Here is a 230686-nt window from a genome sequence, read left to right on the forward strand (position 1 = left end):
CTTTAAATCGATCAATACCAGAGGGTTCAATTCTAATGGTAACGTCCGCTTTAATCAATATGTAGATGGTATGGACAATCAGGCCCCGGGACTAAACTTCTCGGTGGGCAATATAATAGGCCTTTCAGATCTCGATGTAGACAATGTCGAATTGTTGCCGGGCGCATCTTCTGCTTTATATGGTGCGGGTGGTATCAATGGTACGATGCTGATGAACTCTAAAAACCCTTTCGACTATCAAGGCGTAAGTTTCCAGTACAAAACCGGGTTGAACCACGTAAACGACAACAGTACCGGCGTTCAGCCATATAATCAGTTTGACGCCCGTTTAGCCAAATCCTGGAACAATAAATTCGGTGTCAAGGCCAGTTTTTCCTACCTGAAAGCAGAAGACTGGTATGCCAGTGATACCAGAAACTTTGACCGGAAAAATAACGTTGTGAAATCCGGTGACCGTACATCAGATCCGAACTATGACGGGATCAACGTCTACGGTGATGAGGTAAGCCAGAACATGAGGAACATCACGCAGGGAAGTATTGAGCCTGGTATCCGTCAGCGTATTCTGGCCGCTTCAGGTGGAGCGTTTGATCCGAGGGCAGCCCTGAGTAATGTGCCGGCCAATGCTACCTATCCGAGTTATTTAGCGTTCATTAGTCAAAATGTACCTGCGCCGCTGCAAGCAGCTGCGGGGCAATATCTGCCATTTTTCTATGGTCTGAGGAACCCATCCGCAATGCCAGACCAATTTATATCCAGAGATGGTTATAGTGAGGCCAACCTGGTTGACTACAATGCCAGTTCTTTGAAATTGTCCGGTGCAGCGCATTACAAATTCAACAACAACCTAGAAGCAATTGCACAGGCAAACTGGGGTACAGGTACTTCAGTATATACCGGTACGGAGCGCTACTCACTGCGCAATTTCAATATTGGACAGTACAAACTGGAACTAAAAGGTAAAGACTTCTTCCTGAGGGGTTATACTACACAGGAACGTTCTGGTGATTCTTACATCGCTGCAGTGTTAGGTCTTTCTATCAATGAGGTGTCTAGTCCCAATTCTGCTTGGTTTCCAGCTTATATCGGTAACTACGTAGGTGCGAGCGTGCAGGGCGCAAGCAGTGAGGCTGCCCATGCGGCAGGCAGAGCAGCGGCGAATGCCAGCGGAAATGGAAGGTTTGCAGCCGGCTCACCAGAGTTTAATGCCGCCAAAGAGCAGATTATGAATACCAATATCAGCTCCACCAGTATCAATGATGCAGACCCTACCAAAAGTATATATGGTGCCCGGTTTGATGATAAAACCAATTTGTACCACTACGAAGGAATGTACAATTTTACCAATTTCCTTAACAATGTAGTTGAATTGCAGGTAGGTGCTTCGTCAAGGTTATATCAATTGAGATCTAACGGAACCATCTTCGATGATCAAAACAGAGAAATCGACATCAATGAATATGGCGCTTTTGCGCAACTAGGCAAGAAGTTGTTAAATGATAAGTTGAAACTGACTTTAGCAGGCCGTTTCGACAAGAGCACCAATTTTGAAGGACGTTTTACGCCGAGGATTGCTGCGGTATTTACCGTAGCGGAAAACAACAACATCCGTGCGTCTTACCAAACCGGTTACCGTAACCCGACCACTCAAAATCAGTACATCGACCTATCGGTATTGGGTGGGCAGTCAAGACTTATCGGTGGTATTCCAGAGAGCCTAAATAAATATGACTTATATAATAACAAAGGTGTGTTAAGAAAAGATTACAATGCCTTTCTTGCATCTGCGGCATCTGGCACACCCAATCCAGCCCTGTTGGTACCTTATACCTTCGACTCCGAGGGGTTGCGCCCAGAAAGTGTTCAGTCTTTTGAATTGGGGTACAAAGGTTTGGTCAATAATAAATTGTTGATCGATGCGTATGGCTATTACAATACTTATTCTGATTTTATAACTGCAATTACCTTATTCAGACCTTCCACAGGAACTGGCAGCTATAGCATGCCGGTGAATGCACGGGGCGAAGTCAATACCTATGGCGCGGCATTGGGCGTCGATTACCTTATCGGAAAATATACGGTAACGGGTAACGTATCGTACAACCAGATTGGCGACCTTCCGGCCGACTATGATAATGATTTCAATACACCGACCGTACGTTACAACTTAGGACTTAGCAACCGGGAGATCGTGAAAAATTTCGGCTTTAATGTTCAGTATCGCTGGCAGGATGGATACAACTGGTTCTCTTCTTTTGCCGCCGGACCAATACCAGCCTTCTCTACCGTAGATGCGCAGGTGAACTTCAAGATTCCGGCTTACAAGTCGGTGATTAAAGTTGGCGGGTCCAACTTGCTCAATAGTTATTACAGCACCTCGTTTGGTAACCCTGAAGCAGGTGGTCTATATTATGTGTCGCTGACCTATAATCCATAATCTTTGACATAATAATTTTAAAGCCGTCGCGCAACATACACCGCGACGGCTTTTTTATTGAATAAAGCTTTTCTTTTAAACAATTTTTTAACACCTTAGTTGTACAAACTACACGAAGTAAGTCATGAAGCTTTTTATCGATCACGTTTTGTAATAAACTCACATATAAGAGAATTAAATGGAAGAACTACATCCTGAAGAAAACAACAATAAAGAAGAAATCGCAAAAGATATAATTTTAGAGGCCGAGGTTGATGAAACGGTTCAACATCTCAACAATCCGGTTACTGATCTTAAGCCAATCGTAAAAAAATACTTAAGCTCCGTACAAAAGGTAATTGCCGATGGCAATAAATTCTTTTTTGCGGACGGCAGTGCCAAGGTGGAGGTAAGGGTGGTAAGCGATGAAATTATCAGGGTCAGACTTGCACCACATGGTGTTTTTCTGGAGGATTTTTCTTACGCAGTCCCGGTCGTGGATCAGAAGGTTACTACATTTAAACTGGAAGAACTGCAGGATTATTATGCCGTATCTACCAATACCATAACCTGCAAGATACGGAAAAGTGATTTCTATATCTCTTTTGTCGATAACCAGAGCCAGATGGTGATGAGTGAGGATGCTGTTCCGATGCACTGGGAAGAAAATATTGAATTTGGTGGTTATTATGTTTATGCAACCAAAAAGTGTCAGGCTGAAGAAAACTTTTTTGGATTAGGGGATAAGTCGGGCAATATGAACCTGCGTGGCCGCCACTTCCAAAACTGGAATACGGATGCTTATTCGTTTGGCTGGGATCAGGATCCCTTATATCGTACCATTCCTTTCTATACAGGTGTTCACCAACAGGCAGCATATGGGATATTCTTCGACAATACCTTTCGCTCATATTTTGATTTTGCAAGGGAGGATAATGATAAGACCAGTTTCTGGGCTGATGGCGGTGAACTGCAATATTATTATATCCACGGTCCGCATATGATGGATGTGGTAAAAAGATATCAAACCCTCACAGGTACCCATCCCATGCCTCCTAAATGGGCTTTAGGCTATCACCAGTGCAGGTGGAGTTATTATCCTGAAAAGAAAGTAAAGGAAATTGCCGATGGTTTCAGATCAAGGAATATTCCTTGTGATGCGATCTACCTGGATATAGATTATATGGACGGCTACCGTTGCTTTACCTGGAACAAAAGCCATTTCCCCGATCCTAAGCGAATGATTAAGGAACTTGCTAATGATGGTTTCAAGACCGTTGTGATGATAGATCCGGGGATCAAGGTCGACGATAACTACTGGGTTTTTAAAGAAGGAAAAGAAAACAACTATTTCTGCCGCCGCAGTGATGACTACTTTATGGAAGGTCATGTATGGCCGGGAAGATGCCAGTTTCCTGACTTTACCAATCCGGCAGTAAGAGATTGGTGGGGGAATTTATACAAAGAGCTGGTTGATATAGGGGTGGCGGGCGTATGGAATGATATGAATGAACCTGCGGTATTCGGATCAGGTACTTTTCCAAATGACGTAAGGCACAATTATGACGGTTACCGTGGTTCCCATCGCAAGGCACACAATGTGTATGGCATGCAGATGGTGCGCTCTACTTACGATGGACTAAAGAAATTAATGCGCAACAAGCGTCCGTTTACCATTACCCGTGCGGGTTATTCTGGTATGCAACGTTACGGATGTGTATGGACTGGGGACAACGTGGCCACTTGGGAACACCTTAAAATAGGTAATATCCAATGTCAGCGTATGTCGATCTCCGGAGTTCCTTTCTGTGGAACAGATATAGGTGGCTTTAGCGGAGAGCCGGATGCAGAATTATTTACCAGATGGATACAGTTGGGTACATTCTCTCCGTTTATGCGTGCACACTCTGCTGGTGATACTGCCGAGAGAGAACCATGGAGTTTTGGTGAGCCATACACCAGTATCAACAGAACTTACATAGAATTACGATACCGTTTGCTTCCATATCTTTATTCCGTATTCTGGGAGCATCACCGTTACGGATTCCCGATCCTTAGGCCTTTAGTAATGCTGGATCAGGAAAACGTAAGCAATAGCTATCGTCAGGATGAATTTACTTTTGGCGATAAGATCCTGGTATGTCCGGTTCTGGAGCAAGGTGCAACTTCAAGACAAGTATACTTGCCTAAAGGTAAGTGGTATAACTTCTGGACACATGAAATACTGGACGGTGAGAGTGAACACAAAATTGCTACCCCGCTAGATCATATGCCTTTGTTTGTAAGGGCAGGATCTGTCATTCCTGAATATCCGGTAATGCAATATGTGGGTGAAAAGGATGTTGATGAAGTAAAATTGAATGTGTATTTTTCTGATTACGAGGTAAATTCATTCCTGTTCGAAGACCATGGGGATACATTTGCTTACGAACAGGACATCTATTCGGAGAAAAAATTCATCGTTAAAGGTACTTCAGCAGCGCTGACCATCGAGCAGACCAGAGATGGTTTGTATACACCCAACTATGCGTTGTATAACTACAATGTAGTTGGCCTGCCATTTAAAGTAAGTAAGATCTATGTCGACGAAAAAGAGGTGGCTGATTTTACCATTGATGAACTCGGTTGCCTGCATTTTAAGTCCAATAAAAATTTCACCACTATAAAAATAACCAACTAATGAAAGTGCTTGCATACAGCTTATTCAGTGATTTCGATATCTCATTATTTGTTTCAGGCAAGCACTTTCGGTTGTATGAGAAATTTGGTGCACATCTCATCAGCGTAAATAATACCGATGGAACTTATTTTTCCGTTTGGGCACCAAATGCGCAGGCTGTAGGTGTAATAGGAGATTTTAACCACTGGGACCGCAGTACCCACCCACTCAACAGGCGCCTAGATAGCTCCGGAATTTGGGAGGGTTTTATTCCCAATGTTGCCAAAGGGACTGTTTACAAATATTCTATCAGGGACTTCAACGGTAAGGAAATAGAAAAAGGCGATCCATATGCAAGCAGATGGGAACATCCTCCCCGAACTGCTTCAATCGTTTGGGATACTGACTATACCTGGAAGGACAAGCCCTGGCTTAAGAAACGCCCTAAATTAAACGCCCTAAATATGCCCATGTCAGTTTATGAACTGCATCTGGGCTCATGGCAGCGTGACCCGAGCGAACCTAAGCGGGTTTTGACCTATAAGGAAATTGCAGCAAGTCTGGTGCCTTATATTCTTGATATGGGCTTTACCCATGTAGAACTGATGCCCATCATGGAATATCCCTACTATCCGTCATGGGGATACCAGATCACCGGCTATTTTGCAGCCAGTTCAAGGCACGGGACTCCACAGGAACTCATGTTTCTGATCGAAGAACTACATAAGAGCAATATAGGTGTCATACTGGACTGGGTTCCCTCTCATTTTCCGGGAGATGCACATGGATTATACCATTTTGATGGTACGCACTTATATGAACATGCCGATATGCGCAAGGGATTTCATCCCGACTGGAAGTCTTATATTTTTAACTATGACCGAAATGAAGTACGCTCATTCCTGATCAGCAACGCCATGTACTGGCTGGATAAATTTCATGCCGATGGCCTCAGGGTGGATGCCGTAGCATCCATGCTCTATTTTGACTTCTCCAGAAAAGCAGAAGAAGCGGCTACTAATGAGTATGGCGGAAGCGAAAACCTGGGTGCTATCTTGTTTCTCAAAGATCTTAACGAAGCTATTTATGGCAATTTTGAGGGAGTACAGACCATTGCAGAAGAAAGTAGCACCTATCCAGGCGTTACCAATCCGGTGTATGCAGGGGGACTGGGCTTTGGGATGAAGTGGATGATGGGATGGATGAACGATACATTAAAGTATTTTAAAAACGACCCGATCAATAGAAAGCACCATCACCATCAGCTTACCTTCAGTGTCACTTATGCATTCAGTGAAAACTTTATGCTGCCGTTTTCTCATGACGAGGTAGTACATGGAAAGTCTTCCATGATCTATAAGATGCCTGGGGATGAATGGCAGAAATTTGCGAACCTTCGTGTGCTGTATGCCTATATGTTTACCCAGCCCGGTACTAAGCTGTTATTTATGGGAAATGAATTTGCGCAGACACATGAGTGGGACTTTAAAAACTCGCTCGACTGGCACCTGTTGCAGCATCCCCCGCATCTGGGTATGCAAAAAACCGTGAGGGCGATGAATCAGTTGTACACTTCTGAACCAGCTTTATATGAACATAGTTTCTCGCATGAGGGTTTTGAATGGATCACGGCCGACGATGCTGATCAGTCAGTATTTATCTATATCCGAAAGGGTAAAAAGGCAAAGGACACTTTGGTTGTGATCTTAAACCTTACACCTGTGTACAGGCAAAATTACCGGTTTGGCCTGCCTATTAAATCAAACTGGAAAGAGATCTTTAATACGGATGCGACAGAGTTTTTTGGTAGCGGCAAGTTAAATTTAAACACGCTAAAGCCTGAGAAGCAAGAATGTAACGGCCGGGAATACTCTACCTTAATAGATATTCCGCCTTTAGGCGCAATCGTCTTAAAACAAACCAAATAGTAAATGAGATAAACGCTGCAAGGCCAATGTACAACAGGTAAGCGATCATTGGGCTTGCAGCGGGTTTGAGTATCAGTTTCTGGTCATGGCCCATAAAGATCAGTGCATCCCAATAATAGGGCAGATACTCCTGTTCGCCATTTCTGGTGCCGTTCAGCCAGTTCATTTTAGCCAGATGCAGGGCATTGCTACCCGTATTCCCATTTAGAATATTATGGTATACATCGGCAGTAATACGCGCTGCTGCATCATCGTTTACATTCCAGAGTCCTGCTATAGTGGACTGAGCACCAATGGCTGCAAAACCCCTGCTAAGGCTAATGATACCCTCTCCTTTAGCCATCATCCCATCAGCAGTCTGACATGCACTGAGCACCACCAATGATGGTGCGTTCTTCCTTGCTGATAACTCAAACAGAAATACATCGTTGTCATTAAAGGCCAGGGTAGGTTCTTTCTGTACGCCCGACAGATAGGAGTGTGTGCTGATGTGCAGTACCGAGGCATTGTCAAATGCATTCAAAAAATCCTTAATGCCTGCTGCTTCATCCATCAGAAAACTGCCGGATACAATCTTTTTAATTGATGAGGCTTCTTTGGCTACCGCGGGGATGAACTGCTTATCACTGTTTTGATGGGTAATGAAGAGTCCTGCGAATCGGTGTCCGGCATTTTGTCTTACCTGCGATTGGTTTATCAGAGTTTGAATAGAAAAGGCATAAGAGATGCTGGCCATTTTTATCAGGTAGGGCCATTGAGAGATTGCAGTGCTGTATTTTTTTTCAGTAATCAGTCCATCAAAAGACAAGTTGCCCAATACTTCATCGGTTATGATGATCACCTGCTCATTGTTGTCAATTCCCAGTTCAGACAGTAATGTTTGGTAGATGTGATGAGAGGCTTCATAAAAGACTTTAGGGTTGTTCATCATTGCAGCAGGGCCGTCGTGGTAATATATCCTCACAAAATCTGCGATTTCCTGTTTTATGCTGCCCGCATTGGTAATTCTTTTAATGTGTCTGATCCTTTGGTTTTTTACCTCCAGGACATATATATTTTTTTGCCCTACAAAAAACTGTACTACTCGGCTCTTGCGCGGTATTTTATTCAGCAGGCCTGCTACAGTTAATTTGGCCGATCTGCCGGCTTTTGTTATAGAAGGATATTTTTCTCTCAATACCTTTTCCAGGTTTTCCAATCTGAACTTTAGCACTTCATTGTTCTTATTGAGCGTTTCCCTTTCCAATTGCTTTCTTGGTTCTCTATGCTCCCCATGCGCCCCTGAATGCTGTTGCATGAGTTCCTTTTCATTATAAGCAATTGCCCTTTCCAAGCCTTGCTTGCTTGCAAATAAAGTATCTTCCGTTTGCAGTGTAAGCTGCTGCTGGTTATTTCTGATCGATTCCAGTAATGTCCGGGCTTTACCCTGCTCCATGATATCCAGGATGGTCAGGGCATATTGATACTGACCAGTCTTTTCAAGCAGGTTGTATGCGATCCCAATTGCTTGCTCTGCCTTTTCTTTGGTTTCTGCCTGAAAGCGTTGCTTTGTCCTCACATCTGCCAGTTCAAATCTGACCTTATCAGCGGCGAGTAGTGACAATTCAATGTTTTCCAGCGCCGCTTTCTGGTTGCCGGTCTGCAGGGCAGCTAGCCCTTTCTGATAAAATACATCTATCAGGCGATTGTCACCAAAGATTTGATCCCGCACCAGGCGGCCATTTCCTGTTAGTCCTAAAACATGGAGTGTCTGGTTAAAATACCTTTCTGCTTCAGCAGATTTGTTTTGTTTTAGCTTTACATTGCCTAGCTGGGTGGTGGCATAGGCTTGCTCCCGGCGTCTGTTGCCATTATAGTATCGATCATTAATCACTAGTGCCTGATGATAAAATTCCTGAGCAACAATAAAATTGCCTTTAAGCAATGCAATGTCTCCTGCAGTAATATAACTGCTCAGCAGCCAATAGGCCGTTTCAAAATCAGGCTTGCGCTTCTTTTGCTGCTGTATGTTCTCAGTTATTGTCTGCTCTGCCAGCTTGATATTCCCGTTGTCTTTATAGATATCAGCCAATGTGTTTTTTAGCAATATTTCAGTCTCTGATCCGTCCACCAGTCTTTCCAGACCAGATTTTACACACCTTTCCGCATTCTTATAATCACCAAGTGAGCGATAGGAAATGGCCATATTGTTGTACGTAGCAGCAGCCAGTTGGCGGTCATTTTCTTTCAGCGCATATTCCAGCGTCTGTTTTTGTATAAATAACGCCCTTTCATAATCCCCCAGCCGCGTGTAATTGTTGGCCCAGGGTTTAAATATATATTCGGCTATACCGGCAACATTCAGTTTATTCTCTGTGAAATAATTGTACGAATGTTCATAATAGTTGATGGATTCAAGTATGTTGCCAGTGTAAAGCAGGTTGTACGCCTGATTGCTCAGCAATATCAGCCAGGCTTCTTTTTCTGCTGTACGCTTTGGTTTCCTCCAGATTTCTTTTTGCGTACGCATCAGAAAAGACAGGCTCTGCGCCGGATTATGGTAACTGTGATCTATCCTAAGGTAAAGCCATTCGGTCAGGTCATCTTCCTTTTTAAAAGAATCAAGCTTTTTATCTAGTCCGGTATAAGGCTGTACAGTCTGTGCCACAGCGGTGCTGATGCCGCTGTCTGCGATAATCATTAAGATCAGTAAGCTACACCACCTGGCAATATACATGGACACTTTTTAGCTAAATTACTTCTTTTAGTCATACTTTGGTCGACTAACATCGTAATTATGCTAAAACTTCCAGGTAGCATAGGTGATTATCCTGTTGCCCTTGTCCTGCAGGGTATACAGGTATCTAAAGCCAAGGGATGGGCCTACATGTACCTTTCCTAGCTGCAAATCTGCAAACATGGTATTTTGAAAATCATTAAAACTACGCTTTACCTTATCATAGCTCTCAGCCATTATCTTCATTGTACCCGGAGATTTGACCGATTCAAAAAAGCCTTGCCGCGATGGGAGCGACTGCTTGTCGAGGGTAAATGAAACAAGAGAACCCACACCTACGCCAATAAACTTGTTGAAGTTCCTTCTCAGTTGGAGCGGCACAATGTTTATAGTAACTACCTTTATTACTGCTGTACTGTCTATATAATTGAGTCTGAATTCTTCTTTCCGTCCATCTGCATTGTCCAGTGCCACAATTCTTCCATTGCCCGGAGTTCTTTCTATCAGGTATTCTTTTTCGGCATAGGTGCTCATGTAAAGCTCTGCCTGCAGAAAATAGCGGTGAGGAGCATAGGGTGCTATACTGGCTCCAAAGTAAAGGTTCTTTTGCCCGGTATATGGCGTGCCGCCATTTTCAAATGGAAAGCCGTAACCCGCGATAATTCCCGGCGACAAACCCATCTTATACTTAGCTACCGACCTGTTGGTATAGATTGGTTCGTTCTTATCAAATACAATAGCTGCACCGCTTTTAAAAGGCAGCTTCTTTGGCTTGTCCTTAAATCCGATCTCATATTCAATATAGCCCATGGTGGAGTCAGCATCTTTCACTCCTTTCTGCTGCATACCAGGAAGGTAGATATTCTGAAATACGAAATGTATACTGTCTGTACCCCGTATTGTATCCAAACTACTTTGATTTGCATAAGCCGAATCGGCCATCACCAGTTTAGGTTTGGAGTCGAGGATTTTAATACTGCCCATATCCAATACTTCTGCTATTGCCACGCCCACACTTACCTTTTTTGCCGGGCCTTTACCCGTATTTTGAAACCGAACTTTATAAGTCAGCTTCTTTTTTTTGCCTGTAAAGCGGAAATTCATCCGGCTGTTTTTTAGCATCATTTTATTAGGGTCATGCGAGGCAACAATCTGCAGTTCTACTGTAAATGATTCAGTAGCCGCCAGCGGATCATCGGGAACAAATATACCTGTCAGTTTTACCACCGCATTGGTGTCTTTGATCATTTCAGGTGTGGTTTTAAACTGCATAAACATAAACCGTTCTTCTCCAGCTTTCAGGTTCTCAAACTTCCAGCTTTCTCCGGTTTTAAAAGCAGCCATCTTTTCTTCGATCATAGCTGTAGCTACCGGATCCAGAACAGTAGTGCTGGCTTTAAGGTCATTTGGGCCTGCTACATATCCATAGAACGGCTCATTTCTAGCAGTGGTTTTCAAGGCGGCAAAAGTTCCTGTCTTTTCAAATGCCGTCTTTTTCTCCCCATGATACAACCGTGTTTCCTCCAATACGAAATTATCCTTCGTAAATTCCTTATCGTTGTACAAAATGGATAGGGTACCGTTCAAATTGGCAAGGCCGTTTTCCCGCTTATTTTGATATCCAAATACCAGCATCATCTCTTCGCCGGGCTTGGGCATGCAATTGGTCTTCATTTCAATAGCACCTCCAGATTTAAAAAATGCAGGATCAGCGTCCATTCCTGCTGCACCTGCAGGATTATTGGAAGCCAGAACTGGTCTGCTGCTGCCTGGTTTCAAAGGCTTTGGACGGGTAGGAGGACGCTTGCCGTCATCATAACTGTTGGTCGCAAACAAGCGGACATTGTAAACCAAAGCGTCTGGAAATATATGCTGCGGCTCTTTATCAAAAGAAAACCGGCCATCGCCAAATTCCCAGAAGTAAGTGTAAAAAGGTTCAGGCGCACCTGCGATCTGCCTGAGAGGCCGCAGGACCGAACTAAACTTAACTATCCCGTTTGTCTCAGTATAGTTGATAATTGCCGGAACAGTATCTGTTGCGACAATCAGGCCTGGCGCAGGTTTGTCTTTTGCAGGTACAGCCTGTGCCTTCGCTGGCAGTCCATACAATACAAATAAACTGCCTGTCAAAGCAGGAAGGAGGATACGTAGCCGTTTTCTCATATTCTTAATAAAAATAACAATAAACCCGATATAATTTAATAGAAACAAAAAAAGGATAAAGCCCTTGTAGGGGCCCTATCCAATTTGTATTCATAAGCAGAGGTTAATAATTGTCAAGGCTATTGATGGCGGCCTGAACAGCGGCTTCAGTAGTTTCGCTCAAAGTAAGCGTGACATTTTGATTGGCGCTGATGGTGATTTCCTGTGCGGCATAATAGAATCTGCCATCTTTGATAGAGAAGGAAAGCATACGGCCTTCTGATCCGATCGGCATCATATTGTCATAGCTTTTTACTTTGCCGGTACCATCAGGAGTATACAATTGTGCAGCTACGTTGCTTCCTTTGGCACAGAAGAATACAAATGTCTCACCGGAGAAGCCTCTGAAGCTTGCAAAAGTACCTGGATTATTTGCTACGTCTACAGTAACTGTAGTTTTAGGATTGGAATAGTTGTAGAATACATCACAATTGATCCAGCCAAGGTTGCCAAAATCAAAGGTAAAAGCGGCATTTGTTACGCTTGCTTCTCTCTGGCCCACTCCATTTGCAGGTTTTGGTGCTTGCCATCCCATTTGGTTATTGCCGGCCGCTACCAGTGGGTTGTTATTCTGGTCTACACCCACCCATAGCTGGGTAACACCTTCTCTTTTAGCAGGTATAGATACTTTAACAGGCACAGCAAGGTTCTGGTCTACGCTAGCCCCGTTTGATTTTACATCTATAAAGATAAATCCATCAGATGCAAGCGGCGCACCCGATGCGTGATTGGTATTGGCACCGCTAAACAGCACAGCACTTCTTTTCAAAACTTCATAAACTTCTACCGTTACGTTTCCAGTTACCGCTACACCACTTTTGGTAAGAGAGCCTGCCGGGAAAGTTATTTTCGTGCCATCCAGAAAGCTTAATGTTTGCGGTAATATTGAAGCGTTGATCTCACGGATTTGTTTTTGTGCGCCAAATTTGGAAGTAAATTCTTTTGCTGCGCTCACCGTATGGTCTTTTACGGGATTTTCTCTTTTACAAGCAATGCTCAATGAAGCGATTGCGATTAATAATGCTGATTTTAAGTTTAATGTTTTCATGATTTCTAATTTTTAAGTTTTTTAATCTGTTTGCTAATTTTCTAAAATCTAATTTTTGATGATTTGAATAGATATCAGTGGCATTGCAGTTTTGTTACCCCCTCTTTCGAAAAAAAAATTACAACCCTATTAAAAGAAGTTTTAAATTAGGCCACGTATCCATTTTACTAATCTGCCAATGGCCAAGAACATACATCCAGACCAGCGCTATATTATCGGACTGATAAATAATGATACTGCTATCATCAATGATATTTATAAGCGCTGTGCAGGCAAGGTCAGGTCATGGATCACATTCAACAATGGAAGTGATGACGATGCTGCCGATATTTTTCAGGAGTCGCTGATGGATATTTACAGGCAGGCAAAATACAAGTCGCTGGAGCTGACCTGTCCATTTGAACCTTACATCTTATTGATATGCAAGCGCAAATGGCTCAATGCTATTAAAAAAAGATCAGTTTTACCGGTAACAAATAGTGAGGAAGATTTATTACTAATCGGAGAAGATACTTTTGCAAATGCAGATTATCTGGAAAGCCAGGAACAGCAGTCTAAACTATTTTACGAAGCTTTCGAAAAACTGGGCGATCGTTGTAAGGAGATCATATCATGGAGCATGAAAGGCGAAGCACAGGAAAAAGTAGCTGAAGCCCTGGGCGTTACTTATGGTTACCTGCGCAAAAAGAAATCTGAATGTATGGCTTCTCTGGTAAAAATTGTTCAATCTACTAAAACCGAATTCTAATGCTGAACGAAGATAGACTATTGGCCGTTGCCCGCTACCTGGAAGGGGATATGGAGCCACAAGAAAGACAGGATTTTGAAACACTACTACAAGAGGATGCAGAACTGCGGGAAATGCAGGCCAGTTACAAAGATATTCACCAGACCCTTAAAATGAAAATAGCACCAACAGTCGAAGACCTGCAACTGCAAAGTACATTGTCTGCGTTGAATGAGCAATATTTCAAAGCTTCATCCGCAGAAGGAGAAGACCATCCGTTACCGAAACCTGCCGATGAGGTTAAAGTAGCCAAAGTTGTGTCAATGAAACCATATCTTAAATGGGCCACTATAGCTGCGGTACTAATTATTGGCCTTTTTGTCTGGGCGCCATGGTCTTCCGGTCTGTATAATCAGTATAGTTTTAGTAAACAAATGTCGGTAGCAGAACGTGGAGCGGACCAGCAAAACCCAATGGCTAAAGCCGCTGCGCTTTACAACAAAGGAGATTATGCCGAAGCCAGAAAGATTTTGCAACAGGAATATATGATGAGTCCCCAGAACCCCTTACTTGCCTATTACTTTGCTATCACGTTGATAGAAACCGGTCAGGAATATGAAGCCAGAACGGTATTGATTAATTTACACAATGGTGAATCAGTTTTTAAATATGATGCAGCTTTTTATGTGGCACTTAGCTTTGTAAAGCAAGATGATAAGGAGCAGGCTGTAGCATGGTTGTTGAAGATTCCAACGGAGAATGTTAACTATGAAAAAGCACAATCATTAATACAAAAATTGAAGTAGAAAATGATCATATAAGACATCTAGGTTGATACTTACAATCAGGTAGCAAAGTATTTGATATCTCAGTATCAGAAAGGCACAAAAAAAGAAGGTAGCCTTAGCTGGCTACCTTCTTTTTTTGTGTAGTATTTAAAAGTTAAGCTGCTTAGTTGGCAAGCTTAATTTCTACTCTTCTATTTTTTACTTTTCCTGCTTCTGTATCATTTGAAGTGATTGGCATAGATTCACCATACCCTTTAACTTCAAATTTGGAAGCGCTAAGTCCTGCATTTACTAAATAAGACTTAACAGAATTAGCCCTGTCTACTGATAACGACAAATTGCGTGCTGCAGTTCCTTCGGCAGATGAGTGACCGTTAAGGATAAATGAAGTAGACTGGTCTTTTTTCATCTCAGCAGCAGCTTTATCCAAAATAGGATATGCAGAAGTTTTTAGCACATCTGAGTTAAACTCAAACTGGATGTTTTGGAAGTTGAAATCAGGTTGTGCTACCGGTTCAGGTTTTGGTTCTTCTTTTACAGGTTCTTCTTTAACCGGTGGAGTTTCCTTTACAGCAGGAGGTGGAGTTGGTTTTGCAACAAGCTTTTTAGCTTTACAAGAATACATGGTTACCGAGAAAAGAGCGATAACAAATGCTAACAGATGGTGTTTTGTAATTTTCATTATTAGTTTGAATTGGTTTCTTTATTATGTGTCCACAAAAGAAATTAATTAAATTATAAAATACAAGTGCGAATGAATAATAATAACGAATATTATATCCACAATGTATATATAATGATAATTAATATGGAAAAACATTTTTATGCTCCTCAAATGAAATTAAGTACTGGTCATGAAAAGCCGACCTATTATCATGGAATTGCAATAATTGAGGTTTAGTTAAAATACCTTAGTGTATTTTTTACACTATTGAATCATTCTTCTTATATTTGGAGTATCAAAACGGTTAAAGCCGTTCTAAAAATGATTAGAACAGATAAATAATTTATCTTAAGACAAAGACCCGTTCATACAGGTTTATATTTGGTTAGAAAAAGGTGGTGCTTGGATGAGACTACCTTTTTTATTTTATATTTATCGCTATAAAGATATGTATATCATGACACAACTAACTAAACGTTCAAAAAGTAATCTCCTTATAGGATTTGGATGCTCACTCTTTATATTAATCATTAGTTCTATAGTATCCTATATTAGTATAAATCAGCTTTTGGATAGTCAGCAGGCGGTAGAACATACCACAGAGGTAGAGAATAATCTTAATAGTTTGATCTCCAGGATGAAAGATGCGGAGACAGGACAACGGGGGTTTCTGCTGACGGGTGATGAATCTTTTCTGGAGCCATATAATGGTGCAAAAGCTGAGGTAAATGTTTTTTTTAACCATGTACAGTTGCTAACCGTTGATAACCAATATCAGCAAAAGGATTTTCCACTACTTGAAAAGTTCATTGAAAGGAAATTTGACTTGATCGATCAATCAATTAATGATAAAAAACGCGGTATTCCACCAACAGTACCGGCACTGAGAGTTGGCAAAAAAACTATGGATTCAGTAAGATCTGTGGTTGCCGCAATGATCAGCAGAGAGAATCAGTTGCTGATATCAAGAAATGCAACAATGAATGAATTCGCTGCCTTTACACCAATCATGATTGGAATAGCGTCTTTACTTTCAATGGGAATAACCATTCTTTTTTATTTTAGAGTTAGTAAAGATGCCAGAATTGCAATAAACCTGCAGAAAGAGCTGAAGGATAAAGGAGAAAAAACAGCCAGGCAGATTGAAGTGATCGACGAAATTGCAAAAAAGATAGCAGGGGGAGATTATAGTGCGCTTATAGAAAAGACAGACTTGCAATAATTAATATAAGCGCTTTAATATTCGTTCAACATTCTTAGATTTACAGCTGATTTTACTTTAATTGTGATGAATACTAAACAGGCTTATAATATTTGGGCTGCAGAATACGATACCAAAGACAACAAAACAAGAGATATAGAAGCCCTGGCGTTAAAACTTTCCCTGGCAAGTATTCCTTTTAATAAAGTATTGGAAATAGGTTGCGGAACAGGGAAAAATACAGAATGGTTAATTGAAAAAGCAGCGTTGATTACAGCAGTTGATTTTTCTGAGCAAATGCTGGCAAGAGCTAAAGACAAGATTAATTCTAACAGGGTGCAGTTTAAACAGGCAGATATTACTTCACGCTGGAATTTCAGGGATGGATTGTATGACCTGGTTACCTTTAGCCTGGTCTTGGAGCACATAGACAATCTTGACTATGTATTTAATGAAGTTTCCAAATCACTGAATCCTAATGGGTATGTTTACATTGGTGAGTTGCATCCTTTTAAACAATATTATGGTATAAAAGCCAGATTTGAAACTGAAGAAGGCAGACAGGTAATTGATAGTTTTAACCACAATGTGTCGGACTTTATTCATGCTGGCAAAAAGCATGGTTTGAGCCTGGTATACCTGGATGAATATTTTGATGACAATGACAGAAGCCAGATTCCAAGAATTTTAACCATCTTGCTAAAAAAATCTTAATTCAGGTTATGAGAGCATTTTTACTTTTAGTTTTACTGGCAATTCCATTTCAAAGATCCATGGCACAAAAAGAGAAAAAGCAGACTGCGGTACTGAACCATATTGCGGTATATGTAGCAGATCTTCAAAAGGCTACTGATTTTTATCATGGCATATTTGATCTGGAGATCATTCCTGAACCTTTTAAAGATGGCAGACATACCTGGTTTACATTAGGGCCTGCCGGACAACTCCATTTAATCCAAGGTGCAAAGGCCAGTACCGTTCATGACAAAAATGAGCATTTGTGTTTTAGCGTACCATCTATAGAGACATTCATAAAGAAACTCAACTCAAAAAACATTAACTTTGAAGATTGGGGAGGCACCGCTAAGGGTATCACCAATAGAGCAGATGGCATAAAGCAGGTCTATTTTAAAGACCCCGATGGACATTGGCTGGAAGTAAATGATGACAAATAATTAATACAGGTGCGGATATTTGCATACATATTGGTGATCGTTGTACTAGTGCTAAATTTAGTGCCTTGTGCAGATACGCACGATATTAATAATGAAAATGTCAGCAGTTACTGTGCTGAGCAGCAAAGTTCACACAAACGCACAAGTGCAGATGCCTGCACGCCTTTCTGTCATTGTTCCTGCTGTGCCGCTTCTACAACTCTTAAAATGGGAGCGACTTTAAAAGCTCCGTTTCATTCTTTTAAAACTGCTGGTCTTTATTATATGGAAGACAGCTATTCTACCATCAGCCATATCATCTGGCAACCGCCTAAATTGGTATAATTCAGTAATTATTGTAAGCACTGTAGCATTCATGCAGTGACATTTTTCTGTATTATTCATTTTTAACAGGTTAAAAATTCATGTTAGATCATATAATTCGTTTTTCGATAAAGAATAAACTTTTCATAGGGGCCATGGTAATGATACTTATTGCCTGGGGGGTCTATTCGGTAAAACACCTGCCTATTGATGCCGTACCTGACATTACTAATAATCAGGTCCAGATCATTTCTCAAGCTCCAAGTCTCGGTACGCTGGAAGTAGAGCAGTTCATCACTGCGCCGGTAGAGCTGGCTATGGCCAACATCCCGAATGTGATTGAAAAGAGGTCGATATCCAGGTCCGGAATATCGGTGATTACAGTCGTGTTTGAAGATGAAACCGACATTTACTGGGCTAGGCAGCAGGTAGCAGCGCAACTTAAAGAAGCTGAATCCGATATTCCTAAAGGTATTGCACAACCGTCATTGGCGCCTATTACTACCGGACTAGGGGAGATTTATCAGTATGTATTGCATACCAGGAAGGGTTATGAAGATAGATATAGTGCTGCTGACCTTAGGACACTGCAGGATTGGATAGTCAAGACCCAACTGGCCGGAACAAAAGGCGTAGCAGAGGTTAGTGGTTGGGGGGGCTATGTAAAGCAATATGAAATAGCGCTTGACAATGACAAGCTAAACGCCAATGACGTCACAATCTCCCAAATTTACAAAGCGTTGGAAAATAACAATGAAAATACGGGAGGTTCCTATATAGAACAGCAAAGTAACGCATATGCCATAAGGGGCATAGGGCAGGTAAAGTCGCTGGATGATATTGAGAAAATAGTAGTGAAGAACGTTGGTGGCGTGCCCGTGTTGATTAGAGATGTGGGTACCGTACAGTTCGGCAGTGCCACCCGGTACGGTGCAGTAACGCGAAATGGTACTGGAGAGGTGGTGGCGGGAATCACGCTGATGCTCAAAGGTGAGAACTTTAACGAGGTGATAGCGAATGTAAAGGAGCGGATCGTGCAGATTCAAAAATCATTGCCTGAGGGTGTAGTGATAGAGCCATTTATAGACCGTACGGAGTTGGTTGGCCGTTCTATCAGCACAGTTCAGAAGAATCTGATAGAAGGGGCACTGATTGTGATCTTTGTGCTGCTGCTGTTGCTCGGTAACTGGCGGGCAGGATTGATCGTTGCCTCGGTTATTCCGTTGTCTATGTTGTTTGCTTTTGCGATGATGCGCTTGTTTGGTGTATCGGGCAACCTGATGAGTTTGGGGGCGATAGACTTCGGGCTTATTGTAGACGGTGCAGTGATCATTGTAGAAGCCATTGTTTTCAGGCTTACCGAAAGTAAGCTGTTTAAAGATAAGGCATTGCTAAATCAGCAGGAAATGGATAGTGAGGTATTTACAGCTGCTTCAAAGATCAGGGCAAGTGCCACTTTTGGAGAGATTATCATACTGATCGTTTACTTGCCTTTATTGTCGCTGGTGGGTATAGAAGGTAAAATGTTTAAGCCAATGGCACAGACTGTAGTGTTTGCCATCATTGGGGCATTTATACTTTCGCTGACATATGTGCCTATGGTGAGTGCATTGTTTTTGAGTAAGAGTACCATTCATAAACCAAATTTTTCTGATAAAATAATAGGATTTGTAAAAGGTGCCTACCTGCCTGCGCTGGAATGGATACTGCGGTTTAAGAAATTGGTTGTAGCAGCAGCATTGATATTGTTTATTTTTACGCTTTGGGTGTTCAGCAGAATGGGTGGTGAGTTTTTGCCCCAACTGGAAGAGGGAGACCTTGCTGTTGAGATTGCTATGGCACAGGGGACTTCACTGAGCCAGGTTGTGGAAACTTTTAGTAAAGCAGAAAAGATATTGAAAGATAAATTTCCTGAGGTAAAACAAGTAGTTACCCGGATAGGCAGCGCCGAGATTCCCACCGATCCCATGCCACTGGAACGGGGTGATATGATGGTTGCCATGCTTCCAAAAGACGAGTGGACCAGTGCCTCTACCAAGGAAGAAATGTCTGAAAAGATGGAAGCAGCACTGTCTGTACTGCCGGGTGTAAATGTAGAACTAACACAGCCTATGCAAATGCGGTTTAATGAGCTCATGACGGGTGTGAGGCAGGATGTAGCCATTAAGATCTACGGTGAAGACCTGGATGTGCTGACCCGTCAGGCTGCCAGAGTAGCACAACTGATAGCCCCGGTAGCTGGGGTGAGTGAGCCATTTGTAGAACAGGTGACCGGACTGCCGCAGGTGATGGTAGAATATGACCGCGATAAGATTGCGCAGTATGGATTGAGCATTTCGGAAATAAACAACATATTAAAAACAGCTTTTGCCGGTAGCGTAGCAGGGGTAGTTTTTGAGGGAGAGAAGCGTTTTGATATGGTGCTGCGCCTGCATCGCAATCTGAGAGAGAATATTTCCAGTATTGAAAACTTGTACATCCCCTTGCCTTCGGGAAATAAAGTGCCACTAAACCAAGTGGCTAAGGTGGAATTGAAAGAAGCTCCTGCCCAGATATCCAGAGAAGACGGAAAAAGAAGGATTTATGTAGGATTTAATGTCAAAGGCCGCGATGTGGAGCGAACTGTAGCGGAGATTGAACAGTTACTTGATGCACAATTAAAACTATCTCCGGGTTACTATATCACGTATGGTGGCCAGTTTCAAAACCTCAAAGAAGCAAAGAGCAGGCTGGCGATTGCGGTACCCTTTGCTATGCTGTTGATTTTGGGACTGCTCTATTTTACATTTCGTTCTTTTACGCAAACCATTTTAATTTTTACGGCAGTCCCTTTATCTGCCGTAGGTGGTGTTTTTGCTTTGCTGCTTAGAGACATGCCTTTCAGCATATCTGCAGGAGTAGGTTTCATTGCCCTGTTTGGGGTTTCAGTATTAAATGGAATTGTATTGATCTCTTATTTTAATCAGTTGAAAGAAGAGGGTATGTCAGATGTTTATGAAAGAGTGATAAAGGGTACGGGCGTAAGGCTAAGGCCGGTCATCATGACTGCTGCGGTCGCATCACTGGGCTTTTTGCCAATGGCATTGTCTGGCGGAGCGGGGGCAGAGGTTCAAAAGCCACTGGCTACAGTGGTAATTGGTGGGTTGCTGTCAGCTACGCTGCTTACCTTATTTGTATTGCCATGTTTGTATATCCTGGTTACTGGCCGCAGAAAAAGGTTAAGTGTGAGACCAGTAGTGGTGATATTGCTTTTATTGATAGGTATTTTTACACAGTTTGATGTCAGGGCGCAGCAGAAAGTAATTTCAGCAGATACGGCGATTGCGCTGGCGCTTAAAAACAATCTATTGATAAAGTCTTCAGAACTGGCCGTCAAACAGTCAAGATATCTGGAGAAATCGGCTTTCGATCCTGGCAAAACTAATTTTAACTTGTCTCAGGATCCAAGCAGTGGTGGTGGTAATGACAATTCGCTGGGGGTATCACAAAGTTTTGCCTGGCCAGGATTATACAAAAACCAGAAAAAGGTATATCAGGCACAGACAGATCTAATGCAAAAATCTGGTAATTATACCAAAGCTGAAGTAATCAGGGATACACGATTGGCTTATTATGGCTACCTGTTTAGCATGCATGCATTGAAGGTATTAAAACAGCAGGACAGTATTTATCAAAACTTTATAAAGAAATCTGAACTTAGGTTTAAGGTAGGTGAGACCTCCAACCTGGAACTGATCACTGCCAGAAATAAATATCAGGAAGTGCAGGCATTGAAACAGGCAGCAGTAGCAGATTTAAGAATGGAGTACCTGAACCTTAAACAGTTGATGAATATGGAAATGGAATTTACTGTGCAGGATAAAGCATTGCCACTGTTGCAGCCGGATGCTCATGAAGAAACCGATTCGGGTTCTCTTGCTGAAGTATACAAACAACAGATAGCTGTAGCGAAGGCTAAAATAGGACTGGAAAGGTCAAAGAAAATGCCTGATTTTACGATTGGCTATGCACAGCAGCTGGTGATCAGGTCTTTTGATCCGGCAAATCTGAACAGGGATTATACTCCGGGAACAAGAATTGCCGGCATACAGTTTGGCGTTGGTATACCCATCTTTAATAACGCAGGGCGGGCGAGAGTCAATAGTGAAAAAGTAGCCTTGCAGATAGCCGAAACAGACTACCTAAGAATGCGGCATCAGCTGAATATTCAGTATGAAAGGGAAATGCAAAATTATTTGAAACATAAAAGTATGGCAGATTACTATACTTCTGAGGGCTTAAAGCAGGCTGATGAACAGCTCCGTATTGCACAGATTTCCTATGATCTGGGCGAAATAGGTTACATCGAGTTTATACAAAATATGGCTTTGGCTGTACAGGGTAAACTTGCCTATCTTCAGGTTGTTCAGCAACTAAATGAATCAGTTATCCGCTTACAATTTTTAAAAGGAAATTAAAATGAATGGTATATATATTAAGAGAAGTTTAAATTTTTGTACAGGCCTTGCCTTTTTTATGTTAGTGCTTTCGGCCTGTGGTAGTGACAGCAAGCCCACTGAAGCAAAGACTGAGGAGGTTGGGCATGAAGATCATGAAGGGGGAATGGAACTGAGCATTGAACAAATAAAGGCTGTAGGGATTGAAATGGGGAGTATCGAAAAAAAGAATCTTACTGAAGTTGTCAAATCAAGCGGACAGCTCGCCGTTCCTCCTCAAAATGCTGCACAAATAAACGTGTTGTCGGGTGGTATAATCCGACAGATCAATGTAATTGAAGGTCAGCGTGTTAGTAAGGGTCAAGTATTGGTAACTGTAGAAAATCAGGATCTGATCAGGGTGCAGCAAGAATACCTTGCGGCTAAAAGCGGCTTCAGTTATGTAGAGGCAGAATATAGCCGCCAACAGCAGTTGAAGGCGGCTAATGCCGGAACAGGCAAATCACATCAGTTGGCTGAAGCAAATTATAACGCAGAACGTTCAAAGATAAAAGCGTTGGGCTACCAGCTGCAACAATACGGTATTTCGGTAAGCAAAGTAGCCTCCGGCAATATCACTACGCAAATGCCTGTAAGCGCACCGATAAACGGAACTATTGGAAAGATCAGTGCAGAAACAGGCTCCTATGCACAACCAGGGGTAGCTATCATGGATATTGTAGACAATTCGAAGATCCATGCCGATCTGATCGTATTTGAGAAAGATCTTTCTCAGATCAAGGTAGGACAGAAAGTTGATTTTCAGCTGACCAATCAAAAAAATGAACAAATTAGCGGAGAGATCTATGGAATCAATAAATCATTTGAAAATGACAGTAAAGGTGTAGTGGTGCATGTCGTGATTAAAAAGCCGGGGGCTAATCTGATTCCGGGAATGTACGTAACCGGATTGATCGGAGTAGGTAAGGTACTTAGCAGTGCGGTACCTGTTGATGCAGTAATACGTGCCGAAGCAAGATCCTTTATCTTTGTGGTAGATGAAACTGAAGAAAATGTACACGAAGAAGCGCATAGTGGTGGAAAAAGCATACATTTTAAAAAGATTGAGGTAAGTACTGGGGTGACCGAGCTTGGCTATATACAAGTTACTGCTTTAGAAAAATTACCTGCTGATGTAAAAGTTGTGACCAAAGGGGCCTTTTATCTGCAGTCTAAATCTTCAGGACCCTCAGAACATAGTCATTAATTGTGATAGCGGATACATAAATATGAGCATAAAACAACAAAATAACAACTGCTGCGCGGCAGAAGAACATACACATGATCATCAGCTGAAGGACCATGCTGATGACGACGGACATAATCATGGAGCAGAAGCACCTTCTGGCATGTTGGGACATTGGCCATTATTGACAGCATTGGCTATTATTGTTACAATGATGGTTTTGGAATATGGCTTCAACATTCATATTGACACCTTTGGTCAGCTTATAGTTTTTATTCCTGCTTATTTACTTGCCGGATATAATGTTTTGCAACTCGCATTTAAAAAAGCATTAAGGTTGGATTTCTTTAATGAGTTCTTTTTAATGAGTGTAGCCACTATTGGAGCATTTGCTATAGGATCTTATAGCGAAGGTGTCGCAGTAATGGTGTTTTATTCAATAGGAGAGTGGTTTCAGGACTCCGCAATAAGCAGTGCAAAAAGAAGCATTAAGGCCTTGCTGGATATCAGACCCGATAGTGTAGACTTGATCAGGGACGGAAAGATAGTTAATCTGAATCCTTCAGAGGTTAAAGTTGGCGAAATTATACAGGTAAAACCGGGAGAGAAAGTTGCACTGGATGGAGTGCTGACATCTGAAAATGCCACATTTAATACTGCTGCATTAACTGGAGAAAGTAAACCGGATAATAAGTATAGAGGTGAAACGGTACTTGCCGGAATGATTAATCTGAACAAATTGGCAGAATTAAAAGTCACTGCCCTTTTTAAGGATAGTAAGCTGAGTAAGATCCTTGAAATGGTGCAGGATGCTACTGCAAGAAAATCTCAAACCCAATTGTTTATCTCACGATTTGCTAAAGTATATACGCCCATAGTTTTTTTACTTGCGGTAATGGTTGTTGTTTTACCCTATTTTTTTATAGCAGATTATAATTTTAGTGATTGGCTGTACAGAGGTTTGGTGTTTCTGGTGATCAGCTGCCCTTGTGCACTCGTGGTTTCTATACCATTGGGGTATTTTGGAGGTATAGGACTGGCATCAAAAAATGGGATTTTATTTAAAGGTTCTAATTTTTTGGATGTGATTACTACAGTTAATATGGTAGTAATGGACAAAACGGGTACGCTTACAAAAGGTGTTTTTAATGTTCAGCAGGTTGTTGCTGCTGAAGGATACGATGAAAAAAAATTGGTAAAGTTTGCAGCTGCACTGGAAAGCAAATCTACACACCCGATTGCCCTTGCAATAAAACAATATGCCGGTAATGATATTTCAGAAGCAGGCATAGCGGATGTTGAAGAAATTGCAGGTCATGGATTAAAAGGCGTTATCGATGGAAAGAAAGTGCTTGCTGGCAATGCCCGGCTACTTAAGAAGTTTAATGTCGACTACGATAGCTTTATCGATGGGATTACTGATAGTGTGGTGGTTATTGCCATAGACAATGTATATGCGGGCTATATAACCATTGCTGACGAAGTAAAAGAAGATGCCAGACAAGCTATAGCTGACATGCATAAACTTAATATCAAAACGGTAATGCTAAGTGGCGACAAACAAAGTGTAGTGAGCGAAGTAGCTTCTTTTCTGAGTATCGATAAGGCATTTGGAGATTTATTGCCTGAGGATAAAGTTCAAAAGGTGCAGGAGCTGAAGGATAAGGGGTTAAAAATTGCTTTTATTGGCGATGGTGTAAATGACGCACCCGTAGTGGCGCTGGCGGATGCAGGGATTGCTATGGGTGGGTTAGGCAGCGATGCCACTATTGAAACTGCCGACATTGTGATACAGAATGACCAACCGTCAAAAATTGTAACTGCTATTAAGATTGGCAAAATCACGAGAAGCATTGTGTGGCAGAACATTTCACTTGCGATGATCGTAAAGCTAGCAGTTCTTATTTTAGGTGCCGGAGGCGTAGCCACATTGTGGGAAGCAGTGATCGCAGATGTTGGGGTGGCGCTGCTCGCTATTTTGAATGCAGTGCGAATTCAGAAGATCAGATTCTGATGAACTTTCGTCTTAGTTTTATTATTTCAAAGATAGTAAGGGAAATATTGTAAAAATTGTGCAAAGGTTTGTTTAACTAATTAAAGTGGCTTTTTGTTTATTTTTTAAAGTTTGAACTAAGAATTTTCGATTGGCTCTTAGGTTTTTATGTGAGAAAATTAGTAAGTTAGAGTAACGCATTGAAACCAAATATTATAATGACCTATGAAATTTTTCCGTAACAAGAAGTTAATTGTTCTGCTTGTACTTTTGGGGGTAGTCGTTTTGTGTTCATTACTGATGTCCTATGATAAAAAGGTAGATTTCAATACCGAGGTAAAGCCCATCATCAATAAGAAATGTATTTCCTGTCACGGAGGTGTGAAAAAGCAGGGTGGGTTCAGCTTGTTATTTCATGAAGAAGCTATTGCCTCTACAAAAAGTGGTAAGCCGGCCATTATTCCTGGAGATCCTGATGGGAGTGAGCTCATAAAACGTTTACAGAGCAAAGATCCGGAGGAACGTATGCCTTACAAGCACGAAGCTTTAAATGCTGATGAGATTGATATTTTTAAACGCTGGATAAAGCAGGGCGCAAAATGGGGTGATCATTGGGCTTATCTCCCTGTTAAGGAGGTAGAAATACCAGATACAGAGAGTGACTGGGCAAAGACTGATATTGATAAGTTCATTCTTGAAAAGCTCGGTGAACAAGATCTAAATCCATCTGTTGAGGCAGACAGGCCTACTTTATTAAGAAGAGCCAGTCTTGATCTGATTGGTATGGCGCCATCTAAAAAAATAGCTGAACAGTATTTAAATGCTAAGGACGGGGATCAGGCATACGGAATTTTAATAGATTCTTTACTGGCCTCCCGGCGTTTTGGAGAAAAATGGGCATCCATGTGGTTAGATGTTGCCAGGTATGCAGATACTAAAGGATATGAAGCTGATTTTGGCAGAAATATCTGGCAGTACCGTGATTGGGTCATCCGGGCATTCAATGACGACAAACCTTATAACGAGTTTATTACTGAACAAATAGCTGGAGATTTTTTTGTAAATCCAACGGATGAACAGTATATCGCCACAGCGTTTCAAAGGAATACCATGACAAATGACGAGGGAGGTACTAATAATGAAGAGTTTAGGGTTGCCGCAGTGCTGGATCGTGTAAATACAACATGGGAAGGCCTATTGAGTACTACGTTTGCATGTGTGCAATGCCATAGTCATCCCTACGATCCTTTTAAACATGATGAGTTTTACAAGTTTATGGCCTACTTTAACAATACAAGGGATGAGGATATTTCATCTGAATATCCCTTGCTAAGGCAATATGACGATTCTTTACAACTAAAGCTAACTTCTTTAATAGCCTGGGTGAAAACTAACGCATCAGAAGAGAAAGCAAAAGAAATCCATAAGTTTTTAAAAACGGGACAGCCGGTTATCAATTCTATTGTAGCAGATAGCATGGTTAATGCCATTATTGGGAATAACAATATCGCACTCTTTTTTAAAAATAATGCGATAGCGAGAATACCTCAGGTAAATCTCAGTAATGTGGATCAGCTGATCTACAGATATTCTTCCGGTAAGCCCGGAGGAAGTATGCAATTGAGATTGGATAAGCCTGATGGACAGGTTATAGCCTCTTGGAAAGTACCTGAAGGCCCTCAATACCGTAACCTGCCTGTGGATTTTAAACCCCAAAAAGGAGTGCATGATGTTTATTTGAGTTACACTAACGCTACAGTTACCAACAAGGATGAGATCATCGTGTATTTTGACTGGTTCCGTTTTTCGCAGCAGTTTCCAGGTAAAGGGAAGCTGGGCTATGAAGAAAATAAAACACTGTTTTGGACATTATTGGAGGCAAATGTTCAATCTATACCGATAATGGTAGAAAATCCATCCGACCGACAGCGTAAAACATTTGTATTTAAGCGTGGTGCCTGGACCTCGCATGGTGCAGAAGTACAGGTAGGAGTACCTAAAACTTTAGCCTATGCCATGCCTGCCAATGCGCCCAAAAATAGAATGGGACTTGCTATGTGGCTAACGGACAAAAGAAACCCACTATTGGCCAGAACTATGGCAAACAGACTTTGGGAGCAATTATTTGGAACCGGTATTGTTGAAACCCTTGAAGATATGGGGACACAGGGGATGAACCCAACGCACAAAGAGTTGTTAGATCACCTATCGTGGCAGTTGATGAACGATTACAAATGGAGTATGAAAAGGCTGATCAGAGAAATGGTGATGAGTGCTACATACAAGCAGGATTCAAAGGTTACTGAAGAAGCAAAAGAGAAAGACCTGTTCAACAAGTTCTATGCACGCGGGCCAAGAATCAGATTGAGTGCGGAACAGGTACGAGATCAGCATCTTTCGGTAAGTGGAATATTGAGTACTAAGATGTATGGGCCTGGTGTAATGCCATGGCAGCCAGCTGGTATTTGGAATTCGCCATATAACGGCGCTACATGGAATAGCTCTGCCGGTGAGGATCAGTTCAGACGCGCCATCTATACCTATTGGAAAAGAACTGCCCCTTATCCGTCAATGATTGCTTTTGACGGGGCACAGCGGGTAGTGTGCAGTCCGAGAAGAATTAGGACGAACACACCTTTACAAGCCCTCGTTACGCTTAATGATTCTGTGTACATAGACATAGCAAAATATTTTGCCCTCAGAATGAAAAAGGAAGGGGGAACAGGAGTGAAAGAGCAGATAGCCAAAGGATATGAATGGATGATGTATAAACCTATTTCGGGTGCTAAACTTAAGATCTTGGACAACCTTTACCGGACTGCATTAAATGATTATAAAATACATCCTGATAAAGCCAAACAGATACTCGGGGGACAGCTGACAGATAAATATCCGGAAACAGCCGCTTTGGTAATAGTGGCCAATGCAATGTTAAACCTGGATGAAGCGGTAACTAAAAACTAATTGTAATGACAAGAGATGAATTGAATGCATATCGGTTGGTGAAGGAAGCTCAGGAAACAGAACTCAGGGCCTTTACCCGCAGACATTTTTTGAAAGAAAGCGCAATGGGACTTGGAGCCGTGGCAATGGGTGCATTACTGGGGAGCTGCGGACTTGGTGGTAAAAGCAACAATGATATACTGTATGATCCCGCACACCCATTGTTGCCAAAATCGCCTCCGTTTTTAGGAAAAGCTAAAAGTGTTATTTACCTGCATATGGCAGGTGCGCCTTCTCAACTGGAGCTCTTCGATTACAAACCGGAACTCATGAAAATGGATGGACAGGATTGTCCGCAATCTCTATTGGCAGGAAAGAAATTTGCTTTTATAACAGGGGTGCCAAAGATGCTTGGTCCGCAGGCGAAGTTTGCGCAGCATGGTGAAAGCCGAGCATGGATCAGTGAAAACCTTCCTCATTTTTCTACCATGGCAGATGAGGTAAGTTTTTTAAAGGCAGTATCTACTGATCAGTTTAATCATGCACCTGCGCAATTGCTGATTCATACAGGTAGTCCGCGTCTGGGAAGACCAAGCATGGGTAGTTGGGCTACTTACGGACTTGGTACTGAAAATCAGAACCTGCCTGGGTTTGTTGTGCTTACCAGTGGGGGAAGTTTTCCTGATGCTGGTAAAAGTATATGGGGGAGCGGATTTCTTCCTTCTGTATATCAGGGTGTACAATGCAGGAGCGAAGGCGACCCGGTGTTATTTATTAAAGACCCTCATGGAATGAGCCGGGATTTGCGAAAGGCATCAATAGATGCAATTAATAAAGCTAACGAGCTGGAATATGCAACTTATAACGATCCGGAGATATTATCCCGTATTTCCCAATATGAAATGGCGTACCGCATGCAGATCTCGGCACCCGAAGTGATGAATATCAATGATGAACCTGAATACATCCATGAAATGTATGGCACACAGCCGGGTAAATCATGTTTTGCCAATAACGTATTACTGGCACGTAAGCTGGTGGAAAAAGGTGTCAGGTATGTGCAATTGTTTGACTGGGGATGGGATGCGCATGGTGACGGGCCGAATAATTCTTTAAATATTGGCCTGAAAAATAAGTGCCGCAGTATTGATAAGCCAATCACAGCTTTATTATTGGATTTGAAGCAACGTGGTTTGCTTGAAGAAACGCTGGTAGTTTGGGGCGGAGAATTTGGTCGTACGCCAATGATGGAGAACCGTAATGGTGTTCAAAATCCTTATAATGGGAGGGATCACCATACAGATGCCTTTACTATCTGGATGGCTGGAGGAGGCATTAAAAAAGGGTATACGCATGGCGAAACTGATGAAATTGGATATAGTGGCATAAGTGGTAAGGTAGATGCTTTTGACATACAGGCAACTATATTAAATCAGCTCGGTTTTGACCATGAGAAATTTACATATCCTTTTCAGGGAAGGCCATTCCGTCTTACTGATGTGGGAGGTAAGATTATACATGATATTATTGCTTAATTCATTTTACTTAGAGAACTTTTACCGCAAATATAATGCAGCAAAACAGACGACATTTTTTAAAAACTACAGCTACAGTAACCGCGGCGGGATTGTTCATTCCACTGAGTGAAGTTGCCGCACAGGAAATGGAATATACAAAAGCAAAGGCAGGCTATGAATTGCTATTTATGGCTACCGATTGGGGCTTTGATGGCACAGTCGATGAATTTTGTGAAGCGGCAAAGAAAGAAGGATATGAAGGTATTGAGACCTGGTGGCCGGCTGATAACAGTAAAGCGCAGGGAGATTTGTTTGCCGCATTAAAGAAACATGATCTGCAGGTAGGGTTTCTTTGCGGGGGAAGTCAAAGCGATGTAACAGCGCACTTAAATATCTTTAAGAAGAACCTGGATGCCGCAACGGCCAATGATTTTCAAAAGCCTGTTTACATTAACTGTCATTCTGGTAAAGACTACTTTAATTACGATCAAAATAAGCTGTTCATAGATTATACTACAAAAAAAAGTAAGGAAACAGGTATTCCCATTTACCATGAAACACATCGTGGCCGGATGCTTTATTCTGCCCCGATAACGAGAAATTTTATAGAAAACAATCCTGATTTAAGACTAACCTTAGATATATCTCACTGGTGCGTCGTGCACGAAAGTTTGCTGGCAGATCAAAAAGATACGATCGATATGATTTTGGAAAAGGTAAGCCATATCCATTCAAGGGTAGGGCATCCTCAGGGTGCACAGGTTAATGACCCCAGAGCGCCTGAATGGGAAGGAGCCATTAAAGCACACGTTGCATGGTGGGATAGCGTAATAGCGCGCAAGAAGCTGAAAGGAGAAAGAATGACCATTCTGACAGAATTTGGCCCGCCCGATTATTTACAAACATTGCCCTACACCAGGCAACCTGTGGCAGACCAATGGGCGATAAATGTTTATATGATGAACTTGCTGCGTAAGCGTTATCAATTGTAGGGAATGACATTACTATCGATTTGGGATTTTACGGGTCGGCTTCACCCTGTTTTGGTTCATTTGCCAATAGGTATTTTGTTATTGGGCTGCCTTTTTCAGTTGCTTACAATAAATGCTAAATTTTCAGCACTTCGTCCGGCAATACCTTTAATTTATTTGCTGGGTGGATTAGGTGCTGTTTTTTCTTCGATCAGTGGCTACCTTTTATCCTTAAGCGGAGATTACGATGGAGATATGGTTGGGATACATCAATGGCTGGGCATAAGTGTGTCGATAGTTTCGTTGAGCGTTTATGCAATGTGCAGAACAAAAATAAAAGAGACACTTCTGAATTTCACAGCTATATTTTTAATTGTGCTGATTACACTTACCGGTCATTATGGTGGTTCACTTACGCACGGGGCGGATTATCTCAGCGCTGCATTAAAAGATAATGGAAAAGGAAAAGCCGCAATCCCAGCAATAGTCAATGTGCAGCAAGCAGTAGCATATACCCATATGATCCAGCCCCTATTGCAGAACCGGTGTTATAATTGCCATGGTGCTGAAAAGCAAAAGGGAAAATTAAGGTTAGATGGCAAGGATTTGATAATTAAGGGTGGAGAAGATGGTAAAACGCTGGTGCCAGGAAGTGCCGAAGAAAGTGAGCTGATAAAAAGATTGCTTTTGCCACCATCTAATGAAGATCATATGCCTCCTAAAGAAAAACCACAACTTACACCAGAGGAAATAGAACTGTTGAAATGGTGGGTAAATCAGGGGGCTGACTTTAATAGAAAAGTACAGGATTTAAAACAGTCAGAAAAAGAAAAAGTGGTTTTGTTAAGTTTTCAAACCGGTACAGAAAGAAAAGAACATAAACAGGAAGAGATTCCAGCGGGGAAGGTTACCAAAGCGGATGCTACAGCTATTGAAAAACTTAAAAAGGCCGGCGTCGTAGTTATACCTGTATTAAGCACGAGCAATTACCTTTCAGCCAGCTTTGTTACTGCAAAAGCCAGCCCGGAAGTATTAAAGCTCCTGGAGCCATTGAAAAAACAACTGGTTTGGCTAAATCTTGCCAATACAGGGCTGAATGATGAGGATATGCAAACGATCTCGAAGTTGGATAATTTGATCCGGATTAATTTAAGCAGAACTAGCATCACAGATCAAGGACTTGCGTTACTTAAAGGAATTGTTCATTTGCAATACATCAACCTGGTAGGCACTAAAATTACCACTTCCGGTGTGGGGCAGTTGAGCGTATTAAAGAAATTGAACAGTATTTATCTATATCAGACAGGTATAGGCAGGGCAGATGAAGTAAAACTAATAAGGATGTTTGGTAAGCTGGTAAATCTGGATTTTGGCGGTTATGTTGTACCTACGCTGGAGAAAGATACTATCGAGGTAAAACCTCTTTAAATAGAAAAGCTGCTTCTGAAAATCATCTTTCAGAAGCAGCCAGAAAACGGGAACAACGGAAAAGCCGATTTAAAATTGTAACTATTTGAATTCCTGGATATTTACAATTCTGTCGCCATTTATTGCTTTTAAGAAACTGGTGCCATTTTTCTCTTTTTGCCACATGTAGTTTTGTTGTATAAAAGTGAAAATATCGGCTGATTTTCTTGCATCAGGGGATAGTGCCTGGGTAAATGTCTGTCCGGTAATATAGTTTACCTGATAAAAGCTTGATTGCTCCAGGAATACCAGTGTTTGCTTGTCAGGAGATTTCATGAAGAACTCACCCTGAATTCTTTCTCCCTCATTTTGTCTTTTTAGCACATATACTTTCGCGTTGACATTGGTTATGAAAAAGTCATTGTTTACTACATATCCGTCTCGACCTACTTTAACCAATCCTTTGGTAAATTTAATATCTTCTTTGCCACTAGAGGGCTTATACAAGCTCACTATTTCCGGCTGCTCGTCTCTGTTCACAATCAGATAAAATGGTGCTACAAGCCCTGAACTGTCTGCAACCTGAACAAGCAAGGCAGTTCTTTGAGTGTTTACAAAGGTAGCAGATGAAAATTTATCAATTTTAGAAGCTGAGTCGGCCTTGCCAGCCTGTATATTTATAGTGGTATCTCTAAATTTAACAGAAAACAATTCCTGGGGTTTGCCACTGTCTTTTGAATCGGCATTTAGCTGAATAACTTTTATAGCTGTGTCTTTGCGTTCAGAATATATATTAAAACTCTCATTCTTTGTGATTTCTCTTGGTATGTAAGTTTTTGAATTCTCATTGTTTTTACAGCTAAAAAGAATTACAGACAGTAATGCAACGTAGATTGTTGTTTTCATATTTGGTTTTTAAAATCGAGACTAAGCTTTTTGTAAAGTTAAATTTTGTAAGTGAAATTCCAAGGCAACGGCTAAATATTCTGTTAATTATTTATTTTTAGTTTGCTTTATGCCTATTTACGAGAACGATAGTGAGCGGTAAGCATGAACAAAATATATTCTTTAAAAAATGAGTAGCAAAGAGATAACGTCTTAAAAAAAAAGGGATGCTTCATTTGCGAAGCATCCCTTTTCTAACCAAATATATAACTTGGATAAAGGGGTTTTTACTTTAAAGTGCCATAGTATTCTACGAATTTAGCTAGTGCATTAGAATAGCCCCATTCGTTATCATACCATGAAACTACTTTCACGAAATTGTCATTCAATGAAATACCTGCTTTTGCATCAAAAATTGAAGCGTGTGGATCGCCGATAAAATCAGAAGAAACAACTTCATCTTCAGTATATGCCAAAACGCCTTTCAACTCACCTTCAGAGGCAGCTTTCATGGCTTTTTTAACGTCTTCATAAGTTGCAGGTTTTTCCAAACGTACAGTAAGATCGACTACGGAAACGTCGGCTACAGGAACGCGGAAAGACATACCGGTTAATTTTCCTTTCAATTCAGGAAGAACCAAACCTACTGCTTTTGCAGCACCAGTTGATGAAGGAATGATGTTAGAGAAACCACCACGCCCACCTCTCCAGTCTTTAGCTGAAGGACCGTCAACAGTTTTTTGTGTTGCGGTTACCGCGTGTATAGTGCTCATTAAGCCTTCTACGATACCGAAATTATCATTCAATACTTTAGCGATAGGTGCCAAACAGTTCGTAGTACAAGATGCATTTGAAACGATCGTTTGATCAGCTGTCAATTTGTGATGATTTACACCCATTACATAAGTAGGAGTATCATCTTTTGCAGGAGCAGAGAAAACAACTCTTTTTGCACCGGCATCAATGTGTTTTTGTCCGTCTGCCTGGGTTAAGAACAGACCAGTAGATTCTATAACTGTTTCAACACCTACTTCATCCCATTTCAAATTTGCCGGATCTCTTTCTGCAGTAATGCGGATCGTTTTTCCGTTTACAACAAGATTACCATTTTCTACTGCTATTGTACCATCAAAGCGACCGTGTGTAGAATCGTATCTTAACATGTATGCCATGTAATCAGGCTCAACCAGGTCATTGATTGCAACAACGTCTAGTCCTCTTTTTAAAGCAGCTCTAAAAACCAGTCTGCCGATACGGCCAAAGCCGTTTATTCCAATTTTGCTCATTTTGTTAATTTGAATAGTAGTTTAAAAGATTGTATATGGGTTCTTTAGTAATTGATGTTATTTCCAGATTGTATTTTTTTGCTGTTTGGCGTAACTGATCCTGAAAGCTTCCAGCTACAAGGCCAACAAAATGTATTTCTTTGCCAGGATGTAATTTTGTAGTAGGTAACAAATAGATTTTAAAATATGTTTCAAAGGCCATGTCTATAAGTCCCAATACATATTTATGGTTCCTGTTTTCAAGAAAAAAATCGAAGAAGGAACTTAAAAAATGCTGAACCATTGGTTTTTTATACATTCTTTCAAGAATCTGAGGTCTGTCAAGATTATACTTTGTTTCGAATTCTTTATGTAGGTCCTTTGGCAACTTTTCCTGTATGAAACTTTTTATTAGAATTTTACCAAGATAAGTAGATGAACCTTCGTCTCCCAGTATAAAACCAAGTCCATAATTGTTCTTTTCCGGATTTTTTCCATCAAAATATGCACAGTTTGCACCACTGCCTAAAATCCCCACTATGCCACTGTTGTTGTAGCACGCTGAAATAGCCGCACCATACAGGTCGTCTCTGACAGTTATTTTGCTGTACTTAAAAAATAAGCCTAATGTTTCTGCCAGCTCATTTCTTCGTTCTGCAGAAGAGGCCCCTGCCGCAAAAACATATATTTTTTTTATGCTTTCTGCGTGGTTAATAAGTATGCTTTTTTTATTTAAATATTGCAGTACAGCTTTCTGATCGTTAAAACATGGATTTATTCCCGGCATAGTGCATTCGGCAATAGTCTTTCCATCTCTGGCTATTTTCCAGAAGGCTGTTCTCGATCCACTGTATACTACTGCAATCATTCTATATTGATAATACTTTAGTCATTTCTAATAAATCACTCTCCAGCTTAAAAGCATGTTTTGTAAGGGCTTCCTCGATGCTGGTAGTTTTGATTTCATTGCCACGCAGGCCAACCATTTGCATGGTGTTACCTTTTAACAGTTCATTTACCGCGGCAAACCCTAACCTGCTTGCCAGAATCCTGTCAAAACTGCTCGGACTGCCCCCTCGCTGAAGGTGGCCTAAGATAGTTACTTTTGTATCATAATGGTTAAACCTTTCCTTAACTTTTTTTGCGATATCATAAGCCCCACCATGTTTATGGCCCTCAGATACGATTACGATGCTGGAGGATTTTTTAGTAGAAGCTCCAGTTTCTAATTGGGCAATCAGTTCGTTCAGACTGGTTGCTTTTTCAGGCAACAAAACAGCTTCAGCTCCGCTTGCAATCGCACTTCTTAATGCTATACATCCCGAATCTCTTCCCATCACTTCGATAAAAAATAACCTGTCATGCGAATCAGCCGTATCCCTTATCTTATCAATAGCGTCAATAACTGTGTTGATGGCTGTGTCATATCCCAGCGTAAAATCCGATCCGTACAAGTCATTGTCTATTGTTCCGGGAACACCAATTACCTGAACTCCATATTTTTCGCCAAGCTTTTGAGCTCCAGTAAAAGTCCCATCCCCACCAATTACAACCAGTCCGTCGATCTCCCTTGATTTTAAGTTTCTGAAAGCGATTTCCATTCCTTCATCTGTTTTGAATTCAAGACAACGCGCTGTTTTTAATATGGTACCTCCAAGGTGAATGATGTTGCTTACGGACCTTGCATCCATGGGAATAATATTGTCATTTATCAATCCCTGATATCCTTGCAAAACCCCAAATACATTTACTCCATTGTATATCCCCGTTCTTACAACTGCCCTTATGCAGGCATTCATTCCGGGAGCATCGCCTCCTGATGTTAATACCGCTATATTTTTGATATTTGGTCTCATGATTTATTTATACGAATATAAGGTGTATTAATTACACTAAGTAATTTATTTTAATTTTCCTCGATAATTAGAAGGCAAGTATATTTATTTGCCTTAATAATTAAAAATTTAATATACTGAAGCAGCTATCTTGTTACGCTAAATCGCTTTAAAAGTATCTTTTTTACTGTTAACAAAAAATAGAAGTTTTTCCTTCGATTTTAGAAGAGTGTCTTTCTTCACTTTAGGTATTAATATTTATGGATTAGCGAGACAGGATATTGCGAAATTGGTATTCTTATATATCTTTATGAAAAATTTCATTTCTATTTGTACATATCCCCTGCGTTGATGGCAATGTGAAAAGAGAGAAGTTAGCGAACTTAACATTTAATATTTTGAAAGAAATCTTACCAAAGTTTAATTCCACTTTTTCGATTGATTGTGTGGTTTTCGGATTCGATGAAGGAGAGTTGAAGATTCTTTTAATCGAAAGGAACGAGGAGCCGTTTAGAGACTGGTGGGCATTACCAGGTAATATTGTTGGGGAAGGAGAAAGTTTAGATCAGTCCGCCTCCAGGATTTTACATGAACTTACCGGCTTAAGTAATATCTACATGGAACAATATTATACTTTTGGTGATGTAAACAGGCATCCACAGGGAAGGGTAGTGAGTATTGCATATTATGCACTTTTACGTCTGGGAGGAGATAAATTTGTAAAGCCGATTATACCTTATGCCAAGCAGGCTCATTGGATAAATGTGAAAGAACTTCCAAAGCTTGCCTTCGACCATCAACAGATTTTTGATAAAGGTCTGGAAAAGATCAAGAGAAGAATCAAACACCAGCCTATAGCATTTGAACTATTGCCAGAGAAATTTACCCTAACACAATTACAAAATGTGTATGAAATTATCCTGAATAAGAAATTGGATAAGCGGAATTTTAGAAAGAAAATGTTAAGCTTTGGCGTCCTGAGAGATTTGGATGAAAAGCAACAAGGAGTTTCTTTCAGGGCTGCAACTTTGTATAAATTTGACAAGCGGAAATATGCCAAATTGTTTGGAAAGGAGATATCTTTCTAAACAAGAGCCCCCAAAATAACTTTGGGGGCTCTTGTTTTATACTATGTTTTCTTTAATAAAGTCTGTTATATTATTTGTTTACAGACTGCAAATGGTACTCAACCAGATCGTCTATAGGAGAACGAATGATCTTACCGATTCCCATCTCATATTTATCTGCTACAACACTCAAAATATCCCTGAAGCTATACCCAACGGAACCAACACAGTTTAGCGTATAGTCCTTATAATTAGGATAATGAATTACAAGGTTCTCGAAAAACGCAGTAAATGCATAATCTATGGTCGAAAATGTATAGTCTTCATAATTATCTTTAAAATCATATAAAAACTTACTGAAGCTAGCGCAAAAGCGGTTTGGTAAAGGTTTGTTGTATATGTTGTCAAAAATATCTTCGTTGGTCAGTGCAAAGTTATCATAAAAGCTTTCTCTAAGCCCTTTTGGCATATATCCTTTCATGTAGTCAGACAGTATCCTTTTTCCAATGAAACAGCCGCTACCTTCATCACCCAGAAAATATCCTAATGAATCAATATTTAAAGTAATGTCTTTCCCATCGTATAAGCAACTATTTGTTCCTGTTCCCAATATAGCAGCAAAGCCGGGTTCATTACCAAGCAATGCTCTACAGGATGCCAATAAATCATGCCCTATGTTTACCTCAGCATTGACAAATACCTGTTTCATTGCATCAGCAACAATTTTACGCTTGGCATCTGTCGAGCAGCCTGCACCATAATAATGTACTTCTGTTAATTTTTCTTTTTCCAAATGATCAGGCAAGGTTTTGTTTAACGATTCAACAATATATGCTGTACTCGAAAAATATGGGTTGTAACCCTCTGTATTAAAAAGGATCTTTCTGCCTGCTTCGTTAATTAAACACCAATTGGTTTTGGTTGAGCCACCGTCTGCAATAACTATCATCTTAATTCGTTTTTTTCGGGATAAATGTAAATAATCGTAGCACTTTTGTATAGGTTTTTTTCATAAGTTTAATTTTAGTTTTTGGTTGATTTTAAATTTATAGCCTTTAAATGTATTATTAAGGCGTTTTTTTTAGTTTTGCTCATGCATTTTAGGTTACCATATTGTTAAAAAAACACTAAGCTAAAATACGCTTGTTATTTTAAAATCCAAATTTTAAAAAATTAAGGCGCTCAGGTAAGGGATAATAAATGCTATTATCAGAGTTTTTGATCAAATAAAAGCAATTTATAAGTCAGAAAAAATTAATCTTTGTATTAAGTAACAACCTATGACAATAAAAGTTGATTTTAGAAGCGATACGGTAACAAAACCAGGTCCTGGAATGCTGGATGCGATGTTTGGTGCAAAAGTAGGTGATGATGTTCTAGGAGAAGATCCAACGGTTCATCAGCTTGAAAATAAGCTCGCAGCAATGTTTAATATGGAGGCTGGATTGTTTTGTCCCTCAGGAACAATGACCAATCAGGTTGCAATCAAATGCCATACGCTACCAATGGATGAGGTAATCTGCGATCAAAGATCACATGTTTACCGTTATGAGGCAGGGGGGATCGCTTATCATTCTATGGCATCTGTGAGACTGCTGGATGGAGAAAGGGGAATCCTGACTCCGGAATTGATTGAACCTGAAATAAATGGAGAAGATATTCATTATCCAAATTCTACCCTTGTGGTACTGGAAAATACAGTCAACAGAGGTGGAGGTGCCTGTTATCACCTATCTCAAATAGAACACATTCATACTTTATGCAATATAAAAAACCTAAAGCTACATTTAGATGGTGCAAGAATATTTAATGCATTGATTGCCACCGGAGATCATGCAAAGGATTATGGTAAATATTTTGACAGCATTTCGGTATGCCTTTCCAAGGGACTTGGTGCCCCTGTGGGATCAGTTTTACTGGGCTCAAATGAGCTGATCAATAAGGCTGTAAAAGTTAGAAAAGCATTTGGCGGCGGAATGCGACAGGCTGGTTTTCTTGCCGCTGCAGGGATTTATGCCCTTGATAGCAATATAGACAGGCTAGCCGTTGATCATCAGCATGCGCTGGCACTGGCTGATGCTTTACATCAGGTAAGTTATGTAAGCTCAATATTGCCTGTAGTGACAAATATTGTTGTATTTGAAGTGGCAAAAGGCTTTAAAGCCAGTACAATAGTACATGATCTGTTGGCAAAAGGTATTGCCTGCAGCAGCACCGGGCCAAATACCATTAGAATGGTGACGCACTTAGATATTTCTTCTGAAATGATAGAGATGGCTATCCAAAACATAATACATTTGTATCCGTCAGCGAATAAATAAGTATAATGAATAAAATTCTGGTTGCCAACAGAGGCGAAATCGCTTTAAGAATAATGCGTTCTGCGCGTGAGATGGGAATAAAGACTGTTGCAGTTTATTCTGAGGCAGACAGAGAGTCGCTTCATGTGCGTTACGCAGATGAGGCAGTTTTTATTGGGCCCTCGCCCTCCAGTCAGTCATATTTGCTGGGAGATAAAATTATTGAAGCATGTAAAATAACCGCTGCAGAAGCTATACATCCCGGATATGGATTTTTATCGGAAAATGCAGCCTTCGCCAGATCGGTAAAAGCTTCAGGATTGATCTTAATTGGGCCAACCCCCAAGGCTATGGAAATCATGGGCAATAAATTATCAGCCAAAGCCGCAGCTTTAAAATATAATATCCCAATGGTTCCCGGTACCGAGGAGGCTATTACTGATGTTGCTGAAGCCAAAAGGCGGGCGATGGAGGTAGGATTTCCAATCTTAATAAAGGCAGCGGCAGGTGGGGGAGGTAAGGGGATGAGGATAGTAAATCAGGCTGCAGATTTTGAAGAGCAGATGCAGCTTGCTGTTAGCGAGGCTACCTCTGCCTTTGGTGATGGATCCGTTTTTATAGAACGGTATGTTTCTTCACCACGTCATATAGAAATACAGGTACTGGGTGATACGCATGGAAATATTGTGCATCTCTTTGAGCGAGAATGTTCGATACAGCGCCGGCATCAAAAAGTCATCGAGGAAGCGCCCTCAAGCATTCTGACCGACGAACTCCGGCAAAAGATGGGAGCTTGTGCCGTTGATGTCGCCCGTTCAGTAGACTATGTGGGAGCAGGTACTGTAGAGTTTATATTGGACGAAAACAGAGACTTCTTTTTCCTGGAAATGAATACCAGGCTTCAGGTAGAGCATCCGGTTACCGAAATGATCACTGGCCTGGATCTTGTAAAAGAACAGATCAAAATAGCCCGGGGTGAAAAGTTATCTTATCAGCAAAATGACCTGACAATAAATGGGCACGCATTAGAATTAAGGGTTTATGCAGAAGATCCGGACAACAATTTTTTGCCGGATATAGGGACATTGCAGACTTACAACATCCCAAAAGGAAATGGCGTACGCGTTGATGATGGCTTTGAAAAAGGCATGGAAATCCCTATTTACTATGACCCTATGATAGCCAAACTGATTACATACGGCAAAAATAGAGAAGAAGCAATGGACAGGATGGTAAGGGCTATTGATGAATATGACATTACTGGTATTAAAACAACACTAGGTTTTGGGAAGTTTGTAATTCAGCATGCAGCTTTCAGAAGCGGCAACTTTGATACACATTTTGTAGGAAAATACTTTAATTCGGATAGTTTAAAGGCTGATGTTGAGGAGGAAGCATTGATTGCAGCAATGATTGCCGCTATCAACTTTAAAAAGAGAGACAATTTGCGCATTACCCAGGAAAGTAAAAGTGCCATCAGTAATTGGAAAAGGAACAGAGCTAAATTTTAAATAACATGTTTACCGGAATAATAGAGACATTAGGAGAAGTTACAGCTAGAATAGCTGAAGATACAAACCTGCATTTTACAATAAAATCTAGCCTGAGCAATGAATTGAAGATAGACCAAAGTGTCTCACACAATGGCGTTTGTCTGACGGTAATTGCTTTATCTGAAAACGCACATACCGTGACCGCAATAGCCGAAACACTTCAAAAAACCAATCTGAAGTACTTAAAGACCGGCAGTCAGATAAATCTTGAACGATGTATGCAAATAAACGGCCGTTTGGATGGTCACATTGTACAGGGCCATGTAGACCAGACAGCCTTGTGTATAAAGCGTGCTGAACTGAATGGAAGTTGGGAATACCGGTTTAAATACGATGTAAGTCAGGGCAATGTGACGGTCGAAAAAGGCTCTGTATGCGTGAATGGCATTAGTCTAACCGTAGTGGGTTCCGAAACAGATGAATTTTCAGTCTTCATCATACCTTATACATTTGAGCACACCAATCTGCATGAAGTCAGGGAAGATGATTTAGTTAATATAGAATTTGACATTATCGGAAAATACGTAGCCAGGCTAGCCGGTAAATCCTTATCGCTTTAGTTCCTCAATCCTGGTATTGATGAATTTGATTAATTTGGGTTGCTTGTCTTTGTCTATGGTTTTTAAATACTGCTCATAATAATTGATTGCATTTTTTTTGTCGTTTAACTTTGTTTCGTACACCAAAGCAATGTTGTATAGCAAGCTTCCGTCATTCTCAAAATCGAGTCCTTTTTTATAAGACTTATTTGCTTCTTCATTTTTGTTTACGTTTTCAAAAGAATCCCCTAATAGTCCATAATAGCTCGCTGTTGAAGGCGAAACAGCTTCTTTTATTGTTTTTTGAAGATAGATGGCCGCATTGTTGTAATCTTTCACCCCTCGGTAGCTTCTTGCTATATTGAAATACAACGCTTCCCCTTCCCCTGATTTTTGCCTGACCATCAAAAATGACTTTAAGGCATTTTGATAATCCAGCGTGAGGTAATAGGATTTGCCCAGATTATTGAGTACAAAAGCAGAACTATCGCCATAATTCAATAGTTTCTGTCCTGTTTCTATCGCTTCATTGTATTTTTTGGTGGCAATACTGATCGGCATTTTCATTTTTAACAATTGCAGGTTGGCACTGTCTGCAGCAAGGGCGGGTGCCAGCACACTGTTTGCTTTGTCAAAGAAATTCATTTTAAAATAAAGCTCAGCAAGATCAAATGCCACATCAGCATCTGTAGTATTGAGCTCATTCGCTTTTCTTAAGTATTTGATCTTGTTTATGTCAAGCTCCTCTTTACTCAATGCAGCCAGTTGCTTATACACATTGAAATTAGTACTGTCTGCTTTCAAAATTTCCAGGTAATATTTTTTGGCAGCCTCATTATTGCCTCTTCTATTGTTAATTTCAGCCAGATTAAATAAGGTCGTTATCTGCGCAGAATCAAGCTCCAGGAGCTTTAGATAGTTTTTTTCAGCTTCAGGGAGCTTGCCTGCCATTTTGTAAACGTATGCCAGCTGTGAAAGTTCTTTGGGGTCATTAGTATCGGGCTGATAGGTGCTTTCCAGATATTGTGCTGCCTCAGCATAGCGCTGGGTCTGGTAAAGTTCTAATAACTTTTCGTTATCAAGTGTATTGGCCGACTGCCCAATAGCCTGGTTATAAAAACATATAATTAACAACAGGAAGCGTAGATTTCTCATATATACATTAAAGCTTAATAATGATGCCAGTTTAATAAAACAACTAAATTATTAGTTATTTATTAACGAAGCAAATAAAACCGCATTTATAACGAAGAATTGCGTAAACCAAATGCATGTAAAAGCTATTTAAAACATAATGGCAGGATAATTGGTTCATATATGTATATAAACAGAATGTTAATCTTAATAAAATAGATATGGATACGTTAAAGAAATTTGAATTAATGCAAAAAATTGTCAGAGAATTGGAGGATTTACAGCATTCACAGCAGGCTATTATCCAAAAAATTGGTAAAATTGAGGTTGATAATATTGAACTGGGGGATAAGAAATTAGAAAAGGACCTGCCTGACATGCATCAGCGTGTTGCTGATAATCTGGACACGATTGTAGGTATCATGGAATATTTTGCAGAGAAAACGCAAAATTTTGGAAATAAGAATAATGTTGAAGCCTTGAAAGAGCAACAGGCAATTGATCAGGTCACTGGACACTAGTTATGATATGGGTGCTGTAAAATAGCGCCCATATTTAATTTTATTCTATCGGAAGAAAAATAGAAAATATAGACCCTTCACCTTTTTTACTTTCAACAGTAATCTTACCATTATTTCTTTCAATAAAATCCCTGCATACCACTAATCCTAATCCCGTTCCTTTTTCATTCATAGTTCCCCGTGTGGACAAGTTCTCTCCGCTAAATAGTTTTTTCAGTACCTCACTTTCAATTCCGGTACCATTATCCAGTATGCAAAGCTTGATCATGTTGTCTTTAGTATGTACCGCATTAATTTCTATGGTACAGCCTTCATGACAGAACTTTATGGCATTACTCAAAAGATTTCTCACTACAATCTGAATCATCAATACATCTGCATACACCATTTCACCAGGAAAAACATCCTGGATAATTTTTACTTTTTTTGCATTCGCGGAAGGCTGGTGATAATCTATTTCGTTAACAATCAGCATCTTTAGATCAAATAGCTCCTTGTTGATACCATAACCCTTTAACTGGCTTCTGGACCAGTGCAATATGTTTTCAAGCAGGTCAGTTGTATACATTATATCTTTGCTCAAGGATGGTGATAGTGTTTTGAATTCCTCCAATGTGATCAGGTTATTGGAAATCATCTTTAAAATTTCTGAGAGGTTTACCAGCGGACCTCTTAAATCATGGGCGATGATAGAAAATATCCTGTCCTTAAGTTGATTAAGCTTTTGAAGCTCTTCTTTTTGAAGTGTAGACGTCAATGCTTCCTGTCTTAACTTTGTTAAGTCCAGCAGTTTTATAATAGTTGCATCACTGTTGATCTGATTTTCATTAAGATGCCTGATGTCCGCTTCCAGGTCAAAACGCCCAGCTTCGGTCTCCACTTTCAACTCCAATATTCCAGATTTCCCCTCCTTGAGGAAATGCATCAGTTCTGGCTGTCCTGGTAATAGATCTTGAATGCGAATACCGATTACCTTAGTGTGCTTTGACATAGAAAAATACCTCTTGAAGGAGAGGTTATAGTCTATGATCCTCTTTTTACTGTCCAATACCACAAATGCATCTTGCATTAGGTCTAATACTTTTTCTCTCGCAACCGGCAAAATATCAAAAAGCTGGAAGCGATAGATTCCAAGAGATATCATGAATATTGTTAAGATGAAGGCAAAGGGTGTAAGATCCAGATTGCCCAATGGTCTGAAACCCAGTAAATAAGTAATATTAACCACCCATGGAATCATGGCAGCAATAATAATGCTATAATTTTGGCGCTTGTAGATGGGGTCAGACTTACGGAATTTGACAATAAGCAGGTAGCTACCCAGCGCCAGCAGCAAGTAAAAGTACACGGTGAACAGCCTGTATGATATTCCCGGATTTAATGAAAGCATAGGAAAATCACCGCTTAAATCCATGAAATAGCTTTTATAATGCAGTTGATGATAATCGTTTGTCCACACCAACAGGGTAGTTGCAATGGGCACAAAAATCAGCATGCCCATGTTTAGTGGTTTTTTATACCATTTATCATTACCCGAAAATCTCAGGCAAAATAAAAACCAATTTAGTGGAAGTGTTGTTATACCGAGGTACTCGATTTTAATGAAAAACATTACCTGTTCAATGGAGCTACTGGCCAGTTCAAATCCATAAGCCAATGACCAGACTGCATTGGAGAGCATCATGATGCCAAAAAATCTTACTGCTTCTCCTTCTTTCCTATACAAATAATAAGATAGAAAAAGCGTAAGGGTGCCAAAAAATATTAAAATGAAAGCAAAAATATTAAATGTAAAGTCCATTTAAACTTAATTCTTAATTAACGCAGGCGGTAGAATTCTAAATAATTAACTGTGTTTTTATATTTATGATAAAAATACATAATTTAGTTTTAAAATTGAAAATATTCTTAATTTTACATGTAGTATTTATAAATTAATCATATACCTATGAAAAAAGCAATTATAACAGCGGCATTTGCAACATTGGCGTTTACTGGTTTTAGCCAGGTTCTGCCAAGTTTCCAGATTGGATTAAAAGCCGGGGCCAATCTTTCCAAATTAAGTACGGAAAATACTTTTAGCAGTGCGAACCGGTCTGGCTACTACGGTGGCGTATGGGCACGTATTGGTGCGGCAGGTATTCATCTGCAACCGGAAATTTATCTTAGCGGAAAAAATAGCACGCTTCAGGAAAATAGTTCCGGTGAGGAAAATAAAGTAAATTTTACTAGTATGGACATTCCTATTTTAGTTGGAACAAAGCTGGGAGCTGCCGGTATTGGTCTTCGGTTAAATACAGGGCCTGTTGTGTCTTTTCTTTTAAATGAAGATCAGTCATTAGGCCAGGCGACGGGAAGCGCCTTTTCAGGCAATTTTAAAGATCAGTCTTTTGCATGGCAGTTCGGTGCAGGTTTAGATTTAGGGAAATTGGGGATAGACCTAAGATACGAACAAGGACTTTCTAAAATAGGAGAAAATGGCTATGATGATACCAAACTTAATCTCTTTACACTAGGCCTGGCCTATAGATTATTCTAAGAAATGTAAGTTTTCAACATTCTGTTGATAAGAGGCAAAAATAAACCGTTTGCCTCTTTTTTTGGCTTTAAAATTGATATTCAAATTGCCTTACTTAATGTAAAACTATAATGAATATCAAAGAACTACTACTAAACGGACAAAGCTTTTCTGAATTGCTAAAACAGTTCTCTATTGCAGCAGAAGATGTCAAAATTCAGGACGAAGAGATTATTCTGGCTGATCAGAATTTAGAACATAAGGAAATTGTAAAAGAAAGCATCTGTATTGAAGGAAAAAATAAAGATGGAATCGTTAATTTCTTTGGAACACTGCATTATAACTTATTTAACAAGCTGGCCGTTTTTGAAATGCAGGGATTTGAGCAGGTATTAAGACCTGGAGTACTTTAGTTCTTAAGGATCTCCTTTATTTCATAGTTAAACGCCCCTTTTATCGGTCGTATGGGAGTATTTCGGGCATCACTAAGTACTTTTACATAACATGCTCCAAAATAGAAAATGAAGGATGAATAAAATACAAATAGCATGATCAGTACGATTGAGCCTGAAGCACCGTAAATATTTCCGATGCCGCTCAAAGGAAGCATGATTCTTAAGATATACTTACCAACCGTAAACAACACACCGGTCAGCAATCCGCCTCTGACCGCTGTGATCCAGGTAGGGCGGCCGTTCGTTAGAAATCTGAACAATACTGTGAACCAAATGGTTACTATCACAACAAATACTAGCTGGTTAAGGATTGATAAAAATATTTTTCCCAACGTGGGTGATGCATTGTTGAGATAAACCCCTATAAATGCTTGTATGCTGTCGGTCAGAAAGCCAATGATAAATAACATACCTGCAAGTAATATAATGACCATTGACCGTGCCCGTAATTTCATCTTAAACATAAAGCCTGTATGCCTTTTATTGGCTATAGACCAGATCTGGTCCATTGAATTCTTTATCACAGTGAATAATGTAGTCGCTACAAACAGGAAAAAAACAAAACTTAACAAGGTAGCATACCATTGGTGATCTATTCCTCTAATGTTCCTCAATGTTTGCCTGATCTGCGATGTACTTTCCTCATCCAGAATACTGGTGAGCCGTTCAAAAATTCTTGATACCAGAATTTTCCTGTCGATGAAAAAGCCAAAAAGCCTGATAAGGATCAATAAAATAGGTGGAAGCGCAAAATTTGTGAAAAATGCAGTAGCACCAGCCAGGCGCAAGGGATCATTTCTTTGAAATAGTTTAAATGCAGCTCTGAAGCGTGTTAAAAAAATTGAGATCCTGCTGATGATATTGATTTCCATTACTGGACTACTTGGATTTAAAACTCGAAAGTACCCAAATTTTTTAAATTGATCAGCGTGTGTAACAAATAAAAAGCGGGTATACATATATGCATACCCGCTCCGGTTTTTTAAATGAATAAGAGGCTATAAATTACCCCTTAACTCTTGCTCACGTTCTAATGACTCAAAAAGGGCTTTAAAGTTGCCTGCACCAAACGACTGGGCACCCTTTCGTTGAATGATTTCAAAGAACAATGTAGGGCGGTCTTCTACCGGCTTCGTGAAAATTTGCAGCAAGTACCCTTCCTCATCGCAATCTACCAGAATGCCCAATTCCTTCAGTTGTGCTATCTCTTCGTCTATTTCCCCAACCCTTTGGGGCATCATATTATAGTAGGCTTCCGGAGGTGCACTTAAAAACTCAACCCCTCGAGCTTTCAAGTCCTTCACCGTCGCTAAAATATCTTTAGTAGCTACAGCAATGTGCTGCACCCCCTCGCCTTCATAAAATTCCAGATATTCTTCAATCTGTGATTTCTTTTTACCTTCAGCAGGCTCATTTATCGGGAACTTTGAAAAACCGTTCCCATTGCTCATTACTTTACTCATGAGTGCTGAATATTCCGTATTAATCTGTTTATCATCAAAAGAAAGTATGTTTACAAAACCCATTACTTCTTCATACCATTTCACAGTCTCGTTCATCCTGTTCCAGCCCACATTCCCCACGCAATGATCTATGTATAACAAACCCGTTTCGCTTGGGTTATAGTCGCTCTTATAAGCCACATATCCAGGCATAAATAGGCCTGAATAGTTTTTACGTTCTATAAACATGTGTACCGTTTCTCCGTAAGTGTAGATTCCTGACATGCGTACTTCGCCATATTCATCAGTTTTGGTAACAGGCGAAAGGTAGGGCTTAGCACCCCGTTTGGTGGTTTCTTCAAATGCACTGTAAGCATCATCCACCCAGAGGGCCAGTATCTTTACACCATCACCATGCTTCTTAACGTGTTCTGTTATGGTGCCTTCGGATTTTAATCCCGTAGTCAATACCAGTCTGATCTTTCCCTGCTGCAATACATAGGAGGCGCGGTCCCGGACACCTGTTTCAGGCCCCGCATAGGCCAGCGACTGAAAACCGAAAGCAGTTTTATAATAATGCGCAGCCTGTTTGGCATTGCCCACATAAAATTCGATATAATCCGTTCCATTTATGGGAAGAAAATCCTGCGCATGGGCTATCTTTTCTGCAAATGTTTGTGTTGACATTTTAGTTTTTTTTATAAATAATAAGTTAGTTTAAAACTTTTTAGGCTACCCGCCACATCCTTACGCTATTACCTGATATTCCACCTTCGCTATTTCCACCTTATTTACTTAAAAATTCAGTGCTCAGAGACGACATGCAAATGTTTTGCCCTTCAGCAAAAGATTTGGCGAGGCGAAGCGCATCTGTATTTTTTACGATTGCCAGCTCTTATAATATCCCTCATCCTCAATCGCTACCGCATCTTCCGTGAGCATTAGCGGCCGGAATGGATCTATCATAACAGCCAGCTCCTCCGTACTTTCTTTACCAATTGATTGCTCTACCGTTCCCGGGTGAGGGCCATGTGGGATGCCTCCCGGATGCAGCGTAATCTGGCCTTTCACTACACTTTTCCTGCTCATAAAATCCCCATCTACATAATACAGCACCTCATCACTGTCCACATTGCTGTGGTTATACGGAGCAGGAATTGACAGCGGATGGTAATCATATTTGCGCGGTACAAACGAACAGATCACGAAGTTATGTCCCTCAAAAGTCTGGTGTACCGGTGGTGGCTGATGCAAGCGGCCCGTGATAGGCTCAAAATCATGAATAGAAAATGCCCATGGATAATGAAAGCCATCCCAGCCAATGAAATCAAAAGGATGTGTGCTATAAATATACGGATACATAATACCCTGCTTTTTGATCAATACCTTAAAATCCCCATGGGCGTCTATCGTTTCCAGATCTGAAGGGCGCTTAATATCCCGTTCACAATACGGTGAATGCTCTTCCAGTTGGCCAAATGAATTTCTGTAACGTTTAGGAGTACGAATCGGACTAAAACTTTCTACAATGAACAATCTGTTTTGCTCGTTGTCAAACTCCAGCTGATAGATAGTTCCCCTTGGTATTACCAGGTAGTCCCCATATGCAAAACGGATCTTGCCAAATCCTGTTTTTAAGGTCCCGGTACCTTCATGAATAAAAATTACCTCATCTGCCTGACTATTCTTATAAAAATAATCAGTCATCGATCTTTTTGGTGCGGCCAATGAAATATGCAGGTCATTGTTTACCAATACAGGTTTACGGCTTTGCAGGTAGTCGTCTTCGGGTTTGATGTTAAAGCCTATCAGACTGGTATGGCGCAAATGTTTGGCCCTTGCAATTTTAGGTTCTACAGAATAAGGCTCTCCCAGGGCTTTCACCATAGTGGGCGGATGACAGTGGTATACCAGTGAATATAAACTGGAGAAACCCTCAGTCGATACCAGTTCTTCTGCATATAGCTTTCCATCGGGTTTACGAAATACTGTGTGCCGCTTAGCAGGAATAATTCCCAGGGTATGATAAATAGGCATAACTTAATTAAGTTGAATGGAATAATAATAACGTTGAAACGTGAAAAACGTTTTAAATTGAATTGCCGGAAAAGAAAATGCTATAAGGAATACTGGGCAAAGATGAGTTTGGAAAGCATCGCATATCTAAACGAAGACAGGGCTTGTCTCGCTATTTGATCCTGATATATAAATTTGCTTTGTGTCATTTTTGTTTACGCCAGCTAAATTAAGTATTTATGATACCAAACAACAAACTTTCAGTAATAAATATCTTCATAAAATATTTTATAACCATGTTTGCTGTATTTTTATATAGCTTTGAATAACTACTTAAAAATGACTGATCTTTATGAAACTGGTATCTTATAAAACAGAAGACAGAGAACACCTGGGTGTTTTTGTAAACGGACATATTTATAACCTAAACTCCTGCGACAAGCAGCTTCCCGACGGAATGAAAGCATTCTTAGAAGGCGGAGAGGTACTGATAGAACGGGCCAAAAAGATTGATGCACAGATCAAAGCAAAAGAGATCCAACCAAAACAGGAGGCTTTTTTCGAACTGCTTGCACCCGTGCCGCATCCAAGTTCCTGCAGAGATGGGTATGCATTCCGTCAGCATGTAGCGGCTGCCCGCAGAAATCGTAAGGCCGATATGATTGCCGAGTTTGATCAGTATCCGATCTTTTACTTTACCAACCACAATGCCATTCAGGGGCCTGGTGAGATCGCATGTATGCCTGATCATTTCCAAAAGCTTGATTTTGAGCTGGAAGTAGCCATCGTGATCGGAAAAAAAGGAAGGAACATTACCGCTGCAGAGGCTGATGACTACATCGCCGGTTATATGATCATGAATGATATGAGTGCCAGAACGCTTCAATTGGAGGAGATGCTGTTAAACCTTGGCCCAGCAAAGGGAAAAGATTTCTCAACCGTAATTGGCCCATGGCTGGTTACCCCTGATGAACTTGAGCAGTATAAGACACCTGCCAAAGCCGGACATACAGGTAATTCCTATAATTTAAAAATGAGCTGTACCGTGAATGGGGTAGTGGTATCGGCAGGCAATATGGCCGATATGGACTGGACTTTTGCCGAGATCATTGAGCGTTGTGCTTATGGCGCAGATATCCTGCCCGGCGATGTAATCGGATCTGGTACAGTAGGTACAGGATGTTTCCTCGAACTGAATGGTACCGGATTGCTTAATAATCCTGATTTTAAACCGCAATGGCTGCAGGACGGCGATGTGGTAGAAATGGAAATCACCGGACTCGGCCACCTGAGCAATACCATCAAATCTGTTGACACGGATTTTTCAATTCTGGCATTAAAGAAGAAATAACACGGTCGTCATCCTGAATTTATTTCAGCATGACGAGTGCAACATCACGAGTACATTAGAATAACAGATAATTTCCATAAAAACAATGCTTACCATTAACACTTCAGACCTCAGCCCGGTACAGTTACAAAACTATTTGCAGTATGCAATTGCACCGCGGCCCATCTGTTTTGCCACTACCATAGATCAGGCTGGTAATATCAACCTGAGCCCGTTCAGCTTCTTCAACATGTTCAGTACCAATCCCCCAATCTGCATATTTTCACCGGCCAGGAGGGTGCGCGACAATACCACCAAACACACACTGGAAAACATACTGGAAGTAAAAGAGTGTGTCATCAATATCGTAAATTACCCAATGGTCCAGCAGACCAGCCTCGCCAGTACGGAGTATGCCAAAGGCATCAATGAATTTGAAAAGGCGGGCTTCACCATGCTACCTTCCCAACTGGTCAGGCCACCCAGGGTAGCAGAAGCGCCTGTACAAATGGAATGCATCGTTACAGAAGTAGTCCATCTCGGAGAAAATCCAGGTGCCGGAAACCTGGTCCTTGCAGAGATAAAACTCATCCATATCAAAGAAGAAATACTGGATCAGGAAGGAAAAATCGATCAGGCCAAAATTGATCTTGTAGCCCGCCTTGGCGGAGACTGGTACTGCAGGGTCACACCCGAAAACCTGTTTAAAGTTGCCAAACCGCTTTCCACACTTGGAATAGGGGTAGACTCACTCCCTTCAGGAGTAAGAAATTCTACCGTGCTGACAGGAAATGATCTTGGCAGATTAGGCAATGTGGAGCAGTTCCCTACTGATGAAGAAATAGATGATTTTAGGAATACCTCGGGCGTAAAAGATATCTTTGATGCCACCATCGGTGATGCAAACAACCGCGAACGAGAACTGCATGAGTTGGGCAAACAATTACTGGCTCAGGAAAAAGTGATGGATGCTTTAAAGGCGGTATTGTTATAAAATGCTGATTACTTTCATAAAACGCTTCTTGTAAAACCCTTCCTCAAGACTGGATATGGTCACACCTTTGGCATTTCCGGATGACGAATGTATGAACTTCACTTCATCTCCGTCTATTGAATAGATGATGCCAACATGACCAGGAGTGCGGCTCCTGCTATTGGTGCCTGTAAAGACGATTACATCTCCAATTTTGGCATCTGATAATTGCCTGGGTTCCCCGCTTGCTGCAAAGTCTCTGGAAGATCTTGGAACTTTAAAACCAAAGTTATTAAATACATAGTTTACAAAACCCGAGCAATCAAAACCTTTCTTTGGGCTCCTAGATGCCACTCTATACCTGACGCCAAGCATCGATTTAGCAAATTCAAGCAAACGGTCAGCCGAGGTAAACGCTTTCTCCTGCTGCTGTTCTAGCGGCAGCTGTTTGGTCAGTGTCTGTACCATCTGCTGATATTGCACCGGTATAGTCGACTGCGGCCTTACTAAAAGTGCATTAGAAAATAGTATGCTGAAAAGAATAATGACTTTCTTCATATCGATTTGGTTAAAGGTATTTAAAAAAATCATTTAACCACCGAAATGTTGATAACTTGTTGTCTATGGCGTTGTTACTGCAACTGGAAGGGTTTTTCCATTGAAAAACCGATGTCCTGTTCTGGCAAAGTCAGCCACATACTTGCCCATTTCAAAAGCCATCACCGGCGATTCGTAACCTGGAAACGCCTGTTCCAGCATTTCCGTTTGCGCAGAACCCAAAGCCAGGCAATTGACCTTAATCCCTGTTTCTGACAGTTCGAATGCAAGGCATTCTGTCAATGTATGCAGGGCAGATTTTGAAGCAGAATAAGCCGAAAGGCCTGGAAATTTAACACTCCCCTGAAATCCGCCCATACTGCCAATGTTTACTATATGTCCGCCGCCTGCCATCAAAGGAACTATGTTTTGGATCATGTTAAAATGTCCGAGTAGATTGCTTTCAAACATCTGGTACAGATCTTCCGCAACGGTTTCCATAAATGGCTTATTTACCAAAGCACCGGCATTGTTGACCAGTATATCTACCGTACCCAACCGTTCTATCAGAAAGGGGACCAGTACTGCATAGTCGTCCCTTACGATGTCAAATTCTACAGGCAATAGGGTACAGTCAGGGTTGATACCTTTTGCTATTTCCAGCAGTTTACGCAGCTTATCTGCCGATCTCGCTATGCACACGACTTTATTATCATTGCTCAATGCAAATTCCAAAGCGGCTTCAAAGCCAATTCCGCTACTTGCACCTGTTAATATTATATTCATTAGTCTTTTTCTGTTATGAGTTGCGCAACAGGGCTTTGAATCACATGAAGCCCGTCATTGATCAGTTTGTTATGATCGGGTTCGTTTGCTGACTTAAGCTCCAAATAAATCCGGACTTCTTTCTCCAGCTCCGGATATAGCTGCCTGTGGTGTAAAATTTCCAATATTTCCAAAGCCGAAAGCCAGTCATACCTGTGTTCAGCCCTTAATTCCCCAAACAAGCCGGGCAGTAGCGCATCCGATTTCTCACCGGCTCTTATGGCACGCACCTGCCTGTAAATTTGATGAAGCTGCTGTGTTTTTCCGTCGTATACAATTTTATGCGTAGGCTGTGTGCTCATAGGAGTGATTTCCTCGTACGCATCTTTATCTGCCGCACCATTATATACAGAAACGATCCTTTCGCCCACGGCCATATCATATACCCCCCAGTCCGGCTGGAACAGCACATTGCCATTACTTTCTTTTACCGTACAATCTTCAAAAGTGATCATATATGTTCTTTTATTTTCATCCTGATGGATCGACCCGATAAATCCCTTTATCGTAATGCCGCTTTCAAACTCTAAAAATACAACTTTCTGAAGTTCAATTCCGCATTTTGCCAGTTCATCAGGTGTCAGGTTTTCAATTGGAGTAGACACCCCTTTCAATTTACCTACCGGCGACGAAAATCCATCCTTGTGATGATGTTTTCCATGATTTTTCAGCTGTTTGCCGTTCAGCGCCAATGCCGATGGCCCAGAAGTCTTTATAAAGGTCAGCGCATCGTCCCGGTCCATTCCCAGGTCGGTGAATACCCCGGTTACCTGCAATCCCGAACTATATACTGCCGTAGCCGGATTCTTACACTCAATGGCTTTAAGGATACTCTCCGATCCGCCCCGTCTGAAAGCCATCGTATCAGCAAAGGCTTCCAGGACATCTATTAAGTTTTGAAAGGTCGCTGTCACAAACAGGTGAGGCTGAGTCTTGGTGATGTCATAAGTATAGTTGATCGTATCCAGATTGTACCACAGTTTTTTGACATCTTCTTTCATGCAGGAAGCGCTTTCACCGATAGACGAGAGCAGGCCTGCACCATATATTTTTGGATCTTCTAATGTCCCTATCAATCCGTATTCCACTGTCCACCAGTGCAGACGCCCTAATAAAGCCATTTCAGAAGGCTCACCCATATCCTCCGCTATTCGTTTCAAATGCTGCTCAGCTTTGCTTATTTCCTGTTCATTTGTATCAACCGACTCCTTCAATATCGAAAGGCTGCGAATGGCCTCGTACAGTTCAAAATCTTTTGAAGAGAACATAGCTTTGGCACCTATCGATCCAAAATAACTCAGATATTTATTGTAGTCCGTGTCTGCAATGATAGGCGCATGACCGGCAGATTCATGTATGATATCAGGAGCAGGCGTGTACTCAATATGGTTAATCTGCCGGATATCTGCCGCGATAACCAGTACCTGATACGCCTGGTATTCCATAAAGGCCGCAGGGGGAATAAAACCATCTACGGTAACCGCACCCCAGCCAATTTTGCCGAGATTATCGTTCATCGTTTGCAGATCTGGGATATACTCTATACTTAGTCCGGCACGCTGCAGCCCTTTGATGTATGGATAATAGGCCACATGCTTTAAATAACTATAATTCTGACGCATCACATACCGCCAGACTGCCTGGTCTACCGGCGTATATTTTTCATAATGCTGCTCCACAATAAATTGCCTTAAATGCTTGGGCAGCTTCGCTACTTGCGGATTATTAAAATCATTAAAATCACTCATTACGAAAATAGTTAGTTACTGCCTAAGATAATGCTATATGCTCCGGATAACAAATTAAAATCCCATTATGACCCTAAAACGAGATCTGGATCTAATGGTTTTTAATTGTAGATCTAATGTTTTTTAATTCTAAATGTAAAGTGTTTTTGCAGGAAGTAACTGCAGAGCGACAGGACAATGGTAATGAAAGCCTGAGAAACTGAGGGATAAAAACCCAGGCCTTCCACCATGTATTTCAGCATAGCGAAGTTTAGCCCCAGGTTAACGGTCATTACTGCAGCATACCTGAACATCTGTACCCTTCCTTTCAGGGTAGACTTAGTAAAGATCAGGTATTTATTCAATACAAAACCCCATAAAAAAGAGGCGAAAGTGCTGATGACAAGTGCCAGCGAGTGTCCGGTGATGAGCTTGGGTAAAAACAGGAAATCAACCTCGAAATTTTCCTGGTGCAGGATCCAGTTGTAGGCAATGTAATAGGATATAATGCCACATACAGCAGTCGAACCACCAGCAGCCATATACCTAAAGGTATGTAAAGATAGCCAGCGTGAAAAAGGGGGATAAAAAAAGTCTATGATTCTTAATAAAGCCTTGCGCATCAATTTGGTCTAAAGCCGTAAAGTTAGGTTTTTTACCTTGGAAGCGAAACAAAATCCGTAACCGAACAGTATTTATACCCCTTATGCGGCTGTATGCTGACGCCAACAAAGTTAAATTTGTAGTCAGTATCAAGGATAACCTTCCTGTGGCCAAGATTAGCTACACCCTTGTCAAGCAGCAGCATACAAATGTTGTCCATTCCTCCGGCATAGCCAAAAGCCAGGTTTTCACCGCAAGCTTTGCGCGGATACATGTTGCCGATGCGGTCCCTTACCGTCTTGCCGTCCAGTGAACTGTGGGCAGCATAATTGCGGCTGTTCATGTCTTTGGCATGCTGCCTGGCCACCCAGCTCATGGCCTCGTCGGGCCAGAACGGCGGTAATCCTTTCACCTCCTTCAAATCCTTTTCCAGGCTCTTGTAGTATTTATCAGTTCTGCTGATCTTTACTTCATTGTAATTACTGTATTGCTGCATTTTTGTGTTATGCCGGGTTACAAAATCCTGAAAATAGGTGTTAAAGAATTTCTCTCCGTCCATCCGTACCAGGTTCATGTAAATGATCATGTCCTTTTCCTCGCCGCTCAGGTATTTAACGTCTCCTGCAGTATTGGCGCTCTTCAATTCCTCTTTCGACCAGCTGTTTTCCGCTTGTGATCTGGACGTACTGCCAAAAGGGAGAAGCAGATTATAGGTAAAGAATAGGATCAGACTGATTGTGCTCATACTGGCAATAACGCAAAATGCGGGCCTTATTTTATGAGGCGGTCTAAATAATTTGAAAGCGAGATGCCGTTGCTACAGAATAGTTACCTCGCCAAGGTATTCGGTGGTCGAGGCAAATTCTAATTCCGTGGAGTAAAAACTCAGGTAACAATGAACCGTATCCCCCCTAAATTCTTCGGCTGTTTTTAATTGTGCAAAGCCACTTTCCCTGGTACCAGCGTCTGTAAATAGGACAAAACTTTCAAACTTCTGACTATAAATCACCAGTAATACCTGATCATTCGCCGCACGCGTTTTGCTGAAAGGCCCGTTTGTCCAGCGAAAATCTACTTTATTGCTTTCCGTAGCAGATACGCCGGGAGACCAGGCTCCCTGCAGGTCGCCCTTACTTATTATGAGGTTTGGGAAATCTATATTCATATCCGGATATTCTCCTGCAACACTATGCTTCATATTAAAAGAAAGTGCGCCATTCATTGCGGAGGTCCGTGAATAATTTTGAAAGCATATTTCAATGATTTTCTCGATCCCTAGCAAGAAGCCCCTCAACAAAACCATTTTCATTCGCGGTGAAAGTTGTGCCGGTGTTGCGGGTTTATTACTAATTCTTGGCAAGCCACGCATATAGTCGATCCCTCTCCAGGATGCGCCAATTACAGCGCCTATCTTCCCTGAAAAGGCTCCAAGTATGCCATTTTTATATTTCCCCATATTAATTAGTTTATCTGGTTGTTATAGAGAGGAAAAGTAGTAGCCCTGCATGCATGTTCTCACCTCCTGCACACCTTGTCCACACTTTCTTCACAAAAAGGTACCTCTTTGTGGCTTTGGTGTGAAGGAGGTGTGAAGACGCCCTTATTTTGTGAAGAACTTGCCTGCCGGCAAATCTTAACTATCCCTGGATTTTTACCCACAAAAAAACCCGCTCTTTTAAAAAAGCGGGTTTAGATATTTTAATGTTTGCGCTTTAGCGCAATAGATTTTTCCAGCTGGTCTTGCTTTCAATCAATTCCTGAAGGTGTTTGATCTCAATGCGCTGTTGCTCCATCGTATCGCGGTGACGGATGGTTACGGTATCATCTTCCAAAGTTTGATGATCAATGGTTAAGCAGAAAGGTGTACCGATGGCATCTTGTCTGCGGTAGCGCTTTCCAATCGCATCCTTTTCTTCATAAATGCAATTGAAATCAAGCTTCAGACTGTTCATGATTTCTCTTGCTTTTTCAGGCAGACCATCTTTTTTTGTAAGCGGGAAGATCGCTACTTTAACTGGCGCCAGACAAGGATGCAAGCGTAAAAGCGTTCTGCTGTCCTGCTTTTCTTCAGTACTCAAATCTTCTTCTTCAAATGCATTGATCATCGTCAGTAAAAACATGCGGTCCAGGCCTATAGAGGTCTCGATCACGTATGGAATGTAATTTCCATATGGCTTGCCTTCTTCGTTCAGGTCATTGTCAAAATACTGCATTTTCTTGCCAGAAAACTCCTGGTGTTGCGAAAGATCAAAGTCTGTACGGCTGTGTATACCTTCTACTTCTTTAAATCCGAATGGAAATTCAAATTCGATATCGGTTGCAGCATTGGCATAGTGCGCCAGTTTTACGTGGTCATGGAAACGGTACTTTTCAGCAGGAGTGCCCAGTGCTTTGTGCCATTTCAAACGTGCCTCTTTCCAGTAAGCAAACCATTTTTCATCCTCACCCGGACGTACAAAAAATTGCATTTCCATTTGTTCAAATTCACGCATCCGCATGATGAACTGGCGTGCGATCACTTCATTTCTAAATGCTTTACCAATTTGCGCGATACCGAAAGGGATTTTCATCCTTCCCGATTTCTGTACGTTCAGGAAGTTTACAAAAATACCCTGAGCAGTTTCAGGACGCAGGTATACTTCTTCAGATCCTTCGGCCATGGCGCCAAACTGGGTGCTGAACATCAGGTTGAACTGACGTACATCCGTCCAGTTTTTTGTTCCGCTTACCGGACAGGCGATCTCATGCGCTTCAATAAGCGTTTTTAACATTGGAAGGTTTTCGGCTTTTAAAGCCTCATCCATATCTGCCTGGAGCTTTGCAGCTTTATCAGTTTTGCCGTCTTTTTCGTAACGTGCTATTTTATCTTCCAGTAGCTGATCGGCACGGTAGCGTTTTTTAGAGTCCTTATTATCGATCATCGGATCGTTAAAGCCGTCAACGTGTCCGCTGGCCTTCCAGATTTTTGGATGCATAAATATTGCGGAATCAATCCCCACAATGTTTTCATGCATCTGTACCATGGCTTTCCACCAGTATGTTTTGATGTTGTTCTTCAGTTCCGCACCCAATTGTCCGTAATCATATACCGCACTCAGGCCATCATATATTTCGCTGCTCTGGAATACAAAACCATATTCCTTAGCATGTGATATTACATTTTTAAATTGCTCGTCGTTAGTGTTCTTAGCCATAATGTTGCAAACTTATAAAATGTTTTAACAATTTAAACGAGGAAACTCACATAAAGCCGAACAGCATCAGGAATACCATAAAAAAAATATGAATTATTAGTATATTCGTAAAAAAACTGGTATTAAAATTCAAAGTCTAAAAACCTATGAAAAATCTCTTTGTTACCTCGGTATTATGCTTAAGCACACTTTTCGTATGTGCACAAACCAAAGAAAAAGAAGACCCTAAAAGGCAGTACATTAAAATTTTGAGATACGTGGATGGTGATGTTGTTACAGATTCGCTGAGCATCAGTAAAATGCCGGAATTTCCCGGGGGGCAGGAAGCGATGAATGATTATGTTTTAAAGAAATTCAGATACCCAACTGATGTAAAGCCGGTGGTATATGGTACCATACTTGTCAATTTTATCGTCAATACTGAAGGAAAAGTTGTGAAAGCTTCTGTCGCTAAAGGATTGCACCCTTATTTGGATATGGAAGCCATAAAGGTAGTAAAATCACTTCCAAAATGGTCTCCGGGGATGCAGGGTGATAAGGCAGTTAATATAAAAATGAGCCTGCCTATCAGTCTGGACGCAGAATATTTCCGTCTTTTCACCACTAATAATTTCTCAAACTAGTTCTAATCGGACAATGATTCAATATTGTTAAATGAGCGTAAAGGTCCGGTCTGTATCTAAACATTATGGAAAACAAAAGGCAGTAGACAGCATCAGTTTTGACGCTGCGCCTGGCCGTATACTGGGTTTTTTAGGACCAAATGGGGCTGGTAAGTCTACTACCATGAAAATGCTCAGCAGTTATTTGATGCCTGATTCAGGTAGCGCAAGCATTTGTGGTTATGATACGCAAGGGCAAAGTCTGGAGGTAAAACGCCTGATCGGTTACCTTCCTGAAAATACGCCCCTGTACCTGGATATGTATGTAAAGGAGTTCCTGTCGTTTGTAGCGAATAGCTACCAGCTTAGCCAGACTGCTAAAAAGATTAATGATGTCATAGAGCAGGTAGGCCTTCAGTCAGAGCAGCATAAAAAAATCGGTATGTTGTCCAAGGGCTATAAGCAGCGCGTGGGACTGGCCCAGGCCATCATCCATGATCCTAAAGTGCTGATATTGGATGAACCTACCTCCGGACTGGATCCAAACCAGCTCCTTGACATCAGGAGCCTGATCAAAAGCCTTGGCACAGATAAAACAGTGATCCTCTCCACACACATTATGCAGGAAGTGGAGGCAATATGCGACGATGTGATCATTATTAATAAAGGGAAAATAGTGGCCGATACATCTATTGAATCATTAATCGCACAGCATGGTCCTTTGTCACTGGAAGATATATTTCGAAATATAACGGTTTGAGTGCTAATAGTTATATTTTCTGTAGATAATAATGCTGCTTCCTAAAGAAATAAATTTACATTTGATGTAACCCGCTTCGGCATTGCCGAAGCATTACAAACAAACTAAATTTTAGAAAGATGAAAAAGCTCTTCCTCCTTTTACTACTTGCAGGCGCTGCTACAATGGCCAGTGCCCAGTATTATCCTGTTAAATTCGGCTTTAAGGCCGGCGGTACTTATGCTACCTTTTCCGGCTATTCAGATGGGGGCAATGAGGCCCAGATGAAATACCGTCCATCGTTCTTTGCGGGGGCAACTGTGGAACTGCTTTTCTCTGAAAGCTTCTCAATCGAATCGGGATTGAGTTATGTAAGCAAGGGCGCTAAAACGACTTTTGATATTAGTCTGGATGAATTGGAAGGGATTGGTGTCGACCTGAATTTTTCCGGGTCCGCTACATTAGGGCTGGACTACATTGAGCTGCCGGTAAATGCACTTTTTACCATGCCCTCCGGAGATGGGAGCATCGTCCTTGGAGGAGGCCCGTATTTTGGGTATGGCATTAGAACTAGTAGTAGTTATGAGTTCAAATTCAATGGAGAGAATGTGGAAGATATGGAAGATGTGGACATCGACGAAGAACCGTTGAGATTTGGACAAGAAGGCCTAAGCCGTATAGATTATGGAGTCAATGTCACTGCTGCTTATAGATTTTATAGTGGCTTAAGCATCAATGCTGGATATAATTTAGGGCTAAAATCTGTCATCAACGACCCTGACGATCCTGAAACAAAAGTCAAAAACAGGCACTTTTCACTCGGTGTTGGTTTTTCATTTTAAAAGGTAGACAATTTATCGTGCTGTAAATTAGTTGTTTAACCTGCCTAAGTTTGCTTTTGTAACCCTTGGCAAAGTTTTTGCATTTCCTGATCTGAATTAAACAAGTAACACATTTAAATTTAGACAAAATGAAAAAGCTAATATTATTAACAGCAGTGGCAGGTTTCTTTGCATTTTCGAATGTTAATGCACAAACTAAAGACGTGGGAATGACTGGTACAAAATTAGGTATCGGAGCAGACTTCGCTTTTCCAATGGGTGATTATGGAGACTTTGCCGACTTCGGATACGGAGGTTCATTAGGTGTGCAGTTTCCGGTAGCCAGCAGATTGAATATCACAGGTAGCGCAGGATATCTGTCTTTCAAATCTAAGGAAGTTGCGGGAGTAACTGTAAATTCAGCTGCTATTCCTGTAAAGGCAGGTGCGAGGTTCTTTGTGGCCGAGAACTTCTATATAGGTGGTGAACTAGGTGCTGCATTTCCGACAGAAGACGGTGGTAAAACAGCATTTGCTTATGCTCCTGGTGTAGGAATTGAATTTCCTGTAGCAGATAATGGCGCTATTGAATTAGGCGCACGTTATGAAGGCTGGAGTTCAAAAAATTCCCTTGATCAAAGCTTTGCCAAGTCCTTCCTTGGCTTAAGATTGGCCTACAATTTCGGATTGTAAAAGACATATTAATATTAAAAAAGGGCATTCCTGCGGGAAGGCCTTTTTTTATGAGTATATTTTTTATAATATCGCTGAACATTTAAAAAATCCAACGCATTGAAAAAAGTAAGTTTAATTATCGCAATTGTTTTTTTGTTCGCAAAAGCGGATGCGCAACTAAGAGAGCCTAAATTGGGTATTGGTGCAGATTTCGGTTTTCCTATGGCAGGCTTTGACGAAAACGCCACATACGGCCTGGGCGGTTCACTCGTCTATCAGCAGCCCGTGGCACCCAATCTAAACATTACTGTCAACATTGGATACTTAAGATTTAATGGGAAAAAGACCATTGCCACCTTCAAATACAGGCAAAGTTATATTCCCATAAAAGGAGGTGCAAGGTATTTCCTGGGTGATTACCTTTACGGTGGTGCTGAAATAGGAGCCATACTTCCCGCTACCAGCGGAAACACTACGGCTTTTGCCTATGGCCCTAATCTGGGCCTTGAATTTCCGGTGTCTGACAAAGGCAGTCTGGATTTTGGTGTCAGGTATGAAGGCTGGTTACGGAACAGCGGTAACGAATCATTTATCGGACTCAGGGCCGGATACAATTTTTAATGCTAAATAGTTAATAGGCATGTACGCTGTTTTTAAACGGGAGTTAATGGGTTTGCTCAATTCGCTGATGGCATATATTACCATCGGGGTATTTTTGCTTGCCACAGGATTATTGCTCTGGTTTTTTCCGGATACATCCATACTGGAATATGGATATGCTGAACTCACCGGGTTTTTTAGTCTGGCACCTTTCCTGTTTATGTTTTTGATTCCCGCCATTACCATGCGCTCTTTTGCCGAAGAACGCCGCGAGGGAACGTATGTATTGCTGGCCATAAGGCCTGTTACCGATTGGCAGATCATTCTGGCCAAGTATTTTGCCTGTTTGGTATTGGTGGTTTTTGCATTGATACCTACATTAATTTACTATTATACCATTTACCAGCTTGGCCTGCCCCAGGGAAATATAGATGGCGGTGCAGTAACAGGCTCCTATATCGGTCTATTGTTGCTGGGCAGTGCTTTTGTTGCCGTAGGCATCTTTACTTCCTCGCTTAGCAAAAACCAGGTAGTCGCCTTTGCGCTTTCCGTGTTTATATGTTTCATTGCCTACAGCGGATTTGATGCAGTTAGTCAGTTATTCGTACTGAGTTATTTTGAAACAGTGTTTCTGAGCTTAAGTGTCAATGAGCATTATCAGTCGATCAGCAGGGGCGTACTCGATACGCGTGACCTGATTTATTTCATCACTTTTGTAGCCTTATTTCTGATCGCTACCAAAGCAGTTACAGGGGGGCGAAAATGGTAACAGCAGCTCCTAAACGAAAATGGCTAAGCCTGCTGGTGTTTATTTTGGCGCTAACTGCAATAAATATAGCATCCCAATACTTTTATGCCAGGATAGATTTTACTAAGGAGCAGCGATTTACACTCACGCCAGTATCCAGAGAGTTGCTCCAAAATGCCGGTAAACCGATCATCATCACCGTGTTTTTAGAGGGGGAACTGCCTGCAGCTTTCCAGCGCTTAAGGAATGCAACTAAAGACCTGCTTGGAGATTATAAAGCATATGCAGGTGTAGAAATGAAAGTAGTATTTACAGACCCGATCTCGGGATTGTCTGGCGCAGAGCGTGATACGGTAGTCAATAACCTGTATCAACTGGGTATAGAACCCACTACACTCAATATAAAAAATGAGGATGGATTTGCACAGAAGGTGGTATTTCCAATGGCTATAGTAGAGGCAGGGGATCATCACATCCCCGTAAAACTGCTTCAAAATCTGGATGCCGCTGGTAGTTACGAACAAAATATTAATCATTCTATCCAGAACCTGGAATATGTATTTACCGCTGCCATACAAAAAGTCCTGAGCGGCGACCGCCCAAGGATAGGTTTTACAGAAGGAAACGGGGAATTGTCGGATCTGTACCTGAGTGATGCACTCAAAAGCCTTTCTGAGCGTTATGAAGCGGGCAGGGTAAATCTGGACCTGATTGACAATGACGGGCTGGACAAGCTTAAGCTACTCATCATCGCAAAGCCGCAAAAACAATTTACCGAAGCGCAAAAGTATAAGCTCAATTATTTCATCATGAATGGTGGGAGCGTGGTCTGGTGTATAGATCAGACGAGTGCAGACCTGGACAGTATGTCTAGGTCGGGCGAGCAACTGGCCCTAAATAGGACACTTAACCTGGACGATATGCTGTTTATGTATGGTGCAAGGGTAAATTATAACCTGATAGCTGATGCCAACTGTGCTGAGATTCCGCTCAGTATGGGAGGGCAGGATGCACAGATCCAGATGGCCCCCTGGGTGTATTATCCCTTATTGATGCCCGATACAGCGAACAACATTGTGAAAAATATAGACGGGGTAAGAAGCGAATTTGCAAGTACTGTGGATACGATAGGCGTAAGGGGAATTACCAAAAAAATCCTCTTGCAAAGTTCTGCATTTAATAAAGTACACCCCACACCAAAATTACTTTCTCTGCAGATGGTATCAGAGCAGCCAGATCCAAAGAGCTATGCCAGTGTTCCGCATACAGTAGGTGTATTACTGGAAGGTGTATTCCCATCGGTATTTCTGAACAGGGCAGTCCCTGCCGGAATTTCAGGTAGTTATTCCGTGCCTGCACAGAGCAAACCCAATAAAATGATCGTCATCGGAGACGGAGATGTGTTTAAAAATCAGGTAAGCAGCAGGGATGGCTCTGCTTTTCCCCTGGGTTTTGACAGATATACGCAAAGAAACTACGGAAATAAGGCATTGTTATTAAATATTGCAGATTTTCTGACTAATGATACCGATTTGATCTCATTGCGCAATAAGGAGGTTAAGATCAGGTTGTTGGACAAGGCAAAAATACGTGCCGAAAGGTTAAACTGGCAACTGGTTAATGTAGCAGGGCCATTATTAATGTTAATATTGTTTGCAACTTTTCAACATTATTACCGCAAGCATAAGTATGCAAGGTAATTTTTATATTTTTGAGAACTGACTAGATCATATTATGAGATTCATTGTATCCACATCAACGTTATTAAAACATTTGCAAACAGTAAACGGTGCTTCAAGCAGCAGTACTGTGTTGCCTATACTGGAGAATTTTTTGTTTGAGATTAAAGATGGAAACTTAACGATATCCGCTACTGATCTGCAGACCAGCATGACTACCTCTTTACCGGTAGAATCAAGAGAAGGTGGCAAAGTTGCCGTACCGGCCAGAATATTACTGGATACTTTAAAAACGTTACCAGATCAGCCGATTTCTTTTAATATTGATGACAGCTCATTTTCTATTGAAATAAGTGCCGGTGACGGTAAATACAAACTCAGCGGAGAGAACGGTGATGATTTTCCTAAAATTCCGGTAGTTGAAAATGCATCTTCTGTTAATTTGCCTGCTTCAGTATTGACTGAAGCCATTACGAAGACCATTTTTGCAGTCAGCAATGATGAACTCAGACCAGCCATGACAGGTGTTTTTTGTCAGCTGTCTGATCAGTTCATCACTTTCGTCGCTACAGATGCCCACAAATTAGTGAGATACAGAAGAATGGATAGCAAAGCAGATAAAACCTCTTCTTTCATCCTTCCAAAAAAGGCGCTTACCCTGTTAAAAGCTGCATTGCCATCCACCGATGTCAATGTATCAGTAGATTATAATGCTACCAGCGCATTCTTCAAGTTTGAGAATATCAACCTGGTATGCCGCTTGATTGATGAGCGCTATCCTGATTATGAAGCTGTAATTCCTGCCAATAATCCAAATAAACTGGTTATCGACCGCGCGCTGTTCCTCAATACCTTGCGCAGGGTGGTGATCTTTGCCAATAAAACTACACACCAGGTACGCCTGAAGATCAATGGAAGTGAACTGAACATCTCTTCTGAAGACCTGGACTTTGCAAATGAAGCGCATGAGCGTTTGAGTTGCCAATATGAAGGTGAAGACCTGGAAATAGGGTTTAATGCCAAGTTCCTGATTGAAATGCTAAGTAATTTAAGTGGCGAAGAGGTGACGTTAGAACTTTCTACACCTAACCGCGCAGGCTTGTTAATACCGCAGACCAATGATGAAAATGAAGATGTACTGATGCTGGTAATGCCGGTAATGTTAAATAATTACAACTAATTTTCGGTTATTACATACTGGAATGGCTTGGTTTTTGACCAGGCCATTGTTGTATAAAATTGAATTGTTCCACAATTAATGATATAAGTTATGAAAAAATTATCTTTTTTTGGGCTTGGCTTAATGATATTGCTGAGCTCATGTTTTAAAGAGCCCAAGCCTGAGCCTACTGGCCCGGCAAATGTCAGGATATTAAATGCAGTTTCGACTTCTCCTCCCCAGGATGTATATTACAACAGCAACAAGATGAATATTGCACCGTTGGGATATGGTCAGGTGTCTGCATATCAGACCATTACATCTGGACCTATTTATTTCGGATTTACAGACAACGGCTCTACAGTTTCAAATTATGAAGGCGCAGCGGCGATTAAAATAGGGCAGCATTTTACTGTAATTTATTTTTCAACGGGCGGTGAGGCGAAGAATGTTGGCTTCCTTGTAGATGACATGACTGCTCCTCCCGCAGGTAAGGCGAGGGTGAGGTTTCTGAATTTAAATCCGTTGTTTGTTCAGAAATTTTCAGTCAAACTTCAAGGCGGTGCTGTTTTAACTGCTTCTCTTGAATTTGCCAACAGCAATGCATACGCTGATGTAGACCCGGGTGCAAAGTTTGACCTACTTGCAACTGGTCTGGTTGGCGAGACCGTTGTTGACGCTAATATTCAAGCTGGAAAAATCTATACCATCTGGTTTGACGGTACCACGACGCAACTGACAAGTCATGTTATCCTGCAAAACTAAACTAATATGACATTTTTAAGTTTAAAAATATCATGGTTATTGCCATGATATTTTTAATTTTGGGCTTAATTTTATAAGACTTGGAATTTTTCTCTTTTTTATTAGACTTTCTCCTCCACATTGACAAGCACCTCGAAGAAATTATCAGGGACTATCAGAGCTGGACTTACGTCATTCTTTTTCTAATTATTTTTGCTGAGACTGGTTTTGTCGTCACCCCATTTTTGCCGGGTGATTCGTTGTTATTTGCAATGGGCGCATTAATTGCCGGTGGCAATACAGGATTGAGCATATGGATCATGATGATCCTCTTAATTATTGCCGCCATATTGGGCAATTCGCTCAACTACAAGCTTGGCAGTTATTTTGGAGTCCAGGTCTTTAAAGAAAGCAACAGGATATTAAAGCTGGAATATTACAACCAGTCGCATATGTTTTTTGAGAAACATGGAGGGAAAGCCGTAATATTTAGTCGTTTCCTGCCTATTTTCAGGACTATAGCGCCATTTGTGGCTGGAGTAGCCAAAATGCCATTCGGCCGTTTTACCTTGTTCAATATCATTGGTGGGGTATCCTGGATCGTTAGTTTATTATTGGCCGGATACTTACTCGGACAAATCCCTGTTGTGAAAAACAACTTTGATATTGTGATCGTGGTGATCGCCGTTGTGACTTTCTTCCCTGCTATTTTTGCTGCTGTAAAATCCAGGATGGGTAAGAAGAAAGCCGCAGAAGAAAAGACTACAACAGATATCGAAGGGTAATCTCTAGTTTTCCCGGCCAATTATATGGCCTTTTTCGTATTTTTTATAGGCTTCATCCTGGGCTTTTTTGTCAGCCGTATCGATCGGTATTTTGACAAGGTTTTCCAGTGAGGGCTGACCGGCATCAATCCATGCTGAATACCAATAGGATCCTATCGCTAGTATAGCTGCGCGCATTTGCCGGGCTACCATATCATTCATCGCACGATGATACGCTTTTGAATAGGCTACGGAGTATTGCCTGACCACAAGGTTGTTGCGTTTAGAAAATCCATATTTCCTATGCGAAGCAAAACTGCTGTCTACCCGCGATTCGCACTTCAGCACGGAATCTACCAGGCTATGTGTGTGCGTAATGATTGTCCAGGCCTCTTTCAGCGGATTGTTTACATACCTTGCCTTGCCCACGAGGTAATTATAATCGTTAGCAAACAACTCGGGCAGCCTGCTCTCCCAAAACGCATGGATGCCGGTTTGGTTTGTCAATTGGCCATTGTGGTTTTGTGTGGTATGCAAGGGTACATGTGCGTCGGCTAGGTAATGGCCCAGATAGGCCGAATAAACCAATATCTTTAAAGAATCCCGGGTTTTAAAAGCATTTACCAGCTTGTAATAACTTACCTGGATCTGCCAGGGCAAAATCCCATTCTCGTTCAGTCGCGCTATCCCGTATTTCTTTACCGCATCATCCCACTTCCGCGGTATACTGTCTATATCTTTTTCGTAGAGCTCCACATCCAGATAATGCCGTGGCGCCTCAGAAGTATCCGCATACCTGCGTTTGTCGGCGTCGACCGCATGGTCCGAAAGGTATTGGATATTGGCCTTATAAAACCTGCTGATCCCGGAGGGCAGTGAAAAAACCGCATACCGGGTGATGCGCATATGTGCAAAAAAGCCCCATGACCCCAAGGAAAACAGCACAATAAGCGCAAAAAAATAGCGGATGAAACATTTCATCCGCTAAATTATACAAGTAACGCCAAACAGCTCTATTTGTCTATGCTTTTTCCCTTCATAGCCGATGAAACGGCCACATCCATCACACGCTCTGCAAACGGACGGGTAAACTCATTCAGCTCATCAGCTTTCTTCAGGATATCATCCTTCTCTGCCGTACCCAAAGCAGTTTTCAATGCGGCTATATGTTCCTTAGTATTGCTGATCTCATCAGCAGTCAGGTAAACCCCATGCTTTTCTATAAAGCGTTCTGCGGTATATACCAACTGCTCACCCTCGCTGCGTGCTTCTATCAGCATACGTTGTTCCACATCGCTCTTTGCATGCGTAATGCTGTCTATCAGCATTTTTTCTACAGTATCATCGGTCAGGCCATAACTAGGCTTAATGTCTACTTCCTGTTTCACGCCCGATCTCAGCTCTATCGCCTGTACCGTCAGGATGCCATCCGCATTCAATAAGAAGTTTATATCCACCTTAGGCAAGCCAGCAGGCATCGCTGGAATTCCTTTCAGGTCAAATTCAGCCAGTTTTCTGTTCTCCTGCACCAGATCCCTTTCTCCCTGATAAACAGAGATTTTCATATTCACCTGTCCGTCAAGTGAAGTCGTGTATTGTCGGCCGGCTTTAGTGGGGACCTTAGCATTCCTTGGGATGATCACATCCATCAGGCCGCCCATGGTTTCAATACCCAGCGACAAAGGTGTTACATCCAGCAGCAGGATGTCAGAGCGGTTACCTGCCAGAATATCGGCTTGTATGGCTGCACCTAATGCCACTACCTCATCCGGATTGATTTGGTCATGTGGCTTGCGGTCAAAGAAACTCGCTACTGCCTGCTTCACATATGGCGTGCGGGTAGAACCACCCACCAATACTACTTCATCAATATCCGAGATGCTCAGTTTTGCATCGTTCAGTGCCTGTTTGCAGGAGTCTATCGTTTCCGCCACCCTGGCAGCTATTAATTCTTCAAATGTTATTTTAGTGATTGAACACCAGATTTCTCCAAGCTTCTCATTGTAAATATTCTGTGTGGTCAGCGCTATTTTTGCCTCTTCCGCTTTAAGTCGCAGTGATTGCATCAGAATGGGATCAGTAGCCAGTTCTTCTTTATTTAACCCGTTTTTTTCTATCCAGTAATGGACAATAGCCCGGTCAAAGTCATCACCGCCCAAAAATGTATTGCCATTGGTAGACAGTACCTCAAATATGCCGTTCTGTATAGCCAGGATGGAAACATCAAAGGTACCGCCGCCCAGATCATATACCGCAATGGTCTTCTGCTGGGTAGGGTCTAAACCCAGTCCGTAAGCCAAACTCGCTGCGGTAGGTTCATTTACTATCCTCAATACATCCAAGCCAGCCAGTCGGCCGGCATCCCGTGTGGCTTGTCGCTGACTATCATTAAAATAGGCCGGTACGGTGATCACAGCCCGGTTTACCGGAGTCTTCAGCGCATGTTCCGCACGCGCTTTCAGTTCTTTCAGGATCTCGGCAGAGAGTTCTATCGGCGTATAAAATTTATCCCCCGCTTTGATCTTTACCAATGAATCATTCTCATCATCAATGATCTTATAGGAAAACGTGTCCTGGTGACCGGCCACATCTTTGTACGACCTGCCCAATAACCGCTTTACCGAAAATATCGTATTGGAAGGATCAGTAGTTAAAAATTCTTTAGCTTCATTTCCTACCAAAGCATCACCCATGTTATTAAAATGTACTACAGAAGGCACCAAAAGTCCCTTTCCGGTATCATTGATCACCTGTGGGTTCTTCTCCGGATTGATAAAAGCAACCAAACTATTGGTAGTGCCCAGATCAATTCCTACGATAATCTCTTCTTGTTGAAACGAACCTGTAGCCAGGTTGATGGATATCTTTGCCATAGTACGGCAAATTTACAAATCTTTTTTATGGATATTGTAAAGCCAAAGTACTATATCCTGATAGCTGTCGGTACCTTTTGACTGGTTGTTGAGCTTCAGGAATTTATCAAAGCTCATGTCCATATAACCGTACATCTCGCTATTGTATTTCAGCCAGAAGGCCCTGTCGCGGTCCAGTTCGGCAATGGTTTTTTTATTGATCGTACGGTACACGATATCATAGATCTCAGGAAAGGCTTTGCCCAGCTCAACCAATACGCTTCTCAGCATCGCATAATAGCCCGAATACTGAAACTCTATGTCGTCACTATGTATCGAAGCCAGGTATCCGATCAGATTGGCCTCGTCCTCCCGGCCTATACCCAGCTGGTGGGCAATCTCGTGACAGGTCACAAAAGGCAAACTCGTATTTGGCAGGTGCATGTTTACATTGGCTTCGCCTGATAGGGGGTTATAATAACCCTCTACGCCCAATCGGGTAATCAGTAGTTCGTTCAGGACAAACTTAACCGCAGGCACCGGATATTGAAAAAATGGATTCAACCGGGCCATATTCTTATATGCCGTATCAGCTGTTTTCTCCAGTGCGGCTATATTCCATTTAGCACGTGGTTTTCTTTCCTTTTGCAGCGCATTTATTTTCTTAATCAGGAAGTTGCCTAAAGAAAGCAATTCGGCCTTTGTATATTTCTGGTTGCTGATGCCCAACTGGTATGCCACCGGCAATCTTGAATAATTCAATCCCCAGCTCAACTTAAATACGATATAAAGTATCAATGAAAAATTGACTACCTGCAAAGGAATCACCCAACTATCGCTCATAACCAGCCGCTTTTTAAACAACTTAATAAAGAACTGCACTACGTTTACCAGCACATAAATGACCAGCGCAGCATACAGGAAATCACCAATAGGAAATGGAAACAGGGAACTAACAAAACGCTGAAGGATGGAAGTGTATACATATAATCCATTGGAATACATTGACTCTACCAATAAAGGAAAGAAGCCAAGCAAAAACACCAGACCTGCCACAAGACAAGTAATGCCAACTTTAGTCAGTAATGTTTTGTGCAATCCGGACAGTTTCGCCATCAGATCAGCGGTTGAATTGAAGTCTCTTTCCTATCTCATTGGTCATAAACTTACCCCGCTGATAGGCCAGGTTTCCTGATATAAAAGTATGGGTGATCTCTGCCTGGAAAGTCTGGCCTTCAAAAGGCGACCAGCCGCATTTGTATAGCACATTTTGTCGGGTTACTTTATATGGATCATTCAGATTCACCAGCACCAGGTCAGCCCAGTAGCCCTCTCTGATAAATCCTCTTTTTTCTATTTCAAAGCAGGTAGCCACATTATGAGCAGTCTTTTCTGCGATCTGTACCAGCGAGATCTTTCCCTGATGGTACATTTCAAAAAGTGCAGAAAGCGCATGCTGTACCAGCGGGCCGCCAGATGGTGCCTGCAGGTAAGGCTGTTCTTTCTCTTCAATGGTATGCGGGGCATGATCGGTGGCAATGATGTCAATATGCCCGTCCAAAACGCCTTTCAATATCGCATCCTTATCTGTAGCAGTCTTCACCGCAGGGTTCCATTTTATCCAGTTGCCCTTTGTGGCATAGTCGCTGTCGTCAAACCAAAGGTGGTGCACACAAGCCTCCGCTGTAATCTTTTTATCTTTTAATGGGGTTATGTTGTCAAACAAAGCCACTTCCTTAGCTGTCGAAATGTGCAGGATGTGCAGCCTTGTCGCATATCTTTTGGCCAACTCTACCGCCATCGAAGAGGACTTATAACAAGCCTCCGCACTGCGGATCAGCGGGTGCATGTCCACTGTAATATTTTCTCCATACCGCGCCTTAAACGCTGCCATGTTTTGCTGTATCGTCTGTTCATCTTCACAATGCGTAGCAACCAGTATAGGTGCTTCCTTAAAGATGTTTTCCAGTACTTGCTCATTGTCTACCAGCATGTTGCCTGTAGAAGAACCCATGAATACCTTGATCCCGCAAACATTCTTGGGATCTGTTTTCAATACCTCCTCGATATTCGTATTGGAAGCACCCATAAAGAAGGAATAGTTGGCCAGCGACACTTCCGAAGCGATCTTATATTTATCTGCCAGCAGCTCCTGGGTCAGCGTATTAGGTACCGTATTGGGCATTTCCATGAAGGAAGTAATCCCACCCGCCACAGCCGCCATGCTCTCCGTAAAGATATCCGCCTTGTGCGTCAGTCCCGGCTCTCTGAAATGCACCTGATCATCTATCATACCCGGAAACAGATGCAAGCCTTCGGCATTGACCTCAGTAGCTCCCGGCTCGGAAATACCGGCAGCAATTTTTTCAATAAATCCCCCTTTAATCAGGATATCCGCAACAATGATCTGCCCTTCATTCACTATTGAAGCGCCTTTTATCAATATGGTATTCATACAGTCAAAGCTAAAAAAAATATGCTTTTATAAGCTTTGTCAATCATAAATAGTTATTTCTCTGTCATTTCTGTGGCATAACCGAGAGATTGTCCGCCAACTTCAGTACTTAAAACCCCCGGAACTTTAACTTCGCAGCGGATTCCTTAGATTTACCAAACCAAATAATACGAGATGATTAAAAAGTTAGGCGCAATACTGTTCTCCACCCGGACTACGGGCACCATGTTGATTTTGTTTGCTTTTGCCATGGCAATGGGTACGTTTGTAGAAAATGACTATGGTACACCAGTTGCAAAAGCTTTAATATACGATTGTTGGTGGTTCGAACTGATCATGATCATCCTGGTGCTTAATTTTCTGGGTAATATCAGCAGATACCGGCTTTACCAAAGAAAAAAACTGCCTTTATTGGTATTCCACCTTGCGTTTGTGCTGATTTTTATTGGTGGCGCCGTCACCCGGTATATCAGTTTTGAAGGATCTATGTCAATCGGGGAAGGTGAATCCAGCAATTCGATTGTGACCGATAAGACGTTTTTTAAAGTCCACATAGGCAATGAAAATAATGCGCTTGCTTATAAGGATCTCCCGGTGACCCTGCTCTCAGACCGTGTGCCATTTTATCTAAAGCCCTTTAAGAGAGATTTCGAAGAAGAATATGATTTTTACGGCGAGCGGGTCAAGCTGAAAGTTATTGGTTTTTATCCCCGTGCACAAGATTCCCTGATCAAAGATGCCGGTGGCGTGTCTACCTTACATTTGGTTGTACTTGAAAACGGAAAGCGCGTCAACAAATACATTACTTCTGGTAGTGTGCTGCTCATTCAGAACCTGTTGGTAGGGTTCAATAAGGAAACTGAGGGGGCTATCAATATTTCTAACGCAAGCGGCAGTTTACAGATATCCTCCTCTTATGAAGGCAATTACATGATTATGGCTACCCAGGAGCGCAAAACTGTTTCAGGCAATAGTGAAGCAAATGAATTTCATATGAGAAGCCTGTACACCTATGGCTCCCTGGCTTTCGTAGTTCCGGAAGCGCCAGTCCCGGCCCGGATCATCCACCTGGAAGGCGATAAAAAGACCCATGAAAACGATCCGGACCTGGTACAGCTCGCCATCACTACGAATAAAGCCACCGATACCGTGTCATTCTACGGAGGCAGGGGCTTCACTGATTTTCAGCAACAAGTCCAGGTGGGCGACCTCAGGCTCTCGCTGGCTTATGGCTCCAAGATTTATGAAACTCCTTTTTCATTGAAGCTCACTGATTTTAAAATGGAAAAATATCCGGGTAGCGAAAGCCCGTCATCCTATTCCTCAGACGTGATGATACAGGACAATGGCAAAGAAACCCCATACAAGATTTATATGAACCATGTATTGGACCATTCAGGCTACCGCTTCTTTCAGTCTAGTTTCTATCCCGATGAAAAAGGTACCATCCTTTCGGTAAACCATGATGCCTGGGGCACCAACATTACTTACATTGGTTATACTTTGCTTTTTCTCGGCATGTTTGTCACCCTTTTTTGGAGAGGCACCCATTTCTCAAAGCTCAACGAGCAACTGAAGCAGCTGTCAAAAACTACAAAAGTGACCTTGCTCTGCTTGTCTTTCCTGGCTTTAGGGCAGGGGGCATATAGCGAGGAGATTGATACGCATGGCACCAATGGCGCTAAGGAGCATGAGCACCATGCAAATGATGGTCATGACCATTCCGGACATGATCACGGACCTGCACTGCCTGCTTCCGAAAGTGAAAAGGCAAACATGCAGCAAATGCTGGCCGCACAAGCAGTGGATGCCAGATCTTTTGCGGCAACGGTACAGATCGATCCTGCCCATGCAGAACACTTTGGCCGTTTGCTGGTCCAGGACTTTGACGGAAGGATTGAGCCCATCAATACACTTGCCTTAGAGATCTTAAGAAAGATTCATGGCAAAGAGCGCTTTCACTCCTTAAATGCCAATCAGTTTTTGCTAGCTATCTCCAGTTCGCCGCTCAAATGGCTCACTGTACCCTTGATTCAGATTTCTGCCAAGGGTGGAAATGAAGCTTTGAAGAAATTGAAAGCAGATGAGAATGGTTACACTACCATGATCAATTTGCTGACTATTGGCGGGGATGGCTCTGCGGAATTCATCCTGGCTGATGACTACAGGAAGGCCTTCGCCAAAAAACCTGCAGATCAGGGTACTTACGATAAGTTTGTACTCGAGCTGAATGACAAGTTGTATGCCATGCAACAGTTGATAGATGGGCATTATTTACGGATTCTGCCCCTTGCAGGCGACAAGAACAATACCTGGGTAGCCATGCCTTACGATCCGGTTAGCGGACAATTGAACAATCCCGTAGCACTTTATTTCTCCAGTGTGGTTGCCGCACAGTCTGCCAACAACTGGAAGGGGGTAGATGATAAACTAAATCACATAAAACAATTGCAACTAAAGCACGGTAAGGATGTTGTCCCTTCCGAGGCAAAGATTGAATGGGAAATCAGGTACAATTCATGGAACCTTTTCCTGAAGATCATGATCGTTTATTCCATATTGGGAACTATCATCCTGGCCCTCGCTTTTATCCGTTTATTCAAACAAAACAAATTGCTGGACCGTTTTGTGCTGGTGCTCCTAATATTGATCGGAACAGCAGCAGCCCTTCAGGCAATGGGTTTAGGTGTACGCTGGTACATTTCCGGGCATGAGCCATGGAGTAACGGCTATGAAGCGGTACTTTTCATCAGTTGGATCGGTGTTTTATCAGGGATGTTGCTTTATCGCAACAGCAATGCTTTCATTCTGGCAGCAGGGTGTTTGATTGCCGTCATCCTCATGGGCTTTGCGCATGGAGGTTCGCAGATGAACCCACAAATCACCCCGCTAGTACCCGTATTGAAGTCCTACTGGCTAATGATCCATGTGGCCATCATCACATCCAGTTATGGTTTTTTCGGCCTCAGTGCCTTACTCGGCACGGTGGTATTGATCTTGTTTATCATCGATAACGATAAAATAGCTGCCAAAGTGAAGTCTTCTGTTGCGGAACTCAGTATTGTGAATGAGCTTTCTCTGACAGTCGGCGTGTTCCTGCTGACAGTAGGTACATTCCTGGGTGGAATCTGGGCCAATGAAAGCTGGGGACGGTATTGGAGCTGGGATCCTAAAGAAACCTGGGCGTTCATTTCTGTGATCGTCTATGCCTTTGTTCTTCACGTTAGGCTCATCCCAAAAATGCAAAGCAAATACCTCTTCAACCTGTTGTCTTTGATTAGCTTCTCTACCATAATCATGACTTATTTCGGTGTCAACTACTATCTGTCCGGCTTGCATTCTTATGCTCAGGGCGATCCGGTACCGGTTCCGGACTGGGTATATATTACCGTGGCAGCAGTATTCCTGCTGGCATTAGTTGCATACCTGCGGCATGCCAACAGGAAAAGAAACCCGATCAAATAAATTTTGCCTATTTTTGCCAAATGCCCAAAAAATTCGAAGAGTTTAACCTAAACCGACAGATTTTAAACGCTGTAGAAGACGCAGGGTTTACCATAGCTACCCCGATACAGGAAAAAGCCATAGCACCGGTATTGTCAGGACAGGATATATTCGGCATCGCCGAAACAGGTACCGGAAAAACCGCTGCCTATGTATTGCCAATCCTGATGCAGCTGAAATATGCCCAGCATGATTCTGCGCGTGCGCTCATATTAGCGCCGACAAGGGAGCTGGCCATGCAGATCACCGAGCACGTAGTACTCTTTTCTAAATACACCGACCTGCGCACTGTAGTCGTGTATGGCGGCCTTGGGCCCAAGACCCAGATCGAACAGCTAAAGAAAGGCGTAGACATCATCGTAGCTACGCCAGGAAGGTTCCTGGATATCTACTTGGCCGGACACATCAACACCCAGTACCTGAAGTTTCTGGTGCTGGATGAAGCCGATAAAATGATGGACATGGGCTTTATTGGCTCCATCCACAGAATACTCGAGGTAGTGCCCCGCAAACGTCAAAACTTGCTTTTCTCTGCCACCATGAGTGATCTGGTACAGAAGATAGCCGGCGATTTCTTAAAGCACCCAACCATAATAGAGGTTGCCCAGCAAGCCACCCCGGCCGCTACCGTGACACAATCACTGTACGAGGTGCCCAATTTCAAAACCAAGATCAACCTCCTCCAGCATTTGATGAAAGACGATGAAGCCTTCAACAGGCTGATCATCTTTTGCAAAACCAAGGTGGTGGCCGACAATATATTCAGCTTCATAGAGCGCCGCTTTGGTGCCGATCAGGTGCGTGTGATCCATGCCAACAAAGGCCAGAACACCCGCATCAATTCTATCAATGACTTTAAAGAAGGAAATATCAGGGTGCTGGTAGCTACCGATGTAGCCTCCAGAGGTATCGACGTATCTGAAGTAAGCCATGTGATCAACTTCGATGTGCCCATCATCATCGAAGACTATGTACACAGGATAGGCCGTACAGGGAGGGCCTACGCCAAAGGAGATGCCCTGACCTTCTGCAGTCCGGCTGAAAAATATTACATTCAGAAAATACAAAAGTTGATCAGACAGGAAATCCCTGTTGTACCTTTGCCTACTGAAGTTTTTGTGGAAGAAACCCCTTACGAAGAGAAGCAGGCCATCAACCGTGCCATTGACGATCAGAAACGTAAGGATGATCCCGACTTTAAAGGTGCTTTTCACGAGAAAAAACATGCTGCCGCTATTGCCGCTGCCGCACGAAATAAAACGAACAAGCAACCGGCCTGGAAGACCAAGAAATTTAAAAAGTAACACCCTTGAAAGTAAAGCTGACCCCGCTCAATATTGTATCGTCGATATGCCTCGTAGCCAGTGTATTGTTGTTCACCAGTAAACAAGCACCACGCCCACAGCACATCGATATTACACCTATGCTGGCCTGGTTATCCTTGCTTTCGGCCGTGGTCTTTTTTATATCCGATCTAATATTCAGGAGGTTTATCCTCAGTCTGAAGAAACTTTGGATAGTAGAGGGGGTGTTGGTTACGTTTATCATAGTTTTAATACTGATCATCACCTCCAGTTTAAAGTAAAGGACAATACAGGATAAAGAAAGAAAAAAAACAAAAAAACATAAACACTACCCAGTATAATCATATAAAAAGCACTATAATTAATGAAACAAGCAGAGATCAAAATCACAGTAGAATTAGATGACAACAATGTGCCTGAAAACATCCTATGGGAATCTACAGATGCAAAAACCCAGGAACAAGTACCTGTTAAATCTATGATGCTGGCCCTGTGGGACCACAATTATAAAAACTCTATGCGCATAGATCTCTGGACTAAAGACATGCCGGTAGACGAGATGAAGCGGTTCTTTTACGAAACCCTGCAGACCATGGGCGACAGCTTCTTAAAAGCAACAGGAGAGAAGCTGATCGTAGAAGACCTGCGTGACTACTGCGCGCACTTTGCAGATAAAATGGGCATCAACACTCAAGGATAAATACGCAACGATAAAATGAAAGCACAAGGAATAGCAGGATCTGTAATCCTGGCAGCAGGTGGTTTATGCCCACTGATGCACATCCCTATTATGGGCAACTGGAACTATTTTGACATCGACATCCGGCTTACCATCGCGTTTTATATCCTAGTGGTAATAGCCTTGGTTGGCTCTTTAGCCAATAAAACCGGATTGATCAGATTTGCCGGATGGGGTGCTATTGTGCTTGCCTTAATCACCCTTGCGGGCATCTATTTCAAGGCCCACGATTCATTTGGCTTCCTGCATTTCAGGAAACTGGTAAACCTGGCTGCAGGCCTGGTAAAATACAAATGGGGCTGGTTTGTAATACTGGCGGGTTCATTGTTGCTCATCACCATCAGAAAGCCAAAAGTAATAGCCGTAAACCCGATGTAAGTATAGGCATTACGCAAAAAATCTATTAAGAAAATCAACCTGTAAACAACCGCGGTTCAAATACTTTGAATAAATTTGTGCCTTCTTTTGCGCTTATAAACTGATTGCTTTAACTGCTCGTCTCCGGTAATGATGCTGATATTGCCGTCTACTTCCATAATGGCCAGTTTTACGTCCTTGTATTTTTCCACCCCGTGCTCCCGCATCGCTTCTTCCAGCTCCCCATTGGTGATTTCCAATTTACTCAACATGTCGAAATTCAACTTTCCATGCCTGATCAAGATCTCCGGATGCTCCGATATCAGGTCCCTAAACCGCTTACTTTTAAACATCAGTTTCTTCAAGGCAAAGTTCAAAGCAAACAACACTGCGGCAGCTACCAAACCTCCTGCTAAACTCGTATTATTGCCCACCATGGCATTTTGAACCGCATTACTGATCAGCAGGATTAGCACCACATCCGTAGTGTTCAACTGTGAAAGCTCCTTTTTGCCCGTCAGCCTGATCGCCACCAGCATAAACGCATACACCGCCAGACTTCTTAATACTATATCAACGTACTCATTCATGGCCAGTTCTGTTTATCATTGTAATACAATAATATTGATATTTTAAATGATAAATATCCGCCAGCGGATAAAAATATCTGATTTAAATTATCTTTGCCGCTACATGCAGTTATTACATCAGGTAAAATATTTGGTAAAGAAAGAACTTGTGCTCGAATGGCGCTCCAAATATGCCATCAATGGCGTACTGCTCTACGTAGTGTCCACTGTTTTTGTATGCTTTCTTTCCTTTGTAAGTGTAATCCCAGTCACCTGGAATGCACTGTTCTGGATCATTATGCTCTTTGCCTCTATCAATGCAGTGTCCAAAGGCTTTCTGCAGGAAAGCAAAGGCCGGCAGCTGTATATTTATACCCTGGCCAGTCCGCTGGCACTCATCATTTCCAAAACCATCTATAATGTAATGCTAATGATGGTGCTGACCGTCATAGCCTTAGCTTTTTATATGCTTGTTTTCGACTACGTCCCTCAGGATCTTGGTTTGTATATCGTCGCCACTATACTGGGTAGTTTAAGCTTTTCCACCATCTTTACCATGGTCTCCGCAATCGCTTCAAAGGCAGGTAACGGGGGTATGCTGATGGCGATATTGAGTTTTCCTGTGATCATTCCGGTGCTGATTGTACTCATCAAACTCACCAAAAACGCCGTAGATGGACTGGACAGAAGTGTTAGTCTGGACGAAATAGGCCTCCTGCTCATCATCAACGGACTCGTTGCAGGAGTGACACTTTTACTGTTCCCATATCTCTGGAGAGATTAAAATATAGGTCAGAATAATTTCTAAACTTCTGGGGGTAACAAATTCTGCTTTAGTTGATATACTAATAACTAAACAGTTTTAAACCTTTAAAAAACCAGATCATGAAAAAGTATTTATCTATCATCGCATTAGTATTTGTAAGTTCAGTAACCATGGCACAGAGCAATGAAAAATCAACTGAAGCCAGCAAAACCAAGCCAGCAGGAATTATAGGCCAGGGTGCATCTCTCTTGGGCGGCGCTTTACCGGGCGGCGCAGTGATCAGCAACAGAATTTCGATGAATGTAACTGTAGGCAAGCAAACCCAGGGCGCTACTTTTGGCGAAAAAGTCAATGCAGGCCTGCATGCGGCAGAGTCAGCAGTAGCTCAGGGTTCATCAGTGAAACAAGATTCAACATCATTACAAACTTCAACCAAACAAGCATCCGGCAATACAAGTCCATTGTACGATGCACAAGGGCTTGAAGTACAAAATCCTCTTTATAAATCTGAGACAAAAACAACACGCCCAATAGGCCCTATCAAAGGTGTGATTGTAAAGGGAGGCAAAAATTAGTTTGCCCTTTAGTTTGGGGCTAAAGGAAAATGGCTACCTTAACGTCAAAGACGATTTTAGTATACATGAAAATAGCTACCTACAATGTAAACGGTGTAAATGGCCGGCTTCCCGTTCTCCTTCGCTGGCTTGAAGAAACCAAACCAGATGTAGCCTGCCTGCAGGAATTAAAAGCCCCGCAGGAGAAATTTCCCCTGCAAGCCATCAATGATGCCGGCTATCATGCTATCTGGCATGGACAGAAAAGCTGGAATGGTGTAGCAATCCTGTCCCGCACCGAGATCAAAGAACTGAAGACAGGCTTGCCCGGAGATGATGAAGACTTGCAAAGCCGATATATAGAAGCCTTCATCAATGGAATTGTAATAGGCTGCTTGTATCTGCCAAATGGCAATCCCGCACCTGGCCCTAAGTTCGATTATAAACTAGCCTGGTTTGAGCGCCTTGCACTCCACGCTGCAGGTCTCTTAAAACATGACCTGCCCGTAGTGTTGGTAGGCGATTATAATGTGATGCCAACCGAACTCGATGTATACAAACCTGAGCGCTGGGTAGATGATGCGCTTTTCCGCCCTGAAACCCGTGAAGCCTTTCACCACCTAATAGCCCAAGGCTGGACAGATGCCATCCGTAAGCTGTATCCAACCGAAAAGATCTATACTTTTTATGACTACTTCCGCAATGCCTATGCCCGAGATGCAGGATTGCGCATTGATCACTTTTTATTAAGCCCCCAACTCGAAGGGCGACTTGTTAATGCTGCTGTAGACAGACATGTACGGGGCTGGGAAAAATCTAGCGACCATTGTCCTGTGTGGATAGAGCTGGAGGACTAGGCGGTCAAGACATTTAATAGCACTGCCAATTAATTATTAAAATTGGCTTCTTTATTTGAGAAGCTTATTGATGAATTCTGTTACTTTGGGATTGCCGTAATCAGCGGCGCCCGAATGCGAGAAAACGATTCTTCCGGTTTTATCGAGGATAACGGTAGTGGGTAGGGAACCTGAAAAATACACATCAGGGATGGCTGAGGCAGGGATGAATACCGGCATAGTTAGCTTTTTCTTTTTCATGAATGCAAAAGATTTTGCATAATTGCCATCTGCATCTACTAGTAGAAATTGTACGTTTTTGTTGTCTTTGAACTGATTGTAGAGCTTCTGTATAGCAGGCATTTCGGCGATGCAGGGTGGGCACCAGGTAGCCCAGAAGTTTAAAAAAACTACTTTACCTTTTAATTCGGATAGTTTGATTGTATTGTTTGCGCCATCAAGAAATGCTGCATCAGGGATAGCGGCTTGGTTTGAAGAAGTTTTGATTTTGTTAGTAGAACGGGTATTGGAGTCTTGGATTTGTGATACATTCTCCGGAATATCTGGCTGAAATAGCCCTACTTTCATCAGGCCCTGCATCGTCCATCCTTTGAAATCAGGGATAAAGACCATCGCAAGTGCGAAACAGATTAACAATGCTGTGATAAGGTTAGAAAAGCTTAGCAGTTTTTTCTTTGGTGCTTGTTCTGCGGGTTTTGGAGTATGTGTGTTTTCAATGGCCATATTTACAAAGGAACTATTTTCTTTTTGGATATTGGTTACCAGTCGCATTTGTGATTACCTTTGTCTTTCATTAAATTGCATTCGGATTAACCTGGTCAGTCCTGTACAATTACCTTATATTAAAACTGCTTGGATACAATGAAAGAAACCAAAATATCTGATCCCGAACTTGGTGCCGGAATTTATACAATTCCGGATGTGGCTTTTATTTTAAGGCTGCCGCAAGCTAAAGTTCGTCGCTGGATGAAAGAGTTTTGGGATGGGAGACTGGGGAAAGATTATGAAGTAAAATATTCGCATGGAGAAGGGAGAGAGAAGGTAACCAAGTTTCATACGCTTATTGAGTTTTATGTTTTTTATCAGTTGCGGGAATTGGGCATCAGTACCAAGCAAATATTTCTGGCACATAGGGATATTTCATCGCAATTGAATACAGCCTATCCTTTTGCTTCTTCTAAAGTGCTTTCTGATGGCAAAAGTATTTTGTTTGAACTGAATGACGGCACACTTGTGAATGCTGATGAAAGTAAACAGTCTGTTTTTAAGGAAATTATTGAGTCGTTTTGTAAGAAAATTGAGTTTTCTTCTACTGATATTGCGCAGTGTTTTTATCCAATGGGGAGGGATAAGCACATTGTTGTCGATCCGCATCATCAATTTGGGCAACCAACCATTGAGAATACCAATATTTTGGCAGAAACGATATTTGATCTTTTCAAGGCAGGCGAGTCTATTGACTTTCTAGCACGATTGTACCAACTGCCTATAAAGGAAATCAAAGATGCAATAACGTTTTATACCCCTAAGTCAGCTGCATGATTAAGGTATTGCTCGACGAGAATTTATCGGAGTATTTTGCCGAAGGTCTAAACCAATTGCAATATCCATTGGGCGATGGTATTGAGGTGACTTCAATTGCGAAAGCCTTTCACAAAGGTATTAAGGATGAAGAATGGATACCTAAATGGGGTGATCTGTCAGGTATTTTCATTACACAGGACATTAGGATAGTGACCACTAAACAGCAGGCCTTATTACTGGAAAAGCATAAGATTGGTGCCTTTTTTCTTAAGTGCCCTAAAGGATATGGATATTGGCATAAAGTGGAACTAGTTGTAAAGCATTGGCCTGAGATTGTCAGGATTATTAAAAAGAATAAAACCCCTTATTCCTTTTTTATCACTCCAAGGAAGATCGAAAGATGGTAGAACGTAGCACTTGAGATCAGCAAAACCCTCATTTACATCTTTATGATGAAAATACAATACCCAGTTATTATATTTGGCGCTGTTTAAATCAATATAGATGTATAAGAACTGGTGGAAAATATTGGGCGCGGTGCTGGTAGTTTATAGCACGGTATGCGGCTTTTTAGCTGGTGTGCCTAGTTTGGCTATTCTGAATGAAAGCATCAGAAACCTTTATTTTCATGTTCCGATGTGGTTTGGGATGATCGTTTTGTTTAGCATATCTGTATATTACAGTGTGAAATACCTGAGCACCAACGATCCTGATCATGATTTGAAAGCGGTAGAAAGTATCAATATTGGGGTGGTATACGGTATATTGGGCATCGTGACCGGATCCATCTGGGCCAAGTATACATGGGGACAGGCCTGGAGCTTTGATGTAAAGCAAAACTTTGCGGCGATAGCGCTGTTGCTGTACTTTGCTTACCTGGTACTGCGCAATGCGATAGACGAGGAACAGAAGCGGGCCAAGATCTCTGCTATATATAACATTTTTGCGTTTCCGATAATGGTGGTGCTGCTGTTTGTGTTGCCACGTATGGCAGACTCGCTGCATCCGGGCAATGGCGGTAATCCTGGTTTTAACAGTTATGACCTGGATAGCCGTATGCGGGCGGTGTTTTATCCTGCCTGCCTGGGCTGGATATTGATAGGCTGCTGGATTTATAACCTCAGATACAGGATTCGTAAGATAGAAAACAAACAAAATTCATAAAATGAAGAAGTTCATAATCGCATTAATTTTGGTATTGAATACCGTACAGTTGTTTGCCCGTGAGACTGGAGTAGAGATGGCAGAGGTGATGCGCAGCAATGGTAAGATATATGTTGTGGTAGCCTGTGTGGTAATAATACTGCTTGGTTTGTTGGTTTATCTATTCTCTTTGGATAAAAGATTAAAAAAAATAGAAAAAAAATCTTGAGATAAAAACCAATTTTAAATTGTTTAATCGTCGTTTTTAGTAGTTTTTTACCGTAGTGTGTCAGTTACACTAAGTGCTTTGCGATTTGCTTTAATCACTTTTTTTAGTGCAATTTTGCACTGTAATAGTAACTTATTTCAATTCATAAAAAACAACTAATGGCTAATTTAGCAAATGACACAAATTTTTTTGCAGACGTATGCAAAAATTTTGACAGTGCAGCGCAGTACACTTCCCATCCGGAAGGTCTGTTAACTCAGATTAAAGCTTGTAACAGTGTGTATCGTTTTCAGTTTCCAATTCGCAGGGGGAATGGGTTTGAAGTTATTGATGCATGGCGCGTAGAACACTCTCATCATATGAGCCCGACCAAAGGCGGGATACGTTATAGTGAGATGGTAAATGAAGATGAGGTGATGGCGCTTGCGGCTTTGATGACCTATAAATGTGCCATTGTTAACGTTCCTTTTGGTGGCGCAAAAGGTGGGATCTGTATCAATCCGAAAAACTATTCGGTAGCTGAACTGGAAACCATTACCCGTCGTTATACGACAGAATTGATCAAAAAGAATTTTATTGGTCCCGGCATTGATGTTCCTGCTCCTGATTATGGATCAGGTGAACGTGAAATGAGCTGGATTGCAGATACTTATATGACTATGAATCCGGGCCAACTGGATGCATTGGGCTGTGTGACAGGAAAGCCTATCGCTTTGCATGGGATCCGCGGACGTAAGGAAGCTACCGGTCGCGGGGTTGCCTATGCCGTTAGAGAATGTGTAAATGTGGCTGAGGATATGGCTAAGATCGGCTTCAAAGCCGGTTTGGGTGATAAGCGGGTGATTGTACAGGGCTTGGGTAATGTGGGTTACCACTCTGCTAAGTTTCTGGCAGAGTTTGGTGCCACAATAGTTGGCCTTTGCGAATTTGAAGGTGCTATCTATAATGCAAATGGATTAAATGTGGATGAGGTATTTGCACATCGTAAAAATACAGGTTCGATACTGGGCTTTCCGGGTGCGACTGATTTTAAGAACTCAATGGAAGGTTTGGAGCAGCCCTGCGAGATTCTTGTGCCGGCAGCACTGGAGAACCAGTTGACCGTTCATAATATAAAAAATATTAAGGCCAGGATTATTGCAGAAGGAGCAAATGGGCCAACTACTCCGGAGGCTGAGACATTGTTTACAGAAATGGGTGGCATGATTATCCCTGATATGTATTGCAATGCAGGCGGGGTAACGGTGTCTTACTTTGAATGGCTGAAAAATCTTTCGCATGTGGCTTTTGGACGCATGGAGAATCGCTATGCGGAGAATTCAAATGCCAATCTGATCAATACCCTTGAGAACCTGACAGGTAAAAAGATTCCTGCAGAGAACCGTTTAATGATTGTTAAGGGTGCTTCTGAAATGGAATTGGTAAACTCCGGACTGGAAGATACCATGATCCATTCTTATCACGAGATCAGGGAAAACTTGATTACTAAGCCAGGGGTTGAGACTTTGAGAACAGCAGCCTTTGTGGGCTCTATCGATAAAATTGCGGTTTCCTACATGAACCTTGGCGTTTGGCCATAAGAATTTATTTGTTTTTGATTTTTAGCCCGTATTACTAAAAAGTAATGCGGGTTTTTTTATTGTCAGAGTTTTGCTATTAGTTGAAAAGCAGGAAATCAATGCTTATTAAATACCGTATATTGTAAGAAGCAGAATCTATGAAGATTAAGGTAGTAATATGGAGCATGTTATCGGTTCTTTTCGTGGCGTGCGGCGGGGGACAAAATCTGGAAAGTAAAAATGGCTTTGCGGTACTGCGTGCTCCAAAGCCAGGAGAAAGGGTTGCTAACTTTGCCGGGGGATGTTTTTGGGCAATGCATGAATGTATGATTGAGCTAAAGGGTGTAAATACTGTGGTGAGCGGGTATGCCGGCGGCACTAAAGCCAATCCAACTTACGAGGAGGTATTGACCAAAAAAACCGGTCATGCTGAGTCGGTACAGGTATATTATGATCCTGCTATTATCAGTTTTGAGCAATTGACGGAAGCATTTTTTCATTCACATGATCCGACGCAGATTGACGGACAGGGCCCTGACAGGGGGTCTGACTACCGGTCTGTGGCTTATTATCGGAGTGTAGAAGAGCGGGCCATCATTTTCAGCTTGATGGCCAAGATAGATGCCGGGGGAGGATATGACAATCCGGTCGCTACCGAAGTTGCTCCTTTCAGTGTTTTTTATCCAGCTGAAATAGCACATCAGGATTATTATCAACTCAATATATTTGACCCGTACATCAGGAACGTATCGAAGGCTAAAGTCATGAAACTCAAAAAAACCTTCCCAGATTTGATAAAGAAGGAGTATGTGGATTAGTCAATAAACTGTCATCATCCCGAATTGGGCTGCCTTAAAGGATTTTAGGTGCTTATAATTTTTATCTTTGTCCCTTTCTATAATATTATTAAGACCATGAGAAAGAGTGCAATTATTGGTTTAATTACGATAGCGATATGTGTAGGTTTCCTTGTGAGCCTGAGTGCAGATACAAATAGTTATGCTACATTTTCTGAGGCTACTAAAGATTCAAGGGAATTTCATGTGATGGGATACTGGGAGAAAGACAAGGGAACTCAGTATGATGCACAGAAAGATCCCAACCATTTTGGATTTTACATGAAAGACGAGAAAGGCACTGTAAATAAAGTGGTTTATAATGGTACTAAACCCCAGGATTTTGAGCGTTCGGAGAAACTGGTATTGATAGGTGAAATGAAAGAGGGTACTTTTTACTGCTCTAAAATACTCATGAAATGTCCTTCAAAATACAATGACGACCTTGTAGAGGTGAAGCAGGACGGTACAGTAGACGAAAAATACAAATAATCTTAATGGATATACAATTTATTGGAGAGAACCTCCTGGCGGGTAAGATCGGCCAATTCTTTATTGTCTTAGCTTTTGGAGCTTCCTTGTTGTCTACCATCTCTTACTTTTTTGCCACACGTAATAAAGACCTTTCTGATCGGTCATGGACACGTATTGGTCGTATATCTTTCCTGGTAAACTGGGTAGCCATATTGGGTATCGGAGCTACCTTGTTTTATCTGATCTTAAATCATTATAACGAATATTATTACGTTTGGGCGCACTCGTCCAAAGCGCTGCCGGTATATTATATCGTTTCTGCCTTTTGGGAAGGGCAGGAGGGTAGTTTTTGGCTTTGGGCCTTTTGGCAATCATTGCTGGGAGGTATTTTAATCTGGAAAGCAAGGACCTGGGAAAATGGAGTGATGACGGTGGTTGCGTTTTCGCAGGCATTTTTGACCTCAATGCTGCTGGGCGTGGAAATCTTCGGATCAAGAATAGGAAGCTCGCCTTTTATCCTGCTAAGGGATGCTATGGATTTGAAATCGATGGCTCCGGTAGTATTTGCTGATCCTGAGAACTTTAAGAATTATTTGAAATTTATAGTTGACGGCAAGGGATTAAACCCACTGCTTCAGAACTATTGGATGGTGATCCACCCGCCTACCTTATTCCTGGGCTTTGCGAGTATGATCGTTCCATTTGCATATGCCGTAACTGGATTGTGGCAGCGTAAATATAAAGAATGGGTAAAACCAGCTTTGCCTTGGGCATTGTTTGCCGTAATGATATTGGGTACCGGTATTATAATGGGCTCTTTCTGGGCCTATGAAGCGCTTAACTTTGGTGGTTTCTGGGCATGGGACCCGGTAGAAAATGCGTCTATTATTCCATGGCTGATGCTGATTGCAGGGGTGCATGTGATGATTGCTTTTAAAAATACGGGACATGCTTTTTTTACGGCTATCGTATTGATTATCCTAAGTTTCGTATTGGTATTGTATGCGTCGTTCCTTACCAGGAGCGGTATTTTGGGCGATACATCGGTTCACTCGTTTACTGATTTGGGAATGTTTGGCCATTTGATATTGTATAATGTGGTGTTTCTGGCTATCCCAGTGGTACTGCTGATTGTCCGCTGGAAGGAATTGCCGATTACCAATAAAGACGAAGAGACTTACTCGCGTGAATTTTGGATGTTTATTGGTGCACTGGTAATTACTGTAGCCTGTATCCAGGTGATTTTCTCTACCTCAGTACCCGTATTTAATGCTGCCTTTGGAACCAACTTCGCTCCTCCGGTAGATGCGATAAAGTATTATAACCAGTGGCAGGCTCCCTTTGCCATATTGGTGACCATCATTTCAGGCTTTACCCAGTTTATGAAGTATAAAAGAACGGATGTACGTAAGTTTTATAGTTCATTGGTAGCTACATTGGTGCTGGCTATCGTGATTACAGCGGCATTTGTTTACATAACAGCTGTGTATAACAACCTGATGTATATATTATTGACGTTTAGCTGCGTGTTTGCAGTATTGTCAAATGCCAAGATCCTTTCTCAGGGTTTTGGAGGAAAACGTAAGTTGGTCGGCGCTGCAGTTGCACATATAGGTTTTGCCTTATTGCTCCTAGGCGCATTGGTAGCCGCGGCAACCAGTAAGCCTATTTCATTGAATGCCTCCAATTTCATTCCAGTAAAAGATTTTGAGAAAGCAGACAAGCCGGGTGAAAATATTGTGCTTTACAAGAATGAGCCTAAGAAAATGGGTAAATATACAGTTACCTATATCAGTGATACCCTTGTAGCACCGAATACTTTCTTTAAGCTGAACTTTAAAGTTTATGATGAGAAGAGCGGAAAGATTAAAGAAGATTTTGAATTGAACCCGCATATCCAATCGAACGAAACGATGGGACTAATTGCTTCGCCGGATACCAAGCATTACCTGACCAGGGACATTTACACGCACATTACCAGTGCGCCTGAGCCGGAAGCTGCGCATGAAGATCATGAAGGGCATAGCGAAGAAGAGAATTATAAAGCACCGAGGATAATGCAGGTAAGTGAGGGAGATACGCTGCATACCAGCAGTGGTGTGCTGACTGTAAAAGCGCTAAACAATAAGCCCCAGGCTAAAAGCCTGGTATTGGCTGAAAGTGATATTGCTGTTGGGATGCCATTGGAAATAGACGTAAACGGTAAAATATACAAGACCGAGCCGATCTTCCTGATAAAGGGCAATAATGTGTTTGATTTTGCGCGTAATATTGATGAACTGGGTATGCGGTTTAGATTTACTAAGGTGCTTCCTGATGTAGGGAAAGTGGAACTGCAGGTGTTTGAAAAACCTCAGCAGGCTAAAGACTGGGTGGTATTTAAATCTATAGAATTCCCTTTTATTAACCTCTATTGGGTAGGTACAATTGTAATGGTAATAGGATTTATCATTTCCATATTCAGAAGACAAAAGGAAGTTAAGACGCCCTGATGAAAATCGTTTGCATAGGATCTGGAAATGTGGCAACACATATGGCTGGTGAATTTAAGAAAAAAGGCCATGACCTGATCCAGGTGTGGAGCAGAAATTCAGCTCATGCTGAGGTTTTAGCAAGTTCGCTGGCGTCAATGGCGATGACAGATTTAGCTGAAATTGATTTAAATGCAGACCTATACCTGATCGCTATTAAAGATAATGCGATTTCTTCAGTGGTGAGGGCATTAGGTGATGTAAATGGTCTTGTTGTCCATACTTCTGGAGCTACTTCTATTGCTGAACTGGATCGCTTTAGCTCGCACGGTGTGTTATATCCATTGCAGACTTTTTCGAAGGCTAAAGCTGTCGATTTTAAGGATATCCCTTTGTGTATAGAAGCGACAGATGCTGATTCTTTAGATAAACTAAGAACTATTGCAGCGGAATTAAGTAAGCTGGTATATGAAGTAGACAGTGATAAACGTGAAATATTGCACCTGTCGGCCGTGTTTGCCTGTAATTTTGTAAACCATATGTATAATCTGGGCGCGCAGGTGCTTAGGTCTCATGATCTGGACTTTGAAATGTTAAGGCCGCTGATTATGGAAACAGCAATGAAAGTTCAGACGGAAATGCCGGTCAATGTACAGACAGGACCCGCTGTGCGTGATGATGAACAAACGATATTAAAACACCTGGAGCTATTGGAAAGCTCACCGCATTTGAAAGAGATTTATCAAACTTTGAGCGAAAGCATTAAAAAATCGAATTAATAGTATCAATTGCGAGTTTAGGTGCTTATTTTTGAACACGAATTATGAGTATTTTTAAATTAAAAATAAATTTTGAAGAGAAAGGCAAGGAACCTCTCGAACTACCAATAGCCGGTGGGGAATCAGTATTGGATGCCTGTCTGGACAATGGAATAGAGCTGCAGCATAATTGCGGTGGTGTTTGCGGTTGCAGTACCTGCCATGTATATGTGCTGAAGGGAATGGACAATATCCAGGAGATCTCTGAAAAAGAAGAAGATTTTATAGACAGGGCAGTGCGCCCAAGGATTACCTCTAGACTAGGATGTCAGTGTGTAGTAATAGACGGCGATATAGAAGTAACCATACCAGACCAATCAGAATTTTTAGGTCACTAAATTCACTAAATCAATAAGAGAATGATGGAAGATAAATTTGCTTTACCCATATACTGGAATGACCATGAGGATATAGCTCAGGAATTATATGAGAAATTTGGTGACGATTTTAATGAAGCTAAAATATACCGGATCAGGTTTACCGAGTTGATAGAATGGGTATTGGAATTACCTAATTTTAAGGGAACCAGAGAAGAAAGCAGTGAAGGTCATCTGGAGCAGATCCAATCTGCCTGGGTGTACGAATGGAGAGATAACCAGGACTAGCACTATGTTTCTGCAAAAGCTCAAAGACATTACTACAGTGATATTTGACGTTGATGGTGTGCTAACCAATGGGGACATCCTTGCATCAGATAGTGGTGAATTTTTGCGGACTTTTAACATCAAAGATGGTTATGCATTGCAGCTGGCTGTGAAACGTGGTTATCTGGTCTGTGTGATCTCGGGTGGTCATGGTCTGGCCATGCAAAGGCGATTTGAAGGCCTTGGTATACCCGAAATATTTTTGGGAGTATCTGATAAGGTTGGTGTGTATGATACGCTATTGACTAAATACAGCCTCAGCAATGAAGAGATCTTGTACATGGGGGATGATATCCCAGATCTTAAAATAATGCAGCTTGTAGGCCTGCCCACCTGTCCCGCAGATGCGGTTCCGGAGATCAAAGCGGTCTCAGAATATGTTTCTCCTCATGAAGGGGGTAGAATGGCTGTGCGCGACATCATTGAAAAAGTGATGCGGGTACAGGGGAAGTGGTTTGATGAAAACCCTTCGGCGGCCGACTCAGGAAAATAGGGCGGCTTACTGCAACAAGTATGTTACGTTAGCCCATTAAACCTCCAGTGCTTTTTCTCCTCTATATCCTACAAAACATAAACAACAGTATGAAAAAATTATTGATTATCTGCGGATTGTTATTTAGTGTAGTAACATTTGCAAATGCACAAGACGGGCAAGGACGCCGTGGCGGAACTCCTGAAGAAAGAGCTAAGAGACAATCTGAGCAATTGGCCGAGAAGCTGAAATTGAGCGACGATCAAAAGGCAAAAGTGCATGCGATTTATCTGGAGCAAGGCCCGAAAATGAGAAAGCTACGTGATTCACTGGGAGATAACAGAGAGGGCTTTAGAGCAGCTATGACGAAATCTAATGCGCAAAACGAAGCTAAAATTGCTGCAGTTTTGACTGATGATCAGAAAAAAGCTTTTACTGCCTGGATCAAAGAGCGTAATGAAGCAATGAAAAAACGCCAGGAAGCTAATGCTAATGGCAACGGTAATAACAACCGTCGTTAATACTACCTAATTGTAATAATAAAAGCGGCCTTTGGGTCGCTTTTATTATTTTAGCGGAATGTATAAGCAAAGAATCCCTATAATACTGGCATCAAAATCTCCGCGGAGACAGGAACTGATGACTTCGATGAACCTTGATTTCAAAGTATTGTTGAAGGAGGTAGATGAAAGTTATCCTGAAAAGCTCCTCCCGGCAGAAATAGCTGTGTACATTGCAGAGAAGAAAGCAGAAGCCTTTTCTGAGGAAAGTGCAGAAAGCATGGTCATAACGGCAGATACCATCGTGGCTTATAACAATGAGATATTGGGTAAGCCTGAAGATGCTACGCATGCTATTGAGATGCTCAATAAGCTATCAGGCACCAATCATCAGGTATATACTGGTGTGAGTATTGCGCACAAAGATATCCTGCATTCCTTTTATGATGTTACAGAGGTGTTCTTCAGCCCGCTTACAGAAGCACAAATAGCCTATTATGTGACTAATTACAATCCTTTTGATAAAGCAGGTGCTTATGGCATTCAGGACTGGATAGGAGCGGTGGCAGTTAAGAAGATCATAGGCTCTTATACCAATGTGATGGGCCTGCCCACAGAAAAACTTTATACAGCTTTATCAGGGTTTTGAACCGGTCAACGTGTACAATACACCCATTTTAAGGTCATAAGTTGAGAGGCTTAGTTCAGCGATATTTAGGTGTCTTATGATGTAATTGGTCAGTATTGATGCGATAACGACCATGTCTACCCTCAGTTTTATCAGATCAGGCATGGCATCACGTTCATCATGGGTAGATGTGATCAGTTTTTGGGAAAGCTCATGATAAGCATTAAGGTCGAGAGGAACTGATTTAATAGATTTTATATCCAGTTCTTTTACCAGCATTGCGGCAAAAGTTTCAAATGCTCCTGCAGATCCTATGAGATGCCTGGGCTGATATATTTCGCATGCTTCTTTTAGGCCTGTCAATTCCTTATCAAGGTGGTCAGTGATGGCCTCCTGATCATTTTGGCTGATGGGGTCAGTGTTAAAGTAAGCTTGCATTAAACGGGCAGCACCTATGTCATAGCTCTTTTTCCATAGCAGCCGTTCGTTGTCACAGATGATAAATTCGGTACTGCCGCCACCTATGTCCATAATTAATGAAAGACCACTGATGACCCCCGTTGCTTTCACTCCATTGAAAATATATACTGCTTCCTGATCGCCAGTGATGACTTCAATATCAATACCGGCCAGTTCCCTCGCAGCCTGAACAAAATCAGTACCGTTGGATGCACTCCTTACTGCCGACGTAGCGATGGCCTTGACGGTAGTGGCTCCGTATGCTTTAATGGTTTTCTGGAAAGTCTTGAGTGTTTGTATGCCTCTTTCGAATGCTGCAGAGATAATGATGTGCTCGTTTATCCTGCCTTCGCCCAGTTTTACAGGGACATTTGTTTTGTAAAGTACATGGACGCTGCTGTCGACAACCTCAGCTATAATTAAATGAAAAGTATTGGTGCCAAGGTCGATAACAGCAGCGGTCATGTAGCTTTATAGATTATTCAAAGTATTCTTTCATTTTTTCAAAGAAGCTCTTGTCATTCTTACCCGGCTGAGGTTTGAAATTAGGAGATTCCCTCAGTTTTTCCAGCATGCTTCTTTCTTCTGAACTTAATGCTTTAGGCGTCCAGATATTTACGTGGATGATCTCATCACCTCTGTGGTAAGAATTGACTTCAGGAATACCTTTGCCCTTCAGGCGAAGTAATTTTCCACTTTGTGTACCCGGTTCTATTTTGATCTTTGCCTTACCATCTATGGTCGGCACTTCTACACTATAGCCAAGCGCTGCGTCGATGATAGAGACATGCAGGTCATACACGACATTGTTGCCTTCACGTTTTAGGGTTTCATGGGCGATCTCCTCGATCAGAATGATCAGGTCCCCGGGTATGCCACCGTTAGGTGCTGCATTACCTTTTCCACTCATGCTCAGTTGCATACCGTCGCTCACCCCGGCAGGGATGTTGATGGTAATGGTTTCTTCACCGCGAATAACTCCGTCACCGTGACAAGAAGTGCATTTAGCAGTGATCTGCTGTCCGCTTCCGTTACAAGTAGGGCAGGTTGCTGTAGTTTGCATCTGTCCAAGTATGGTATTGGTCACCCTGCGTACTGCGCCGCTTCCGCCGCAGGTATTACATGTGCTTACAGAAGAACGGTCTTTAGCTCCGGTTCCGTCACAGGTTTTACAGCTAATCTGTTTGTTGACCTTTATTTTCTTCTCTGTACCATTGGCAATTTCTTCAAGCGTTAGTTTGACTTTGATACGCAGGTTACTGCCTTTGGCTACTCTTCTGCCACCACGTGATTGCTGACCACCAAAGAAGCTGTCGAACGGACTACCGCCGCCACCGCCAAAGATATCCCCAAACTGGCTGAAGATATCTTCCATATTCATGCCGCCGCCGCCGTATCCGCCACCGCCTGAAGCACCGCCAACACCCGCATGACCGTAATGGTCGTAGCGCTGTTTCTTTTCCGTGTTGCTAAGTACTTCGTAAGCTTCCGCAGCTTCCTTGAAGTTGTCTTCAGCAGCCTTATCGCCCGGGTTTTTATCCGGATGATATTTAATGGCCATTTTGCGGTAAGCCTTTTTAATCTCTTCGGCGGATGCGCTTTTGGTTACGCCAAGCACATCATAAAAATCTCTTTTGCTCATAATATTAACTACCTACTACAACTTTGGCAAAGCGGATTACCTTGTCGTTCAGTGTATATCCTTTTTCTAACTCATCAACTACTTTTCCTTTCAGATCTTCACTAGGCGCAGGTATATTGGTAATTGCTTCATGATTATCTGTGTCAAATACAGTGTGGATACTTTCCATTTCCTTTAGGCCTTTTTGGGCTAGTAAACTTTTCAGTTTGTTGTGTACCAATGCAATGCCTTCTCTGATAGGATTGACGTCGGTAGCGGTTTCCATTGCCTTATTGGCACGGTCAAAATCATCCAGTACTGAAAGCAGTGAAACGATTACATCTTTTCCTGCAGTTTGAAGTAACTCAATCCGCTCCTTTTGGGTACGGCGCTTGTAATTGTCAAACTCTGCAAACAGCCTTAAGTACTTGTCATTTAAAGCTGCGTTTTCTTCCTGCAGTTTTTCTTCAGCAGTAAGTTCAGGTACGGTTTCTTCAACTGTATCTATCTGTTCTTCACTCGTGTTTTCCTGCGCTTCGGCATTATTTTCCACCTCTGGATCCTGATTATCGTTTTTTTTCTTCTTGCTAAACATGTATAGTAGAATTTTTTGGATGTAAACTCAAAAGTTTTGCCAATGAAATATATCAGTCATGCTGTCAGTTTTAGTTGTAAAACACTGACCAGAATGGCTGATAAAGAAAGTTTTGTCAGACTTTGTCGTTAGACTATCTGTGCGTCTTCATGCACTACGCCGCCTTCACATTTGATGATCCTGGAAGGGAAGGTACGGATGATGTGATAATCATGCGTGGCCATTAATACCGCAGTTCCGCCCTCGCTGATTTGTCTCAGTAGCAGCACAATTTCTTCGGATGTATCCGGATCTAAATTACCCGTAGGTTCATCGGCCAGTATGATTTCGGGATTGTTGAGCAATGCCCTGGCAATTACCACTCTTTGCTGCTCACCACCAGACAGTTCATGCGGCATTTTCCTGATCTTGGATCTCAGGCCTACTTTTTCAAGTACGTCTTTGATGCGTTCTTCTATCAGTGCTTTGTCATTCCAGCCTGTGGCTTTCAGTACAAAATCAAGGTTCTTTTCGATGGTACGGTCTGTCAGCAACTGAAAATCCTGAAATACGATTCCGAGCTTTCTCCGCAGAAAAGGCACATTCTTGATCGCCAGGTTTTTGAGGTCAAATCCTGCCACCAGGCCGTCTCCATTGCCTATGTGCAGGTCTCCATAAATGATTTTAAGCAAACTGCTTTTGCCTGAACCTGTCTGTCCAATTAAAAAGACGAACTCCCCTTTGTCAACGTTTAAATTCACATTGGACAGCACCAGATGTTTTTGTTGAAAAACATCTACATTTCTTAAATTTATAACTGCGTTTCCTGTCATGTTAAATATCTATTTTAGCAATTTGTCCAAAAGGCAAATCATTTACAAACTTCATTATATAAGGCAGCTTATCTCCGAGGCCTAACTTTTCAAGCGATTTCTCAGGCCTGTCTACCCTAAAATATGCCAGTAAAGTAAACTTTTCATCCCGTAATTGTACGTAATCCGGGATCTTGGCAATGCCTTTTACTTTAATAACATACATAAGGCCAAAAATAGTATTTCAAAATGAGATTTAAGCTACCCGATTTATCTAATCACCGTCAAGGATCCGGACAAAGGCTTTAGGCCGGTATTTAGATTGATCACATAATAATAAACACCAGGGGGGACATCGCTGTTTTTGTATTTCCCGTCCCAGGGTTTGTCATCGTAGTTGGTAGACCTAAAAACAACCTCACCATACCGATTTACCACCCTCACACTTGCTGTAGGGAACATGTCGGCCGCCGTGATTTTCCAGAGGTCATTGACACCATCACCATTGGGACTAAAAGCATTGGGTATTTCCACTTTTTGATACACTCTTACGAATACTTCGTCCGTGCTAACAATGCAGCCAAATGTAGATGTTACAGTCAGGGTATAAGTTATGTCTGATGGGGGAGTGGCAACGGGATTTAGAATATTTGGGTTGTCAAGATAGGTAGACGGTGACCATTGGTATATGATTTCATCACCTGTGGCCTCAGCGTTTAATTGCACCTGTTCTCCTTTCATCATTTTTTTGTCCGGACCGGCATTTGCCAAAGGATCTTTTAAGACGATGACGGTAATTTCGGTAGGAACTTCGCATGCCCCGTTAGACGCATAAACTTTATAAGTTGTTGTCTGCAATGGCGAAGCAATAGGATTTGAAATGTCTGTTTGGGATAACCCAGTTCCGGGCGACCATCTGTAAGTAAGTCCGCCACTGGCCTGAAGCTGGATGGAAGAGCCTTTGCAGATAGCTGTTATGGGATTTATTTTAGGCTGGGGAGCCGGTATCACAGCTAAATCTATTTCTTCAGTTTCAATACAGCCTCCACTGGTTGTAACGACTACAGTATATCTACCCGACATATTGTTTCCTGCATTCGGAATGTTTGGCGATTCCTCTGTCGATGCAAATGAATTTGGCCCTGTCCATTGGTAAGTAGCGCCATTTGTCTTGGCATCAAGGACAATTACATCACCCAGGCAAACTGCTTGAGCTCTCAAGCTTACAGCAACAGGCGGTTCAACCACATTTATCGTATAATCAGGAGAGTTTGATCGGCAGTTTTCTTCATTGATGTTCCCTCTTTCAGCAATGAGCAGTCTGTATTTATAAGCGCCAATCGGTGGATGGTCAAATGTTTGGGTAAGGTTAGTCGTGGTTTGTCCGGGTAAATCAAACCAGGAGCCGTTTGCAGCCATTTGCTGCCATAAATATTCAGGATCGGTGTACACACCTGGTGATACTTCAGCAGAAAAAGTAAAAGTCTTTTTTATAAGCACGCACAATTCTTTAGTAGATACCCGTTCCGTATTTATAGAAGGGATAATTACCGGACCACATGCCCTGAATGTGATGTCATCTATTGCAAAATCATTTCCACCTCCACCAAGGCCATTGTTTTTTATTTTAACTATAACCCTTGAACTTGTGGTCCTGAAGGTTCCGGCATATCGTCTCCAATCTATGTTAGATCCTTCCGGGATTTCACCTGTATCAAATTCTTTAAGTACCTGACCGGTCATTGACTCAATAGAGAACCTGACGTTGGGCCTGATTCCTGGTTTTGCCATTACGTTAATAATCCATGCTGCAAACTCATAAGTAGTACCTGGACATAAGCCGCTTGCTTCTCCCTGATAAAAGATTCCTGCTTGCCGGTCGTCTGCATTGATCAGCATCATGTACCCGTTAGATTGGTTAGGGGTATGATTGCCGACTGAAAGCCAGTTGCCGGCACTGACATGTCCCATCCCCTGGGTGGTTTTTATGATTGTATAGCTGCCATCCGAAGGCTGGCCTATTACATAGTTATAATTTGTTTTATCTGGTATGGCTGGGCCGAATGCTGCGGAGCCACGGCCAAAATCATAAGTAAGCACAGGATCTCCCAAAGATCCTTCACACTCTTGCGACTTTGCAGTACCTGATACTATTAATAATATGGATAATAGTAAATAATAAGATATGTGTCTAAATCCCAAAATCTTTATTAAAAGTTCAAGATAACGTTTATTAGTCACATTAAGTAGGCAGTCAGACAGGTTAATGCCCTATTGTGGAAAGAATATTTAATGGATGCTGATTACTTTGTTTTTTTAAAGACTATTTAAAAAATCCAGGGTATTTACATTATCAGCATAGTCCCACAGTTTTGGATACTGGCCATGTCCAAAATCAACAGTTCCTGCGGCTATAGACAGAGGCGCCTTGCTGACAACGCACTGAATCTTGTCTTCTTCTATTTTAAGAGCGGTGGTCACGTCCTCAATATTGTTGTACCTTTCAAAATAGAGCACAGCCAGCGGGGAGGACATGGCCGTGTCTTCTTTTAACAGCAAAAAGCCATTGTCAAAATGCGGGGCCAGGTTTACCAAATAAATGGATTTGTTGTAATCGTAATTGTTGTTGTATTTAAAATGATTGATGATCCCTTTAAAGGATTCTATGGGCTCGAAGAAGTGCTTAATGTCGTAGTTTTCGGGGATGTAAAGCTTGGATACATTTCTGCACCCCAATCCGAAATAATCGAATACATCGTGACCAAGTTCCGCAATTTCCTGAGTAGTTTCCTCACCTGTCAGCACTGCTACGCTGCTTCTGTTCTTGCGGATGATATTGGGCACCTTGCTAAAATAGTACTCAAAATACCTGGAGGTATTGTTGCTGCCAGTTGCGATAACCGCATCAAAATCTTTCAGTCTGTCTATGTACACAATGCGATCCTCTAGTAGAGGCTCGATCTCGATGAGCTTGGCCAGTATGAGCGGCAGCAGTTTGTCATCAGAAGAGGACAGCTTAATCAGGGTGATGTTTCCTGTTGCAAGTACAGAAAGTACATCATGAAAGCCGACCATTGGGATATTGCCCGCCAAAATCAGCCCTACTCTTTTCGGGTTTTCAGTTACTTTTATGTCTTTGAACCAAGCTTCAAGGTCATTTGCATTTAGCATTTGCTGAAGTGCATTTAATGATCTTTGAACCTCATCTGCAGTAAACCATGCATTGTTATTTTGAGCCGAAAGGATCAAAATATTTAGCGCTGAGTCAGGATCTGCCAGGTAGCTGCTAAGTTTATTGAATGCAATAATTAGTTTTTCCGCATTTAGGATTGGCATAATTTCAACAATTTTAAAGTTTAAGTGTTATATTTGCGATGCAAAGGTAAACTTAGCAATAGAATTAGACGAAGACATGGCTATTAAAATAACAGACGAATGTATTAACTGCGGAGCATGTGAGCCTGAATGCCCTAATAATGCAATTTATGACGCAGGCACTGCATGGAGATTCTCAGATGGCACCAATTTAAACGGTATCATTGATTTTGGTGATCAGCAAATCGATGCAGAATCGGCACAGGATGCTGTTTCTGATGAGGTTTATTATATAGTTTCAGACAAGTGTACGGAATGCAAGGGCTTTCATGATGAGCCACAGTGCGCTGCCGTATGTCCGGTGGATTGCTGTGTGGATGATGAAGATGTTCGCGAAACTGAAGATGAATTATTGGCTAAAAAGGCTTGGTTACACCAGGAAGGATAGTTCGATTTACGGATTTTAGATGTTTTAGTTACGATTTATAGCATATTATGAGGCGCTGCCAAGCGCCTTTTTTATGTTTAACCCTTTTCTTCATACTTATTGGGCACAATCAAAACCGGACAGGCAGATTTCCTTGCTACGTGCTCAGCCACGCTACCCATTAAAAAGTGGTACAAGCCAGTTCTTCCATACGTACCTATTACGATCAGGTCAGATCCATACTCATCAGATTGTTGAATGATGCCATGGGCGGCGCTATCCACAATGCTTAAATAAGTAGTAGGGATGCCATGACTATACTTAGTTTCCATTTCCTTCAATAGCAAATGACTGTTTTCTTCACTGTTGTCATATGTCTCTAAGAAAACGGGTGCCAGTGTCAGATCAGGATTGATATTGGCCGGTGCCGGCTCAATAATATTGACCAGCGCAACCTCAGCGCCAAATGTCTTGGCTACCTCATAGCCAACCCTGGCAGCTTTTTCAGAACAGGTACTATTATCTACAGCAATTAAAATCTTCTTGAGGTTCATGTTCTTATAGATTAAAGTTTATACTATAAAAATAACAAATTAACCCCATAAAAGTTTAATTTTATAAGGTTAATTTGCATTATGGAACAATATTATGGAATATGCAGGGTAGCTGTTGCGCCTCTTCGCCCTGAGCCCTCAGATAAGTCAGAAATCAGTACACAACTACTTTTTGGAGATCATGTGGAGATACTGGAGAAGGAAGAGAGGTGGTGGAAGATACGTAATGGATATGATCACTATGAGGGATGGATGGACTTCAGACAGTTGGCACCCCTATCAATGGAAGCCTTTGTAGCCAATCATAACTGTAATTTCCTTGTGCCCGCACAGATAAATAATATGCTGATAGATGCAGAAGGCAGTAAGTATTACCTGTCGCCATCTAGTAACTTGCCGCTGTACCATGAAGGATTTTGCTATTTGGATAGCACTAAATATGAGGTGGTATTTAAGCCACATATAGTTGTTGCAGGAGCGGAGCGAACGATCATCGATACCGCTTTGTTTTTCCAGAATGTACCTTATCTATGGGGTGGAAAAAACATGTTTGGTATGGATTGCTCTGGCTTTGTACAAACGGTGTTTAAGCTAAACGGCATAAAGTTAAACCGCGATGCATGGCAACAAGCTGAACAAGGCAGTACAGTGGATTTCCTGACGGAAGTAAAACCTGGGGATGTAGCCTTTTTTGACAATGCAGATGGCAGGATCACCCATGTGGGTATCATGATGAGTCCTTCCGAGATCATCCATGCATCAGCAAAGGTGCACATTGATCCAATTGATAATCAGGGAATTTATAATGTGGAGCAAGGAAAGTACACGCACAAACTCAGAATTATAAAAAGATACATGTAAAAGTTTTTTATTGTAACTTAACGCGTGCAATAAAAAACTAACCAAATGGATAAACTTGTACGCTCTCTGTTATTGCTATGCCTTGTGGCAAACAGCTTATTTGCGCAAAAGAAACTAACGGCAAGTAGCGTTGCGGGTCATTATACACATATTTATCGCTTGACGGATAAGGAAACCTATTTGATTGCTTCAAAGTCAGGTTCTGTTATCAATGACAGCTTTATGCATACGTTAGTTGATTCCTTTTACAACGACATTAAAAAACCATATACCAGGGTACTACCTTACGGTAATTACCTGCATGTAAGAGCAATAAAAAACGAACTGAGCTATGAGCTTGTTCCAGTGTATAATGTAGACACCAAGCTCATTGATAACAAAAACGACTTCTCTTTTGCAGTAACGGATTTAAAAGGAAATCTCATCAGCGGAGCTGAGGTGATTGAAGGTAAAGGAAAGCGGATAAAATATGATGAAGCGAGCAAACTTTACCTGACACGAAAGGTGGCGGATGGAGCAGTTATCGTTGTGAAATACAATGATATCAGCAATTACTTTCACTTTGAAAGGGACGAATATCAGAGAAATCGGATAAAGAAAGTATCGGGTCCGAGAAATAAAAAGCCGGTTCTGGAAAAGTCAAAAGTGGCTGACTATAAAGGGTACATGGTTTATAATAAACCTAAATATAAACCGCTCGATACAGTAAAGTTTAAAGCTTATTTGGTCACTAAGAAAGGGAAAGCGCTAAAAAATAAACAGCTAAGGGTAGACCTTCTAGCTCAATATGGGGATAGGCCGGGGAAGACACTTACTGTGCTAAATCCTTATCATGAAGGCGGTTATGAATACAGTTTTGTGCTGGGTGACAGTTTGGATTTGACGCTTGACAATCATTATGTTATTGCCCTGTTTGAAAATAAAGGAAAGGAATGGAAGGAAGTGATAGGGCAACCATTTAGATATGAGGATTATGAACTTAAATCGATAGACTTCAAAATACGGGCAGATAAGGAGGTTCATCGCCGGGGCAGCCCTGTAACTATTTTTATGAAGGCAAGTGATGAAAATGAACTCACTGTACCGGATGGGAGAGTGGAGATAATCATAAAGAGCAGCTCCGTGACTGCTTACCATGACAATAAAGTATTTGTAAAGGACAGCTTGTGGACCAAAAGCATCAACCTGGATCCCATCGGAGAAACCAAGTTGATATTGCCGGATACCATTTTTCCAAATGCAAACATGTATTACACTGTGATAGCTAGGTTTTTAAACAGTAATAATGAAAGCCGCACAAATAGCATAGGCCTGCAGTATACCACGCAAAACAGGGAAATAAAAATAGACCATAAAAAAGACAGCTTGCAAATCGATTATCTGGTGAACGGTGTTTCTACTTCACAAAGGGCTGTAATCTATACATCTTATCCATATAGCGATGACAAGGATTCGGTTCAGTTAACACTTCCCAAGCGTATTAAATTAAATTATGCAGCAAGTGATTACCTGATAAAAACTGAAGGCGGACTTACCCATCAGCTGACGCTCAAAAATTTGAATATCAACTTAGGTATTTCAGCTTTACAGAGCAAAGATTCACTCCGGATCATTATAGATAATAAGCATAGGGTTCCTTTCTGGTATACACTGTTTTCAGGCGACAAAATCTTTTTAAGGGGCTATACAAATACACTGGATACGATAGTAAAACATACGGGACGTAAGACTGCCCATATCCGCATTGATGACATTTTGGATGGGTGGCCATTCAGCCGGGAGGCAAGCGCCAGTTATTCCCCTTACGACTTAAATGTAAATCTTACTGCTCCCGAGATTGTATACCCCGGTCAAAAAGTAAATATGCAGGTCAAAGTGACTGATGTTGACGATCAGCCGGTTTCAGGAACTGACGTGACAGCCTATGCTTATACCGCGAAATTTAAAGAACTGAATACCGTGTACCTCCCGGATTTTGACAAAACTTTTCAGGGCAGAATGCTCAAGGAAAGAGGAGCGCTTGAAGACCTATCACTAGTCGGTAGGATGAACCTGGACTGGGATAAATGGAGTAAGCAGCTTGGCCTGGATACCATTGAATACTACAGGTTTACTCAAACAAAAAGTTTGTTTTCCGTTGAGGAGCGTAATAATGATACAACTGCTGTTATTGCGCCGTTTGCGGTAAAGGATGGTAAAGTCCTGCCTGTCCACATCCTGTATATCGATGAAGTACCTGTGTTTTTTAATCAGGCCGATCAGCTTAAAAGGTATGCCTTTTCTGTAAGGCCGGGTATCCATACCATCCGCATGCGAACCAGCGAATACATACTTACTTTGGAAAACGTAGAAGTTCAGAAAGGGATTAAGACGATAATAAGTGCCCATGCTGATTTGCTGAATGAGCAAGTAAAAGTTACTGCTGCACCTCCTGAACTTACCAATTTTGAAGCCTCGTTGCTCAACAAATACATGATTCGCGTAAAAGATAATTTTAACGGGAACATGACGGTAATTAGAACGGATGACGTGGAGTATCTTTTAAATGCACCACCTAATGTAGCCACGAAAAAAGATCTGCTAATTGGTCCCATTAGAGAGAACTACCTGAACTTTATCTCAGGAAGTCTTTACCAGAATTTCATAAAAGAACCTGACTATGTTTATACTTTTTCCCCAAACCTGATTAAGCAAAAGTCATGGGGAGGCAAATATGTTTTCAATCCTGGTTTGGGGATATCGGCCCTCGGATCTGATGACTACAAGCAATATCCCTTAAAAAATGGGGAGATAGACAGCTTGTGGTCGGAATATCTGGATCTTCGAAGCCACACAACCCCGCTCTTCAATAATGTAAATCGTCATGGCATAGGGAAAACCGGGAAGGTGGAGATGAAATTAGATTCAAGCATTGTAAAAGCAATGCCTTTTGTGAAAAATGTCATTATTTATAAGAACGATGAGCCATCATTTTTACAAGTACATCCTGGAAATGTTGGCTACCTCAGTCCACTTGACGAGGGTAGGTACAGGGTTTTATATCTTTTTAAGGATAACCGCTATTTCGTGGCACATGATGTTCAGATCTTTGCTAACGGAACAAATTATTTTCAATGGAAAGATCTTAAAGTTCAGGCCGCAGATAGTTTGAGTGTCAAGCTAGACAAATACATCAAATCAGTTGGTTTCAATAATATTTATGCGGGTTATGTCAAAGATTTGGTTTCTGAAAGGCTCAATGAGTTATACTTTGACCCTTCAGTATTCACCCTCACAATGAAGGGCCGTGTTTTGGATCAAGAAAAACAGCCAATTCCTGGTGTATCTGTCAAACTTGTAGCTGTCAATCACGGGACCACTACAGATAACCTTGGCTATTTCCAGCTCAAAGTTCCTAAAAAGGGAAAAGTCCGTTTTACAAATATTGGCTTTCTAAGCGTCGAAATCGACATAGCTAACATGGACGTCGGGGAGATTGTGCTCAACGAAATGAATAACCTTTTGGAGGAAGTGGTAGTAGCGGGCGAGTCGCCCAGGACCAGGTCGGTGACCACCGGATCAAGTTTTATAGTACATGGCACTAATATAAATTCTCAGGCTGCCGTCCGTATAAGAGGCTTATCTACCGCTTCAAACTCAACTAAAACCCTGATTTTTGTGGATGGACTGCCATACGACAAGGACATCAGTAGCCTCGATCCCAATCTCATTGCAGAAATGAATGTTTTAAAAGGGGACGACGCCACAGCAATATATGGTAGCAAGGCTGCCAATGGGGTAATCTTGATCAAAACCAAAGGAGGTAACCTGCTGCAGGCTACACCTCTGGAAGGTCAGTCGGACAATTCTATCATGCGTACCAATTTCTCTGACTACGCTATCTGGCAGCCTAAGTTGATCACCGACAATGAAGGTAAAGCATCATTCACTGTAAAATTCCCTGATGACATCACCAACTGGACTACCAGATTGGTGGCCATGAATGGTAGGAAACAAGGAGGACTATTGGAAACAAACATCAAATCATTCAAGACCCTAAGTGCCAATTTTGTATCTCCAATTTTTGCTATAGCAGGAGATTCCATAAATGTGATCGGCAAACTGATGAACTACACCAATATGAATGAAAAGGCCGTCCGCAGATTCAGCTTTAACGATACTGCGCTCCTTAGCAGCGAGGTGATTTTCAAAAACGCTCACATAGACACCATGGCTGTACTAGCCAGGGGAAGCGGTAAAAGCGGAGCCGATAGCCTGAAATTTCAATATACCATGAAGCAGGACAATGGCTACTTCGACGGGGAAATTAGAAAGATTCCATTATTTCAAGCCGGAATGACAGAAACCAAAGGGGTCTTTAGCGCATTGACGAAAGATACCACCATCACGTATCAGTTTGATGCAGATCTGGGCAAGGTGACTTTGAGGGCAGAAGCTTCAGTATTTCCAACTCTGCTGGATGAAATGGAGAAGTTGCGCAATTATGAGTATTTATGCAATGAGCAACTCGCCTCAAAGCTGAAGGCATTACTGTTAGAGAAAACAGTTCGTAAATACCTTGGTCAGGACTTTAAAGAAGAAAAGCACATCAAGGAATTACTAAAAAAGCTTCAGGTAAACAGACGCCTTGAAGGTACCTGGGGCTGGTGGCAAAATAGCGGAGAGGAAATGTGGATCAGTCTGCATGTGGTAGAAACCCTTTTGGAAGCACAAAAGCAAGGATATACCATTTCGCTGGATAAGGATAAGTTATACGCCTACCTGGTCAATAAATTGGCAGGAACAAACAGTTTTGACCAGATCTATGCGGTCAGACTTTTAAAGATGCTGAACGAGAAATATTATATCGAAGATTGGATCCAAGCTATAGAAAAGCAAAGCCTGGTGGTAAAAAAGCAGCATCCTGAGTATGAGCAGCCGCTATATGAGAAATTGCAGATAATGGAACTGAGACAGATGGCAGACATGCCTGTAGACATCAACTGGTTACTTTCTATAAAAAAGCAAACCATGTTTGGCAATATCTACTGGGGTGCTTCCGGTTACAGGTTCTGGGACAATAGCATTCAGAATACGCTTTTGGCGTATCAAATACTAAAGGCCACAAACAAACATAAGAATGAGTTGGATGCTATTTTAAGGTATTTTCTGGAACAAAGAAAAGACGGGAAATGGCGAAATACATTTGAATCTTCGCTGATCCTCAAGACAATACTTCCGGATCTTATTGCCGAAGGTAAGAAGCATGAGCCCGCCACCATAGCGTTGAACAATTCAGAAACGATAACAGCTTTTCCATATACCAGCATCATCGAACCCGCAAAGGCTATAACATTAACAAAAAAAGGGGATGCTCCGGTTTACTTTACTGCATTTCAGCAGTTCAATAATCCTAAACCTGAGAAAGTGAGCAAAGACTTTAACGTAAAAACTACTTTTTTACAAGGCAACGTGTCGGTCAAAGACTTAAAGCCTGGTAAATTGACTATTCTTAGTGTGGAAGTAGAGGCTCGCGCCGATGCCGACTATGTGATGATAGAAATACCTATCCCCGCAGGCTGCTCCTATGAAAATAAGATGCAAGCGTTCTGGGGTGTTGAAACACACCGCGAATACTTCAAACACAAAACATCCATATTCTGCACTAAACTGAAGCAAGGGAAGTATACTTTCAATATTGAACTGATGCCTAGATACTCAGGTAATTACATTTTAAATCCCGCAAAGGCGGAAATGATGTATTTTCCTGTATTTTATGGCAGAGAGGGAATGAAGAAGGTAATAATCAAATGATATTAATTTAAATATGTTGTAGTTCACATAAAGCCACTTTAATGAAACGACTCTTCTTTATTCTTTTTCTGTTGGCCTGTGGTATCGGCAGCTCTTATGGTCAGAAAAAACTCAGTTCCAGCCAAACTTCCAGCCAATATACCTATGTCTACAGATTGACCAATCAGGAAGCGTTTGATATGGCTGCTGATCCTGCTCTAAACGTGGAAAAGGACATGCTGCATAGCTTGGTCGACTCTTTTAAGCATGATCTTAAGTTCGATTATCCCAAAAAGCTTCCCTATGGGAATTACCTTTATGTGAAGGTCGTTAAAAATTACTTCGACTACAGGTTGGTAGCAGTGCAGAATGTAAAGATTAGTTTTATCAATGACGGAGACGATTTTAGGCTTATTGTTGCAGATTTGAATGGCAAACCGATCGATAATGCTGATGTACTTCAGGGAGGGAGTAAAAAGTTGCGATTCGATCCCATATCTCGATCTTACATCGGAAGTTTAAATACCAAGATCAAACTACTCAGCGTGGTTCATGAAGGTGTATACAATTGTTTTACATATAATTATCAAAAGCCTGCCCGCAAAAAGAAAAAAGATTCCAATTCCCAACGGAATGAAGAGGCATTTAACGACAAATACATTGGCCAAGTGATCTTTAACAAACCCAAATACAAACCAAGGGATAGTGTTAAATTCAAGGCTTTCTTGGTAGCCCGAACGGGAAAGGCGCTGAAAAATAAGCCGCTCAGAGTCGAGTTGAGACATGATGGTAAGCATAGTATCCTGGTCGTTACTATAAAGCCGTATTGGAAAGGGGGCTACGAAGGCAGTTTTGTATTGGCCGATAGCATGAAACTAAAGTTGGACAATAGTTATACAATTGATTTTAAGGTTTGGAATAAAAATAAATGGGCGACGATCTCGTCCGGAACAATTAATTATGAAGACTATGAACTCAATTCTACTTCCTTTTTTGTTCGCTCTGATAAAACACAGCAGTATCCGGGTGTACCCATTACCTTTTACCTTAAAGCCACAGATGAAAACGGCTTAGCCATTCCAGATGGTAGAGTAGCGGTTGCTGTCAATGCAGGAAATGTTACCCAACGGTTTGCTAATTCTGATTTTGTAAAGTCGGTATTGTGGACGACTAGTCTGAATCTGGATCCCCTGGGAGAAACCAAATTGGTGTTGCCAGACAGTATCTTTCCTAAAGTAAACATGGGCCTGACGGTAGATTTTACTTTTCGGAACAGTAACAATGAAGTAAGAAATGCACAAAGATACGTCTACTACAATTATGAAAAGAAAGAACTGGTAACCAGACTAGAAGCTGATAGTGTATTCATCGACTTCTTCCACAATGGGCAAACGGTGCAACAAAAGGCTAAACTCTATACGACAATTAGCAACTTTGAAAATAAGGACTCTGCAGAGGTTATTCTTCCTGCAAGGCTTCCTTTCAACCCCCAGGCGCTCGGGTACTCTGTAAAGCTAGTCGATGGGACGGAATATTCTTCAAATTTTGACTATTTTATGGCTGATTTCAAACTTAGCGCGACTCATAGCAAGGATTCTCTTAAGCTCAACATCAGCAATGCACAGCACATTCCATTTTGGTATACCGTTTTTGCTAATGACAAGGCAGTAGAGAGGGGATATACCATCAAACTGGATACAGCCATGGCTTTCCATGAAAATGAAATGGCCGAAATCAGTATAGGCTACCTTTGGAAAGGAAATATGCAGTACGCCAATCGGAAGGCTTTTTATAACAAACAAGACCTAAAAATTAGCCTGGAGGCACCCGAGGTGGTTTATCCGGGTGAGACTGTACAAATGCAAGTGAAGGTCACCGATATGGAGGCAAAACCAGTAGCCAATACAGATCTTACCGCTTATGCTTATACAGCAAAGTTCCCGGAGGAAAGTGATTTATATCCACTGGCCATTAACGAAGCAGCCCAGATAAGGCCCGCAAAATCATTGCCTTCCAGTCCGTTCCCGTTGGAAAAACTAGGCAATGTGCCGCTGGAATGGAGTAAATGGCATCAGAAATTCGGATTGGACAGCATCGTTTATTATCAGTTCAGTTACCCCGATGAACTGTATATCGGTCAGGAAAGTATTAAAAGCAATGAGGCGGTGGTCGTTCCATTTGCGATTGAAAAAGGGCAAATAGATCCTGCATATATTGTTTACGTCGATGACCAACCTGTTTATTACGTCAATGCAGACCAGCTTAGTCACTACGCATTCCAGGTTAGTCCTGGCCGCCATAAAATTGAAATCCTAACACTCACACATCATATTACTATGCAGCATGATTTTAAGAGTGGCTTCAAAACCATCATGGGAATTGCTTCCAATCTTGCAAATACCAAAGCACAGGTAAGAAAGATAGGAATTCTTGAATTTACCAGGCGCCTGCAGGAAATGGAAAAACACCTACTCTATGTCATGGAGAATTTTGAGCGTAATAAAGCGATTATTTCCGGTGGAAAAGAAGACTTGTTGTTGAATCCTCCTCCAAATACGATTCCAAGGAAAGTGCTGCGGATTGGGCCGGTTGCAGAAAAGAACCTGGTATTTAAATCAGGGCTTTTAAATTTGCCATTCTTATGGCAGTCAGGTGTCGTTTATACTTTTATGGCCGATGGGGTAAAGACTGCAGTTCTCGATTCTGCCAATAACTGGATTCCTTATGTCAATACCAGCGCTAAGGCACGTCAGTATCATCAGAATCCGATCAATCGTAGAGAGATCGATAGCATCTGGAATGATTATATGGATCTGTCGAGCCGGAATCGTAGTTATCCCAATATCACGAAAACTATTGGTACCAATACCGGACAGTTACAGATCGAACTGGATACCTCGATTACCCGAATGAGCAATTATCTCAAGAATATTGTCATTTACAAACAAGATGATGCACAATTCAGGCAGATTTATGGAGGCCAGAATATGTATTTCCCGCCATTAGACGAAAGTAGGTACCGCATTGTATTTTTGTTTAAAGACAACCAGTATTTTGTGTTGGACAACTATTTGATTAAAGGCGGTGGCAGCAATTACCTATTGCTGAAGCGCAAGCCATTACTTCCTGCTGATGAATTGAGTAATGAGCTGGATAGGAGTATTAAAGAGGTATATACAGGAAAGTCGGGTATTAATGCTTACAACTATAAAATACCTGGGAGGCAGATCTTTCCGAATATCTTTGAAAAGACCAAATTTGTTAACCGGATGAGTGGAGTGGTAGTTGATGCAAGTACTTCTGAAATCATCATTGGGGCGACAATTTACTATCAAAAAACCGCTAGAGAAAAACCCGTAGCCATTTGCCACACCAATGGCAATGGTTTTTTTGATTTGATGTTACCGAAGAAAGGAATTCTCACATTTGTTTACGTGAGTTATGACAACAAAAAAGTAAAGATCACCAATCGTGCAGACCTGCGCATTGCAATGACAGAGAGCCGTGGGGAAATGGAACAAGTCGTTATTCGTGGATATGTCGGGAATAGGAAAAATAAAAGGATGCAAGATGCACCTGTGGCCAATATTGAACAACTGTTACAGGGAAGGGTAGCCGGATTGAACATAGATAATAATTCCGGTGCACCCGGAATGAGGGGCTCGGTAAATATAAGAGGGTTGAGTTCATTTAACGAAACCAAACTAACTTCAAATGCCTTGTTCATTGTAGATGGTAAGCCGTTTAAAGGAAATCTTGCCGACATCGATCAATCCGCCATCATTTCCATTGAAGTACTGAGCGACCAAACAGCGTTGTCAATGTATGGAGATCTCGGAAAAAATGGTGTGATTTTGCTTAAAACCAATGGTACCCAGTATTTTGGAACAGAGAATGAGATTGCTGAACAGCAGCAGACCATGCGCAGTCATTTTTCTGATGCTGCATTCTGGCAGCCGAAACTGCTGACCGACAAAAAGGGAATTGCAACTTTTAAAGTGAAGTTTCCAGATGACATTACCAGCTGGAACACCCGGGTTTACGCTGTAAATGATCGCAAACAGTCTGGGTTTTTTAAAACCTTCATCCGGTCTTTCAAAAGCTTGAGCGCTAATTTTGTCGCACCTCAGTTTGCTCTGGCGGGTGATCAAATCAGTGTGATTGGAAAGTTGATGAACTACAACGACCGCCAGGAGCGGATGGTACGGAGTTTTGTGTACAACGACAAGGAATTGCTGAAGGGGCAGCTGGCCTTTAAAAATGCACACATTGATACCATTTCTATTACATCCCCTGAGCAGGGCGACAGTCTGAAATTTCAGTATACTTTGCAGCAGGACAGCGGTTATTTTGACGGTGAGCTCCGCAAAATTCCCTTGCTGCCTAAGGGTGTAACTGAAACCAAAGGGTACTTTAATGCGCTGACCAGCGATACGACTGTAGCTTATTCTTTTGATCCAGCGTTAGGAAAGGTGACTTTACATGCAGAAACTTCAGTTTTCCCGGTACTGCTGGACGAAATGGAAAAACTGCGCAACTATGAATACCTCTGTAACGAACAAGTAGCTTCCAAACTTAAGGGGCTGTTGTTGGAACAAAAGCTCAGGAAATTCTTAGGTGAAAATTTCAAGGGTGAAAGGAATGTCAGGGAACTCATCAAATATCTGCAGAATAGCAAGGGGGCCTTTGGTGCTTGGGGCTGGTGGAGGGATAGCGATACAGAGATGTGGATCAGCGGACACGTAGTGGAAGCATTGCTTATGGCAAGACAAGCCGGTTTTGATGTGGAATTGAATACAGCTTCTTTGATTAATTACGTGAGTGGTCAGTTGGGGGCCAGAAAAAATATAGACCAATTGTTTTCTGCTCGCCTAATGCGGACCATCGATCCAAAATATGATTTGGGTGACTGGATTCGATCAGCCGAGAGGCAATTGAACGCTGAAAAGGAGCCTGCTCTTTATCACCGTTTGATGATTATGCAACTTAAACAACAGTCCAATCAGCCAGTAGATATTGAGTGGTTGCTTAAACAACACAAGTCGACGGTATTTGGGAATATATACTGGGGCGAATTAAACACCAATTTCTGGGATAACAGTGTCCAAAATACGCTGCTGGCTTACCAAGTTCTGAAAACAAACGGTGGATACCCAAATGAATTGGATAAAATCACCCGTTACTTTCTGGAACAGCGTAAGGAAGGACAATGGCGAAATACATATGAATCTTCTCTGATCATGGAAACCATACTTCCGGACCTGATGGTAGAAGGAAAAAAGCCTGAAGCACCAACCTTAGTGCTGGGCAATGAAGAAACCGTCATCACTTTTCCTTTTACCAAAGTAATAGCTCCAAACCAACTGAGCATCAGTAAAAAAGGAATTGCACCGATTTATTTCAGCGCTTATCAGCAATTCAATAACCCCAATCCAGCAAATGTGAATAAAGGCTTTAAGGTCAAGTCAATCTTCCAGCAAGATGAGAAGGAAGTTAAAAGTCTAAAAGGAGGAACTACTGCCTACTTAAAAGTGGAAGTCGAAGTCAGTGCCGATGCAGATTATGTAATGATAGAAATACCCATCCCCGCAGGCTGTTCCTATGAAAATAAGGTACAAAGCTTTTGGGGGGTAGAAACGCATCGGGAGTATTTTAAAAATAAGACCTCAATATTCTGCACTAAATTGAAACAGGGAAAATATACATTTAACGTTCAACTCATGCCAAGGTACTCTGGGAACTATACACTAAACCCAGCCAAAGCCGAAATGATGTATTTCCCGGTGTTTTATGGAAGGGAAGGAATGAAGAAAGTAGGGATCAATTAAATTTGTTTGCCATTTTGTTTCTGAACGCTATTTTTGAGTAAAATTGTATACTGTGTATCCTCAATGAAGAAAGAAGAAAATAAGAACATGCTTAGTGAGCCTTCGGAAGCTTACCTTTCAGACTTTGCTGAAGGTGAATTACAATTACTTAAAGATGGCTTGAGCCGCAGTTATAAAGAACGTTTTGAGTTCGCAACAAGACTGTATAAGATTCACATGACGATGAAAAACGCATCTATTTCTCACAAGCCATTTATAAAGAAAATCTAGGCAAGTGTAATTCAAAAATATTCTTTATTATTGTGTAAATCAACCAAATATGCGCTCTTACTCTCAAACTTATAGCCGGTTAATATTCTTTGGGCTGCTTTATACACTGCCTTTACCCATACTTGCCCAACGGGTTATTCCCATTGATACCTCCATGGTAGTTGAACTTCGTATAGATCCTGCTAACTCATATGGTGGAAGTGCATCAGAAGTTTTTGAAAGCGCTGAATATATTCCCTTGGAAACTACCAGGGAAAGTATATTTGGAAGTATAGATCAAATGGAGGTGACCGATCAGTATTTTATCATCCTCGATAAAAATACCAACAGCATTCTTTTATTTACTAAAGAAGGTAAGTATCATGCCAAAGTAGCTGGTGGCAGTATAAATGCGAATCGCGAAAATGCCATCTACAGCTTCAACGTCAATAAATGGAAAAAGGAAATTGTATATTATAAGGGGAGCAGAACAGGAAGCAAGTATATTATCTATGATTTTAATGGTAAAAAATTAAAGGAAGAGCCCTTTGACTATAAAAAGGACCCTTACTTGTCCGACTATGAATTTATTGGGCCAGATGAAGTGGTGAGTTCCTTAGGCTATAATATAGACACATCCAGGGTCAAAGCCAGGTATCTTGTTGAATATGTTAAAGATTTTAAGAAAAAGTATGCTGCAGCTTACCCTTATGATGTACAGGAATATAAATATGCAGAGGACAACTATCCCTCATACCCAACATTCACCAATGCGGGGAACGATACCTCATTTCTTTATACCAAACCTGGTGAATATAATATTTATAAGGTTACACCAAACACGGTTCGGCAACTGTTTAAGATTTTGTTACCTATGTTCAGTTCACTTCCAGCGGGGTATGTCAGAGACAGCGCTTTTCGTGATAACAGGAGGAAATTTATTGAGAACAATAAGAATATCATCTACATGCTGAATCATTGTTATTTGCTAGAGGATAATTTGGTCTTTAAGGCCCACACTTGGAATGGAAATGACAGACAATCCAATTTGCTCTACAATCTAAAGTCGGGCATGCTTTTTTCGTATGACAATATTCTTACTGACGATAAGACTTTCTTTTTGCCCATCCACGAAGCAGTTCGAGTTGTCAGAGGCTTTTTGGCCTCAGATGGAAAGCAGGTTTATTGTCAATTCTCATCTGTAGAGATGTTTAGGGCCTGGGAACAGAATAAAGATAAAAAACCTGTATATAATGAGGTATTGAAGCACTATTTCAGCAAGGGATCGGATCGTGATAATCCTGTACTGTTGAGAATTAAATTTAAAAACCAGCTTTAACACTTGATGAATCCGAAACGCTCTCCACTACTCTTTCAGTCAATATCAATGACCACAAGGACTTTTAAGCACCTGTGTACTCTTTTCTTATTTCTTTTTGCTTCACAGCTGTATGCCCAAAAGAAAGATTCAACCTATGTAGGACAAGTAAATGGCACTGTACGTGACTCTGCGTTCAATAGGGTACTGCGTTCGGCCACGCTGTCTATTTATAAAGCTGATAATGATCAGTTGCTAAGTTATCAGTTGTCAAACAACTTCGGTAAGTTTCATTTCAAAGAGATCCCAATTGGGATTAAGCTAAAACTGATAACGACTTATGTGGGCTATCAGCCGCACCAACGGGAATTTTTGATTCCAAAAGATTTGAAGATTATAGACTTAAAAAACTTGAATGTAGAGCGGGCGGAAAATAACCTGAAGGAGGTAAATATTACCGCAAAACCTCCTATGGAGATGAGTGGCGATACCTTGGTGTTTAATGCTGACGCCTTCAAATTGGACACTAATGCGGTGGTTGAAGACCTTTTACGCCGACTTCCTGGAGTGACGATCTGGAGTGATGGACTTATTACAGTCAACGGACAAAAGGTGAACAATTTATTTGTAGAAGGAAAGCCCTTCTTTGGTAGTGATTCCAGGATTGCCACGCAAAACCTTCCTAAAAATATAGTAGATAAGATTCAGGTATATAAAGACAAAGGGGCACCGAATGAAGATGCAAATGAAAATCCCCCGCTAAACATGAATATTGTATTGAAAAAGGACAAGAAAAGCGGAATGTTTGGTAAGATTGGTGGTGGCTATGGAACAGACAAACGATTTGCAATCGATGGTATGCTTAGTGCTTATGGTCCTAAAACCCAGCTTAGCATAGTGGGGGCACGAAACAATGTTAACAAGACTGCATATGATGTAAGTACACTTATGAGGTACAGTTCATTTAAAGGAGTTGGCGTTGATGTAGATTATCACTCTGATTTCCGGCAGCGTGGATTAAACGTTTTCAGTTCCGCAGGTTATACATTGGCGCATGAGATTAATAAAAGTAACAAGTTGAGGTCTGATTATTTATTTTTCAACTCGCAGAATGAGGTGTTGGAAAAAGTGCGGCAAGTAGATAACCTCAACAACGACAATCGGTTAGTTCAGGATAAAACAGGCACCTCCAGTAATGGCAATTACAGTCATCGTTTCAATTCATCCTATGAACTCAAGGGAAAACATCGCAGTCTGTCGACACGTTACGCTTTAAATACAAGTAATAAAAATAGCATCAATACACAGCTTGCAGAATCTATTAATACTGGGACGGGAATCGAAAGCAGGAGCGATGCCCGACAGGATAATTCAGGATGGCAAACAGCGATGGATTTAGACCTGAAGTTGGACAACAGAAGGTACGATGAAGGTAGAGACTCAAAGTCATTTAATTTTGATGTTCAGTACACTCTGAAAAATTCGGAGGGTAACGATGACAGCAGACGTAAAACTGATTTTTCTTCAACAGAAGCGGGTAAAGATCAATTCTTCGACAGACAATATAAAACAGATTACCATAATACCACACATACGATTAATGCCAACCTGCCAGATATCAAGCGGCTTTTGAAACTACGTACACAATTGGTCAATATCAATTTCAAGAATACTTTTGTTGCCTATAATTCTAATGAAAGGGCAAAGGTCGGTGATTTCAATCAAAACGGGCAATTGGTAGTTAACAACTATTTGACCAACAACAGCAATTACCAAACGATCAATGAAAAGCCGGCACTGTCACTTAGCAGAAGTTTCACTAAAGGACTTGCTAACCGTTATCACAACACATTTGGCTTTAACCTGCTTTTGCAAGGTCAGTTGTTTGATCAGCATCATACATCAGATAAGGATTTTCAAAAGGTAGATCTTAATTATACCAGGTTTATTCCCGAATCAAGTATCAGTTTCGGAAATTCCCGAATTGGGCATTACCAAAGTAATTATACGTTGAAATATGCCAAATCTTTTATCTATGCCAATATTTATCAGCTTGCTCCATTGGTGGATAGTTCAAATGTTTATTACCGGCATGTCGGTAACCCCGACTTAACCCCGTCAGCAAAGCATGAGATTTCCCTGAGCTTGGAACATTATTTAATGGGCGGTAAGAATAGCGGCAATGGAAGTTTTTCAATTCATGCGGGGACTATAAAAAATTTTATTGGTGATAGCAGTTTATATGATGCTGTCGGCCGCAACACCCACTACAACGTTAACCTGTCGGGAAATAAATATGCAGGTTATTCGGGGTTTCTGTATAAAACCTATCAGCTAAAGAAAAACCAGTTAACGACATTCCTCCAGGCCGATTTAAATTATGCTCACAATCCCGCTTACGTAAACGCTATGCCTATTCTGACAAAGAGCTTTAGTACCAGTCATCATATTTCGCTGTCCTATACCTACAAACACTGGATTAAGTTCGGAGGCGGGCAGTCGCTCAATACCTTCTCTACCAGACAGACTAATTCCATATCAAGTAGTTACAAGAACTTCAGCACTTCGGCCAATGCAGCAGTTAACTGGCCGAAAAAGGTGTATTGGAGCAGTATAGTAAACTATAACAGAAGTACCTCCAGTTATTCCGGAGATGTCAACTTCATCATTTGGAATGCAGATGTTGCCTACAGATTTTTGAAGGGCGACAATGCCGAGCTGAAGTTTTCTGCATTGGATCTGTTGCGGCAAAATAAAAGTGTGATAAATTCGGGCAATGGGAACAGTATAACGCAGGGGACAGTTAATGTTTTGCAGCAATATTTTATGTTTTCTCTAGCTTATTATCCCCGGATGTTTGGCTCAAGAAATTATTTGTTTTAGGGCGTATTATGAAGCATATATCTTTTATTTAAAGTGTGATGTAACTTAACAATGCGATAAAAATAACTAAACTTCTATGCTTTTTGCTGCTTCTTAACATCGAACTATGCCGAGATATTCGGGCAACTATATCTTGAATCCTGCAAAGGCTGAAATGATGTATTTTGTGTTTTATGGCAGAGAGGGAATAAAGAAAGTTAGTGTCAATTAATGAAGATACCCATTGGTAATGGCTTACATTATACGTAATTTTGGTCAAGGTGTTTTCTAATATGAAGAAAGAAGATCAAAATATACTTAATGAGCCACGGGAAGACTATCATAGACATTTGTCTGAGGAAGAAAAACTCCGACATGATGTTTTTAGGCCTGACATGGAAAAATTTCTGTTATTTACCAAGATGCTGCGGACGAATAATGTACTCAAGAAAGCTAAAATTACTCATAAATAGTTATGGATGTTCTAGATGAGGGCTTGCTTCGCTTTTGGAAAGTACTAAATAAACATTGTGTTAAATATATAATGGTCGGTGGATTCGCTACCAGATTTCACGGATTTAACCGTAATACAGATGACCTTGATATTTGGCTGGGTGATACCTTAGAAAATCGCAAGAATCTTCGCAAAGCCTTTAATGAATTGCAATATGGCGATTTTCCTTCGTTGGAAACTATGCAGTTTGTGCCTGGCTGGACTAGTTTCTACATTGACAACGAAATCGAACTTGATATAATGACTTCAATGAAAGGAGTGGAAGATCTCTCATTTTTAGAATGCTTAGAGATTGCCTCAATTGCCGATCTGGAAGGAATTGAGATTCCCTTTCTGCATATAAACCATTTGATTGAAAATAAAAAGGCCGTTAACCGCCCTAAAGATCAGATTGATGTAATTGCTTTAGAACAAATACGCAAACTGAGGGAAGATGGTTGAAAACGGAGTTAAGAATTAAACTCCCACACCATCACCTGCCTGTCGTCACCTGCAGAAATCAGGTATTTACCATCCGCACTCCAGATCAGTTTATTGATGGAATGAAAATGGCCTTCTGTGTTTTTTTCAAGGCTCAGTATCTTGTAGAGTTTAAAATCATGGGCGCCCCAGAGCTTTATGCTTTTGTCCTGGCTGCAGGTAGCAAAATAAGGCTGGGTAGGGTGGTAGGCTATGGCATAAATGCCAAACATATGGGCTCCAATGTTATTCACCAGCTCATAATCAGGCAATTCCCAAACCTTCAACTGTGCATCCCTGCCTCCTGAAATTAAAAAGCGCCTGTCTGGCGAGTATTGTAACGATGTAACCGGCATTTTATGGGCACGCAGCTCCTTTATCAGTCCATAATCTGAAGAGTTATAGATCCTGATCACGCTGTCCTTACAACCCAGGCCCACCTCACTTTCATCACCACTAATGGCAATGGTGCGCACCGTGTCGCTGATCACAGAGAAGGTGTATAGCAAAGAGAAGTCTTTGAGCGACCAGACTGCCACTGTGCCGTCCTCACCTGTGCTGATCAGTTCATCCTTGGATGAAATGGTCTTGATGTCAAATACAGCTTTCTTATGATAAGTTAGGGTGGATACTAATGTTGAAGACAAAGTATCAAAAACAAGGATCAGTCCGCTTCTCTGGGCTATAAAAAGCAGGTCTTCATAGCGATGCAATGCATACACAGAACTTTGCACCGGCACTAGTACCTTTACAAAAGTCATCGTGTCCAGCGACCACTCCACTACGCCCTTGTCATTGCCTGCGCTGTAAAATCCATTTCCCCCGGCAGTATTTGCCAGGGTATATATTGGGTTCTGATGACCGCTAAGTGTATGTAAGTGCTTTAGCATCGCAGGTATGTTTTGTTTAGAAGACTATTTATGTCGTCCTTCCAGATTCAAACCTATATCGGCCAGGGTCTTTCCTTTTTCCCTCAGCAATACCAGCAGGTGAAACATCAGGTCGGAACTTTCATTTACAAAATCTTCATCTGTTTCAGCCAATGCTGCTATTACAGTTTCTACCCCTTCTTCACCCACTTTCTGTGCGATCTTGTTAAGGCCTTTCTTGCGGAGTTTGTTTATATACGATCCTTCAGCAGGGTTTTCATACCGGTCTTTAATGATCTGTTCCAGTTCAAAGATGAAGTTGTGATTAAAGTCAGTTTTAAAGCAACTGCGCGAACCTGTATGACAAGTTGGGCCCACTGGGCTTACCTTGATCAGTAAAGTGTCGTTGTCACAGTCTATATGCGTTTCCTTCACAAAAAGGAAATTGCCACTTTCCTCGCCTTTGGTCCACAAGCGGTCCTTGGTACGTGAGAAGAAAGTCACCTTTCCCTCAGCCTGTGTTTTGTCCCATGCCTCCTGGTTCATATAGCCCAGCATTAAAACTTCCAGGGTCTGCTCATCCTGTATGATAACAGGAACCAAACCCTGTGTTTTTTCAAAATCTATTTTCATAACCTTACCGGTATGTTGTGTTTTTTCAATTCTTCTTTCAGCACAGGAATAGGGATCTCACCAAAATGAAATACCGATGCAGCCAAAGCAGCATCCACACCTGTCTGTAAAAATACTTCTGTAAAATGTTCCATCCTTCCTGCTCCGCCAGAGGCGATAACCGGAATATTAATACTCCTGGCAATCTTGTCTAATAGCAAACAATCAAATCCGTTCTTGGTGCCGTCATGATCCATAGAGGTCAATAGGATCTCTCCTGCACCTAAACTTTCCGCATGAAGAATCCAGTCTTCTGTTTCCAGTTCTGTAATCAAACGCCCGCCATTCAGGTGCACCATATTACGCCCTTCCACGAACTTAGTGTCTACCGCAACCACTACAAACTGTACCCCAAATGCCTTAGCCAGATCTGATATCAATGCAGGATTCCTCACCGCTGCAGAGTTGATGCTGATCTTATCGGCGCCCGAATTTAATAAAGCTTCAGCATCTGCCACCGAAGTAATCCCTCCACCTATGGTAAAGGGGATATTCAACTGCCGGGCTACAGATTTAACCATTTCAATGGTGGTGCCCCGTCGTTCATGCGTAGCTGTGATGTCCAGAAAAACCAGTTCGTCTGCCCCTTGCTGTGCATACTGCCAGGCAAGTTCCACCGGGTCGCCCGCATCCTTAAGATCGACAAAATTGACACCTTTCACGGTGCGTCCATCTTTTACATCCAGACAGGGAATGATGCGCTTACTAAGCATGTTTGTTAGAATTCAGCATTACAAAGAGGTCATTTGCTTTAAATTCCACTCTTTAATCTCGTCTATCGAAATGCGTTTTTCGTAAATAGCCTTTCCTACTACTACCGAACGGATATCCAGTTTATCCAGTTCTTCGATATCGTTCATGGAGCTAACCCCACCTGAAGCGATCAGTTTGATAAAAGGAGAGTGGTCCAGCAATTTTTTATACAGATCTATCGCAGCTCCGCCTAGTTTTCCATCTTTGTTGATGTCTGTACACAGGAACCTGAAAAATCCCAGTTGCAGGCATTTGTCCACATAATCCATTAGTTTTATCGGCGAACTCTCCATCCAGCCCGAATACTTGATTACTTCATCCAGTACATCTATGGCAATGACAATCCTATTGGCATAATCATATTTCTTACCCACTTCAGCACTCAGTTCCGCAAGGAAATCCGGATTGGTGATGGCCTGGGTTCCTACAATCACACGGTGGATACCAGCATCCAGCAGGTTCGTTACCTGCTCAATGGTACGGATACCGCCTCCATATTGCACCCGCATATCTGTTTTTTTAATGATCTCAAAAAGCTCCTTTTGATTGCTGAAATCACCTTTTGCACCGTTCAGATCAATGATATGAATAAACTCGGTACCATTCGACTTGTAGGTGTCTATCATATCAGCGATAGATACATCATACACTGTTTTCTGGTCGTAGTCGCCTTCTCTAAGGCGGACTACCTTGCCATCTAATATATCAATTGCAGGAATTATGTACATTTTAATGTTTTAAGTTTGAAAAATTCTTTAATAAACGTTCACCAGCAGCACCTGACTTTTCAGGATGAAACTGGACGCCATAAAAGTTATCTTTTTGCACCGCAGCGGAGAAAGGCATGCCATACTCCGCTGTTGCGATGTCAAAAGTAGGGTTATATTCAATAAAGTACGAATGAACGAAGTAAAATTGTGTTAGATTTTTAACACCTTCAAACAGCGGATTGTTTTTGTGCGTGATATTGTTCCATCCCATATGGGGAATCTTAATCCCCTGATCCTTATTGAATAACCTTGTTTTGACAGGTACAATGCTCATCATATCGGCATCACCCTCTTCAGAATGCTGCGTGAGGAGCTGCATGCCTACACAAATACCCAGTACAGGTTTCTTCAATGCTTTGATAGGGGCTACCAGTCCGGTCTGGTCCAGTTTCTTCATTGCAGTACCCGCATGCCCGACCCCGGGGATGATGATGTGCGTATATTTATCCAGATCAGCTTCTTCATTGATCATGCCATAGGGCAGGTCTAGCCTGTCCAGTGCCGAGGTCAGCGAAAAGATATTGCCCGCTCCGTAGTTTACAATTCCAATCATTACAAGACTCCTTTAGTACTCGGCAGGACCAGCTTTTCTGCATCCCGCTTTATAGCCATCTTAATCGCCTTTGCAAAAGCTTTAAAGATCGCTTCTATTTTATGGTGTTCATTATCGCCTTCGGCTTTAATATTCAAATTACAGCGCGCTGCATCACTAAACGATTTAAAGAAGTGGTAAAACATCTCTGTAGGCACATCACCTACCTTTTCGCGCTTAAACTCCGCATCCCAAACAATCCATGCGCGGCCACCGAAATCAATCGCTGCCTGAGCTAAGCAGTCGTCCATTGGCAGACAAAACCCATATCTTTCCAGTCCCAGTTTATTGCCTATGGCCTTAGCAAACGCCTCGCCTAAAGCGATTCCCGTATCTTCGATCGTATGATGCTCGTCTATATGCAGGTCGCCGTCCGTCTTAATCCGGAGGTCTACGCTACCGTGACGGGCTATCTGGTCCAGCATATGGTCAAAGAAGTTCAAGCCTGTATGGATCTCCGCTTTACCAGTCCCGTCCAGATCTATATCAATGCTGATCTTGGTCTCATTGGTATTGCGCTCGTGGTGTATGGTGCGGCTTCCAGCCCTTAAAAAAGTATAGATGTCCACCCAATCAGAAGTCTGCAGGGCAATGTACTCACTCAGTTCCTCGGCTTTGCCCAGATTCTCCGCGGAGCCTAAGCCATCATTATTGCGCAGATAAATGGCTTTAGCACCCAGGTTCTTTGCCAGCACCACATCATTCAGCCGGTCGCCTATCACAAAAGAGTTCGAAAGATCATAGCCCTCATTCAGAAAATGCTGTAGCAAACCTGTATTTGGCTTGCGTGTTAGCGCGTTCTCGTGCGCAAAGGTCTTGTCAATGATCACCTCACTAAACACCACGCCTTCGCCTTTCAATGTATCCATAATGAAATTGTGCACCGGCCAGAAGTTTGCTTCAGGATGTGAGTCCGTTCCCAATCCGTCCTGATTGGTCACCATCACCAGTGTGTAATCCAGTTCGGCAGCTATGCGCGATAAATAATACAAGGCCCTCGGGTAAAACACCAGTTTAGCAAATGAATCTATCTGCTCATCCTCAGTTTCTTTTATCAGCGTACCGTCCCTGTCTATAAATAATACTTTCTTCATGATCTAAATAATATCCAAAGTTAAAAAGATTTAAGCGCTTCCAGTAGCTTAATGTTCTCTTCTGTGGTTCCTATTGTAATACGCAGACAACCTTCACACAGCGCCACTTTAGAGCGGTCCCTGATGATAATACCAAGGTCTACCAATGAATTATAGGTACCCAAAGCATCTGCTACCTGCACAAGTATAAAATTGGCATCAGAAGGATATACTTTTTTCACCATCGGCAATGCCAGGAGCTGCTCAGACAAATTTTCCCTTTCCGCCACAGTGATTTTGATCCACTCATTGACTTGTCCGATGTTTTCCAAAGCCTTCAAAGCGATATCCTGTGTAGCCTGGTTGATGTTGTAAGGCGGCTTTACTTTGTTCAGGATATCGATTACCGGTCTCGCAGCAAATGCCATACCCAGGCGCAATGCCGCCAGTCCCCATGCTTTAGAAAACGTCTGCATCACTACCAGATTAGGATATTCGGTCAGTTCCTGTATAAAAGTGCGTTGTTTAGCATAGTTGATATAGGCCTCGTCTATCACTACTAAACCCTTAAAATTGGCCAGTATGGTCTCCATATCCGTGCGGATGATGGAATTGCCGGTCGGGTTGTTTGGCGAACAGATAAAGATTAGCTTGGTACGCTCATCGATGGCTTCTGCTATCCCTTCCAGGTCCAGTTGGAAGTCGGGAAGCAAATCAACTTTACGGATCTCCACATTGTTGATATTGGCCGATACTTCATACATCCCATACGTAGGAGGGAGTATGATTACGTTGTCCTGGCCCGGCTCACAAAATGCCCTGTACAATAGGTCTATTGCCTCATCGCTGCCATTTCCCAAAAAAGTATTCTCTATAGGTACCCCTTTGATCTTGCTGATCGCGTCTTTAAGGTCTAGTTGCAGCGGGTCAGGGTAGCGGTTGTAGTTTTTCTGTATTCCTCTGTCGCCGGCATCGTCGACTTCATTGAGGAACGGCGAACCAAACGCATTCTCATTGGCATCCAGAAATACACTGGCCTGCCCTTTATATTCATCCCTGGCCGTAGAATACGGCTTCAGGTTTTTGATGTTTTCTCTTTGTAAATCGTTAATATCCATTGTAAGGATTATTTATTGTGTTTTCAATCTGATACTTATCGCGTTCCTGTGTGCCCTAAGCCCCTCAGCCTCGGCTAGTATTTCTACTGTATTGCCGATATTCTGCAAGCCCTGCGGGCTGATATGCTGAAAAGTGATCTTCTTCACAAATGAATCCAATGATACCCCTGAATACGCTTTCGCAAAGCCACTGGTTGGCAAGGTGTGGTTCGTGCCCGATGCATAATCACCTGCACTTTCCGGAGTCAGGTTGCCTAAAAAGACCGAACCTGCATTGCTGATCAAAGGAATCAACTCTTCAAAACGCTCCGTCGCCAGGATCAAATGTTCAGGAGCATAAGCGTTACTAAACGCCATTCCCTGTGCGAGATCAGAAACCAGCACTGCATACGAATTATCTATCGCTCTGGCTGTTACCTCTTTCCTTGGAAGTTCCGCCAACTGTACGTCAAGCGCTTTAAGTGTTTCTGTGATAATCTCCCTTGATGTAGCTACCAGAATAGCCTGAGAATCAGCGCCATGTTCGGCTTGCGCCAACAGGTCTGAAGCTACGTATGACGGATTGGCAGTATCATCAGCAAGCACCAAAACCTCTGATGGCCCGGCCGGCATGTCTATCGAAGTTCCCGCCAGTGACTGCACCATCTGCTTAGCCTGTGTCACATACCTGTTTCCAGGTCCGAAGATCTTGTAAACTTTAGGCACAGTTTTCGTTCCGAATGCCATGGCTGCTACCGCCTGCGCACCACCTATCAGGTATACCTTTTCGATGCCCAGTTTCAGTGCCACATAAGCTACATAACAATTGGTCTTGCCATCTTTTTGAGGAGGTGAGCACACCACAATCTCTTTACAGCCTGCCAGCATAGCTGGAATACCGAGCATCAGAAAAGTACTTGGCAGTACAGCAGATCCACCGGGGATATATAGCCCCACCCGTTCTATTGCCCTGCTCTCACGCCAGCAGGTTACACCCTGCATGGTCTCCACTTTACCTTCCTTACTGACCTGCGAAGCATGAAACTTATAGATGTTGTCGTATGCAGTATCAATCGCCTTGCTGGCATCCTCAGGTATAGTAGCTGCGATCTCCAAGATCTCCTCTTTCCCTATGTACAACTGCGCTAACTGTACCTTGTCAAACGCTAGCGCATAGTCGTAGAGTGCGGTGTCACCTGCCGATTTTACTCGGTCAATGATTTCCTTTACCCGTTCTTGTATGGTGTTGTCGTCTTCCAGCTGACGTAAGCAAAGATCTTCAATCTGTTGTTCAGATAAATCTGTATAACTGTAGAGTTTCAATATCTTATGTTTTAGTATTAACTATTGGTTAATGATAGAATATGCGAGATTTTACCCCAATCTGCTATTACGCGATGATTTTTTCAATCGGCATCACCACTATACCTTCCGCACCGGCAGCTTTCAGGCTATTGATCTTTTCCCAAAAATCATACTCCGCAATTACCGAATGCACAGCTACCCACTCCTCATCAAACAAGGGAACTACCGTCGGACTTTTCACACCTGGCAGCAAGTCTACTATTTTCTGAAGGTTGGTTTTCGCAACATTCAATACCACATATTTTGTCTCTTTTGCGCGCAGTACCGAACGGACCCTTTGCAACAATTCCTGAACTTCAGGCAGCAGATCCGAACCCGCCTTACCGATCAGTATCGCTTCCGATTTCATCACCTCGGCAAATGGTTTTAGCCCATTGCTTTTCAGTGTACCACCGGTCGACACGATGTCGCAGATCGCATCACTCAGTCCCAGTCCGGGCCCAATCTCTACCGAGCCAGATATCGTTCTCACCTCTGCATCAACATTATTGTCTTTCAGGTATTTTTCCAGGATCACCGGATAGGAGGTAGCGATCGCTTTACCCGCCAGTTGCGAAATATCAGTAACAGTACTCTCATTAGGAATCGCGATTTTCAAGGTACACTTGCCAAAGCCAAGCTTTTGCAGATAAGTAACCTGTGAGCCGGATTCGACGATCACATTTTCACCCACAATACCCAGGTCGGCAATACCATCCTGTACATATTCAGGGATATCATCGTCTCTCAAAAAGAGGATCTCCAAAGGGAAATTAGTAACGGTAGAAATTAAGGAGCTTTTATAGTTTTCAAAAGATAAACCACAATTTTTAAGGATCTCTACTGATTTTTCGTTCAATCTACCCGATTTCTGGATAGCAATTTTAAGTGTTTTCAATTTGTGCTTTTAGAATTATTAATAAACAGGAAAATAAGGTCGGAAACAAGTTTTGAAGTACAAAACATTACATATACATCGCCAACAGGCGATGGTGCAAATGTAAGTGATGGTTCAAAACGTTATTCATATCTTTATTTAAATCCTGATCTATAATGACAAGCATCTTAAGGAGATGCAAATATATAGATTGAAACCGCAAATCCAAATAATTAAGGTTAAATTGTGATCTACCTGGAAAATCTTGACGTCCCCTCATTTCATCTGGAATTTTCTATCTTAGTATCTGAATATGGAAATTAAAGATATAGCAGGTTACCGGCAGGAAGAACTCACCATAGATGCCGTAAAGGTACAGGTACAGGCATTACTGTTTTTTATCCCTTTTGCTGTGCTTTTTGGCATACCTTATTTTTTACTATGGTCAGGAAAGCTGACTGAAGAATCGCTCAGCGCTACTTTTTCAAACGGTTTTTGGCGCTTAGGCCTGTTGTTGCTGGCCTATTTTGGCGGGATTATAGTTCATGAATTAATTCATGGGGCCACCTGGTCTCTTTTCGCCAAATCAGGCTTCCGGTCGATCAGGTTTGGGGTGCTGTGGAAGTCGCTCACCCCGTATTGCCATTGTAATGAGCCCTTGCTGATGAAGCATTACCTGATCGGCGCAATCATGCCTGGAATTGTACTGGGTGTTGTTCCGTTAGTTTATGCACTCATTTCAGGAAGCCTTGGGTGGCTGACCTTTGGGCTTTTCTTTTCCATGGCCGCAGGGGGAGATTTCATGTTGATAAAGCTTATCTGGAGCCAGAATTTTAATGCCCTCATACAGGACCATCCTTCCAAAATTGGCTGTGTGGTTTATAAACCGATCAAATAATTTACCATCATGTCTGAAACATTAAGCGAAGAACAATTAAAAGGAATAGCCAATCAGTTGAGCTGCCCGACAGGGGAGGGGGGCTTGAAGACTGCTGAAAACATGGCACTGCACAATGACAATATGATCTCCGTGACCATAGATGCGTTAACGCTGCAAAATGCTGATGCAGTACTGGAGATTGGTCCAGGCAGTGCCACTCATTTGGATAAGCTGTTTGTGAAAGCAGCGGGGCTGAGCTACACAGGCGCTGATATATCTGACCTGATGATCAGCGAAGCGATGAAAAACAATACCGCGCTGGTTAAAAATGGACAGGCCGGCTTCTTCCTGTCGGATGGGAAGACACTGGATTTTGAAAACAATACATTTGATAAGATATTTACCGTCAATACACTGTATTTCTGGAATGATCCGGTTGGCTATGCCAGTGAAATACTCAAAGTGCTAAAACCCGGAGGTATGTTTTGTCTCTGCTTTGCACCTAAAGAATTTATGGTAAAGCTGCCTTTTACCGGGTATGTGTTTAAATTATATTCACTGGAAGACGCGCAAGCCGTATTGACCAGTGCGGGTTTTGATATAGTCAATGTGGGCAAGTATGATGAAGAAGTAAGAAGCAATGCCGGAGAAACCATAAGCCGGGATTTTATAGTGATCACTGCCGGAAAGAAGTGATTCACAGTATTGGTTTTTAGCTTAATAGGATTGTGCCTTGCAACTAATCGTAAATCCAGAGCAGCATATCTTTTTCTCCGCTTTTGATCAGTGCATCTATTTCCAGCATGTTGATGTCTGCTATGACAGGGCAGCCCATGCTTACGCCATGCAATCCATAAGGATGGATTTCGTGTTCGGGTACGGGCGAATAAGAATGCAACACAATGATTCTTTTATAGGCATTGCTGTTGGTGCTGTCCAGTCCGTGCATTTTATAATGGGCGTGGATACCCCAGTTGCTGTAGGCCCTTTTACCTATTTTGTATTTACCCAATGAGGTACAGTTGCTTTTTACTTTATTACTGAAAAAGACCTTAAAAGCAGTGCTGCCACCTCCGCTGCCATGTGCGCATAGTCCTTTAATAATCGTCTTTTTCTTTTTAAAATCGTAGACAAACAGGCGGTTTTTGCCCGAGGGTATCCCCATATCTATCAGGATGCAATAAGAGGTGTTCATTTTATGCGCTTTGCTATAGGCGAGTGCTTCATCAGCTCTGCTTTCAATAGAACGAACGACTGAGTGGGAAGTAGACATTGCTCGTTCAAGTCCCGGAACAAGGAAATAGAATACGATGGGAAGTAAGAGTTGATAATTTAGAAATGCCATGTTCTAATATAGCGAATTCTAAAATAAGGGTTACCTTTGCAACAAACTTATTGGTTTGAAAAAAACGCTGTTGCTTATTGGCCTGTTCGTGGCTGTGCTTTCCTCCTGCAAGTGGTTTCAGGAACCTCCGCCTGTGGGACTGATGCTGTCAAAGCATTTTAACAATAAGCTATACAAGAAATTTGATACGGCAGCGTATAATGTGGTAGTCAGGAGGCACCTGGATTCTATTGGCAAGCAGTTGTTAAATCCGAAAACTTTGAAGGCTTACTATTATTCTAAAGACTTTGAGCCAATGCTGGTGATCAAATACTTTGATAATGGAGGATTGGATACGCTGAAAGCATACATTGAGAAGGCTGAGCTTCATGGATTTAGTAAAGATAACTTTAGATATGAGCAGTTAAGCAAAGTGTTGGCTCTGCTGGATTCCGGTAAGTTTAAAAACATAGAGGAAGTGTATCCTGTGATAGCAGATCTGGAATTGAACACTGCGGAGGCACTGGTGAAGTACCACAACTTCGTTTACTATGGTGTTGTAAATCCGCGCAAAATATTAAGTAAATACAATATACCGGTGAAGCGGCCGGATAGTTTGTCGATCATTAAAGTATTGGCTACGGAGAACATGGTTCAGTTGCTGAGGGACATCCAGCCGGCTTCTGCGGATTATAAAATGTTTCAGAAGGAGCTGAAAAGTTATCTTGATACCATTTCGCGCGGAGAGCGGATGAAAAGGGCTGGGATAGCAAAGGCACAAAAAACCGGAACTGCGGGTGCAAGCAATAGTGCAAGCTGGTTGGTTGCCATCGAAGGCGACAGTACTTTACCTGCGGGTGATAATAAGTTAGCCGGGGCAGGGAATAGGTTGAAGACCATTCTGGTAAGTATGGAGCGGTTGAGGTGGAAATTGCCGGAAAAGGGCGCTGAATACATACAGGTAAATATTCCTGATTTTACGCTGACCTGGTTTGATGGTAAAGACACCGTGTCGTACATGAAAGTATGTGTGGGCGGCAAGCGTGAGGAAGGATTTGAAGAGAAGGTAAAGTTGTATCTGCAGACTGGAAAACTGGAAGATAAGCCTAAAAACCACCAGACACCTATGTTGTTTGGTAAGCTCAATTCGATACAGGTCAATCCGATCTGGAACATCCCTGTGAGTATTGCGAGGAGCGAGATCTACTATCTGGCGCTCAAAGACAGGTATTATTTATCAAATAATAATATTCAGGTGTATTATAAAGACAGGTTGATAAGGGATCCTGATACAATACAATGGCGTAAGTATAAGCGGGAAAAGCTTCCGTTTAAATTTAAACAAGGCTCGGGGAGTGGAAATGCGCTGGGTAAGTTTAAGTTCGTTTACGATGCCAGCTCAACTATCTATCTGCACGATACGAATAATAAAACTGCGTTTAAGCTGGCAGACCGGGCCATCAGTCATGGTTGTGTGCGGGTAGAGCGGCCATTGGAGTTTGCTGAGAAGCTGGTGAAAGATAAATACCAGTACGATCAGTTGAGGATGGAGGTAAACCTGCCACCTCTCGATACTACCCGGATGGAGTTTTATAAAAGAAAGCTGGCTAAAAAAGCGGATACAGTTAATTTATTTAAACTTAAGCCTTCGTGGTTTGGGGTGAAGCAGCCGGTGCCGCTGATCCTTAACTACATTACAGCCTGGGCTGATCATGGAAAAATACAGTACCGGCCTGATGTGTACGGACACGACGAGGCTGTGTGGGCTGTGATAAGGAAATTTATGTAGGAACTATGAAGTCAAAACTGATATGAGAAGTGATCCTGCCAATATGAGAAATCATCCTGCCGATATGAGATATTATGATAAAAGTGCTAACTTTGTTTTTTAATGAATTTCCTATATCCAGGTTTTCTTTTTGCGCTGCTGGCAATAGCCATTCCTATTGTAATCCATTTATTCAATTTCCGGAGATTTAAGAAGATTTACTTCAGTAATGTCCAGTTTCTGAAAGAAGCAAAAGAGCAAAATTCATCCAGAGAAAAGCTTAAGAATTTATTGATCCTTGCCTGCCGTATACTGGCCGTAACGTTTTTGGTGCTCGCTTTTGCACGTCCGTTTATTCCTTCCGAAACTGCAGCCAATCCTTCTGCTACAAATGTGGTGAGTGTGTATATCGACAACTCCTACAGCATGGAAACGGTAAACAAAGAGGGTAGTTTGCTGGACGAGGCCAGGCGTAAGGCCAAAGAGCTGGTGCAGGGTTATGGATTGAATGATCAGTTCAGGCTGGTCACCAATGACTTTGAAGGCAGGCACCAGCGATTGCTGAACAAAGAAGAATTTATACAATTGCTGGACGAGATTAAGATATCGCCGGTGAGCAGAACCTTGCAGCAGGTGATCAACAGGCAACAGTCTGGCACTGCGGGCAATAAGAACCAGATCAGCTATCTGATCTCCGACTTTCAAAAAGGATTTACAGGCAGTGCAAATATCAAGACACAGCCTGACGTCAGGTATACCTTCATTAAGCTGAATGCCAATACGCTGCCAAATATCTCGGTAGACAGCATATGGAGCTTATCGCCGATCCACCGTCCCGGAGGAGATGAAAAGCTTGTCGTAAGGTTGAGGAATTATGGCGGGGAAGATGCCACCGGAATACCGCTGAAGCTGCGCATCAACGATCAGCAAAAGGCCATTAGCAATATTAGTGTAAAGGCCGGTAAGGCGGTAAACGACACCTTGTCTTTTAGTGGTTTGCAGTTGCCATCGGGTGCTGCAAGCGGATGGAAGAAGGGAGTGGTGACGATCAAAGATTTTCCGCTCACATTTGATGATGAACTGAATTTTACTTTTAAGGTAAGCAATGAGCTCAGGGTGCTGAACATTGCGGGCAGCAGCTCAGATAGGTTTATAAAAGCATTGTATGCTTCAGATAAATATTTCAGGCTGACAGAAATGTCTGAGTCGAACATCAACTATACGGCATTGGCTGATTATAGCCTGATCGTATTGAGTGATTTGAAGCAACCATCCAGCGGACTGGCCCAGCAACTAAAAGCCTATGTGCAAAACGGGGGCTCGGTGGTTTTGTTTCCTGACCTGAGCATTGCTCCGCAAGTATATTCTTCCTTTTTGACGGCCTTATCATTGCCTGCTGTACAACAATTGAACTTTGGGGTACCGGTATCGAGTAACATCGACCTGAAAAACCCGCTGTTTAAAGATGTGTTTGATCAGGTGCCTAAAAACATGGACCTGCCGGTGGTGAACAGTTATTTTGGTTATGTCGGCCGAAACTCGAGTTCGATGACGCCTATTATCACCTTGCCGCTGAACAGGTTTCTTTTTGCAGGCTTTGACATCGGACAGGGTAAGGTATATTTAAGTGCGACCTCGCTGGACATTAAAGACAGCAACCTGCCGAGGCATATGGTGTTCGTGCCGTTGATGTACAAGATCGCTTTTGCGAGTGCCAAAGAACAGCCGCTGTATTATACACTGGGTGCAGACAACATGTTGGAAGCAGAAAAGATCAGCCTGTTGGCCAACCAGTCGCTGAAACTGGTGTCGGCAGATGCGGAGATCATTCCGGAACTGCGGCAAACTCCAGGCAAGACTTTGCTCTATGTAGCCGACCAGGTGAAAAAGGCCGGGTTTTATGCACTGAAACGCGGAGACTCTCTACTGGCGCAGGTAGCGTTTAACGACCACAGGATGGAGTCGGACATGCACTACACCACAGAAAAAGAACTAAAGGATTTATTTGGCGGGCAGCAGGTTGCGGTTTACAGCGCTAAGAAAGACGCCCTGTCATTAAACATCGCGATAAAAAATAACAGTATAGAATTGTGGAAACTTTGTATAATTTTAACTGTTGTTTTTTTACTCGCTGAAATACTATTGATCAGATTTTTTAATCATACAAAAAGCAAACAAAAAGCATGAATCTTCTTATCAAAGGCATAACCATTGCCGACCCAAACAGTCCCTTCAATTCAAAGAAATGTGATGTGCGTGTAGAACAGGGAAAGATAACTGCCATAGGAAATGGCCTGTCTGAAAGTGATAAAGGCGAGGTTGTGGATGGTGCGGGCCTGGTTTTATCTCCGGGCTTCTTTGATCTGAACTGTTCCATTGGTGATCCGGGTTATGAGACAAGAGAAGATATCAAGACGGCTACGGATGCTGCTAAGGCAGGTGGATTTACCGGATTGGCTGTTTTGCCGAATACCAGGCCAGTGGTTCATTCCAAAGGTGAGGTGGAGTATATACTGAACAGGGCTAAAGGCGGGCTGGTAGATGTACTTCCGGTGGGTGCGGTGAGCAGGGATCTGGAAGGGAAGGAGTTGGCCGAGCTATATGATATGCGACTGGCAGGTGCAGCGGCATTTTCAGATGGGGATAAGGTGATTGCTGATGATGGCTTTATGAGCCGGGCGCTGCAGTATGTAAAAGGTTTTGATGGCTTGCTGATGGTATATCCTGAAAGCAAGTCTATCGCCGGTAAATCGCAGATCAATGAAAGCGGCACAAGTGTGCTGTTGGGCATGAAAGGATTGCCGGCACTGGCAGAAGAGATGCACATCAGCAGGGATATATTTTTGGCCACTTACCATGATGCTCCAGTACACATCAGTACCATATCTACCAGCGGATCGGTAGCGCTGATTAAAAAAGCAAAGAAAGATGGGGTGAAGATCAGTTGCGATGTGGCGGCACATCACCTGGTATTTACCGAAGAGCTGCTGAATGATTTTGATAGCAATTATAAAGTAAAGCCGCCTTTGCGCGCGTCGTCGGATATCAAGGCTTTGATGGGCGGACTGAAAGACGGGACGATTGATGCGGTAGTATCTCAGCACCGTCCGCATGAAATAGAATTTAAGGACGTAGAGTTTGAGATTGCTGCTTATGGGATCATCGCACTGCAGACTGTGCTGCCATTGCTGCTGCAGGCAGGACTGGATGCCCAGCAGATTGCAGAGAAACTGGCCATAAACCCACGCAAGCTGCTTGGACTTGAAGTTCCGGTGATTGAAGAAGGGGCGGTGGCCAACTTTACGGTGTATGATCCTTCAGAAAAATGGGAGTACAACAGGGCCAGCAACTATTCAAAATCTGCTAATACTCCATTATTAAATAAAACCCTGACCGGCAAGGTACGGTTGGTATATAACAACAAACAATTACAAGCATATGGATAATCATGTTAAAGTTGCGCTGATCGCGTCGTTAGATAAGTTTGCTGAGGTTTCTGGAAATGATTCAGTAAAACTGGAAGAGGATTTAGTAGAGGTATTTAGCAAAGACCTGGGTTTTTTAGAGAAAGTAGCTGAATTTGATGAGGTGTTTGATGAGCGTCCCGCTTTTGAAGAGCTTAGAGAAGTATTCTTTGACCTGCTGATGATCAATTTCTTTGCGAATGATGTGCAGAAGCTGGAAGAGGATTATTTGGATTCTGAAGAATGGTCTGACATAGAAGAAGATACAATAGACCGTGGTACCGAATTGCTTAATTTGTTGCTCTACATCAATGAGTGCCATGATGAAGACATCAAGCCTGAACTGGGCGACTTCTTAAAAGAGTTTTTGCTGGTAGAGGAGGATGAGTTTCAGGATGAGTTCCATATTTATGAAGACCTGATCAGTAACCAGCAACTGGTAGAGAGCAGTGTGGAAGATATCTGCAGTCACGCGGGTATGATCGACCTAAGTGAGGAAATGGAAGAGCTGTTTGTGCCGTTTATGGTGTTCTTTCATGAGCCTGCTGCGACTGTGCAGATTGTTAAGGAACTGGATGAATTTAGTGCAAATAAAGAGTTTGATATTGCAGTTTACACGTTAATTGCTAATTTTAATAATAAATTAAACTAAAACAAACTATTATGGAAGAAAAACAAAGACTAATTAACAGCTTATCGCTAAAAAATGGATTAATCATTGGAGCGATTAGTGTTGTACTCTCATTGGTGATGTACTTTATAGACCCACTAATGGCATTTACCAATTGGTGGGTGGGTTTAATATTGATTGTTGTATTTCTGGCTCTGCTTGTCTATGCCGGTCAAAGCATACGGAAAGAAGTAGGTGGTTTCTGGACATTTGGTGAGGCTTTCAAATCATTTCTGATTATGGGCCTAATCATCACAGCCATCTCAACCGTTTATAATGTTATGCTTATGAAGGTGATAGATCCTGACCTGCCTGCACGTGCAGGTGCTGCAATAGATGAAAACACCAGAACAATGATGGCGAAATTCATTACTGACGAAGATCAATTGGAAGAGGCACTTGCCAAATCGGGATCTGGCCAATCTAAATTGGAAATCACCGGGAAAAACCTGGTAACTGGCATTGGTGTATCGCTGGCTATTTACGGGGTGCTTGCACTAATACTGGCTGCGATTATGAAAAAGCCAGAGCCGATCTTTATTAAAACCGAAGAGTGAAAAATGACCGTTCTCTTCGAAGGCTGCGCCAGCTAAGTTCCCTGCGGTCACAAACCTGACAATGCCTTCTAAGAGAAGGTAATTTTTTAGTAGCAGGGAGCAGATTGCAGGGAGGAGAGAATGTAGGGAGGAGAGATTGCAGGGAGTAGCGAAAGCAGGGAGCAGAGAATGCAGAAGGAGACAGAATAAAAAAAGGGCAGAATGTCGTTGCATTCTGCCCTTTTTTATGCCGTCAGGTTTTTAAAGTTCCCTGATCCAGATGTTGCGGAAGCTTAATGGCTCGCTTGGATCGCCGTGCGATTGAAGCTTGATAGGCGATGGGCCGTGGGCATCTCTGTACGCTGCTTGGCCGATGTATTGGGTTGGGCCTTTTAATTCAAAGTTGTTCTGAACCAATACGCCGTTGAATAATACGGTAACACGGGCAGGGGTTTTTAGCATTTTGTCGTCATTAAAAGTCGGTGCAGTCCAGATGACATCGTAAGATTGCCATTCTCCCGGTTTGCGGGTAGGATTTGCAAGTGGCGCAGTCTGTTTGTAGATACTGGCAGACTGTCCGTTGGTGTAGGTATCATTCTGGTAAGAATCCAGGATCTGCAATTCATAACCTGCGTCGCCCTTGCCGATAGAAGCAAGGAACAGACCGCTGTTTCCTCTGCCCTGACCTTTGCCGGTGATATTGGCAGGTACCTGCCATTCAATGTGCAATTGATAGTTGTTGAAAGACTGCTTGGTTTCAATGTTGCCGGTTTTTTTGTCGACGGTAAAAACGCCATTCTTGACAGTCCATAGGGCAGGCTTAGACCTGTCGCCCGAACTCACCCACTGGCTCAGGTCTTTGCCGTCAAAAAGGATGGTAGCGTCTGAAGGTGGGGCAACGGTAACCTCTTTAGTTGCGACTACTTTGGGTACCGGAGTGTAAAACTCGGTATCTTCCGGTTTTTGGGCTTGTGCAGCCATATTAATTCCTCCTGCTATAAGAGAGGTAACAAAAAGTGTTTTAGTTAATTTCATTGTGATAATTTCGGTTAATAGTATATTCAAACTTAGATAAAAAATATGCTTCTTACCAATTATATAGAAATTTATCTAAGTTTGCATTCTTTAAGCGTTGTAATCATACATGGATATTTCTGTAGTAATCCCGTTATATAATGAAGAGGAGTCTTTACCTGAACTGACGGAATGGATAGCTAAGGTAATGCAGGAGCATAAGTTTACTTATGAACTACTTTTTATAGATGACGGAAGTACAGATACCTCCTGGGCAGTAATAGAAGACCTGAAACAGCAATATCCGGCATTACGGGCTATTAAGTTCAGGCGAAATTATGGTAAATCTGCCGCTTTAAATGTTGCCTTTGAGGCTGCTCATGGTGATGTGGTGATCACCATGGATGCAGATCTGCAGGATAGTCCGGATGAGATCCCGGAACTTTACAGGCGGATTAAAGAGGAAAAATTCGATCTTATATCTGGATGGAAAGCCAAACGCTACGATCCTTTGAGCAAAACCATTCCTACTAAAATATACAATGCCGCCACACGCAGGATGTCGGGCATACACAACCTGCACGATTTTAACTGCGGACTAAAGGCCTACCGGAAGGAAGTAGTTAAGAATATAGAGGTATATGGCGAAATGCACAGATACATTCCTGTAATAGCCAAATGGGCCGGTTTCACCAAGATAGGAGAGCAGATAGTGGAACACCGTGCACGCAAGTACGGGGTAACTAAATTTGGCATGAGCCGGTTTATTAATGGGCTTTTAGATTTGCTGTCCATATTCTTTGTTGGGAAGTTTGGCAAGCGCCCGATGCACTTCTTTGGTACAATGGGTGTGTTGAGCTTTGTAATAGGAACATTCATTGCCATATGGCTGATTGCAGAAAAACTATATGATATTTCTGTAGGTATTCCTATAAAAAGAGATGTAACCGACCAGCCTTTGTTTTACATAGCACTGGTAGCCATTATTTTGGGTTCACAGTTGTTTTTAACGGGATTTGTAGCAGAGCTTGTTTCCCGTAGCGCACCTGAACGCAATAATTATCTGGTAGAAAAAGAGATTAGTTAACCAATGTTCTTTTCGATCATAATACCCCTTTATAACCGTCCGCAGGAAATAGATGAATTGCTGGCCAGTTTGGTGAAGCAAAGCTACCTGCAGTTTGAGGTGCTAATAATAGAAGACGGCTCGGTAAACGACGCCAAATCAGTAGTAGATAAATATGCCAACAGGCTGGACATCAAGTACTACTTTAAACCCAACTCCGGTCAGGGATTTTCCCGTAACTATGGATTTGAAAGAGCGGATGGCGATTTCTTTATCATCTTTGATTCTGACTGTCTGATCCCGCCCGACTATCTGGAAATAGTACGCGATTATTTATTTGAGCATAAGCTCGATGCCTATGGAGGACCTGATGCCGCCCATGAGAGTTTTACCCCAATCCAAAAGGCCATCAGCTATGCGATGACTTCGCCATTTACGACTGGGGGCATCAGGGGGAATAAAAAACACGTCGGACAGTTTCACCCCCGCAGTTTTAATATGGGTGTTTCCCGTGAAGTATGGGAAAAGGCAGGTGGTTTTATACTGACCAGACTGGGCGAAGATATAGAATACAGCATCAGGATACAGCAGCATGGATTTAAGACAGGGTTGATCCCGGCGGCGAGGGTTTTTCATAAAAGGCGGACAAGTTTTATGCAGTTTTATAAGCAGTTGCACTTTTTTGGGAGGGCAAGGATAAATATTTATAAACATTTTCCTGCTGAGTTAAAATTGATACATTTCTTTCCGGCTGTATTCACCTGTGGTGTAATATTTACTATACTTGCCAACCTGTTTTATGCCCCATTGGCCTATGTATGCAACTATTTTATATTGGTATACTTTATGTTGATATTTTTTCACGCATGGCAGGTTAATAAGTCATTAAAAGTTGCATTTTTGAGCATTATTGCTTCCTTTATACAACTGACCGCTTACGGGTTGGGTTTCATGCAGGATTTTTTAAAAAGAGTAGTATTTAAACGACAATGATAGAATTTTTGAAGGATAGTACCTTTACTGTAAATGAGGTGATCAGCAAAGCCGTTGGGGTAACCAAGCGCAACTACTTCTCTATTGCAACGCTTTGTTTTCTGATGTTCATTACTTCAAATGCGTCGGGCCTGATGGCCTTCTTTTTAAATGATGTAAGTAAGGGTCTGAGCATTTTGATGGCTTTCATCTTTGTGATGTTCTATTTTACGATTAACCTTTCCTTGTTCAGGTACATTTTTCACTTGCTGGATGATGAAGATCATGATGTAAGCATTGTGAGCACCATCCCGACCAAACGACAGATTATCCGCTTTTTGGTAGCTACGCTGTACTTTATGCTCTGCATTTTGGGCGTGTATATCCTCGTGACGGTGATCGGGTTTCCCTTTGTACTGGCGGGTATAGCTGTAGAGAAGGTATCCAATGTCGCCATTCCTGTAGGTATGGTAGCGGTGTTCATTACCTGGATACGCATTTCGTTTTTTCCTTTCTTTATCATCGATAAGAACCTGGGGCCTTTTGCTTCGATAAAATACAGCCTGGCAACCACAAGAGGTAATTTTACAAAGATCTTTCTGCTGTTGCTGGTACTGGGTGGGTTTTATATTCTCTGCCTTTTCTTCGGCTTTATCCACTGGCCGGTAGTGGCTTTTTTTGTGAATGTTTTGAGTTCCTTTATCATCGTTCCACTGTCTAGTGTGGCGCTGACCATTGCTTACCGTAAAATGATAGGTGAATATAAAGGAGAAGAAGAGCCAGATATTATACACAACATAGTTTAGTAGCATTATGGGATTAAAAGCGGCATTAAGTAAACCTTTTGCTGCCTTTGTAGTGAAGGGCATAAACAAGTGGAAAAAGAATGCGGTAGCCGTGCAGCAGGATGTTTTGGCAGGATTGGTACGCGATGCGCAGCACACTGCTTTTGGCCGGGACCATGACTTTAAGTCTATTCGCAATTACGAGGATTTTAAAAAACGTGTACCTGTAAGGGACTATGAAGACCTGAAACCATATATAGACAGGGTTGTGGCCGGAGAGGAAGACGTGATGTGGAAAGGCAAGCCCCTTTATTTTGCAAAAACATCCGGCACCACATCGGGTGTAAAATACATTCCGCTTTCTAAAGAATCTGTGCCGGAGCATGTAAAGGCCGCCAGAAATGCATTGCTTACTTATATCCACGAGACAGGAAATGCTTCTTTTGTAAATGGCAAGATCATTTTTTTGCAGGGCAGTCCTGTACTTAGTAAGAAAAATGGGATTAATATAGGCAGGTTATCGGGCATAGTGGCGCATTTGGTGCCTGCTTACTTACAGAAAAACCGCCTGCCATCTTATGAAACCAACTGCATTGAAGACTGGGAGGAAAAGGTAGACGCGATAGTGTCGGAAACCATTCATCAGGACATGACCCTGATATCCGGGATACCACCATGGGTACAGATGTATTTTGATAAGCTAACGGAGCAATCAGGAGGCAAAAAGATCAAAGACATCTTTAAGAATTTTAACCTGTTTGTATATGGAGGTGTCAATTATGAGCCCTATAGAGCCAAGATAGAGTCTAGTATAGGCCGGAAAGTGGATGCCATCGAGACCTACCCCGCATCGGAAGGATTCATTGCTTATCAGGACAGTCAGCAGGACAAAAGTCTATTGCTGCTGGTCAGTGCAGGTATGTTTTATGAGTTTATTCCTGCAGACGAGTATTATAATGATAACCCTTTGAGGATTAGCCTGGAAGAGGTGGAGCTGGACAAAAACTATGCGCTGATATTGAACACCAACGCCGGACTTTGGGCTTACAGCATTGGTGATACCGTAAAGTTTGTGTCTAAAAACCCCTATAAGATCCTTGTGACAGGAAGGATCAAACATTTTATTTCTGCCTTTGGGGAACATGTAATAGGTGAAGAGGTAGAGCATGCGATATTAAGTGTAGCAAATGAAGAAGGGGTAGGTATCACCGAGTTTACAGTAGCGCCGCAGGTAGCTCCTGCAGCGGGAGAATTGCCTTATCATGAGTGGTTTGTAGAGTTTTCCAGTCCGCCGCTGGACATGGTTGATTTCACTAAAAAAGTAGATAAAGCGCTACAAGAGAAGAATATTTACTATTTTGACCTCATTGAAGGGAAGATACTGCAGCCTTTGATCGTCCGGTCTTTGCAAAAAGATGCTTTTGTAAATTATATGCGGGGCCAGGGTAAGCTGGGTGGACAAAATAAGGTCCCAAGGTTATCAAACGACAGGAAGATTGCAGATGAATTAAGGAATTTTACGATTTGAAAAACATATCAATATTAGGCGCTACTGGTTCAATCGGGACACAAGCCCTGGAAGTTATTGCCGCAAATCCGGGATTGTACAAAGTTTCGGCATTGACCGCCCAGGCAAATGCCAGGCTGCTGATAGAACAGGCTTTGAAATACAGGCCGGGTATGGTAGTGATAGGGGATGAAAGCCTGTACCTGGAGGTAAAATCAGCGTTAGGAGCTTTGCCGATTAAAGTTCTGGCCGGGGAAGATGCCCTTTGTGAAGCGGCAAGTATAACTGAAGCAGACCTGGTATTGACCGCTGTAATGGGTTCGGTTGGATTGAAGCCTACTATTGCCGCCATTAAAGCCGGGAAGGATATCGGGCTGGCAAACAAGGAAACGCTGGTGGTGGCAGGAGATTTGATTACCAGGCTGGCCAGGGAACATGGGGTAAAGATCATTCCGGTAGATTCAGAGCATTCGGCAATTTTTCAGTGCCTGATAGGAGAAGCGCCGGATTCGGTTGAGAAAATATACCTCACTGCCTCTGGCGGACCTTTTAGGGGCAAAGACCTTGCTTTTTTGGCAGGGGTTACTAAAGCTCAGGCGCTTAAGCATCCAAATTGGGTAATGGGCGCCAAGATCACCATTGATTCCGCTTCTCTGATGAACAAGGGCCTGGAGGTGATCGAAGCGAAATGGCTGTTTGGCCTGGAGGCAGATCAGATAGATGTAATTGTGCATCCCCAGTCTATTGTACATTCGCTGGTGCAGTTTAACGACGGCTCCATAAAAGCACAGATGGGCCTGCCTGATATGAAATTGCCCATTCATTATGCCCTTGCTTATCCTGAAAGAATAAGTAGCGATTTTAAGCGTTTCAGTTTCATGGATTATCCTGAACTTACCTTTTCACAGGCAGACAGCGGGACGTTTAGAAATCTGGAACTGGCCTACAGTGCGCTGAGAAAGGGTGGGAATATGGCCTGTATTGTAAATGCAGCCAATGAAATAGTGGTCAATGCTTTTCTAAATGACCAGATCGGATTTTTACAAATGAGTGAGGTAATTGAAGCCTGTATGGAGGGCGTGGCTTTTATAGCAGCGCCTACACTAAATAATTATTTAGAAACAGACCAACATACACGTATATTTGCCAACCAACTCGTAACAAAACAAGTATTAAACAATCAAAATTAAAAATATTAAAATAATATATGAGCGGACTGATTATGGCGGCCCAGTTACTTCTGGGGTTATCGATACTAGTAATTTTACACGAATTAGGACATTTTTTAGCGGCGCGTGCCTTTGGGATTAAAGTAGAGAAATTTTACCTGTTTTTTGATGCATGGGGAGTGAAACTTTTCAGTTTTAAAAGGGGCGACTGCGAATATGGTATTGGTTGGCTTCCATTGGGTGGTTATGTGAAAATATCAGGTATGATAGACGAGTCTATGGACACTGAGCAAATGAACCAGCCTGCACAGCCCTGGGAATTCAGGTCTAAACCAGCATGGCAGCGCCTGATCGTAATGCTGGGCGGGGTAGCGGTGAATATAGTAGTTGGTATCTTTATTTTCTGGATGCTCGCTTTCACTTATGGAGAGACATTCATAGCGAACAGTTCTGTATTGAACGGAATTAATCCCGGTGAGATCGGTAAAGAGATCGGTCTGAAAAAAGGGGACAGGGTGGTAGCAGTAAACGGAAATAAAGTAATCCGTTTTGAGGAGCTGATCAGCTCGAAAGTGTTGTTGGGCAATACTAATCTGACCGTGATCCGCGGTGACAGAACACTGGACATTAAAGTGCCTGACAATATATTGAACAAAGTTTCTGACCTTGGAATTGAAGCGTTTATCAGTAGGGTACCGTTGATTACCTCGTCTATAGACAGTGTGTATAGCAATGCAAAAAAGGCAGGCCTGCAGATTGGAGATAAGGTTGTCTCTGTAAACAATGTACCTGTTAAATATAGCGTGGATGTTAGGGAGCAAATGACAAAACTGAAAGGTAAGTCTGTTTTGTTTAACATCAGTCGTGGCTCAGAGATCCTGGCGTACAACATTCCGGTGGACACTGCAGGAACGATTGGTATCAGGTTCAATTTTAATGAAATTAAACAGGAGACGATAAAATACAGTCTGTTTGCAGCTTTACCTATTGGTGCGAACCAGGCCTGGAAGACATTTAGCGATAATGCTAAGGGCATCTGGAAGGTTTTAACCGGCAAGATTCAGGCTAATAAGGCATTTTCTGGCCCTGTGGAGATTGCGCGTAAGGTATATGGAGGTGAATGGATCTGGGAAAGGTTTTGGGCTTCGACCGGCTTTATCTCAATCGCATTGGCATTTATGAACTTACTGCCTATTCCTGCACTGGACGGCGGACATGTGGTTTTTCTACTGGTAGAAATGGTGAAAGGAAAGCCGCTTGGTGATAAGTTTATGGAACGCGCACAAATAGTGGGCTTTGTAATGTTGCTTTGCCTGATGGTATTTGTACTGGGGAATGATATTTTTAAAGCGGTAATGCATTAGCGTTATTATGACTGATTATTTTGCTTTTTATGGTTTGCCGGTTAGCTTTAACCCTGATGCTGCACTTGTAAAGCAGAAGTTTTATGAGCTCAGTAAGAAGTATCATCCTGATTTTTATATCAACGAAAGTGAAGCTAAGCAGGCTGAAGTACTCGAATTAAGCACGGTAAATAACAAAGCCTACCAGGTATTAAATGACCCTTTTAAACGGCTGCATTATATCCTGGAAGTTAAGGGTGTATTGGTAGAAGGTGAAAATTATTCCCTGCCCCAGGAGTTTTTAATGGACATGATGGACGTCAATGAGGCACTGATGGATTTGCAGCTTGAACTTGACGCAGGGCGGTTAAGCGCTTTGAAAGCAGATGTTGCTGTGGTCGAGCAGCAAATTTTTGATGAAATTGCTGTGTTGACGGCTAAATTTGACGAACAGGGTGGGGATGGACAGTCGGATTCACTTGCTGCTATCAAAGATCTGTATTATCGCAACAAATATTTGCAAAGAATAAGAGATAGCATAAAATCAGTATCTTAATGACACAGCCCTGGCCTTGGTATGCTTCTGGTCTTGCAATCAGCGCAATAATGTTGCTGCTTATCTTCTTTGGTAAATCTTTTGGGTTTTCTTCTAATTTGCGGAACATCTGTAGTATGATGGGAGCTGGAAAACGGGTTAAATTCTTTGATTTTGACTGGAAGGCCCAGCGCTGGAATCTTTTATTTCTTGTCGGAGCTGTGATTGGCGGTTTTATTTCTAAGCAGTGGCTTGGTTCCGGATCGCCTTTGGCCTTATCTGAGGCAACAATTGCAGATCTTAAATCGTTGGATATTCCGTTTGACGGCGAGATGGTGCCATCTGCTATATTCAACTGGCAGTATCTTTTTACATTTAAGGGGATGTTTATTTTTTTAGGAGGAGGTTTCTTAATTGGTTTTGGGACCAGGTATGCTGGGGGCTGTACTTCAGGCCATGCCATAAGTGGATTGTCTAACATGCAGTTGCCCTCCTTGATCGCAGTGGTGGGCTTCTTTATTGGCGGACTGGTTATGACACACCTTATTTTCCCACTTTTATTCTCGTAAGCCATGATGAAGTCTTTAAAATATATACTTACCGGTGTCCTGTTTGGCATTGTGATGAGTAAATCAGAGGCCATTTCCTGGTACAGGATACAGGAAATGTTCCGTTTTCAGTCCTTTCATATGTTTGGTATTATTGGCACGGCTGTCCTGACCGGCGTGATTGGGGTATGGCTGATTAAGCGGTTTGGCTATAAGGATACCGAGGGGTCTTTAATAGTTTTTCCTGTGAAGGAAAAAGGCTGGCGCAGGTATTTGTTTGGGGGTATCATATTTGGATTTGGCTGGGTGCTTACGGGTGCATGTCCGGGCCCTATATTTGTCTTGCTGGGTCAGGGATATCTGTTAATGATTGTAGTGATATTGGGCTCTTTGCTGGGGACTTATGTATACGGGATATATAGAGACCGCTTGCCGCATTAAATAACGCTGGTAAATTATATATTTGTAGGCGAGGGACATAGAGTAATGGCGCAATACAAGTTATACGGAGATCAGGAGCTGGTTCAGCTGATGCAAAGTGGTGACGAGCGCGTATTGGTGGAGATTTACGACCGTTACTGGGACAAAATGCTTTCGGTTGCGTTTAACAGATTGGGTAACCAAGAGGAGGCCGAAGAGTGTGTGCAGGATGTGCTTTATAAATTATGGAATCTGCGCCATGATTTTTCTCTGATAAAAGTAGAGCTCTCGAACTATCTGGCCCGCGGGATACGCAATCAGGCCTTCAATATATTAGACCGACGTCACCGGGAACGCATGAAATCTGAAGGTTATGCTCCAGCAGAAGATGTCAACTTACTATCGCCTGAAAGGGCGTTGATGCTGCGGGAGCTACAGGAACAGATAGACAATTCGATAGCAGCACTCCCGCCCCAATGTCAGCTAATATTTAAACTAAGCCGTCAGGAAGGTCTGTCAAATAAAGAAATTGCGGAAAAATTGAATTTATCGGAGAATACCATCAAATCACATCTGAAAAAAGCCAATAAAGATCTACGGGATAATGTGAAGACGCTAACTACGGCGATATTTATCTATACTTTGTTTCAATAAAGGCCTATATTTTATTATTTCGTAAAAAATAATCTCAATCACTCACCCCTAATGCATTTTTTTCTGTCTATATAGATAGAAAAGCATAAAGAATGTCCCCGAATACTGAATACATAGAATTGTTGGTCTTTAAATTTAACAATGGAAGCATTTCCGCTGAAGAGTTGGAGCTGCTGAAGGAGTGGTATATGAGTCACGATGACCAGCATGTTGTCATTACTTCAGGAAAAGATGAATCATCCGAGGAGGTAAAATCACGTATTCTGGGCAGCTTGCTCGCCAAAGTAGCAGATGCAGGAAGAAAACCTGCTAAAAGTGTGCGACTGATTCGCTGGATAGTGGCGACAGCTGCCGCTGTGCTTGTGGCAATTGGTGCCTGGGTGGTATTAGACCGTGAAGTGCAAGTCAGGGATTTTGGGGTTGAGAAAAAAGCATCCATCCAACCCGGAGGCAATAAAGCTACGCTGACCCTTGCTGATGGCAGGACGATAGTGCTAAGTACCTCACAGGCAGGAATAGTAACCGGAAAGGAAATCACCTATGCAGACGGAGCACCTGTGGTGCAAACATCAATAGATGAATCGGCCTATTCTAATAGCTTATTGACTTTGCAAACCCCCAGGGGCGGTACCTACAAAATAACATTGGAAGATGGAACGGATGTTTGGCTGAATGCAGCTTCCACGATCAGGTATCCATTGCATTTTGCTTCAGACGCACGTATAGTAGAACTTGATGGCGAGGCTTACTTCAATGTTAAGCCTGCCTATCAGAAAAATGGAGACAGGATACCATTTAAAGTGAAGGGTAGACGACAGGAAGTAGAGGTAGTCGGGACCCAATTTAATATAGCAAACTATCCTGAGCAACTATCTGATAGAACTACGCTTGTGGAGGGAAAAGTGCTGGTGAGTGATGATCACAGCCGCATTATTATACATCCAAATGAACAGGCCATTACCACAACAGGGAAAACGCTTGTGAAAAAGGTTGACGTAAATAATTTTATAGCCTGGCGTGAGGGCAAATTCGGTTTTGACAATAAGACATTTGAAGAAACGATGAACGAAGTCGGCCGCTGGTATGACCTGGACATTGTTTATATAAACGGCATACCAAAGGAAGAGCTGACAGGTGATGCTTTTCGTAACCAGAATATCAGCTTTGTATTGCGCTTATTGGAGGTTGCGGAAATAGATTACAAGTTGGACGTGAAGCGCCGGAAGCTTATCATAAATGGAAAAAAAAGTAGAATGTAAACCTAAAACAAACCAACCACCACATGAAATAAAAACCAACCACAAAAAAGACTCCTTTAAAATCAAAAAAGGAAAGGACTGCCATCCTTTCCCCTAAAGCGATTTGAATTGTTGCAGTCGACCAAAACGTAGAAGTAGACATTACACATCAACAAACCAACGTAAAATTAATGAATAAACTTTACTTATCACGAGTGATGAAAATCATCATGTTCTTATTTATAGCAGGCTTTACGACAGTAAGCGCCTCCAGCTATTCCCAGCAGATCACACTGAAAGGAGAAAATATTCCCTTTTCCTCTGTGATAGAAGTCATTAGGAAACAAAGTGGATATGCCGTCTTTGGTACAAAAAAGATTATTGAGTCTGCCAGGCCCGTTACCATTGATGTCAAAAATATGCCATTGCAGCAATTTTTGAATAAGGTAGTTCAAGGTCAGCCGATAACTTATGTTATTGAAGACAAGACCATATCCCTTTCCAGCGCGCCTTTACCTGCCATTCAGACCGCGACAGTAGTTCAGCAAGCACTTAGTGGTGTGGTTCGCCATGCTGAAACGAAGGAGCTTCTGGTAGGGGCTACGGTGAAATTGAAGGGTGCAAGCCTGAGCACATCAACCGACGAAAAAGGCCAATATCGCATCAGCATACCTTTGACTGAACAAAAGCAGATTCTGGTGTTTAGTTATGTCGGCATGAAACCGCAGGAAATAACTTATCAGAAACAGACAAGCTTAAACATTGAACTGGAACCAAACGACGCAGCAATGAATGAAGTGGTTGTGACAGGTATTTATCAGCGTGACCGCGAAGCACATACCGGATCTTCCGTGACCTATACCGCCAGAGATCTTCAAGTTGTTGGAAACCAGAATATCATACAAAGCTTAAAAACACTGGATCCTTCATTTGCCGTTGTAGAGAACAATCTATTTGGTTCTGATCCTAACCGATTGCCGGATATTGAAATACGCGGAAAAAGTAGTGTGATCGGGCTTACTGATGAGTTTGGCTCTAACCCTAACCAGCCTTTGTTTATTCTCGATGGATTTGAAAGCACGCTGGCCATCATCAGTGATCTGAGTATGGACCGGGTATCATCGATTACTTTGTTGAAGGATGCGAGTGCTTCAGCTATTTACGGTTCGAAAGCTGCAAATGGCGTGGTTGTAGTGGAAACTAAAAAGCCTACCGCAGGCTCGCTGCGGGTTAACTATAATTTCAACTCAAGTGTTAATTTCGCCGACCTAAGTGACTATAACCTGATGAATGCAGGAGAGAAACTTGAATTTGAGCGTCTGTCTCAGTTTTACGGCTTACTAAATCCTGACGGCTATATTATAGTGGGGCCAAACCCTGATAATGAAGCAAGGTATTTTGAACGGTTGAAAGAAGTGCGCCGAGGAGTAAATACCTATTGGGCCCACGAACCTTTGCGTACCTCTATTTCACAGCGGCATACTTTATTTGCAGAGGGTGGTGACGCTAACCTCCGCTATAGCGTATCCTTGAATTACGGACTTACTCCCGGTATGATGGAAGGTTCGGACAGGACAGCGACCAATGGTAACGTTCGGTTGCTTTACCGAAAAGGAAATGTCTCAGTAAACAACACGTTGAGCATTGACAATGTGGTCGCAAACCGGGAAGCACAGCCTTTTTCAGCTTTCTCGAGGGCGAATCCCTACTACCGGAAATACAATGAAGACGGTACGGTGAGAATGGTGTTGGAAGATTACAAGCCTTTTGGTAATGCGACATTAGCTCCGATATACAGTCCCTTGTATAATCAAAATAACCTAAATCTTGATTCAGAGGAATCTCAGGGTTTCACGAATAATTTTGAAGCGGAATGGCGGATTATAGAATCTCTTCGCGCACGCGCACGCTTTGGCTTACGCAATTTCAAAACACAAGATGTAATATTCAGGTCACCCTTCAATACCGAATTTATTAACACCGATGCATTGCAAAGGGGTAGGTATAATGAAAATAACGGCAAGGATGTGAATTATGACGGAGACCTAAGCTTAACATTCGGAAAGGTATTCGCGGAAACGCATACCGTTAATGCCGTAGCAGGTATGCGCATGGAACAGAACGTCCGTAGCCTAAGCGCCTTTGGAGTGACAGGATTTATCGATGATGAGTTTTCCAATCCTAATTTTGCTTTGGGCTTTAGAGAAGGGCAGCGTGCGGGATACCAGGAATCCATGCGTCGCGGGGCTAGTTTCTTTATGAATATGGGCTATGCGTTTGATCAACGCTACCTGTTGGATGCCACTTTGCGCTCGGATGGTTCTTCCATTTACGGAGCAAGCAGACAGTTCTCAACCATCTGGTCATTCGGACTAGGTTGGAACATCCATAAGGAATCTTTTTTAAGTTCGTCCAAATGGATCAATCAATTGCGCCTGAGAGGATCTATCGGTAACCCCGGTAACCAGAATTTTGACGACTACATCTCGATGAGGATTTATCGCTATAACAATGATAACCGGAATCCGTTTGGTGCCAGTACGATTATCAGCAATATGGGCAATAGCAATCTCCGCTGGCAGACCACCCTCGATAGAAATATCGGTTTGGATTTTATGACGATGGATAATAGATTCCGGATCACTGCTGACTATTTCGTGAAGAATACAGATCCACTACTTGTATTGTTGACCCTACCGTCCTCCACGGGTGTATCGCGCGTAGCGCAGAATATCGGTGAGCAGAAGACCAATGGTATCACGCTTACTACAGATTATAACATTTTGCGTCGCAATGAAATAAACTGGCGTGTGAATCTCAATATGAGAAGGATAAAATCAGAATACCGCAAAATGGGGAACCGTTTAGATAATTTTAACCTTGCCAACAGAAGCCGCAATATGGCCCGTTATTATGATGGCGGTAGTCCCTCAGACCTTTGGACAGTACGCTCCGTAGGAATAGATCCCGCTACCGGTCGTGAGATTTTCCTGAATAAAAATAATGAGCAGACATTTGTTTACAATTATCAGGATGAAGTGGTAGTGGGAAATAAGGAACCCGATCTGGACGGCGTGATCGGCACTAGTTTTATGTACAAAGGATTTCTGGCCTCGGTAAACTTACGATATCGCATTGGTGGACAAGCCTTCATGCAGACGCTGTATGATAAAGTGGAGAATATCACCACGGCTAATGTTCCCCTGAATCAGGACAAGCGCGCTTTATATGATCGCTGGCAAAAGCCTGGTGACAATGCCCGTTTCAAGGCGATTTCAAGGACGGAATATACCCCTATGTCTTCGCGTTTCGTGCAAGACAACAATATGCTTGTCGGAGAATCATTTTCATTAGGGTATGAGACGAGCAAGGCTGCCTGGCTGAAGTCTGTGCGTGCTTCTTCTATTACTTTAAGGGCTTATATGAACGATATATTCTATGTGTCCACCATCAAAAATGAGCGCGGTCTGGATTATCCCTTTGCCCGATCCGTTTCTTTTTCAGCAGCTGTCCGCTTTTAACCAATAATACTATCACAGATGAAAATAACTTATAAAATATTCTTCTGCCTGGCCTTGAGCATACTTACACTTTCCTGCAAAAAATGGATTGATGTAAAGCCTACAGACCGACTGGGCGAAGACCAGCTGTTTGTAGACCCTGCCGGTTATACAAAAGCAATCAATGGTGTTTATGTGGAGATGGCCAATACGGCACTCTACGGGCAGGAAATGACTACAGGCACAGTGGATGTCATGGCGCAGTACTATGTGCTGACCTCTTCTACACACCGCTATTACGAAGCTACCACATTTGTATATACCGGAACCAAGATGAAAACCATATTTGATGATGCCTGGAAAAAATCTTACGAGCTGGTAGCAAATTGTAATGTGATTATCGAAAAATGTGGAGATGCTCCCAGTGAGAAACTACCAGAGCTATATTATGGTGTGATCAAAGGAGAAGCGCTCGCACTGCGTGCTTTCTTCCACCTGGATATGCTACGTCTTTTCGGCCCGATCTATAATGACGAAAATAAGGCTAAGCCTGCGATTCCCTATGTGACTAAAAGTGGTTTTGAAGTATTGCCTTTCTTAAGTACCGAAGAAGTGATGAAGCACATCACTGAAGATCTGAAGATGGCGCTTGCTCTGTTAGAGAATACAGACCCGATCAGGACCTCAGGAGTTAGAAATGGAAATAACACGGGCGGACCTAATGACTTGTACTATCGCCAATACCGTTTAAATTATTATGCTGCTAAGGCATTATTGGCGAGGGCATATTTATGGCAGGGGGATAAAGTTAACGCATTGATAGAATCGGAAGCGTTACTAGCTGAGGTGCAGGGGCCGAAGAATGTGTTCCCTTTTGTTACTCCGACTGCCGCACTTGGTTTTACCCAAGGAAACACCGTGATTCCCGCTGACCGTCTTTTTACTTCTGAAGTGATGTTTGGAGTTTATGACATTAAGCGATCGGAAATGTTTGACCGTCAGTTTCACGTAGGACTGGACAACAATAACAAGCTTTCATTTAGCAATGGGGATAGCAATGAATCGCGGGTGAATGCGCTGTACGATGATGCCAATGATTATCGTCGCCGGATTTGGCAAAACGCCTCATCAGGAACAGTTACCGCTTTAACCAATCTGAAATATCTTGATCAGAACAATGTCCCCGGGCGCTACATGATTCCCTTGATCAGACTATCGGAGGTATTGCTGATTGCTGCGGAAAGCCATCCGGATCTGGCTACCGGTATTACTTATCTGAATAAGGTGCGGACCAGTCGGAATAGCTTAAGCCTCAATCCAACTTCGAGTGCCTTGCTGCTTACTGCGATCATGAACGAATTCAGAAAAGAGACGATCGGAGAGGGACAGCAGTTTTATTTTTATAAACGGACTGCTCAGCAAACCATTCCGAATCATGCTGCGGTAACAGGTACTAAAGCTATGGTATTAACAAATTATGTGGTGCCGCTGCCAGATAGTGAATTGTCACAAAGGAATTAAAATATAAAAAGATGAAAAGAATACTAACATATATAGTTTGCCTTCATTTGCTGGTTTTTTTCTCTGGCTGTGAAAAGGAAATAATGAGTTACAAAGGCCGGGAAGGTGTATATTTCGCCGTGCAATCCGGGAACGAGTTTTTGCCTAACTTATGGCCTTTTATGCCATATAGCGATGTTCAGTTCACCCGTATCGCCAAAGATGAGGTGGATTATATCGTAAAAGTGATGATTACAGGTCCGGTAAAGGATTACGACCGGACATTTGGCGTGGTGATAAATCCTGATTCTACGACTGCAGTCGCAGGTCAGCATTATACCTTAGAGAAGGAGTTGTGGACCGTTCCGGCGGGTGCGATTTCCACCAATATCACGGTAAAGCTAAAACGTACACCAGACCTGCAGGTGACGATGAAAGCAGTGGGTTTACGTTTGGTGGCAACACAGGATTTTTCCTTATCCTTCCCTGAATGGGATGCTATTCCTGAATACAGCGCTGGCGTGGTAGTTCCTGAATTTGACGCCAGTCTACATACGCTGCGCTTGAATGATATCATGGTTCGTCCTGTCGTATGGTCCGGATCGATACAGGCCGGCAACCGTGAGTCCGGGCTTTTCGGCATATTTTCAAGGCAAAAAATGGATTTTCTAAGTCAATATCTCGGTTTAAAATATGAAGATTTCGCCAGCACCGCTACTATGCCGATGGCGAGGCAGTTGTTAATCGGGAGTGATGCCACCGCCATCCTGGTAAGGCTTAAAGATGCGGGAACCCCAGTTTTGGAGGCTGACGGCAGGCTGATGTGGATGGGTTCAGTACCATGGACGTCTTATATTGGAGTGCCATATACTCCTTAATTCTGATTGTATACTTAAGATTTAAACACATGAAAATATATCAATATACCATTTTATTAATGGCAGCCTTGTTTCTCGGGTCCTGTGCTAAAGACCTTGGAAACTACGAATATAAAGACATCAATGATGTTAAAATAACGGGGTTGCTGGGTGCATATACCGCCCGTCGCGGCGTGGATACGTTGCGAATTAAGCCAACCCTTGCAGCAACAATGGATCAAGGCGACACCAGCAGGTATCAATACCTGTGGATTGTGAGACAAGGGAATGTACTGGACACCATCGGATACCATAAAGATCTGGCATATCCGGTAACGCTTGAGCCTTTGGCATACAAACTCTTTTATCGGGTACGGGATAAACAGACCGGGGTTGAGTGGCAGTCAAATGCTGATCTGATAATCGGAACACCGTATTCACGAGGATGGCTGATCATGGGCGAGGACGAGCAGGGATATGCGGAGGCTGAAATGCTTTCGATACAGAATGACACCCTTCACCTGAAACACATACTTTCTGAAAGCGGCTTGCCGAAACTTCAGGATCCGGTAAGTTTTCAACATACAGGCGGTGGACTTGACGCTTATATAAAGCTGTGGACCATGACTAAAAGCGGATCTTATTTCCTGGATCGCGTGACTATGAAAGCGACACCAGCCAATGACATGAGCAGAGTATTATATGTTTCTGAAACTGTCGATCCACAAACCTATCATCCGATAGTAATCGCACCACAAATGCGAACTGCAGCCGGAGCGACTAGTACTGGTAATTACCGTGTGATGCTCACTAAAGCAGGTGATATCTTCGCTGCATTTTTAGCGATAAACGGAGGTGATTTTTATAACAATCCGATTAACCGTGTGGCAACGGCACAGGAAGTTCGCATTCCAGCTGCTCCTTATTTGCTTTACGCTACTGGTAGCATGACCACGGCGATGTGGTATGACACAGTGAACGATCGTTTTCTTAATTACTCCGGTTTTGGCTTTGGTACATCTTCGACAGTACTTCCGGATGTTGCAGGAGCTGCTTTTCCCTGGAATCAAGGAACAACCGGTCGAAAACTCGTATATGCGGAAAATACCCGTAATACAGACGGAGGCTCTACCAATGGAAATTCTTTTGCAATCATGAAAGATCCTGCTAATGTGCATCATATCTATAAATTTTATGCAAACGGTGCGGCTCCCGCTAAACGGGCGGCTTATGTAGTATCACCGTTAGCCAGGGATTTTGATAAAGCGAACTTCTACGCCTTTTCTTCTAACAGGACGGTGGTGTTTTATTCAGTCGGCAATAAGTTATATTGTTATGATTACAATCCAGGAAATGAACGGTTCTATGAATACAATTTAACAGGAGGCGATCAGATCACCATGTTGAAATTTGATACACAGGTAGATCATGCGGCAAACAGCCTGTATATAGCGAGCTACAATACGAACACAAAAGGTACGCTAGGACGCTTCGTAGTGGGAAACAACCCGAACGTGGTAGACTTGACACTGGCTCCAAAAAGCAGCTGGTCGGGACTAGTTAAAGTTAAAGACATCAACTGGAGAGCAGTTAACTAATATAAATTTAATCGTAGAAAAAGTTAAAGTATATGAACTTAAAACCGATAATAGGTGCTATGGCATTGTCCTGTGTAACCTTAACAGCATTTACGCAATCAAAAAATTTTACTGTAGAAGGTAAAGTAAACCGGAAACTAGACGGACAATTCATAAAACTCTATTATGAAGATGCCAAGACAAAAAAAGTGGACAGTGTAGGCATAAATAAAGGCGCCTTTAAACTGACGGGTACCATCAGTTCGCCTACCTTAGCAATGCTGAGCCTGGGCAATCAGGAAAATGGCGACCGGATTGACCTGTTTCTATCACAGGGAACAATTCGTGTCTCCGCTAAGGATTCTATCCATTATGCCGGTATCAGCGGCACAAAATTAGCGATCGAACACGAACAATTGGCAAAAAAGCTCAGACCAGTCGACGACAAATTTTACAATGGGATAGGTTTCTGGAAAACCATGCCGGAGGGCGAAGATAAAAAAGCTTATCTAACTAAATTGATGTCGGGTTTGGACGCTTATATGCTATTTAAAAGAGAAACCGTTCATCAGTTCGTAAAGGAATATCCAGCTTCATATGTTTCGCTTTATTATTTAGATAAGAATGCTCCGGGAGGATTGGTGAATTATGAAACGACCTATCCACACTATTCGAAACTTAGTCCTGAAGTTAAGGCTACATCTTTAGGAAAGCAATTTGGGGAGCGGTTGTTAGCAACAAAGGGTAAGCTGACTGGAGAGGCATACGTAGACTTTGTATCAACTACTCCTGAAGGGAAACAGCTTAGCCTGAAAGAGGTTATTGCTAAAAACAAATATACATTGGTAGATTTCTGGGCCAGCTGGTGTGGTCCTTGCAGAAAGGAAAATCCCCATGTGGTTAAAACGTTCGATGCGTTTAAGAATAAGGGATTTACGGTATTGAGTGTTTCTCTGGATGAGGATGCTACCAAATGGAAGGACGCGATTGCAAAAGATGGAATGCCTTGGTATCATGTATCAAGTCTGAAAGGCTGGAAGGAGCCTGCTGCGGCACTCTATAATGTAAAAGCAATTCCACAAAACGTTTTAGTGGATGATAAAGGTAAAATAGTGGCTACCAACCTACGAGCAGAAGCGCTATACAACAAGGTTGGGGAGCTTTTAAAATAAGGTCTTCTGCGTTATTGTATACAACAACACACTAAATAAAAAACCCTCTTTACAAAAGTAGAGAGGGTTTTTTACAGCTTAAATAATCTGATTAGTTTAAAGTCTAATGGATTCAGATATTATTTCTTTGCTACGATTTTAATGAAGATTTTAACGTCGTCCGAAAAAGTTGAATCAAAGTGCTTTTCGGATCTATAACCGATACCCCAATCTGTCCGATCAATCGTCAGCGTGCCATTCATCACGACAGTTCCGTCCATTCCATCCTTAAAAAGCATATTGGCTGGAAAAGTGACTGCTTTGGTGATCCCCTCAATGGACAGGTTGCCTGTAACTTTTATACTTGCGACACCTTCAATGGTCATGTTCCCGTTCCTTCCTTCAGTTTTTCCATCACTCACTGTTTCAACCTTGGTAATTGAGAATGTAGAAACAGGGAATTTTTTGACATCAAAAAATGCAGGTAATTGATTGAATGAACGTTGATCAACAAAATTTTCAATTGTATTCATGTCGACCTCAACTGCACCGCCCACCAAGCGACGGTTTTCAATTAACAATTCTCCTTTTAATATATCGACGTCCCCTGTATGGGAACCATCACCAAGAAACCTAGTACCTTCCCATGAACCCAATAGCATAGAACCCCTCCACACTACAGCACTTTGCTTTGTATCTATGATATATTTTTTCTGACCTTCTTTATTATAAAAGTCCGTGATGGTCTTTCCATCATAACGATACACTCCGGTGGCAGATCCAAACCAAATACTTCCATCGTTGGCTTCCATAAGTCCGAAGAAAGCATCTCCTAACATAATTTCGGCTACAGTGGGCTTATTACTATACAAGGACTTTGCATCATAACGGGAAAGTGCCCAGACCGCCACATGAGCAGTATTTACCGGACCAGTAGTCCAGATGTTTCCTTTTTTATCTTCGATTATAGCATAAGTACCTCTCTCCGATACCTGAGTAAAAATATTGCCGTCATATCGCCAAAGGCCATGGGTCACGTCACCAAGCCAAATATTGCCTTTTCTATCTTCGATTATACTCCAAACGTTTGTAAAAGTTTTGCCCTTATGGATTAACGGGGTAAATGTTTTTCCGTCATAAACGAAGACGGCGCCTCTTGTGCCAACCCACAATCTTCCGGTTTTATCTTCAATGATTGTAGTAATATCATTATTCCAAGTAAAATCATTATTCCAATTTTCTCCTTTATAAACACGCGAGGGGTTAGGATTTTTAAGATTTCGAAAAGATCTCCCATCGTAGCGGCTTATCCCATCTCCGGTGCCAAACCAAATAATCCCGGCTTTATCTTCATAAACAGACATCACCCGATTATTGGCAAGTCCTTCCGTGGTAGTGAAATGTTGAATGGATTTCCCGTTGTAATAATAAACGCCTGAATCAGTAGAAGTGAACCAAATATTTCCTCGTCGATCTTCCAGGGCATCCCAGAATCGGTGCGGACCTATTTTATTGGTGAGATTGGTAAAAGATTTTCCATCATATCGAAAAACATCACCTAATGATGAGTTGTTCGGCCCAGCAATCAAAATGGCACCATTTCCGCCTTTTTTTATATTACGAACCATTATATTAGGCCCTATGTCTTTAACCTCAGACTTGACGTTATCTTTGGGTACGTTTGTTTGGTTTTGTCCACAGGAACTGAGAAAAACAGACAGTAAGAACAAAACATACACGTTTACGTATTTCATAATCTTCTATTTATTTATCCTATTAGAATTGATTCAGCGAATCTACTTTGATATTTCTATGAGTGGAGGATTTGGATTGTAAATAAAAATGTAAACTTTGTAAATAAAGTCTGCGTGGCTTTCACGATGGAGAGAGTGACATTCCGTTGTCCGACGTCTCGCTACCAAGTTAAGGACTAGAAGTGCGGGCAGTTTGTTGCCACACATTAATAATCAACCGAACCTATATACCTGCTGTTGCTGATCTTTTCTCTATCGTCGCTGGCAAAAGCAATGTAGGCCTGAAGTGTATGTCCTTTAAAATTCAAAGGTAGTTCCATAAAATCCGTCTTGTCCATAATTCTCGCTGCATTTAAGTTGTAAAACGATTTGCCGAGATCTTCACAATGCACAAACAACATCGCCCTTGACTGAATGTGATAAATGCTGGCCATGTGTTCAGGCTCCCAATTAAATGTAACGCCGTTTGCCAAGGGCACAATTTCAGCTTGCTGCACTCCGGGCATGTTGCCTTTGGCAAGCATTGCGAATCCACCAAGGATCCCGCCTTTTAAAATTGCCATATGTTCTTTTTTTTTGTTTCTGAGTTCTTGTTAATTACTACTCTTAATTTTAATATTTTTGCTTCAAAAATGTTTGGCAGATGCCTTCTACCGTTGCTGTACCGTTACTGTACCGTTGCTGTACCGTTACTGCACCGTTGCCAATAAGGTAGCAGTCGGTAAGCTTTCAGTCTTCAGAAGTAAATGTAATGGGAAAAAAAATAGACGATGTCGTGTTATGTCGCATCATGTCGTGTAGTGTCGTATTATGTCGCTTTTTGTACTTTATGTTGGCGGGGAACGGGGTTACTATTTCTTTCATCAAGAAGAGTACACTGTTGGATGAGGAGAGCCGGAACCCCGCGTTTCCGGTTTCAATTTTGTCCTTAATGATGGGAGTTGTATGGTGACGGTTCTACGTACAAACCTTTTAAGGTGGTTACCGTACACCTTCTGTAATGAGGTCAAACGACAACTAAAATCAGGACGAAAAAGTTAGTAATACCAAACAGCGTTTGAATTGACAGGCAACTATTTTGTAAACAATTTGGAGGGTTAACTTTAAGATAAAATCATTTTTTTTATGTAAACTTGGCGGGATCAACTATTTATATTTTATAAATTAGTTGGGAAAGGGACAAAATGCAGGATTATAAAACTCTTACTGACCAAGCACTTCTGGCTTTAATGAAGCAAGGCAATCATTCTGCATTTACCGAAATTTACAATAGGTATTGGGCAGTTCTATTTCGTCATGCCAGGAAGATGTTATATGATGACAATGAAGCTGCAGACGTAATCCAAGAAATCTTCACTAAATTATGGCACAAAGCACCTGATTTGATGATTAATACGAGTCTCTCATCTTATCTGTATAAAGCTGTAAGACATAAAGTAATTACACTGGTCAACAAAAGTAAACTCAAAACAGCTCATTTAAACTCGTTGGCCGATTTTATTGATCAGGGTGTGAGTTCTACGGATGAATACATCCAGCTAAAACAATTAGCAGATAGCATTGAATCTGAAATCAATAAACTTCCGAAAAAGATGCGTGAAATTTTTGAACTGAGCAGGAAAGAAGAATTATCCTATCAGGAGATTGCTGACAGGCTGGAAGTTACTGACCATACAGTAAGGAAACAGATAAGCAACGCATTAAAAATATTAAAGGACAAAATCAATCTGTTTTTTACTTTGTTGCTCTTATTTAGCGGAAAAGATAACCTGCAGATAAATAAGGTGACATTATTTTCATATAAATCTTACACCCAATTAACTTTCGTTAGTCATAACCATATCAGCCCTAATATTAGCAGATATGAACGACCATCAAGCAGAAGAACTGATCCAGAAATATTTACATGGCAAATGCAGTCCTGAAGAGGCTGACTTACTGAATAGCTGGTACAACCACCGCAGCAACAGTATTGGCGATGAATTACCTGAACCGGATTATGCCTATTGGTACAATCAAATTGGCAACAGGCTACCACAGCCCACCAAAAGAATTAAGTTGTGGCCTAAAATAGCAGCTGCCGTAGGGTTGATTTTCCTTTCAGTTGGAACCTATTATATCACCCAGATTGAACCAGATCAAGAGAAGGTTCTTCAAACCATTGCTCAAATCGCAAAACCAGGTGGCAATAAAGCGGTGTTAACGTTAAGCAATGGAAATCAGATTACCTTAACTGACGCAAAAAACGGGACACTGGCGGTGCAGGGAACTTCCGAGATCCAAAAAACTGAAGATGGAAAAGTGGTATATAATGCAGTTGGTGCAGATACAGAAAGTGAACTTAGTTATAATACCATCACCACACCTGCCGGAGGAGTGTATGAGCTGGTACTGGCCGATGGAACGATGGTTACTTTAGACGCAGCCTCATCCATGCGGTTTCCGGTGGCATTCAAGGGTAAGGAACGCCGGGTTGAAATAACCGGACAGGCGTACTTTAAAGTGGCGCATAACAAAGAAAGGCCTTTTAAAGTAAGCAGCAATGGACAAACGGTAGAAGTTTTGGGCACTATATTTAACGTCAATGCCTATGCCGAAGAGGGGGTTACCAGAACAAGTTTGATAGAAGGAAGTGTAAAAGTTTCAAAGGCCGGCAATAATGCTGTTTTAAAACCTGGTGAACAATCTGCTGTATTCTTAAACAACGACAAAGTCAACGTTGGGCCAGCCGAACTGGAAACTGCCCTGGCTTGGAAGGCTGGCATGTTCAGCTTTCAACACGCAGATCTGCCAACGGTGATGCGGCAATTCGCCAGATGGTATAATGTAGAAGTAGTTTATGAAGGCGGTATCCCCAAGGTGTCGATTACCGGAAAAGTATTCAGGAGTGCGAATGCAGCACAGGTGCTGGAAATACTTGTAAAGATTGGAATCAAGTTTAAAGCAGAAGGGAAAAAGATCATTGTTTTACCAAATAAATAACCGAGCGCTAACTAACAAATTATTCATTTTTTAAAACGCTAAAATATGGTGTATTCTTTACGACGATAGCTTTAAACAGCCTCAGGGTATTCAAAAAAAACCGTGGAAGTGTTGACGCACAACCACGGTAAATCTTTGGACCAATCCTTTCCCGTAAACGGGATAAACAAAATCTGAACTGAGTTTATGTATTAATCCAAACAAACAAATGTAATGAAATTCACAGCTATTCCGATAGCCATGCCCCTGGCCTGGCCAAACGTTAACCAAACCCTGAAAATTATGAAGCTGACCACTTTATTTATCATCATTGGTTTCTTACAAGCAAGTGCCACCACAGTGTACAGTCAGGTTACACTAAATGAAAAGCATACGCCTTTTGAGAAAGTACTTGAAAAAATAGAAAAGCAAACCAAATATGTATTTATTTACGATGAGACCCGCTTGCAGTTAGCCGATATCGATGTCAATGTGCAGAACGTCTCTGTTCAAAAAGCGCTGGATGCCTGCTTCAAAGATCTGCCGGTAACTTATGATATTGTAGGTGAAAACATCATCCTAAAGCCTGCTGAACCAACTTTTTTTGAAAGGTTAAAGAAAGCTTTCGAAGATCCTATACAAATAAAGGGAATTGTGACCGACAGTACCGGAATGCCGTTAAGTCGTGCCACCGTCTTTTTCATTAAAAAGAAAAACCCGGTCGCGGTAGCACCGGTAAACGCTGATGGCGTTGCTTATGCCGTCGGTGAAATCAGTTATGTGACCAGCGACAATGGTCTTTTCTTTATAGATGCAGAAGAAGGCGATGAAATGGGTGTGTCTTACGTAGGTTATGAAACCTACAAATTCAAGGTAAAGAAGAACATGCCTTTTTTAAACATCATCTTGCACAGCAGTACCTCAGAGTTGAAAGAGATCGTTGTGCAAACAGGCTACCAGACCTTATCCAAAGAACGTGCTACAGGTTCATTTTCAAAGCCTGATATGAAGAAATTCGCGCAACGCAGCGGAACTATGGATGTAATAGGCAGATTGGACGGACTCATCCCCGGATTAACCGTCAGTCAGGACATCACCATGAGCTCCATCACCCGTTCCTCTTCCCGCAGAGCGCTGATCCGTGGTTCCAGCAGCATCAGCCTGCCTACTGAGCCATTGTATGTGGTAAACGGAGTAATTGTAAGCGATTTTAGTTCTATCAATATAGACGACATAGAAGACATTACCGTATTAAAAGATGCGGCTGCAGCGGCAATATGGGGTGCTCAGGCCGCAAATGGGGTAGTTGTTGTGGTGACCAAAAACGGTGGTAAAAACCAAAAGATAAAGGTTAACTATCAGGGTTTTGTGGATTTTCAGGGTAAACCCGATCTGAATTACCAGCGCTTCTTAACCAGTGCCCAATACATACAGGCCGCAAAGGAAACATTTGATCCGAATGCGTTTCCTTATAATTCTCTCTACTACGGAACTGTGGCTCCGCATGATCAAATTCTGTACGACGAAAACAGGAATGTAATTACTGCAGCGCAGGCAAACAAAAGTTTAGACAGTCTTGCCGGCATTAATAATAAGCAGCAGATTTTAGACCTATGGTACCGGAATGCATTAACCACCAACCATTCCGTTTCCGCATCTGGCGGAAGCAGGTATTACAGCTTTTTCAGCTCAATGGGCTACACCAATTCCCAAAGCAATACCATCGGCCAAACCAATAATACCTATCGGCTTAGCCTTAACCAGACGTTTAATCCGGGCGATCGATTCTCCTTTTCGCTAAACACAAACTTGGCAAATAACGTAAGCAGCAACAAAAACGCCATTACCATTGGTGCGGATGCAATACCTTATCAGTTATTTAAGGATGCCAATGGCAACAACATCAATATGCCTTATATCTATGGATATTCGCCCGGACTGCGTGTAGACTACCAGCAGCAAAGTGGTATAGACCTGGAGACGTACAGCCCCTTGGATGAAATCAATTATGCACACTCCAATAACAATAACCTGTCGTTGAACCTAGTTGCCAATACCACTTTAAAACTCGTTAAAGGACTGAGTTATCAAGGCACCTATGGCTACCTAAGGTCGCCAGGAGAATCCACAAATTACGACGACCATAAAACCTATAGTCAGCGTAAACAGCTGGTAAGTTTAACCATGCCGGGCACTGGCGGATCTGATCCAACCTACCTTATTCCGGCCACAGGCGGACAGTTCCTGAGTTCCAACTTCGTAGAACGCAGCTGGACCCTCCGTAACCAGTTGGTGTACAGCTTGTCGCTGAGAGATGGCAATGATCAGCTCGACTTGCAAGGTGGTCAGGAAGCACGGGAAAACTTTCAGCGGAGCAGAAGCACCGCCGTGGTGGGTTATGATGAAAACCTGCTTACTTATTCTTTACTAGACTATTATTCGTTGTCGCAAGGCGTACCCGGCACCGTAACAGGCTACGGTTATTACAGCTATCCGCCTTACCAGACGCAAGAGGAGCTCAACCGGTTCAATTCCTATTTCGGCTTAGCGAGTTACACATTAAACCATAAATACAGTGTTGATGCCAGCTGGAGGGTTGACCACAGCAACCTGTTTGGCAGTGATGTATCCGCGCAAAATAAGCCGGTTTACAGTTTTGGCGGGAAATGGAATGTCGGCAATGAAGATTTTTTTAAACCTGTAACTTGGGTCAATAATTTGGCTTTAAGGGTTACCTATGGTATTACCGGTAACTCACCTCTTGTTGGTGCAGCATCTTCGTTCGACGTATTGTATGATCCCACTTCTTCTTATTCGCCCAACCTTGCCGGCAGATCATACGTTATCTCCTCATATGCCAACCGCAAATTGAGTTGGGAAGCTACGCATACCACAAATATTGGTGTAGACTTTGGGCTGCTGGGCAACCGTTTGAGCGGTACTGTAGAATATTACCATAAAAACACCACCGATTTAATAGGAAGAGTTAACGTAGATCCCTTTACAGGAGCAAGCTCTACCACTTCAAATGTGGGAAATTTAACCAATAACGGGCTAAATATAGGCCTAAACAGTATAAATGTCAGCGCTGGTAATTTTACCTGGTCTACCGCTGTCGCTTTTGCGTTAAATAACAATAAACTGGTGAGCTATTCCGATCCACAGCCCTATATGAACAGCATAAACTACATAACCTATGCCAATTACGTTTTAGGTTATAGCGTTATGCCGCTCTTTGCTTTTCAATATGCAGGTTTAGATGCAATGGGCGATCCGCAAATTAAACTGGCAGACGGCACCATTACCAAAGACCCTCAAAAACCTACCGGAGATGACCTGGTATATAAAGGTTCCATCATCCCAAAATTCAATGGTGGTTTCTCTAACAGTTTTAAATACAAAAGCCTGGAGCTTACAGGTAATATGGTGTATAGTTTCGGTGCAGTAATGCGCAGAGATGTAAATCAGTTTTACGGGGGAGACCGCCTTACTAGCAGTCCCCAAAGTTTTAGTGGTAACGTCTCTGAAGATTTCGCAAACAGGTGGAAGAAGGCGGGAGATGAAAATATAACCAACATCCCGCGTTATGTTTCCGATGGCTATACAAATTACAGCCAGCGCAATACCAATTATTACACCATGGCCGATATCAATGTGGTTAGCGCATCCTACGTTAAACTGCGCGACGTTTCCCTGGCTTACAGTTTACCGGAAAATGTAACCAATCTGCTAAAAATAGAAAGCGCAAGTTTAAGGTTTCAGGTCAACAATATTTTACTGTGGAAGGCCAATAAGTATGGTATAGATCCTGAGTTTCAAAACTTTTCATATGGCTACCGCAATACAAGAAGCGGCCAGCATGCCACTACCATTGCGCTAAACGTTAATTTTTAATCCAATCAATCGAAAACACCATGCGAAAATATATTCATACCACAGTGGTTGCTTTTGTCCTGTTAACGGTCACAGCAACATCATGTAAAAAAAGCTTTTTAGAGGTTGTACCTAAAGGAAAGCTGGTGGCTAAAGATTACGAAGACTATAACCTACTGATGAACGGTCCCAGTTTTTACAAGTTTGGCAATACAGGGATGTGGCAGGCCGCCATGATTATGGGAGATGAGGTATCGGCAGAAGAAGCCTTTTTAGGCGCAAACTCTGCGCAGTCAAGGGCTTTGTTTCAGTACGATGATGCGATATTTCTTCCGTCAAATGTCGAGTCGGCTACCAGCGAAAACCCCCAGTTTCTTCAACGGTATTTGCAAAACCTTTATACGCTCAATAAGATCATCAACGAAGTAAATTCGGCCAATGGTGGCACACAGCAACAAAGGCAGGAAATTGCCGCCGAAGCCATGGTTACCAGGGCCTATACCAATTTCCAGCTGATCAATTACTTTGCAAAACCCTATGCTGCTGCTACAGCGGCTTCAGATCCGGGTTTTCCCATCATTACTACGGAAGACATTACGGAGACCGATTTTAAACGTGGTACTGTGCAGGAGATGTATGATTTTATCATCCGCGACCTCACCTTAGCCCTGCCGGCAATAAACACTTCTCCTTCCTTCCGTACCCGCTGGTGTAAGGCTTCTGCAGAAGGTTTTCTGGGCAAGGTCTATTTATTTATGGGTAACGCTACCGGCGCACTGGAGCAGTTCAACGCCTCATTCGCCGATCTCACAAAAATGAGCTCCGCACCGCATTTGTACAATTACAATGAAACCTTCGGTCCGGGTGGCTCATTTTTACCCTTAGACCCGGTTTTCGGTCCCAATTCTCCTTTTAACAACCAGACCGATTATACCGAATCTGTAGTTGCGGCTTTTAGTTATGCAGGGAATTACGATGGCAATGGGTTTGGGAATGATTTCCTGAGCATCAAACCAGAAGCAAAGGCATTATTTGGTGCGTCAGACCTGAGACTTAATTTTTTCACAGACCTGTTTCCAGACCAGTCGACCATTCCAGGCGGGCGGGTACGCCGCTTTACTTCGCCTTATTCTTCTTACGCACGCATCGGACTGGAGCTTCCGGAGCTTTATCTACTAAGAGCAGAAGCAAAGGCAAGAACCAGCGACCTCAGTGGGGCAGTAAGCGATGTAGAAACCCTACGTAAAAACCGTATGCCAGCAACTGATGCTGCTGTGCCAATAGCAATTGCAGCTGATAAAAACGCCTTAATTAAATTCATATTAGAAGAACGAATCAGGGAATATGCCGGTTTAGGATACCGTTGGTGGGACTTGCGCCGCCTATCCGTAGACCCGATTTTTTCCGGCACACCACTGCCATCGCATACATTATTCTTAACCAATGGGGGAACCACCCAGTTTAATTTAAAACCAGAAAGATTGACACTCCGTATCCCTGCAGCTTATATAAAAGCACATCCGGAAATGACCGATAATCCTTAAAATCAACATAAACGTTCCCAAAAACTCCTAAGGGATGGCCAAAAGCCATCCCTACAAGGAAAACCATGCAAAAAAATTTAGAAAATGAAACAAAGCATAGTAAAAATAGAAAATTTGTCGCACCGCTACAGCAGAGACTGGGCCATACGCGATATAAACTTTGAGATAGACCAGGTAGGGATACTCGGTTTGCTGGGCTCAAACGGCGCAGGCAAATCCACCACCATGAACATTCTTTGCGGCGTGCTTAACCAAACAGAAGGGAATGTGTATATCGACGGGATCGACATCCGCGAGCAGCCGGAGGAAGCGAAAAAGCTGTTGGGTTTTCTACCCCAAAACGCGCCTCTGCACTTGGAACTCACCGTAGAAGAGTACCTGATATATTGTGCAGAGATCCGCAATGTGGAGCCGGCTAACATCAAGCAAGCCGTAAACGAAGTGATGGAAAAATGTGGCGTAGCCCATTTTGCTAATCGCCTGCTGCGTAACCTCTCCGGCGGTTACCGCCAGCGCGTGGGCATTGCCCAGGCCATCATCCACAAACCCAAGCTAGTTGTATTGGATGAACCTACCAATGGCTTAGACCCCAATCAGATTCTGGAAGTGCGTAAGCTGATCAAAGAAATTGCTGAAGAACATGCGGTGATCTTTTCCACCCATATTTTGTCGGAAGTACAAGCCATCTGCAAGGACATTAAAATGATAGAAAGCGGACGTATGGTATTTGCAGATACCATGGATGCCTTCAACAATTACATCATGCCAGATACCATGCGGGTAGTGATGGACAATCCTCCACCGCAGGAAGAATTAATGGCTATATCAGGCATAACGGGACTGGAGTTGCTGAACGACGGTAGCTTCCGGCTGCGTTTTACTGCATCATCAGAGCTATCCAAGCAGCTAGTTACCATGAGCGTACAACGAGGCTGGGAGTTGAAAGAGATCATGCTCGAGAAAAGTTCACTGGATGAAGTATTCGCCCAATTGTCCAATAAAAAATCACGATAAACACCGCAATGAGAAAAATATTCAAAATAGCCAAATTAGAGCTCAACATCCTGTTTTACTCACCAGTAGCCTGGCTGGTACTAGCCATATTCATGGTGCAATGCGCCCTTTCCTTTCTGGACAATATGCAGGGGACCCGCACCGGAATCTCTTTAGGCTATTATCCCGGACCCATTACCCGTACACTTTTTGCTGGCAATTCCGGCTTATTTACAACCATTCAAGGTTATATTTACCTGTATATTCCCATATTAACCATGGGCCTGATGAGCAGGGAAACCAGCAGCGGATCCATTAAACTGCTGCTGTCTTCTCCTGTAAAACTAAGGCAGATCATTTTAGGCAAATACCTGGCCATCATTGGTTATGGCTTAACGCTGATCGGTGTATTGCTAATCTTTGTGATCATAGGAGGCTTTTTCATTAAGGATGTAGACCTTGGTTTCATCTTTTCAGGTCTTCTGGGACTCTATTTACTAATCTGCACCTATGCTGCCATTGGCTTGTTCATGTCCTGCCTCACCAATTACCAGGTGGTTGCGGCCATCAGCACATTGGCGGTATTTGCGGTTTTAAGGTATGTAGGTGTGTTATGGCAGGAAATTGATTTCGTAAGAGACCTTACTTATTTTCTTTCCATATCCGGTCGTACAGAAAAAATGGTGAACGGACTCATCACTACGAAAGATCTTTTCTATTTCCTAATCATCATCGCCTCATTCCTGTCGTTATGCGTGCTGCGCTTGAAATCAGAGCGGGAGCTAAAGCCCTTGTCGGTCAAAGTCGGTCGCTATGCAGCGCTCTTATTTGGTGCCCTATTGTTGGGCTACATTACTTCCAGGCCTGTGTTTACAGGTTATCTGGATGCTACATCAGCCCAATCATTAACCCTTACGAAGACCAGTCGCGATATCATTAAAAAGCTGGACGGAGACCTGAAGGTTACCACCTATGTAAACATGCTGGCGCCCAATGTATGGTACCTTTTGCCGTTGTCCAGGAACAACGATTTGAGCAGGATGGAAGATTTCAAAAGATTCTTGCCCGGCATGAAACAGGAGTACGTTTATTATTACCAAAAGCCAGTAGATACCAATTATACCGAATACAAATATAACCCAAACATAAAGGCAAATTCCAGTGTCGACAAAATAGCAGAGCAGATGGCCACCAATATGGGCATAGACGCAAGACCTTTCATCCCGCCTGCTGAGATCAAAAAACAAATAGATCTGGAGCCCGAAGGTTACTTACATGTAAGGAAACTCGAATACAAAGGTAAAAGCGAATACCTAAGGTTTTTCATGGGAGATATGGATCCCTATGCTACAGAAGCAGAAGTGAGCGCCGCTTTAAAGCGCTTATTGATAGATGCTCCTAAGGTGGTTTTTCTAACAGGCAATAACGAGCGCGCTACAGACAGCAAAGGCGACAGAGATTACCACCTGATCAGCAGCTTAAAAACGAAGAGAACGGCATTGATTAATCAGGGCTTTGATGTAGATACCCTAAACCTAGGCACACAAGAAATAGGTGCAACCGTAGACATCGTTGTGCTGGCCGATCCAACCGAGCCCTTTACCGCAGAAGAACAACATAAATTAAGTGCCTATATCGAAAGAGGAGGCAATATGCTGATCATCGGCGAACCCGGCAGACAAGACATACTTAATCCATTTTTGGCCACTATCGGCCTGCAGCTAAAACAGGGTATATTGGTTAAGCCAGACAAGGCACTTACCCCAGGATTCATCAATGCAACATTCTCCCCATTGTCGGCCGCACTCGATTCTAACTTTACCAGATTGCAGCAGGGCCAGGCTACCGTAGCGGTACAGGGTGCCAGTGCAATCAGCTATACGCCTTCAATAAGTTTTAGCATCAAACCATTGCTGCTCAGCACTCCCGGGGGCTGGAACAAACAGCTGGCAGCAGCTCAGGGCAATATCGATCTGACTACAGCCAATCTTAGTTTTAACGCCGCGCAGGGCGATGAAATGGGTGTATTCCCAATCGCAATATCCATGAGCCGGAAGATAAACAACAAAGAACAAAGGATCGTGGTATCTGGCGACGCCGATTTTATCAGCAACGGGGAATTGTCGCGGACGGCAAGAGGGAAAAACCAATACTACCTCAATGGCGTATTTCGCTGGCTGGGCAATGGAGATTTTCCTGTAGACGTAAGTAGGCCAGCGCCAAAAGATACGGACCTGAAGGTTTCACGCGAACAAATTACCGCACTGATGTGGTTATGTAAGGGAATTATTCCTGCTGTAATTGCCATACTGGGTGCAATAGTGTTATTTAAAAGAAGAAGAAAATAATTTTTAGGTTTAGTTAACCATGCAGCAACATTTGGAGAGCACCCGGATGGGCCTCTCCAAAAGCTGTTCAATAAAAAATTTATAACATGAATTTTAGTACCGATAAGCAAACGTTAGAAGACCTGAACATACTGGGCAAACCGGGTGGTGATTCCGTGTATGCGCTTTACAACAATACCCATACACGTGGTGGTGCAGACATCCTGGAGCAGCTGTTCCTTTACCCCCTTGGGGATGTGGAAAGCATTAACAAGCGCAGCCAGAGCATCCAGTACTTCAGTTCGCTAAATCTGGCGTTCCCTATTTCTACGGTAGCCCTGGACAGTGCAGAGCTATATTTGAGCATGACCGACCAGCGAACCATGCTGTCGCAAAGCGGGGATACCCTGGCCCGTAAATTCAGTCAGCTGATTGCAGTGGACGGCGATCAAAAGTTGATCATCAACGGCATTATCGCTGTTATCGGTATCCTGCAGAGCCTTCAGGAATTCACCTTAAAAATAAAAGCAACGGCAGAAGTCAGCGCCTATCAAAGTAATCTTGCAGAAATAGAGACCCTGCTGGCAGAAGAATACTTTAAATCCCTGTTGGAAGACAGGCAGCCAGAAAGGCTGCCCTATTCCAAACTGGTGGATCTGGATAAGCTCCTTCGCTTTGGACATAGAGAAAGGATAAAGCAAATGCTCAGCTTTATTTACCAGTTGGATGTCTTGATATCCGTAGCCGCTACAGCCGCTAAAAAACAATACCTATTTCCCAAAGCCCTGCCAAAAGAAGAGCAGGTACTAAAGTTGAAGCAAGTACGGCACCCCCTCGTAAAAAACGTAAAAGGCAATAGCCTGGAAATCAGTCCGAGTCACAATGTCGTCTTCCTCACCGGGGCCAACATGGCCGGCAAATCCACCTTTATGAAATCCCTGGGCATCGCCCTATACCTGGCGCACATGGGATTCCCCGTGGCCGCAGAAGAAATGGAGTTTTCTGTAAGAGACGGAATTTATACCACGATCAACCTGGCAGACGACCTCAACAGTGGCAACAGTCATTTCTACGCAGAAGTACTGCGGGTAAAAAAGATCGCCAAGGAACTGGGGGCTGGCAAAAGCCTGTTTATCATATTTGATGAACTGTTTAGGGGCACCAATGTAAAAGACGCCTATGAAGGAACCATCGCCATTACAGAAGCCTTCGCCCAAAAGCACAATTGTATGTTTGTGGTATCTACCCATATCATCGAAGCAGGCGAAGTACTGAAAGCGCGTTGCCCCAACATCCAATTTGTATACCTGCCAACCCGGATGAATGGCAATACACCCGTTTATACCTATCAGCTGGAGCTCGGTATTACAGCCGACAGACATGGGATGGTGATCATCAATAACGAGCGGATACTGGAGATCATCCGCAGCAGAAAAAATATAATACCACAATCATGAATGCATTTGCAGACCAACAAACCCTGGACGATTTAAACATACCAGGCCGGCATAAAAATAATTCCATCGCCCGCCTTTTTGATGCGGTAGTTACTGCAGGGGGCAGAAAAGTGATGGACGAGCTGTTTAGTCGGCCGCTGGTTAGCGCAGTAGACATTAATAAACGCAGCAACATCTTCAAATACTTTGGGAAGCTGGGCATCAGCTTTCCGTTTAGCGATAAAGAATTCAGCATCATGGAAAACTACCTGGCCTCGGGTAATGGCAGCAAACAGCTGGCCGGAGGCTGGAATATTATCTGGAGTAAAGTACTGGAGCTAGCCGCCCAGGATACTGAATACGCGCAGCTGAACAAAGAAGTATGCCATACCATTGCACTGCTAAACCGGTTCCATGAATTTGCAGCCGCACTGCCACAAGAAGAAAGCCCTTACCAGGTGCAGTTGACCCAAATCATCAATACCTTTTCCCATCCCAGGCTCAGATGGCTAAAACAGAAGAAAGGCGTAAAGGAATTGTCGCTGGCCAAACTGATCAAATACGACTACCTGTTACGTAACTGTCTGCATGAACAGATGAAAGTCCTGAACAGCCTGATCTTCCATCTGGATGTTTATATTGCTGTATCGGCGGTAGGCCAAAAGAAAGGCTTTAGCTATGCCAACGCCTTATCCAAAGAAGAACATACCCTGGAGATTGCCAACCTGTTTCATCCGGCAGTAGCAAATGCGGTAGGCAATACCCTGTCGCTCAGTCAGCGCAACAATGTCATCTTTCTAACAGGGGCAAACATGGCCGGCAAATCTACGCTGATGAAATCACTAGGCATCAGCATATACCTGGCCCATATGGGTTTTCCTGTTGCTGCCAGCATGATGGAATTCTCTATAAAAGATGGACTGTATACCTCTATCAACGTGCCCGATAACCTGGACATGGGCTATAGCCATTTTTACGCAGAAGTGCTGCGGGTAAAAACAATAGCAGAGCAGGTGGCAGCCGATAAAAACCTAGTGGTAATCTTCGACGAATTGTTTAAAGGCACCAATGTCAAAGATGCATACGATGCAACCTTGAGTATCACAGAGGCTTTCTCAGAAAACCGTAACTGTTTCTTTGTCATCTCCACCCACATCACCGAAGTAGGCGACTCCTTGATGGAGCGATGTGATAACTTTCTTTTTGTTTACTTGCCTACGATAATGGAAGGAGTAAAGCCAAGGTATACCTACAAGCTATCCGAGGGAATTACAGAAGACAGACATGGGATGACGATTATTGAAAATGAAGGAATAATAGCTATCATTAACGCCAGCGGCTAAGGACTGGTGTAAAGCTATAGCAGGATTCATGGTAATATTCTTATTTTTGTGGCTTAAACAAGATAAAGAGGGAAAGATAAATGCCAGTTAAGATTCCGAATAATCTGCCAGCGATAGAACTTTTAAAGAAGGAAAATATATTTGTTATGAGTGATCTGAGAGCGGATACTCAAGATATTCGCCCAATGCGTGTGCTTATCCTTAACCTGATGCCTCTTAAAATATCTGCTGAAACGGATTTTGTTCGTTTATTATCCAACAATCCTTTACAGGTTGAAGTTGAATTTTTAAGACTCGATTCCCACACTTCTAAAAATATATCTGAAGAACATTTGGAAATGTTTTATAAAGGTTTTGGCGAAATAAAGGAAAACTACTATGACGGTTTGATCATTACCGGCGCTCCTGTAGAAATGCTGGAGTTTGAGGAAGTAAGCTATTGGAATGAGATCACTCAAATCTTCGACTGGGCTAGAAAACACGTTACCTCTACGCTCTATATTTGCTGGGCATCTCAGGCTGCGCTTTATCATTTTTATGGGGTAGAAAAAAAGCCATTAAACGAAAAATTATCCGGGGTTTTCAAGCATACTGCCACTGAAAAGGGGCACTCCTTGTTAAGAGGCTTTGACGACGAGTTCTTTATTCCCCATAGCAGACATACCACAATATTGAAATCGGATTTAGCGGATAAGGAAGATCTTTGTATCCTGTCAGAATCTTCGGATGCAGGAGTCGCCATTGTATTTTCCCGAGGCGGGCGTGAATTTTACCTTACTGGTCACTCAGAATACGCTCCGCTAACCCTTCACGAGGAATATGTAAGAGACCGGAAGAAAGGTCTTGATGTGCCAGTTCCGAAAAACTATTACCGGGACAATAATCCAGAGAATGCGCCATTGGTATGCTGGACAAGTCATGCGAATTTACTATTCAATAATTGGCTCAACTACTTTGTTTACCAGGAAACACCTTATAATCTAGAGGACGTGGGTAAATTAGGAGAGATTGTTCAAAATGGTTAGATAGGACATCGAACTGTATAACGAATTGGCAATAAAAAAAGCCGTGCCACAACGATTGTACGTCATGTGCACGGCTTAGTACCCAGCGCCGGAGTCGAACCGGCACGGTTTCCCACAGGTGTTTGAGACCAGCGCGTCTACCAATTCCGCCAGCTGGGCATTTGCTTATTCAGCGGGTTGCAAATGTATCAATTGCCGTATTAAATAACAAGATTTATTTTATTTATCTTCTTTCAGTTGTTTGTCTACCCAAAAAGGGGCAAAAGGGATCAATGAGGCAAAGCCAAATAAAGCTGCTCTTTTAAAGCTCCATTTATATTCCAGCCAGGCCATGATCAGTAAAACAATATACAGCATAAATAAAACGCCATGTGCCCATCCGGTATACTTTACTGCTAAAGGCAGATCAGCCCAATATTTTAAAGGCATTGCAATAAAGACTAATAAGATGTAGGAAATACCCTCTGCAACCGCGATTTTTCTAAATAAAGATATTGTATTCATGTATATAATGATTTGCCGCTAAAATACACTTAAGGATGTATACTGAAATTTATAGTTGACATTTTGACATTATCATAACCCATTGAACGACTTTGCAACATCAGTTTTTTTATTTTTTTACCATTTAAGTAAGCATTGTAGTCCGTAATTTGCAAGTAAATCTTAAAGATTGTCCAGTTTGAAAGCTTTAATAATAAAAAATTTATACTTTAGTAAAACGTTTTATCAAAGGTAATTTAACCCTAATCAAGTATAACAATTCACACACAGATTAATTATGAACAAAATTAACAAGCTAAAATTCCTGGGTATGCTGGTCTGCATCGTTGCAGCTGGCACGCTTAAAGCGCAGGACCGGAAGGCACCATCTTATCCTTTAATCACACACAATCCTAACTTTAGTATCTGGTCCAGTACCGATAAATTGAATGAGTCCGCTACTCAACATTGGACAGGGGCAGACCATTCCCTTTTAGGAATGATTAATGTTGACGGTAAAATATATCGGTTTCTAGGCAAGGAAACACCAAGTTTTAAAATGATTGTACCTACTTCTGATGAAAAAGCATATGAAGTAAGCTATACAGAAAAGGAACCTCAGGGCGATTGGAAAGCCGCTGATTACACTGCCGGCGACTGGGAAACGGGTGCAGCGCCAATAGGCGACGATGCAAAAAATGTAAAGACACTATGGAAGTCTCATGATATCTGGGTAAGAAGAACATTTAATGTAACGAATCCTGCCTCGATAAATGAACTATTTTTAAAAATCAACCACGATGATAACATTGAACTTTATCTGAACGGAAAAAAGATCTATACCAAAGCAGGCTGGACTAACAACTTCGTTTATATCCCGCTAATTAGCAGTGATAAATCTGCCTTGAAGGCCGGAAAAAATGTTATTGCCATTCATCTGATCAACACAGCAGGGGGCCGCTACCTGGATTTTGGGTTGGTAAACAAAGAGAAGGATAACTCAGCTGCGGTACAGGTTGCCAAACAAAAAAGCGTTGACATCAATGCCACCCAAACCATTTATAATTTCACCTGCGGAAAGGTTGATTTAAAACTGACTTTTACTTCGCCCTTGCTGATGAATGATCTAGGCTTACTAGCACGCCCGGTTTCTTATGTCACTTATCAGGTACAGGCCAACGATAAAAAAACACACCAGGTGAAGGTTTACCTGAGTGCTTCATCTGATATAGCTGTTTACAGGCCATCACAAGAAGTTTCTGCATCAAAATATAGCAATGCCAAGCTTTCTATTTTGAAGACTGGGACACTTGAGCAACCGATTCTTAAGAAAGCTGCAGATGATATGCGCATTGACTGGGGTTATTTTTATGTAGCCGCACCAAAAACAAGTAATACCATTCAGTTCATCACTCCTCAGAAGGATGCAAGTGATGCATTCAGAAAAGGGAATGTAAGTTCCACCGCAAAACAAGGCAAGTCGCTTGCCCTGAATACCATCATTCCATTTGGCACAGTAGGAAAAACTCCGGTTGAAAAGTATGTTGAGCTGGGTTATGATGAGATTTATTCTATACAATATTTCCAGAAGAACTTAAGGCCATGGTGGAATACATCGGGTAAAGAGACCATAGAAGGGCAGCTTACAGATGCTTCAAATGAATACAAAGCAGTGATGGCAAAATGTGAGGCATTCAACAAAGCTGTATATGCTAATGCATTGAAGTCGGGGGGTAAAGAATACGCTGATCTGTGTATTTTGGCGTATCGCCAGAGTATCGCTGCACATACTTTGGTTAAAAGTCCGGAAAAGGAGATTCTATGGTTATCTAAAGAAAACAATAGCGGCGGTTTTATCAACACCGTCGACGTAACTTATCCATCGGCACCTTTGTACCTGATCTACAATCCGCAATTGCTGCAGGGTATGCTAAACGGGATTTTCTATTTCAGTGAGAGCGGTAAATATCCTCATCCATGGGCTGCCCACGATTTAGGTACTTATCCTTTGGCCAACGGACAAACCTATGGAGAGCCTATGCCTGTTGAAGAATCTGGCAATATGATCATCTTAACGGCTGCAATTGCTAAAGCTCAGGGAAATGCAAACTATGCAAAAATGCACTGGAAAACATTGACCACATGGGCAGATTATCTGACCAAGGAAGGTCTGGACCCTAAAACGCAGTTGTGTACGGACGATTTTGCAGGCCACCTTGCCCGGAATGCAAATTTATCAGTGAAAGCTATCGTAGGTATTGCCTGCTATGCACAAATGGCGAAGACACTGGGTTATGATGATGTTGCTAAAAAATACAGGGCCATTGCCGAGAGCATGGTACCTAAATGGATAGAGATGGCAGATGCGGGCGACCATTATGCACTGACCTTTGATGATAAGAATACCTGGAGCCAGAAATATAACCTGGTTTGGGATAAAGTTTTGGATCTTAATCTGTTTCCTCAAAAAGTATACGATACAGAGATTAAGTATTACCTAACCAAGCAAAACCGGTATGGGTTGCCATTAGATAGTAGAAAAGCTTATACAAAGAACGACTGGATCTTATGGACAGCGACCTTCACCAGCAACCAAAAGGATTTTGAAGCGCTGATCAATCCTGTTCATAAACATGCTATTGAAACAGAGTCAAGAGTTCCGCTTAATGATTTTTATGATACCAATACGGGTATACGTGATAACTTTAAGGCACGTAGCGTGGTTGGTGGTTTCTATATGAAAATGTTTTCTGACCAGTTGAAAGACAAGTAATATATCAGCGTTTGCTGAATGAACGAAAATGGGGCCAGCTTGCTAAAGCGGCCCCATTTTTATAGACGGATCACGCAATTAGAATTGGCTTTTTTTCCGTTTATTAGTCAGGTAAGTTCTTACAGGAATGTCAAAAACAACCATAACCAGGTAAGCAAAAGTTAGCAATAGCATGGTGCCTGTCACAATAATCAATACAAGTTGTGGCGTGCCGGGTTTATTGGCAGTGTAGTAATTCAGGAACATCCAGATTACTACGTAATGTGTCATGTAGAGCGGGTAAGATATTTTCCCGAAAAACACACATAATTTTCGCAGTTCCTGGCTCAGCTGGCTGCCGGCTCCAAGAGAAACGAGGAGCGGAAAATAAACTATTACTACCAAGAGTTCCATAACCCAGTTCCATTGACTATAAGGCATTATAAAAGCCAGAACAAGTAATACCGATAATCCGGCAAAACCCAGGCTGTTTTTAATGATCCAGTTAGACCGGTAAATTAATAACCCCGCTAAAAAGGAATACGAGACACGCGCAGCACCATCCCAAAAGCTATCCCTTCCCCATCCCCCCAGAATATTTCCGGAGCGGTAAGATACATAACATAGCGCCATTGCTGATAGAATGGTCAGTATTACCAGAATCCTGCGGTTAAATCTGTAAAGGATAAAAGCATAGAAGATATTGGCTACATATTCCCAAAATAATGACCACGCAGGTGCATTGAATCCAAACAAATTAAAAGAACGCTCTTCAATTACAGGAAAAGGGATAAGAAAGATCGTACAAAGGAACATCAGGATGATCTTTCCTGCACTGTATAGCTCAGGCTGACCACCAAAAGGATCAAATAAAAAGGCCAGAAGGCCAAGTACACCCCCAAAAATAATTAATGGGTGTAACCTGATCAACCTCGATTTAAAGAATTCCATGACGCCCATCTTACTGATGCGGTCGTCGTATGCATATGCAATTACAAAACCAGAGAGGCAAAAGAAAAAATCTACTGCTAAAAAACCGTGGCCTATGAAGTTCAGCTTAAATTCATAGACCATCTCCATGAAATGGAAGATTACGATTGCTATAGCTGCTATGCCTCTTAGCCCGTCCAGAATTTCAAAATGCTGTTTGGTTTTTAGGATCTCGGGATTTAGCGTGGTTGTGTTCATTTTTGGTGCCTGATTGCATTCACCGCTGAAGAGCCGTGTTGCTGGTTTAAGCCGCCAAGATTACCAAATATAAACGGTACTGTCAAGTACTAAACACAGTATAACTATATTGTTATAGGGATACTTTACCTTGCTATCAGATTCTCAAAAGTGGCACTAAATGCCTGTCTGCAGTCTTTACCTATTTCGATTGGAAGGCCATCCTTCAGGTATAGTTTAACGCCGCCATCATTACTGTTGATATAACGGAAATAATTGTCAACACGGTCTGTATCGCCGGTAAACGGATGAATCCTACCACCGAACCATCTCTCGTATTTTATGCCAATCATTTCTAATTGCTGCTCAAACGCCTGTTTCTTTTTAGTAATGGATTCGTTTTCTTCTAATTCGATCATAGTAATTTTTGAATAAAGTTAATAGGGAGGTGTAAGGTACGGATAAAATAATTAGTAATTTGATTTACAGTTTATTGTGATATTGAGATGTTTGTTTAGTTAATTCAAGGAATAACAAAATTGTTTTATAGATATTATTACCAGGTGTTAAATTAGGTTAAGCTCCTTAAAAGCACGATATTAAGCACCGGTTTCAATTAATTATAACGCTTCCCTAATTCTGATATTATGCAAATAAGATATTTTATTACCACTATTTTGCTGGTTTGCTTTGCCGCATCCGCTTACGCACAAGTGGAGAAGGCTGAAGCCGAGATACAGAATATTATGAAAGAGCTGAACGTAGTGGGGCTTTCTGTAGCAGTTGTAAAAAACAATGAAATCATTTATACACATGCATTTGGGCAGAAAGACATTGAAAAGAATATCCCGCTTCAGGAAAATGATGTGTTTAGGATAGCCTCTATCTCCAAATCTTTTTGTGCAACCTCGATCATGCAGCTTGCAGAGGCACGAAAGCTGTCGCTTGATGATGATTTTAGTGACCTGGTAGGCTTTAAAGTGCGCAATCCCAAATATCCGGAAACGGTGATCACTTTAAAAATGGTGATGTCGCATACTTCGAGTATCAATGACAGTCAGGGGTACTTTAACCTCGATGCGATCAATCCGGCCAAAGGAGGCAGCTGGGAAAAATGCTACAGTGATTATGCTCCGGGAAAAGGATACCGGTATTGCAATCTTAATTATAATATGGTAGGTGCGGTTATAGAAAGGCTTTCGGGAGAGCGAATTGATACCTATGTAAAGCGGCATATTCTGGATCCTTTAGGTTTGTATGGCGGTTATAATACAGATTCTCTCGACAGTGCCAGGTTTAGCAACTTATATGAAGATGATAGGGCGGTGGGTAAATATACTACAGCCCTGACCTATGTACTGCGAAAAGATGGGTTTAAGGATTATCAGATGGGATACAGCACCCCTCAGTTTTCGCCAACAGGTGGAATGAAGATTTCTGCTCCTGACCTGGCAAAGTATATGACCATGCATATGAATTATGGTAAATATAAAAAGACCAGGATTATTTCCAAGAGAAGTTCAAAACTGATGCAGACCAAAGTTTCAGATGATGAAGCATATGGACTGGCATTGTGGACCAGTGACAATCTTATACCAGGTAAGGCTATGAAGGGACACACCGGATCGGCCTACGGATTGTACAGTGCCATGTTTTTTCATCCAAGGGAAAAGTTTGGGATCGTGGTGATCACCAATGGTTGCGATCCAGGCTATACAAACGGCATGAACACGGTATTGAGGAAAACAATAAACAGCTTATATACAAATCTTATAAAGTAAGGGTCTAAAACGAATGGGGCCATTTGGCCAGTATTCCCGGATCTTTAATTGTATTTTTTTCAAACTCGCCTGGTGTTAATAACACTGTAATAGTTTTTTTGCTGTCAGGAGGTATCACTATTTCAAAGCCAACCAGGCTGGTACCCGGATTAGGTGCATCATAATCATGAACAGGAGCGGTAGACCAGGTCTTGAATATTACGCCTTCCGGTGCTGTAATGATCAGCCTTTTTCCGTTCTTCTGTAGCACCACTTTATTTTTTCCGATAAGATTAACTTCTGCTGCGGTTAACAGTGACCATCGGACAGTGGTTTCTTTGGACAGGCTTTCCAGTTCATCTTTGATCACTACCTGTTGCTTATTTAAAATAGCGATACCCCTGGTTGCTTTTTTAATGTCATTCTGATAAACAGCCGTCAGATCAACAATTGCGTTCATAAATGCAGGAGCAGAAGAGGAACTTGTGATGGGTGCAAAGCCTTTTACATTTTGAAGCTGATTGTTTATAGCAAGTGTATTGTGGGCAAAATTATTATACCTGAATACCTGCCAGCGCTGGGAGTTTTGGCTCATGTTCCATAAGTCGACCCCTTTAGATTCCAATGATTCGTAACCCTGCATTCCAAAATCCATCGCCCAGCGTATGCCATTTGCATCCATAACAAAAGAGCCCGCATCCATATGTCCGTGGTTGAGGCGTGGAGATCCTCCTTTCATACCTATATATATGGCGTTGGGATCCGACCATGAAGTACGCATCATAAATACAGGATTAGTCCCATCGCCTTTGTAAGTAAGGCTTTTTGGCGGCGTTATTTTGTTTAATTTCTGCCCGGCTCCCCAGATCATCAGGGTAGGCAGAATGCGGTCTGCCTTAAGTTTTCCTGGTTCTGAGCTCAAATAATTTTGTTCTACCCATAACAGAGTAGGATCATTTAGTTTTCCGGCAAACCAAAACATCGCGGGGTTAACATAAGACTTGACCCCTGAATCAAAAAAGTTGAAGGCATTGCCGGAAGGTCCGGTCATGTTTTCTAAAAAGCTGGCAGTCTTTAAAAAGCCCGGAATCTTGCTCAGTTCAAAATCCTGTTTAAATAGCTGCTCAATAGCACTTATAAACATTGCATTAAAGCTGGTTCCGTAATTCCAGTATCCATATCCTTCGGGATAGGCGCCGTCCGGGCCATATTCTTTCATAGGTATTTTAATGGAATTGACTGCGCGGTTTATGATGTTTACAGCAAGTTCCGGCTCATCTTCATAAACTGCCAGGGCGCCATAACTGATGCCGGCGTTACAGACCTGGTTCCAGTTATGCGTGTCTTTAAGCCAGGAATTATTCCTGGTTTCCATAGATGGATTTAAGCCGTTTTTCATGATGCCGGCTTTTATAATGTCCCTTGAGCTTTTGGGCAGGACATCATAAAGCCAGTCGTAGCCAATGGCGACAGCCATGGTCATTTCTGCTACATCAAGAAAGTGTGAAGGATTCCAGTCTTCAAAATTCGAGACAGCCAATAATTCCTTTTCGGCCCTTTTCATATACTTTTCATCATTACTCATGCGCCAGGCATAAGAGAGAAAGAAAATACGTCGCAGGGCTTCTCTTGATACATCGAGCAGTCTCTTGCCTGTTTTGATATGCTTAACAGGTTCCGTTTTTAGCAGCGCATCACATTCTGCTAAAATCATAAGGTGAATGTTACTCCAGGTCTTATCGGCGATTATACTGGCTTTTAATGACGCTTCTTCTCCTTTCAACAGCAATAAACGCGGATGGCCTGCTATTTTGAGTGATGAATTTAATACCTGATCCTGTGCATTTAGGGCAGGTGACAGAAATAAAAAAAGTATTGTACCAAATACTATCCTTTTAATCTCATTTAATAATTCCGGTGGTGTTTCCTGATTTAGTCTGATCATTTTATAAATATAACGATCATTTTGCTGTTTGCATGACAGTGCATGACAGCTATACGGATTTGGATATTTATTTTTATAAAAATTAATTAATCCAAATATCCATTCAAACGATGTCAGCATTAACAACAAAAACTGATTTTAAACATGTAAGCTATTTGTGGGATGAAGCAGAAGCTTCAAAACTGGCGGGAGATGAAGTAGGGCTGCTCATCTACAGGTCAAATTTATTAGGTGCTGATCTGCGGCTTACCAATTATGGTGGTGGAAATACCTCCTGCAAAGCCATGGCTAAAGATCCGCTAACGGGTGATGAAACTGAGGTGATGTGGGTGAAGGGCTCCGGAGGTGATCTTGGGACGCTGAAAAAAAGCGGCCTTGCGGCCTTATATGTAAATCGGCTAAGAAATTTAAAAAATATATACCAAGGCATAGCGCACGAGGATGAGATGGTAGAGCTGTTCAATCATTGCATATATGATCTAAGCTCTAAGGCGCCTTCCATCGATACACCACTGCATGGCTTTTTGCCATTTAAGCATATCGATCATTTGCATCCGGATGCAGCCATAGCCATTGCTGCTGCTAAGGATGGTGAGCAAATAACTAAAGAATTATTCGGAGGTACAATAGGTTGGGTAGGCTGGCAAAAGCCTGGTTTTGACCTTGGCCTTCAATTACGCCAGTGTCTGGATGAAAATCCAGGAATCCGTGGTATCATGCTCGGATCACATGGCTTGTTTACCTGGGGTGACACTGCATACGAAAGTTATATCAATACGCTTGAAGTAATTGAAAAGTGTGCAGAATACCTGGAAAGCAGTTACGGAAAAAAAGGGCCGGTATTTGGCGGACAAAAAATAGAAAGCCTTGATGCAGAGAACCGCAAAAAGCAAGCAGCTGCATTGGCGCCTGTATTGAGAGGATTCTGTTCAAGCAAACAACACATGATCGGACATTTTACCGATGATGCCAGGGTTCTTGAATTTATCAATTCAAATGAACTCGGCCGACTTGCTCCATTGGGTACCAGTTGCCCTGACCATTTTCTCCGTACCAAGATCAGTCCCCTGGTATTGAATCTGGCTCCAGATGAAGATTTATCTGACATAGCGTCTATTAAAGAAAGACTCGCGCCAGAATTTGAAGCTTACCGTCAAATGTACGCAGATTACTATGAGGCTTGCAAGCATGCTAACAGTCCGGCTGTACGCGACAAAAACCCGGTGATCATTTTATATCCCGGAGTAGGCCTATTCTCTTTTTCTAAAGACAAACAAACTGCGCGTGTAGCGGCAGAGTTTTATACCAATGCCATCAATGTGATGAAAGGTGCAGAAGCCATTTCTGAATACACCTCTTTACCACATCAGGAAGCATTTAATATTGAATACTGGTTGCTGGAAGAAGCAAAACTTCAGCGTATGCCAAAACCTAAAGCTTTATCTGGTAAGATTGCATTGGTGACAGGCAGTGCCGGTGGTATAGGCAAAGCCATTGCAAAGAAATTTGCAGATGAGGGTGCAGTAGTCGTACTGAACGACATGAATGCAGAACGTCTGCAAGGTGCGGGCGAAGAATTTAAAGCTGCATACGGTGCTGATAGTTATACTACTGCAGTATTAAACGTAACCAGTGCCGATGAGATCGCTGCTGCCTTTGATGCTGCGGCACTTGCTTTTGGCGGGGTGGATATCATCGTAAACAACGCAGGTCTTTCTATTTCAAAGACCATAGCTGATCATACCGAACAAGACTGGGACCTGTTGTACGACGTATTGGTCAAAGGACAGTTTTTCGTAACTCAGGCTGCAGCTGCGGTGATGAAGAAGCAAGATATTGGAGGCGACGTGCTAAACATTGTAAGTAAAAATGCATTGGTTAGCGGCCCGAACAACGCAGGTTATGGCAGTGCCAAAGCTGCTCAGTTGCATTTAAGCAGATTGAATGCAGCAGAGTTGGGTGCCGACGGTATCCGCGTCAATGTAGTGAACCCTGATGCGGTAATCAGCGATAGTAATATCTGGGCAGGAGGATGGGCCGAAGGCCGTGCAAAAGCTTATGGAATTACTGTAGCAGAACTACCTGCTTATTATGCAAAACGTACACTACTGAATAAGATTATCCTGCCTGAAGATATCGCCAATGCCTGTTTCTCGTTCGCGGGAGGCCTGCTGAGTAAGTCGACCGGCAATGTATTGAACGTAGATGGTGGTGTAGCGACGGCTTTTGTGCGCTAGGCGATCAGTACCACATTTAAAAAGAATTTAGTAAATTATCAACCATTGACCACAGCCTCCCGCAAGGGAGGCTAAAAATATAAACCATGAGAGTAGAGAAATATCAAATAGATGACCATAACAGTCAGCTACAGGGAAAGCATCAGCGTAAACTGGACAATTTAAGTGTAGATATTCCACAGGCAGAAGAAGTGATCAGCAAGCTTGCAGCATTTCAGATTGCCATTCCAAGCTGGGCTTTAGGCACAGGCGGTACCCGCTTTGGCCGTTTTTCAGGTGGGGGTGAACCAGGCAGTCTGGAAGAGAAAATGGAGGACATCGGTCTGTTACATGCCTTAAACCAATCGAGCGGAGCTATTTCTTTGCACATTCCATGGGATATCCCACAAAACTATCAGGATATTAAAGCACTTGCAGCACAGCACGGGCTAAGCTTTGACGCGATGAATTCTAATACTTTTCAGGATCAGGCGGGGCAGGCACACAGTTACAAATTTGGCTCTATGCAGCATGTGGATAAAGCCGTTCGCAAGCAGGCAGTAGATCATAATATAGAAGTTATCAGACATGGGGTTGAACTCGGTTCGGATGCATTAACGGTTTGGCTTTCAGACGGATCGAGTTTCCCAGGTCAGTTAAACTTCAGAAAAGCTTTTCAAAATACACTGGAAAGCTTGCAGGAAGTTTATGCGGCTTTACCATCTAATTGGAAAATGTTTGTAGAGTACAAAGCATTTGAACCTAATTTCTATTCTACTACTGTAGGAGATTGGGGACAATCTTTATTATATGCCAGCAAACTGGGCGAAAAAGCCTATACACTGGTTGATCTTGGGCATCACCTGCCAAATGCAAATATTGAGCAGATCGTTTCCTTATTGCTGATGGAGGGTAAACTGGGTGGTTTCCATTTCAATGATTCCAAATATGGAGACGATGACCTTACCGCAGGCAGTATCAAACCGTACCAGTTGTTCTTAATTTTTAATGAACTGGTAGAAGGTATGGATGCAAAAGGTATGGACCATACGACCGGACTTGGCTGGATGATCGATGCTTCCCACAATGTGAAAGATCCTTTAGAAGACCTTTTACAATCTGTAGAAGCGATTATGATCGCTTATGCGCAAGCCTTATTGGTTGACCGCAAAGCATTGAACGAAGCACAGGCACAAAACGATGTGGCGCGTTGTCAGGAAATCTTGCAGGAGACCTTCCGTACGGATGTTCGTCCATTGGTAGCTGAAGCACGTTTGCGTGGTGGTGCGGCACTGCAACCCTTAGAATTGTTCCGCAAACTAAAGGTAAGAGAAAATCTAATCCAGGAAAGAGGATTGAAAACAGTGGCTACAGGATTGTAAACGATGAGTAAAATACCTGTAATAGCCATATTTGATGTAGGCAAGACCAATAAAAAGTTATTTCTTTTTGACGAAAACTATAAGATCGTTTTTGAGAAATCTGCGCGTTTTATTGAAACGGTGGACGAAGATGGCGATACATGTGAAAACCTGGAAAGTTTGCGCCTGTCAGTTTTTGATTCACTAAGAGAGGTGTTTAAACTGCCCCAGTATGACATCAAAGCGATCAACTTTTCTACTTATGGGGCCAGCTTTGTGTACATCGGCGAGGACGGTGCACCGGTGGCCCCGCTGTATAATTACCTCAAGGATTATCCTGAAGAGTTGAAGAGACAGTTTTACGACACCTATGGCGGGGAAGCCCAGTTCTCCAAAAGAACTGCATCACCCGTATTGGGAAGCTTAAATTCTGGCATGCAGTTGTACCGGATCAAGTATGAAAAACCTGAACTTTACAGCAAGATTAAGTATGCCCTGCATTTACCGCAATACCTTAATTACCTGATCACCGGCGAAGTACATACCGATATTACCAGCATTGGGTGTCATACCAACCTGTGGGATTTTGAAAATAATGATTATCATCCATGGGTAAAAGCAGAAGGGATCTTTGATAAGCTGGCACCAATTATCGCATCTGATTCCGTAGTTCCGGCAGCATTTCCTGGCAACAACTATGGGGTAGGGGTTGGTCTGCATGATAGTTCCGCTGCACTGATACCGTATTTGTCTAATTTCCATGAACCTTTTATACTGATTTCTACCGGTACCTGGTGTATATCGCTCAATCCGTTCAATCATGAGCCGCTGACAGATGAAGAATTGCAGCACGACTGTTTGTGCTATATGCAATATAAAGGCAAACCGGTTAAGGCCTCCAGGCTTTTTGCCGGCTTTGAGCATGAGCAACAGGTAAAAAGGATCGCAGCCCATTTCGATAAAAATACGGTTAGCTACCGCAATATGGAGTTTGATCCGGCTATTGGTCACCAGCTGTATGCTGCTGAGGAACGTAAGGAGGCCGACTGGGCGAGTAATCAGATGAAGGAATCTGCTTTTGCAGCGCGGAATCTGGATGCTTTTGAATCAGATGTGCATGCCTATCACCAACTCATATTTGACCTGGTGACCCAGCAGTACGAGTCGACCATGCTGGTAGCAAAAGGCACAGCGGTAAGGCGGATTTTTGTAGATGGGGGATTTAGCAAGAATTCCATCTATATGAACCTGCTGGCCATGTTTTTCTCTGATATGGAGATTTTTGCGGCTTCTATGGCACAGGCTACTGCTGTTGGTACCGCATTGGCTATTCACAACCATTGGAATACCAAGGCTTTACCAAACGACATTATTGAATTGAAATATTATTCCATCACACACAATACTGAACTGTAATGAAGTTAAAAACCATTGGCCTGGTATTCATCCTAAGTGCTGTGCTATGCTCATTCGGTATGGCCCAGAAGAACCTGGAGAAGTCATTTAAAACAATTCCGGATAGCATTCAAACTTCTATATACTGGTACTGGATGTCAGACAACATTTCTAAAGAAGGAGTAGTGAAAGACCTTCAGGCTATGAAATCTGTGGGTATAAACAGGGCCTTTATTGGCAATATAGGTTATGAGACCACGCCTTATGGTAAGATTAAACTGTTTTCGGATGAGTGGTGGGACATTATGCATACCGCATTAAAAACCGCAACTGCGCTCAATATTGAAATAGGTATTTTCAACAGTCCCGGATGGAGCCAGAGCGGAGGCCCATGGGTAAAACCCTCACAGTCCATGCGTTATCTCAGTTCTTCTAAGACCACTGTCACAGGCCCTAAAAAGCTGGATGTGCAACTGGAACAGCCAAAAGGTGATTTCCAGGATGTAAGGGTCATTGCATATAAAACACCTAAAGGCTATGGTAATTCAATAGCCGTACTGAAACCTAAGCTGAGCAGTTCAGCTGCGGTACAAAATATAGGCAATCTGATAGATGGTTCAGAAAGCACTACTGCAGATATTCCTGCTTCAGATTCATTTTCAATAGATCTGGAGAGCGACTCGGATTTTACTGCCAGAAGCCTGGTAATTTATCCGGCACACAAGCCTGTACATCTTAATATACAGTTGCAGGTTAAAAAAGATGGAGCGTATGTTACCGTCAAAGAATTTTTGGTAAACCGTACCAATCCCAGCCTGAATGTTGGTTTCAAGCCTTACGGTCCGGTAGCAGTCTCTATTCCGGCCACCACTGGAAAATCTTTCCGTCTGGTATTCAGTAAGTCCAACGGATTTGGACTGGCAGAAATTCTGCTTTCTCAAACACCTGTAGTGGAGAGTTATATAGAAAAGACATTGGCTAAGATGTTTCAAACCCCGCTTCCTTACTGGCATGAATACCAATGGCCGGATCAGGCGGTAATCGATGACAATAGCCTGGTGATCGACCCTGCGACAGTAGTGGATATCACAAAGCATATGTCTGCCAGAGGGCAGTTGAACTGGGATCTTCCTGCGGGCGACTGGATCATCATGCGTACAGGAATGTTGCCTACGGGCGTTCAGAATGGCCCGGCCTCTCCGGAGGGTATTGGACTGGAGATCGATAAGATGAGCAAGGAGCATGTGGCCAGTCACTTTGATGCTTTTTTGGGCGAGTTGCTGAGACGTATTCCGGCTGCCGACCGCAAGACTTGGAAGATCGTGGTAGAAGACAGTTATGAAACCGGCGGACAGAACTGGACGGACGGCATGATTGAGAAGTTCAAAACAAACTATGGTTATGATCCCCTTCCATTCCTGCCGGTAATGCAGGGAGAGGTAGTGGGCGACCAAAATAAATCAGATCGTTTTTTATGGGATCTAAGGCGTTTTATTGCAGACAGAGTGGCTTACGACTATGTAGGCGGACTGAGAGAGGTGAGCCATAAACATGGCCTTACCACCTGGCTGGAAAACTACGGACACTGGGGCTTTCCCGGAGAGTTTTTGCAATATGGCGGTCAGTCGGACGAGATTGGCGGCGAGTTTTGGAGTGAAGGTGAACTCGGTAATATTGAGAACCGCGCTGCATCTTCTGCTGCACACATCTATGGTAAAGTCAAAGTATCTGCCGAGTCATTTACTGCCGGTGATAAGCCATACCAAAGATATCCGTACGTCATGAAACAAAGAGGCGACCGCTTCTTTACGGAAGGCATCAACAATACATTGCTGCACTTATTTATACAGCAGCCTTCGGACGATAAGGTACCGGGCATCAATGCCAATTTCGGGAACGAATTTAACCGTCACAATACCTGGTTTAGCTATATGGACTTGTTTATTGGCTACCTTAAGCGTACCAACTTTATGTTGCAGCAAGGAAAATATGTAGCAGATGTGGCCTACTTTATTGGTGAAGATGCACCAAAAATGACCGGTATTACCGATCCGGAACTTCCGGTTGGCTATTCATTTGATTACATCAATGCCGAGGTGATCCACGACAGGGTAAAAGTAAAGGATGGCAGAATGGTACTTCCTGATGGAATGAGCTATAAACTGCTAGTACTGCCAAAACTGAAGACCATCAGACCTGAACTGCTGGCAAAAATTAAAGAACTGGTAGCACAGGGAGCTAATATTTTAGGCCCTGCACCAGAACGTTCGCCGAGTCTGGCTAATTTCCCTGAGGCAGATGCTAAGGTTAAAACTATGGCGGCTGAACTTTGGGGCGATGTAAATGGTACTACAGTCAAGTCCAGAACACTGGGAAAAGGAACAGTAATGTCTGGTATGGATATGCAGACTGCGTTAAATACTTTAAATATCATTCCTGATTTTAAATCAAATACCACTGATCCGATCTTGTTTATACACAGGACAGCTCCACAGTCGGAGATCTATTTCCTCAGCAATCAAAGCGAAAAGCAGGTTTCTTTTTCACCGACTTTCCGCTCAGTTGCTATGCAGCCTGAGCTTTGGGACCCAGTGACAGGCAGAACACGGGTATTGTCTGAGTTATCGGCCAATGGCAGCAGCACTACTGTGCCGCTCACACTGGAGCCCCTTCAAAGTGTGTTTATTGTGTTCAGAAATCCAGTGGTGGCCAATAACATTGGTGCTGTGAATTTCCCTGAAGCCAAGTTGCTTGAAGAAATCAATACCCCCTGGAAAGTTACTTTCGATCCTAAGATGAGAGGCCCTGAAAAGCCGGTCATCTTTGATACCCTGGTCGACTGGACAATGAGGCCTGAAGAAAGCATCAAATATTATGCAGGTACTGCAGTTTACAGCAATACATTTAGGGTTACCAAGCCTGCCAAAGGAGAAAGGATTTATCTGAACTTCTCTGAAGTAAGTGTAATGGCCAAAGTCAAGGTAAACGGTACTGAAGTAGGCGGCGTTTGGACTGCACCATGGCGTGTGGACATTACCGATGCCGTTGTTGGCGGAGTAAATACCTTAGAGATCTCTGTGGTAAATAACTGGGTAAACCGATTGATAGGAGATAGTAAACTTCCTGCAGATCAGCGTAAGACCTGGACCAATAATAACCCATACAAACCGGATAGTAAACTCGTGCCTTCAGGACTGACAGGTGCGGTAGTTGTAAAATCTATAAAATACTAGAAGCACATGAAACTAAATAAATTTATCCCCCGTGTAGTATTACTTTGTCTTTTTGTTCAGACTGCAGTAGCGCAGCAAAAGAGCGTGCTTACCCGCGAGTACATCACTCCTGTAAAAATTCTTTGGCAGGATGGTGATGTAAGAAACAGTGAGCGGTTGTTGCAGCCTGGCATTGGCCAGGGGGATCTGGCGAACCGTAATGTTATCATCCTTAATAACACTAAAGGCGGCAAGAAGGCAAGTATCCTGCTTGATTTCGGTAAAGAACTGCATGGCGGCCTGGAGATTGTAACCGGCATGTGGGGTGGAGGAAATACACCACGTACCATCCGCGTTCGCTATGGTGAATCGGCCAGTGAAGCCATGTCCAGCATAGGAGAAAAAGGAGCGACCAATGACCACGCCATCCGTGATTTTAAAACATTGGTGCCATGGCTGGGCAAGATCCAGTTGGGCGAAAGCGGCTTCCGCTTTGTGCGGATAGACCTGGAAGATGAAAGTGCTGAACTTCAGTTAAAAGAGGTAAGGGCCATTTATACGTATAGAGACATCCCATATTTGGGGTCTTTTAAAAGCAGTGACGAGCGCCTGAACAAAATATGGCAGACCGGAGCCTATACCGTACACCTGAACATGCAGGAATATTTATGGGACGGTATCAAGAGAGACAGGTTGGTATGGGTGGGTGATTTGCATCCTGAGGTGTCTACACTGAGCGCGGTTTTCGGATACAATGAAGTGGTACCTAAAAGTCTGGACCTTTCCAAAGAGACTACCCCGCTTCCAGGTTGGATGAACGGCATCAGTACCTACTCCATGTGGTGGATCATCATTCACTACGATTGGTACATGAAAAATGGAAACCTCCCCTACCTGAAAGAGCAAAAAACCTATCTGAATGGTTTGGTAAAACAGATCGTATCCAGAGTGGGAGCTGATAATAAAGAGAATATGGACGGTACCCGTTTCCTTGACTGGCCTTCCAGCGAAAACCCTAAAGGTATCCATGCCGGTCTGCAGGCCATGACGGTATGGTCGCTGGCTACAGCAGCCAAAATAAGCGTTTTGGTGGAAGATAAAGAAACGGAAGCGCTTTGCCAGCTAACACTGAATAGAATGAAGGGATACGTCCCTGATGCCAATAACTCTAAGCAAGCCGCAGCTTTAATGGCGATAGCAGGCATTACTACTGCAGATAAGGCAAATAAAGAAGTGCTGTCGGTGGGCGGAGCTAAAAACTTCTCTACTTTTTATGGATACTATATGCTGGAGGCCAAAGCTCAGGCGGGAGACCATCAGGGTGCGATAGATGTGATCAGGGAATATTGGGGAGCCATGTTGGATCTTGGAGCCACTACCTTCTGGGAAGATTTTAATATGGAATGGGTGCCAAATGCATCGCGGATAGATGAACTGGTGCCGGCTGGCAAAGTAGATATACATGGCGACTACGGTGCCTATTGCTACGTAGGGTTCAGACATAGTTTATGTCATGGATGGGCATCAGGCCCAACCGCTTGGCTTACAGAGCATGTACTGGGTATAAAAGTGATGGCGGCTGGCAGTAAAGTGATTAAGGTAACCCCACATCTGGGCGACCTTCAGTTTGCTGAAGGGACCTTCCCAACTCCATATGGACTAGTAAAAGTAAAGCATACCAAACTGGCCAATGGCAAGATTAAGTCCGTGATTTCCGGGCCAAAACAAGTTAAGATCATCAGATAATATGAAATCACTGGTTCTTGCTTTACTGCTCAGTGCACAAGGTCTCGTTGTCTATGCTCAGGCTGATACCTGGGTAGCTACCGATGCACTGGGCAGAAAAGTATTGCCCGAAGGAAAAGGAATTAAAAAGGATCGGTATGTAGGTATTTTTTATTTTATCTGGCAGGGTGCGCATGGTTACGACCTCAACAATGGAACAAATGCTACCGGGGGAGTAAAGGACAAGACTCCTGCAGATACCATTAGTCCGTACGACATCAGCAAGATGCTGGCAAAGAATCCATTGAAGCCTGAATATGGGCCTATACACGCTTTTCATCACTGGGGAGAACCCTATTTCGGTTACTACCTGTCGGACGATGAATGGGTGATCAGGAAGCATGGGCAGATGTTGGGTGATGCGGGCATTGATGTACTGATCCTTGATGTGACCAATGCTTCAATCTACCTGCCGCAGGTTACAAAGATCGTAGAAACGTTCAGAAGCATGCGAAAACAGGGAATCAAAGTCCCCAATATCTCCTTTATTGTAAACAGTGCACCCGCGCAAACAGTTCAGCGCTTATACGAATATATCTACCAAAAGGAATTGTTTAAAGATTTTTGGTTTTACTGGAAAGGCAAGCCATTGCTGCTTTGTCCGCCTGAAGCACTGACCCCTGAAATGAAGACTTTCTTTTCTTCAAGGCAATCCTGGGCCTGGAGCAAAGACCAGAAATGGTTTGGAGACGGAAAGGATAAGTGGACCTGGCTAGACCATACCCCACAGTCGTATGGCTGGCATGAGGATAAAAATAAGCCGGAGCAGATCAGTGTGGCTGTAGCAGAACACCCGATGTCGAATATAGGCAGGAGCTTTCACGATGGTAAAGAGCCGGATTTGAAGCAACCTGAGAAAGGGCTGTACTTTGCAGAGCAATGGAAGCGCGCACTGGAAGTAGATCCGGAGTTTGTGTTTATCACCGGGTGGAACGAATGGATTGCCATGCGCTTTGATGACGGGGCTTCAGCGTACTTTTTAGGAAAGAAGATACCAAAAGGGGAAACTTATTTTGTGGACCTTTACAATGACGAATATAGCCGAGACGCAGAACCGGTAATGGGTGCTTTTAACGATAATTATTACTACCAGATGGTAGCTAACATTCGTAAATTTAAAGGCACCCTGCCGGGTACTGTCTATCATAAAACAAACAAGATCCGGATTGATGGCAACTTTGCCGACTGGGCAAATACGGAAGTGGTCTTTGCCGACGACCCCGGTGATACTTTTCACCGTAAGCACGCAGGCTGGGGCAGGATCAAAGAATACACCAACAATACCGGGAGGAATGACATCATCGAATCAAGGATTACCAGTGATGACGCAAACGTATATTTTTATGTAAAGACTAAAGGAGAATTGACTTCCTGGACGGATAAAGACTGGATGCAGTTGTACCTCAGCATTGGGGAAAGCAATCTTCCCCGCTGGGAGGGTTTTCAGTTCCTGATAAATGGCAAACCAAAGAGCCGCATAGCGACTGATATTCAGGTATACAAAGGTGGTAAGTGGTCTGGACTGGGAACTATCGGCATGAACAGCAAAGGCAATGAACTGGAGCTGGTAGTGCCGAAAAAACTGCTTGGAATAAAAGGCAAGCAATTTACCATCGACTTTAAATGGTCAGATAACAGTCCGGCTCTTGAAAATGTCATGAATTGGCTGGATAATGGAGATACGGCGCCAAATGCACGTTTCGCCTACAGGTATATAAAGCAATAATTTTATATCGGGTTCTTTTTAAATACCCAGTAAGTCTGCAATACATAGTTAAAACCAAGAGATACGGCAATGTCTATAATAATCCGGCTGATCTTGTAGTCGATGTGGAGGTATGTTGTAAATAACCAGGTTCCTGATGACTTAAGCAGTATGCTGCCTGCTACTACCAAAACAAATCTGGCAAGCTGAGCGCCCACAGGTGAATGGCTTGCTTTGCTGCCTTCAAAAGTCCAGTATCGGTTGACCGTAAAGTTAAATACCGCCCCTATGACGCCGCCGATGGCTATAGAAACAGGAAAGAAGATACCCAATACTTCCGTACAGAAGATCATGATGAGGTAATCAATGATCCCTCCCGCAAAGGCAGAAAGCTGTGCTTTTAAGAAAACATATATCCGGTTAGTTTTTTTCATCCAAACGGTACCAGGTGTTAAACAGCTTTTTCTTTTGCCAGTTTTGCTGCTCTTTCGGCATCATCACGTGTGTCACCAAGTTTTAGCAGCTTTCTTGTATCTATAATATTGATGATGAACAGCACTAAGCACATGACCCCTGCAAAATATTCTATCAAATGCCCGAATGAGGCTTCCATAATAAATATCAGCGACAAGATAACACGCACCTCGGTAGGGCCCACCAATCCGGAGTCAATGCTGTAAATATCGGTGATCTTGTACCTCAATTGTGAAATGATCATAGCCCAGCCATATAAGGCAACAAATACAAAAGCGATGAGTTCGTACTGGTTCCTGGCGTATACCATATAGCCCATGCCGATCAATACGGTACTCACCCAGTCCATGATGATATCCAGCGAAAAGCCAAACCACTTGCGGGGGGTGTTGCGAAAATAGGCAATACGGCCGTCCAGTGAGTCGCCAAGCCAGTTGATGGCCAAACCTGCCACGCCAATCACCAAGTATTCTTTACTGATATATGCAGCCAGTATAAAGCTGATCAGTACGATGACGGAACCGACTGTACCTAAAAAGGTCAGCATATTTGAAGTGATAAATGAAGGTACTTTTTTTACCAGGTAAGAAATCGTGGCCTGCTCCGCAGACTTTAAAACATTTGTTCTCTTTCTATCTTGAAATATTCTTTTCAGTGTTTTGCTTTCTTCCATTCGGGTTTTGCAGATGCAAGGATTTATTTGCGGTACAAAAGTAATAATTTAACTTACTCTTGACGTTCTTTTCAATTCAATAACAGTTATTTCCGGCCAGATACCTATTCTTCCGGAAAATCCAAGAAAGCCAAAGCCCCGGTTGATATTCAGGAATACACCATCTTGTCCTGCTACACCTGCCCAATGTGCATAGCGGTATTTTACAGGACTCCATTTAATACCAAAAGCTTCCAGTCCAAATTGCATGCCATGCGTATGGCCGGACAGTGTCAGGTGTACTTTTGATGGAGATTTTACCACCTCAGCTTCCCAGTGGGAAGGGTCGTGAGAAAGCAATACTTTAAAATCAGCAGGATTAACCCCGTTCAGGGCCTTTTTCAGGTCACCGCGCTCTCCAAAGCCAATGCCCCAGTTTTCCACTCCTGCCAGGATGATCTTTTGTCCGTCTTTATGAAGTGCGATGTGTTCATCCAGCAGCAGCTTAAATCCAAGTTCTTTATGATAGGTTTTTAGCAAGTCGAGGTTAGCCCTTTTAGCACTGTCGTTTGGCCACTTTACATAGTCGCCATAATCATGGTTGCCGAGTATAGAAAACTGTCCGTATGGTGCTTTGATCTGGTTAAAATAACTGATCCAGGGTTTGATCTCTTCCGCTTTATTATTGACCAGGTCGCCGGTAAATACGAAGAGATCAGAATTTTGCTGCTTTACCATGTCAATTCCTTTCTGCACAGCCTTAGGGTTACTAAAACTACCCGAATGCACATCAGAGATCTGGGTAATGGTAAAGCCCTCAAATGCCTCGGGAAGATCATCAAAATACAAGGTATGTTTAATGACCCGGTAAGCATATTTACCGCGGATCATGCCGTACACAAATATCAGTATAGTAATGACGAAGAGTGCAGTGGCAAATTCTACCCAATAGAGGCTTCGTGGGTTACCTGTGAAGAGCCGATAGCCATCGCCTAGCGCAAGTACAATGGCAAACACCAATGAGGCAGTGAGCCAGATTAAAAAAGCGTGGGTGGCGATTTTAAAAAATGTACCCATACCCAAAGTATTAATCCTGTTGACCGCATAAATAAGCGCAAGAACGATCAATGCTACTATCAGCCAAAAGCTGAGGCTAAGAAGGGGATTGGGGGTGTAAACCTGAAGTCCGGCCAAAACATACCGGTTCAATAAGAAAAATAATATTGCCACTATGGCAATGAATAACAAGCTGATCCGTCTTTTCATTTAATTAATTGGGCTCAAAAGTACAGCTTGGATGATTAAGAGTCCGGGATGTTACTCAATATGACATTACTAAGATAGTATAAGCTTAAAAACAAAAGAGCCTGTACCTAATAAAAAAAAGGCACAGGCTCAATCGGCTTTAAAAATAATCTATATGGTATTTGGGGTATATACTTTTAATACGCCATCATTCTCGCTGCTTACTATCAGCAAGCTTTTCTTAGTCGGGCTGTTTTTGGCTGGAATAAACAACACACCCTCTGGTGCGTCACCACATTTTAAGAGTTGCAGGAAAACCGGACTTGTCGGCACAGTAACGTCATAAACCGCTACTGCATCCGCTCTTTCCATCCCTACAAAGGCTACTTTTGTATTACCTACAATACCAAGCGCGACACCTTCAGGTTCTACACTTTTATCGTCACTGCGGAGGTAATCATATGCACCTGCGGCCACGCATTTGACGTCCAGCTCATTTTTGCTGTCATAGATCTGTGTACCGGTATTCCCGTTCCATACCGAAAATGAACGTGAGCCAATAGAATAAAGTTCATCCAGATCGCCGTCGCCATCGGTATCGCCAAGGGTAGTAGTAACGTTTAAACGACCTAATTTTTCATCTGTTTTCAAGTCGGCTGCATTTGGAAATATAGTCGGATCCAGTTTAATATCTTTATTTTTTACCCTCAGGAATTCTACAAAAAAGCCTTCGTATTCCCTTGTATCACCTTCATTGGCTGTGAACAGGTATGGAGTGCCGTTTGATTCCAGTACTGCAATTCCATCGGGTAAATACATTCCTTTTACCGGCCATTTGGCAGGTGTATATTTTCCAATCTGATTAGGTACATCACTTGGATCTATTTCATTTCCAGCTATATTATAATCTTTAAAACCCAAGGGGAAGATATTGGTGATGGTTTTAGAAGCAATATCTATTTTGGCGATAGCGTTATTTTCCTGAAGGGTTACCCATGCAGTTTTTGAATCGGCTGAGATGGTGATGTATTCAGGTTCGATGTCCTTCACAAAGTTCTTTCCAGGGCCAAAAATACGGAAACCTTTAGCTGCTAATGCAGGCAGTTGGCTCGTCATAGAAGAAAAGTTGATGGTGGTAACTGCATAGTTATTTGCTACAGAGATAATAGACACTGTACCTTCAGGATCATTTGTATAGGTTGCATTTGGCTCACCTTCATTCGCAGACATAATATATTTGCCATCCGGTGAGAAAGTGACCATATCAGGTAAGGCCCCCACGTTGATCTCAGCAATAACGCTATGGTCTGAAGTCTTGAATACTACGACTTTGCCGTTTCCCTGCTTGTCATTATTCTGGATCGCTGCGGCTAGTTTCCCTTCAGATACTGCTACACTATTTACCGCACCACCAAATGGTGTCATGCTGATAGAACCTATCACCGTCATAGCAGCAGGATTTTTAAAGTCCACTACCGCAATCCTGTTGTCCTGTGTTGGTGTACCTTCATTTTCGTTCTTCACTACGAAAAGCTTATTGGTAAGCGGATCAAAAGCAGATATCTCAGCTGCACCAATCTCACCAATGTCAAGCATACCTATTTCTGCAAAGGTTTTTGCATCTTCATTTACAAAAAATTCAGGCTCCTCAATGGCTTTCTCTTTCTTACAGCTATATAGCGCTGTCAGCAATAAACTAAATAGTAAAATTCTTTTCATGTCGTATTTAAATAAGCCACGAAAGTATTACCGTAAAGTTAGGGGTATCTGATTTTAAGATTATGATATTGTTAAGTCGCGAACTTCGAGCTTATATCCCTTACCATGGATGTTTACGAGTTGGAGGGAAGGATCACTAGCCAGTTTTTTGCGCAGTTTAGAGATAAACATATCCAGGCTGCGGCCCACTATCACGCCCTCATCTTCCCAGATCTCTTTTTGGAGGCGGCTGCGGTCAATGACCTCATTCGGATTCTTTGCGAAAATAAGCAGGATACCGGTCTCTTTAGCAGTCAGTTCGGTTTTGATTTTGTCGAGAAGGAGATAATGAGCTTCCGGATTGAAGGTGGTTTCACCTAAAATAATTTGTTTTTCCGATTTGCTCTGTTTTTTCTTACGGATGATAACAAAAGCATACACACAATAGCCAAGCGCCAGTACTATAGGCATACCCTGAAAAAGATTCTTTTGCTGGTTGTTGCTGATTAGCGCATTTTCCTGAAATTTAATATTGATCAGATAGCAATCGGCAGGTTGTACCCTTTGCCGGCAGGGCACTATGTCGTTCTTTTCGGATTTCAATATGGCGTAGCCAAATACGATCTCCATGCTTTTGCAGTTCAGTACAGAAACTATGTAATCGTTTTTCAGGCCACTCACAGAGAGCGATCTTTTTACTATGCTGACCAGGGAGTCGGGTTGGAAAGAAAGTTTCTTTTCAAACCTGATCTGGTATTCTGTTTCATTTATTTTGCTTACGGGCAACACCCTTGACGTGCTATCACCTGACTGTAGCAATACTTCATGGCCTACCTGTCGCAGGGCGATGATCTGTTTGGTAGCGGAAAAACTATTTTCCAGACCGACATTACCTGCCAGTACGCCACTTACTATGATCAGGCACAGTACTACAGTAAAAGGAAGTATCACTCTGAGGACAGCTTTGTTCATGGCATAAAATTAGCGTTTTTTTAAGGGCTTAAATTGCTTGCCATAGCCAATTTACAAAAATTTACAATTCTTTTTACATCATTTCGTGGTAGTTGCGTATTTGCGTGCTGTAGGTTTGCGAGGTATTATTTAAACAGACAACGATATGAAAACACGGTATGTAATCTTAGTTATTTTTATCCTGCTATCTGCGAAACAGGCGGTAGCGCAAAAAGCGACAACTGACAGTGTACGGAGTGCTGGTCCGCAGCCGTTTATATACCGGCTTGATGTTAAGAACAGCAAGTTATTGTGGAAAGCTAAAAAGGTCAATGGCGGACACAATGGGTATGTATTGTTCCGGTCGGGGGAGATAAAAACACTGTCTCCGGGCAAATATGACAGCGGTGATTTTAATATTCACATGAACTCAATTGTGGTAGTCGATCAATTGATGCCAAAGGACAACAGGGAAGTAGAAGGTGTGGTAAAGGCAAATAATTTCTTTGCTGTAGCGCTCTACCCAATGGCGAGGATGCGTGTGTATACTATCGTTCCTACCGGCAAGCTGAACCATTACAAGGTAAGGGGCGACCTGACAGTAAAAGGCGTGACTAAGCCTTTGGAGTTTCTGGCGATGTTTACCAGGTCTGGCAAAACCCTTAGTGCTGTGGCCGACTTTAAAATTGACCGGACCAAATGGGGGATCAACTACAAGTCCGGAAGTTTCTTTACTGACCTGAAAGATGAATTGATCGAGGATGATATTGAGATTTCGCTGAAGATGTTCTTTTCTATACCGGATGGGTGTTAGGTTGAGGAACTAACTATGAGTCAAAAGCCTGCCGATTTCTATATGATCATAGAGAAGGGGAATACCATGATCAGCTTCGGTTATGATTCTTTTATGCTGATGGGGTAAGACGATGTCTGAGGTGTATTTACTTGGCCAACAGGATTTTGGCTGCGGTAAAAAAAGACCAGCAGGAATAAAAGGATATGAGGCATGAGTGCTGAGGGGTTAAGTAGAATCAGGACTGCTGGTGGCTTTAGGGATGAGCACTTGAGGAAGTAACTCTTAAAGTTCGGTGACTTCATTAATGGAGAAGCACTACTTTTTCAGATGATCAGGAAATTTAACCTTCCTCAACATTTCTTTTGATTTTGCTGCTTTTTTTAGAACATATGGGTCATTTGCATGACTTTTGCCAGTCTCCACAATAGTAGCCTTTGGATAACCTTGTTCTGTAACTCTTACATATTTTAATGCAGCTATAATAACTCCTTTCAATGATGTTAATCAAATATAAAAATTTATTTCCTTCTCGAAGCAGCCACTAAAAATCTCTAATTTTTAGGTAATAAGGAATCTCTTCTGATGCCGTGACAAAGTTGGTGTCAAATTGTGTCAATACAACTCAGACAGCTCGTATTTAGGTAGTTTGAACAAATAATATGTTCAGTAGAATCATTCCATATTGCAAAATAAGCAACTGATAACAAGATAATTGCAAATATTTTACATTTCTATACACTACCAAACCCATATACTTTATATATTTGCTTCATGAAAACAGTAAACTATAGCCCAAATTGTCTGATCCATGCTTGCATGTACAGGTAAGATTATAGACTGTTTAGAAACAAAACTTTTAAAAGCTTCTTCGGTCTCCCAGACAAAGGAGCTTTTTTTAAATTAGACCTAACACAGATGCAAAGCTTTAGAACAGAGTTAGAGAATCCTATTGTCGAAAAAGATATAATCGATCTTGAAAGAAAGATCAGGGAATTTCGTGATGGCAAAATTCATGATGAGAAATTCAGAAGCCTTCGCCTGGCCCGTGGTGTTTACGGACAAAGGCAACCGGGAGTGCAAATGGTGCGCATCAAACTGCCTTTTGGGAAAGTAACTTTTAAACAATTGCTGCGCATATCTGATGTGTCTGACGAATATGCAAGCAGAAACCTGCACCTTACTACGCGTCAGGATATCCAGATCCACTATGTGAGCCTGGACAGAACCCCGCAATTGTGGGAGGAGCTGGAGCGTGATGATGTAACCATCCGTGAGGCTTGCGGTAATACTGTTCGTAATGTGACTTCATCTCCTGATGCGGGCATCAATCCTAACGAGCCGTTTGATGTATCGCCTTATGCACACGCTTTCTTTAAATATTTCTTACGCAATCCGATCTGTCAGGAAATGGGCAGGAAGATGAAATTTTCTTTCTCATCTGATGAAACGGATACAGCATTCAGCTATATACATGACCTTGGTTTTATTCCGAAGATCAACGAGCAGGGTGAACGTGGATTTAAAGTGGTACTGGCCGGTGGCCTCGGTGCGCAGCCTTTTCTGGCTGAACCGGTACACGATTTCCTGCATGAAGACCTGATCATTCCATATGCTGAGTCGGTATTGAGGGTATTTGACCGTTACGGTGAAAGAACCAATAGAAATAAAGCACGCTTGAAATACCTTGTACAAAAACTAGGTCTGGAAGAAGTACTGAGACTGATAGATGAAGAGCGTATTGCCAATAAAGTAAAGACTTTTAAAATAGACCGCGATACGGTTCCTCAGCCGAATGTGCCTGAGTTGCTGGATTATCCAGCACTGGATGAGGTGCTGAATTCGCTGGATTATAAACACTGGCGCGCTACCAACGTAAACGAGCAGAAACAAGCCGGCTTTTATGCGGTATACATCAAGGTAACGAAAGGTGACATCCCTACTGAACTGGCGCGTAAGCTGGTAGACGCCATTAGTCCATATGCTGCTGATGAGATCCGCATCACCCAAAATCAGGGCCTGATGCTGAAATATGTGAGAGAAGGCGCATTGCCGGCTTTGTATGTGGAACTGAAAGCTTTAGGCTTTGCCAAACCGGGTTTTGACAGTGTGGCTGATGTGACTACCTGTCCGGGTACGGATACCTGTAACCTGGGTATATCTAACAGCATGTCGCTTTCGGTGGCGCTGGAAGATGTGATCTACGAGGAATATCCTGAACTGATCTATGAAAAGGACATCAAGATCAAGATCAGCGGCTGTATGAATTCATGCGGACAGCATGGCCTTGCACACATCGGTTTTCACGGAAGTTCGGTAAAAGCAAATGGCAAAGTAGTACCGGCTGTACAGGTGATGCTGGGTGGTGGTACTGTAGGTGACGGTGAAGGAAGGGTAGCGGATAGAGTGATTAAAGCTCCTTCTAAGCGTGCTACTGATGTGCTGAGGTTTATATTGAACGATTTTAGTGCAAATTCAGAACAAGCTGAAAGCTTCCACCAATATTATGACAGGAAGACTAAGGACCATTTCTATCAATTGCTAAAACCACTGGCTGACCTGAGCAACCTGAAAGATGAAGAATATGTGGACTGGGGCCATGAGGAAACATTTGTAACTGCCATTGGGGTAGGTGAATGTGCTGGTGTGATCATTGACCTGGTAGCTACCTTGCTACTGGAAGCGGAAGAGAAACTGGACTGGGCAAAGGCTTCTTATGAAGGTGGCGCATGGGCTGATGCCATTTATCATACTTATGCAGTATTTGTAAGCAGTGCCAAAGCATTGTTGCTAGATAAAGGTGTGAGCAGCAGTACACAGATAGGGGTGATCAGGGAGTTTGATAAAAACTATGTAGAAACAGGCGAGTTTTCGCTGAATGGCACGTTTAACGACCTGGTACTGCAGATCAATAAAAATGAGCCAACAGAAGAATTTGCAACTGCTTATCTGGCTGAAGTGGAAAACTTCATCGCACAGATCAAAGTAAACAGGGGAGGAGCATTTTAATGAGTGTATTTAATATAGATAAAGAACCCAGGATAACGCTGGTAGGTGCCGGTCCGGGTGATCCTGAACTGATCACTTTGAAGGGTGCAAATGCGTTGAAAACCGCTGATGTGGTATTATATGATGCATTGGTAAACGAAGGCGTGCTGGACTATGCCAATCCTGAGGCTATAAAGGTATATGTAGGTAAGCGGTCTGGGGAGCATTCCTTTGGACAGGATGCGATCAATAAGCTGATGGTTGACTACGCGCTGAACTACGGACATGTAGTGCGGCTGAAAGGTGGTGATCCTTTTGTTTTCGGCAGGGGATATGAAGAGCTTGATTTTGCGGCGGGATACAGTATTCCTGTTTCCGTGATTCCGGGTTTGTCGAGTTCTATTTCTGTGCCGGGCTTGCAGCAGATCCCTGTGACGCACAGGGGGCTGAGCGAAAGCTTTTGGGTCGTAACAGGAACCACTTCATCTGGAAAAATCTCTAATGATCTCTATGAGGCAGCGAGGTCAAAGGCTACGGTAGTAGTACTGATGGGCTTGGGTAAACTTAAGGAGATCGTGAAGTTGTTCCAAAATGAAGGTAAAGGTTTATTGCCTGTGGCGGCTATTCAAAGCGGATCTACGGAGAATGAGAAATTTGCGGTAGGCGTAGTAGATACGATAGTAGAAGTGGTGCTGGAGAAAGAGATGAAAGCACCTGCATTGTTAATTTTTGGTGAAGTTGTATCTTTACATCCGTCTTTTCTGCCGATCAGAGATTTTTATCAGGCTTTGAAAGAAGAGATTTAATAGTATGGAAGGCAATCAGTTATTTCCGGTATTTATCAAGCTCAATGAACTGCACACAGTAGTGATTGGTGGCGGTCCTGTAGGCCTGGAGAAACTGACTGCTATATTGGGCAACAGTACCCAGGCTAAGGTAACGGTAATTGCCAAAGAAATAATTGATGAACTGAAAGAATTTACTCTTGCGTTTCCTTTAGTGGAAATAAAGCAAAAGTCTTTTGAACCGCATGACCTGAACGGGGCGAATATAGTGGTAGCTGCTACGAATGATAATGTGCTGAATGTAGAAATCAGGGAGGCTGCAAAGCTGAGGGGATTGCTGGTGAATGTAGCGGATAAACCGGAATTGTGTGATTTTTATCTCGGGTCTATCGTGCAAAAAGGAGACTTGAAGATTGCGATATCCACCAATGGTAAATCGCCCACCATCGCAAAGCGCCTGAAGGAAGTGCTGAATGAAAGCATCCCGGAGGAACTGGATACTACTTTGCAGCAAATGAATTCATTACGTAATTCCCTGCAGGGTGATTTTAGCGATAAAGTAAAGAAATTGAATGAAGTAACAGAGATTCTGACCAGGGATTTAAAGTAATAAAATGAAAGAGCAATTGACAGCAATAGCTGATAAAATTAAGGATCTGGACCCTGTAGCGGCTTTACGGTATTTTGCCGAAGCGTATAAGGGAAAGATCGTTTTTTCTACAAGCTTTGGCTGGGAAGACCAGGTGATCACGCACATGATCTTTGCCAATGATATTCCTATTGATGTGTTTACGCTGGAAACAGGCAGACTGTTTCCGGAGACATACTATGTCTGGAACCGTACACTGGAAATATATAAAAAGCCTATCCTGGCTTATCATCCCCAGGCAGAACTGCTGCAGGATATGGTAAATGCCAAAGGGCCAAATAGTTTTTATGAGTCGGTAGAAAACCGTAAGCAGTGCTGTTATATCCGCAAACTGGAGCCGCTGAAAAGGGCTTTGGGAGGTAATCAGCTATGGGTAACAGGCATCAGAGCTGAGCAGTCGCTGAATAGGCATGACATGAGTAACCTGGAGTGGGATGAGCAAAACCAAATGGTTAAGTTCCATCCGATATTCTTCTGGTCGCTGGATGAGGTAAAGGAATTTATTAAAAAGAATAATATTGTTTACAATACATTGCATGACAAGGGTTTCCCTAGTATAGGTTGTGCGCCTTGCACCAGGGCAGTAAGAGAAGGTGAAGATTTCAGGGCAGGCCGATGGTGGTGGGAAGATCAGTCAAAAAAGGAATGTGGATTGCATGCCACAACGTAATACAAGAAAATGAGTAAGTATAATTTAGATTATTTAGATGAACTGGAGGCCGAGGCGATTCACATATTGCGTGAAGTAGCAGGGCAATTTGAAAAACCAGCCCTGCTGTTTTCAGGAGGTAAGGATTCAATTACATTGGTACGACTGGCCGAAAAGGCATTCAGACCTGGTAAATTTCCTTTTCCACTTGTGCATATCGATACCGGACATAACTTTGAAGAAACCATTACCTACAGGGATAAAATGGTGGAACGCATCGGTGAAAAGCTGATCATCGGGCATGTACAGGATTCTATAGACCAGGGTAAAGTGGTGGAGCAGAAGGGTAAAAATGCCAGCAGAAATTCACTGCAGACAGTTACCTTGCTGGATACCATCGCACTGCATGGTTTTGATGCTTGTATTGGTGGTGCGCGCAGGGATGAGGAGAAAGCAAGGGCTAAGGAAAGGATTTTTTCTGTAAGAGATGAATTCGGACAGTGGGACCCTAAACGTCAGCGCCCTGAACTTTGGAATATATACAATGGCAAGATCCATAAAGGAGAGAATGTTCGTGTGTTTCCGATCAGCAACTGGACGGAATTGGATGTATGGAATTATATCAAACGAGAGCAAATTGAACTACCTACTATATATTTTGCGCACAATAGAGATGTGATTACACGCAACGGTCAGCTGATGGCTGCGTCTCCATTCCTAAACATGGATGATGAGGATGTAGTGGAACACAAGAAGGTGAGGTTCCGTACAGTTGGCGATATGAGCTGTACGGCTGCAGTTGAGTCGGATGCCGACCAACTGGAAGATATTATTGCTGAGATCAGCGCATCAAAGATTAGTGAACGCGGAGCCCGCATGGACGATAAAGTTTCAGAGGCTGCAATGGAAGACCGCAAAAAAGGAGGATACTTTTAATGAACTTACTTAAATTTTTTACTGCAGGTAGTGTTGACGATGGTAAAAGCACACTTATCGGACGCTTGCTTTATGATACGGATTCTATTTTAGCAGATCAGCTGGAGGCTTTGCAACAGAGCAACCGTAAGAATGATGACGGGACAATAGATCTGGCCATTCTTACAGACGGACTCAGGGCTGAAAGGGAGCAGGGCATCACCATTGATGTGGCTTATAAATATTTTCAGACTGAAAAGCGGAAATTTATCATAGCTGATACTCCTGGTCACATTCAGTACACACGTAATATGGTTACTGGTGCTTCTACTGCTAAACTGGCTATTATATTAATTGACGCCCGTAACGGGGTGGTAGAACAGACCATCAGACATTCGTACCTGGTTTCGTTATTGGGTATTGAGCACGTGGTGGTATGCCTGAATAAAATGGATATGGTTGGCTACAGCGAGACGGTTTTTAACGCGATTGTAGATAAATATAAAGCACTTGCTGCTGAACTAAAGCTGAACGATGTTACTTTCATTCCGGTCAGTGCGCTGAAAGGCGACAACGTAGTGAACGAGTCTGAGCACATGACCTGGTACCATGGACGCAGCTTATTGCATTTTCTGGAAACAGTTGATGTGGAGGTTGGCCCTGCGTATAACCTTGCCCGTATGCCGGTGCAGTGGGTGGTAAGGCCGCAAACTGATGAACTGCACGATTACCGTGGCTATGCAGGACGTGTATTGAGTGGTTCTTTTAATGTAAATGATAAGGTTACTGTATTGCCTTCTGGCAGCAGTTCTGTGATTGAACGGATTGAGATCTTCGATCAGCACCTTCAGGAAGTACATGCAGGGCAATCTGTAACGCTTCATTTGAAAGATAATATTGACATCAGCAGAGGCGATGTATTGGTTAATTCTGATCATTTGCCACAGAGCTCCCAACTGATAGAAGCTGATGTATGCTGGATGGATGCACGTCCGCTGGATGACAGCATTACTTATTTGCTTCAGCACAACAGTAAGGTTACGAAATGTAAGATCCGTGAGATCGTTTACAAAGTAGATATCAATACTTTGGAGAAACAGGATGCGTATGATTTTAAGCTAAATGACATAGGCAGGATTGTTTTGAAGACTGCTGATGCGCTAGCGTTCGATTTCTATACCGAGAATAAAGCCAACGGTGCTGCGATATTAATTGACAGCAGGACAAATCTGACTGCTGCGGCATTGATGTTCAGAGCTGTTGCTGATTAGTTATTAGTTAACATAAAAAAAGACCATTACTTATTCCTGACTGCATTTCTTAGGCTCACGAAGGGTGAGCAAAGAACGCTAAGGTCAGGAATAAGTAATGGTCTTTTTTTTGCAGGATGCTCAACAAGTGGTTAATAAGTCTCCTGTATCTGTACCCTCTCGATCTGCACCCAACAAGTTCAGTGTTGATGGAGTCACTGTATCTGCGCCCTCTCGGTCTGCGCCCAACAAATTCAGTGTCTGGGAGAGGGCATAGCGTTCTTTCGATTTTTCATCGAAAGTAATGCAGCCCGAAAACAGATCACTTAATTTGTCTATTACTTAGTTTGTGTATTGTTTAATTACTTCTTGTACAACGACGCTCTCAATGCTGCAACATCATCACTGCTGATATACTCATCATACGTCATCATCTTATCGATCGAGCCATTTGGCGTCAACTCGATGATACGGGTAGCCAAAGATTCTGTCAGGGCATGATCTCGTGAAGTAAACAATGCCGTGCCTTTGAAGTCTTTCAGGCCATTGTTTAAGGCTGTGATAGATTCCAGGTCAAGGTGATTGGTTGGCTCGTCAAACAACAGCAAATTGGCATGTCTCAGCATCATCTGGGAGAACATACAGCGCATCTTCTCACCTCCTGAAAGCACTTTTACGTTCTTTAATACCTCTTCACCTGAGAAAAGCATCCTGCCTAAGAAACTTCTTACAAACTGCTCATCCTGATCAGTGCCAGAATACTCGCGCAGCCAGTCTACCAGATTCTCATCTTTATTTTCGAAGTAGGGTGTATTGTCATTAGGAATGTCAGCGACGTTAATAGTAACGCCAAACTTAAACTCGCCTGTATAGTTCTTTTCACGGCCTGTAAGCACGTTATAGAACGCCGTAGTGGCTAAGCTGTTTTGAGAAATTACCGCTATTTTATCGCCTTTGCCAACCATGAAATTGATGTTCTTAAACATCACATCTCCGTTTAAAGTGCAGGAGAGGTTTTCTATCTGCAGGATCTGGTCGCCTGCTTCTCTGCCCAGGTTGTTAAATAGTATAGCGGGATATTTTCTGCTTGAAGCTTTGATCTCAGAGATATCAATCTTATCCAAAGCCTTTTTACGTGAGGTAGCTTGTTTGGATTTTGAAGCATTAGCACTAAAGCGCTGGATAAACTCCTGTAATTCTTTAACTTTCTCTTCCAGTTTCTTGTTCTGGTCGCTGCGTTGTTTCAATGCCAGCTGACTTGATTCATACCAGAAGGTATAATTACCTGAATAGGTATTCATCTTACTGAAATCGATATCAACGATATGCGTACATACGGCATCTAAAAAGTGCCTGTCGTGAGATACCACCAATACAATACTTTGATAATCTGCAAGGAAGTTCTCCAGCCATGCAATAGTATCGATGTCCAGATCATTGGTAGGCTCATCCAGTAACAGGATGTCAGGATTGCCAAACAGCGCCTGTGCCAATAGCACACGTACTTTTTGGTTACCATCCAGTTCTTTCAATTGCTTGTAGTGGTGCTCCTCTTTGATGCCAAGGTTACTCAGCATGGTCGCAGCATTACTCTCCATGTTCCAGCCATCCATTTCTGCAAACCTGTTTTCCAGTTCACCCGCCCGCTCACCATCTTTATCAGAAAAATCTTCTTTCATATAGATGGCATCTTTCTCTTTCATGATGTCATACAATTCCTTGTGGCCCATCATTACGGTTTCAATTACACTAAACTCATCAAATTCATAGTGGTTTTGTTTTAAAACTGCCATGCGTTCGCCAGGTGTAAATGCTACGCTTCCGGTAGTCTGGTTTACTTCACCAGAAAGAATTTTAAGAAAGGTAGATTTACCGGCTCCGTTAGCACCAATCACTCCATAGCAGTTGCCATGGGTGAATTTTAGGTTCACATCTTCAAATAAAGTTCTTTTTCCGTAACGGAGGGATAAATTAGAAACTGAAATCATATTGCTGAAAAATAAGCCGCAAAGGTAGTCATTATTTATAAAATTATTTTTTAACTGCTGTGATGATTGATAACAGATTTCTATAAGTTTGAGTTTCAAATAAAAATACCGTGCAAAAGGACGAATTAATAGCAAGGCTTGACGTGCCAATGAAGTTTCAGATGGTAGCCAATTCTACTGCCATCATAGAAAGCAGTGACCTCGATATTAATGATTTGCTGGAAATCAGCTTTCATAAGAAAAAGGAGATCGCTTTTAGGGCAGCATGGATGCTGGAATACATGATGATTCACCAACCAGCGCAGTTCAGTTTGTATGTGAAAGAACTGCTAAAGTTGTTGCCCAGTCAGAAAAACCATTCGGCCATGAGGCATTACACCAAGATCATCGCATTACTTACCGCAAAAAATGCTGATCCGGTGTACAAAGAGCTGGCAAAGGCCATAGATTTTGAACCCGTAATTGAAGTCTTATTTACCTGGCTGATAGACACCGAAATGTTGGTGGCTACCAAAGTGCACTGCATGCAGGCACTGGCCAACCTGGTGCCCCGCTATGACTGGATAAAAGATGACTTATTACAAACCGTTGATTATTTGACGGACATAGAAAGTATAGCTTTCTTTGCAAGGGCCAAAATGGTAAAGAAGCAGTTGAAGAAGCAGGATAAATAAGAATGGAATAATCAAAGAAAACGAAATGAAAACAGAAATAGAGATATTAACCGATATTATAAAACGGAGGAGAAGTATATTTCCCATCAGCTATACTTCGCAGGAAATTCCCGTTGAGGTCATCAGCCAGATACTGGAGAGTGCAAACTATGCACCGACTCATAAGCTGACGCAGCCCTGGCGTTTCATTGTATTCAGAAACGAAGGAAAGTTGAAGCTGGGCTATGAACTGGCGAGGCTATACATGGAGATCACTCCAAAAAATCAATTTCTGCAAAAGAAATACGACAGCATTATTGAAAAGGTGGCGCAGTCAAGTTGTGTAATTGCGCTGAATGTGAAACTGCAGCCCGATAAAGTACCGGAATGGGAGGAATTGGCTGCTTTAGCATGTGCCGTTCAGAATATGGCGCTGACTGCAGAGGTATTAAATGTAGGTGCATACTGGAGTTCTCCCGGAATGCTTGCAAATCTCAAGGATTATCTTAACTTAGAGGAACAGGAAAAATGCTATGGCATATTTTACATGGGGTATCACAATGATGAGCCGCGTGAAGCCATCCGCAATCCGATGGAGGAAAAGGTAAAATGGATAGAAACCTAATTTTATGCAACTAATAAAAGAAACTTTATATCAGCTTTGTTTAGGCTTTATTGAACAAAGAATACAAACTGCTGAGACTGCCCTTGAACAGGCCAGAGAATCAAGTAATGATGATACAAAAAGTAGTGCTGGTGATAAATATGAAACCAGCAGGGAGATGATGCAACAGGAAATTGATCGTAATAAGCGGCTTCTTATAGATGCAGAGGAGAATTTCAGGGTGTTAAAAGCCATAGATATAACCCCAAATCCTTCAGAAATAGTAAGGCATGGCAGCCTTGTAGAAACCAGTCAGGGTTCTTTTTACATTAGTGTCAGCGCAGGACAGCTTACGGTAGATGGTAAATCTATATTCGCAGTATCACCAGCCTCACCTATAGGCAAGGCATTGCTGAATAAAAAGAAGGGCAGTCAATTTGATTTTAACACCAGGGACTACATCATAAAAAATGTAATATAGGTATTAAGAAAAGCCTTTAGAAGCTTTTCTTAATGCTGTTGTGCAAAGTTCGGGGACTCCAGTACCCACTTGCAATGATTCTCCTGATGGTAAATATTGGATCATTCTGGTCGCGCTTGTCAGCCAAAGAAAATGCCATCTTGAAACCACGTTTCTTCAGTTCGGGAATACCTTCTGCGTTCCATAACCCAAAGGGATAAGCAAATTCAGTTATTTTCTTTCCTGTAATCTCTTCCAGTTTTTTGGTCGGCTTGTCCAGTTGCTCCTCCCAGTCCTTGCCCTGGTACTTTTTGAAATTCTTATGGTCATAAGTATGACTGCCGATTACGTTTCCTTCATCAGAAAGTTGTTTGATCTGATCTGATGACATGTAATGAACGAACTTGCCTTTTTTACCAATAGTCACCGTCATGATAAAATATACTGCTTTAAAGCCATATTTCTTTAGCGTCGGGGCGGCTACAGTGAACTGATCCAGGTCTGTATCATCAAAGGTAAACATGATGGGTTTGTCTGGCAATGGTGCCCCCGTATTGAGGTAGGCATACAACTGATCAGGCAGGATCGAGTGGTAACCACTGTCGGCGAGCATCTTTACCTGATCTTTGAAGTTCTGGACCTCTACGATATAATCTTTCCCCACCTTTCCGTCAGAAGGCTTCCAGTTGCGCACCTGGTGGTAGCACAAAATAGGTACCTGCTTGCGTGCCAGTATGGTTGCAGCATCTGCTACTTTTATGCCATTTATGTCTATTTTAGTTGCCGGTACATCTGTAGTCGTCTTTGCCACAGTATCTTTAGTGTCAGTATTCGCATTATTTGTCTGCGAATTAGACTGGCAACCCCCAGCAAGAATTAAGGCAATAGCCAGTGATGATAAAAATGCTCGTTTCATAGGAAAGTATTTGGCGCAAAACTATGAAAACGGCTGGTATTTTTATCAGATTAGCTATCATTTTTATTACAAATAAATGCAGCGCTAAAATGTATTATTCGATAATTTAGTCCGATCAAACAAATCACTCATGAAGAAACTTTATATACTGTTTTTATTAATGCTTTCCGTTTGTTTTACGGCCTTTTCGCAAAGCAAAACTTTTACCCTTACGGAGACGGCAGCCGCTGCGCCGAAGGCGAATTACCAATTGGCCTCAAGGTTTTCACCCAATAAATTGAGGAAAATCATTTACTCAACGGCGGTAGATCCGCACTGGCTAAAACTTAGCACCAGGTTCTGGTATGAGTATGAAAGCCCTGAGGGCAAGGAATGGTATATCGTAGACCCTGCTTCCAGGAATAAAAAGAAGTTGTTTGATAATGCTAAACTGGCTGCTGAGATTACTACCATCATCCGTGACCCGTTTGATGCACAGCATTTACCTTTGGAGAACCTGAAGTTCTCAGCTGATGAGAAAAGTATCAGCTTTGAAGTTAGGAGTACCATAGACGAGTTGAAAAAGGACCGGAAGAATAAGAAAGATGCTGATTCAATGCAAAAGAAGGTATTTTATTTCAATTATGACATCGCTGTTGCGAAGCTTACAGAAGTGCCGAACTATGCCAAGCCAAAGGCTAAACCCAATTGGGGGTCGGTAGCACCAGATTCTTCTGCAATCATCTTTAGCAGGAACTATAACCTCTACTGGATGGACAAAGACAACTACAAAAAGGCAGTGAAAAATGAGGAAGATAGCACTATTGTAGAACACCAGTTGACCAAAAACGGTGAGAAATTCTATGCTTACGGCAGCAACGGTGACGGAGAAAACAATGAGGAGAACGAGAAAAATAATAAAAAAAGGCGCAGGGCTTATGTACTATGGTCGCCAAACTCCAAATACTTTGTGCTCAACAGATCTGACTCGCGCAAGGTTAAAGACCTTTGGGTGATCAATAATGTAGCCCCAGGAAGACCTACGTTGGAAACTTATAAATACCAGATGCCCGGCGAGGCCGAGGCACCTATTGATGAAATGGTATTGTTCAACTTTACCGACAAAACATACAAGAAGCTGAACACGGCTGCCTTTAAAGACCAGACGGTTTCTGCCTGGGGGGCGCCATCTTTAAACAAAGACCGCGACAATGAGTTCAGGCCTTCGATCTGGCTGGGTAACAACAGTAAGATTTACTTCCAGCGTACCAGCCGCGATTTAAAAAGAATCGATGTATGCACCATCGACATCAATACCGGGGCTGTTGCCCCATTGATAGACGAGCGCTTCAATACCTATGTAGAGGTCAACCGTCCGGGACTTGTTAATGACGGAAAAGAAATTATCCACTGGTCTGAACGTGATGGCTGGGCTCACTTCTACTTGTTTGATAGCAATGGAAAGCTAAAAAACCAGATCACCAAGGGCGCCTTCCACTGCGAGAACATCGTCAATATCGATGAAAAGAACCGTGTGCTTTACTTTACTGCAAATGGCAGAGAGCCTGGTGAAGATCCTTACTATTACCACCTTTACCGCATCAACTTTGATGGTACAGGCATAAAGCTGCTGAATCCGGGAGATTTTGACCATGCCGTTAGTATGAATGATGAGAACAAATATTTCATTAACAACTTTTCAAGGGTCAATACTGTGCCCAAGTCTGTGCTGATGGACAATAATGGCCGCAAGCTGATGGACCTGGAAACAGCAGATCTGTCGCTGCTAATGGCTACCGGCTACAAATTCCCTGAGCCCTTTAAAGTGAAAGCTGATGACGGCATTACTGATATCTATGGTGTGATGTACAAGCCTTTTGATTTTGATCCAAACAAGAAATATCCGATTATAGAATATGTATACCCTGGTCCGCAGACAGAGGCTGTAAATAAATCTTTCAGCAAAAGCATGGACAGGACTGAGCGACTTGCGCAATTTGGTTATATCGTTGTCACGGTGGGTAACCGCGGCGGCAATCCTGCACGCTCTAAATGGTACCATACCTATGGCTACGGCAATTTGAGGGATTACGGGCTGGCAGATAAAAAGGCAGCGGTAGAGCAGCTTGCCGACAGGTATTCTTATATCGATGCCAGCAGGGTAGGTATCACAGGCCATTCGGGCGGTGGTTTTATGTCCACTGCAGCCATGCTGGTATATCCCGATTTCTTTAAAGCGGCTGTCTCCAATGCTGGTAATCACGACAATAGTATCTACAACCGCTGGTGGAGCGAAAAGCACCATGGTGTAAAGGAGATCATCTCCGCCAAAGGCGACACTACCTTTACATACAGTATTGATAAAAACCCTGATCTGGCCAAGAACCTCAAAGGGCACCTGATGCTGATGACCGGTGATGTGGACAACAATGTACACCCTGCCAACACGATCAGAGTAGCCAATGCACTGATGAAAGCAGGCAAAAGATTTGATTTTGTGATAGTTCCGGGTCAGCGCCATGCATTTGGCGACCTTACAGAATACGCCTTCTGGAAACTGGCAGATCATTTCAATAAATACCTGATAGGGGATTTCTCTAAATCCGACGAAGTAAATATCGTGGAAATTGACAGGGAGATAGAACAAAAACGACCATAAATACGTTATTGCCACATGAGATTACTAATAGAACGAAAGCCGGTCAAAGTATATCCGGATCCAAAGCGAGTTATTGCCAGATTTTTTTTTAATGGAGATGAAAGGGCCTTAGAAGTTGTCAAGCATGTGATGGGTTTGTCGGAAAAAGAGGTTTTTGAGATCATCTCCCCCCTGCTTCAGGAATACTCCAAAAGACATAGAAATATCACCAAAATACTAACCAGGCATTGTAAAAAGATCAAAAGGATCATTGAATCGGCAGAGGTAGATTTTGATGACCTGGAGAAATACCGCAGGTTATTATTGGGATCTTATTTTACACATGAATATTCCATTGAGTCGGCTGCCTTTTTTAATCCCTCTATGGTAGACGACCCTGATCAGAGCGATCTGGTAGAGGGTGAGCGCAGGGTGATTATCAGTTTCAGAGCAGTAGGCGAGGGGCACATCTCTTCTGTAGTATTCAGAAGGGCACTAATAGACAGGGATCATAACATCACTGTCATACCTGCGGGAAATTACATTGACGAGGCTGAAGTAATTAAAAATGCGGTATATAACAAAAAACTTTTCTTAAAAAAGGCTGCTGATTCCAAGATTGATATTGAAGTATTGGATGAAGTAGGGGTTAAACTGGAAGACCGGTTTGATTATTCCACACTCAGGAAGATGATCCTCGACTCAAAGAACCTGCAGGAGAGTGATCTGAAGAAGCTGGAGTATGATAAAATACTTTGGCTGTCAGACACCTATCATGAAATCAGCTTTTCAAGAGATACAGATATTTCCGATAGGGTCATCTTTCCCATTTCAGAATTTGAGCGTAAGGGTATAGAAGATGCAAGATTTGTAAAGTTTGTAAAAGACGACGGATCGGTGGTGTATTATGCTACCTATACAGCATTTGATGGTGCTATGATCATGCCCAAGTTATTGCAGACCACCGACTTCTACGATTTTAAGATCAGTCCGCTGCATGGCGTAGGGGCCCAAAACAAGAATCTGGCACTCTTTCCACGTAAAATAAATGGGAAGTATGTAATGATGTCCCGTATTGATGGCTGCAACAATTACCTGATGTATTCAGAAAAACTCACCGTATGGGACAATCCTGTAAAGTTGCAGTCCCCTAGATTCCCATGGGAATTTATTCAGATCGGCAACTGTGGTTCGCCGATAGAAACAAAAGACGGCTGGTTGCTGATCACGCACGGTGTAGGCCCGATGAGGAAGTACTGCCTTGGAGCAAGCTTGTTTGACCTGGAGGACCCATCGATTGAAATAGGAAGGCTTAGGGAGCCACTGGTAATTCCCAACAATGATGAGCGTGAAGGTTATGTACCCAATGTGCTTTATTCATGTGGCTCTCTTATCCACGATGGTGAACTGATCATCCCCTATGGCCTGTCAGATTATTGCTCTTCATTTGCAGGGGTGAAAATGGATGTCTTATTGGCGAAACTGAAAAGCTCCAGTTCTGCAATAAGTTAGTCAAGCGGTACCGGATCGTTATAAAATCTTATGGTAGCTGTCTATATAGTCAGCTACCATTTTTTCTTGTGAGAACTGCGATAGTGCCCAGTCGCGGCAGCCAGATCTTTCAATCCCTTTCAGTTCAGCTACAGCAGCGACAGCCTCAACTGTATCTTTTACCAAAAAGCCTGTCTCGCGGTCCTTTATCAGTTCGGGCATAGCACCTTTATTAAAGGCAATGACAGGTGTGCCGCACAGCATGGCCTCTGCCACACTCAGGCCAAATGGCTCCTCAAAATTTATAGGATGCAGCAATGCGGATGCATTGCCAAGCAGTTCATTTCTTTGCTCTGGCCCCGCAGCGCCTATGAATTCAATGTCTCCGTTTAGGTAAGGTTCAACTTTTTCTCTAAAATAATTGGCGTCCTGCACTATTCCGGCTATAATCAAACGCTTTTTTGATTGCAAGGCTATTTGTATGGCTTCGGCAGTACCTTTATCAGGATGTATTCTTCCAAAGAACAACAGGTAATCATCTGGACTGTCGTTAAAGTCAAAATTCTTTGTTTCTATACCGTTATAGATAGTAGAGAGATAATTTAAGGAAGGATGCCTGTTGGCATTGCTGATGGATACGTAGTGTCCATGCACATTGTATTTCTGGTATACAGCAAGGATTTTTTCAGATGAAAACCCATGTATGGTAGTGATGAATGGCGTTTTTGACAGCCTTGAGTAGCTTAAAGGCAAAAAATCATAATGATTGTGGATCAGGTCAAATTCTCCTGCCTGTTCCATCAGGTTACTGATGTGCAGGCATTCTACTACCTTTGCATCTTGTGTTCTGTCTTCTTCATAACCTTGTGCTATTACCGCATCAAGTTTACCTGCAGTAACAGAATCACCCGTAGCAAAAAGCGTGACATCCAAGCCCTGCCGGACCAAACCTTCAGTCAGGTTGGATGCCATTTGTTCCCATGGCCCATAATGGCGCGGAGGTGTTCTCCATGCTACTGGGGCCAGCACAGCTATCTTCATACTTGTTTTTGTACAGCCATCAGGTCAGCACTCTGTATGAATTCATACTCCGACTCCAATGCTTTCAGCACAATTAAATGAGAAATCCAGTAGGCCAGTGTACTTTCCGCACCCTGGTTGCGGTTTACCCCATACGTCTGCAGGCCATCTCCACAGCCCTTTGTCTCATAGTCGTACAAAGGGAGGTGCAGGCTGTTCTCACCCAGAAACCATTGATAGCACAGGTACATCTGCTTGATGTATGTGAGGTCATGTGTGATTTCGTATGCTTTGAAATACATCATCACCATAGCCATTGTTTCTATCGCCTGCTGATCATAAATAGCCATTTCAGGGCCGTCCTTGTACAGCCAGCCGTCATTTCCGACAGGGTTTAAGTAGCCGTGTATCAAAGTTTTCTGCGACAAGTATTCCATACTCTCCAGGGCAATGTCCATAGACTCCTGATCGCCAGTAATTTCGTAATGGCATAACAAAGCCAGCGGCAAAATTCCATTATCGTAGGTCATCTTTTCTTCATACCAAAGCCAGTGTCCCTGCTTGTTAGCATGGTAGGCAGCTTTCAGGGGTGCTGCCAGCTGGTTCAGCTCTGTCCTGATGTGCTCATCATACCTATGGGCCTTCATGAAATTGGTCAGGCCGATCATGGTATTGGCTATGCCCCGCAAGTGTTTTAAATTCTTAAAGTGTGGCACAGATTTGAGAAAAAGTTCTTTTGCAAATTCACGATAGGAATTATTGGGTGCATTATTGATCAGGTATCCAAGCGACCAGATGGTACGGCCAAATGAATCTTCAGAACCCACTTCATCCAGGTATTCCCTTTTAAAACTGAGGAAGTTTCTGAAGTTACCATCATCACACTGCATATACTGGATATAGCTTAGATAGATGGGCAGCAAATCTAAAGCAGCTTTACTTTTATTCTGCTGGTAGGCCAGGATGGTTAGGGTCAGCGCACGTGCGTTGTCATCCAGGCAATAGCCCTCCTTTAAATTGGGAATACCATATTTTGCATGCTGCACAATTCCCGTATCATCGGTCAGTCGCTGTATATGTGCCAGGCTAAACGCAGGCATCATATCCGGATCTATGATCGGCTTGCCCCCGGTTTCTTTTTCAGACAGGAACTTGGAGATCGCTTCGTCCAGCACATCGATAAACACATCACCGGTACTTGGCCAGCGCAAATGCAGGCCATATTCATAGGCATTCGCTTTCAATTGCTGCAGTTTAGATTCATCAGCAAACAATTCATTTACGATATCTGCTAATGTGTTTGAGTCTTTAAAATCAAATAATCTTCCCCTATGGTCGGCCAGTAGTTCCTGCGCATGCCAGTAAGGAGTAGAGATTACTGCCGCGCCGGCACCAATGGCATAGGATAGGGTACCACTGGTAATCTGTGCTTCATTCAGATATGGGGTGATGTACATGTCACAGCCCGTCAGGAAATCATATAATTCCTGCTCGGATACAAATTTATTGACAAAAGTAAGGTTGTTCTCTACATTTAGTTTCTTGGCCAGCCGCTTCAGGCTGTCCCGATACTCCTCCCCCGAATTACGGATGACTCCGGGGTGTGTGGTTCCCAAAATCACATACATCACATCGGGGTTTTGCTCCACTATTTTAGGCAGGGCCTCTATTACCGTTTCTAGCCCTTTATTTCTGCTGATCAGACCAAAGGTGAACAATACTTTTTTGCCCTTAAAGGCGATTGAATTTTTAATGGGGTTATCTTCCTTAGGTTCCAGGTCAGGCACCCCGTGCTCTATCAACTGGATTTTATCAAAAGGGATTCCATATATACTAGTCAAAAACCCTACTGCCCTGTGGCTCATTACCACAATTCTGGATGAGTACTTTGCCACTTCCCTCATTACGGTCAGTTGCATGTAATTGGGGTCTTTTAAAATCGTATGGAATATCGTGATCAATGGCTTTTGAAGCCTTGCCAGCAAAGGAAGAATATATACACCGCTTTCCCCTCCAAAAATGCCGTATTCATGTTCCAGTATACAGGCATCAGCCAAACTGGTGTTGATATAATCGGCCGCACGGATATAGTCTTTCTGGTTTTCCTGTCTGATAATGTACTTCACCTCTTTAGGGTACTCATACTCATCAATATTATCAGAATCATTCATCGCCACAACAAAGCTATCTTCAGATACTGCTTTTTTATTGTGACCAATAGCGCCTAAAAGATTGTTGTTAAACGTTGCAATACCACATTCACGTGGCGGATAAGTTGAGATATAAGCGATTTTCATATGGAAAAAAAATTCTGTGTTGACTGGTATAACAATCTTAAGGAATAAATGTTCTGTTAAGTAAGGGTTTTATCGATGTTATTTGGTTGGAATCTTAAACAAAATAGTGGCTTTAAAGTATTCAGTTTAAAATAATGACAAAAACACTATTAAGTATTTAGCTATCTTTGAACTTTATTGATTTATACGATGAATAGCGTTAGTGCCACACAAAATACAGTTGAAAAGACTGTATTTCCCATCCTTTTTGCCATCAGTTTCTCTCATTTATTAAATGATACCATCCAGTCGCTCATTCCTGCTATTTACCCCGTTGTAAAAGACAGTTATGGACTTACTTTCACACAAATTGGGTTGATTACGCTTACCTTTCAGATGGCTGCTTCATTATTCCAGCCTTTTGTAGGCCTTTATACGGATAAAAAACCCCAGCCTTATTCACTGGCAATGGGGATGGGGTTTACACTTTGCGGCCTGATCACCCTTTCCTTGTCGACGGGATTTTATATGATGCTGGTTTCGGTGGCCCTGGTTGGCACAGGCTCTTCTATTTTTCATCCCGAAGCATCGCGTATGGCACATGCCGCATCCGGGGGAAGGAGGGGGCTGGCGCAGTCTATCTTCCAGTTGGGTGGTAATTTCGGAAGTTCACTCGGTCCCTTACTCGCAGCATGGATCATTGTACCTTATGGACAGTTCAGCATCATCTGGTTTTCTATCATTGCCTTGGTTGCAATTGTCATCTTAAGCCGCGTGGGCAGCTGGTACAAAGGTTATATACTTCGATTGCAATCCGGTAAAGGCAGTAAAATAGTATCGGCTGTCCCAACATTATCCAGGAAAAGGGTGATTTTTTCAGTCATTATCCTGCTGATCCTAATTTTCTCCAAATACTTTTACATGGCCAGCCTGACCAGCTATTTTACATTTTATGTAATAGATAAATTTAATGTTTCTGTACAGAGCTCGCAGGTATACCTGTTCGTGTTCCTGGTTTCAGTAGCGGCAGGTACTTTAGCCGGTGGCCCGGTGGGCGACCGTTTTGGCCGTAAGTACGTGATCTGGTTTTCTATATTAGGGACAGCGCCCTTTGCGTTGCTATTGCCTTACGCCAATTTATTCTGGACAGGTGTATTAATTGTCCCCATCGGGATGATACTTGCTTCTGCATTTTCTGCTATTCTTGTGTACGCACAGGAACTGATACCGGGCAAAGTAGGGCTGGTAGCAGGGCTGTTCTTTGGGTTTGCCTTTGGAATGGGAGGGATAGGCTCTGCGCTGTTAGGCAAACTGGCAGATAATACCAGTATTGAATATGTATATCATGTATGTTCTTTCCTGCCTTTGATCGGGATGCTTACGGCATTCCTTCCGAATATTGAAACAAAGAAGAAATAAAAAGGCTGTCCAAAAGATGGACAGCCTTTGGTTATTTGTTGTTCAAAAATACAAACTTGTGGTCGAACGTATCCAGCTTGATCTTGCTGTCTTTGTCTATTTTACCTGCCAGGATTTCTTTAGACAACTCGTTCAATATCCTTTTCTGGATCACCCTTTTCAAGGGCCTTGCACCAAACTGCGGATCGTAACCCAGCTCTGCCAGCCAGTCCAGCGCCTCTACAGAAGCTTCTATTTCAATACCCATCTCTGCCAGTGTATCCTGCACATGTTTAAACTGAAGGTCTACAATGTTCCTGATCTCGCTGCGGTTTAAGGGGGTAAACATGATCAGCTCGTCAATGCGGTTTAAAAACTCAGGCCTGATGGTCTGTTTCAACAGTTCAAACAATTCATTCTTGGTCTTGGCAATCACCTCATCCCGGTTTTCATCACTCAGTGCCTTAAAATTATCTTGTATCAAATGTGATCCGATATTGGAAGTCATGATGATGATCGTGTTTTTGAAATTAACCACCCGGCCTTTATTGTCCGTCAGGCGGCCATCATCCAATACCTGCAGCAATATATTGAACACATCCGGATGTGCTTTTTCGATCTCATCGAGCAGAACTACCGAGTAGGGTTTTCTGCGTACCGCTTCAGTCAGCTGTCCACCTTCATCATAGCCCACATATCCCGGAGGCGCCCCTATCAAACGTGATACCGCATGTCTTTCCTGGTATTCGCTCATATCTATACGGGTCATGGCATTTTCATCGTTGAACAAAAATTCAGCAAGCGCCTTGGCCAGTTCCGTTTTGCCCACGCCGGTAGTACCCAGGAAAATAAATGATCCGATCGGCTTTTTTTTATCCTGAAGACCGGCACGAGAACGCCTGATCGCATCTGAAATCGCTTCAATGGCCTCATCCTGTCCCGCTACCCGCTTATGAAGTTCATTTTCCAGGTTCAGCAATTTGTCGCGTTCACTGGAGATCAGCTTCGTTACCGGAATACCAGTCCACCTGCCCACTACACCAGCAATGTCATCAGCAGTGACCTCCTCTTTCAGCATCCTGCTTTCACTTTGCTGGGCTGCAAGTTGCACTTTCAATTGTTCTACTTTATCCTGCGCCTCTTTGATCTTGCCATAGCGGATCTCGGCTACTTTTCCATAGTCCCCCGCACGTTCCGCCTGTTCCGCCTCCAGCTTATAATTCTCAATCTCTTCCAGTTCCGTATTAATGCCATCTACCAGGTCTTTTTCTCCCTGCCACTTGGCTTTTATTTCATCCCGCTCTGCGGAAATATTGGCAATTTCTTCAGCCAGCGACTGAACCTTTTTGGTATCGCCCTCTCTTTTGATTGCTTCGCGCTCTATTTCCAGTTGCATGATCTTCCGGTTCAGCTCATCTACCTTTTCCGGCACGCTATCCATTTCCAAACGAAGTTTGGAAGCCGCTTCGTCCATCAGGTCAATGGCTTTGTCCGGCAAAAAACGGTCGGCGATATAGCGCTGTGACATTTCTACAGCAGCTATGATGGCTTCGTCTTTGATCCGTACCTTATGGTGCGTCTCATAACGTTCTTTCAGTCCCCTTAAGATAGAAATGGCATCCTGGGTATCCGGTTCATCCACCACTACCTTTTGGAAACGGCGTTCCAGGGCCTTGTCTTTTTCCAGGTATTTCTGATATTCATCCAGTGTAGTGGCCCCAATAGCGCGCAGTTCACCACGTGCCAATGCCGGCTTTAAGATATTTGCCGCATCCATTGCACCCTCGCCGCCACCTGCGCCTACCAAAGTATGGATCTCATCGATAAACAAAATAATGTCGCCATCGCTTTGGGTTACTTCTTTTACCACCGCTTTTAGGCGCTCTTCAAACTCACCTTTGTATTTGGCCCCGGCTATTAGCGCACCCATGTCCAGTGAAAAGACAGTTTTGGTTTTGAGGTTGGTAGGGACGTCACCTTTTATGATCCTGAATGCAATGCCTTCGGCAATAGCCGTCTTACCCACTCCGGGCTCACCGATCAAAATCGGGTTGTTTTTAGTACGTCTGGATAAAATCTGTATCACCCTTCTGATCTCATCGTCGCGGCCTATTACCGGATCCAGCTTACCAGACTCGGCATATTCATTTAAGTTTCTTGCATACTTATTGAGTGCGTTATAAGTCGCCTCCGCATTCTGATCAGTTACCCTGCTATCACCTCTTAATGAAAGGATGGCTTTTTTAAGGTCTTTTTCAGTTACGCCCTTGTCTTTTAGCAGCTTTGAAGTATTGTCATTTACGGAGAGCAGACCCAGCAAAAGGTGCTCTACAGACACAAACTCGTCCTTAAATTCTTTTAAGTAAGACTGTGCTTTCTGCAATGCGCTGTTGCTTCCGGAGGTAAGGTAGGGACTGCTGCCGGTAACTTTGGGAAATTTCTCTATTTGAGTATCTAAATGCGGGTTTAATACATTCAGGTTTACATTTAATTTCTTTAAAACATAGGAGACTACATTTTCATCAACAGTAAGCAAACCTTTTAGGAGGTGTGCCGTCTCAATAGCTTGCTGCTGGTTTCCCTGCGCTATTTCGGAAGCCTGTTGAATTGCTTCCTGGGCCTTGATCGTAAAGTTGTTGAAGTTCATGGTACAAGGTAAACAAAGCAGGTGCCATGAAGGTTTTTTAGGAAAAACCGGAAATTTTGTCGGGTTGTTTTAGGTATTACTGACTAAATTTCTGGTAAGGATGGTTCAAGTCTAGGGCAGCTTAGTACTGCCTTTATATCAGGCTTTGTGACAACACGTTCCCGACACGGTACCAACGCGCTCTTAACGCGCTTTTCACCCGTTTAGCAACGCGCAAAGAACGGGTCATTTTCGATTAATTTTCGACTAAAAATCTGATTACTTAAGAGCCCTTCCTGAACCTGCTGTTAGGTTGCATGCACTGAGGGCTTCAGGCCCATGTTATTGAGGAAATACAAAGGTCAGTATTTTAAGCAAATTTCTGTCTGATCGTTTTTGGAAATTAAGCCGGACTTGGTGAAATAGCTTACTTCCAATTTTTTTGAAAATAGTTCTTGACTCTTACCTAGGGTCATAGCCTACCTTTGTGTTCATAATAAGAAGAACATGAGCAACTCAAACACTTATTCTGTAAAGCAACTCGCCAAACTGGCTGGGGTAACGGTCAAAACCCTGCACCTGTATGACCGGAAAGGCTTACTGAAGCCGGCTGAAAGGACTGGTTCTAGATATCGTCTGTATAAGGAACCCGAACTGCTGCGCCTGCAACAGATCCTGTTTTACAGGGAGCTTGACTTTCCACTTAAGCAAATTAAGGAGATCCTGGATGATCCAAATTTCGAGTTGATAAAGGCATTGGAAGGCCATGAGAGGCTATTGAGAGTCAAAAAGGTAAGAATCAACACCTTGATGAAAACATTAAATCAAACTATTCATTCATTAAAAAATAAGACGATGTTAAACTTAGAAGATTTATACGATGGGCTGAGTCAGGAAGAAGCCCGAAACTACAGAACCCAGGCCATCAGCAACTATGGTGAAGAAGTTGTTTCCCTTGCAGAAAACCATTTGAAAAGCCTTAGCAAAAAAGATATGCAGGCATTGGTACAAAGACAAAAGGAATTGGGCAAGGCGCTTTATCAGGTAAAACATTTAGATCCTGCTAGTGAAAGTGTTCAGGAGCTGGTTCACCTGCATTACCAAAATACGAGGAGACTTTGGGGTACACATCAGGCCGTGGACAAACAAGCCGAGGCGTATAAGGGTTTAGGGCAATTGTACCTGACAGATGAAAGGTTTACCAGTGATTGTGGCGTACCGCATGAAAATTTCAGGATATTTATTAGTGAAGCGATGTCGGTCTATTCGGAGTCGTTAGTTGGGTGATGCGGCGCGAAAACACGTCGGCTTCATGCCAATGAGGCATGTCAGAGAGAAGGCATTTGGCTGGTATGTGACCGCAGGGAGCTTAGCAGGCGCAGCCTTCGACTGACAGCCGAATTGGTAAACAAACAGTCAAATAAACTATTTCTTACCCTATCGCTGCGCTCAGCGCTTTAGTCTGATGGTCTGCCAGCTTCTGCAGAGGACCTGCAGCAAGCATTTTCATCATCATATTCAAATCTGCAGAAATGATGTGTTTGGCTATTGTACCGCCCTTTCCATTATCTGCTACCGTCCATTTCAGCTCAACATCAAAAGGCGGTTTTTCAGTTGGGATGGCAGTTAATTCTTTATTTTCAATACGGTTGGAAATCTTAATGGCTAGTTTTGCCATATTCTGGATCGTAAAACTGGCCTCGTCTTCAGTAGCAGACCAATTGTAGATATTCTCGGGCATTAGCTGCTTATGATTGCTCAGGTCAGCTAAAAATGTATATACTTTTTCTACAGGGACATTTAGCTCGGTAGTACTTTCAATAACGGTCATCGTATAATTAACTTAATTGTTCTTCTTCTTTTCCCCACTCTGATGGATTTCTGCGCCATTTGGTCAGCATGTCAACATCGTTTTGAGCAATGAAGCTATGTTCTGCAGCGTATTCTATCAGTGTACTATAATTGGAAAGTGTAGCAAAGCGACATTTGGCCTCCTTAAAGTTTTCCTCTGCCTGGTCAAATCCATAAGTAAAGATAGCTACCAGTCCGGCAACAGATAATCCTGCAGCTTTTAAAGCAGCTACAGCCTGTAAGCTGCTTTTTCCTGTTGAAATCAAATCTTCGATCACCACTACGCGTTGGCCTTCCACTATTTCTCCTTCAATTAAACTTCCTGTTCCGTGTTCTTTTGCTTTAGCCCTTACATAGGCAAACGGCAATCCAAGTTCCTGGGCTACCAAAGCACCTTGAGGGATGCCTGCAGTGGCTACACCTGCTATCAAATCTACCGATCCGAATTCCTCCTGGATCAGCTGTGTAAGCTTCTGTCTGATGTATGTTCTTACAGACGGGTGAGAGAGAGTGATCCTGTTATCACAATAAATAGGAGATTTCCAACCCGATGCCCATGTAAATGGATTATTAGGTTGTAACTTTATTGCTTTAATTTGTAATAAAAATTCAGCTACCTTTAATTCAATATCACTTTTATTATACATGTCCCAAAATTACAGAATTTATATCAACGATAATACTTTGTTTATAGCAGATTTGATGCCTAAACGAGTTAAGAAAATTCAACAACTTGACATACAGGATTTTGATTTTCAAACATTCCATAAAAATTTAAGTAAGGTGTCTGCAAAAGAGTATATATTACTGGTCGACCGCCCTAAAAAATTGTTTACAAAGATCCAAAAGGACTGTGAACTCATCAAGGCGGCAGGCGGACTGGTAAAGAGTGCTGAAGGCAATTATTTATTTATTTTCAGAAATAAAAAGTGGGATTTGCCAAAAGGTAAGGTAGAAAAAGGAGAGGGGATGAAAGAAGCTGCGCTCAGGGAAGTAGAAGAGGAATGCGGTGTAAAGATCCATACCAACGATGAGAAGCTCTGTAAAACCTTTCATGTGTATGTACTTAATAATAAGCTGGTGCTTAAAAAGACCAACTGGTACAGTATGACGGTAAAAGGCGAACCAAAGCTGATCCCTCAAAAGGAAGAAGGCATTACCAAAGCTGTATGGCTGTCTGAAATTGAACTGAACCCTGTCTTAAAGAATACCTATCCTTCTATAATACAGGTATTGGAAGCAGGGGAACTGCTATAAAAAGACTTCCTATAAAAACGGGATGGCCTGTTCTGGCAGGAACTTGCTCACATCGCCATTGTTGCGCAATATGTCGCGTACAATGGTAGAGCTGATGGCAGAATATTCGGGCTTGCTGAGCAGGACGATGGTCTCCATTTCGGGCATCATGGTCTGGTTGATCTGGGCAATGGCCTTTTCATATTCAAAATCGCCAACTGAACGTACTCCTCTTACCATATAAGTGGCATTTATTTTTTTACAGAAATCTACCGTCAGGCCTTCGTATAACGCTACACTGACAGATGGAAAGTCTTTAAATACCTGTTTCACAATTTCCTCACGCTTAGCGGCAGACAGGAAACTTTGTTTGGAACTATTGAGCCCTATACCTACTACGATCTTGTCAAATAAGGGCAGGGCACGCTTCAGAATGTCCACATGGGCAATGGTAATGGGATCAAAGGAGCCTGGAAACAATGCGATCTTCATGGTCAGAGGTTGGGTTTTTCAAAGAAACTAAATGAGGAATTGCCATACCTCCTGGTTTCGGTATAGCCGGGCTGGTTATTTAACTTTAATAGGGAAGGATGTTCTACGATCAGCATGCCATTGTCGGTAAGCAGGTTACGCTCCATTACCAGTTCCGGAATACGCGGTATGGTGGGCAGGTCGTAAGGCGGATCAGCGAAAATAATCTGATAAGGCTGGTCATGGCTGGCCAGAAACTTGAATACATCTGCCTTTTGCACATCAATTTCATCAAGCTTATGTTTTTCGATCACAGACTTTACCCAGTATACACAGCCTGAGTGCTTGTCTACGGCTGTTACCTGTTTGACACCCCTTGAGGCAAATTCAAAGCTGATATTGCCGGTACCACAAAACAAGTCCAGTACATTGCAGCTGTCAAAATCGTAAGTATTGTACAGGATGTTGAACAGTGCTTCCTTGGCCATGTCTGTAGTAGGCCTTACAGGTAAGCTGTCCGGCGCATTAAAACGGATACCCTTCAATCTGCCTCCTATTATTCGCATAGGTCGATTGCTAATAGGCTGCTGTAATAATGAGCAGGCATGTCGTCCAGAATCTTATTGTTAGTTTCAAGGGCCGGAGCTTCATTGAAATTGATTGTTTTGAAATACTTGGCGATACAGTTATAGTGTGCATCATCCAGGTGGATGATACCACTAATAAAGATGGCTGTATCAGCCGTGCTGATCTTCAGTTGGTTGATGATGAACAACAAATAGTAATTGAATTCCTCTGCATTTTCCGTTTCAAAGTATTTCTGAAAGATCAGTTTCCCTCCGGCAGTATATACTGCATTAAAGGAGCATGCGGTAAAGTCTAACTGTAGGGTGCTGGCTGTTTTACCTGATGCCATGGTCAGTACCGGTGCGGAATGGTCAAATATCCTGCAGTTGCTAAGCGAGGAACTGATCGTCTCATCCATTACATCACTTAACGTAAAGATGGATTTGAAGCCGAAGCTGTCGACAGACTGGGTATATAAATTATTGGATTGTACTACCGGAAAGAATTTGGCATAATCATTTAGGGTCTGATCGCTAAACAATTCGCTGGGAATAGCAATAGCGTTTTCGGTATATACCGATGCTTTAACTTCTTTAAACGAGATAGCTAAATAGCTGTCCGTCTTAAGCCTCAGTGATAGTTCCGCAGGCACATCCCGGCATTCCTGATGATCATAAACTGCCTGCAGCTGTTTGGTATTGCTGTCGATAATTGCATAGGAGAAACTGTCTGCAGTAATCTTAAGTAACAAAATGCAATCTGTGGCAGCAGCAGGATCAAAATCAGGATCAACTAATAATATGCTATTTTTGCTGTTCATATTAACAAAATTAATCCTTTTTTCTATAACATCACCATCGCATATTTGTTAAATGGATAAAGCATCGATAATCGCATCATCTTATCAGTTCAGTCCCACGGCTGAGCAGCTTGCTTTTTGCAGGGAGATGGCTTTATTTCTAAGCCGGCAACTGGACAAGCAATGCTTTATCCTGAGAGGCTATGCCGGAACGGGAAAGACGACTTCGGTGGGTGCCCTGGTAAAAGCACTACCACGCTTTTCCCTGCGCGCTGTATTGCTGGCGCCAACGGGAAGGGCGGCCAAGGTAATGAGTAATTATACAGGGCGTAAAGCACTGACTATTCATAAAAAGATTTACAGGAAAAAATCTGCGGTAGGTGTGGACATGTCATTCCAACTGGCGCCAAACCTGGCCGAGCACACCCTGTTTATTGTAGACGAGGCCTCTATGATTGCCGATGAATGGAACACCAAAACCGGTTCTTCTTTTTTAAAAGACCTGATGGAATTTGTATACAATGGCAAGAACTGTGCGGTAGTGTTTGTAGGCGATACCGCACAGCTACCCCCGGTAGGCAGTATTGATAGTCCTGCACTCAACAAGGATTACATAAGCAAAAACTTTGGGATGCAGGTGACAGCGGTGGAACTGAAAGAAGTAGTGCGACAGGAAAAGAAATCGGGCATACTGGCCAATGCAACCATGCTTCGTAAACTCATCAACGATGCCGAAAGTAAAAATAAGGAGGATGACAAGCCCGACCTCCCTAAGTTCCTGACCAAAAACTATAAGGATATTTTCAGGATGACGGGACTGAAACTGGTGGAAGGACTGGAATATGCTTACAGTAAGTTCGGAATTGAAAACTCGCTGGTCGTATGCCGGTCCAATAAATCAGCCAATGTATACAACCAGCAGATCAGGGCAAGGTTGCTCTATCGCGAAGAGGAACTGACCGGAGGTGACCAGATCATGGTGGTCAAAAACAATTATTTCTGGCTACCGGAAAATGAATCGGCAGCATTCATCGCCAATGGCGATATGGCGGTGATCAAAAGGGTGAGGGGTACTGAAGAGCGGTATGGTCTGCGTTTTTGTGAAGTAAACCTGGAGTTTCTGGATTTTCCGGAAGCAGGGCTGATCACCTGTAAGGTGATGCTGGATACACTGACTGCTGAAACACCGAACCTTCCTTATGAGCAAAGTAATAAACTTTTTGAGGGCCTAAACCTGGACTATGAACACCTGACTAATAAGCGGGAGCGGTTTAATGCCATTAAGGAAGATCCTTATTATAATGCCCTGCAAATTAAATTTGCGTATGCCGTAACCTGCCATAAGGCGCAAGGCGGACAATGGGATGCCGTATTTGTAGATCAGGGCTATTTGACTGAGGATATGGTAGACCTTGATTTTTTAAGATGGTTATATACCGGGGTAACAAGGGCAAAAAGAGAATTATTTTTAGTAAATTTTGCTCCGAACCTGTTTGTTACTCCCGCGGAGGAATAAACAGCTATATTACTGACCCGAACATTAAGCCTGACCAATTATGAGATTTGCTTACTCGATTAAACAAAAGATAAAAATTGCCACGCTGTTATTTTGCGTAATGGGCTGCAGCATCCTGATCCGTTTTTTGGAAGACAAAAGCGTCAAGGACATGAACGAATCATTTGTTTCCATGTACAAGGACCGCCTTATTCCGGCTACTGATCTCTTTTATGTAGCTCAAAATTCTTATGCTAAGCGTTCATTGCTGGAAAGCGCCTTGTATACACAGTTTGGCAGCCTGAGTCCAGGGAGCCTGACAGAGCAGTTGAATGTTTTCAATACCGTGATCGATTCACTGATAAAGAAGTATGAGAAGACTTTTCTGGTAGAGCAGGAAAAACAGCACCTGATAGAACTGAAAGACAGGCTGGCCCATACGGAGCAACTGGATACTGAGCTTTTGCTGCTGCTGCGCAATAAGGATTTTGCCGGTGCGGGCAAGCTGTATGAAAACGCCGGAAGGGTGTCTTCAGACAGGACCATACAAAAGCTGTCAGAACTGATGGGCATCCAGACCAGGGTAGGTGAGGAGCTGATCAGGGATTCTGACTATATGGTGTCGGGAAGCAAACTTTATTCGTCGCTACAGATCGCGCTGGCTATTGTAATAGGGATTTTGATAGTCGGTATAGTGTTCACTTCCAACGTGGTGAAAATCACCAATGAAAAGTTTAATTTAAACTAGCCGGCCAGCGGCATAGAGATGATAAACGTAGAGCCTTTGTTCTCTTCACTTTCCAGCGACAAAGTACCGCCGTGCTGCTCTACAATATCTTTAGAAATATGCAAGCCCAATCCTATAGATCTTTCACCTTTAAGACCTTGTCTTCCTGCTTTAGAAAACTGGTCGAACAGCAATGTTTTTAAATTGTCAGGAATGCCGATGCCATAGTCTTTAACGCGGATCATACATAGCGTGTCTTTTTTTAATACTTCCACATCAATTGGAGTATTGGTTTCAGAAAATTTAAGTCCGTTGCCGATCAGGTTATCTATTACACGGTTGAATTTTGATGGGTTTACAGAAGATAAAAGCTCACTTTCGTGCGCAATAAAGTTGATCTTTCTTTGCTCTTCTGAATTGGCCTGCCAGCTCATGCAAATGCCGCTCAGGTAGTCAACCATGTTGATATTTACCATTTGAAAAGGTATTTTTTCTTCCTGTACTACTTCTATCAGGTCATTGATGATGTCTTTAGCCTGTCTGGAAGAGCTTAAGATCAGTGCTGCTTCTGTATTTTCTGTCCCTTTGTTTTCTTCCAGGATAATTCTGCTAAGGGCTTCAATATTGTTTAGCGGGTTGCGCAGGTCATGGGCTACAAAGCCAAGTATCTCACTTTTCTGACGGTTGAGCTCCTGCACCTCTATGTTTTTTTCTTCGAGCTGCCTGAGCTGGGTAAAGTGTTGTGACTTAAAGAAATAACTATACCTGGAACAGATGTAAAGTACAAAAGCCAAAATGATGGCAGCACCGGTATTTAATATCTTTTGATCAAGATCTAAATTTGGTATGATCATCCCGATGATAAACAACAGGATGGCATGTAAGGAAAGTATCAATATATATTTAAACTCAAGAGAGAAGAAAATACTGACCATAACAATACCGATCAAAAAAACGGTCATCGTATTTTTAGTGTTGTGCTGAGAGTAAATGAAGCTGATATAAAAAGTAATACTAAGCAAAAACATGCTAAATATCAAGGTCAGTATGTTTCGCTGGCGTACTGTCCATGAATTGGGCTTTGCAGCGATCGTACTCACAATAATAAATATAGGACCCGCAGTGATCTGGATCATATTGCTGATATTGTATTCGGCAAAATTGGGCAGACTTCCCATTTCCTTATAGAAAACTACTGAAAATATCCTTAGCGTTGCGGCCAGCGCAAAGATCGCACTACTCAGGATTTTAATTTGCTTTACGTTTATATAACTGTAAGCTTCCTTAAAATCTGAGGAATATTTCTCGGGCGTTTTATATTTTAAAAGATTAAGCAATCTTATTGGTTTTGAAACAAAAATAAGGAAAGGAAATGAAGTTGTGTTATTAAATCCTATTTTTGCTAAAAAACAACCCTATGGCCCTTACAGCAGCTATTGAATTTAATAGAGCCTTTTTTTTGAAGTTTTTGAAGTTCGGATTAGTTGGGTTTTCGGGTCTTATAGTTGATTTTAGTGTTACCTGGCTGTGTAAGGAAAAGCTAAAGATCCATAAATACGTTTCCAGTTCCCTTGGTTTTGTCGTTGCTACAGGTACCAATTATACGCTGAACCGCTACTGGACATTTAACAATCATGATCCGGCCAGTATTACCCAGTTTGGCAAGTTTTTCGTGGTGGCTGTAGTTGGCCTTGTTCTCAGCAATGCCATTATTTATTTGTTGAACGACCGGATGAAATTTAATTTTTACCTTGCCAAAGCTTGTGCCATTGGAATCGTTTCTTTATGGAATTTCTTTGCCAATTATCTTTATACCTTTACGGGATAACCTTTATTCCTGATGGCAGAGAAAAAAAGACCTGAACAGGTATTGTTTATATTTTTGGGTGTCTGGACATTAATCAACATCATCCAGGCAAGCTTTGTAGAACTGCACGCTGACGAGGCTTACTACTGGGTATATTCCAGGTTTCTGGACTGGGGTTATTTTGACCATCCTCCGATGGTGGCACTGTTCATCAAACTTGGCGATGCTTTAAGCGCGTCAACATTGGGCCTTCGCTTATTTACAGTACTTACCAGTACATTATCTGTATACCTGCTCTGGCAAATGCTGAAGCAATATGCAGATAACATCCGTCTTTTTGTTTTACTGTTTTCTGCCATTGTGCTGTTTCATGTATATGGCTTCATCACTACACCTGATTCGCCTTTATCTTTCTTTATCGTATTGTTTTTTTATATCTATCAGCGCTATGAAAAGGAAGATAAGCTGAAATGGGCTGTACTGCTGACGCTGGTAATAGCTTGTCTGCTATATAGTAAATACCATGCTGTCCTGGTGCTTTTCTTTACCATATTGTCGAATCTTAAGCTGTTAAAAAGGCCATCTTTCTGGGGGATTGTTATCGGTTCCGGGATTGCCTTTCTGC

The 230686-nt window shown here is 42.5% G+C and carries 193 protein-coding genes and 1 tRNA gene (2 of these 194 only partly in view); 123 read left to right on the top strand and 71 right to left on the bottom strand.

The genetic code is table 11. From position 1 onward, the window contains the following. The 3 genes from EZ437_RS08610 to glgB all read left to right on the top strand — a co-directional run. Positions 1-2437, top strand: the 3' portion of a protein-coding gene (locus EZ437_RS08610; RefSeq protein WP_131595329.1) for a TonB-dependent receptor. 488 nt of this gene lie to the left of the window's left edge; only the last 2437 of its 2925 coding nucleotides appear in the window; its start codon lies beyond the left edge, outside the window; the stop codon is at positions 2435-2437. Positions 2438-2615: 178 nt separating this feature from the next. After that, entirely contained in the window at positions 2616-5096 is a 2481-nt protein-coding gene (locus EZ437_RS08615) for a glycoside hydrolase family 31 protein (RefSeq protein WP_131595331.1), read from the top strand. Then, positions 5096-7003 carry a 1,4-alpha-glucan branching protein GlgB gene (gene glgB / locus EZ437_RS08620; protein WP_131595333.1) on the top strand — a complete coding sequence of 636 codons (1908 nt, stop codon included), beginning with the start codon at positions 5096-5098 and terminating at the stop codon, positions 7001-7003. The genes EZ437_RS08615 and glgB overlap by 1 nt, the downstream gene beginning before the upstream one ends. On the opposite strand, the gene EZ437_RS08625 is transcribed toward glgB, so the two are convergent. The 3 genes from EZ437_RS08625 to EZ437_RS08635 all read right to left on the bottom strand — a co-directional run bounded on the left by EZ437_RS08625 (position 6948) and on the right by EZ437_RS08635 (position 12969). Beyond that, positions 6948-9683: a CHAT domain-containing protein gene (locus tag EZ437_RS08625; protein WP_165500373.1), complete on the bottom strand. Its 2736-nt coding sequence runs from the start codon at positions 9681-9683 to the stop codon at positions 6948-6950. The two genes, glgB and EZ437_RS08625, sit on opposite strands and share 56 nt — an antisense overlap. A 99-nt stretch (positions 9684-9782) precedes the next feature. Further along, positions 9783-11882 (bottom strand): DUF7849 domain-containing protein, encoded by a 2100-nt coding sequence (locus EZ437_RS08630; protein ID WP_131595337.1) that lies wholly within the window; start codon positions 11880-11882, stop codon positions 9783-9785. Positions 11883-11985: 103 nt separating this feature from the next. Then, a complete protein-coding gene (locus EZ437_RS08635) occupies positions 11986-12969 on the bottom strand; it encodes a hypothetical protein (RefSeq protein ID WP_131595338.1) in 984 nt (327 codons plus the stop codon). Positions 12970-13147: 178 nt separating this feature from the next. Between EZ437_RS08635 and EZ437_RS08640 the strand changes: the two genes are divergently transcribed. After that, a complete protein-coding gene (locus EZ437_RS08640; RefSeq protein WP_131595339.1) occupies positions 13148-13717 on the top strand; it encodes an RNA polymerase sigma factor in 570 nt (189 codons plus the stop codon). Continuing rightward, on the top strand, positions 13717-14502 hold the full coding sequence (locus tag EZ437_RS08645; RefSeq protein WP_131595340.1) for a tetratricopeptide repeat protein: 786 nt from the start codon (positions 13717-13719) through the stop codon (positions 14500-14502). Before EZ437_RS08640 ends, EZ437_RS08645 begins: the two co-directional genes overlap by 1 nt. Positions 14503-14647: 145 nt before the next feature. Here EZ437_RS08645 and EZ437_RS08650 read toward each other — a convergent pair whose 3' ends face one another. Then, positions 14648-15166, bottom strand: a complete 519-nt coding sequence (locus tag EZ437_RS08650; protein ID WP_131595342.1) for an OmpA family protein — start codon at positions 15164-15166, stop codon at positions 14648-14650. A gap of 550 nt (positions 15167-15716) precedes the next feature. Between EZ437_RS08650 and EZ437_RS08655 the strand changes: the two genes are divergently transcribed. From EZ437_RS08655 to EZ437_RS08705, 11 genes are all read left to right on the top strand, one after another. Then, positions 15717-16370, top strand: a complete 654-nt coding sequence (locus EZ437_RS08655; RefSeq protein WP_165500374.1) for a CHASE3 domain-containing protein — start codon at positions 15717-15719, stop codon at positions 16368-16370. Between the two features lie 66 nt (positions 16371-16436). After that, positions 16437-17063, top strand: coding sequence for a class I SAM-dependent methyltransferase (locus EZ437_RS08660; RefSeq protein ID WP_131595346.1), 627 nt, complete (start codon positions 16437-16439; stop codon positions 17061-17063). 8 nt (positions 17064-17071) lie between these two features. Further along, entirely contained in the window at positions 17072-17524 is a 453-nt protein-coding gene (locus tag EZ437_RS08665) for a VOC family protein (protein WP_225869535.1), read from the top strand. Positions 17525-17533: 9 nt separating this feature from the next. Continuing rightward, positions 17534-17848 carry a DUF6660 family protein gene (locus EZ437_RS08670; RefSeq protein WP_131595348.1) on the top strand — a complete coding sequence of 105 codons (315 nt, stop codon included), beginning with the start codon at positions 17534-17536 and terminating at the stop codon, positions 17846-17848. A gap of 80 nt (positions 17849-17928) precedes the next feature. Continuing rightward, the gene (locus tag EZ437_RS08675; RefSeq protein ID WP_131595350.1) at positions 17929-22284 is read left to right on the top strand and encodes a CusA/CzcA family heavy metal efflux RND transporter; all 4356 of its coding nucleotides are present in this window, start codon (positions 17929-17931) and stop codon (positions 22282-22284) included. Between the two features lies 1 nt (position 22285). Continuing rightward, entirely contained in the window at positions 22286-23509 is a 1224-nt protein-coding gene (locus tag EZ437_RS08680) for an efflux RND transporter periplasmic adaptor subunit (protein WP_131595352.1), read from the top strand. A gap of 22 nt (positions 23510-23531) precedes the next feature. After that, the gene (locus EZ437_RS08685; protein WP_131595354.1) at positions 23532-25502 is read left to right on the top strand and encodes a heavy metal translocating P-type ATPase; all 1971 of its coding nucleotides are present in this window, start codon (positions 23532-23534) and stop codon (positions 25500-25502) included. Positions 25503-25706: 204 nt separating this feature from the next. Continuing rightward, positions 25707-28445, top strand: coding sequence for a DUF1553 domain-containing protein (locus tag EZ437_RS08690; protein WP_131595356.1), 2739 nt, complete (start codon positions 25707-25709; stop codon positions 28443-28445). A 5-nt stretch (positions 28446-28450) separates the two neighbouring features. Then, positions 28451-29959 (top strand): DUF1501 domain-containing protein, encoded by a 1509-nt coding sequence (locus EZ437_RS08695; RefSeq protein ID WP_131595358.1) that lies wholly within the window; start codon positions 28451-28453, stop codon positions 29957-29959. A gap of 35 nt (positions 29960-29994) precedes the next feature. Beyond that, the gene (locus tag EZ437_RS08700; RefSeq protein WP_131595360.1) at positions 29995-30933 is read left to right on the top strand and encodes a sugar phosphate isomerase/epimerase family protein; all 939 of its coding nucleotides are present in this window, start codon (positions 29995-29997) and stop codon (positions 30931-30933) included. A gap of 3 nt (positions 30934-30936) precedes the next feature. Then, positions 30937-32340: a c-type cytochrome domain-containing protein gene (locus EZ437_RS08705; protein ID WP_131595362.1), complete on the top strand. Its 1404-nt coding sequence runs from the start codon at positions 30937-30939 to the stop codon at positions 32338-32340. Between the two features lie 81 nt (positions 32341-32421). Here the strand turns inward: EZ437_RS08705 and EZ437_RS08710 are convergent, their stop codons facing one another. The 4 genes from EZ437_RS08710 to pfkA form a co-directional block, all read right to left on the bottom strand. Beyond that, positions 32422-33225, bottom strand: coding sequence for a hypothetical protein (locus EZ437_RS08710; RefSeq protein WP_131595364.1), 804 nt, complete (start codon positions 33223-33225; stop codon positions 32422-32424). Positions 33226-33491: 266 nt separating this feature from the next. After that, on the bottom strand, positions 33492-34490 hold the full coding sequence (gene gap, locus EZ437_RS08715; RefSeq protein ID WP_131595366.1) for a type I glyceraldehyde-3-phosphate dehydrogenase: 999 nt from the start codon (positions 34488-34490) through the stop codon (positions 33492-33494). Between the two features lie 4 nt (positions 34491-34494). Then, on the bottom strand, positions 34495-35337 hold the full coding sequence (locus tag EZ437_RS08720) for a hypothetical protein (protein WP_131595368.1): 843 nt from the start codon (positions 35335-35337) through the stop codon (positions 34495-34497). 1 nt (position 35338) lies between these two features. Continuing rightward, the gene (gene pfkA / locus EZ437_RS08725; protein WP_131595370.1) at positions 35339-36325 is read right to left on the bottom strand and encodes a 6-phosphofructokinase; all 987 of its coding nucleotides are present in this window, start codon (positions 36323-36325) and stop codon (positions 35339-35341) included. A gap of 377 nt (positions 36326-36702) precedes the next feature. Here pfkA and EZ437_RS08730 point away from each other — a divergent pair, with 377 nt between their 5' ends. Further along, positions 36703-37392: an NUDIX hydrolase gene (locus EZ437_RS08730; RefSeq protein WP_131595372.1), complete on the top strand. Its 690-nt coding sequence runs from the start codon at positions 36703-36705 to the stop codon at positions 37390-37392. Between the two features lie 70 nt (positions 37393-37462). On the opposite strand, the gene EZ437_RS08735 is transcribed toward EZ437_RS08730, so the two are convergent. Next, the gene (locus tag EZ437_RS08735; protein ID WP_131595374.1) at positions 37463-38320 is read right to left on the bottom strand and encodes an N-acetylglucosamine kinase; all 858 of its coding nucleotides are present in this window, start codon (positions 38318-38320) and stop codon (positions 37463-37465) included. Between the two features lie 331 nt (positions 38321-38651). Between EZ437_RS08735 and EZ437_RS08740 the strand changes: the two genes are divergently transcribed. Genes EZ437_RS08740 through EZ437_RS08750 form a run of 3 tightly spaced genes read left to right on the top strand, consistent with a single transcriptional unit; the run spans position 38652 to position 41784 of the window. Continuing rightward, positions 38652-39692, top strand: coding sequence for a threonine aldolase family protein (locus EZ437_RS08740; protein ID WP_131595376.1), 1041 nt, complete (start codon positions 38652-38654; stop codon positions 39690-39692). 5 nt (positions 39693-39697) lie between these two features. Further along, on the top strand, positions 39698-41182 hold the full coding sequence (accC, locus tag EZ437_RS08745) for an acetyl-CoA carboxylase biotin carboxylase subunit (protein WP_131595378.1): 1485 nt from the start codon (positions 39698-39700) through the stop codon (positions 41180-41182). Between the two features lie 5 nt (positions 41183-41187). Beyond that, on the top strand, positions 41188-41784 hold the full coding sequence (locus EZ437_RS08750) for a riboflavin synthase (protein ID WP_131595380.1): 597 nt from the start codon (positions 41188-41190) through the stop codon (positions 41782-41784). Here the strand turns inward: EZ437_RS08750 and EZ437_RS08755 are convergent. Beyond that, complete coding sequence (locus tag EZ437_RS08755; protein ID WP_131595383.1) at positions 41773-42918, bottom strand: tetratricopeptide repeat protein; 1146 nt, start codon at positions 42916-42918, stop codon at positions 41773-41775. The genes EZ437_RS08750 and EZ437_RS08755 overlap by 12 nt on opposite strands. Before the next feature lie 200 nt (positions 42919-43118). Between EZ437_RS08755 and EZ437_RS08760 the strand changes: the two genes are divergently transcribed. After that, positions 43119-43418: a hypothetical protein gene (locus tag EZ437_RS08760; RefSeq protein WP_131595385.1), complete on the top strand. Its 300-nt coding sequence runs from the start codon at positions 43119-43121 to the stop codon at positions 43416-43418. A 40-nt stretch (positions 43419-43458) separates the two neighbouring features. On the opposite strand, the gene EZ437_RS08765 is transcribed toward EZ437_RS08760, so the two are convergent. Next, positions 43459-45219 carry a sensor histidine kinase gene (locus EZ437_RS08765; protein ID WP_131595387.1) on the bottom strand — a complete coding sequence of 587 codons (1761 nt, stop codon included), beginning with the start codon at positions 45217-45219 and terminating at the stop codon, positions 43459-43461. Between the two features lie 147 nt (positions 45220-45366). Between EZ437_RS08765 and EZ437_RS08770 the strand changes: the two genes are divergently transcribed. Together EZ437_RS08770 and EZ437_RS08775 are read left to right on the top strand one after the other, a co-directional pair. Beyond that, positions 45367-45957 carry a porin family protein gene (locus EZ437_RS08770; RefSeq protein ID WP_131595389.1) on the top strand — a complete coding sequence of 197 codons (591 nt, stop codon included), beginning with the start codon at positions 45367-45369 and terminating at the stop codon, positions 45955-45957. A 110-nt stretch (positions 45958-46067) separates the two neighbouring features. Further along, a complete protein-coding gene (locus EZ437_RS08775) occupies positions 46068-46349 on the top strand; it encodes a hypothetical protein (RefSeq protein WP_131595391.1) in 282 nt (93 codons plus the stop codon). On the opposite strand, the gene EZ437_RS08780 is transcribed toward EZ437_RS08775, so the two are convergent. The 3 genes from EZ437_RS08780 to EZ437_RS08790 all read right to left on the bottom strand — a co-directional run bounded on the left by EZ437_RS08780 (position 46346) and on the right by EZ437_RS08790 (position 49870). Further along, entirely contained in the window at positions 46346-47263 is a 918-nt protein-coding gene (locus EZ437_RS08780; protein WP_131595393.1) for a YihY/virulence factor BrkB family protein, read from the bottom strand. The genes EZ437_RS08775 and EZ437_RS08780 overlap by 4 nt on opposite strands. Positions 47264-47389: 126 nt before the next feature. Next, the gene (gene hppD, locus EZ437_RS08785) at positions 47390-48520 is read right to left on the bottom strand and encodes a 4-hydroxyphenylpyruvate dioxygenase (protein ID WP_131595395.1); all 1131 of its coding nucleotides are present in this window, start codon (positions 48518-48520) and stop codon (positions 47390-47392) included. Between the two features lie 192 nt (positions 48521-48712). After that, complete coding sequence (locus EZ437_RS08790; RefSeq protein ID WP_131595397.1) at positions 48713-49870, bottom strand: homogentisate 1,2-dioxygenase; 1158 nt, start codon at positions 49868-49870, stop codon at positions 48713-48715. 331 nt (positions 49871-50201) lie between these two features. Here EZ437_RS08790 and EZ437_RS08795 point away from each other — a divergent pair, with 331 nt between their 5' ends. Together EZ437_RS08795 and EZ437_RS08800 are read left to right on the top strand one after the other, a co-directional pair. After that, positions 50202-51200: a fumarylacetoacetate hydrolase family protein gene (locus EZ437_RS08795; protein WP_131595399.1), complete on the top strand. Its 999-nt coding sequence runs from the start codon at positions 50202-50204 to the stop codon at positions 51198-51200. 85 nt (positions 51201-51285) lie between these two features. Next, positions 51286-52173 (top strand): flavin reductase family protein, encoded by an 888-nt coding sequence (locus EZ437_RS08800; protein ID WP_131595401.1) that lies wholly within the window; start codon positions 51286-51288, stop codon positions 52171-52173. Here EZ437_RS08800 and EZ437_RS08805 read toward each other — a convergent pair. The 7 genes from EZ437_RS08805 to EZ437_RS08835 form a co-directional block, all read right to left on the bottom strand. Further along, entirely contained in the window at positions 52168-52710 is a 543-nt protein-coding gene (locus EZ437_RS08805) for a C40 family peptidase (RefSeq protein WP_131595403.1), read from the bottom strand. The two genes, EZ437_RS08800 and EZ437_RS08805, sit on opposite strands and share 6 nt — an antisense overlap. Before the next feature lie 63 nt (positions 52711-52773). Beyond that, positions 52774-53475 carry an SDR family oxidoreductase gene (locus EZ437_RS08810; protein WP_131595405.1) on the bottom strand — a complete coding sequence of 234 codons (702 nt, stop codon included), beginning with the start codon at positions 53473-53475 and terminating at the stop codon, positions 52774-52776. Next, the gene (locus EZ437_RS08815; RefSeq protein WP_131595407.1) at positions 53475-55262 is read right to left on the bottom strand and encodes an aromatic amino acid hydroxylase; all 1788 of its coding nucleotides are present in this window, start codon (positions 55260-55262) and stop codon (positions 53475-53477) included. Before EZ437_RS08815 ends, EZ437_RS08810 begins: the two co-directional genes overlap by 1 nt. Positions 55263-55375: 113 nt before the next feature. After that, complete coding sequence (locus EZ437_RS08820; protein WP_131595409.1) at positions 55376-55864, bottom strand: GtrA family protein; 489 nt, start codon at positions 55862-55864, stop codon at positions 55376-55378. Between the two features lie 32 nt (positions 55865-55896). Further along, positions 55897-56589: a CAP domain-containing protein gene (locus tag EZ437_RS08825; RefSeq protein WP_131595411.1), complete on the bottom strand. Its 693-nt coding sequence runs from the start codon at positions 56587-56589 to the stop codon at positions 55897-55899. A gap of 72 nt (positions 56590-56661) precedes the next feature. After that, positions 56662-57300, bottom strand: a complete 639-nt coding sequence (locus EZ437_RS08830) for a DUF6266 family protein (RefSeq protein ID WP_131595413.1) — start codon at positions 57298-57300, stop codon at positions 56662-56664. 256 nt (positions 57301-57556) lie between these two features. Continuing rightward, a complete protein-coding gene (locus tag EZ437_RS08835) occupies positions 57557-59038 on the bottom strand; it encodes a glycine--tRNA ligase (protein WP_131595415.1) in 1482 nt (493 codons plus the stop codon). 146 nt (positions 59039-59184) lie between these two features. Between EZ437_RS08835 and EZ437_RS08840 the strand changes: the two genes are divergently transcribed. From EZ437_RS08840 to EZ437_RS08885, 10 genes are all read left to right on the top strand, one after another. Continuing rightward, entirely contained in the window at positions 59185-59661 is a 477-nt protein-coding gene (locus EZ437_RS08840) for an energy transducer TonB (RefSeq protein ID WP_131595417.1), read from the top strand. Positions 59662-59692: 31 nt separating this feature from the next. Then, complete coding sequence (locus tag EZ437_RS08845) at positions 59693-60400, top strand: ATP-binding cassette domain-containing protein (protein WP_131595419.1); 708 nt, start codon at positions 59693-59695, stop codon at positions 60398-60400. A gap of 119 nt (positions 60401-60519) precedes the next feature. Next, on the top strand, positions 60520-61221 hold the full coding sequence (locus tag EZ437_RS08850; RefSeq protein ID WP_131595421.1) for a porin family protein: 702 nt from the start codon (positions 60520-60522) through the stop codon (positions 61219-61221). Positions 61222-61349: 128 nt separating this feature from the next. Beyond that, positions 61350-61892: an outer membrane beta-barrel protein gene (locus tag EZ437_RS08855; protein WP_131595423.1), complete on the top strand. Its 543-nt coding sequence runs from the start codon at positions 61350-61352 to the stop codon at positions 61890-61892. A 99-nt stretch (positions 61893-61991) separates the two neighbouring features. Then, a complete protein-coding gene (locus EZ437_RS08860) occupies positions 61992-62495 on the top strand; it encodes an outer membrane beta-barrel protein (RefSeq protein ID WP_131595425.1) in 504 nt (167 codons plus the stop codon). A gap of 19 nt (positions 62496-62514) precedes the next feature. Continuing rightward, positions 62515-63243 (top strand): gliding motility-associated ABC transporter permease subunit GldF, encoded by a 729-nt coding sequence (gene gldF, locus EZ437_RS08865; RefSeq protein ID WP_131595427.1) that lies wholly within the window; start codon positions 62515-62517, stop codon positions 63241-63243. Further along, positions 63237-64922: a gliding motility-associated ABC transporter substrate-binding protein GldG gene (gene gldG / locus EZ437_RS08870; RefSeq protein WP_131595429.1), complete on the top strand. Its 1686-nt coding sequence runs from the start codon at positions 63237-63239 to the stop codon at positions 64920-64922. Before gldF ends, gldG begins: the two co-directional genes overlap by 7 nt. Positions 64923-64956: 34 nt before the next feature. Further along, a complete protein-coding gene (gene dnaN / locus EZ437_RS08875) occupies positions 64957-66081 on the top strand; it encodes a DNA polymerase III subunit beta (protein WP_131595431.1) in 1125 nt (374 codons plus the stop codon). Between the two features lie 90 nt (positions 66082-66171). Then, positions 66172-66825, top strand: coding sequence for a DUF4397 domain-containing protein (locus tag EZ437_RS08880; protein ID WP_131595433.1), 654 nt, complete (start codon positions 66172-66174; stop codon positions 66823-66825). A gap of 80 nt (positions 66826-66905) precedes the next feature. Next, complete coding sequence (locus tag EZ437_RS08885; RefSeq protein ID WP_131595435.1) at positions 66906-67589, top strand: DedA family protein; 684 nt, start codon at positions 66906-66908, stop codon at positions 67587-67589. A 3-nt stretch (positions 67590-67592) separates the two neighbouring features. On the opposite strand, the gene EZ437_RS08890 is transcribed toward EZ437_RS08885, so the two are convergent. Genes EZ437_RS08890 through EZ437_RS08905 form a run of 4 tightly spaced genes read right to left on the bottom strand, consistent with a single transcriptional unit; the run spans position 67593 to position 72875 of the window. Then, entirely contained in the window at positions 67593-68549 is a 957-nt protein-coding gene (locus EZ437_RS08890) for a zinc dependent phospholipase C family protein (RefSeq protein ID WP_225869536.1), read from the bottom strand. Positions 68550-68581: 32 nt separating this feature from the next. Further along, a complete protein-coding gene (dnaK, locus tag EZ437_RS08895) occupies positions 68582-70441 on the bottom strand; it encodes a molecular chaperone DnaK (RefSeq protein ID WP_131595437.1) in 1860 nt (619 codons plus the stop codon). A 12-nt stretch (positions 70442-70453) separates the two neighbouring features. Further along, positions 70454-71536, bottom strand: a complete 1083-nt coding sequence (locus tag EZ437_RS08900) for a DUF3810 domain-containing protein (protein ID WP_131595439.1) — start codon at positions 71534-71536, stop codon at positions 70454-70456. 4 nt (positions 71537-71540) lie between these two features. Next, the gene (locus EZ437_RS08905; RefSeq protein WP_131595441.1) at positions 71541-72875 is read right to left on the bottom strand and encodes a dihydroorotase; all 1335 of its coding nucleotides are present in this window, start codon (positions 72873-72875) and stop codon (positions 71541-71543) included. A gap of 174 nt (positions 72876-73049) precedes the next feature. On the opposite strand from EZ437_RS08905, the gene ccsA (EZ437_RS08910) reads away from it, so the two are divergent. Continuing rightward, the gene (ccsA, locus tag EZ437_RS08910; RefSeq protein ID WP_225869537.1) at positions 73050-76340 is read left to right on the top strand and encodes a cytochrome c biogenesis protein; all 3291 of its coding nucleotides are present in this window, start codon (positions 73050-73052) and stop codon (positions 76338-76340) included. Between the two features lie 20 nt (positions 76341-76360). After that, a complete protein-coding gene (locus EZ437_RS08915; protein WP_131595443.1) occupies positions 76361-77683 on the top strand; it encodes a DEAD/DEAH box helicase in 1323 nt (440 codons plus the stop codon). Here EZ437_RS08915 and EZ437_RS08920 read toward each other — a convergent pair. After that, positions 77673-77945: a hypothetical protein gene (locus EZ437_RS08920; RefSeq protein ID WP_131595445.1), complete on the bottom strand. Its 273-nt coding sequence runs from the start codon at positions 77943-77945 to the stop codon at positions 77673-77675. The genes EZ437_RS08915 and EZ437_RS08920 overlap by 11 nt on opposite strands. A 102-nt stretch (positions 77946-78047) precedes the next feature. Here EZ437_RS08920 and gldC point away from each other — a divergent pair, with 102 nt between their 5' ends. Together gldC and EZ437_RS08930 are read left to right on the top strand one after the other, a co-directional pair. After that, positions 78048-78383 (top strand): gliding motility protein GldC, encoded by a 336-nt coding sequence (gene gldC, locus EZ437_RS08925; protein ID WP_131595447.1) that lies wholly within the window; start codon positions 78048-78050, stop codon positions 78381-78383. Positions 78384-78398: 15 nt separating this feature from the next. Continuing rightward, the gene (locus EZ437_RS08930; RefSeq protein ID WP_131595449.1) at positions 78399-78800 is read left to right on the top strand and encodes a hypothetical protein; all 402 of its coding nucleotides are present in this window, start codon (positions 78399-78401) and stop codon (positions 78798-78800) included. Between the two features lie 56 nt (positions 78801-78856). On the opposite strand, the gene EZ437_RS08935 is transcribed toward EZ437_RS08930, so the two are convergent. Beyond that, complete coding sequence (locus EZ437_RS08935) at positions 78857-79369, bottom strand: DUF421 domain-containing protein (RefSeq protein ID WP_131595451.1); 513 nt, start codon at positions 79367-79369, stop codon at positions 78857-78859. Positions 79370-79472: 103 nt separating this feature from the next. Here EZ437_RS08935 and EZ437_RS08940 point away from each other — a divergent pair, with 103 nt between their 5' ends. The 3 genes from EZ437_RS08940 to xth all read left to right on the top strand — a co-directional run bounded on the left by EZ437_RS08940 (position 79473) and on the right by xth (position 81525). Then, entirely contained in the window at positions 79473-80132 is a 660-nt protein-coding gene (locus EZ437_RS08940) for a heme exporter protein CcmB (RefSeq protein WP_131595453.1), read from the top strand. Between the two features lie 101 nt (positions 80133-80233). After that, complete coding sequence (locus EZ437_RS08945; RefSeq protein WP_131595455.1) at positions 80234-80689, top strand: hypothetical protein; 456 nt, start codon at positions 80234-80236, stop codon at positions 80687-80689. Positions 80690-80754: 65 nt separating this feature from the next. After that, a complete protein-coding gene (xth, locus tag EZ437_RS08950) occupies positions 80755-81525 on the top strand; it encodes an exodeoxyribonuclease III (protein ID WP_131595457.1) in 771 nt (256 codons plus the stop codon). A gap of 51 nt (positions 81526-81576) precedes the next feature. Here xth and EZ437_RS08955 read toward each other — a convergent pair whose 3' ends face one another. After that, positions 81577-82296 carry a TlpA family protein disulfide reductase gene (locus EZ437_RS08955; RefSeq protein ID WP_225869538.1) on the bottom strand — a complete coding sequence of 240 codons (720 nt, stop codon included), beginning with the start codon at positions 82294-82296 and terminating at the stop codon, positions 81577-81579. Between the two features lie 90 nt (positions 82297-82386). On the opposite strand from EZ437_RS08955, the gene EZ437_RS08960 reads away from it, so the two are divergent. The 14 genes from EZ437_RS08960 (at position 82387) to EZ437_RS09025 (ending at position 92844) form a co-directional block, all read left to right on the top strand. Next, positions 82387-83067: a DUF433 domain-containing protein gene (locus tag EZ437_RS08960; RefSeq protein WP_131595459.1), complete on the top strand. Its 681-nt coding sequence runs from the start codon at positions 82387-82389 to the stop codon at positions 83065-83067. Further along, complete coding sequence (locus EZ437_RS08965; RefSeq protein ID WP_131595461.1) at positions 83064-83456, top strand: PIN-like domain-containing protein; 393 nt, start codon at positions 83064-83066, stop codon at positions 83454-83456. The genes EZ437_RS08960 and EZ437_RS08965 overlap by 4 nt, the downstream gene beginning before the upstream one ends. A gap of 97 nt (positions 83457-83553) precedes the next feature. Further along, positions 83554-84213, top strand: coding sequence for a cytochrome c biogenesis protein CcsA (ccsA, locus tag EZ437_RS08970; protein WP_131595463.1), 660 nt, complete (start codon positions 83554-83556; stop codon positions 84211-84213). Position 84214: 1 nt separating this feature from the next. Next, the gene (locus EZ437_RS08975; RefSeq protein WP_131595465.1) at positions 84215-84421 is read left to right on the top strand and encodes a CcmD family protein; all 207 of its coding nucleotides are present in this window, start codon (positions 84215-84217) and stop codon (positions 84419-84421) included. Between the two features lie 158 nt (positions 84422-84579). Next, entirely contained in the window at positions 84580-86001 is a 1422-nt protein-coding gene (locus tag EZ437_RS08980) for a Glu/Leu/Phe/Val family dehydrogenase (protein ID WP_131595467.1), read from the top strand. Between the two features lie 137 nt (positions 86002-86138). Beyond that, on the top strand, positions 86139-86798 hold the full coding sequence (gene msrA / locus EZ437_RS08985) for a peptide-methionine (S)-S-oxide reductase MsrA (protein ID WP_131595469.1): 660 nt from the start codon (positions 86139-86141) through the stop codon (positions 86796-86798). Positions 86799-86894: 96 nt separating this feature from the next. Continuing rightward, positions 86895-87308: a cytochrome c maturation protein CcmE domain-containing protein gene (locus tag EZ437_RS08990; RefSeq protein ID WP_131595471.1), complete on the top strand. Its 414-nt coding sequence runs from the start codon at positions 86895-86897 to the stop codon at positions 87306-87308. Between the two features lie 5 nt (positions 87309-87313). Further along, entirely contained in the window at positions 87314-89782 is a 2469-nt protein-coding gene (locus tag EZ437_RS08995) for a heme lyase CcmF/NrfE family subunit (protein ID WP_131595473.1), read from the top strand. Continuing rightward, entirely contained in the window at positions 89782-90540 is a 759-nt protein-coding gene (locus EZ437_RS09000) for a Rossmann-like and DUF2520 domain-containing protein (RefSeq protein ID WP_131595475.1), read from the top strand. The genes EZ437_RS08995 and EZ437_RS09000 overlap by 1 nt, the downstream gene beginning before the upstream one ends. Positions 90541-90584: 44 nt before the next feature. Then, positions 90585-90917 carry a 2Fe-2S iron-sulfur cluster-binding protein gene (locus EZ437_RS09005; RefSeq protein ID WP_131595477.1) on the top strand — a complete coding sequence of 111 codons (333 nt, stop codon included), beginning with the start codon at positions 90585-90587 and terminating at the stop codon, positions 90915-90917. Between the two features lie 21 nt (positions 90918-90938). Further along, a complete protein-coding gene (gene iscX / locus EZ437_RS09010; RefSeq protein WP_205942673.1) occupies positions 90939-91184 on the top strand; it encodes a Fe-S cluster assembly protein IscX in 246 nt (81 codons plus the stop codon). 4 nt (positions 91185-91188) lie between these two features. Continuing rightward, positions 91189-91716, top strand: coding sequence for a KdsC family phosphatase (locus EZ437_RS09015; protein WP_131595479.1), 528 nt, complete (start codon positions 91189-91191; stop codon positions 91714-91716). An 89-nt stretch (positions 91717-91805) separates the two neighbouring features. Then, entirely contained in the window at positions 91806-92216 is a 411-nt protein-coding gene (locus tag EZ437_RS09020; RefSeq protein ID WP_131595481.1) for a periplasmic heavy metal sensor, read from the top strand. 58 nt (positions 92217-92274) lie between these two features. After that, complete coding sequence (locus tag EZ437_RS09025; protein ID WP_131595483.1) at positions 92275-92844, top strand: Maf family protein; 570 nt, start codon at positions 92275-92277, stop codon at positions 92842-92844. Here EZ437_RS09025 and EZ437_RS09030 read toward each other — a convergent pair. The 7 genes from EZ437_RS09030 to EZ437_RS09060 all read right to left on the bottom strand — a co-directional run bounded on the left by EZ437_RS09030 (position 92833) and on the right by EZ437_RS09060 (position 99625). Continuing rightward, complete coding sequence (locus EZ437_RS09030; RefSeq protein WP_131595485.1) at positions 92833-93747, bottom strand: Ppx/GppA phosphatase family protein; 915 nt, start codon at positions 93745-93747, stop codon at positions 92833-92835. The two genes, EZ437_RS09025 and EZ437_RS09030, sit on opposite strands and share 12 nt — an antisense overlap. A 13-nt stretch (positions 93748-93760) precedes the next feature. Further along, entirely contained in the window at positions 93761-94924 is a 1164-nt protein-coding gene (gene dnaJ, locus EZ437_RS09035) for a molecular chaperone DnaJ (RefSeq protein ID WP_131595487.1), read from the bottom strand. A 4-nt stretch (positions 94925-94928) separates the two neighbouring features. After that, complete coding sequence (locus tag EZ437_RS09040; RefSeq protein WP_131595489.1) at positions 94929-95498, bottom strand: nucleotide exchange factor GrpE; 570 nt, start codon at positions 95496-95498, stop codon at positions 94929-94931. 128 nt (positions 95499-95626) lie between these two features. Next, a complete protein-coding gene (locus tag EZ437_RS09045; RefSeq protein ID WP_131595491.1) occupies positions 95627-96310 on the bottom strand; it encodes a cell division ATP-binding protein FtsE in 684 nt (227 codons plus the stop codon). Position 96311: 1 nt separating this feature from the next. After that, complete coding sequence (locus EZ437_RS09050) at positions 96312-96515, bottom strand: fructose-6-phosphate aldolase (RefSeq protein ID WP_131595493.1); 204 nt, start codon at positions 96513-96515, stop codon at positions 96312-96314. 44 nt (positions 96516-96559) lie between these two features. Then, positions 96560-98491 (bottom strand): gliding motility-associated C-terminal domain-containing protein, encoded by a 1932-nt coding sequence (locus EZ437_RS09055; RefSeq protein ID WP_131595495.1) that lies wholly within the window; start codon positions 98489-98491, stop codon positions 96560-96562. Positions 98492-98605: 114 nt separating this feature from the next. Next, positions 98606-99625: an acyl-CoA reductase gene (locus EZ437_RS09060; protein WP_131595497.1), complete on the bottom strand. Its 1020-nt coding sequence runs from the start codon at positions 99623-99625 to the stop codon at positions 98606-98608. Between the two features lie 76 nt (positions 99626-99701). Here EZ437_RS09060 and EZ437_RS09065 point away from each other — a divergent pair, with 76 nt between their 5' ends. Next, positions 99702-100052 (top strand): 4Fe-4S dicluster domain-containing protein, encoded by a 351-nt coding sequence (locus EZ437_RS09065; RefSeq protein ID WP_131595499.1) that lies wholly within the window; start codon positions 99702-99704, stop codon positions 100050-100052. 77 nt (positions 100053-100129) lie between these two features. Here the strand turns inward: EZ437_RS09065 and EZ437_RS09070 are convergent, their stop codons facing one another. Continuing rightward, on the bottom strand, positions 100130-100585 hold the full coding sequence (locus tag EZ437_RS09070; RefSeq protein ID WP_131595501.1) for a universal stress protein: 456 nt from the start codon (positions 100583-100585) through the stop codon (positions 100130-100132). An 81-nt stretch (positions 100586-100666) separates the two neighbouring features. On the opposite strand from EZ437_RS09070, the gene EZ437_RS09075 reads away from it, so the two are divergent. From EZ437_RS09075 to EZ437_RS09105, 7 genes are all read left to right on the top strand, one after another. Continuing rightward, a complete protein-coding gene (locus tag EZ437_RS09075; RefSeq protein ID WP_131595503.1) occupies positions 100667-101446 on the top strand; it encodes a C40 family peptidase in 780 nt (259 codons plus the stop codon). Between the two features lie 45 nt (positions 101447-101491). Then, entirely contained in the window at positions 101492-107239 is a 5748-nt protein-coding gene (locus EZ437_RS09080) for an alpha-2-macroglobulin family protein (protein ID WP_131595505.1), read from the top strand. A gap of 41 nt (positions 107240-107280) precedes the next feature. Then, positions 107281-113046 (top strand): alpha-2-macroglobulin family protein, encoded by a 5766-nt coding sequence (locus tag EZ437_RS09085; RefSeq protein ID WP_131595507.1) that lies wholly within the window; start codon positions 107281-107283, stop codon positions 113044-113046. Positions 113047-113109: 63 nt separating this feature from the next. Beyond that, entirely contained in the window at positions 113110-113316 is a 207-nt protein-coding gene (locus EZ437_RS09090) for a hypothetical protein (protein WP_131595509.1), read from the top strand. A 49-nt stretch (positions 113317-113365) separates the two neighbouring features. Next, positions 113366-114634, top strand: coding sequence for a 6-bladed beta-propeller (locus EZ437_RS09095; RefSeq protein ID WP_131595511.1), 1269 nt, complete (start codon positions 113366-113368; stop codon positions 114632-114634). 6 nt (positions 114635-114640) lie between these two features. Then, complete coding sequence (locus EZ437_RS09100; protein WP_131595513.1) at positions 114641-117496, top strand: porin family protein; 2856 nt, start codon at positions 114641-114643, stop codon at positions 117494-117496. Positions 117497-117950: 454 nt separating this feature from the next. Then, positions 117951-118430 (top strand): hypothetical protein, encoded by a 480-nt coding sequence (locus EZ437_RS09105; protein ID WP_131595516.1) that lies wholly within the window; start codon positions 117951-117953, stop codon positions 118428-118430. Positions 118431-118438: 8 nt separating this feature from the next. On the opposite strand, the gene EZ437_RS09110 is transcribed toward EZ437_RS09105, so the two are convergent. From EZ437_RS09110 to hisG, 9 genes are all read right to left on the bottom strand, one after another. Next, positions 118439-119338 (bottom strand): WD40 repeat domain-containing protein, encoded by a 900-nt coding sequence (locus EZ437_RS09110; protein ID WP_131595518.1) that lies wholly within the window; start codon positions 119336-119338, stop codon positions 118439-118441. A gap of 24 nt (positions 119339-119362) precedes the next feature. Continuing rightward, complete coding sequence (gene hisIE / locus EZ437_RS09115; RefSeq protein ID WP_131595520.1) at positions 119363-119950, bottom strand: bifunctional phosphoribosyl-AMP cyclohydrolase/phosphoribosyl-ATP diphosphatase HisIE; 588 nt, start codon at positions 119948-119950, stop codon at positions 119363-119365. Then, positions 119947-120702: an imidazole glycerol phosphate synthase subunit HisF gene (gene hisF, locus EZ437_RS09120; RefSeq protein ID WP_131595522.1), complete on the bottom strand. Its 756-nt coding sequence runs from the start codon at positions 120700-120702 to the stop codon at positions 119947-119949. The genes hisIE and hisF overlap by 4 nt, the downstream gene beginning before the upstream one ends. Before the next feature lie 18 nt (positions 120703-120720). After that, positions 120721-121470 carry a 1-(5-phosphoribosyl)-5-[(5-phosphoribosylamino)methylideneamino]imidazole-4-carboxamide isomerase gene (gene hisA / locus EZ437_RS09125; RefSeq protein WP_131595524.1) on the bottom strand — a complete coding sequence of 250 codons (750 nt, stop codon included), beginning with the start codon at positions 121468-121470 and terminating at the stop codon, positions 120721-120723. Between the two features lies 1 nt (position 121471). Continuing rightward, the gene (gene hisH, locus EZ437_RS09130) at positions 121472-122065 is read right to left on the bottom strand and encodes an imidazole glycerol phosphate synthase subunit HisH (protein ID WP_131595526.1); all 594 of its coding nucleotides are present in this window, start codon (positions 122063-122065) and stop codon (positions 121472-121474) included. After that, on the bottom strand, positions 122065-123198 hold the full coding sequence (gene hisB / locus EZ437_RS09135; protein ID WP_131595528.1) for a bifunctional histidinol-phosphatase/imidazoleglycerol-phosphate dehydratase HisB: 1134 nt from the start codon (positions 123196-123198) through the stop codon (positions 122065-122067). The genes hisH and hisB overlap by 1 nt, the downstream gene beginning before the upstream one ends. A gap of 20 nt (positions 123199-123218) precedes the next feature. Next, on the bottom strand, positions 123219-124295 hold the full coding sequence (hisC, locus tag EZ437_RS09140) for a histidinol-phosphate transaminase (protein WP_131595530.1): 1077 nt from the start codon (positions 124293-124295) through the stop codon (positions 123219-123221). Positions 124296-124307: 12 nt separating this feature from the next. After that, entirely contained in the window at positions 124308-125597 is a 1290-nt protein-coding gene (gene hisD / locus EZ437_RS09145) for a histidinol dehydrogenase (RefSeq protein WP_205942674.1), read from the bottom strand. A gap of 67 nt (positions 125598-125664) precedes the next feature. After that, positions 125665-126516, bottom strand: coding sequence for an ATP phosphoribosyltransferase (hisG, locus tag EZ437_RS09150; protein WP_131595534.1), 852 nt, complete (start codon positions 126514-126516; stop codon positions 125665-125667). Between the two features lie 292 nt (positions 126517-126808). Here hisG and EZ437_RS09155 point away from each other — a divergent pair, with 292 nt between their 5' ends. Then, entirely contained in the window at positions 126809-127393 is a 585-nt protein-coding gene (locus EZ437_RS09155; RefSeq protein ID WP_131595536.1) for a DUF3267 domain-containing protein, read from the top strand. Positions 127394-127402: 9 nt separating this feature from the next. Continuing rightward, entirely contained in the window at positions 127403-128071 is a 669-nt protein-coding gene (locus EZ437_RS09160; protein ID WP_131595538.1) for a class I SAM-dependent methyltransferase, read from the top strand. Positions 128072-128114: 43 nt separating this feature from the next. Here the strand turns inward: EZ437_RS09160 and EZ437_RS09165 are convergent, their stop codons facing one another. After that, complete coding sequence (locus EZ437_RS09165; protein WP_131595540.1) at positions 128115-128720, bottom strand: murein L,D-transpeptidase catalytic domain-containing protein; 606 nt, start codon at positions 128718-128720, stop codon at positions 128115-128117. A 55-nt stretch (positions 128721-128775) separates the two neighbouring features. Between EZ437_RS09165 and EZ437_RS09170 the strand changes: the two genes are divergently transcribed. From EZ437_RS09170 to EZ437_RS09190, 5 genes are all read left to right on the top strand, one after another. Then, positions 128776-130488, top strand: a complete 1713-nt coding sequence (locus tag EZ437_RS09170) for a L,D-transpeptidase family protein (protein ID WP_225869539.1) — start codon at positions 128776-128778, stop codon at positions 130486-130488. 102 nt (positions 130489-130590) lie between these two features. Next, positions 130591-132654: a BatA domain-containing protein gene (locus tag EZ437_RS09175; RefSeq protein ID WP_131595542.1), complete on the top strand. Its 2064-nt coding sequence runs from the start codon at positions 130591-130593 to the stop codon at positions 132652-132654. Continuing rightward, positions 132651-133913: a dihydroorotase gene (locus EZ437_RS09180; protein WP_131595544.1), complete on the top strand. Its 1263-nt coding sequence runs from the start codon at positions 132651-132653 to the stop codon at positions 133911-133913. Before EZ437_RS09175 ends, EZ437_RS09180 begins: the two co-directional genes overlap by 4 nt. Beyond that, on the top strand, positions 133906-134583 hold the full coding sequence (locus EZ437_RS09185; protein ID WP_131595546.1) for a hypothetical protein: 678 nt from the start codon (positions 133906-133908) through the stop codon (positions 134581-134583). Before EZ437_RS09180 ends, EZ437_RS09185 begins: the two co-directional genes overlap by 8 nt. An 11-nt stretch (positions 134584-134594) precedes the next feature. After that, a complete protein-coding gene (locus EZ437_RS09190) occupies positions 134595-135158 on the top strand; it encodes a DUF4199 domain-containing protein (protein WP_131595548.1) in 564 nt (187 codons plus the stop codon). A 240-nt stretch (positions 135159-135398) separates the two neighbouring features. Here EZ437_RS09190 and EZ437_RS09195 read toward each other — a convergent pair whose 3' ends face one another. Beyond that, positions 135399-136172: a 3-keto-disaccharide hydrolase gene (locus tag EZ437_RS09195; protein ID WP_131595550.1), complete on the bottom strand. Its 774-nt coding sequence runs from the start codon at positions 136170-136172 to the stop codon at positions 135399-135401. 109 nt (positions 136173-136281) lie between these two features. Here EZ437_RS09195 and EZ437_RS09200 point away from each other — a divergent pair, with 109 nt between their 5' ends. The 16 genes from EZ437_RS09200 to EZ437_RS09275 all read left to right on the top strand — a co-directional run bounded on the left by EZ437_RS09200 (position 136282) and on the right by EZ437_RS09275 (position 154994). After that, positions 136282-137238: a glycosyltransferase family 2 protein gene (locus tag EZ437_RS09200; RefSeq protein WP_131595552.1), complete on the top strand. Its 957-nt coding sequence runs from the start codon at positions 136282-136284 to the stop codon at positions 137236-137238. 3 nt (positions 137239-137241) lie between these two features. Continuing rightward, positions 137242-138210, top strand: coding sequence for a glycosyltransferase (locus EZ437_RS09205; RefSeq protein WP_131595554.1), 969 nt, complete (start codon positions 137242-137244; stop codon positions 138208-138210). After that, positions 138207-138995, top strand: a complete 789-nt coding sequence (locus EZ437_RS09210) for a hypothetical protein (RefSeq protein ID WP_131595556.1) — start codon at positions 138207-138209, stop codon at positions 138993-138995. The genes EZ437_RS09205 and EZ437_RS09210 overlap by 4 nt, the downstream gene beginning before the upstream one ends. A 7-nt stretch (positions 138996-139002) precedes the next feature. Continuing rightward, on the top strand, positions 139003-140502 hold the full coding sequence (locus EZ437_RS09215; protein ID WP_131595558.1) for a GH3 auxin-responsive promoter family protein: 1500 nt from the start codon (positions 139003-139005) through the stop codon (positions 140500-140502). After that, a complete protein-coding gene (locus EZ437_RS09220) occupies positions 140499-141671 on the top strand; it encodes a 1-deoxy-D-xylulose-5-phosphate reductoisomerase (RefSeq protein ID WP_131595560.1) in 1173 nt (390 codons plus the stop codon). The genes EZ437_RS09215 and EZ437_RS09220 overlap by 4 nt, the downstream gene beginning before the upstream one ends. Before the next feature lie 17 nt (positions 141672-141688). Next, a complete protein-coding gene (gene rseP / locus EZ437_RS09225; protein WP_131595562.1) occupies positions 141689-143014 on the top strand; it encodes an RIP metalloprotease RseP in 1326 nt (441 codons plus the stop codon). Positions 143015-143021: 7 nt separating this feature from the next. Further along, a complete protein-coding gene (gene hscB / locus EZ437_RS09230; RefSeq protein WP_131595564.1) occupies positions 143022-143549 on the top strand; it encodes a Fe-S protein assembly co-chaperone HscB in 528 nt (175 codons plus the stop codon). Continuing rightward, the gene (locus EZ437_RS09235) at positions 143549-144097 is read left to right on the top strand and encodes a YeeE/YedE family protein (RefSeq protein ID WP_131595566.1); all 549 of its coding nucleotides are present in this window, start codon (positions 143549-143551) and stop codon (positions 144095-144097) included. The genes hscB and EZ437_RS09235 overlap by 1 nt, the downstream gene beginning before the upstream one ends. Positions 144098-144100: 3 nt before the next feature. Next, entirely contained in the window at positions 144101-144517 is a 417-nt protein-coding gene (locus tag EZ437_RS09240; protein ID WP_205942675.1) for a DUF6691 family protein, read from the top strand. Positions 144518-144562: 45 nt separating this feature from the next. Then, positions 144563-145150, top strand: a complete 588-nt coding sequence (locus EZ437_RS09245; protein ID WP_131595568.1) for an RNA polymerase sigma factor — start codon at positions 144563-144565, stop codon at positions 145148-145150. A gap of 92 nt (positions 145151-145242) precedes the next feature. Beyond that, positions 145243-146409 (top strand): FecR family protein, encoded by a 1167-nt coding sequence (locus tag EZ437_RS09250; protein ID WP_131595570.1) that lies wholly within the window; start codon positions 145243-145245, stop codon positions 146407-146409. A 170-nt stretch (positions 146410-146579) separates the two neighbouring features. Next, positions 146580-149909, top strand: coding sequence for a SusC/RagA family TonB-linked outer membrane protein (locus EZ437_RS09255; protein WP_225869540.1), 3330 nt, complete (start codon positions 146580-146582; stop codon positions 149907-149909). Positions 149910-149927: 18 nt separating this feature from the next. Continuing rightward, positions 149928-151409 carry a RagB/SusD family nutrient uptake outer membrane protein gene (locus tag EZ437_RS09260; RefSeq protein WP_131595572.1) on the top strand — a complete coding sequence of 494 codons (1482 nt, stop codon included), beginning with the start codon at positions 149928-149930 and terminating at the stop codon, positions 151407-151409. 11 nt (positions 151410-151420) lie between these two features. After that, positions 151421-152266 carry a DUF4843 domain-containing protein gene (locus EZ437_RS09265; RefSeq protein WP_131595574.1) on the top strand — a complete coding sequence of 282 codons (846 nt, stop codon included), beginning with the start codon at positions 151421-151423 and terminating at the stop codon, positions 152264-152266. 29 nt (positions 152267-152295) lie between these two features. After that, complete coding sequence (locus tag EZ437_RS09270; RefSeq protein WP_165500375.1) at positions 152296-153843, top strand: PKD-like family lipoprotein; 1548 nt, start codon at positions 152296-152298, stop codon at positions 153841-153843. 32 nt (positions 153844-153875) lie between these two features. Next, positions 153876-154994 carry a TlpA disulfide reductase family protein gene (locus EZ437_RS09275; protein ID WP_131595578.1) on the top strand — a complete coding sequence of 373 codons (1119 nt, stop codon included), beginning with the start codon at positions 153876-153878 and terminating at the stop codon, positions 154992-154994. A gap of 119 nt (positions 154995-155113) precedes the next feature. Here EZ437_RS09275 and EZ437_RS09280 read toward each other — a convergent pair whose 3' ends face one another. Together EZ437_RS09280 and EZ437_RS09285 are read right to left on the bottom strand one after the other, a co-directional pair. Beyond that, positions 155114-156727 (bottom strand): two-component regulator propeller domain-containing protein, encoded by a 1614-nt coding sequence (locus EZ437_RS09280; protein WP_131595580.1) that lies wholly within the window; start codon positions 156725-156727, stop codon positions 155114-155116. A 206-nt stretch (positions 156728-156933) separates the two neighbouring features. After that, positions 156934-157290 carry a DUF6266 family protein gene (locus EZ437_RS09285; RefSeq protein ID WP_131595582.1) on the bottom strand — a complete coding sequence of 119 codons (357 nt, stop codon included), beginning with the start codon at positions 157288-157290 and terminating at the stop codon, positions 156934-156936. A gap of 666 nt (positions 157291-157956) precedes the next feature. Here EZ437_RS09285 and EZ437_RS09290 point away from each other — a divergent pair. The 9 genes from EZ437_RS09290 (at position 157957) to metA (ending at position 172229) form a co-directional block, all read left to right on the top strand. Further along, positions 157957-158652: an RNA polymerase sigma factor gene (locus tag EZ437_RS09290; protein WP_225869541.1), complete on the top strand. Its 696-nt coding sequence runs from the start codon at positions 157957-157959 to the stop codon at positions 158650-158652. Beyond that, on the top strand, positions 158591-159709 hold the full coding sequence (locus EZ437_RS09295; protein WP_131595586.1) for a FecR family protein: 1119 nt from the start codon (positions 158591-158593) through the stop codon (positions 159707-159709). The genes EZ437_RS09290 and EZ437_RS09295 overlap by 62 nt, the downstream gene beginning before the upstream one ends. A gap of 213 nt (positions 159710-159922) precedes the next feature. Then, the gene (locus tag EZ437_RS09300; protein WP_131595588.1) at positions 159923-163582 is read left to right on the top strand and encodes a SusC/RagA family TonB-linked outer membrane protein; all 3660 of its coding nucleotides are present in this window, start codon (positions 159923-159925) and stop codon (positions 163580-163582) included. Positions 163583-163602: 20 nt separating this feature from the next. Next, positions 163603-165105: a RagB/SusD family nutrient uptake outer membrane protein gene (locus EZ437_RS09305; protein WP_131595590.1), complete on the top strand. Its 1503-nt coding sequence runs from the start codon at positions 163603-163605 to the stop codon at positions 165103-165105. 84 nt (positions 165106-165189) lie between these two features. Beyond that, positions 165190-166119, top strand: coding sequence for an ABC transporter ATP-binding protein (locus EZ437_RS09310; protein ID WP_131595592.1), 930 nt, complete (start codon positions 165190-165192; stop codon positions 166117-166119). Between the two features lie 8 nt (positions 166120-166127). Then, positions 166128-168446, top strand: coding sequence for a Gldg family protein (locus tag EZ437_RS09315; RefSeq protein ID WP_131595594.1), 2319 nt, complete (start codon positions 166128-166130; stop codon positions 168444-168446). Positions 168447-168532: 86 nt separating this feature from the next. After that, a complete protein-coding gene (locus EZ437_RS09320; RefSeq protein WP_131595596.1) occupies positions 168533-169882 on the top strand; it encodes a MutS-related protein in 1350 nt (449 codons plus the stop codon). Continuing rightward, a complete protein-coding gene (locus tag EZ437_RS09325; RefSeq protein ID WP_131595598.1) occupies positions 169879-171204 on the top strand; it encodes a MutS-related protein in 1326 nt (441 codons plus the stop codon). The genes EZ437_RS09320 and EZ437_RS09325 overlap by 4 nt, the downstream gene beginning before the upstream one ends. Before the next feature lie 80 nt (positions 171205-171284). Beyond that, complete coding sequence (gene metA, locus EZ437_RS09330; protein ID WP_131595600.1) at positions 171285-172229, top strand: homoserine O-acetyltransferase MetA; 945 nt, start codon at positions 171285-171287, stop codon at positions 172227-172229. Between the two features lie 79 nt (positions 172230-172308). Here the strand turns inward: metA and EZ437_RS09335 are convergent. Beyond that, positions 172309-172388 (bottom strand) — tRNA-Leu (locus tag EZ437_RS09335). 60 nt (positions 172389-172448) lie between these two features. Further along, positions 172449-172733: a DUF3817 domain-containing protein gene (locus tag EZ437_RS09340; protein WP_131595602.1), complete on the bottom strand. Its 285-nt coding sequence runs from the start codon at positions 172731-172733 to the stop codon at positions 172449-172451. 277 nt (positions 172734-173010) lie between these two features. Between EZ437_RS09340 and EZ437_RS09345 the strand changes: the two genes are divergently transcribed. Continuing rightward, entirely contained in the window at positions 173011-175485 is a 2475-nt protein-coding gene (locus EZ437_RS09345) for a glutaminase family protein (RefSeq protein ID WP_131595604.1), read from the top strand. A 78-nt stretch (positions 175486-175563) separates the two neighbouring features. Here EZ437_RS09345 and EZ437_RS09350 read toward each other — a convergent pair whose 3' ends face one another. Together EZ437_RS09350 and EZ437_RS09355 are read right to left on the bottom strand one after the other, a co-directional pair. Further along, complete coding sequence (locus EZ437_RS09350; protein ID WP_131595606.1) at positions 175564-176652, bottom strand: acyltransferase family protein; 1089 nt, start codon at positions 176650-176652, stop codon at positions 175564-175566. A 125-nt stretch (positions 176653-176777) separates the two neighbouring features. Beyond that, positions 176778-177050: a hypothetical protein gene (locus EZ437_RS09355; protein WP_131595608.1), complete on the bottom strand. Its 273-nt coding sequence runs from the start codon at positions 177048-177050 to the stop codon at positions 176778-176780. A gap of 228 nt (positions 177051-177278) precedes the next feature. Here EZ437_RS09355 and EZ437_RS09360 point away from each other — a divergent pair, with 228 nt between their 5' ends. Further along, a complete protein-coding gene (locus EZ437_RS09360) occupies positions 177279-178412 on the top strand; it encodes a serine hydrolase domain-containing protein (protein ID WP_131595610.1) in 1134 nt (377 codons plus the stop codon). Between the two features lie 4 nt (positions 178413-178416). Here EZ437_RS09360 and EZ437_RS09365 read toward each other — a convergent pair whose 3' ends face one another. Further along, a complete protein-coding gene (locus EZ437_RS09365) occupies positions 178417-180336 on the bottom strand; it encodes a heparinase II/III domain-containing protein (protein WP_131595612.1) in 1920 nt (639 codons plus the stop codon). A 110-nt stretch (positions 180337-180446) separates the two neighbouring features. Between EZ437_RS09365 and EZ437_RS09370 the strand changes: the two genes are divergently transcribed. The 6 genes from EZ437_RS09370 to EZ437_RS09395 all read left to right on the top strand — a co-directional run bounded on the left by EZ437_RS09370 (position 180447) and on the right by EZ437_RS09395 (position 192031). Further along, a complete protein-coding gene (locus tag EZ437_RS09370) occupies positions 180447-182573 on the top strand; it encodes a bifunctional aldolase/short-chain dehydrogenase (protein WP_131595614.1) in 2127 nt (708 codons plus the stop codon). A gap of 86 nt (positions 182574-182659) precedes the next feature. Then, a complete protein-coding gene (locus EZ437_RS09375; protein WP_131595616.1) occupies positions 182660-183934 on the top strand; it encodes a TIM barrel protein in 1275 nt (424 codons plus the stop codon). A 3-nt stretch (positions 183935-183937) separates the two neighbouring features. Then, positions 183938-185329, top strand: a complete 1392-nt coding sequence (locus tag EZ437_RS09380; RefSeq protein ID WP_131595618.1) for an FGGY-family carbohydrate kinase — start codon at positions 183938-183940, stop codon at positions 185327-185329. Beyond that, the gene (locus EZ437_RS09385) at positions 185329-188541 is read left to right on the top strand and encodes a glycosyl hydrolase (RefSeq protein WP_131595620.1); all 3213 of its coding nucleotides are present in this window, start codon (positions 185329-185331) and stop codon (positions 188539-188541) included. The genes EZ437_RS09380 and EZ437_RS09385 overlap by 1 nt, the downstream gene beginning before the upstream one ends. A gap of 6 nt (positions 188542-188547) precedes the next feature. Further along, positions 188548-190266 carry an alpha-L-rhamnosidase-related protein gene (locus EZ437_RS09390; RefSeq protein ID WP_131595622.1) on the top strand — a complete coding sequence of 573 codons (1719 nt, stop codon included), beginning with the start codon at positions 188548-188550 and terminating at the stop codon, positions 190264-190266. Position 190267: 1 nt separating this feature from the next. After that, positions 190268-192031, top strand: coding sequence for a glycoside hydrolase family 71/99 protein (locus EZ437_RS09395; protein WP_131595624.1), 1764 nt, complete (start codon positions 190268-190270; stop codon positions 192029-192031). A 2-nt stretch (positions 192032-192033) separates the two neighbouring features. Here EZ437_RS09395 and EZ437_RS09400 read toward each other — a convergent pair whose 3' ends face one another. The 5 genes from EZ437_RS09400 to EZ437_RS21845 form a co-directional block, all read right to left on the bottom strand. Beyond that, complete coding sequence (locus EZ437_RS09400; RefSeq protein ID WP_131595626.1) at positions 192034-192444, bottom strand: GtrA family protein; 411 nt, start codon at positions 192442-192444, stop codon at positions 192034-192036. A 17-nt stretch (positions 192445-192461) separates the two neighbouring features. Then, a complete protein-coding gene (locus EZ437_RS09405; RefSeq protein ID WP_131595628.1) occupies positions 192462-193157 on the bottom strand; it encodes a CDP-alcohol phosphatidyltransferase family protein in 696 nt (231 codons plus the stop codon). A 48-nt stretch (positions 193158-193205) separates the two neighbouring features. Beyond that, positions 193206-194402, bottom strand: a complete 1197-nt coding sequence (locus EZ437_RS09410; protein WP_131595630.1) for a metallophosphoesterase — start codon at positions 194400-194402, stop codon at positions 193206-193208. Positions 194403-194552: 150 nt separating this feature from the next. Next, positions 194553-196100 carry a choice-of-anchor I family protein gene (locus EZ437_RS09415; RefSeq protein ID WP_131595632.1) on the bottom strand — a complete coding sequence of 516 codons (1548 nt, stop codon included), beginning with the start codon at positions 196098-196100 and terminating at the stop codon, positions 194553-194555. Between the two features lie 60 nt (positions 196101-196160). Continuing rightward, complete coding sequence (locus tag EZ437_RS21845; RefSeq protein WP_131595634.1) at positions 196161-197051, bottom strand: winged helix-turn-helix domain-containing protein; 891 nt, start codon at positions 197049-197051, stop codon at positions 196161-196163. A gap of 145 nt (positions 197052-197196) precedes the next feature. On the opposite strand from EZ437_RS21845, the gene EZ437_RS09425 reads away from it, so the two are divergent. Further along, positions 197197-197844 (top strand): YceI family protein, encoded by a 648-nt coding sequence (locus EZ437_RS09425; protein ID WP_131595636.1) that lies wholly within the window; start codon positions 197197-197199, stop codon positions 197842-197844. A gap of 297 nt (positions 197845-198141) precedes the next feature. Here the strand turns inward: EZ437_RS09425 and EZ437_RS09430 are convergent, their stop codons facing one another. Further along, positions 198142-198321, bottom strand: coding sequence for a hypothetical protein (locus EZ437_RS09430; protein ID WP_131595638.1), 180 nt, complete (start codon positions 198319-198321; stop codon positions 198142-198144). 420 nt (positions 198322-198741) lie between these two features. Here EZ437_RS09430 and EZ437_RS09435 point away from each other — a divergent pair, with 420 nt between their 5' ends. From EZ437_RS09435 to EZ437_RS09460, 6 genes are read left to right on the top strand one after another with little or no spacing between them, the layout of a single operon-like run. Then, on the top strand, positions 198742-200832 hold the full coding sequence (locus tag EZ437_RS09435) for a HEPN domain-containing protein (RefSeq protein WP_131595640.1): 2091 nt from the start codon (positions 198742-198744) through the stop codon (positions 200830-200832). After that, positions 200832-201617, top strand: a complete 786-nt coding sequence (gene cobA / locus EZ437_RS09440; protein WP_131595642.1) for a uroporphyrinogen-III C-methyltransferase — start codon at positions 200832-200834, stop codon at positions 201615-201617. Before EZ437_RS09435 ends, cobA begins: the two co-directional genes overlap by 1 nt. Positions 201618-201621: 4 nt before the next feature. Next, complete coding sequence (locus tag EZ437_RS09445; protein WP_131595644.1) at positions 201622-202206, top strand: precorrin-2 dehydrogenase/sirohydrochlorin ferrochelatase family protein; 585 nt, start codon at positions 201622-201624, stop codon at positions 202204-202206. Positions 202207-202210: 4 nt separating this feature from the next. Next, positions 202211-202915: a phosphoadenylyl-sulfate reductase gene (locus tag EZ437_RS09450; RefSeq protein WP_131595646.1), complete on the top strand. Its 705-nt coding sequence runs from the start codon at positions 202211-202213 to the stop codon at positions 202913-202915. A gap of 9 nt (positions 202916-202924) precedes the next feature. After that, on the top strand, positions 202925-203830 hold the full coding sequence (gene cysD, locus EZ437_RS09455; RefSeq protein ID WP_131595648.1) for a sulfate adenylyltransferase subunit CysD: 906 nt from the start codon (positions 202925-202927) through the stop codon (positions 203828-203830). Next, complete coding sequence (locus tag EZ437_RS09460; protein ID WP_131595650.1) at positions 203830-205080, top strand: sulfate adenylyltransferase subunit 1; 1251 nt, start codon at positions 203830-203832, stop codon at positions 205078-205080. The genes cysD and EZ437_RS09460 overlap by 1 nt, the downstream gene beginning before the upstream one ends. Before the next feature lie 341 nt (positions 205081-205421). Here EZ437_RS09460 and EZ437_RS09465 read toward each other — a convergent pair whose 3' ends face one another. Continuing rightward, on the bottom strand, positions 205422-207047 hold the full coding sequence (locus EZ437_RS09465) for an ABC-F family ATP-binding cassette domain-containing protein (protein WP_131595652.1): 1626 nt from the start codon (positions 207045-207047) through the stop codon (positions 205422-205424). A 110-nt stretch (positions 207048-207157) separates the two neighbouring features. On the opposite strand from EZ437_RS09465, the gene EZ437_RS09470 reads away from it, so the two are divergent. Genes EZ437_RS09470 through EZ437_RS09480 form a run of 3 tightly spaced genes read left to right on the top strand, consistent with a single transcriptional unit; the run spans position 207158 to position 208785 of the window. Continuing rightward, positions 207158-207721, top strand: a complete 564-nt coding sequence (locus EZ437_RS09470) for a hypothetical protein (protein ID WP_131595654.1) — start codon at positions 207158-207160, stop codon at positions 207719-207721. Between the two features lie 25 nt (positions 207722-207746). Next, a complete protein-coding gene (locus EZ437_RS09475) occupies positions 207747-208325 on the top strand; it encodes a nitroreductase family protein (RefSeq protein WP_131595656.1) in 579 nt (192 codons plus the stop codon). 4 nt (positions 208326-208329) lie between these two features. Beyond that, positions 208330-208785: a 3-oxoacyl-ACP synthase gene (locus EZ437_RS09480; protein WP_131595658.1), complete on the top strand. Its 456-nt coding sequence runs from the start codon at positions 208330-208332 to the stop codon at positions 208783-208785. A gap of 16 nt (positions 208786-208801) precedes the next feature. On the opposite strand, the gene EZ437_RS09485 is transcribed toward EZ437_RS09480, so the two are convergent. Further along, positions 208802-209680 (bottom strand): polysaccharide deacetylase family protein, encoded by an 879-nt coding sequence (locus EZ437_RS09485; RefSeq protein WP_131595660.1) that lies wholly within the window; start codon positions 209678-209680, stop codon positions 208802-208804. 130 nt (positions 209681-209810) lie between these two features. Here EZ437_RS09485 and EZ437_RS09490 point away from each other — a divergent pair, with 130 nt between their 5' ends. After that, positions 209811-212318, top strand: coding sequence for a S9 family peptidase (locus tag EZ437_RS09490; RefSeq protein WP_131595662.1), 2508 nt, complete (start codon positions 209811-209813; stop codon positions 212316-212318). Between the two features lie 15 nt (positions 212319-212333). Next, positions 212334-213809, top strand: a complete 1476-nt coding sequence (locus EZ437_RS09495) for a glycoside hydrolase family 130 protein (RefSeq protein ID WP_131595664.1) — start codon at positions 212334-212336, stop codon at positions 213807-213809. Between the two features lie 18 nt (positions 213810-213827). On the opposite strand, the gene EZ437_RS09500 is transcribed toward EZ437_RS09495, so the two are convergent. Together EZ437_RS09500 and EZ437_RS09505 are read right to left on the bottom strand one after the other, a co-directional pair. Next, the gene (locus tag EZ437_RS09500; RefSeq protein WP_131595666.1) at positions 213828-214829 is read right to left on the bottom strand and encodes a glycosyltransferase family 4 protein; all 1002 of its coding nucleotides are present in this window, start codon (positions 214827-214829) and stop codon (positions 213828-213830) included. After that, entirely contained in the window at positions 214826-217105 is a 2280-nt protein-coding gene (locus tag EZ437_RS09505; RefSeq protein ID WP_131595668.1) for a glycosyltransferase family 4 protein, read from the bottom strand. Before EZ437_RS09505 ends, EZ437_RS09500 begins: the two co-directional genes overlap by 4 nt. A 189-nt stretch (positions 217106-217294) precedes the next feature. Here EZ437_RS09505 and EZ437_RS09510 point away from each other — a divergent pair, with 189 nt between their 5' ends. Then, positions 217295-218503: an MFS transporter gene (locus tag EZ437_RS09510; protein ID WP_131595670.1), complete on the top strand. Its 1209-nt coding sequence runs from the start codon at positions 217295-217297 to the stop codon at positions 218501-218503. A 31-nt stretch (positions 218504-218534) separates the two neighbouring features. On the opposite strand, the gene clpB is transcribed toward EZ437_RS09510, so the two are convergent. Next, the gene (clpB, locus tag EZ437_RS09515; protein WP_131595672.1) at positions 218535-221129 is read right to left on the bottom strand and encodes an ATP-dependent chaperone ClpB; all 2595 of its coding nucleotides are present in this window, start codon (positions 221127-221129) and stop codon (positions 218535-218537) included. A gap of 486 nt (positions 221130-221615) precedes the next feature. On the opposite strand from clpB, the gene EZ437_RS09520 reads away from it, so the two are divergent. Next, on the top strand, positions 221616-222395 hold the full coding sequence (locus EZ437_RS09520) for a MerR family transcriptional regulator (protein WP_131595674.1): 780 nt from the start codon (positions 221616-221618) through the stop codon (positions 222393-222395). Between the two features lie 145 nt (positions 222396-222540). Here EZ437_RS09520 and EZ437_RS09525 read toward each other — a convergent pair whose 3' ends face one another. Both EZ437_RS09525 and pyrE read right to left on the bottom strand, forming a co-directional pair. Further along, a complete protein-coding gene (locus EZ437_RS09525; protein WP_131595676.1) occupies positions 222541-222939 on the bottom strand; it encodes an SRPBCC family protein in 399 nt (132 codons plus the stop codon). A gap of 7 nt (positions 222940-222946) precedes the next feature. After that, positions 222947-223606, bottom strand: coding sequence for an orotate phosphoribosyltransferase (gene pyrE, locus EZ437_RS09530; RefSeq protein ID WP_131595678.1), 660 nt, complete (start codon positions 223604-223606; stop codon positions 222947-222949). Between the two features lie 55 nt (positions 223607-223661). Between pyrE and EZ437_RS09535 the strand changes: the two genes are divergently transcribed. After that, positions 223662-224216 (top strand): NUDIX hydrolase, encoded by a 555-nt coding sequence (locus EZ437_RS09535; RefSeq protein WP_225869542.1) that lies wholly within the window; start codon positions 223662-223664, stop codon positions 224214-224216. Positions 224217-224225: 9 nt separating this feature from the next. On the opposite strand, the gene coaD is transcribed toward EZ437_RS09535, so the two are convergent. Genes coaD through EZ437_RS09550 form a run of 3 tightly spaced genes read right to left on the bottom strand, consistent with a single transcriptional unit; the run spans position 224226 to position 226053 of the window. Beyond that, positions 224226-224687, bottom strand: a complete 462-nt coding sequence (coaD, locus tag EZ437_RS09540; protein ID WP_131595682.1) for a pantetheine-phosphate adenylyltransferase — start codon at positions 224685-224687, stop codon at positions 224226-224228. A 2-nt stretch (positions 224688-224689) separates the two neighbouring features. Beyond that, entirely contained in the window at positions 224690-225232 is a 543-nt protein-coding gene (locus tag EZ437_RS09545; protein WP_131595684.1) for an RsmD family RNA methyltransferase, read from the bottom strand. After that, complete coding sequence (locus EZ437_RS09550; protein WP_131595686.1) at positions 225223-226053, bottom strand: DUF3822 family protein; 831 nt, start codon at positions 226051-226053, stop codon at positions 225223-225225. The genes EZ437_RS09545 and EZ437_RS09550 overlap by 10 nt, the downstream gene beginning before the upstream one ends. A 52-nt stretch (positions 226054-226105) precedes the next feature. Here EZ437_RS09550 and EZ437_RS09555 point away from each other — a divergent pair, with 52 nt between their 5' ends. Both EZ437_RS09555 and EZ437_RS09560 read left to right on the top strand, forming a co-directional pair. Next, entirely contained in the window at positions 226106-227548 is a 1443-nt protein-coding gene (locus EZ437_RS09555) for an ATP-dependent DNA helicase (RefSeq protein WP_131595688.1), read from the top strand. A 40-nt stretch (positions 227549-227588) separates the two neighbouring features. Further along, on the top strand, positions 227589-228275 hold the full coding sequence (locus tag EZ437_RS09560; RefSeq protein WP_131595690.1) for an MCP four helix bundle domain-containing protein: 687 nt from the start codon (positions 227589-227591) through the stop codon (positions 228273-228275). Here EZ437_RS09560 and EZ437_RS09565 read toward each other — a convergent pair. Then, on the bottom strand, positions 228272-229591 hold the full coding sequence (locus tag EZ437_RS09565) for a sensor histidine kinase (RefSeq protein ID WP_131595692.1): 1320 nt from the start codon (positions 229589-229591) through the stop codon (positions 228272-228274). The two genes, EZ437_RS09560 and EZ437_RS09565, sit on opposite strands and share 4 nt — an antisense overlap. Positions 229592-229671: 80 nt before the next feature. On the opposite strand from EZ437_RS09565, the gene EZ437_RS09570 reads away from it, so the two are divergent. After that, positions 229672-230082, top strand: coding sequence for a GtrA family protein (locus EZ437_RS09570; RefSeq protein ID WP_131595694.1), 411 nt, complete (start codon positions 229672-229674; stop codon positions 230080-230082). 12 nt (positions 230083-230094) lie between these two features. Next, positions 230095-230686, top strand: the 5' end (the start) of a protein-coding gene (locus tag EZ437_RS09575; RefSeq protein ID WP_131595697.1) for an ArnT family glycosyltransferase. Its footprint extends 1115 nt past the window's final position; 592 of the gene's 1707 nt are visible here — the first part of the coding sequence; the start codon lies at positions 230095-230097; the stop codon falls past the right edge of the window.

The organism is Pedobacter psychroterrae, from assembly GCF_004331695.1.
Classification (GTDB): domain Bacteria; phylum Bacteroidota; class Bacteroidia; order Sphingobacteriales; family Sphingobacteriaceae; genus Pedobacter; species Pedobacter psychroterrae.

Excerpts from the sequence above, each read along its gene's own strand:
- EZ437_RS09415 (WP_131595632.1), bottom strand. The coding sequence starts at position 196,100 with ATGAAAAGAATTTTACTATTTAGTTTATTGCTGACAGCGCTATATAGC.
- EZ437_RS08955 (WP_225869538.1), bottom strand. The coding sequence starts at position 82,296 with ATGCGACTGGTAACCAATATCCAAAAAGAAAATAGTTCCTTTGTAAAT.
- gldC (WP_131595447.1), top strand. The coding sequence starts at position 78,048 with ATGAAACAAGCAGAGATCAAAATCACAGTAGAATTAGATGACAACAAT.
- EZ437_RS09215 (WP_131595558.1), top strand. The coding sequence starts at position 139,003 with ATGGGATTAAAAGCGGCATTAAGTAAACCTTTTGCTGCCTTTGTAGTG.
- ccsA (WP_225869537.1), top strand. The coding sequence starts at position 73,050 with ATGATTAAAAAGTTAGGCGCAATACTGTTCTCCACCCGGACTACGGGC.
- msrA (WP_131595469.1), top strand. The coding sequence starts at position 86,139 with ATGAAGATTAAGGTAGTAATATGGAGCATGTTATCGGTTCTTTTCGTG.
- EZ437_RS09555 (WP_131595688.1), top strand. The coding sequence starts at position 226,106 with ATGGATAAAGCATCGATAATCGCATCATCTTATCAGTTCAGTCCCACG.
- EZ437_RS08660 (WP_131595346.1), top strand. The coding sequence starts at position 16,437 with ATGAATACTAAACAGGCTTATAATATTTGGGCTGCAGAATACGATACC.
- EZ437_RS09070 (WP_131595501.1), bottom strand. The coding sequence starts at position 100,585 with ATGAACCTCAAGAAGATTTTAATTGCTGTAGATAATAGTACCTGTTCT.
- EZ437_RS09185 (WP_131595546.1), top strand. The coding sequence starts at position 133,906 with ATGGATAATCATGTTAAAGTTGCGCTGATCGCGTCGTTAGATAAGTTT.
- EZ437_RS09265 (WP_131595574.1), top strand. The coding sequence starts at position 151,421 with ATGAAAAGAATACTAACATATATAGTTTGCCTTCATTTGCTGGTTTTT.
- EZ437_RS09550 (WP_131595686.1), bottom strand. The coding sequence starts at position 226,053 with ATGAACAGCAAAAATAGCATATTATTAGTTGATCCTGATTTTGATCCT.
- EZ437_RS08815 (WP_131595407.1), bottom strand. The coding sequence starts at position 55,262 with ATGAGTGATTTTAATGATTTTAATAATCCGCAAGTAGCGAAGCTGCCC.
- EZ437_RS09090 (WP_131595509.1), top strand. The coding sequence starts at position 113,110 with ATGAAGAAAGAAGAAAATAAGAACATGCTTAGTGAGCCTTCGGAAGCT.
- EZ437_RS09340 (WP_131595602.1), bottom strand. The coding sequence starts at position 172,733 with ATGAATACAATATCTTTATTTAGAAAAATCGCGGTTGCAGAGGGTATT.
- EZ437_RS09320 (WP_131595596.1), top strand. The coding sequence starts at position 168,533 with ATGAATTTTAGTACCGATAAGCAAACGTTAGAAGACCTGAACATACTG.
- EZ437_RS08775 (WP_131595391.1), top strand. The coding sequence starts at position 46,068 with ATGAATATCAAAGAACTACTACTAAACGGACAAAGCTTTTCTGAATTG.
- EZ437_RS09560 (WP_131595690.1), top strand. The coding sequence starts at position 227,589 with ATGAGATTTGCTTACTCGATTAAACAAAAGATAAAAATTGCCACGCTG.
- EZ437_RS09110 (WP_131595518.1), bottom strand. The coding sequence starts at position 119,338 with ATGCTAAAGCACTTACATACACTTAGCGGTCATCAGAACCCAATATAT.
- EZ437_RS09280 (WP_131595580.1), bottom strand. The coding sequence starts at position 156,727 with ATGAAATACGTAAACGTGTATGTTTTGTTCTTACTGTCTGTTTTTCTC.
- EZ437_RS09480 (WP_131595658.1), top strand. The coding sequence starts at position 208,330 with ATGCAACTAATAAAAGAAACTTTATATCAGCTTTGTTTAGGCTTTATT.
- cobA (WP_131595642.1), top strand. The coding sequence starts at position 200,832 with ATGAGTGTATTTAATATAGATAAAGAACCCAGGATAACGCTGGTAGGT.
- metA (WP_131595600.1), top strand. The coding sequence starts at position 171,285 with ATGCCAGTTAAGATTCCGAATAATCTGCCAGCGATAGAACTTTTAAAG.
- EZ437_RS09350 (WP_131595606.1), bottom strand. The coding sequence starts at position 176,652 with ATGAACACAACCACGCTAAATCCCGAGATCCTAAAAACCAAACAGCAT.
- EZ437_RS08615 (WP_131595331.1), top strand. The coding sequence starts at position 2,616 with ATGGAAGAACTACATCCTGAAGAAAACAACAATAAAGAAGAAATCGCA.
- EZ437_RS09060 (WP_131595497.1), bottom strand. The coding sequence starts at position 99,625 with ATGCCAATCCTAAATGCGGAAAAACTAATTATTGCATTCAATAAACTT.
- hisA (WP_131595524.1), bottom strand. The coding sequence starts at position 121,470 with ATGTACATAATTCCTGCAATTGATATATTAGATGGCAAGGTAGTCCGC.
- EZ437_RS09380 (WP_131595618.1), top strand. The coding sequence starts at position 183,938 with ATGAGTAAAATACCTGTAATAGCCATATTTGATGTAGGCAAGACCAAT.
- EZ437_RS09205 (WP_131595554.1), top strand. The coding sequence starts at position 137,242 with ATGTTCTTTTCGATCATAATACCCCTTTATAACCGTCCGCAGGAAATA.
- EZ437_RS09175 (WP_131595542.1), top strand. The coding sequence starts at position 130,591 with ATGAATTTCCTATATCCAGGTTTTCTTTTTGCGCTGCTGGCAATAGCC.
- xth (WP_131595457.1), top strand. The coding sequence starts at position 80,755 with ATGAAAATAGCTACCTACAATGTAAACGGTGTAAATGGCCGGCTTCCC.
- EZ437_RS08900 (WP_131595439.1), bottom strand. The coding sequence starts at position 71,536 with ATGGCGAAACTGTCCGGATTGCACAAAACATTACTGACTAAAGTTGGC.
- EZ437_RS09570 (WP_131595694.1), top strand. The coding sequence starts at position 229,672 with ATGGCCCTTACAGCAGCTATTGAATTTAATAGAGCCTTTTTTTTGAAG.
- EZ437_RS08920 (WP_131595445.1), bottom strand. The coding sequence starts at position 77,945 with ATGATCAGTATTAAAACTATGATAAACGTAACCAACACCCCCTCTACT.
- EZ437_RS08650 (WP_131595342.1), bottom strand. The coding sequence starts at position 15,166 with ATGAAAATTACAAAACACCATCTGTTAGCATTTGTTATCGCTCTTTTC.
- ccsA (WP_131595463.1), top strand. The coding sequence starts at position 83,554 with ATGTATAAGAACTGGTGGAAAATATTGGGCGCGGTGCTGGTAGTTTAT.
- EZ437_RS09155 (WP_131595536.1), top strand. The coding sequence starts at position 126,809 with ATGGAAATTAAAGATATAGCAGGTTACCGGCAGGAAGAACTCACCATA.
- EZ437_RS09255 (WP_225869540.1), top strand. The coding sequence starts at position 146,580 with ATGAATAAACTTTACTTATCACGAGTGATGAAAATCATCATGTTCTTA.
- iscX (WP_205942673.1), top strand. The coding sequence starts at position 90,939 with ATGATGGAAGATAAATTTGCTTTACCCATATACTGGAATGACCATGAG.
- EZ437_RS09405 (WP_131595628.1), bottom strand. The coding sequence starts at position 193,157 with ATGGAAGAAAGCAAAACACTGAAAAGAATATTTCAAGATAGAAAGAGA.
- EZ437_RS09485 (WP_131595660.1), bottom strand. The coding sequence starts at position 209,680 with ATGAAACGAGCATTTTTATCATCACTGGCTATTGCCTTAATTCTTGCT.
- EZ437_RS08770 (WP_131595389.1), top strand. The coding sequence starts at position 45,367 with ATGAAAAAAGCAATTATAACAGCGGCATTTGCAACATTGGCGTTTACT.
- EZ437_RS08880 (WP_131595433.1), top strand. The coding sequence starts at position 66,172 with ATGAAAAAATTATCTTTTTTTGGGCTTGGCTTAATGATATTGCTGAGC.
- hisC (WP_131595530.1), bottom strand. The coding sequence starts at position 124,295 with ATGGATATTAACGATTTACAAAGAGAAAACATCAAAAACCTGAAGCCG.
- EZ437_RS08995 (WP_131595473.1), top strand. The coding sequence starts at position 87,314 with ATGGATATACAATTTATTGGAGAGAACCTCCTGGCGGGTAAGATCGGC.
- EZ437_RS09270 (WP_165500375.1), top strand. The coding sequence starts at position 152,296 with ATGAAAATATATCAATATACCATTTTATTAATGGCAGCCTTGTTTCTC.
- EZ437_RS09105 (WP_131595516.1), top strand. The coding sequence starts at position 117,951 with ATGGATGTTCTAGATGAGGGCTTGCTTCGCTTTTGGAAAGTACTAAAT.
- EZ437_RS08805 (WP_131595403.1), bottom strand. The coding sequence starts at position 52,710 with ATGAAGAAAGTCATTATTCTTTTCAGCATACTATTTTCTAATGCACTT.
- EZ437_RS09465 (WP_131595652.1), bottom strand. The coding sequence starts at position 207,047 with ATGATTTCAGTTTCTAATTTATCCCTCCGTTACGGAAAAAGAACTTTA.
- EZ437_RS08820 (WP_131595409.1), bottom strand. The coding sequence starts at position 55,864 with ATGCGCAAGGCTTTATTAAGAATCATAGACTTTTTTTATCCCCCTTTT.
- EZ437_RS08940 (WP_131595453.1), top strand. The coding sequence starts at position 79,473 with ATGCAGTTATTACATCAGGTAAAATATTTGGTAAAGAAAGAACTTGTG.
- EZ437_RS08975 (WP_131595465.1), top strand. The coding sequence starts at position 84,215 with ATGAAGAAGTTCATAATCGCATTAATTTTGGTATTGAATACCGTACAG.
- EZ437_RS08830 (WP_131595413.1), bottom strand. The coding sequence starts at position 57,300 with ATGGGGAAATATAAAAATGGCATACTTGGAGCCTTTTCAGGGAAGATA.
- EZ437_RS08720 (WP_131595368.1), bottom strand. The coding sequence starts at position 35,337 with ATGATTGCAGTAGTATACAGTGGATCGAGAACAGCCTTCTGGAAAATA.
- EZ437_RS09085 (WP_131595507.1), top strand. The coding sequence starts at position 107,281 with ATGAAACGACTCTTCTTTATTCTTTTTCTGTTGGCCTGTGGTATCGGC.
- EZ437_RS09275 (WP_131595578.1), top strand. The coding sequence starts at position 153,876 with ATGAACTTAAAACCGATAATAGGTGCTATGGCATTGTCCTGTGTAACC.
- EZ437_RS09190 (WP_131595548.1), top strand. The coding sequence starts at position 134,595 with ATGGAAGAAAAACAAAGACTAATTAACAGCTTATCGCTAAAAAATGGA.
- EZ437_RS09325 (WP_131595598.1), top strand. The coding sequence starts at position 169,879 with ATGAATGCATTTGCAGACCAACAAACCCTGGACGATTTAAACATACCA.
- EZ437_RS09240 (WP_205942675.1), top strand. The coding sequence starts at position 144,101 with ATGATGAAGTCTTTAAAATATATACTTACCGGTGTCCTGTTTGGCATT.
- EZ437_RS09500 (WP_131595666.1), bottom strand. The coding sequence starts at position 214,829 with ATGAAGATAGCTGTGCTGGCCCCAGTAGCATGGAGAACACCTCCGCGC.
- EZ437_RS09075 (WP_131595503.1), top strand. The coding sequence starts at position 100,667 with ATGGAACAATATTATGGAATATGCAGGGTAGCTGTTGCGCCTCTTCGC.
- EZ437_RS09510 (WP_131595670.1), top strand. The coding sequence starts at position 217,295 with ATGAATAGCGTTAGTGCCACACAAAATACAGTTGAAAAGACTGTATTT.
- EZ437_RS09295 (WP_131595586.1), top strand. The coding sequence starts at position 158,591 with ATGAACGACCATCAAGCAGAAGAACTGATCCAGAAATATTTACATGGC.
- accC (WP_131595378.1), top strand. The coding sequence starts at position 39,698 with ATGAATAAAATTCTGGTTGCCAACAGAGGCGAAATCGCTTTAAGAATA.
- EZ437_RS08845 (WP_131595419.1), top strand. The coding sequence starts at position 59,693 with ATGAGCGTAAAGGTCCGGTCTGTATCTAAACATTATGGAAAACAAAAG.
- EZ437_RS08665 (WP_225869535.1), top strand. The coding sequence starts at position 17,072 with ATGAGAGCATTTTTACTTTTAGTTTTACTGGCAATTCCATTTCAAAGA.
- dnaN (WP_131595431.1), top strand. The coding sequence starts at position 64,957 with ATGAGATTCATTGTATCCACATCAACGTTATTAAAACATTTGCAAACA.
- EZ437_RS09395 (WP_131595624.1), top strand. The coding sequence starts at position 190,268 with ATGAAATCACTGGTTCTTGCTTTACTGCTCAGTGCACAAGGTCTCGTT.
- EZ437_RS09040 (WP_131595489.1), bottom strand. The coding sequence starts at position 95,498 with ATGTTTAGCAAGAAGAAAAAAAACGATAATCAGGATCCAGAGGTGGAA.
- cysD (WP_131595648.1), top strand. The coding sequence starts at position 202,925 with ATGAGTAAGTATAATTTAGATTATTTAGATGAACTGGAGGCCGAGGCG.
- EZ437_RS09200 (WP_131595552.1), top strand. The coding sequence starts at position 136,282 with ATGGATATTTCTGTAGTAATCCCGTTATATAATGAAGAGGAGTCTTTA.
- EZ437_RS09495 (WP_131595664.1), top strand. The coding sequence starts at position 212,334 with ATGAGATTACTAATAGAACGAAAGCCGGTCAAAGTATATCCGGATCCA.
- EZ437_RS09100 (WP_131595513.1), top strand. The coding sequence starts at position 114,641 with ATGAATCCGAAACGCTCTCCACTACTCTTTCAGTCAATATCAATGACC.
- EZ437_RS09445 (WP_131595644.1), top strand. The coding sequence starts at position 201,622 with ATGGAAGGCAATCAGTTATTTCCGGTATTTATCAAGCTCAATGAACTG.
- EZ437_RS09285 (WP_131595582.1), bottom strand. The coding sequence starts at position 157,290 with ATGGCAATTTTAAAAGGCGGGATCCTTGGTGGATTCGCAATGCTTGCC.
- EZ437_RS08685 (WP_131595354.1), top strand. The coding sequence starts at position 23,532 with ATGAGCATAAAACAACAAAATAACAACTGCTGCGCGGCAGAAGAACAT.
- EZ437_RS08735 (WP_131595374.1), bottom strand. The coding sequence starts at position 38,320 with ATGATAGTTATTGCAGACGGTGGCTCAACCAAAACCAATTGGTGTTTA.
- EZ437_RS08855 (WP_131595423.1), top strand. The coding sequence starts at position 61,350 with ATGAAAAAGCTAATATTATTAACAGCAGTGGCAGGTTTCTTTGCATTT.
- hscB (WP_131595564.1), top strand. The coding sequence starts at position 143,022 with ATGACTGATTATTTTGCTTTTTATGGTTTGCCGGTTAGCTTTAACCCT.
- rseP (WP_131595562.1), top strand. The coding sequence starts at position 141,689 with ATGAGCGGACTGATTATGGCGGCCCAGTTACTTCTGGGGTTATCGATA.
- EZ437_RS09460 (WP_131595650.1), top strand. The coding sequence starts at position 203,830 with ATGAACTTACTTAAATTTTTTACTGCAGGTAGTGTTGACGATGGTAAA.
- EZ437_RS09160 (WP_131595538.1), top strand. The coding sequence starts at position 127,403 with ATGTCTGAAACATTAAGCGAAGAACAATTAAAAGGAATAGCCAATCAG.
- EZ437_RS08905 (WP_131595441.1), bottom strand. The coding sequence starts at position 72,875 with ATGAATACCATATTGATAAAAGGCGCTTCAATAGTGAATGAAGGGCAG.
- EZ437_RS09300 (WP_131595588.1), top strand. The coding sequence starts at position 159,923 with ATGAAATTCACAGCTATTCCGATAGCCATGCCCCTGGCCTGGCCAAAC.
- hisH (WP_131595526.1), bottom strand. The coding sequence starts at position 122,065 with ATGATTGGAATTGTAAACTACGGAGCGGGCAATATCTTTTCGCTGACC.
- hisIE (WP_131595520.1), bottom strand. The coding sequence starts at position 119,950 with ATGAAAATAGATTTTGAAAAAACACAGGGTTTGGTTCCTGTTATCATA.
- EZ437_RS08625 (WP_165500373.1), bottom strand. The coding sequence starts at position 9,683 with ATGATTATCGCAGACAGCGGCATCAGCACCGCTGTGGCACAGACTGTA.
- EZ437_RS08810 (WP_131595405.1), bottom strand. The coding sequence starts at position 53,475 with ATGAATATAATATTAACAGGTGCAAGTAGCGGAATTGGCTTTGAAGCC.
- EZ437_RS09425 (WP_131595636.1), top strand. The coding sequence starts at position 197,197 with ATGAAAACACGGTATGTAATCTTAGTTATTTTTATCCTGCTATCTGCG.
- EZ437_RS09210 (WP_131595556.1), top strand. The coding sequence starts at position 138,207 with ATGATAGAATTTTTGAAGGATAGTACCTTTACTGTAAATGAGGTGATC.
- EZ437_RS09450 (WP_131595646.1), top strand. The coding sequence starts at position 202,211 with ATGAAAGAGCAATTGACAGCAATAGCTGATAAAATTAAGGATCTGGAC.
- EZ437_RS09005 (WP_131595477.1), top strand. The coding sequence starts at position 90,585 with ATGAGTATTTTTAAATTAAAAATAAATTTTGAAGAGAAAGGCAAGGAA.
- hisF (WP_131595522.1), bottom strand. The coding sequence starts at position 120,702 with ATGCTTAGTAAGCGCATCATTCCCTGTCTGGATGTAAAAGATGGACGC.
- EZ437_RS08840 (WP_131595417.1), top strand. The coding sequence starts at position 59,185 with ATGAAAAATCTCTTTGTTACCTCGGTATTATGCTTAAGCACACTTTTC.
- EZ437_RS08680 (WP_131595352.1), top strand. The coding sequence starts at position 22,286 with ATGAATGGTATATATATTAAGAGAAGTTTAAATTTTTGTACAGGCCTT.
- EZ437_RS08690 (WP_131595356.1), top strand. The coding sequence starts at position 25,707 with ATGAAATTTTTCCGTAACAAGAAGTTAATTGTTCTGCTTGTACTTTTG.
- EZ437_RS09310 (WP_131595592.1), top strand. The coding sequence starts at position 165,190 with ATGAAACAAAGCATAGTAAAAATAGAAAATTTGTCGCACCGCTACAGC.
- EZ437_RS09345 (WP_131595604.1), top strand. The coding sequence starts at position 173,011 with ATGAACAAAATTAACAAGCTAAAATTCCTGGGTATGCTGGTCTGCATC.
- EZ437_RS08935 (WP_131595451.1), bottom strand. The coding sequence starts at position 79,369 with ATGAATGAGTACGTTGATATAGTATTAAGAAGTCTGGCGGTGTATGCG.
- EZ437_RS08945 (WP_131595455.1), top strand. The coding sequence starts at position 80,234 with ATGAAAAAGTATTTATCTATCATCGCATTAGTATTTGTAAGTTCAGTA.
- gldG (WP_131595429.1), top strand. The coding sequence starts at position 63,237 with ATGGTAACAGCAGCTCCTAAACGAAAATGGCTAAGCCTGCTGGTGTTT.
- EZ437_RS09400 (WP_131595626.1), bottom strand. The coding sequence starts at position 192,444 with ATGAAAAAAACTAACCGGATATATGTTTTCTTAAAAGCACAGCTTTCT.
- EZ437_RS08695 (WP_131595358.1), top strand. The coding sequence starts at position 28,451 with ATGACAAGAGATGAATTGAATGCATATCGGTTGGTGAAGGAAGCTCAG.
- EZ437_RS08705 (WP_131595362.1), top strand. The coding sequence starts at position 30,937 with ATGACATTACTATCGATTTGGGATTTTACGGGTCGGCTTCACCCTGTT.
- EZ437_RS08825 (WP_131595411.1), bottom strand. The coding sequence starts at position 56,589 with ATGAGCACAATCAGTCTGATCCTATTCTTTACCTATAATCTGCTTCTC.
- EZ437_RS08890 (WP_225869536.1), bottom strand. The coding sequence starts at position 68,549 with ATGAAATGTTTCATCCGCTATTTTTTTGCGCTTATTGTGCTGTTTTCC.
- EZ437_RS08640 (WP_131595339.1), top strand. The coding sequence starts at position 13,148 with ATGGCCAAGAACATACATCCAGACCAGCGCTATATTATCGGACTGATA.
- gldF (WP_131595427.1), top strand. The coding sequence starts at position 62,515 with ATGTACGCTGTTTTTAAACGGGAGTTAATGGGTTTGCTCAATTCGCTG.
- EZ437_RS09360 (WP_131595610.1), top strand. The coding sequence starts at position 177,279 with ATGCAAATAAGATATTTTATTACCACTATTTTGCTGGTTTGCTTTGCC.
- EZ437_RS09490 (WP_131595662.1), top strand. The coding sequence starts at position 209,811 with ATGAAGAAACTTTATATACTGTTTTTATTAATGCTTTCCGTTTGTTTT.
- EZ437_RS09245 (WP_131595568.1), top strand. The coding sequence starts at position 144,563 with ATGGCGCAATACAAGTTATACGGAGATCAGGAGCTGGTTCAGCTGATG.
- EZ437_RS09195 (WP_131595550.1), bottom strand. The coding sequence starts at position 136,172 with ATGAAATTAACTAAAACACTTTTTGTTACCTCTCTTATAGCAGGAGGA.
- EZ437_RS09165 (WP_131595540.1), bottom strand. The coding sequence starts at position 128,720 with ATGGCATTTCTAAATTATCAACTCTTACTTCCCATCGTATTCTATTTC.
- EZ437_RS09410 (WP_131595630.1), bottom strand. The coding sequence starts at position 194,402 with ATGAAAAGACGGATCAGCTTGTTATTCATTGCCATAGTGGCAATATTA.
- EZ437_RS09365 (WP_131595612.1), bottom strand. The coding sequence starts at position 180,336 with ATGATCAGACTAAATCAGGAAACACCACCGGAATTATTAAATGAGATT.
- EZ437_RS09315 (WP_131595594.1), top strand. The coding sequence starts at position 166,128 with ATGAGAAAAATATTCAAAATAGCCAAATTAGAGCTCAACATCCTGTTT.
- EZ437_RS09015 (WP_131595479.1), top strand. The coding sequence starts at position 91,189 with ATGTTTCTGCAAAAGCTCAAAGACATTACTACAGTGATATTTGACGTT.
- EZ437_RS09385 (WP_131595620.1), top strand. The coding sequence starts at position 185,329 with ATGAAGTTAAAAACCATTGGCCTGGTATTCATCCTAAGTGCTGTGCTA.
- EZ437_RS08700 (WP_131595360.1), top strand. The coding sequence starts at position 29,995 with ATGCAGCAAAACAGACGACATTTTTTAAAAACTACAGCTACAGTAACC.
- EZ437_RS08980 (WP_131595467.1), top strand. The coding sequence starts at position 84,580 with ATGGCTAATTTAGCAAATGACACAAATTTTTTTGCAGACGTATGCAAA.
- EZ437_RS09000 (WP_131595475.1), top strand. The coding sequence starts at position 89,782 with ATGAAAATCGTTTGCATAGGATCTGGAAATGTGGCAACACATATGGCT.
- clpB (WP_131595672.1), bottom strand. The coding sequence starts at position 221,129 with ATGAACTTCAACAACTTTACGATCAAGGCCCAGGAAGCAATTCAACAG.
- EZ437_RS09290 (WP_225869541.1), top strand. The coding sequence starts at position 157,957 with ATGAAGCAAGGCAATCATTCTGCATTTACCGAAATTTACAATAGGTAT.
- EZ437_RS08800 (WP_131595401.1), top strand. The coding sequence starts at position 51,286 with ATGCTTACCATTAACACTTCAGACCTCAGCCCGGTACAGTTACAAAAC.
- EZ437_RS08850 (WP_131595421.1), top strand. The coding sequence starts at position 60,520 with ATGAAAAAGCTCTTCCTCCTTTTACTACTTGCAGGCGCTGCTACAATG.
- dnaJ (WP_131595487.1), bottom strand. The coding sequence starts at position 94,924 with ATGAGCAAAAGAGATTTTTATGATGTGCTTGGCGTAACCAAAAGCGCA.
- EZ437_RS09020 (WP_131595481.1), top strand. The coding sequence starts at position 91,806 with ATGAAAAAATTATTGATTATCTGCGGATTGTTATTTAGTGTAGTAACA.
- EZ437_RS09080 (WP_131595505.1), top strand. The coding sequence starts at position 101,492 with ATGGATAAACTTGTACGCTCTCTGTTATTGCTATGCCTTGTGGCAAAC.
- EZ437_RS08765 (WP_131595387.1), bottom strand. The coding sequence starts at position 45,219 with ATGGACTTTACATTTAATATTTTTGCTTTCATTTTAATATTTTTTGGC.
- EZ437_RS08635 (WP_131595338.1), bottom strand. The coding sequence starts at position 12,969 with ATGAAAACATTAAACTTAAAATCAGCATTATTAATCGCAATCGCTTCA.
- EZ437_RS08795 (WP_131595399.1), top strand. The coding sequence starts at position 50,202 with ATGAAACTGGTATCTTATAAAACAGAAGACAGAGAACACCTGGGTGTT.
- EZ437_RS08835 (WP_131595415.1), bottom strand. The coding sequence starts at position 59,038 with ATGGCTAAGAACACTAACGACGAGCAATTTAAAAATGTAATATCACAT.
- EZ437_RS09355 (WP_131595608.1), bottom strand. The coding sequence starts at position 177,050 with ATGATCGAATTAGAAGAAAACGAATCCATTACTAAAAAGAAACAGGCG.
- EZ437_RS08755 (WP_131595383.1), bottom strand. The coding sequence starts at position 42,918 with ATGAGAAATCTACGCTTCCTGTTGTTAATTATATGTTTTTATAACCAG.
- hppD (WP_131595395.1), bottom strand. The coding sequence starts at position 48,520 with ATGTCAACACAAACATTTGCAGAAAAGATAGCCCATGCGCAGGATTTT.
- EZ437_RS08965 (WP_131595461.1), top strand. The coding sequence starts at position 83,064 with ATGATTAAGGTATTGCTCGACGAGAATTTATCGGAGTATTTTGCCGAA.
- EZ437_RS08675 (WP_131595350.1), top strand. The coding sequence starts at position 17,929 with ATGTTAGATCATATAATTCGTTTTTCGATAAAGAATAAACTTTTCATA.
- glgB (WP_131595333.1), top strand. The coding sequence starts at position 5,096 with ATGAAAGTGCTTGCATACAGCTTATTCAGTGATTTCGATATCTCATTA.
- EZ437_RS09375 (WP_131595616.1), top strand. The coding sequence starts at position 182,660 with ATGAGAGTAGAGAAATATCAAATAGATGACCATAACAGTCAGCTACAG.
- EZ437_RS08760 (WP_131595385.1), top strand. The coding sequence starts at position 43,119 with ATGGATACGTTAAAGAAATTTGAATTAATGCAAAAAATTGTCAGAGAA.
- EZ437_RS21845 (WP_131595634.1), bottom strand. The coding sequence starts at position 197,051 with ATGAACAAAGCTGTCCTCAGAGTGATACTTCCTTTTACTGTAGTACTG.
- EZ437_RS09305 (WP_131595590.1), top strand. The coding sequence starts at position 163,603 with ATGCGAAAATATATTCATACCACAGTGGTTGCTTTTGTCCTGTTAACG.
- pyrE (WP_131595678.1), bottom strand. The coding sequence starts at position 223,606 with ATGTATAATAAAAGTGATATTGAATTAAAGGTAGCTGAATTTTTATTA.
- EZ437_RS08915 (WP_131595443.1), top strand. The coding sequence starts at position 76,361 with ATGCCCAAAAAATTCGAAGAGTTTAACCTAAACCGACAGATTTTAAAC.
- EZ437_RS09525 (WP_131595676.1), bottom strand. The coding sequence starts at position 222,939 with ATGACCGTTATTGAAAGTACTACCGAGCTAAATGTCCCTGTAGAAAAA.
- EZ437_RS09250 (WP_131595570.1), top strand. The coding sequence starts at position 145,243 with ATGTCCCCGAATACTGAATACATAGAATTGTTGGTCTTTAAATTTAAC.
- EZ437_RS09235 (WP_131595566.1), top strand. The coding sequence starts at position 143,549 with ATGACACAGCCCTGGCCTTGGTATGCTTCTGGTCTTGCAATCAGCGCA.
- EZ437_RS08630 (WP_131595337.1), bottom strand. The coding sequence starts at position 11,882 with ATGAGAAAACGGCTACGTATCCTCCTTCCTGCTTTGACAGGCAGTTTA.
- EZ437_RS08740 (WP_131595376.1), top strand. The coding sequence starts at position 38,652 with ATGACAATAAAAGTTGATTTTAGAAGCGATACGGTAACAAAACCAGGT.
- EZ437_RS09390 (WP_131595622.1), top strand. The coding sequence starts at position 188,548 with ATGAAACTAAATAAATTTATCCCCCGTGTAGTATTACTTTGTCTTTTT.
- EZ437_RS09260 (WP_131595572.1), top strand. The coding sequence starts at position 149,928 with ATGAAAATAACTTATAAAATATTCTTCTGCCTGGCCTTGAGCATACTT.
- EZ437_RS09505 (WP_131595668.1), bottom strand. The coding sequence starts at position 217,105 with ATGAAAATCGCTTATATCTCAACTTATCCGCCACGTGAATGTGGTATT.
- EZ437_RS08710 (WP_131595364.1), bottom strand. The coding sequence starts at position 33,225 with ATGAAAACAACAATCTACGTTGCATTACTGTCTGTAATTCTTTTTAGC.
- EZ437_RS09180 (WP_131595544.1), top strand. The coding sequence starts at position 132,651 with ATGAATCTTCTTATCAAAGGCATAACCATTGCCGACCCAAACAGTCCC.
- EZ437_RS08930 (WP_131595449.1), top strand. The coding sequence starts at position 78,399 with ATGAAAGCACAAGGAATAGCAGGATCTGTAATCCTGGCAGCAGGTGGT.
- EZ437_RS09050 (WP_131595493.1), bottom strand. The coding sequence starts at position 96,515 with ATGTATGTTATTAAAGTAAAAGGCATTGCCAAGATCCCGGATTACGTA.
- EZ437_RS09535 (WP_225869542.1), top strand. The coding sequence starts at position 223,662 with ATGCCTAAACGAGTTAAGAAAATTCAACAACTTGACATACAGGATTTT.
- EZ437_RS08645 (WP_131595340.1), top strand. The coding sequence starts at position 13,717 with ATGCTGAACGAAGATAGACTATTGGCCGTTGCCCGCTACCTGGAAGGG.
- pfkA (WP_131595370.1), bottom strand. The coding sequence starts at position 36,325 with ATGAGACCAAATATCAAAAATATAGCGGTATTAACATCAGGAGGCGAT.
- EZ437_RS08780 (WP_131595393.1), bottom strand. The coding sequence starts at position 47,263 with ATGGAAATCAATATCATCAGCAGGATCTCAATTTTTTTAACACGCTTC.
- EZ437_RS09065 (WP_131595499.1), top strand. The coding sequence starts at position 99,702 with ATGGCTATTAAAATAACAGACGAATGTATTAACTGCGGAGCATGTGAG.
- hisB (WP_131595528.1), bottom strand. The coding sequence starts at position 123,198 with ATGAAGAAAGTATTATTTATAGACAGGGACGGTACGCTGATAAAAGAA.
- EZ437_RS09475 (WP_131595656.1), top strand. The coding sequence starts at position 207,747 with ATGAAAACAGAAATAGAGATATTAACCGATATTATAAAACGGAGGAGA.
- EZ437_RS09025 (WP_131595483.1), top strand. The coding sequence starts at position 92,275 with ATGTATAAGCAAAGAATCCCTATAATACTGGCATCAAAATCTCCGCGG.
- EZ437_RS09435 (WP_131595640.1), top strand. The coding sequence starts at position 198,742 with ATGCAAAGCTTTAGAACAGAGTTAGAGAATCCTATTGTCGAAAAAGAT.
- dnaK (WP_131595437.1), bottom strand. The coding sequence starts at position 70,441 with ATGGCAAAGATATCCATCAACCTGGCTACAGGTTCGTTTCAACAAGAA.
- EZ437_RS08990 (WP_131595471.1), top strand. The coding sequence starts at position 86,895 with ATGAGAAAGAGTGCAATTATTGGTTTAATTACGATAGCGATATGTGTA.
- EZ437_RS09520 (WP_131595674.1), top strand. The coding sequence starts at position 221,616 with ATGAGCAACTCAAACACTTATTCTGTAAAGCAACTCGCCAAACTGGCT.
- EZ437_RS09370 (WP_131595614.1), top strand. The coding sequence starts at position 180,447 with ATGTCAGCATTAACAACAAAAACTGATTTTAAACATGTAAGCTATTTG.
- EZ437_RS09095 (WP_131595511.1), top strand. The coding sequence starts at position 113,366 with ATGCGCTCTTACTCTCAAACTTATAGCCGGTTAATATTCTTTGGGCTG.
- coaD (WP_131595682.1), bottom strand. The coding sequence starts at position 224,687 with ATGAAGATCGCATTGTTTCCAGGCTCCTTTGATCCCATTACCATTGCC.
- EZ437_RS09030 (WP_131595485.1), bottom strand. The coding sequence starts at position 93,747 with ATGACCGCTGCTGTTATCGACCTTGGCACCAATACTTTTCATTTAATT.
- EZ437_RS09045 (WP_131595491.1), bottom strand. The coding sequence starts at position 96,310 with ATGACAGGAAACGCAGTTATAAATTTAAGAAATGTAGATGTTTTTCAA.
- EZ437_RS09545 (WP_131595684.1), bottom strand. The coding sequence starts at position 225,232 with ATGCGAATAATAGGAGGCAGATTGAAGGGTATCCGTTTTAATGCGCCG.
- EZ437_RS08750 (WP_131595380.1), top strand. The coding sequence starts at position 41,188 with ATGTTTACCGGAATAATAGAGACATTAGGAGAAGTTACAGCTAGAATA.
- EZ437_RS08790 (WP_131595397.1), bottom strand. The coding sequence starts at position 49,870 with ATGCCTATTTATCATACCCTGGGAATTATTCCTGCTAAGCGGCACACA.
- gap (WP_131595366.1), bottom strand. The coding sequence starts at position 34,490 with ATGAGCAAAATTGGAATAAACGGCTTTGGCCGTATCGGCAGACTGGTT.
- EZ437_RS08960 (WP_131595459.1), top strand. The coding sequence starts at position 82,387 with ATGAAAGAAACCAAAATATCTGATCCCGAACTTGGTGCCGGAATTTAT.